The following is a 230,686-nucleotide window of genomic DNA, read 5'->3' as shown; positions in this document are numbered from 1 at the left end:
ACTGGTAATGCGGCACATGCGTGAGCACGACATAGATTTGCGCCTGCAGACAGAACTGAAAGAGATAATTGACGATAGCACTGGCCGGGTGAAGGCGGTCGTAACGACAGCGGGAGAAGAGATTCCCTGCCAGTTCGTAGGCCTGGCCATAGGGGTGCACCCGAATGTTGAGCTGGTGCGCAACACGCCGCTGGAAGTAAATAGAGGTATTCTGGTAGATCAGTATTTTGCCACCAACATACCCCATGTGTTTGCCATAGGCGATTGTGCCGAATACCGCGTGCCGCTGCCAAACCGGCAAAGTGTGGAGCAGGTCTGGTACACCGGCCGCATGCATGGCGAAACTTTGGCGCATAACCTCACGCACGAGCCTGTAGCGTATAATCCTGGGCCGTGGTTTAATTCCGCTAAATTCTTTGATATAGAGTATCAAACCTATGGCATGGTGCCCAATAAGTGGCATGAGCCGGTTCAGTCTTTTTATTGGGAGCATGCAAGTGGCAAAGAAGCCTTTAGAACGCTATTCAGCGGGAACGATAAGCGTCTGCATGGGGTAAACGGTTTGGGAATGCGCCTGCGCCACGACTTTTTTGACCAAGCTTTGCGTGAACATTGGACGGTGGAGGAGGTGCTGGTAAAACTGCACCAGGCCAACTTTGATCCGGAATTTTACAGTAAACATCAACGCGACATACTGCAGGCTTACAACCAGCAGTTCGGCACAAGTCTGGAGCCTGAGAAGAAAGAGAAGAAGGGGCTGCTGTCGTATCTGGGATGGTAAAGGAATTTTATGAAGTTAATTCAAAAAATAGGGGTAGGTGTCTTCCTGGTGGCGTTGTTGTTGTTCAATGCATTGCTCTTTATGGGGCAGTTCCAGCTAACAGAACAACAGCTGCAGCAGCACATTAAGCCGGAGCATGTAGAGGTGCTGCAGCAGGAGTTGCAGCCGATGCTGGGAAAAACGTATACTTCCAGCTTCGCATTCGCCACCGATTTTAACCGCTACCTTGATAATTATAACGAAGAGCAGCAACGGAGCAAGCAGTGGGACCGGGTAATCTGGGACGACTATGCCTTTGCCCTGACCAAGGTGGCCAGCCAGGGTTTTGTAGAGAACAACAAACTCCTCCTGCTGCTCCTGACCGTGGTACTGGGAGCAGCAGGAGCTTTACTCTACATCCTGCCGCAACACCGGGGCGAGCCTGCCGGGGTGCGGAACAACGGCATCATGTTCTCCTCCAACAAATCGCGCGGCATAATAGGCATCACCATTGGCCTGTACCTCACGGCCATTTATGTGGTGCTGTATTGGTACCCGGAGTACATCGTTAACTGGACCTTGCTCGTGGATCCGCTGAGTTATGCTTTGTCGGGAGGTCCGGCCAGCCAATGGTTTTTCTACGGCACCCTTTATACTTTAGCCATTGTGGTGATGGGCGTGCGCATGTTCCGAAAGTACAAGGGCAACAACTACCAACTGGTGCGTACATCGTCAGTCATATTTTTCCAGCTGAGTTTTGCCTTTTTGCTGCCGGAGATCCTGGTGTTGCTGAATTACCCGTGGCAGGACCTGAAGAACATCTGGCCCCTCGACTACGACTTCTTCTTCGATTACAGTGTTGCCAGCATGCTGGGCAGCGGCAGCGTAGGCATGTTCATGTTCATCTGGGGAATCATCCTTATTGTTCTGGGCGTGCCGCTGTTCACGTACTTCTACGGCAAGCGCTGGTACTGCAGCTGGGTGTGCGGCTGCGGTGGCCTGGCCGAAACGGCCGGAGATCCGTACCGTCATCTCTCCGACAAATCATTAAAAGCTTGGAAGGTGGAGCGGTGGATGGTTTATCCCATACTTGTCATCATTACAGTCATCACCCTGCTTACCATCGCCAACTATTTTGTAGAGTTTGCCCTGCTGAAGCAGTCTACCGGCGTGCTGCACCAATGGTATGGCTTTCTGATAGGCTCAGCTTTTGCCGGGGTGATCGGCGTGGGCTTTTACCCCTTGATGGGCAACCGCGTATGGTGCCGCTATGGCTGTCCGTTGGCGGCCTACATTGGCATCGTGCAGCGCTATAAGTCCAGGTTCCGGATCACGACCAACGGCGGGCAATGCATCTCCTGCGGCAACTGCTCTACCTACTGCGAGATGGGTATCGATGTGCGCTGGTACGCGCAGCGCGGACAGAACGTGGTGCGGGCGTCCTGTGTTGGCTGCGGTATTTGCGCTACCGTTTGCCCTAGGGGCGTGTTAAAACTGGAGAATGGCCCTGAGCAAGGCCGGATTACGGACATCCCTGTGCTGACAGGAAATGACTCGATTAAGGTACTGAACTGATGAAGGTGCTGCTGATACTGTGCGTGGCGTTATATGGCCTCTCCATGCTGTTTGTATTTTTATACAGCCTGGCGCAAGCGCACCTGCTCTACCGTTTCCGCCTTTTTCTGGGGCAGAGGAAGCATGCGCCACCAACACCCCAGGTATGGCCACGGGTAACGGTGCAGCTGCCGGTATATAACGAGAAGTACGTGGTGGAGCGGCTGATAGATGCCGTGGCCGCTTTAGACTACCCTGCCCAAAAGCTGGAGATACAATTGCTCGACGACAGCGACGACGAGACCACCGCACTTATCCAACAGAAGGTACAGCAGTATCCGCACCTGAGCCTGCGGCACATCCGGAGGCCGGACCGCAGCGGTTTTAAGGCGGGCGCTTTAAAGTATGGTTTGGAGCTAGCAACAGGAGAGTTTATCGCCATTTTTGATGCCGATTTTGTGCCGGACCCGCTGTTCTTGAAAAAAACGGTTCCCTACTTTGCGGATGCTAAACTAGGTATGGTGCAAACCCGTTGGGCGCATCTGAACAAAGGGTATTCCGTACTTACCCGGCTGCAGGCGCTGGCGCTGGACGCACACTTTTTTGTGGAGCAGGTGGGCCGCAACAGCCAGCAAGCCTTCATCAACTTTAACGGTACTGGCGGGGTGTGGCGCAAGACAACCATATTGAACGCCGGCAACTGGCAGGACGACACCTTAACCGAAGACCTGGACCTGAGTTACCGTGCCCAGCTGAAGGGCTGGCGGTTTTTATACATGCCTGAAGTGGAGTCGCCGGCGGAACTACCGCCTGTGATGAGTGCCTTGAAATCGCAGCAGTTCCGTTGGACCAAAGGCGGGGCAGAGTCGGCGGTAAAGCACTTGGGCGCAGTGTTGCGCTCTGAAAAAACGCTGCAGACAAAGTGCCACGCGCTGGCGCACCTGCTCAACAGCGCGGTGTTTGTGGCGGTGTTGCTGGCTTCGCTGGCTAGCGTGCCGTTGTTGTGGGCCAAGGTGCACCACCTGCTTCCGGTGCAGGCTTTTCAGGTGGCGGCCGTTATGCTGTTCAGTTTTCTCGTGATTAGCTTGGTGTACTTCCAGGCGGATGCTCTTGGTAAAGCACCTGGCCGCAAAGGAAGCTTTCTTGTATACTTCCCGCTGTTCCTGTCGCTGTCTATGGGGCTGGCGCTGCACAACGCCGTGGCGGTGTGGGAAGGCTGGACTGGGCGTAAATCGGCGTTTATCCGGACACCAAAATTTAACCTGGAGGGGCGGCAGCAAAGGTGGCAGGATAACTTTTACCGCAGCCTGCAGATACCCTTTACCACCTACCTGGAGGGGCTGCTGGGCCTGCTGTTTCTGGGGGTGGCGGCCTGGAGCGTGGTCCAGCAGGAGTATAGCTTGCTTATCTTCCATAGCATGCTGGCGCTGGGCTACCTGTTGGTGTTTTACTTTTCGTTTCAATCCTACAGAAAAACCTGACCCCATGAAGCCGAAGCTGCTCTTCGTCTACAACGCCAAAACGGGGCTCTTCAACAAGCTCACGGATGCTGCACATAAAATTGTCTCACCGGCCACCTATTCCTGCAGCCTCTGCGCCCTTACGTACGGCAATTTTACCGTGCTAGAAGAGTGGGCAGAGTACGTGGAGCGGCTGCCGCTGGAGGCAGTGTTTCTGTACAAGGATGAGTGGCGGCACCGTGAGGTGTATGACAGTTATCCGCTGGTGGCGCTACAGCGTGAAGAACGTATAGATGTGTTGCTGCATGCCGGGGAATTGGGTGCCATGAAAACGATTGAGCAGTTGCAACATCGTCTGGATGAGCTACTGCAGCGCGTGATTGCCTGATTTTTCTTAAGCTTTAACCCTTAAACTGATTCCTGATGACGATATTGAAACAGCTGGCTTATTTTGCCATTCTTCTGCTTCTCTTTGGGTGTGACGCCACAGGGGCAGATTCCAACAACCCTAGAAGCATAGATTTCGACGCCTTCGGTAACTACTGGTACCAGGGCAAGGCCGAGCTGAACGCCTATGCGCTGGAGCAGTACCGTTATGGCGAGAAGCGGGACGGGGAGGCGGTGCTGGTCTTTGTAACAGAGGATTTCTCGGAAGACAAACAGGTGAAGCTGGACGACCCGGAGGCTAACAAGGACGACGCACAGAAGGTGCTGAAACTGAACCTCACCAAGAAGTTCGTCACGGGTATTTATCCCTACTCCATGATGTTGTCGGTATTTACACCGGTCTATGATGGCATTCCGGCAGTAAAGGTTACAGCTAGTGTGCAGGAGTGGTGCGGGCAAACGTACACGCAGCTTAACCGACAGAACAACGGCAAGTATAAAGCGCGGCTGTTTTCTTACTTCGAGAAGGAAAGCGACCAAAACCTGACCATTGAGGCCGTACCTGAAGACGACCTCTGGACTTTGCTGCGCCTCAACCCGGACCAGGTGCCAACCGGCGAGGTCCGGCTTATACCCAGTTTGCTGGACCAGCGCCTGACGCATGAGCAGCTGGAAGCGGAAGATGCCAGCATAAGTATAAGTGAGGCACAGGATAGCATGGCGGGCTTCAGTGCCGCGGACCTGAGGGTGCTGACGGTAACGTATGCGAACTACCCGCGCACCTTGCGCATCTTTTATACGACAGCCTTCCCCTACGAGGTAGCTGGCTGGGAGGAGATACGCGAGCTACAGAACGGGCGGCAGGAAGTGAGCCGTGCCACCCGCAAAGCCAAGATGGTCACCGACTACTGGACCAAAAATAAGAGCGAATTTGAGCCATTACGACAAGAGTTGAAACTGCAATAGGCGACCGCTAGTAGAAAGTATCTAAGGCAAGTAAATAACGCAATGGATACAGACAAGGCAGTAGCGCAGGTCATCGAAAAACATGAGGCCGCTGGTAAATACATCTCAGTAGATGGCATAAGGATTTTTGTATTAGACGAAGGGGTTGGGGTGGCCGTGTTCTGCATCCATGGCGTGCCCACTTCCTCGTTTCTTTACCGCAAGGTGATCCGGGCTTTGGCCGCCAAAGGCATGCGCGGCATTTGCGTGGATTTGCCCGGGCTAGGCTTGTCTGCCAGGCCTGATGACTTTGATTATACTTTCCGCAATTTCGCCCGTTTCCTGGCCAGGGCCACAGAGGTACTGGGCCTGGAAAAGTACCACCTGCTGGTGCACGACATTGGCGGGCCCATTGGCTTTGCCCTGGCAGCTGAGCAGAGGGACAAGGTGCAGTCGCTGACGATACTCAACACCTGGATCGACGTGGTGAACTTTAAGAAGCCCTTGCCGATGCGGCCTTTCGAAATGCCTTTGCTGGGAGAGGCGGAGCTGAAGAGCCTGACGCATGCTACCTGGTATTTCGGTTTTGAGAAGGCAGCCGTAGCGCATGCCGAGGGTATCCCGAAAGAGGAAGTATACGCTTATGTAGACCTGCTGAAGCGGGAGGACGGCGGCGCGGCGTTTCTGAAGATCATGCGCCATTTTGAGAAGTCGGAGGAGTTCAGGAGGTTGTGCATGCAAGCGGTGGAGAGGGTGCCATACCCTATACAGGCCATCTGGGGAGCAGAGGACCCAGGCCTGCAGTACGAGCGCTACGGGCAGGAAATAGGGCTTGCCGCCAACCTGCCGGTGGTGCACAAACTGGATGCCAGCCACCTGCTGCAGGAAGAAAAGCCGGAGGAGATTGCAGACATGGTCGTTGAGCTGGCCCGGAAGGCGTAAGTACGGCAAGTGCTCCAGATCTTATCCTTTAGCTTTGCATACTTTTTTAGGATGATCAACACCAATTGTTAGTAACAGTGCACTCACTGGATGGTGGTTAAGAATAAGAGCCAAAAACGTGGTTGGGCAACTCACGTGCTCTGGCACAGGCGGCCGCTTGTGCCAGAGCAAGCAAGCTACAGCTCCAGCGTCAGCTGGTAACCATCGCGCAGGCGGTCGTGCTGGTAGGTGAGGCTGGAGACGGAGATGCCCAGTAGGCGCACCGGGTACGCCGGCAACTGGGGCGTGCGCAAAAGTTCTCTCGCTATAGTATAAATGGCGCTGGCGGAGGTAAAATCGCTCAGGTAGGTTTTGCTGCGGGTGTTCAGGGTAAAGTCGAAGTACTTGATCTTAAGCGTCACGGTTTTGGCGCTGGCCTGCAGGCGGGCCATGTCCTGCGCCACTTCCTCGGCCAAGAACTGCAGGCGCTCCAGCATGTCGTCTTCTTCCGTCAGGTCCTCATCATAGGTGCGCTCCGAGCCAATAGACTTCCGGACGCGGTGCGGCTGTACGTCGCGGTCGTCCTGGGCGCGGGCCACGCGGTAGTAGTAGCGGCCCACTTTGCCGAAGTGGCGCACCAGCTCTTCCTCTGGCCGTAACCGCAGGTCTGCTCCGGTCAGAATGCCCATACTTTGCATCTTGGCGGCCGTAACCTTGCCAATGCCATGAAACTTCTCGATCTCCAGGCCCGCCACCACTTCTTCGGCCTTATCCGGTGTGATGAGCGTGAATCCGTTGGGCTTGTTCATATCAGAGGCGATCTTAGCCAGGAATTTGTTGAACGAAACGCCTGCCGAAGCCGTAAGCCCTGTTTCCTCCAAAATGCGCTGCTTGATTTCCTTGGCAATGATGCTGGCCGAGGGCATGCCGATTTTGTTCTCCGTCACATCCAGGTAAGCCTCGTCCAGCGAGAGCGGCTCCACCAGGTCGGTATAGGAGTAGAAAATCTCCCGTATCTGTCGCGACACGGCGCTGTAGACATCGAACCTGGCCTTCACAAAAATGAGCTGCGGACAGCGCTGGGCCGCTATCTTAGAGGCAAGCGCCGAGTGCACTCCATACTTGCGGGCCTCGTAGCTGGCCGCAGCCACCACACCACGTGCCTTGGATCCCCCCACGGCCACAGGCTTACCGCGCAGCTCGGGGTTGTCGCGCTGCTCCACGGAGGCAAAAAAAGCGTCCATGTCGATGTGGATGATCTTGCGGATGGGCTGTTCCAAAAGTATGGCTTTTATACTTGCAAAGGTACAAAAACCGCTTCAGGAAGTATAGCCACCAAGGCTAGGAGTTAGGGCATGCCTGTAATTCTTTACCGCTTACCCACCAATGGTTTGAGCGCGCTTTTGCCAGGAAAGTGCCTAAGCCACCGGCTCAGGCTTAATGTTCTGGTTTACCTTGAAAAGATTAGTCGGGTCATACTTATACTTGATGTGCGCCAGTTTTTCATAGTTGTCGCGGTAGGTGGCCCTGATGCGCTCGTCGCCTTCTTCCATCATGAAATTGACATAGGCGCCGCCTGCTGAGTAAGGGTGCAGGGCGTCAAAGTATGCCTTTGTCCATTCTGTGATTTTGTCTTTGTTGGCTGGGTCGGGGTCTACACCTATAATCACCTGCGACCAGTTGGCGTCGCGGTAGCTCCAGGCGGTGGCTGCCTTATCAACTTTATGTGCGGCGTCATTCACAGGGTACAGGTGCATACTGGAGAGAGGGGTGGGCAACTTACGGGCAAACTCAATATGGCGGTCAATGGCCTCGTCCGTAAGCTCATTCACAAAGTCAGCGCGCCAGTACCACTGGTGCCCGGGCGGGTACAGCGGGTCAAACATGCTTTGCAGGGCAGGGTGCGGAATAGGGCCGACGAAGTCTATGGCTGCTTTTGGTCCTATACTTCTGATCGGCTGAAACATCTCCTCTGCTTTGTCCGGAGGGCCGGTGTAACACCACACAACGCCTCCCATTATTTTATGGTGGTGCTCGGCCGGGAACGGGTCAGCCGGAGGAACCTGCACAAAGGCGAAAAAGCCGTTGATGTCTTCCGGAGCTTGCAATATGAAGTTGCGCCACCACTGCATAACCTGCTTTGCCTGGTCCAGTTCCCAAAGCATGGGCCCGGCATAGTCTGTATCCACGGGGTGCAGCTTAAACAGGAAGGACGTCACCACGCCAAAGTTGCCACCGCCGCCCCGCAAGGCCCAGAAAAGGTCTTCGTGCTCTTCCTTGTTGGCCTTTACCAGGCTGCCGTCCGCCAGTACTACGTCCGCCTCCAGCAGGTTGTCTATGCTGAGCCCATATTTGCGGGTGAGGTGGCCGATGCCGCCGCCCAGGGTAAGCCCGCCAACACCTGTGGTAGAGATAATGCCGCTTGGAGTGGCCAGGCCAAAGGCGTGCGTGGCGTGGTCTACCTTGCCCCAGGTACAGCCGCCCTCCACCCGAACCGTTCGCTGCGCAGGATCCACCTGCACCCCGTTCATGTGCGAAAGGTCGATCACAAGTCCGCCTTCGCAGATGCCCAGGCCCCCACCGTTGTGACCGCCACCCCTTACAGCCACCAATAGGTTGTTATCGCGGGCGTAGTTGACGGCATGGATCACATCGGCCACGTCCTCACAATAAGCGATGAGGGCTGGGTGCTTGTCTATCATGGCATTGTATACTTTCCGCGCCTCATCGTAACCGCTTTCGTCAGGCCTGATGAGCGCTCCGCGCATGCCAGATTTTAGTTGCTGAATTGTTGTTTCCTCTATCATAACACTCCCTTTTTGTTTTGGCTTTGCACCATTGTTCGAGGTGTTCCAGAGGGTGAGGGAATGGTCGAGAATGCCCGAGAGGTGCAGTCGCTCGTTAGAAAAACCATGTTGTTTTTATATACGTTTCCGGTTGGTTTAGAGGAAGCGCATAGCTGGGAAATAGGTGGCTGTATGGTAGCAGGGCATGAAAGGAGCGTTAAGCTGTGCAGAAAGAACCAGGGCAGGTCTTGCACTAGCCCATACCCTGTTTCCTACCAACCGTATACCCAACCTCAAACTATAAAATTCAAAAGCATGGCAGAGAAAGTATGGTTTATCACCGGGGTATCGAGTGGATTTGGCCGTGTGCTGGCGGAGGAAGTGGCCAGGCGCGGTGATAAGGTGATTGGCACCGTGAGGCAGCACCGGCAACTAGAGGAGTTTAACGCCATTGCGCCGGGCAGCACCTTCGCTTACCTGATGGATGTGACCAATGCCGATGGTGTAAAAGCCACCGTGGATGCTGCCGTAAAGCACCTGGGCCGCATTGATGTGCTGGTGAACAACGCTGGTTTCGGGTTTCTGGGAGCCGTGGAAGAGGCTACGGTAAAGGAGTTCCGGGAGGTGATGGAGACGAACTTCTTCGGGGCGTTGCAGGTAACGCAGGCGGTGCTGCCGTACCTGCGCCGGCAGGGCCATGGGCGTATTTTGCAGATGTCGTCGGTGGCAGGTTTCCGGAGCACGCAGGGCTTTGGCGTGTACAACGCCAGCAAATTTGCCCTGGAGGGCATGATCGAGGCACTGGCGCAGGAGGTAGCACCCCTGGGCATACGCGTGAGCATCATAGAGCCAGGGCCTTTCCGCACCAACTTTGCCGGGTCAAGTATAAAAAGTGCGCAGCAGGAGATGCCCGCGTATGAGGGAACAGCGCACGTGTTTAAAAACACCATTCTGGGTTATGCCGGGCAGCAGGATGGCGACCCGGTGAAGGCGGCGCAGGTGCTGCTGCAGGTAGTGGACAGCGATAACCCGCCGCTGCGCCTGCCGTTGGGCCAAACAGCATATGATGCGGTGCGCAAGAAACTGCAGCAGGTGGAGCAGGATCTGGGCGACTGGGAAAGCATCGCGACCAAAACATCTTTTAATGAGTAAACACCCCAAGGCGGAAAGCAGCCCCGGCTGCAGCGGCTGTTCTATACTTTAGGCGTACACACTCAGCCGAAATCGCGTAAAGCGTAAACCTAAAGCAAAGTATAACCAAGCTATGAAAAAACTACTATGGCGGGCACCGCTGCTCGCACTGTTTATAAGTATGACCTTACTCGGTTGCTCGGAGTCGGCACGTACCACAGAAGAGACCGATGGGGATATAGTTTCCCAGACAGGCAAAACCGGGGCCGACACGCTGTTAGACAACACGAACCAGGACGTGCAGTTGCCGCCACCGGATACCACGCACAGCGCCGGGAAGCGTAGCAAAACGATTGGCTGGCCTCAGGGGAAGACTCCTGCAGCCCCGGCAGGGTTTACAGTAACAAAATTCGCCGGCGACCTGAAGCACCCCCGCCGCATCTACGTGGCTCCCAACAAGGATATTTTTGTGGTAGAGTCAGATGATGAGGAGAAGAGCGCTAACCGCATCACGATGTTCCGCGACACCAACAGCGATGGCAACCCCGACCAGCGCGAGGTGTTCCTGACCGGCCTGAACCAACCGTACGGCATGCTGGTCCTCAACAATTATTTTTATGTGGCCAATACCGATGGCGTGCTGCGCTACCCATACAAAGAGGGCCAAACCAAGATAACCGGTAAGGGAGAGAAAATTGTGGAGCTGCCGGCGGGCGGCTATAACCACCACTGGACCCGCAACCTCATCGCCAGCCCGGACGGGTCTAAGGTCTACATTTCGGTGGGGTCTGCCAGCAACGTGGGCGAGTATGGCATGAAGGAAGAGGAACGCCGTGCCGCTATACTGGAGATAAACCCCGACGGCAGTGGGGAGCGCATTTACGCCAGCGGCCTCCGCAACCCCGTGGGCATGGATTGGGCGCCCGGCACCAGCACCCTCTGGACTGCCGTGAACGAGCGCGACAATTTGGGCGATAAGCTGGTGCCCGACTACCTGACCAGCGTAAAGGAGGGAGGCTTTTATGGATGGCCTTATGCCTACTTCGGCCAAAACGTAGACCCGCGCCGCAAAGGCGAGCGTCCTGACCTGGTGGAGAAAGCCCTGGTGCCGGACCTGGCGCTGGGAGCCCACACTGCCTCGCTGGGGCTGGAGTTCTACAATGGCAACCGCTTTCCTGAAAAGTACAGAAACGGTGCATTTATAGGGCAGCACGGCTCCTGGAACCGCAGTGAGTTTGTGGGCTACAAAGTGATATTTGTGCCCTTCCAGAACGGCAGGCCCAGTGGCGACTACGAGGACTTCCTGACAGGCTTTATAGCTGATGAAAGCAGGAACGAAGTATACGGGCGCCCGGCAGGGGTAGCAGAGTTGCCGGATGGCTCGCTGCTGGTAGCCGATGACGAAGGGAACACCGTTTGGCGGGTAGCGGCGCAGCGGTAAACAAATCCGTTGCGCCTGTAGTTGTAACTAAACCCAAACGGGTCTTTGCCTGATTAACATAAAGAGCATCAAACACGAAAGATATACAGCCTATGAAAGTATTGATTGTTTTAACCTCCCATTCAGAGCTGGGAGATACCGGAAAGAAAACGGGTTTCTGGGTAGAAGAATTCGCCGCCCCATACTATGTGCTGGCCGATGCGGGAGTGGAAGTAACGCTGGCCTCGCCGGAAGGAGGAGAGCCGCCCATTGACCCTAGCAGTGAGGCCCCTGGGGCCCAAACCGAGGCTACTGAACGCTACAACCAGGATGCGGCGCTGCAGGAGAAGCTGCGCAACACCAAAAAGCTGAGCGAGGTGAGCGCCGATGACTTCGATGCGGTGTTTTACCCAGGCGGCCATGGCCCGCTGTGGGACCTTACGGAGAGCCAGGAATCTATAAAGCTGATCGAGTCCTTTGCAAAGCAGAAGAAGCCGGTAGCAGCGGTTTGCCATGCGCCAGCCGTTTTTGCGAGGGTAAAGAACGAGGAAGGCGAGCCGCTTGTGAAGGGCAAGAACGTCACCGGCTTTACCAATTCCGAGGAAGAGGCCGTGCAGCTGACGGACGTGGTGCCTTTCCTGGTGGAGGAAAAGATGAAGGAGCTAGGCGCGAACTACTCCAAGAAGGATGACTGGCAGCCATATGTGGTACGGGATGGCTTGCTGATCACGGGCCAGAACCCGGCGTCCTCGGAGGGCGCGGCGCAGGAACTGCTAAAGCTGTTGCAGAAATAAGTAAAGAATCCCGCCAGGTGCATAGTATAGCCGGCGGGATTTTTTATTCCACAAGTATGGACGCTGGTTTTACCTTTGCAGAAACATGTAACAACAGGCCTCTTCTGCTGTTAATCCGACTACAACCATAAAAAGTATACATGGCAACGCTGCTCGATTTTATAGGCAACACCCCACTGGTGGAGCTGACGCACATCAATAAAAAGCCCGGCGTAAAGCTGTACGCCAAACTGGAGGGCAACAACCCCGGCGGCAGCGTGAAAGACCGCGCCGCTTACAGCATGATAAAAGCCGCCCTGGACCGCGGCGAACTGAAGCCCGGCATGAAACTGATAGAGGCCACCAGCGGCAACACAGGCATTGCCCTGGCTATGATCGCACGGCTTTTTGGGGTGGAGATTGAACTGGTGATGCCAGCGAGCGCTACCAAAGAGCGGGTGCAGACCATGGAGGCCTATGGGGCGAAGGTTATACTTACGCCCGCCGAAAAGTCGATGGAAGGCGCCATTGACTATGTGTCGGAGCAGGTGGAGCAGGGCGGCTACCTGGTGCTGAACCAGTTTGGCAACCCCGACAACTACCTGGCGCATGTGCGCACCACCGGCCCCGAGATCTGGCGCGACACGGCAGGCAAGGTAACGCATTTTGTCTCTTCCATGGGCACTACTGGCACCATCATGGGGGTTTCCCGCTACCTGAAGGAGCAGAACCCGCAGGTACAGATCATCGGGGCACAGCCGGTGGAGGGGTCGCAGATACCGGGGATCAGGCGCTGGCCGCAGGAGTACCTGCCCAAGATTTTTGAGCCAGAGCGCGTGGACCGTACCATAGACGTGAGCCAGGAGCAAGCCACGGCCATGACCAGGAGGCTGGCCCGCGAAGAAGGCGTGTTTGCCGGCATGAGCAGCGGCGGTGCCGTGCATGTGGCCACCAAGGTGATGGAGGAGCTGGAGGAAGGCGTAGTGGTCTGCATCATCTGCGACCGCGGTGACCGCTACCTGTCTTCGGATTTGTTTGCCGGGCAGTAAGTGCGGAAGGTGGCTTTGGCAGAAGTATACAATACCTAAAACCTGTACGGTACTTTAGGAGTTGTTAAATTAGTGTATCTACATTAATTCAAAAGGATGAGAAAGATCAAAAAAATACATAAAGCCGTAAGCGCACCTATTGACGACCTGGTGACCTACCGGGCTTTGCCTACCAATACTGTGGATTATATCGATCCGTTCCTGTTCCTGAACCACCATGGTCCGCAGGTGTACAAGCCCAACAACCGGGGGCTCCCGTTCGGGCCGCACCCGCACCGTGGCTTCGAAACCCTTACCTTTATACTTGATGGCGACATCACGCACCAGGACACCGGCGGCGGGAAAGACGTGATACAGGCGGGCGGGGTGCAGTGGATGACGGCTGGCCGCGGCCTGATTCATGCGGAAGTATCCTCCGAGAAGTTTAAGCAGGAGGGTGGCCCGCTGGAAATACTGCAACTGTGGTTTAACCTGCCTGCCAAGTATAAAATGACGGAACCTACCTATACCGGGCTGCAAAAGGAAAGTATACCCACCGTTACGGAGGACGGCGGCAAGGTAAAAGTAAACGTGGTATCCGGCAGCTGGCGCGACACCAAAGGCCCGATCCCGTCGCTGAGCGATATCCACATGGCCAGTATAGAACTGCAGGAGGGGGGGCGCTTTACCACCTCGGTAGCAGCAGAGCGCAACATCTTCTTTTACGTGGTGCGCGGCTCGGTAAAAGTAAACGGTGAGAAGGTAGCGAAACTAAACCTGGTGGAGTTCTCCTACTATGGAGAAGAAGTGCAGGTGGAGGCGCTGGAAAACAGCTACATTCTCTTTGGGCATGCCAAGCCGTTTAACGAGCCAGTGGTGGCCCAAGGACCGTTCGTGATGAACACCGAGGAAGAGATACACCAGGCCTTCCGCGATTACCAGCAGGGCAAAATGGGCAGCTGGGAGAGCTGGGACTAACAAGCTAAAAGGGTAGTCGATTTAGTAGTTGTATAATTATGTTAAGTAAATAGCAACAAGCGTCGCATCTACTAACAGTAACAACCGGAAATAAAACAGCAGCCCCTGCCATGATGTATGGCAGGGGCTGCTGTTTTAAGTATAAAATGGAGCCTAGCGGCCTCTGTTTGTTCTGCCTTTGGCTGCTGCTGTGCCTTTGCCCGCACCTCCTTTCGGGGCTGGCTTGGCTCCGCCTTTTGTGCCACGGCTGTCGGCTTTGGGGCCGGAGAACTTTTTGGCTGGCGCTGCTCCTCCGGGTTTGCTTTTCCCTACGCGTGCCCCTCCAGAGCCTCTCCTTTCCGGGAACCCTGTATCCTTGCCAAAGTCCTTGGGCTTGCTTTTGCCCACCCTTGCGCCACCGCGCGCGCCTGCACCTGTTTCTTTGCCTTTACTGCCCGAGCCGCCTCTGCTGGCTATACTTGCCAGTGCCTCCACGTCGGCTGGGCTGAGTTTGCGCCAATGGCCGGTTGGCAGTTTGGTCAGCGTAAAGGTCTCGATGCGCACCCGCTCCAGGTGCACCACCTTGTAGCCCAGATCCTCGCACATGCGCTTAATGTTGTGGTTGGTGTTAGGCTTCAGTATGATACGGAACCGCGTAGAGCCCTCCTTCGCTATGAATGTTTTCTGTAGCTTTTCGCCGCTTTCGGTCTCACCGCCGCCTATCAGCTTGGCGATAAATTCCGGGGAGATCAGCTTATCCACTGTTACGACATACTCCTTCTCATACTTGTTATCCGCCTTCGTGAGCTTGCGCACCAGGTCCCCGTCGTTGCTCAGGAACAGCACGCCCTCAGCCTCGCGGTCGAGCTGGCCAATGGGCTGCAGCGAGGCGGGGTAGTTAATGGCCCGCACCACGTTGTCGCGCACGCCCATGTCTGCCGTGGCCGACATGCCGGAAGGCTTGTTGAGCAGCAGGAAAACAGCCTCTTCCTCCCGCACGTTCAGCAACTGATCGTCTATGCGTACCTTGTCTTTGGGAGTCACTTTCATGCCCGGCTCCGGCTGTTTGCCGTTTACCGTTACCCGTTCCTCCTCAATCAGACGGTCGGCCTCGCGGCGCGAGCAAAAGCCCGAGTCGCTGATGAATTTATTTAATCGCTTTGGTTCCATGGTGTGTAGTGGCGCTGGTTGGCAAGTATGTGTAGTGAGTTCTGCCGTGTTTGGTTACGCCTGGTTTAAATGTAAGGCCAAAATTACGGGAAAAGGATTGCTAAACCTATTACCTTCTTCGGCCACCCTTAGCCGCCCCTTTGGAGCCACGGCCGCCACCGGTGCTGCCTTTGGCTGCCCCTCTGGAGCCCCTCGCGCTACTGGAGCTTTTAGGCTTGTCGCGCTTGCCGGATGCTGAGCTTTTACCACTTTTGGGGGCTCCGCCTGCCCTGCTGGGCCTGCCAGTGGGAGAGGAGCTGCTTTTGGCGCTTGGCTTTTTGCTTTTGGCGGGAGCAGCAGACGGTAAAGCTTTTTTGGCTGTGGAGGCGTCCTCGGTTTTAGAGGAGTGCTCTACCAGGCGCATCATTTCGGCTACCTCGGCATCGGTCATGTTGCGCCACTGGCCCAGCGGTATCTTGCTTAGCGAAAGGTGCATGATGCGCGTGCGCTGCAGGGTTTGTACTTCGTATCCCAGTGCCTCGCACATGCGGCGAATCTGGCGGTTCATGCCTTGGGTAAGTATAATCCGGAACTTACTCGGCCCCAACTGCTCCACAAAGCATTTGCGGGTGTTCACTCCAAGTATGGAAACGCCTTGGCTCATCCGTTCCACAAACTCTTGGTTAATGGGCTTGTCCACCGTTACGATGTACTCCTTCTCGTGCTTGTTGCCGGCCCGCAGGATTTTGTTAACGATGTCGCCGTTGTTGGTGAGGATGATCAGGCCCTCGGAATCTTTGTCCAGCCGGCCAACCGGGAAGATGCGCTCCGGGTAATTGGTGAAGCTAACGATGTTGTCTTTCTGTGAGGTATCCGTGGTGGTCTCGATGCCCGGAGGCTTGTTGAGAAGCAAGTATACTGGTTCCACGGCGTCAACTTCCAGCAGATTACCGTCTACGCGTACTTTGTCCCGGGATGTTACTTTAGCGCCCACCTCTGGTCTTTTGCCATTCACGGTGACGCGCCCCTGCTCTATCATTTTGTCGGCCTCGCGGCGGGAGCAGTAGCCGGAGTCGCTGATGAATTTGTTTAATCTGATGGCTTCCATGTGGTGGCAAGGCTAGAGTGGCTGCTAGTGAGGTATAGCCCACTACGTAAGGTGCAAAAATACAGGAATAGCGGAGCGATACCTAAGCGCTTGCCGAATATTCTGATCTTGGTTCTTTTGCAAAGTATAGTAGCGGGTTGCTACGCCAGCGAGTATTGCCGTAGCCACGCCTGCGCCTCACTTATGTCATCAAAAACCTTCGCCTCGAAGGCCTTCAGGCTGTTGTAGAAATTAGCCGCCGAGGACCCGGCAAAGGTTTCCGGGGTTGTGATCATGGCGAAATGCTTGAGGCCGGCACGGGCGGCACGTGGTGCCCACTCGTTCACCACCCAGTTCATGGAGTGGTCCCAGCTACCAATAATCAGGCGCGTATCATTTAACACACAGTTATAACCCGCATCGGCGAGGGCTTTTGTATAGGCCGCGGCCCCTGCCTTGATGTTCTCCTCCGTCAGATAGCCCATCCATTTTACATGCACCCACTTGTTTTTGCTGTTCGTGTCAATGGTAATATATACGCGGCCAAAAGGGTTGACAAGCTCTTGAATCATGGTGTGCTTATAACACTGTAATCGTAAAAATATTCACGCCTTTGGCCCTGTAGCAGATAAAACACTGTTTCAGGGCCAAAGGCGCTGCTAATTTACATTAGTACGGGCTTTGGATGCAATCGTTTTGAATGCAAAATGCGGCGTTTAGCTCGGGGTGGCTATTTTCTGCCCACTCTCTATGCTTTGGTTGTAGGTTAGGGTAGAAGCCGGAAGGGCCAGCAGGGGGACCAGTGGGTGCGCCGTTATCTTGCCGGTCACGCTCTTGTTCAATAGGCGCTCCAGAAAGTTGTGGCGCTGCGGAATAAGCACCAGCAGGTCGGCCTGTAGCTCCTGTATATGCTGCTGTATGTCACTGGCCACCTCTTCGCTGATATCATAGGCAAACGACATCTCGATTCCCTGTAGCTTGGCTGCTAGCTGCTCCTGCGCCATGTGTGGATCAAAGCTGGCGAGCTGAAGGTTGTTGCGGTAGAGGTGCAGCACATGCAGTTTTGCCTGGAATGCCATCACAAAATCACGCAGGGGCTCCAGGTCGGCGGTGGCGGGCATTTTGCTCAGGTTGGTGGCAAACAACACCTTTTCAAAGCGGTGGAATGGGATGTTTTCGGGCACGGCAAGTATGGGTACTTTGCTTTCCTGCATCACAGAGATCGTATTGCTGCCCAGCAGCGCCTGGCTTAGGGCGCCACCGCCCTGCATACCCATTACCACCAGCTCTGCCTCCTGCTGTCTAATTGCCTCCAGGATCATCTCATACGAGCCGCCCATTTTGGCCACAGCTTTCAGTCGCAGGTTTTTATAAGCGCCCAGGTGGCCGTTGGCTGTGCCAATCTCGGCTAAGTTGATCCGGCCGAAATCCTCCAGGGAACGAGCCTTGCCTTCCTCCAGCGCCAGTATGACATCGGTGGCATTCAGGCTTGCCGGCGGTGTCATGATAGGGTAGAAGGCATGAAAAAGGACCAGCTCCGCACCAGTCACGCGCGCTATCTCCAAGGCATAGGCCAGCGCGTTGCGGGAGTTGTTCGAGTAATCTATGGGCACTAAAATCGTTTTCATGGCACTACCTTTTTTATTTACCTGTACAGTTGCTTGGCTTTGCTACAACACTTTACAAAGATAATGCTGGCACAAGCCTGAAAATATGCGCCTGGTCAGTGTTTAAGGTGAGTTATGTCAGCTTTACAAAAAAAGGCTACCTGTGCAGGCAGCCTTTTTCAGATAGAGGTATTTGTCTGGGCGCTTAGTCGAGGCCGCCTTTGCGGGTTGGCTCACGCAAGGCAGGCCAGGTGCGCTGCTCTCCGGTTCTGGTATCAATCGGGAGCTTGATGCGCTCGCGGTTAGCCATTTCAGGGTCTTCGCTGGCCATGTAGGCAAGTATGGCTACCAGTATGGCGTTGCTGCGCACATCGTCGAACACGATCTTATCGTAGGTGTCGCGGTTTGTGTGCCAGGTGTAGGTGCCATAAGACCAGTTGAGCGAGCTCAGCATGAAAGCAGGTACGCCAGCCGCCACAAAGGAGGCATGGTCAGAGCCGCCGCCTCCCGGAAAGCCAGGATAGTGGGTCTCAATCTGGCTGGTGATCTCGCCAGGTGCGGCGCTCAGCCAGCGGCCCATGAAATCGTAAGCGTGCAGGAAGCCCTGACCGGAGATGTTTACCACGCGGCCGGTGCCGTTATCCTGGTTAAAAACAGCCTGCGTGTTCTTCACGATCTCCGGATGGTCGGCTACGAACGCGCGTGAGCCGTTCAGGCCTTGTTCCTCGCTGCCCCAGTGGCCAGCCAGTATGGTGCGTTTTGGGTTAGGGTATAGCTTTTTCAGGATGCGCATGGCCTCCATCATCACAATCGTGCCGGTGCCGTTATCGGTAGCGCCGGTGCCACCGTCCCAAGAGTCGAAGTGGGCCGAAAGAATCACATACTCCTCTGGCTTCTCCGTGCCTTTGATCTCGGCAACCGTGTTGAAGGTAGGGGCATTCTTCAGGTTCTTAGACTCCGCCTGAATTTTGATCTGTGGCTTCTGCCCAGACGCTGCCAAGCGGTACAGCATGCCGTAGTCCTCCAGGGCCATGTCAATGCTTGGGATTTTCTTGGTGTAGGCGCCAAAAATCTTGTTCACGCCAAAGCCCCGCGACCAGTTAGAGATAACCACACCAACAGCACCAGTCTGCTCCAGCACCGGCGGCAAAGTGCGGCTGTTGTAGCCTGTCTTCTTCATACGCGCCGACCAGGCTTCGTTCAGCGAGTCACGGTGCTGCTTCATTTTTTCCAGCGACTCTTTGGTGGCAAACTCCTCCCAGTTGTAGTCCGGGCGGCCGGTTGGCTGTGGCATCGAGATCATCACGATCTTACCCTTCACGTTGGGCAGCCAGCGCTTGAAAGCCACAGAGTCCTGCACATCGGGCAGCATAATCACCTCTGCGGTTACTCCTTTGCTTTTAGTGCCCGGGCTCCAGGCCAGCTGCGTTGCCTCCAAAGACTGCACGCGCGGGTGCACCATGTCCACGTGCGTTACGCCACGCTGCCAGCCGCGCCACTCGCCCCACTGCTCGTTGCGTGCGTCAATACCCCAGCTTTTATACTTTGCCACGGCCCACTCGTGGGCTTTTTGCATTTCCGGGGTGCCCACCAGGCGGGGCCCCACACCGTCCAGCAGCTCATGGGCCAGCACCTCCAGCTGCGAGTTCTCATTCGCCTCCTTAACGATGCTTTCCACCACAGGGTCTTTTACCTGCGCCTGCGCCAGGCTTCCGCTCAGCAGCAGGAAAAAGGCAAAAGCGTAAACTTTTCTTTTCATAAGGGTTAGTTTAAGAATAAATATATAGTCATTTACCATTAGAGGACTCTCGGGCGGGAAGGTTTAACAGCAGCTAAGCAGAAACCTGTGTCACCCCAGGAAGTGAAGATAAGAAGCCTTGAAGCGATAACAAACAAGGCGTGCGCAGACTGTGATTTAGGCGGCGTAATCTTGGTGTGTTCCCGTGGCTTCTTCTGGTTTATGAACTGTGATGCAGGGAGCAATATACTTCGTAAAGAGCTTCAACCCTTGCGGGGAGACGGGACCATGGGAGTTGGCAGGCTGATACCTTTTGAGGTATAAATCAGGGGAAAAGGAAACAAATTTGCACTGAATGCACTTATCAGAAAGTGCACTAGAACAGACTATGTATGCTGGAACATTCCATGTTTGAACGGCTCCCGCTGCGGAACCAGGCCGAAACGCTAGCCAAAGACGGTATCATCCTTGCCCAACGCCATTTTAACAATTGGACGGTAACGCTTTATACCTTGAACAATACCTTTGTAGAAGTTTGGGCGGGAGGGGATGCGCAGGTAATCAGTACCTTTAGGAAGTCAGCTAACGCCCTGGCCGTGCTGGAGCCCTACGTGGAGGCAATAGATGTGAGAGAGGTGCTCGGACTGTAGCCTAAGCCTTACCCTGCTGCTCCGAAACTTTGCTGCTTTCTTACCCTTGCTTTAAGACGAAAAAGCTAATGTAGAGTAGCCTCGATGGCAGGGCAGCAGGAAGACGTGCGGGAGCGATGCTGTTTCCAGAGCCTCTTATCCAGCAGCCGTCGATTTTAGAGGAGGAGGAAAGCCTAAAATACCTTAAAGTAGTAGACACAAAAAACTCCTGTTTTAGGGATAGAATTGATCATATCCCTAAAACAGGAGTTTTTTAGTCCATCCCGGAATCAAGCCCTGGGACAATTTATACTTGCTTGGTGAACTTGACTTGAATTACGCTTCCTTCAATGCATACGCTCTCTGCCGGTACGAAAGGGCATATCCTATCAGACCACCCAAAATGGCGGGCGTGAGCCATCCCATGCCCAGGCCGAACAAGGGCAGGTGATCGGCAAGAAAATCAAGGATTCCCACCTCAAAGCCCGCTGCTTTTACACCGTCAAATACGCTGACGATTCCTGTAAACAAGACAGCCCAGGTATACACAGCGTTTCTGTTCCTGAGCAGGGGACCGAGCAAGGTCAGCACGATCAGCACGATGACGATCGGATAAATGGCCACCAGCACAGGTATAGAAAAGGAAATGATTTGGGTTAAGCCCACATTTGAGATCACGGCACTCACCAATGTCAGAACCAGCACATACGTCCTATAGGAAATAGAAGGGCGTAGCTTGTTGAAGAAGCTGGCACAGGCCACCACCAAGCCAATGCTGGTGGTAAGGCAGGCAAACGTAATGGCAACCCCCAGAATAGCGTTGCCCCACAATCCGAACTGGCTGTAAGATACGCTCGTGATGATCTGACCACCGTTCTCCAGGTGCCCTAAGGCCTCTACGCTGGTTGCGCCTGTGTAGGCAAGCCCCAGGTAGACAATGGCCAAACCAGCGGCGGCAACAAAGCCCGCTGTAGCAGTTACGGTCGCGACCTGCTTAGCGCTTCTCACCCCTTTAGCGTTGATGGCGTTTATCACGATCAATCCGAAGATGAAGGAGCCAATTGTATCCATTGTTAAGTACCCTTCCTGAAAACCTTTGAAGAAGGGAGCCCCCTCGTAGGCGCTCAGAGGAGCCTGAATGCTGCCGAGTGGATCGCCAACGCTTTTAGCCAGCAGCACGAACAGGATCAGCAGCAGCACCGGCGTCAGGAGCTTGCCAATCCTGTCCACTATTTTGCTGGGGTTTAGGGCCAGCAGGTACGTAACGGCGAAAAAAACAGCAGAATAAAGCACCATGCCCCAGCCAGAGGCGTTTAGGGCCTCAGGTAAAAAAGGCACGATACCGATCTCATAGGACACGGTACCGGTTCTTGGCACCGCAAACAGAGGGCCAATGGTCAGGTAGATGACCACCGGGAACAGCAGCCCGAAAACAGGGTGCACCTTAGCAGAGATCGACTGCACATCTTCGTTTTTAGAGATGCCAATGGCGATCACGCCCAGCAGCGGGAGCCCAACCCCAGTTAAGAGGAAGCCTAAAATGGCAGGTATTAGGTTTGCGCCCGCCGCCTGGCCCAGCGACAAGGGAAAAATAAGATTGCCGGCGCCAAAGAAGATGGCAAACAGCATCAGGCCAATAAAGAACGTTTCTTTGAATGATAAGGTAGAAGTAGGAGTACGCACAGGGTTTTAAACTGAGAAATAAACATTTGATAAACTTACCGGCAAGTAAAAACCTGATCACCCGTGTCGCAAAGCACAGGTAAGGCCTAGGTAAAATTACAGCGGGCGAGGGCTATTGCCGCGTCAATTTACTGATTAAGTGTTTGATAAATAAACGTTCGGGGCCGTTTTTGTGAATGTTTTTGTCTAAACACTGGTGCACCACCTGTTATGTAAAAGTATAATAATAGCCACTCCTGGTTAAGCACAATAGTGGTAAGCGGCGGTGCCGCCCCTTCCTGGATTGGCAGGGGCGGCACCGTGCAAACTATTAGTCACATCCCATAACCTCACCGCTTCCGATTGGGGAGCCTGGAGGCAGGTCTAAGGTTTTGCTTGGCCTTACTTCCTCTGTTACCGGCCGGTTGAGGCGCTCCAGCGCGAAGAGGAGGTGCGCGTGGTAAGGGCCTTGCTTGTTGGTGCGCAGCCTGGTTTCGATGTACTGCTTCAGGTCATGCAGGGTGGCAGTGGCTACGGCGCGGGCTTGGTAAGAGGCGTCCTGGTTATGGGCCAACGCCATCAGGTGCGTCAGCACGATTTGCTCTGTCTGTAGCTGCACCTGCTCCTGTAATCCTTTTTCACGGCGGCTCTTCCAGGTACTTTGGATGAGCTGGTCTGTTACCTCTTGCAGGCTGAGGCCATTGCTGCGGGCGCCGAGCTCCACCAAACGCGAGGCACGCTCCGGGTGCAGCAGGAACGAGAGCGAAAAGTCAGCAGAGGCTTCGGCTGCGGCCAATGGGTCGAACGTGAGGCCGGTACGTTTGTTAAACAGTTCGCGGCTGTTGCGCAGGCCCGGTGCGCGGGGCGGTATCAACTTCGTGATATGCTCCGGCACGGTGAGCACCTCCGGAGAAATGGTTTTGAGTATGGCGTCCAGCGCTTTCTGCTGCTCGCGCTTGTCCAGCACTTCCGTCACCAGTTGCCCATCGCCTCGCACGGCGTAGGTATAGTTTACGCCTCCGATCAGTTTGGCCACCGCCTCTGTCTGGTAGCGGTGATAGTTGTAGATCGGTACCAGCACATCCTCCAGCGTGCTCATGGCTGCGCCTGGTTTTATGTTGTTTTCGGAGAAGTTCTGCAGTGCCTTTTCGCGCACGCGCAGCACATGCGCCAGCTCGTCGGTGGCATTGGCGCCGTTGTCCCAAAGGTGGGCGGTGGGGTGGGCGCCTCCCGGAGAGCGGGCGTCGCGGTCGGAGATAAACTGCAGCCCCTGCGCCCTGCCTTTGGCCAATATCTCATCCAGCGCTTTTTTCTCGTTTGTGCCTGCCGGGAAATCCTGGTAACCGTAGGCAACGGCCACCTTGTCCCAGGCGCCGATGCCGGTATCATAAGCCTTGCTCAGGTCGATGTTGCCGGTGCGGTCTAGCTTTGCCTGCGGGTGCGGATAGTCCATCACAGAGGCATTGTTGTTGGCGGCATAGTTGTGCATGATGCCCAGCGTGTGCCCCAACTCATGCGCCGACAGCTGCCGGATACGTGCCAGGGCCATGTCCATCATGGCTTTGTCTGCCGCCTTTCCGTCTTTGTAAGGGGCCAGCAGCCCCTCGGCTATCAGGTAGTCCTGGCGCACGCGCAGCGAGCCCAGCGATACGTGGCCCTTGATGATCTCGCCGGTGCGGGGATCGGTCACGGAGGCGCCGTAAGACCAGCCGCGTGTGCTGCGGTGCACCCACTGGATGATATTGTAGCGCACGTCCATCGGGTCGGCCCCCTCCGGCAGCACCTCCACCCGAAACGCATCTTTATACCCGGCAGCCTCAAAGGCCTGGTTCCACCAGCGGGCGCCCTCCAGCAGCGCCGTTCGGATCGGCTCCGGCGCGCCGTTGTCTACGTAGTACACGATCGGCTCCACCGCCTCGGATACCTTGGCAGAAGGGTCTTTCTTCTGTAGACGGTGGCGGGCAATCAGCCGCTTCTCAATGCTCTCATACACCGGTGTGGCATAATCGAAGTAGGACACGCCGAAGTAACCGGCGCGCGGGTCCGCCTCGCGTGGTTTATACTTGTCGTCTGGCAGCTGAATAAAGGAGTGGTGCTGGCGCAGCGTGAGGGCCTGCACATCCGGCGCGACTTCACGCACAAAGCGGCCGGCGTCCTCGCCACCGGTAAAGGTAAGGGTGGCCTCAAACTCTGTGTTCTGCGGGAAATTCTTTGTGCGCGGCAGGTGAACGGCCGAGCGGCTTGCGTCAAGTCTATAGTTGCCCTGCTTCGTGCGCTTTATACTTCCGATCACATCATGGGCATCCCGGAGCAGGAAGTCCGTGGCATCCACCAGCACGCTTTCTCCGTCCTCAGCCTCTGCCTTAAAACCCCACAGGATAGACTTGGCAAAGGACTCCTCCACGGCCCGGGCCTCGTTTTTGTTCGCAGTGATGGCACGGTAGTCCAGGTTTGGCTGTACGAGCATCACCTTCGGGCCTATCTTTTCAAAATACACAACGCGCTGCCCACCCAGCTGGCCGCGGTCTAGGCCAATGTCGTTGGAGCCGAGGCCGGAAGGCAAGGAGTTTACGTACAGGAATTCCTGGTTCAGCTTGTCTACCTCCAGCCATACTTTGCCGGAAGCAGCATCATAATAAAAAGTATAATAGCCGGGGAACTTCTGCATACCCGACGTTTTAGAGGAAATGCTTGGCAGCTTTTGTGCTACGGCCAGGCCAACTGCAAGCAGCGGCAGCACCAGCACGAGCCACAGTGTTTTGGTTAAGGGTGATGTCATGGTGTACTAGGTTAGATTTGGGCTTGATGCCGTAATATAGTGATTTTGTTGTTTTAAGCACGGGCTATTCTGGAGCAATAAGCTTTAAGCAACGTTTGGGAGTCGTTAAGTTTGGGGGCGTAACAAACACTATCCGGAAAAAGTATAGCTTTACAGAAACCAGAAAGAAACAACTATGAACGTGAAGTACCTATTCGCCACTTTTGGTCTGGGGCTTCTTCTTGCCTCCTGCGGCAACGAGAATTCAGAGTATGACCGTTACTATGAGCAGAGCTACCGTGATTCTGTGGCCACGGCCGTAGCCAACCAGCCGGAGCCGGCACCTGCTACCAGAACACCAAATGCTGCCACGCAACAGCCCGCCAAAAAGCAACACCCTGGCGCTATGCTGATTGCAGGCTCTGATTGTACTGCCTGCCACAACAACCAGCAGAAACTGGTTGGCCCAGCCTATGTAGATGTAGCCGGGAAGTATGAAGAAAACGATAAAAACAGGGAGTACCTGATCGGAAAGATAAAGCAGGGAGGCGCCGGTGTATGGGGCCAGGTTCCTATGCCGCCGCACCCGAACATCAGCAACGAAGATGCTGGTAAAATGGTAGACTATATCCTATCCCTCAACGATCAATAGCAAACTGCGCAGCCGCCAAGGCTGCGCTTTGCTTTTACAGTCACTCCTGTTCCGCGTCCTTTCCTGTACCTTGACTCAGCACAGGCTCCTCGGCTTTTCAGAGTAAAACCACGGGAAAACGGCCTCTTGTTAGCTTTCTCCAAAGAGGAAAAGCGTATTGTTACTGGATGGCTACAGGACCTTATCTCTTCCGGAGCACCAGCGTCGTCATGCTTCTTTCCTGCTCCACCAACACCGTCTTCAGCGGCTCCAGCATTTCTGCTCTCAAAGTATAAACCAACTCCCGTAGCAAGGCCTCATCTGCCAGAAACCATACTTGCCCGTGGGCCATCTGGTATTTACGTGGCGCCACCTGCTGTAGCTTGCCCTCCATACCTACCGTTGTGCTGAGGCGGCAGAACAGCAGGCCTCCCGGCTGCAGCACCCGCCACAGCTCCTGTACCATACTTCTGAAGTGTTCCTCATCGCGGGCAAAATGGAGCACCGCGCTGCAGATTACCGCCTCGAAAGCTTCCTCTGCAAAAGGCAGGCTGGCCAGGTCGGCCACCACAAAGTTGTTAGGCGAAAGGGCAGGGGCCAGCTCTGCGGCCATAGTCCGTACTTCTGCTATGGCTTTTTCCGACACATCCGCTCCGTATACTTTCACACCGGCCTGCAGCAGGTACTGCACATTCCGCCCCGCCCCGCAGCCCGCGTCCAGCAGTTTCATGCCCTTTTGTATACGGCCTTTTAGCAGCTGGTCGAACAGATAAATATCGATGTTGCCGAACTGTGCTGGCAGGGAGGAAATCGGGAGGTGAAACATCGTACATTAGGTTTAGTGAAAGCGGCAGCATGGTCTCAGAAATCTAAATTTAGCAGGATTTTGCTGTCTTTTTTAATTAAAATTTCTGATTATTGAACAAACCCAAACTGGAACAAGAACTATGAATACACCTGCTGCCACAGCAACCTCACCAAGAGCCGGCCTCACTGCCGAGCAGTTCATACAAAAATACGCGAACCATCCAACCTACATTCCGCCGCGCGGCCCGGAGCTGCACTGCAAGAACTGGCAGGCGGAGGCGGCCCTGCGCATGTTCCTCAATAACCTGACCGATGAGGTGGCCGAGGCCCCCGCCGACCTGGTGGTATACGGCGGCACCGGACAGGCGGCCCGCACCCCGGAGGATGCCCGCAAGATCATTGAAGTGCTGCTGGAGCTGGAGGAGGATGAGAGCCTACTGGTGCAGTCGGGCAAGCCGGTGGGCAAGGTACGTACGCACGCCGAGGCGCCGCGTGTGCTTATCGCGAATTCTAACCTGGTACCGCATTGGGCTACCTGGGAGTATTTCAACGACCTGCGCAAGCGCGGCCTGATCATGTACGGGCAGATGACGGCGGGCAGCTGGATCTACATCGGCTCGCAGGGCATCCTTCAGGGAACCTACGAAACCTTTGCCGCCTGCGGCGATAAATACTTTAACAGCGACCTGCGCCACAAGCTGCTCGTTACAGGCGGTTTAGGCGGTATGGGCGGTGCTCAGCCATTGGCCGCCACCATTGCCGGCGCCACTTTCCTGGGCGTAGACGTGGACCCGGACCGCATCAAAAAACGCCTGGAGACCCGCTACATCGACAAGATGACCTACGACTATGAGGAGGCGAAGCAGTGGGTGCTGGAGGCGAAGGAGCGCGGCGAGGCTATTTCCGTTGGCTTGGTGGGCGATATCGGTGACGTGCTGGAAAAACTCATCAAGGACAACATCACCCCGGAGATCCTCACCGACCAGACCTCTGCCCATGATCCGATCAACGGCTACGTGCCAAACGGCATGAGCCTGAAGGAGGCAAAGGAGCTGCGCCAGCAGGACCCGGCCAAGTATAAGCAACTCTCTTTGAAGAGTATGGCCCGCCACGTGGGCTTTATGCTGGAGCTGCAAAAGCGCGGCAGCAAGACCTTCGACTATGGCAATAACCTGCGCGAGTTTGCCCAACAGGGCGGCGAGGCCAACGCCTTTAACATACCAGGCTTTGTGCCGGAGTACATCCGTCCGCTCTTCTGCGAGGGCAAAGGTCCGTTCCGCTGGGCTGCCCTCTCCGGCGACCCGGAGGATATCCGCGTAACTGACGAGGCGCTGAAGGAGCTGTTCCCGGAGAATACGCACATGATTAAGTGGCTGGACGAGGCACAGGAGAAGGTTGCCTTCCAAGGGTTGCCTTGCCGCATCTGCTGGCTGGGTATGGGCGAGCGCGAGAAAGCCGGTTTGCTCTTTAACCAGCTCGTGCGCGAGGGCAAAGTGAAAGCGCCGATCGTCATTGGCCGCGATCACCTGGACTGCGGCTCTGTGGCCTCCCCGTACCGCGAAACGGAGGGTATGAAAGACGGATCCGACGCCATCTCTGACTGGCCGCTGCTAAACCTGATGTCGAACACGGCGGGCGGTGCCACATGGGTATCGTTCCACCACGGCGGTGGCGTGGGCATCGGCTACTCGCAGCATGCGGGTATGGTGATACTTGCAGATGGCACTGACCGTGCCGAGCGTTGCCTGCGCCGCGTGCTCTACAACGATCCGGCCATGGGCATCTTCCGTCACGCTGACGCCGGCTATGAAACGGCGCAGGAGAATGCCAAGAAGTTTGGGCTGGAGCTTTAAAGGAAGTTTTAATCTGAATCAGGATTTGCAGGATGTACAGGATTGGGGTTCCGGATCTAAATATTCCTTACTCCTCAGAGCTATGCTCGCTACCTTCGAACTCATTTTTCGGTAGTTTAAGGAGGGGAATTCTGTTCTAGCTCCGACATCCGTGGCTATCGAACTAGAACCCAGTCTTTGGGTTGAGCGCCTATGCGAGTTTTTCCGGTGCCGAACGGTAGTGAGGCAGCCCGAGGCACGAGGGCAGGAAAAGCTCCCAGCGCGATGCCCGAAGACGAGCCCTCTCGGGCTGGAGAGCACCAAAGTGTGAATTGAAAAGAGCCGCTCGTAAGACTAAGGATGAACGGCAGCTAGCATGAATTGCTAATTTCCAACTGTGGTAAGCTGGGGCTTAGGAAAGGCACAAACGAACGCCTACGCCAGAGAAGTATAAAAGTATAACAAGCAATTAAAGTAACGCGCTGTTTAACCATACAAACTATGAAAGAGAGCAAAGACACATCAACCCATACTTTAATCGGCCCCTTCAGCCAAATCCTCTCCATGACGAACCTGCCCGAAGCAGGCGCCATACAGGATGAGCAGCTGCAGGTGGTGGAGCGGGCGGGGGTGCTCGTGCAGGAAGGACGGGTGCAGAAAATTGGCAATTACGACCAGTTGCACCGCGAGGCGCTGGAGAACAAGTATAAACTGGAACTGATAGAGCAGCCCATGGTGCTGCTGCCCGGCTTGATCGACGCCCACACCCATATCTGCTTTGCCGGAAGCCGCGCCAACGACTACGGCATGCGCGTGGCCGGAAAATCATACTTAGAGATAGCCCGCAATGGCGGCGGCATACTGGACAGCGTGCGCAAAACCCGCGACGCAACGCTGGTTGAGTTGGTAGACTTGCTGAAAAGACGCTGCGACCGCCATTTGCGCGAAGGCGTAACCACCTGTGAAGTGAAAAGTGGTTACGGCCTGACGGTGGAGGAGGAACTGAAGATGCTGGAGGCGATAAAGCTGGTAAACAAGCATCATAAAATAGACCTTATTCCAACGTGCCTGGCAGCCCACATGTTACCACCTGAGCACACCGATGCCAAAGCATACCTGGAGGAAGTGCTGAGAGACTTGCTGCCGCAGCTCCAGGAGCAGGAGCTGGCAAGCCGCGTGGATATATTTGTGGAGGAAACGGCCTTTAGAGAGACAGAGGCACTGGAGTATTTGCATGCTGCCAAAGAAATGGGCTTTGACGTGACAGTGCATGCCGATCAGTTCAGTACGGATGGTAGCAGGGTAGCTGCTGAGGTAGGTGCCATAAGTGCCGATCATTTAGAGGCCAGTGGGGAGGAAGAAATTGAGCTGCTGAGAAATGCCGGCGTTGTAGCCACGGTGCTGCCGGGGGCCTCGTTGGGCTTGGGCATGCATTACGCACCTGCCCGCAAGATGCTGGACGGCGGCCTGTGCCTGGCTATCGCTACCGATTGGAACCCTGGCTCTGCCCCCATGGGAGATTTGCTGATGCAGGCGGCCGTGTTGGGCGCTACCGAAAAGTTAACCATGGCCGAGACATTGGCTGCTATCACCACCCGCGCTGCCCGCGCCCTTGCCCTCACCGATCGTGGAGAGCTGGCAAAAGGCAAGCTAGCCGACATGATTGCCTTCCCGACAGAAAACTATAAAGAGATTCTGTACTTCCAAGGGAAGCTGAAGCCCACGAAAATTTGGAAGGCCGGGAAGCAAGTGGAAAAGTTAGGGTAGTTCGTGCCGCAAGTTGAGCAATAGCAAGCCTTGTCATTTTTAACTGGAGGCAGTTATAAGCTGGTAATATATAGAGCCACAAGCTATCGCTTAGCTAACGTCTGCGTTATGAGAGGCGCAGCAACATTTTAAAATTAATTTAGCCAATCAATAATTCAAAGCATGTATAAACCCACCGCACCCGGCACCTGGAAAGGCAGAGTAGACGCGCTCGACGGCGAAGAAGGCAAACGTTGGCACCAAGGCATAAAATTACTCAACCTTACAGAGACGGTGGACCCTGCTAATGCTGCACAAGCCATTGCTTTTCTGGGATTCTGCTGCGATGAAGGCGTGCGCCGCAACCAGGGCAGGGAAGGTGCCGTGGAGGGGCCGGCGGCGTTGCGGCAGGCCATGGCTTCGTTTGCTTGGCACCTGGAGGATGATGTGGCGCTGTTTGATGCCGGTGATGTATTCTGCACCAACCAAAACCTGGAAGAGGCACAGAAGCAACTGGGCAAGAAAGTAAACGCGCTGCTGTCTAACACCTATAAAACGATTATACTTGGTGGAGGCCACGAAACAGCCTATGGTCATTTCCTGGGTATCAAACAGGCGCTCCCGGAGGGTCATAAACTGGGCATCATCAATTTCGACGCGCATTTCGACCTGCGGAGTTATGAGAAGCAGTCAAGTTCGGGTACGCCGTTCCTGCAGATGGCCGACGAGCTGCGTTCAGAAGGCAACGACTTTAACTATTTGTGCCTGGGGATACAGCAGCAGGGCAACACGCAGAAGCTGTTCAGCACTGCCGAAGCCTATGGTGCCGATTATGTGTTTGCGCCGGCCATGCAGGTGTACAACTATGAGGCACTGAGAGAGCGGCTGCAGCAGTTTTCGGAGCTGGTGGATGTGCTGTACGTAAGCATCGACATGGACGTGTTTGCCGCGGCCTATGCCCCCGGCGTTAGTGCCCCGGCCGCATTGGGAGTGCATCCGGAGATCGTGTTGTTGCTGCTGCAGGAAATCATCAGCAGCGGTAAGCTGTTGACGCTGGATATCGTGGAGCTAAACCCTAAGCTCGACCTGGATAGCCGCACGGCCAAGCTAGGTGCTTCCCTGCTTTACCACGTGGTGCAGCAGTGGAGCCAGGTATAGGAATCAAACACGTGCTAGCTAGCAAGAGGTAATAACAGGCGCGGGCCCGGCATAAATGATGCCGGGCCCGCGTTTTTTATCTCCCCACTTTAAACTTGGTCCAGTAGGTGGTGTCGCTGGTTTTTACTTCGATCAGGTAAGTGTCGGGCTTCAGCCTGCCTAGGTTGTAGCGCCAGGCGCTGCGGTTGCTTTCCACGTTTACAGGCTTCTGATGTACCAGCTTGCCGGCTGAGTTTTTCACCTGTAGCATGGCGTTTTCATCCAGTTCCTGCGAGAAATCCAGCTGAAAAGTGCCTTTACTGGCCGGCTTCATGTGGATGCCTGATAGGGTTTCTTTACGGGTGTCAGGATGGTCGGTGGTGACAAGTATGTGCTCTTTCTCCTGAGGAGGGAGTGGCGTGGTTTGCGCCACAGCGTTTGCAAGGCTGAATAGCGGCAGGCCCAGGGCCAGTGCTGCGGCATACGTTTGCTTCATCTTCATGTGGATTCTGCTTAAAGTAATACTATAGCACATGCCGTTGCATTTATAATGCCAAACTTCTGTCAGCAGTTCTTACGCAGGCTTTTTTCGCTGCTGTCGAAGCAGTAGGGGCAGCTGCCGTTAACCTCCAGGCCTCCCAGCCAGCGTTTTTTGGGGATGAAGGAGGCATAGCCCTCCAGCACCCTTTCGCCGAAAAAGCTAAGCGACAACGGTTCACGTGCCTGTACCAGGTCAGGCTGCAGCCGGGAGAGTATGTGCAAGAGCTGCACATCACCGAAACCATAGCCGGGGTCCTGCTCCCAAAACTGCCTCATCACCTCCTTTATACTTGCTGCACCCGATTGGATGATGCTCAGGAGCATACGCTCAGGCTGACTTAGCCCATCGGTGCAACCTGGGAAACGGCTAAGGTGCAGCTGCAGCGCCTGCTCCAGCAGGGGCAGGGTGGACCCGTACTGGTTCAGGTATAGCTGCAAATCTAATTGGTTGGGGCTGGCGAAGAGCTGCCACAGTCGTGCGGCGTGCTGCAGTTGCCCATCGCTTAGCTGCAGGCGCTCCTCAAACAGCTGCTGCAGCTCCTGTGGAGGCAGGTACGCTATATTTTGGCTATGTGCCGGGGTGCACACCGACAGCATAGGCGGTTTCTGCTGCTGTAGGCGATGCAATAGGTATAGCAGGTTTACCTGGCACATCAGGTCGGCATCAAACCAGAGCACAACCTCAAAAAAGGCCCCGATACCCTCGAGTTGCTGCAGCTCATCCAGCACTTTCTCTTTATACTTTTCCGCAGGTTCGCTGTAACTGGAGGTAATAAACTCCTGCCGCTTTTGCCAGAACCCGTGCTCAGGCAATGCAGAAAGAACAGGACCCTCAGACAGCACCTCGCGCCACACCATTACTTGGCCGGGCAGGTTGGCAGCCGTGAAAGCCGCCAGAGAGGCATCGCCGTTGAGGATGTGAAGGGTGGGCAGTTTTTTCATCAGCACAAAGTAAGTACGCCTAAAATGAGAAGGCAACTAACACGTAACGGTGCAGCTGCCTTGCCTCAAACATTATAACGGTATAAGTATGTAACGAATTTATTGGGCCCTTAGTCTATAGGCCACCACTCTATTATCGTTGAAGGTAGGCACCAGCAGCAGCCCCAACTGCTCCGCATAATCAATGTCAGCGGTGTTCATGTTCTGGCTGCTGGTGTTAAGCAGGCTCCATTTCCGGTCGCGTTCATCAATGTAAAATATTTCGCCGCTCCAGCTCGAGGCCAGGTAGCTACCGTCGCCAACGGCGTCTATTCCGTCGGCAGCTTTCACTTCCTCTACCCAGGCAGAGAAGCTTTTAGTTCCTGGGTCCAGCAGCATGATCTCGCCGCTCCCTGAAAAAGCCACGATCATGCGGTCTCCCCGGATAAAGAGTCCGTTAGGGCGCTTGGCCCTCGTTTGGTCTATCCAGGGGCTAATGCGGCCGTTGCGCAAAAGGTAAATCCGGTTTTCTTCTGTGTCGGTCACATATACATTGCCGTTGTCGTCTGCTGCCACGCCGTTCAGCATCTTGGCTCTATCTGCCTTATAACGCCCCAGCACCCCGCCAGATTGAGTAGAAATGGCCACCACCTCGTCTATATCCGCCACATAAAGCACATTGTTATGCAAGGCCATGCCGTGTGGGTCATTCAGTCCAGATACCCAGTAAAGCTCCTGAATCTCTCCTTGCGGGGTTAGCCGTGAGATAAAGCCGTCTCCGTCTTTGCTCGTCCTGGTGTCCTTGTTGATGTTGCTGACATAGATGACGTTACGCACCGGGTCAAACACGGCAGACTCCGGGGTTCTGAGGGTGTTGTCGGAAGCCCATGCCTGCTCCAGCGCTACAGGCGCACGGCTGCTAAGCAATCCCTTGCTGCAGCTGCCAAGCGCCAGCATAAGCAAAGCTGTGCCTATACCAGTAAGTACATTTATCTTCATGTTAATCTGAATGAGTTTGTACTTAGTACGGGTACGGGCACCTGCCGTTTTATTTTGGCGGCTAGTCGGTGTACAGGCCCAGCTTTTGAAGGGTGCGCTGCCGCGATACTTTACCGGTGGCTGTTTCGGAGAAGGCGGGGCTGTAGTATACTTCCTTCGGCATCTCGAACTTCTTGAGCCGATGGCGCAAACGGCCGAAGAGCTGTTGCTCCTCTTCCTCGCCCTGCTTCGCTCCCTCCAGTACCAGCACAATCTTGTCGCCTAATACCTCATCGGGCTGCGGGGCTATAAAGAAGCGTGGGGAATCGGCATCATCGGCAAAGGCCTCGGCAATCGCCAGCTCTATCTTTTCGATCTGCACTTTCACGCCACCGGTATTGATGGTGTTATCGGCGCGGCCGATCCAGCGGAAGCGGGTGGGGGTGAGCAGTTCCACAATGTCGTTCGTCACAAGCAGCTCGTTGTTGGTCACATCGCCCCGTATGGTCAGGCAGCCGCGCTTGTCCAGCCCCACTTCAATCTCGTCCAGCACATCGTAATAGTCGGCGGCATCGTAGCCGTTTAGCTTGCGCAGGGCAATGTGCGAGGCCGTTTCGGTCATGCCGTAGGTATGGTAGATCGGGGCCTGCACCTGCTGCAGCTCCCGCTGCTGCGTGGGGGTTACCGGAGCACCACCCACCAGAATGCCTTTCATGTGGTTCAGTTGCTCCAGCCGCTCCGGCGTCTCCAGCAGGATGGTCTGCAGTTGCATCGGCACAAAGGAGCCAAAGGCGATATTCTCGTTAGGGCTTACCTGGGTAAGCGGGTTTCCAAGAGGCTCTACGATGATCATTTGCAAGTCTGCCTCAAAGCCGCGCACCAGCATCATCATACCCGCAATATACTCGGTGTTGAGGCACACCAGCGTACAGTCGCCTGCCTGTAGTTGCAGGAGCTTGATGGTGCGGCGGGCGCTGGCCTCGAGTTGCTTGCGGGTAAGGCTGATGGTTTTCGGCACACCGGTGGAGCCGGAGGTTTGGATCGGGAACTCTTGCACGCCGTTTAGCCAGTCGCGGCAGAATTCCAGCATCTTACTTTCGTAACCATTCAGCGGGATGCTGTCACGGAAGGAGTAGGATGCAATCTCATCGTAGTAGAACTTCTTGCCGTTCAGGCTCAGGTGCTTGTCTGTCATGTAGCGATTTGTCTTGTAGCATCAGCAAGAAGCCAGAGCCTTGGTGACGCCCCATCAGGTGAAACATTAGCACGTACGTGCTGCTGCAAAAATGGGGCAAAGTGCTTTGAAAACAAACAGTACCTGCAAAGGTTTTTGTGCTACCAGCAGGGGTAAGCCGGGACTAGTACAGCCAATCCTTGTCTGATTTGCGGATGAGGCGATCCACAGAGAATCGGCCCGAGCCGAAAACAAGGAAAAAGATCAGCAGGAACAGTACGATGATAGAAGACCACAGCTCGGTGTTCTCGGAGTAGAAGCCTCTGTCGGGATTGATAAAGAAAACGGCTCCGATCAAAATCGGCAACTGGAACAAGATGGCGACGCGGGTTATCAGGCCAAGTGCGATCAGCAGGCCGCCTACCAGGTGAGCAAAGGCAACGTAATGCGCCAAACCCATAGATACCCAAGGAAACTCGCTTTTGTTCATGATCCGGTACAGTGCCTCCGTGTCCTGGATGAACATAAAGCCTTTTACCATCAGGAAAGCTCCCAATCCAATCCTTACAAAATCGAGCCACATGGGGTGATGGGTGTCGGCCCAGCGCTCTACGCGATGCATGTCGTGTGTTAGGTTCATGGCTTTACACAATTAAAGTGAAACATAGTGACTATCACTTTAATTAACGTATTTTGCCATAAACCGGACGATTTTAAGTACAAACTATATTATTACGTTTTAACCTGCGGCGGGCATGTATGGCGCTTGCCCAAAATACCGGTACTATTTCTGCTTCCGCAGCACCTTGTTGTCCACGGAGTAGCGCCCAGGCCCCACCACCATAAAGAACAGCAGCAACCCCAGCACCAGCACTGACAGCCAGAGCTCTGTATTGCCCAGGTGCAGCCCGCGCTGTGGGTTCACGATCAAAAGGGCGCCTAAAAGCACCGGTATCTGCAGCAGGAGCGCCAGGCGTGTCAGGAAGCCGAAGGCGATCATCAGGCCGCCGATAATATGTACAGCGCTGGTGAAAAGGGAGGCCTTCTGCATGCTGATAAAGTCCTGGCTTTGGCTGAAGATGTAGAAAACATCTGTGTTGTGCTCCAGGAACAGAAGCCCTTTAATGAAGAGGAAGAGGCCAAGTGCGATGCGGAGGCCATCCATCCAGAGCGGGTTATTGGCGCTCGTACGCGGGGAGGCATGGTTTATTTCGTGCGTATAGTTCATGGCGCAGAAGGTTAAAGTGAAACATGCTTCTATTTCTATATACGCCTTGATCGCTTTATCGGGTGAAAATTAATGGGTTAATTCGGTGGCTGATGCCTTTTCCTCTTCCCAAACGGCCGAAGCAGATGGAGGCGCGGCAGGGGTGCCCGGCTCCTCCGCCAGAGACATCAGTACGCCTCCTGCTGCTCTAGGGCAGTTGAGGCGTACCATCTCGACCAACTATAGTAGCTGGAGTGCGCGAACCACCTTTCTGTAGGCCTCAAACGCCTCCCCGTTGGCAACGCTATCGGTGAAGATTTCCAGAATGCCAGCACCAGCCTCAGCGGAGAAGAAGACCGGCAGGGCCTGTTCCAGCTCCTTTATACTTTGCACAGAAGTATAAGCCATGCCAAAATCACGTGCCGTATTCCCGGCTTTCAGCGCCTGGTGTGTCTCAAAGTAGGGAGCGAGCTCTGGCTGCTGTTTTGGGCCGTCTATCAGTCTGAAAATGCCGCCTGCATGGTTGTTGAGCAGCACGATGCGCAGGTTCTGCGGCAGGTAATTGTGCCATAAGCCGTTGCGGTCGTAGAAAAAGGCCAGGTCGCCGGTGAGCAGGGTGGTAATGCCCGGGCTGGTGAGGGCGCAGCCAACGGCGGTGCTGGTGCTGCCATCGATGCCGCTGGTGCCCCGGTTGGCGTACACTTCCACCTGCTGTTCCGGCCTGAGCCCTGCTATGTTCGCATAGCGCACTGACATGGAGTTGGCCAGGTGCAGCTTACTTTGCTGCGGAAGCTGCCGCAGCACATGTGCCACCACAGGCAACTCGCTGTATGGCGCACCTAAAGTATAATCTTTCAGGAATTCATAAGCCGTTTTATCGGCCGCAGCCCATGCGGCGGCAAAGTTCCCGTCAATGCGTGTGCTGCCGGCCATGGCGGCAAAGAAGCTTTGGGGGGCACAGCGCACCACCTTCGTCAGCGACTGATACGTGTCGGCTACCTGGCCGGCGGGCTGCAGGTGCCAGTGGGCGGCTGGTTTATACTTGCGCAGGTACAGTTTTAACGCTTTGGAGATAATGGACTTGCCGCAGGTGATCAGCAGGTCGGGCTGCAGCTTTGCCAGCTGCTTCTGGTCAGGGTTGGCAAAGATGATGTCCTGATGCCTTACCGAGTGTGACAGGCCGTGCATGTTGCTGATAGTGTCGCCCACGACCACGGCACCGGTTGTCTCGGCAAAGGAATGGATGCTTTGCAGCAGCGCCTCGTCCTGCTGGTGCTGCCCCGCCAGCACCAGCACTTTTGTGTACCGCAGGATTTCCTCCTGCAGCCGCAGCGACTGCGCCGGGCTCAGGTCAAATGCCTGTGGCTCCTCCGCGATCACTTTCACTTTTTTGTCGAAGCTCAGTTCCTCGCCCGGGGCAGGGTAGAAAGGCTCGCGCAGCGGCACGTTGATGTGCACCGGGCCGGCGGGGAATGCTACTGCCTCGTTTAGCGCCTCTGATACCATGCGCCCGCTGTGCCACACCGCGTCGGGGTGCGACAAGTCGGCGGGGAAGGTATAGCTGTGCTTGATGTGCTGCCCAAACAGGTTTTGCTGGCGTATCGTTTGCCCGTCCAGTTGGTCGATCCACTCAGGTGGGCGGTCGGCGCTCAGGATTAGCAGGGGCACTTGCTGGAAGTAAGCCTCTGCCACGGCCGGTGCATAGTTCAACGCCGCCGTGCCCGAGGTGCACACCAGCACCGTGGGCTTGCCTGTTGTCAGTGCCATACCCAGCGCAATAAAAGCAGCGGCACGCTCATCAGATATGGTGCGCACCGTAAATTGGGGGTGGCGGGCAAAGGCAATCGTCAGGGGCGCGCACCGAGAGCCCGGCGACAGCACCACGTTTTCGACTCCCTTCTGGGCGCAAATCTCCGCAATATTGACAACAGGCTGTAGGATCATAATGAGTGAATTAGTGATTGTGTGAATGAGTGCATGTTAAATAGTAATATGCTTTCAAGTTTCTGTAATGATGAAGACAAAATTTCTGTCTATGTTTCCCAAACATTCACTCAGTCACTCATCCACTCATACAAGTTAAAAATCCGACAGGATTTTCCGCATCGTCTGCATTTTATGCTGCGTTTCCTGCCACTCTTTCTGCGGGTCGGAGGCCTCGGTGATGCCGGCGCCGGCGTAGAGAATGGCTTCGTGCTGCAGCAGTTGCATGCAGCGCAGGTTCACGTACAGGTGTGACCCGGAGGCACCGTTTACCGGCCCCAGGTAACCGCTGTAATAGCTGCGGTGATAGCCCTCGTAGGCAAGTATAAACTGCAGCGCAGGCTCTTTGGGCAGGCCGCAAACCGCCGAGGTGGGGTGCAGCAGCTCCAGCATATCGGTGCCGAGGGTAGGGAAATGCACGTCCTTCAGGTTTACCTTGAAATCGGTGCGCAGGTGCATCAGGTTGCCGGCTAGGATCGTTCGGGGCCCGACCTCGGTGTAGTCGCGGAGGCGCAGTTTTTTAAAGCAGCTCAGGATATAACGCTCCACCATGGCCTGCTCCTCAATCTCCTTCTGCCTCCAGATCGCATCGGATACGTTCTCCACGGCGGGCTGCGTGCCCGCCAGGGCCACCGTATGGAACACCTGCTCCTCGGTTATGCTGACCAGGATCTCCGGCGAGGCACCCATCCAGGTGCCCACGCCCGGCACCGACACCAGCGACACAAAGGCCCTGGGGTAGGCCGCCGCCATGGCTTCGAAAGCCGCTACCGGCGAAAAGTTTTCCGGCAGCGCCTCCCGGCTATTCCGCGAGAGCACCACCTTCTCCATCTGCCCGTCCTCTATCGCCTCCACCGCTTTCCTTACGGCACCCGTAAAGCTCTCCTCCGTTTGCAAGGTATGGTTTTCCGAGAAGGTGGGGGTATGCCAACTGCTCATGCCTTGTGGTTCCTGCAGCAAGGTATAAAACGACTGCAGTTGCTGCGGGTGTACGTCGGCTGCGGGAGTAAGGGCCTCTCCATCAAAGTATACATCTCCCCTGATAAAGATGTTCTTGTGTTGGCCGCTGGCCTTAAAGGGGCAGAAGAAGAAGCCAAAAGGGCTGGTCTCCAGCTGCGGCTGCCCGGTCGTGTACTGCTGGCCCAACTGTACACAGGCTTGTATCCTGTCAGACAGGGGCAGGCGCCAGGCAGCCACCGCCTTTTGCCCGGCTACGACTGCCCGGAATAATTGCTCTAAAGTATAAGTTTGGGTACACTCACCCATCATTTTTTCTCCTCCAGGCCTGTATGGCCACGGTTTATTTTTTGTCGATCACGGCCACGGTCATGCGGCTGATGCACACCAGCGCACCGTCTTCATCCGTTATTTTTGTTTCCCATACCTGTGTGCTGCGGCCCACATGGATCGGTGTGGCCTTGCCATACACCCAGCCTTCGCGGGCGCTGCGCAAATGGTTGGCATTTATCTCTAAACCCACGCAGGCTTTTTTTGTTAGATCCACCTGCAGGGCCGCCCCCATGCTTGCCAGCGACTCGGCCAGCACCACCGAGGCCCCGCCATGCAGCAGGCCCATGGGCTGGTGCGTGCGTTGGTCCACCGGCATTCTGGCGCATAAATAATCGTCGCCTACCTCTGTAATTTCAATGCCCAGGTAATCGATCATGGTGTTCTGGCACCACTGTTTTACCCGCTCTATCGTATCAGTATTTTTATCCATACGCTGCGATGCCTAAATTCGCACTGATTTATGTAAGAAGGCAAAAGTAGAAGAATTTTGAGTATTAAGAAAGTATACCTGATCCGCCACGGGCAGACCGATTACAACCTGCAGAGCATCGTGCAGGGCAGCGGCGTGGACTCGGTGCTGAATGCCGAAGGGCAACGGCAGGCGGCCCTGTTTTTCCAGAAGTACAAAGATGTAAAATTCGACAAGGTCTATACCTCCACGCTGCAGCGCAGCATACAGTCGGTGCAGGGCTTCCTCGATCTCGGTATCCCGCACGAGCGGCACGCCGGGCTGAACGAGATAAACTGGGGCACCCGCGAGGGCACCCGCATCACACCCGAGGAAGATGCCTACTACCACGGCATCCTGCAGACCTGGTGCGATGGCAACACCGACATATGTATAGAGGGAGGGGAGAGCCCACAATTGGTGTACGAGCGGCAGAAGCCTTTCATCGACCTGATGCTAAGCCGGCCGGAGGAGGAAACCATCCTGATCTGCATGCATGGGCGGGCTATGCGCATACTTCTCTGCCAGCTGCTGCGCTACCCTTTGCGCTGCATGGATGAGTTCAGGCACCGCAACCTTTGCCTGTACCAGCTCGACTTTACCGGCAGCATGTTTGCCGTTAAAAAATACTGCGACGTGGCCCACCTGCAGTAGCCCATCGAAAGTATAACACAGAAGTAATTGGCTGGAGCTTTAGAAATTACGCTTGTTTGTGTAACTTGCTTTTCGAACCTGAGTGAGCACAAAAGCATAGCCCCTGGTAAAATAGAGTGGGCCGTGCCGCGATTTGTGTGCCTACATAGTTTGAATAAAATATTTTTAAATCTAATTTTGGGCGGATAATACAAGACCTATTGGGCGAATAAACAACACGAAATTTATGGCTGAAGTTATAAAAATGCCCAAGATGAGCGACACGATGACGGAGGGGGTGATTGCATCTTGGTTGAAAAAAGAAGGCGACAAGGTAAGCGCCGGCGATATCCTGGCTGAAGTGGAGACCGACAAGGCGACCATGGAACTGGAGTCTTACGAAGACGGAACCCTGCTGTACATCGGGCCTAAAAAGGGCGATGCCGTACCAGTGGATGCCGTGATCGCCATCATTGGCAAAGAAGGCGAGGATATCTCTGGCCTGCTGAGCGAGGTAAAGGGCGGTGGCGCTCCGGCTGCTAAGGCAGAAAAGAAAGAGGAGAAGCCAGAGCCGAAGAAAGAAGAAACCAAGCCTGCCGCTGCCAAAGAGGAGGCGCCTGCCAAGGTAGCCGATACGAGCAACATCAAGGCTTCTGTTATCCGCATGCCGAAGATGAGCGACACCATGACCGAAGGGGTTCTGGTTAGCTGGCTGAAAAAAGAAGGTGATAAAGTGAAATCCGGTGATGTGCTGGCCGAGGTGGAGACCGACAAGGCGACCATGGAGCTGGAGTCTTACGAAGATGGAACCCTGCTGTATCTTGGCGTAAAAGAGGGCGAAGCCGTGGCTGTAGATGCCATCATCGCGATCATTGGCGAGGAGGGTGCTGACTACAAAGCGCTTCTGAACGCTGTTTCTTCTAACAGAGAAGACCGTCAGGAGAACGCCCAGACGGATGAGGCTGTGGAGGCTGGCGTAGATGCCGCCACTTCTGATAAAGTACAGGAAACAAATGTTCCGGGACCGGAGGCAGCTGAGCAAACCTCAGCTGGTTCTTCCGAGAACGGCCGCATCAAGGCTTCGCCGCTGGCCAAACGGGTAGCCAAGGAGAAAGGCTTCATTCTTTCTCAGATAAAAGGCTCTGGCGAGGGTGGCCGTATCGTGCTGCGCGACGTGGAGAACTTCACGCCGTCTGCCGCGCCGCAGAAAGCCGCCGCACCACAGACTGCCGCCGCGCCTGCTCCGGCAGCTATCCCGGGAGCCCCTGCAGAGTCTTACGAGGAGGTGAGCGTGTCGCAGATGCGTAAGGTGATTGCGCGCCGCCTGGCGGAGAGCAAGTTCACTGCGCCGCACTTCTACCTGACCATGGAAATTGACATGGACAAGGCCATTGAGGCGCGTGCAAGTATAAATGAAGTATCCCCGGTAAAAGTGTCGTTCAACGACCTGGTGATCAAAGCCGCCGCCGCTGCGCTTCGTCAGCACCCTGCGGTGAACTCATCCTGGCTGGGCGATAAGATCCGCTACAACAAGCACATCAACATTGGTGTGGCCGTGGCGGTAGAGGAAGGCCTGCTGGTACCGGTGGTGCGTAATGCTGATTACAAATCGCTTTCTGCTATCTCGGCAGAGGTGAAGGAACTGGGCGGCAAAGCGAAAAACAAAAAGCTGCAGCCATCGGAGTGGGAAGGCAACACCTTCACCATCTCCAACCTGGGCATGTTCGGCATCGAAGAATTCACAGCCATCATCAACCCGCCGGATGCCTGCATCATGGCTGTGGGAGGCATCAAGCAGACACCGGTTGTGAAGAACGGCAACATCCAGATCGGCAACGTGATGAAAGTGACCCTGTCTTGCGACCATCGCGTGGTGGACGGCGCGGTAGGCTCAGCCTTCCTGCAGACGTTTAAGAACCTGCTGGAGAACCCGGTGAGAATCCTGGTATAACCTACTCGGTAAAAGTATAAATCAAAGAGAAGCCCCTCCGGAAACGGTGGGGCTTTTTATTTGCATCCCACCGCGGTTTACGTGAGGTGGGAGCAGATGTAACAAAAAGGAAATGTATTAGCTGAAACTAATATAGTGATATATAGTACATTTGTACTCCGATAAGCTATAGCAGCAACTAAGAGCGGTTGGGAGTGGGGCTATAGTGCAAGAACCTTGTTTTCTAGTATTCACTTACCCATAAAAACCTATCGCATGAGTAAATTTTTACGGAAGTTACAGCTTTTGCTGCTGCTGGTCTGCCTTTGTTCTTCCACAGTGGCCACCGCACAAAGCGTCTTTATCAACGAAATCCACTACGACAACGCCAGTACTGATGTAAACGAGGCCATAGAGATCCTGGGGCCGGCCGGTACCGACCTCACCGGTTGGAGCCTGGTACTGTACAACGGCGGCAACGGCGGCGTTTACAACACAAAAACCCTGTCGGGCAGTATTCCCAGCGACGGGGCGAATTACCACGGTTTCCTGGTGGTAAACTATCCCAGCAACGGTATTCAGAACGGCGCGCCTGATGGTGTGGCGCTAGTGAATGCCGCTGGCCAGGTGGTGCAGTTCCTGAGCTACGAAGGCACGATGACTGCCATCGGCGGACCTGCGGACGGCATGACGAGCCAAGATATCGGAGTAAGCGAGGATGGCACAGCGCCTGACAATTTCTCCCTTCAGCTGGCAGGCGCTGGTAAGGACTATACTGATTTCACCTGGGAGGCTGCCGCAGAAAGTACCTTCGGAAGTATAAACTTCAATCAAGTCCTTCCGCTGGGCGGCGAACCGTTGCCTGAGCCGGAACCAGAACCGCAGCCATCTTCCACCATTGTATTCATCAACGAGATCCATTACGACAACGCAGGTGCTGACGCAGGGGAAGGCGTAGAAGTGGCCGGTTTGGCCGGCACGGACCTGAGCGGCTGGCAACTGATCGGCTATAACGGCAACAACGGCGCCAGCTATTCGACCACGAACCTTAGCGGAACGATACCTGCACAGCAAGCAGGCTTCGGCACCGTGTTCTTCCCGATAACGGGCCTGCAGAACGGCTCACCGGACGGTATCGCCTTGGTAGATGCCGAAGGCAAGGTAGTACAGTTCCTGAGCTACGAAGGAACGTTCACAGCTATAGGCGGACCAGCCGATGGTATGGCGAGCACAGACATTGGGGTGACGCAAACAGGTTCTGAGCCAGCGGGCTTTTCGCTGCAGCTGACTGGTGCAGGCTCAGCTTATAAGGCCTTTACCTGGGCTGCCAGCAGCGCCTCCACGTATGGTGCCGTGAACAACGGGCAGACTTTCCTGCCCTTGCAGGATGTGGTGTTCATCAACGAGATCCACTATGACAATGACGGTACGGATGTGAACGAGGGAGTAGAAGTAGCTGGTAACGCCGGTGCAGACTTAAATGGCTGGCAGCTTGTTGCCTACAATGGCAACGGAGGCGGTGCTTATACTACCCTGAGCCTGAGCGGCACGCTTCCGAACCAGGACAATGGGTACGGCACTTTGTTCTTCCCGATCAACGGTTTGCAAAATGGAGCACCGGACGGCATCGCGTTGGTAAACCCGGACGGGGAAGTAGTGCAGTTCCTGAGCTACGAAGGCGCTATGACGGCTACAGCCGGGCCTGCCGCAGGCATGACGAGCGAAGACATCGGCGTGGCGGAGAGCTCCTCAACGCCGGTTAATTTCTCACTGCAATTGACCGGAACCGGTACCAGTTATGCTGACTTTACCTGGAGCGGACCTATCGCCGGCACGTACAATGCCGTGAATAGGGGCCAAAGCTTTGGCGGCGAAACTAACGAGCCGGAGCCAGAGGAGCCGAAGGAGGGAAGCATTGCCGAGGCCCGCAGCATGCCGGTTGGCACCGTGGTTACAGTTTCCGGGGTGCTTACCGCTACCGATCAGTTTGGCGGCCCGGCCTATCTGCAGGACGAGACCGGTGGCATTGCCGTTTTTGACCAGCAGGTGCATGCTGCTGACGCGTTTGCCATTGGCGATTCCATCCAGATCACTGCTACGGTTGAGCTGTTTAATAACATGCCGGAATTGGTGGATGTGACGGCGCTGGAGAGCTTCGGACCTGCCACCCAGCCGTTGGTACCAGCAGTGGTAACGGTGGCAGAGCTAAGCCAGCTCGAGGGGATGCTTGTTTCCATACCAAACGTTACGTTTGAGGATGCCCGGGGGCTGTTGTTCCCGGATGCCAACTACAGCATCACCGACGGCACCGGCACAGTAGCCTTGCGCATCGATGCGGATGTGCAGGAGCTGGTAGGTCGCCTGAAGCCACAGGAGCCTGTAACTGTTACAGGCGTCCTGAGCAGCTTTAGAGGAAGCCTGCAGCTGTTGCCGCGCTTCCAGGACGATTTGCCGGGCACAACGGCCTATGAGCCTGCAGGCAGCGATATCTCCATTGCCAAGACACTGGACGTGATGAGCTGGAACATGGAGTTCTTCGGGGCGACGCAGAAGGACTATGGCCCTAATAATGACCAACTGCAGCTGGAAAATGCCGCCAGCCTGATTGCCAGTGTGCGTGCCGATGTGATCGCCGTGCAGGAGATCTCTAGCGAGGAGCAGCTGCAGAAACTGGTAGCCATGCTGCCCGGCTACGCCGTTGTTTGCTCCGATCGCTACTCTTACTCCTTCAACGGTGAAGACCCTAACTTCCCGGCGCAGAAGCTGTGTTTCATCTATAATACGGAAGTGATAACGCTGGTAGAGGACCGCGTGATTTTCGAAGAGTTGTATGATGCCGCTCGTGCAGGAGCGACAGACCTGTTGAACGATTACCCATCCGGCAGCGCGTCTTCGTTCTGGTCCAGCGGCAGGTTGCCGTACATGGTTACCGTGGATGCCACCATAGAAGGGGCGACGGAGCGCATCCAGCTCATCAACATCCATGCGAAATCCGGTTCTTCTGCCGGAGACCTGGCCCGCCGTGCGTATGATGTGCAGGCGCTGAAAGACACGCTGGACCAGTATTACCCGAACGCAAACCTCATCTTGCTGGGAGATTACAACGATGATGTGGATGCTTCCATTGGCAGCGGGGCGACTATTTACCAGCAATTTGTGCAGGCGCAGGACTATGACGTGCTGACGCTTAGCCTGAGCGAAGCCGGCATGCGCTCCTACATCACGCAGGACAACGTGATTGATCATATCACCATCAGTAACGAGCTGTTTGAAGAATATCTTCCGGGTTCGGAAACACTGGTGATCCCCTTCGCTTACATTGCTAACTATGGCAGCACTACTTCCGACCACTTACCGGTACTGGCTCGCTTTGAGTTGGCGGCACCCCTTGTGGTAGACGCCGGGGATGCGCAGACGGTATACTTTGGTTACGCGCCACAGGCCTGCGCTACCTTAACCGCTGGTGCCGCCACAGGAGGCTCTGGAGCGTACACGTATACCTGGAGCACCGGCGAAGTTGGGCAAAGCATACAAGTTTGCCCGGAGGTGAGCACCACTTACACGGTTACAGTAACCGATGCCAAAGGCCGTACCACAACGGATACCGTGCAGGTGTGTGTGGTGAACGTGAGCTGCACCACCGGCGCGGGAGTAGAAAAGGTAGCGCTATGCTATAACCTGTCCGGCAAAAAAGCGCAGAAGCTGTGTGTGCCTGTTCATACGGTAGAAAGCTTCCTGATGCGCGGGGCTACCCTTGGCAGCTGTGGCGTGAGCACTTCCTGCGAAACAGAAGAGCCTGTACAAACAGCTCCTGCAGCAGCCAGGCTGGTGGTATATCCAAACCCTGCCGAGCACATTGTAAACATATCGCTTGGTGGTGAGACCGATGAGGAAATACAGGTGGTGCTGTATGATAAAGTAGGCAACAGCCTGTACAGCACCAACGCCCGCACCAGCAACGGCAGCCTGAGGCTAGACCTTAGTGAAAATCAGTTAGCAGCAGGTACGTACTACCTGAAAGTTGTTAGCCAGCATACCACACAAACGGTAAGGCTGATCAAAAAATAACCAGCTTTATACTTTAACGAAAAAGCGGAGGCCACACCTGGTCCTCCGCTTTTTTGGTTTTTATACTTGCTCGGGTAGGCTAACTCCCTACTGCCTTACCAGCTTCTCCGCCCGGTATAAGTCATCTGCGGCCTGTAGGATCTTCGCCTTCAGCTTGGGGTTGTAATCAGGATTAGCCTCCAGGAACTCACGCACCACTGCCGCGGCTGTTGCCGTTTGGTAAGAGCCAAAGGTTGACCGAAGCCAGTTGAAGGGGAAGAAAATATCACCGGTGCGTTGGATTTCGGCCAACAGTTCCAGGCTCTGCGGCAGGTACTTCTCAGAGGTTTCTGCGCGCAGCGGGTGGTGCAGGTAGCCCAAGGCTGAGGCTACCCACGCCTCTTTCTCCCGGTTCTCGGCATCTTTGAGTGAGGCAAAAAACGCATCCCGCACCTGCACATCCGATGAGAGCGCCGGCATCAGGAACTCCAGTCGTCTTTTGCGGTCCGGGTTCTGGATGCGGGTCAGTTGCTGCTGCAGTATACTTTGGTCGGGGTAGTCGCGCACGGCCAGGGCAAGTGCCAGCGAAGTATAATCATCCTCATTTAGCTTTACACCGGTTGGCGGCTCCTGCTTTTGCCATACCTGGTACAGCCTGTCCTGCGCTTCTTTGGAGGAGGCTATACTTTGGAAAGTCTTGAAGAGCAGCTTTTTCACGTTAGGTGCATTATGTTGCTGCAGCGCCTGCCACACATGCTGCTCCAGCTGCGCCGCCTGTTGCTGGCGTTGTGCCGGCGAAAGGAAAACCCAGTACAGATCGCTTAGCTGCCCGGTGAGCAGCTTAATGTTCAGCTCCTCCTGCTCCTGGGTCAGGCCTTTTTGGTAGAAACTGAGGAGTTGCTCGGGCGAGAGGCTGCGGCCATTCAGCATGTTTTCGTAGAGGTTGATGTAGGCCGACGCGCGCTGCACAGGGTCCTGCAAAGTATACAGCCGTTGCAGCATTGCCTCGTCCACCGGAAACACGCCGTAGCCCTGCCCCGTGGAGTTGAAAAGGATGAACTGCGGTACTTCCTTGCCTGCGGCTCCGGCTACCACTACCTCTTTGTTTGTCATATCCACGGTTAGCTCTTCCATCCGGTCCGGGTACACCAGCGCTATCTCAAAGAACTGCGGCCATACCCTGTCAGAGCCATCCTCACCTTTCTGCGACACGCGCAGCTGCTCGATTTTGCCGTTGCGTGTTTTCAGTTCATGCGTGAAAACAGGCCGCCCCGGCTCGTTTACCCAGACCTGGTTCCACTGTTGCAGGTCGGTAGGAGTACGGGCATCCAGTATTTTAATAAGCTCGGGCCAGGTGGCGTTTTGAAAGGCGTAGGTTTTCAGGTATTCCTGCAGCCCTTTGCGCAGTTCATCCTCACCCATCAGGCGCTCCAGCTGGCGCATCATAATGGGGGCTTTGTGGTAGATGATGCCCCCGTAGAGCGAGCCGGCGTCTTGCAGGTTGTCGAGCGGCTGGCGGATAGGGTTAGCTCCGGAAGTACGGTCGATGCTGTAGGCGGCGGGGAAGTGGTCTACCAAAAACTTCATGTCATAGTTGGTGTTCTCCAGTGCCACCTGCGTTACCTTATCGGCCATAAAATTGGCGAACACCTCCTTCATCCACACGTCATCGAACCACTGCATCGTTACCAGGTCGCCGAACCACATGTGGGCCGTTTCGTGCGCGATGAGGTTGGAGCGGGCGATCTTCTCATCCTTCGTTGCCGTCTCATCCAGAAACAGGGTGGAGGCTTTGTATTGGATCGCGCCCACGTGCTCCATGCCGCCATACTGGAAATCGGGGATCGCCACGAAATCGAACTTCTGGAACGGGTAGGGGATTTGGGTATAGTCCTCCAGGAAAACCAACGCGTCGCTATGTAGCTGGAAGATCGGGTCTATACTTTCCCTGATTTTGGCCTCATCGGTTTCGCGGTGGTAGAAGTGCATGGCGGTGCCCTTCATGTCGCGCTGCAGGTGTTTGAACTTACCTGCCGCAAACGAAAAGAGGTAAGTCGGGATCGTGTCGGAAGTGGCGAACGTATAGCGCTTGCTGTTTTCGGTAAGAGTAGAATCAACTAGAGCGCCGTTAGCCAGCGCGTTCCAATCTTTGGGAAGTGTTAAACTAAGCTTGAAGGTGGCTTTCAGGTTAGGCTGGTCAAACACGGGCAGCACGGTGCGGGCGCGGTCGGGCACCAGCAAGGTATACAGGTATTCCTCGTTCCGGTTCAACGACAAGTCCCCGGCAATAAACTCGACCTTTATCTCATTCTCCCCAATTTTAAGATCTTCAGCCGGCAGGAGGATGTGCTCGCTCTCCAGCTTCGCCTCCAACTGCTTGCCGTTCAACCATACTTGTTTCAGGTGGTCGGGCGCCTCCTTGAAATCGAGTTGCAGGGGACGGCTGTTGTCGGAGAGGCGGAAAGTAATAGTCTCGGAGCCAAGGATGGGCTGCTGCTTCTGCTCCGGGATCTGCAGGGAGATATCGTAGGCGATACGGCTGAGCACCTGCTTGCGATAATCGGCCAATTCTTTGGATACGCCTGTTTCTACGGGTATAGGCTCTGAGGCAGGAATAGTGTTGCTGCAGGAGGCCAAGGAGCCCGTGCTGAGCAAAGCGATGCCTGCCAGGAGTAGGTTTCTGTTTCTCTTTTTCATACTTTTCAAATATACTTATAAAAGTTAGAGAGTCGTAGAGGTGCCATACTTTGCGTCTTTGGAGGTAGAAAAGTAAAAAGGAGAAGTATAAACGCCCCTCCTTGGAGGGATTAAGGGAGTAATGATATCCCAAGCTCATACTTTAAGAAGACTATGGAACACAGAACATACAAGGTAGTTATCGCCTCGAAAAACCCTGTGAAGATCAACGCGGCCTTGGACGGATTGCAGCGGATGTTCCCGGAGGCGGAGTTTGTGCCGGAGCCGGCGAGTGTGCCTTCCGGCGTGGCCGACCAGCCCATGACGGAGCAGGAAACGCTGCAGGGAGCGCTGAACCGTGTAGCCAACGCGAAAGCGCTGCAGCCAGATGCGGATTTCTGGGTTGGTCTGGAAGGCGGCGTGGAGGTGATCGGGGGTGATTTGGCCACCTTCGCCTGGGTGGTGGTACAGGACAGGGAGCAGACGGGCAAAGCACGATCCGGCACGTTTTTCCTGCCCCAGAAAGTGCGGAAGCTGGTGGAGCAGGGGGTAGAGCTTGGCGAGGCCAACGATCGTATCTTCAGCCACTCCAACTCCAAGCAGAAAGGCGGGGCGATCGGCATTTTAACGCATAACGTGGTAGACCGGCGCGAGTTGTACGAGCAGGCGGTGGTGCTGGCCCTGGTACCGTTCCGCAACAGAGACCTCTACCTGAACCCGGGGCCGCAGGAGCAAGTATAGAAACCGTATGCCCGACATCACGCAAAACCCACCGCTCCTCCTGTGCCCCCTCGGCGACAGCGCCGTGGTGCTGCAGTTCGGCGAGGAGATCAATCTAAAGGTACACCACCGCATACGTGCGGTAGCGCAGGCGCTGGAGCAGCAGCCATTTCCGGGCCTAGTGGAGTTTGTGCCGGCCTTCACCACGCTCACCGTATACTATGATCCCTGGGTTTTAAGTCAGCAAGCCAAGGTAGATGCCTACAGCGAGGTGGTGCGGCAACTGGAGATACTGGTGGAACAGGCTGCAGTAGCAGCACCCGCTCCAGCGCGAACGGTGGAGATTCCTGTGGTGTATGGAGGTGCTTACGGCCCCGACCTGCAGGAGGTGGCGGCGCATTCTGGACTTCCTGAGGATGAAGTCATCCGTATCCATAGCGCCGGTACATACCATGTGTATATGATTGGCTTTGCCCCGGGCTTTCCCTATTTAGGAGGCATGGATAAGCGCCTTGCATCGCCACGTAAGGCTAACCCGAGGACCAGCATTCCTGCCGGCAGCGTGGGCATTGCAGGCGTCCAGACAGGCGTGTACTCTATCAGCACGCCCGGTGGTTGGCAACTTATCGGGCGCACGCCGTTGCAGCTTTTTAACCCAGCACGCCAGGTACCAAGCCTGCTGCTGGCAGGGGACAAAGTGCGCTTTGTGCCGATAACGGAAGCCGAGTACCTGGAAAGGAAGGAGGGGCAGGTATGAGCATCAAGGTACTGAAGTCGGGCCTGCTTACTACAGTGCAGGATTTTGGCCGCTATGGCTACCAACAACAGGGGGTAGTAGTGGGTGGCGCAATGGATAAGCTGGCCCTGCGCATCGCCAACCTGTTGGTTGGTAACAGTGAGAACGCAGCGGGGCTGGAGATCACCATGCAGGGGCCGGAGCTTTTGTTTGAGCAGGATACAGTTGTTGCGCTCGGGGGCGCTGATTTATCGGCTAGTATAAATGAGATGCCCGTGCACCTGTGGCGGCCGACACTGGTGAAAGCCGGAAGCATCCTTCGGTTCGGCAGACCCATAGACGGCAACTATTCTTATTTGGCTGTGGCCGGGGGCATCCATGTGCCGGTGGTAATGGGTAGCCGCTCCACCTACCTGCAGGCAGGGATAGGCGGCCTACAAGGGCGGGCCTTGCAGAAGGGGGATAGTCTTAGCTTTGAGGTAGCACCCGAGACAGCCCAGCTACTCTTTAGCGAATTGCTCCTGCATGCTAAAAAAGAGGAGAGCTTTACCCAATCCAGTTGGTGGCCAGAGCCGGAGCTATTGCCAAAGTATGAGCCCAACCCTTTGTTGCGCGCCATGCCTGGGCTGGAGTTTAACTGGTTCGCGGAAAACAGCCGCGACTATATCTGGCAGCAAAAGTATAAATGCACGCCGCAGTCTAACCGGATGGGCTACCGCCTGCAGGGCACCACGCTGGCGCTGGAGGAAGAGCGGGAACTGCTCTCCACGGCGGTAAGCTTCGGCACGGTGCAGGTGCCGCCGCAAGGCGAGCCGATCATCCTGATGGCCGATAGCCAGACCACCGGCGGCTACCCCAGAATCGCACAGGTCATTACAGCGGATCTGCCCAAACTAGCGCAGGTGCAGCCGGGCGGCGTCATCCAACTCCAGGAAGTAACGCTGGAGGAGGCGCAGCAACTATACTATCAACAGGAAAAAAGCCTGCTTGCGCTGCAGCAGGCCATTCTTTACAAGCTAAACCAAGTATGAGTCAACTTTCCGTAGACCTGAACTGCGACATGGGCGAGGGCTTCGGGGCCTGGCACATGGGCCACGACAGCGAACTTCTGAACTATGTGAGCTCTGCCAATATTGCCTGCGGTTTCCATGCCGGCGACCCTGCCACGATGAAGAAGACCGTGCGGCTGGCCCTGGCGAAACGCGTAGCCATTGGCGCGCACCCCGGCCTGCCCGACCTGGCTGGCTTTGGAAGAAGAGAAATGGCCGTATCGGCAGAGGAAGTGTATGATATGGTAGTGTACCAGGTGGGGGCCTTGCAGGCCTTTGCCAGGGCCGAGGGAGTACGGCTACACCACGTAAAGCCGCACGGGGCACTCTATAACATGGCCGCCACTAATGCTGCTTTGGCCGAAGCCATTGCCGAGGCTGTTTCTAAAGTAGATGCAGAGCTTATACTGTTCGGACTGGCGGGCAGCAAGCTGGTAAAGGCAGGGGAGAAGTGTGGGCTGAGAACAGCCAGCGAAGTGTTTGCCGACCGCACCTATCAGCCCGATGGCACGCTCACGCCCCGCCGCCAGCCAAACGCCTTGATCACCAACCAGGATGAGGCGGTGCAGCAGGTGCTGCGCATGGTGCAGGAAGGGAAGGTGCGGTCGCAGCAGGGGACGGAGGTAAGTATAAAGGCCGATACTGTCTGTATCCACGGCGACGGGCCGCATGCCTTGCCTTTCGCCAGGCTCATCCACGAGCGCCTCTCCGCCGAAGGCATCCACCTCTCAGCCCCTTTTAGCAACACATGAAACAGAAGAACCGGAGTGTGCTGCTCGGGGCAGCTTTCCTGATGGCGACCTCTGCCGTCGGGCCTGGCTTCCTGACGCAGACCACCATATTCACGCAGCAACTGGCGGCCAGCTTTGGCTTTGTCATACTTGTCTCAATCATACTCGATATCGGGGTGCAGCTGAATGTATGGCGCGTGATTGCGGTGTCGGAGCAGCGGGCGCAGGACATCGCCAACCTGGTGCTGCCGGGGCTGGGTGCTTTCATCTCTTTCCTGATCGTGCTGGGCGGGCTGGCCTTTAACATTGGCAATGTGGGCGGTGCCGGGCTCGGCTTTAACGTGCTGCTGGGCATCTCGCCGGAAACGGGCGCTATACTTGCCGCGGCCATGGCTATTGCGGTGTTCCTGGTGCGGGAGGCGGGAAAGGTGATGGACCGCTTTGCGCAGGTAATGGGCTTTCTGATGATCCTCTTGATCGTGTACGTGGCGATTACCTCGGCACCGCCGGTGGGCGAGGCAGTAGCGAAAACCTTTGTGCCTGATGAGGTGGACGTGCTCGCGATCGTGACGCTGGTAGGGGGCACTGTGGGCGGCTATATTACGTTTGCAGGCGGCCACCGCCTGCTGGATGCCGGCATCAAGGGCAAGGAATCCCTTCGTCAGGTAAACACCAGTGCCGTCTCGGGCATAACCGTGGCCTCCGTTATTCGCATATTTCTGTTTCTGGCGGCGCTGGGGGTGGTGAGCAAAGGGCTGGTGCTGGATGCGGCCAATCCGCCGGCCTCTGTTTTCCAACTGGCGGCAGGGGCGGTAGGCTATAAGCTTTTCGGGGTGGTGATGCTCTCGGCGGCAGTCACCTCGGTGATAGGTTCGGCTTACACATCGGTCTCTTTCCTAAAGTCCTTCAGCGCCACTATCCGCAAGTATGAGAACTGGGTGATCATCGGGTTTATACTTGTGTCCACCGCCGTTTTCGTTACTATTGGCCAGCCGGTGCGCCTGCTTATACTTGCCGGCGCCTTAAACGGGCTCATCCTGCCGCTCACGCTGGCCGTTATACTTTTTGCGGCTTACAAGCCCGCTATTATCGGGGAGTACCGCCACCCGCCGCTGCTCACCGTTTTTGGGGTGCTGGTGGTGCTGGTAATGGCTTACCTCGGCGGTTATACGTTATGGCAGCAGTTGCCGAAGCTGTTTAGCTAACTAACCGCTATTGGTTGTTCAATGATTGTTGTTCGTGAGCGAATACCAATCTACCAGTAGTTAACTACCAAAGCCCAGCCTGCCGTAAACCCTAGTATGAACATGCAGCCAGAGCAGATTGCCACCTTTCAGTTTCATGGGGCCCTGAACGATTTTTTGCCCAAGCACAGAAAGGGGCAGTCTGTACGCTATTCTTTTCGGGGTAATCCTGCCGTTAAAGATGCCATGGAAGCCATGGGTGTGCCGCACCCGGAGGTGGATGTGGTGCTGGTAAACAACAAGCCAGTTACCTTTTCATACTTGCTACTGCCTGATGACGTGGTGGAAGTGTTCCCGGTGGAGCGGGGAAGAAGCTGGCCTACCGGCTACACCTTTGAAGAAAACAACCCGCCGCCGCACCGCTTCATCCTGGACGTGCACCTGGGCACGCTGGCGAAAAGCATGCGCATGCTGGGTCTCGATACCCGCTATCAAACCGACTTTTCCGACGCAGACATTGCCCGCATCGCCGCTGAAGAACAGCGGGTGGTGCTGACCCGCGACATCGGGCTGCTGAAGCAAAAGAACATTGCCTGGGGCTATTGGCTGCGGTCGCAGCACACACAGGAGCAGCTGGAGGAGGTAATACATCGGTATCAGCCCCAAGATAGTTTTCGCCCATTTGCGCTGTGCCTGGCCTGCAACGTGCCGGTGCAGGAGGTGGCAAAGGATGAGGTGCTGCACGAGCTGCCGCCCAAAACGAAGGAGTTTTTCCACGAGTTTTACCGCTGCCCCTCCTGCAGGCGTGTGTACTGGAAAGGGTCCCATTACGAGCGCATGCAGCAGCAAGTAGCTAAATCAGGAGCGGAGGTTCTCACGGTAAAATATAAGTGCATGTTACCGGACAAGGTGCTACTAGCTTAGTCTGGGTATCCGGCAAAGTATAACCTCCTTTGCGGAAATCAAGCATGCTGCTCTGGTCGCGAGCTGCGTAGGCTTGGTGCCGGTTTGCCCATTTTATTTTCTTCAAAAAAATCTCACGAGGTCTTGTGTCTGGCATCCTGGCAGGCGTAGCGCTGGAGGTAAGCCGTCTCTCAGCGAGATAGCTTCGTTTTGCAAATACGGCTAAGGACAAGTCTGTCCCGCCCGCACTACCCGATTTGAGGTGGCAGAGGTCTAGGGCGTGATAACTCAATATCGGCAGTCTAACGATTCCTTCTGACCCTAAATCACTAACCGGAACAGTAGGCAGTGGTACTGGCGATACATTTTTATCGCACGCTGTTGGTGTACATGACTTTTGGCTACTGTAGAATGTTATTTTCTCTGCCTTTCGCTGGTGCTTTCATTTAGCTTTTTTCTGCCCAAAGCTATGTTTCGTTTCGAATCGCTTTTGCAATCGGCTTAATTATTTTCTTTTAACCTTCGTTTAAACATAGTTTTTAGCTGTTTGTAATTGCATAATTTCTTTCTGCGTTAGTTGCTGCTGAATGCGCAAACGTTTGTGGAGGCAGGTTTAGAGACATGTTGGTAATTGTATTATATTTATATAGCTTGGGTAAGTGAGTGCTTGTTTACCTGGTGTTGTGGACAATTTAGGGGCTAGGTTGTGATATACTGAAGTAATGGGGCTTGACAGCTGACAGGGCTAAAAACTAACTAATTTAGGGTGTTAACTAGGAAATCGTGCAAATGTGATGACATACTCATCGGCAGGTAGAAAAATCGATGTAAGTGCGATAAATACGCTTAAATATTAGTATGGAATATAAAATATTATATATCTTCACCCCCTAATATCAACCTATCATAAACATGAAAAACTATTTACGATGTATTTTGTGGGGGCTTTGCATGCTCCTGCTACATGCACAAGGTTTTGCCCAAGGCAAGACAGTAAGTGGAACAGTAACATCGGCGGAGGATAAAATAGAACTCCCTGGTGTGTCTGTTACAGTAAAAGGTAAGTCGCGCGGTTCAGTTACCGATGCGAGTGGCCGTTATACTATCAATAATGTGGAGTCTACCGATGTGCTGGTGTTCTCCTTTATTGGTATGAAGCCTACGGAACGTACGGTAGGCAATGCAAGCACAATCGACGTTGCGCTGCAAACAGACACTGAAACGCTGGATGAGGTGGTTGTAACCGCTCTTGGTATCAAGCAGGAGAAGAAAGCGCTTGGTTACGCGGTAACCGAGGTGAAGGGTGCCACTATTGCCCAGACGCAGCGCGAGAACTTTGTAAACGGCCTTGCCGGTCGTGTGGCTGGTGTGGATGTGAACACTACCTCTGGTATGCCGGGTGCCTCTACCTCTATCATGATCCGCGGTGTATCCTCCCTTAGCGGTAGCAACCAGCCGCTCTTCGTAGTAGATGGTTTGCCAATCAGCAACAGCACATTCAACACTTCTGCTTTTGCTTCTACCGCTAACTCCGCTACCTCTCTGAACAACAGGTCAACTGACTTCACAAACCGTGCGGCCGACATCAACCCTGAAGATATCGAGAGCATCACGATCCTGAAAGGACCAGAGGCCTCGGCGCTATACGGTATCGACGCAGCATCAGGTGCTGTGGTGATCACTACCAAAAGAGGTAAGTCTGGTGCGCCGCGCATCGACTATAACAACAGCTTCAGATTAGAGCGCATCAACAAGTTCCCTGAAGTACAGCATGTTTACGACCGTGGCGATAATGGCGTAACGGACCCTTCTGGTGAGGCTACTTCATACTTTGGTGGACGCTATCCGGAAGGAACCCAGTTCTACGACAACATCGACAACTTCTTCCAGAATGGCTTCACGCAAAAGCACAACCTCTCTTTGAGCGGTGGATCTGAGAAAGCCACTTACCGTATTTCAGCAGGATACACGGACCAGGAAGGCTTTGTGCCAGGCACAGACCTGACAAAGTTTAACCTCACTTCTGCGGTAACAGCAGAGATGAACAAGTATATCTCAGCTGACCTGACGTTCTCTTACACCAATACAGACAACAACTCTGCCTTCAAGGGTGCCGGTGGTCCGCTGCTGGGTTTGCTGACATGGCCGGGAACTGATGATGCCAGCGTATACTTGACGCCAAACGGCGAGCGTAGATTCTACTCTACCGGTGACAACGAGATTGAGAACCCGTTCTTCAACGTTAACAAGAACACGATCAATAACATCAACAACCGTTACATCACTAATGCCCGGTTGATGATCGAGCCGTTGGAGTGGCTGCGCTTTGTAGGTAATGCCGGTTTTGACTACTCATCTGGCAAAATAACCATGGTGCGTCACCCAGAGTCGGCTTACGGCTTCTCTCGTGGTGGTATTTTTGACCAATCGCTGGATAACAACGGCAACTTTAACCTGCAGTACTACGGTGAGGTTGACCGCTCTTTCTTCGGCAGCAAGCTGAACACGAACCTGAAGGTGGGTAGTGCGGTGTACTCGCAGGAAACTTATACGCAAGCCGTAACCGGTGAACGCTTCCTGGCCCCGGGACTTTTCTCTATCGAGAACACCGACAATACCACACACCGTGGTCGTAACCGTCTGTCGGAGCGCCGTCGTATCGGTGTTTTCGGTAACCTGACCTTGGATTACGACAACATCTTCTTCCTGACGCTGACCGGCCGTAACGACTGGAGCTCTACTCTGCCGCTGGAGAACAGATCATTCTTCTACCCATCGATAGGTGGTAGCTTTATCTTCACTGAGCTGGAGCCTCTTCGCGGTATCAGCAATGTGTTGAGCTATGGTAAGTTGCGTGGCTCATGGGCCCAAGTAGGTAAAGACGCTAACCCTTACAGCATCCGTGCTTTCCTGGAGCCTAAAGGCACAACAGGTGGTGGATTCGGATATGGCTTCACAGGCCCAAGCCCGAACCTGCGCCCAGAGATGACGACTTCTTACGAGTTTGGTACTGAACTGAAGTTCTTCAATAACCGAATTGGTATTGACGCGACTTACTTCAACAAACTTTCTGAAGACCAGATTGTACAGGACATGCGTCTGAGCTACGCAACAGGCTTCGTGCTGCAGGCCTTTAATGCCGGTAAAATGAGAACAGAGGGCATTGAGATGCAGTTTAATGCTACGCCAGTTGCAAACTCTAATTTTACCTGGGATGTGTTGGCGAACTTCACGCACCTGTGGAGTGAGTTGATATCGTTGCCAACAGGTGTAAATGAGTTTTATATGTCAGACACTTGGTTGTACGGCAACGTGCGTAACGGTTCTGTGATCAATGGTCCGCTTACTACGCTTACCGGTTTCGACTACCAGCGCAACGAGGCTGGTCAGCTGCTGATCGACCCGAACACAGGTTATCCGCTTCGTGACCTTACTGAGTGGGTAGTGGTAGGTGACAGACAGCCAGACTTTACTGTAGGCCTGACAAACAGCTTCGCTTACAAAAACCTGTCGCTGAGCTTCCTGCTCGATTTCAGAAAAGGTGGCGATATCTATAACGGTACAGAACACTTCCTTACGGCGCGTGGTCTGAGCATGAGAACAATGGACCGTGAAAACCCAGTGGTGTACGAGGGTGTGCTGAAAGACGGAAACGAAAACTCAGCTAATCCAACGCCTAACACAAAGGTGATAGACCCATCCCGTGACGCGAACTTCTGGTCTACTTCTTACGGCCTGCCAGAGGTTGACTTCATCGAGAAGGATATCAACTGGATGCGCCTTCGTGACGTGACCCTGAACTATAACTTCGACTCAAACCTGCTGAGCCGTGCCAAGTTCATCAAATCCGGTAGCGTGTTCGTGACAGCCACTGACCTGTTTATCATCACTAACTACTCTGGCCTAGACCCTGTGGTTAACGGTAACTCTGCGGCAGTTGGTGGTAGCGGTGGCGTTGGCTTCGACTACGGTAACTTCCCGATGCCTATCGGTGTGAACTTTGGTGTGAGATTAGGCTTCTAACAAAGATTTATCATGAGAACGAAATATAATTACTTTAAAAAGATAGTGTGTGCCTCTCTGTTTGCAGTGGGCACACTGGCTACCACAAGCTGTGACAGCTACCTAGATGTGAACACAAACCCGAATGGGCCCGACCAGGTGGTGGCACCGCAGTTTTACCTGCCAGCCATTCAGTCTGAGCTTGCCTTGGGTATTCAGTTCGATGCCCGTTACCTGGGCCGCTATATCCAGAACTGGAACTGGCGTGACGTGGATAACACATGGGACCGCCACGGTTATGTATCGGGTAGCGATGCTGCCGGCCAGTTGTGGCGCTCCGTGTACTGGACCATGGGCGAGAACCTGACGGACATGATCAGCAAGGCTAAGGAAGAAGAGCGTTGGGACTTTGTTGGTGTGGGCTACGTGTTGCGTGCGTTCGGATGGCAGTTGCTGACGGATTACCATGGAGAGATTATCGTGAAGCAGGCATTTGAGCCGGGCCGCACGACCTTCGATTATGACTCCCAAGAGTATGTGTACGAGGAAGTAAGACGCCTTACCATGCTGGCGATCGAGAATCTGGAGCGCACGGACGGTAAAGTTGGCAGCTCTACACTGGCGCAAGGCGATCTGATCTACAACGGCGACCGTGAGAAGTGGCTGCGCTTTGCCTATGGCTTGTTGGCTATCAACGAGAGCCGCCTGACAAATAAGTCATCATTCAATCCTGACAAGGTGATTGAGTATGTGAACAAGGCACTGCAAAGCAACGCTGACGACGCTTCCGTTCGTTTTGAGGGCGCTGTTAGTACGGATACCAACTTCTTTGGCCCACGTCGCGGTAACCTGAACCCATACCGCCAGTCTAAGTTTATCGTGAGCCTGCTCGATGGCACCAACCCGGCGCTGAATGATCCGGCCTTGCAGGGTGAAGACCCAGTGTTTACTGGCGAACACCTGAAAGACCCTCGCCTTCCGGTAATGCTGGCGCCTGCTAACGACGGCAAGTACCGCGGTGTAACGCCAGGTGTTGGTGTTACAGAGTATACGGTGGCAAATGAGCGTCCGCGTAACCTTTGGGCTACTGCCTCTGATGTGGTGCCAGCCACCACCCCGAACAAGTACCTGTTTGGTAACAACGCGCGTTTCCCGCTGATGACCTATGCACAGCTGCAGTTCATCAAGGCAGAGGCAGCTTATATCAAAGGCGACCAGAGTACTGCGTTGGAGGCTTACACTGAAGGTGTGAATGCTCACATGGACTTTGTGCGCTCGTTTGTTACAAACGATGCTGCAACAGAGGTTGATGAAGTAGCTGTTTTCGAAGAGCGCCGTGCTGAATATCTTGCTAGCGAAGAACTGATGCCTAAAACAGCGGCAGAGCTGACGCTTCAGAAAATCATGCTGCAGAAGTACATCGCTCAGTGGGGCTGGGGCTTTATCGAGACGTGGTCTGACCTGAGAAGATACGACTATATCGCCAATCCTGACGGTACCATCGATAGTAACCCAGCAAACAATGTGTTCGCAGGGTTTGAACTGCCTAATCCTCTTTTCGGCCTGAACCAAGGTAAGCCAGCGTATCGCTTCCGCCCACGCTACAACTCCGAGTACATGTGGAACGTGGCTTCTTTAGAGAAAATAGGTGGTATGGAGCAGGACTACCATACTGTTGAAATGTGGTTTAGCAAGTAATAATCAGACTTATCTATATGAAGAATATACTGTATAAATCTTTTGTTGTGCTGGCAGCGGGCCTAATGCTGGGTTCCTGTGAAGAGAACGCCATTGAGGACCATAACGAGCCAGTGAACAGTGGGGCTTTCATAAAATTTGCTCATACTGCACCGTCGGCTCCAGCTGTTAATTTTTACCTGGACAACACCAAGATATCTGCTCTGGCCGCTAACGCAGCAGGTGAAGTGCAGGGGCTAGGCTATGCCAGTAACCCTGTTTTCCCAGCCAGCTATGGTTATGCTAACGTGCCTTCTGGTGCTCATACGCTGCAAGCGATCAGCCCGGCAACGGCTGCAGCAGGCGAGGTGGCAAGTGCTTCAGTTACTCTGAACGAGGGGGAGCATTATACTTCCTTCCTTATCGGGGAAGCAGAGTCTTACGAGGCTTTTTTAGTGGAAGATGACCTTCCGGAGAATAACTACTCTAAAAGCTATATCCGTTTTGTCAACGTAGCTAAAAATGCGCCGTCAGGGGTTGATGTTGAGGTAGTTCGCACAGCCACTTCAGAAACTCCTGAAACAAGAACAGCTGTAGGCGCTGACGTGGCCCGAAAAGGCAATACACCGTATGTGGCCATTGATGCGCAAGGTTCTTACGTGGTAGAGTACAAGACGGAGAATGCGGAGGGAGAGGTTACCACTTCGAAATCTACAAGCTTCTCACCAATTGCCGGCCGTGTTTATACTTTTATCATACGTGGTGATTTTGCCGATAAAACGGTAAGCTCGCTTCTGATAAGAGACAGATAAGCCGTTATAACGCCATGAATAGCAAGAGCCGCTCCTTCCGGGCGGCTCTTCTTTTTTGGGTGTGTGGTCGGTTTCTTACTCACCTTTGTCCTTCGCTTTTCTTCTACTTTAGCAAACTAGAGATCGCCGCTCCAGCACCTAATGCAAACAAAAAGCCCCGGCTGGTGCAGCCGGGGCTTTTTGTTTGCATTAGGTGCTGGGTTACCACTTATACTTCACCGTAACAGCCTGTGAGGGGGCACTCTCGTTTTGTTGGCGGTCCAGTGCGGTTACCACATATACATACTTGCCGCTCTCCAGAGGAGTCTCATCAACAAAGGTGGTGCTGGTGCCGAAAACCTTTGCCACAATGCGGGCCGGGTTGCTTAAATCAGGGGTTATCGGCTCCCATTTGCGCTTCTGCCAGAAGTCTCGTTTCCAGATAGGCGTTTCCCAGAAGCTTTCTTTCTCGAAGCGGTAAATAACATAATAGCGCACATCCTGGTCGTGCAGCCAGTGCAGGCGCACCCCCTTGTCAGTCTGGCGCACTTTCAGGGAGAAGGGGGGCTCCAGTTCCTCCCTTTTTTTCCACTCCATCACAGGCAGCAGGGCAGGGTATTTATAGTAAGAGCTGCGGAGCGAGTCCTGCAGGTTATTCGGGTTGCTCATCACTGACCTGGAGCTGAAGAAGACGCTGCCGCCCACATTAGGCGTGTTTCGGGCAAGCTGCAGCTGGCGCGGCAACTGTGACGGATCGTGCCACTCCTTATAGGTTGGGTCTGTAGCCACCTTATAGGCGCCCAGCCCTACGTACAGGTGGCGCTGGAATGAGTTCTGCGCCCACCACTCCAGCACGGTTTTATAGTCAGCAGCAGGGTTGCCAATGTGCCAGTACACTTGCGGCACGAGGTAATCTATCCAGCCTACCTGCATCCATTTACGGGTGTCGGCATACAGGGCGGTGTAACTGGGGGCACCGGCGCGGGTGTCGGAGCCGTCGGGCCCGTCGGCCAGGTTTTTCCATACGCCAAAGGGGCTGATACCGAACTTCACCCAGGGCTTCACGGCATTTATACTATCTGAGATCCCCTTGATCAACTCGTCCACGTTATAGCGCCGCCAGTCATTCTTGTTTGTGAAAAGCCCTTGGTAAGCAGCATACGTCTGGTCATCCGGGAAAGGGACTTTAGGCACAGGGTAAGGATAGAAGTAGTCGTCGAAATGCACCCCGTCTATGTCGTAGCGGTTCACCACGTCCATCACCACATTCGTAATATAGTCGCGCACTTCCGGAATACCCGGGTTAAACAAAAGCTTGCCCTCATACTTTACAAACCAATCAGGCTTTCGTTTGGTGATGTGGTCTGGAGTCACCTCGGCTTTGGCGTCGAAGGTGGCGCGGTAGGGGTTAAACCAGGCATGAAACTCTATCCCCCGTTTATGGGCCTCCTCGAGCATGAACTGCAGTGGGTCGTAGGGTGGGTTCATAGCCAAGCCTTGCTTGCCCGTCAGAAACTCCGACCAGGGTTCCAGGTTGCTGCGATACAAGGCGTCGGCCGCAGGGCGAACTTGCACAATTACGGCATTCATGCCGTTTTTCTGGTGCTCGTCTAAAATGTACTTAAACTCCTGTTGCTGCACTGCCGGCGACAATCCCTTTTGCCCTGGCCAGTCGATGTTAGCCACTGTGGCGATCCAGACAGCCCGGAACTCACGCTTCAGCGGTTGCTGTTGCGCCTGGGCTAATACGGCAGAAGTGGCCAAAAAAAGGGTCAGGAGGTACTGTAGTAGAGGTTTCCTCATGAAGGTGAATGTTAGTGTATGCGTGTACTTTTAAAAGCTGTTGTTTTACTTAAATCAGTTTTAGCTCTAGGTAGAACTCAGCTTTAAATATAGTGTTTGGATGTTATTAAGGAAAGGTTCTTGATGAAATAAAACGCAAAATTTGCACTTTCTTTTACATATAGAAAGCAATATGGAAGAATCTGTGGTAACATAGACCTCCTTTCTCATAAAAGAATTAAATTTACCCTCATACATGCTAATCACTAATCTTTCATCGCTTTGAAAAAAAGATCTTTTCTTTTGCTCTCCCTCATTGCCCTGTTCCTTTTTGGGGCGATAGATGCGGATGCGCAGAGGCGCACTTCCAAGACTCGCCGCAGCACCACCCAAAAAGCGGCCGCCAAAACCTTTAACCCGGCTACTGATCCTCCTTTCCTGAACGCGAACCAGGCTTGGGTGGACTCTGTGTTCAACACCCTGACACCGGAGGAGCGCATCGCACAGCTCATCATGATCCCGGTATACTCTAACAAGGACCAGGCGCACGTGGACTCGGTGAGCAAGCTGGTAACAAAGTATAAAGTAGGCGGTCTGATCTTTTTCCAGGGCGGCCCGGTGCGCCAGGCGCACATGACGAACCGCTACCAAAGCGAAAGCAAGGTGCCGCTGATGGTAAGCATCGACGGGGAGTGGGGCCTGGCCATGCGCCTCGACAGCACCATTCGGTTCCCGTACCAGATGGCCCTGGGTGGCATAGAGGATGAGCAGCTGATCTATGAGATGGGCGCCGAGATAGCCCGCCAGTGCCGCCGCCTGGGCATACACGTGAACTTTGCGCCGGTGGTGGACGTCAACAACAACGCCAACAACCCCGTGATCGGCTTCCGCTCCTTTGGAGAGGACAAGTATAACGTAACCCGCAAGGCGATGGCCTACATGCGCGGCATGCAGGATGAGAAGGTGCTGGCCAATGCCAAGCACTTCCCGGGCCACGGCGATACCAACGTAGATTCTCATTACGGCCTGCCGGTGATTCATTTCTCCAAGATACGCCTCGACTCCGTGGAACTGTACCCGTTCCGCCAGCTGATGAAGAATGGCCTGGGCAGCTTGATGGTGGCGCACATGAACATCCCTGTGCTGGATAATACCGACAGCCTGGCCTCCACACTATCCAAACCGATCGTAACGGACCTGCTGAAGAAAGAAATGGGCTATAAAGGCCTGGTGTTTACCGATGCTCTGAACATGCAAGGGGTGGCGAAGTTTTACCCGCCGGGCATTGTGGACGTGAAGGCGCTTTTGGCTGGAAACGATATGCTGCTGAACACCATGGACGTGAAGACGACCATTGAGGAAATCAAGAAAGCAATCCAAAACGGCGAAATTACCCAGGAGGAGGTAGACGCCCGTGCCCGCAAGGTGCTGGCCGCCAAGCAATGGCTGGGCCTGGACAAGTATAAGCCGATCGAAACGGAGCACCTGATCGAAGACCTGAACAACCCACACGCCAAATACCTGAACCAGCAGTTGGTGGAGGCGTCGCTCACGCTGCTGCGCAACAAGAACAACATTCTGCCGATCCAGAACATCGATACGCTGAAAGTGGCTGCGCTGGCCATCGGCACGAAGCAGGAGACAGACTTCCAGCGTGGCCTGGCCCGATACACTAAGGTAGACACGTTCTTCCTGCAGCCAACGGCTTCCATCGCCGAGCTGATGGCCCTGAAGGAGAAGCTGCAGGAGTATAACATGGTTATTGCCGGCGTGCATCGGCTGAACCTGAAAGCGGGTGGCAGTAACTTCGGTATCTCTGCTGAGATGAACCTATTCCTCAAAGACCTTATCCGCTCCAAGACAACCATTGTAGGGGTGTTCGGAAACGTGTACAGCCTGGCAGAGCTGGAGAGCCTGGACAAGGCGCACGCGGTGATCGCCGCTTACCAGGAGACGCCGGAAACGCAGGACCTGACCGCACAGATGATCTTTGGGGGTATCGGGGCGAAAGGCAAGCTGCCGGTAACTATAAACAACGCCTTTAAAATAGGAGACGGGCTGCGTACAGACGGTGGTTTGCGCTTTGCCTATACCATGCCAGAGGCCGTTGGCTTGAAAACACAGGACTTTAACGGTATAGACTCGCTGGTGGCGCAGGCAATAGCTGAGAAAGCGACACCGGGTGCCCAGGTGCTGGTGGCCAAGGACGGCAAAGTGATTTACCACAAGGCTTACGGCTATCATACCTATGACAACGAGCTTCCGGTGCAGGTAGACGACCTCTACGACCTGGCCTCTGTGACCAAGATCAGCACCTCGTTGGCAGCATTTATGAAATTGAGTGGCGAAGGACGCTTTGATGTGGACCGCACGCTGGGGGATTACCTGCCGATCGTAAAGGGCTCAAACAAAGAGAACCTGAAGTACCGCGACATCCTGACGCACCAAGCGGGGCTGAAGTCCTGGATTCCTTTCTGGAAGGAGACGGTGAAGAAGAACGGTAAGTTTAAGTGGGCCACATTCAAGGCGGATTCTTCGCGCCGCTTCCCGATCAAGGTGGCCGATAACCTCTACATCCACCGCAGGTATTGCAACAAAATCATTAAGGCGATTGTGAAGTCGCCGCTAAATGAGAAGCCAGGTTATGTGTACAGCGACCTCTCGTTTATACTTGCCCCGATGGTGGTGCAGAACATCACTGGAGAGAAGTTTGAGACCTACCTGAAGGAGAACATTTACCAGCCGATTGGCGCGACTACGCTGACGTTTAACCCATACAAGTATTACAAACCGGAGCAGATCGTGCCAACGGAGTACGATGAACTGTTCCGTAAGCAGCTGCTGCACACTACCGTGCATGATGAGGGTGCTGCCATGCTGGGTGGGGTGAGCGGCCACGCCGGCTTGTTTGGTAACTCTAACGACGTAGCTAAACTTATGCAGCTGTACCTGAACGATGGGAAGTATGCAGGCAAGACTTACATTAGCGGTAACACCGTGAGTGAGTTCAGCAAGTGCCAGTTCTGCGACCAGGGCAACTACCGCGCCCTTGGCTTTGATCGTCCGGCCAAACCGGGCGCACAGAACAGCAACGCGGCGCCAAGCGCACCGGCCCAAAGTTTTGGCCACTCTGGCTTTACGGGTACTTACGCCTGGGTAGACCCCGTGAACAACCTGGTGTACGTGTTCCTGTCGAACCGTGTGAACCCAACGCGCGAGAACCCGAGACTGAGCCAACTGAACACCCGCACCAACATACTGCAGGTGGTATACGATGCCATAGAGAAAAGTAAACTGGCACAGCGTGTCAATCCGTAAGCACTGCTGCTTGAACCCTTTAACCAAGAAGAGGCGCCCCTACAGGCGCCTCTTCTTGGTTAAAGGGTTCAGCTGTTTACCGTTTAAGCAGTTTGGTGTGGCCGCCTGGCAACTGGGGTTGTAACGGCCAGAACGTCAGCAAAAGCTGCTTCAATATTCTCTTGTGCCGGGGTATTGCTCGATCTCTTACGTTTCGGAAGTTACAAGAGAGAGCAGCTTGCACAGGTAAGCAGTCTCGCTTTTCGCATCCTTCTGCAGGTTCCACTCCTGCAAAATAACCGCAACAACCCCTTGCTCCGGGATTAGCAGCACGTGCTGCCCACCTTTGCCTCTTGCGGCGTAAATCTGCTTGCCGTTGTGGTTAAACAGCCACCAAGAGAAACCATACCCGACCTCCTGGTAGCAGCCAATGGTGCGAAAAGCCTTGCTTTCATTTGTGTAGTTGGTGAAGCTCTTTTCCACCCATGAGGAGTCCAGGAGCTGGACACCGTTGATTTTTCCTTTGTTCAGGTACAGTTCTCCGAAACGGGCAAGGTCCCGTGCCGTGAAGTAAGTCTCGTCACCGCCAGCGTCGTAGCCGTCTACCTTGCGCCAAAAGCCGCATTGGATACCGAGCGGCTGGAACAGGTTCGTTTGAGCAAACTCTTCCGTTGAGCTTCCGGATGCCTTTGTTATCAAGGCAGAAAGAACCATGTGCGAGCCAGTGAAATAGTGGAATTCCTTCCCGATTTTTTTGTCGGAGACTGCTTCATGCAACACGACCTGTTCGGTACTCTGCGGCCCGTCCCATCCTGTGAAGCCGCCCCGCATAGATAACAGGTGGGCTATTGTCAGCTTGTCTTTTTGGGGAGCCGACACAGCCTTGTGGTACTCCGGGAAAAAGGGCATTACCGCATCGTTTTCTGATTGAAAGTATCCTTGCTGAATCGACAGGCCTATGAGGGCAGATGTGATGCTTTTAGTGACAGAGTGGACGTTGTAGGCGCTATACCTGGAGGCCCCTTTCAGGTACTTCTCCACCACTAGCTTGCCATCTTTAACAATCACCAAACCCCTTAGCCTTTCCCATCCCTCGATTTCTTTCAAAAACTGCTCCATCTCTTCCTGCTCGAACCCAGCTTGTGCTGGTGCCGCAGATTGCCAGGCGTAAGGCTCGTGACTGACTTCAAAAGACTGCGACTCGGTAAAGGGCAAAGACAGGTTAAGCGGGTGCCATTCGAAGAAGTAGTTCATGCAGCTTACGGCTAACCACAAGGTAGCCGCCGCAGCCAACCCAAGCCTTAGTTTACTTTTGCGGTGCTTTTTCCAAAGTAAAGTAACGGCTGTAAGCAGTAAAAGAAGCAAAACCGATACATACTCGATGGCATTTGGGTAGGGTAAGTGAAAGTAGTCATCCTTTACCTTAAAGGAGACGGATAGGAGCAGCCCGGTGAGAAGCGAAAAAGTAATATAAAGTTTCCTCATGTGTTTTTTATTGCCTTAAAGAACAGTGGTGAGCCCGCTAAAAGGGCGATCATGGACAATTCGATTTAATACCCCACACTTACACGCAACACTGCTACCCTTGCACAGGAACGATGACCCCTGAGGTCTGGCAGGCTTTTTCCTGTGTGCAAAAACTTATAACCTTCCTTCAGGAAACAAGTAAGTATAGCAATTAATAAATATAACCATAGTTTTATACTTACCCATGATCAAACCTTTATTTGTACTTTATGCCTCGCTGCTGTTGAGCGTTACCGGCGTTTTTGCCCAAACCACTACTGAACCGGACACGCTCTGGAGGCGCTCCTTTGCCGCCGGCCTTAACCTGAACCAGTCGGCTTTCAGCGATAACTGGAAAGCCGGTGGCGTAAGCTCTGTGGCCTTTAACACCCACCTCGACGCAAGCGCGGACTATAAGCTGGGCAGAGTGAGTTGGGACAACGCCGTGCAACTGCAGTATGGCCTCATCAAAAACAAAGGGGAGGAGCGGCGCAAAAGCATCGACCGTATTTTTATGGATACCAAGTATGGCTATGCCTTTTCCTCCGACTGGAATATTTTTACCTCTGCCAACTTCCTGTCGCAGTTTACGAAAGGGTATGAGTATGACGTGGACGACGATGGCACCGACAGGCTGATTTCTAATTTCCTCTCGCCCGGCTTTCTGACCTTTGGACTGGGAGCAGAGTACAAGCCAAACCCGTACTTTTCTTTGCGCCTGAGCCCCTTTGCCCCGCGTTTTACTTTTCTTGCAGATGACGCCGTGGGGGAAAACGAGCGCTATGGTGTGCCGGAGGGCAAGCAGGTGCGCACGGAGTGGTTAGCGGCCATGGTACAGGCCTCCTATAACCGCGATATTATGCAGAACCTGAACCTGAGTGCAAAGTACATGTCCTACATCAACTACAAAGAGTTTTCGGGGAAGAAGATAGACCACATGCTGAACGCCACACTCACGGCCAAGGTAAACCGCTACATCAACGTGAACCTGATGGGCAACTTTGTGTACGACTACGACCAGGACTCGGAGATACAGTACAACCAGTCGCTGGGCCTCGGCATACTTTATACCATGCAGGGCTTCTCTACGAGGTAAACACGCGCAGGACCTTTAAAAAGCACAAAGCCCGCTCAGAAACTGAGCGGGCTTTTTCGTAGCTCTAAAAACCTTAATTCCTATGTGTTTACCCTTGAGAGAGGGTGGTTTAATAATTGTAGCGTACGAATGCTTCCATGGCCTCGTAATCGGCGAGGCCCAGGTTATGATATTGTTCTGCCGTTTCGCGGTTGCGCTCCTCGGCGCGTACCCAAAACTCGCGCGAGTCGTCGCCCGGGAAAACCGGCGTGTCTTTCTGGGATTGGTGCTTGAAGATAGCCTGGCGCTTGCGCACCACTTCCTGTGGCGAGAGCGGAACAGCCATTTCAATTTCATGCGTTTCAAACTCGTGCCAGGCACCGCGGTACATCCACAGCCAGCAGTCCTCAACCCACGCCTCTCCGGCCTCTTTCAGCCGTTGCAGGGCCTCCACAATAATCCGGAAGCAAACAATGTGGGTGCCGTGCGGGTCGGCAAAGTCGCCGGCGGCAAATACCTGGTGCGGCTTCACGCGCTGCAGTAGCTCCATGGTCAGCTTAATGTCTTTATCAGACACAGAGTTCTTTTTGTGCTTGCCCGTTTCGTAGAAAGGCAGCGCCATGAAATGGATATGGTCATCCTCCAGGCCGGCATAACGGGCACCGGCGTAAGCCTCGCTCTTGCGGATAAAGCCCTTCACATTCAGAATATCCTGGGTGTCTACCTGGTTCGGTAGCTTCTCCTCGATGAAACCGCGCATGTTATCGTAAATCTGCTGCAGCTTGGAGGTGTCGTTGCCAATGCTCTTGTTAAAGTCAATGGCAAACTCTACGTACCGCAGCACGTCATCGTCCCACACAGCCGTGTTACCGGAGGTTTGGTACGCCACATGCACATCGTGGCCCTGGTCTACCAGTCGGATAAACGTTCCTCCCATGGAGATCACGTCATCGTCCGGGTGAGGGGAGAAGATCACCACGCGCTTCTGGGCAGGTTCCGCCCGCTCCGGGCGCTGGGTGTCATCAGCCTTCGGCTTACCACCCGGCCATCCGGTAATGGTATGCTGCATCTTGTTAAAGATGTCGATGTTGATGTTATAAGCCGGGCCATACTCGGTGGCCAGCTGCGCCATACCGTTGTTGTTATAGTCCTCCTCCGTCAGTTTCAGGATTGGCTTTCTCAGCTGCTGCGATAGCCAGATCACGGCTTTCTTGCGCATCTGTATGTCCCATACGCAGTCTTTCACCAGCCATGGCGTGTTAAAGCGCGTCAGCTCAGAGGCCGCCTCCGCGTCCAGCACAAACTCCACGTTGTTGGAGAGCTGCAGGTACGTTGCCGGCACCTCGCTCGACATCTCACCCTCCACCGCTTTCTTGATGATCGGTGCTTTCTTCTGGCTCCAGGCCATCAGGATGATCTCGCGCGCTTTGAAAATGGTGCCGATACCCATGGTGATGGCCTTGGTCGGCACGTTTTCCTTGCCACCGAAGTCGCGGGCGGCGTCGCGGCGGGTCAGGTCGTCCAGCGTCACCAGGCGCGTGCCCGAGTTGGGCGCAGAACCCGGTTCGTTAAAGCCAATGTGGCCCGTACGTCCGATACCCAGTATCTGCAGATCCAAACCGCCTACTTCCTCAATCTTGCGCTCGTAGCTCAGGCAGTATTCATGTATCTCTTCCTTCGGCAGCGTTCCGTCCGGGATGTGCACGTTGTCCTTGTCAATATCGATATGATTGAAAAGGTTCTCGTTCATGAACGTGACGTAGCTCTGGGCCGCGTCGGGCTGCATCGGGTAGTACTCGTCCAGGTTAAAGGTGATTACGTTGCGGAAGCTCAGGCCTTCCTCGCGGTGCATCCTCACCAACTCAGCATACACCCCCACCGGTGTGGCGCCGGTGGCCAGCCCCAGAACTGCCTGCTGGCCTTCGTCCTGCTTGCTGCGGATCAGGGAGGCAATGCGTTGTGCCACCTTTACAGAGGCCGTGTGCTGATCGGGGAATACTGTTACCGGAAGCTTCTCAAAACGGGTTTCTTCCAGTAGGTTTAGTCGTGGTGCGCGTTGTTGCGGGTTAAAGGCAACGTTGTTTTTAAGTGGATGCATAATGCGTTATACTTTGTTTTACCTCAGTTTTAATTTTTACCGGGCCTGCTCCAATTGCTGCTCCAGTATGTTCTCCAGCACCGTGGCCGTGGCCCCCATCATGTTGGCCTGCTGCCCAAGGGTAGACAGCGCGATGCTCGTGGACTCGCGCAGCTGTGCCATGCAATAGGTGTTGATGGATTGTTGGATAGGTGTGGTGAGCAGTTGACCGGCCTCAGCCATCTTGCCGCCAAGTATGACCAGCTCAGGGTTGAACAGTTGAATCAGGATGGCAATGCCTTTGCCCAGGTTCACTCCCGTTTGCGAGAGGAGGTTTATGGCAAACTGATCGCCTTGCTGTGCGGCGTAAATAATTTGCTGCGGCTCCAGTTGCTCCAGTTCCTCTTCTGTTAGTTTGCTTAGAATAGACTTCTGCCCTGCTCGGATGCCCTCACGGGCGGTGCGGGCCAGTGCCACACCAGAGGCGAGCGTTTCGAGGCAGCCGCGTTTGCCGCAGTGGCAAAGGGTGCCGTTCTCCACGAGCGGTATGTGGCCAAACTCCCCGGCAAAGCCCAGGGCCCCACCGCGCAGCCTTCCATCCATCACCACGCCCGTGCCCACGCCCCAGTCAATGGAAATCACGAGCACGTCCTGCTTGCCCTGTGCCTGGCCAAAGCGGAGCTCAGCCAGGGCGGCACTTTTCACGTCGTTCTGAATAAAGACCGGCTTGCCCAACTTGCGGCTCAGCAGCTCCTGCAGCGACTCTTCCAGCACATCGGTTCTCAGGTAAGTGCGGGAGTCCCCCGCTTTGCTCGCCACCAGGCCCGGCATGCTCAGGCCAATGCCCACCAGCTTTTGCGGAGCTATGCCGGATGAGGTGATCAGTTCCTGTACCCAACCGCAGAGCATGTCCAGGCCCGTTAAATCTTCGCGCAAGGTATAGCTGTAGGTACGGATAGGGGAAACCAGGTTGTTGTTGTTGTCCATGATCGCCAGGCGGGTGCTGAAGCGGTCCATGTCGATGCTGAGCACGAAAAGGGAGTTGCTGCGCAGGCCATAGAGGTCGGGTTTACGCCCGCCCACTGATTTGCCGAGCCCCTGCTTCTCCACCAGCCCCTCTGAGATTAACTCACCTAATAACCCCATAGAAGTAGGGGAGCTGATGTTGAAGCGAGAGCAAATGTCGGCGTTAGTGCGAGCTCCCTTCACATACAGGTGCCGGATGATCTTTACTTTCTGTAAAAATTTCTTCCGCTCAACGTTGTTGAGCGATTCCAGCTGTTCGGTATGGGATGTCAGGGTACTCATGCACGAAGCGCTATAAAACCTATCGCTACAATTATACCGAAGTTTTTTATAAAAGTAAAAAACTTTTATAAAAAATTTTTAATAAGTCTGTTCCTAAGACAAAAAAAGAATACAAACCTCTATGTTGTCACCACTATACTTGCCTTTTGGCTGCCGTTAGTTAATTTGAGTCCTGAAACAGCTATTTCGTCCAAACATGAAAAAACTTTTACTGTTGCTCCTGGTACTCGCCTGCTCTCCGACGCTCCTGGCGCAAACGGCTTGGGTCAGGATAAACCAGCTAGGCTATTTGCCTGAAAGCCGCAAAGTGGCCGTGTGGGCCAGCAAGGAGGAAGGAAAGCGGGTAAAGAAGTTCAGGCTGCGCGATGCCCGCACCCACAAAGTGGTATACCGGTCCAAGCAGTTAGAGAACCACGGCGCTTACGCCGCTTTTGGCAGCACCACCCGGCTCGATTTCTCAGGCTTTTCGCAGGAGGGGAGCTACTACATCGAGGCGGGTGCTGCGAAATCACCCACGTTCCGCATCGGCAGTGATGTGTACGATCATACCGCGGACTTTGTGCTGCGCTACATGCGCCAGCAGCGCTGTGGCTATAACCCGTTCTTGCGGGATTCCTGCCACGTGGCCGATGGCTTCCGGGTATTTCACCCAGCTGCCGACTCGGCTTATGTGAATGTGGTGGGAGGCTGGCACGACGCCAGCGATTACCTGCAGTACGTGGCCACCTCGGCCAACGCTACGTTTCAGCTGCTGTTTGCCTATGAGCATAATCCGGGGGCCTTTGGCGACGAGCACGATGCCAGCGGCTTGCCGGGCAGCAACGGCATTCCTGACATCTTAGATGAGGCCAAATGGGGCCTGGACTGGCTGCTGCGAATGTACCCTGGCAAAGACCAGATGTATAACCAAATTGCCGACGACCGCGACCATGCCGGTTTCCGGTTGCCAAACAAGGACCAAGTAAACTATGGCAAGGGCAAACAGCGCCCGGTATACTTTATCACCGGCGAACCACAGGGAATGAAGTATAAGAACCGCGCCACCGGGGCAGCCAGCACGGCTGGCAAGTATACGTCGGCCTTTATGCTGGGGGCGGAGCTGCTGCAAAAGTATGATGGCGCTTACGCCGATACCCTCCGCAGCCGAGCGCGGCAGGCTTTTTCCTATGGTTTGTCTAAACCGGGGGTGAGCCAGACAGCACCAGGCAGCGCGCCATACTTTTATGAGGAAGATAACTGGGTGGATGACATGGAACTGGCAGCGGCACAGCTGGCTCGTTTCACCGGTAATGCTGCATACCTGCAGCAGGCGCAGGAGTTTGGCCGGCAGGAGCCGGTAACGCCTTGGATGGGGGCCGACACTGCCCGCCATTACCAGTGGTACCCGTTCCTGAACCTGGGGCATTACTACCTGGCCAGCAGCAAAGCACAGGATGAGGAGCAGTTTGTTGATTTCCTGCGCCAGGGGCTGGAGGGTGTGTATCAGCGCGGCAAAGGCAATGCCTTTCAGATGGGGGTGCCGTTTATCTGGTGCTCCAACAACTTGGTGGCAGCCATACTTACCCAAAGCCACCTGTACCGCCAGCTTACCGGCGATACAACGTATGAGGACATGGAAGCGAGCCTGCGCGACTGGCTGTTCGGCGCCAACCCGTGGGGCACCAGCATGATTGTGGGCCTGCCGGAGAATGGGGACTACCCGGAGCACCCGCACTCTTCGCTAACGCTGCTGCACAACTACAGGCTGGACGGCGGCCTGGTGGACGGACCGGTATACGGCAGTATCTACAACAACTTGCGCGGCCTCACCCTGATGGCACCTGATGAGTACAGCGCTTTTCAATCGGACCTGGTGGTATACCACGATGATTTCGGCGACTACTCTACCAACGAGCCCACCATGGATGGCACTGCTAGCCTGACGTATTACCTCTCGGCCATGCAGGAGGAGGGGAAGAGGCAGGCTGGGAACTCAGAAAGTAAGAGAGCCAAAAAGGAGGCACGGTAGCAAAAACTGTGTTCGCTTGTAGCAAGGCTTGTTGCGGCAAAAGCCACACGTACTGTAACGGCAATAAAAAAGCCGCCCCGGAAATTTTCGGGGCGGCTTTTTTATGTTTATGTAGGATTACTTATCCCACCATAGTTGACCATACAGGCCGTCGTTACCGCCGAACTGGCGTTGTACTGCCTCGTTATAGTTAGCGGTGTTGTTGGATGCCTCCAGTGCCGGGTACATCTGTCTGTTTGGAACAGCTGCGCCGCCAGGAGCCACCAGGTCGTTCGGGTAGCCGGTTCTTCTGTACTCAGCCCAGGCTTCATACCCGTGCATGAACAGGTGTATCCAGCGCTGCGTAGCAATCTGCTCTATCGCCCTGGCTGGGTCGTAGGTCACTTCAGGCTGCGCGAGCAGCTCTTCCACACCCTCAGTGCTTCCCGTCCACTGCATCACCGATTGCTCGATCGCCTCGTTGTACAGCGCCTCCGCCTCGGCATCGCCGCCTGGTATCCATCCGCGCTTGGCGGCCTCTGCCTTCGCAAAAAGGGCCTGCGCATAGGTAACGAGGTAAACAGGGGCATCTTGTGCATAAATAGCCTGGCCGAGCAGTGAGTAGTCGTCGGTGTTCATGTTTTCTGTCTCACCGAACGTCAGGCCTACATATTCCTTCGTTTTTCTTGCAGGCTGGCCGTATACTTCCAGGCGGGGGTCATTTACTGGCTTCATCTCATCCACCAATGTTTCTGTTAACGCCCACCACTCACGGTTCTGAACAACCCACTGGCCATACCAGTAGCTCTGGTTGTTTGCCTCTGCCAAATGGCGGAAGACCAAGTTGTCGTTGTTAGAGGCCATGATTCCGGCTTCTAACGCCTCGTTAAACTCTTCACTGCCTTTCGCAGCGTCTACCTCCGACAGGCGAAGCGCCATCAACAGCCGAATCGTATTAGCCAGTTTCTTCCACTTGGCCATGTCACCTCCGTAAACAATGTCGTTGGTGATGCTGCCCGCCACAATTTGCGCCTCCGCCTCATCCAAGAGCGTAAACAGGCTGTTATAGATGGATTCCTGTGAGTCATACTTCGGGGTGAAGTTTTGCGCCCCCTGCAGTGCCTCGGTATAAGGCACGTCTCCCCATCGGTCCGTAATGTGCCAGAAGTAGTAGGCCTTCAGAATCTTAGCCACCGCCAGCTGGTTTGCAATGGGGCCATCGTTTGCACTCAGCTTCTCCGCGTTGTCCAGCACAGACTGCAGGTTCATAAGCGGGCCTTCGTACAGCCAATAAAAGCTGGTGCCGCCGGCCGGGTAGAGCGATGACGTTACATACTGTGTCTCGGCCAGGTACTGCGCCAGAAACTCTCCGGTAGGCGACGAGCTTAAATCGGGAAGCGCCAGTGCCGCATTAGCAATCAATTGGGTGCCCGATGCCTCACTGGGTAGGTTCGGGTTCACGTTCAGGTCGTCGAAATCCTCACAGCTCCACAGCCCGAGACACGACATTAGTACGATATATAACTTCTTCTTCATATTGAATCGAATTAAAAGGTAATGTTGAGGTTAACACCATAAGAGCGCACGGTTGGCAACTGCCCGGACTCGTACCAGCCAATGGACTGGCTTCCGGTGGATAGCTCGGATGGGTCGAGGCCTTTAGGTGCTTTCTGCCAGATCATCGCCGGGTTACGGGCTATAAGGGCGATGCCGATTCTTTCTACCGGCAGGTTGCCCAGTACAGACTTATCCAGTGTATAGCCCACGCGCAGTTCGCGCAGCTTCACGTAAGAAGCATCGTATAGCCAGTCCTCGTAGATTCTTCTGGCTGTGGTGCCGTAGTAGGTCTGAGGGTTCACATAGACAGTAGCCTCCCGGCCGCTTACGTCTACGCCATCAATCACGGTGCCCGGTGCGTATACGCCATCCACTCTCACACCACCACCGTCTTCCACGGCGTCGCGTACGTTCTTGCCTTTGTCGTTAGTGGCAACCGTAATCGGATCAAGACCGGTTCTTACGGCAAGCATCTTGGAGCGGCTGAAGAACTGGCCACCCACCATGAAGTCCACCATGGCGCCCACGTCAAACTTCCACACTCTGAAAGAGTTCTGGAAACCGCCTGTAAAGTCTGGCAGTACGCTGCCAAAGTTGTGTGTGGCCGTAGTATAAAGCGGAATACCGCTCTTGTTGATCAGGATCTTACCGGTGTCCTCGTCGCGCTGGTAGGCTTGTCCCACCAAGCTACCGAACTCCTCGCCTTCATAGGCATACAGGTAGCTGGATGTGCTGGAATAAGTGGTGGAGCCCAGCAGGTAAGCGTCAACGCCAGGGTACAGTTTCAGGATCTTGTTCCTGTTTCTGTTCAGGTTCAGGGTAGAGTTCCAGGTGAAGAAATCGCTCTGGATCGGCGTAGCGGTTAAGGTCAGTTCTATACCCTTGTTCTCGATGAGGCCGGCATTGATAAAGGTTGAGCCATAGCCGCTTGCTCCAGAAACCGGAAGTATAATGGTCTGGTCCTTGTTCTTCTGATGGTAGTAGGTGAAGTCAACACCCAAACGGTCCTGGAAAAACTTCAGGTCGATACCAGCCTCGTACCCGCGGGAGAAAGCCGGCCTCAGGTTCGGGTTGTTCAGCGTATTCGGTACAGTAAGTGTGTTCACACCGCTATAAATTCCGCCAACACCATAGTCGTTGGACGTTCTGTAGATCGATACATCCGATCCGGCCTCTGCATAACTCAACCTGACTTTACCGAAAGAAAGCGGGTTCCAGGCAAGCAGCTCGCTGAATACAAAGCTGCCCGAAAGCGACGGATACCAATAAGGGTCTGGTAGAGTAGAGGAATGGTCTCTTCTTAGCGACCCGTCCAGATAGTAGGTGTCTTTATACCCCAATGAAACCATGCCGAAACCGCTGACAATCTGCTTCTTCGCTAAGTAAGAAGGGTAGTTTTCTCTTCCGCTGGTTGGTCTGTCAATAGAGGCTGCGATGTTGTAATAACCAGGGGAGGACAAGCCGCCAGCAGTTGCCTGCGAGGTGTAGCTGTATTCATAGTCAAACAGGTTAGCACCAAAGTGGCCGTTCAGGGAGAAATCGCCCCATTCTTTCATGTACTGCGCCATGAACTCGTAGTTGGTTTCTCTGTTCTGGTACTTGGCAACGGAGTAACCGGGCACATCTTTGCCACCGAAGGCGGTCCTAGACTCCAGGCTCTGGGTATAGGCGTCGTTGCGGATAAAGCCACTCAGCTTTAACTCTGGCAACAGCTGATAGGAGAGACCGATATCGCCAAACAAACGGCTACGGCTATCGTTGGAGGTGTTTTCGTAAGCCTCGAAGTATGGGTTGTTCCAGTACAGTGGCTTAAAGTTGGTCACCTCGCCGGTAGTGGAGCTTGGCCTTCTGAGGTTCCAGTGCAGGAAAGTACCGTCGGCATACTTGTAGTCTTTCAGGCGCTTCATGTCCATGTTGCGTTGAAACCACTGGCCCAGGTAGCGGGCCCCATCCTCAGAACCCTGCTCAGGGCGCTGGGCACTGTTGCCGGCATAGTTGATGTTGGTAGAGGCGGTGAGCTTTTCGTGCAGCTTCACGCTAATGCTAGTTCCGATGTTATGGCGTTTCAACCAGGTATTCGGTTCCACCCCTTCAATACGGGTGTCGTTGGCGCTAATGCGGTAAGTCGCTTTGTCGCTGCCGCCTGTAATAGTGATGCCATTGTTCAGGGTGTGGCCTGTTTCGTAGTAGTCCTTGATGTTATCGGGATGCGCTACAAAAGGAGTTAACTGACCATAAGTCGGATCTTGCGGATAGAAGCTGAAGATCTGGCGTGCCAGGGTGCCGTCCATTCTAGGGCCCCAGCTCTCGTCGTAGGAGATATCCACATACTTGTCGCCGTTCGGAAGGGTTCTCCAGTTCTGGCTGCCACCGCCACCGTACATGTTCTGGTACGGCATGATGTTGCCCACACGCTCCACCGAGAAAGCAGAATTGAGCTGTACGGTCACCTTATCGGAGCCGAGCTTCCCTTTTTTGGTGGTGATCATGATCACGCCATGCTGGCCACGCAGACCATAAAGTGCCGAGGCAGCTGGGCCTTTCAGTATGTTCACCGACTCAATGTCTTCCGGGTTGATGTCCTGGCCCAGGTTACCAAGGTCCACGCCTGTGCTCCCGGAGTAATTTTCGTTAGAGATCGGGGTACCGTCCACCACGATCAGAGGATTCCCGTTGGCGACAATGGAGTTGATGCCGCGTATCTGGATCTTTTGGGTACCGCCCATGCTGGCGCCGGAGGCACCTGTTACCTGCACACCGGCCACTTTACCGGCCAATGAGCCGAGCACGTTCTGCTCTTTGGTAAGCGTCAGGTTCTCGCCACTTACCTCCTGTGTCGCATAGCCGAGCGAGCGCTCCTCCCGCTCTATACCCAAAGCGGTTACCACCACCTCTTTCAGTTGCTTGTTGTCAGGGTTAAGCTGCACGTTTATCACGCGCTGGTTTCCCACGGGCACCTCTTTCGCCTCGTAACCCAAAAAGCGGAAGATCAGCACCGCATCCGCATTCGGAACGTTGATCTGATAATTACCGTCGGCACTGGTCGCTACCCCTGTGGTAGTACCTTTCACGATAACACTCACGCCGGGTAGCGGAATGTTGTTCTCTGCGCCTGTTACCGTGCCGTTCACACTAACCTGTTGTGCGACTGCAGGGCCGCACCAACAGACTAACAGCAACAGTAGAAGGAATACGTAATTGTTTCTCATGAATGTGTTGGTTAGATAAATTGAATAGATTAGTAACTTTAAATATAGATAAATAATATATATAGTCAAATTTTACACCTCCAAAGCGTCTATACTAGTGCGAGTTAAGGAAGCCGTTGTGGGGAAAGAGGCAAAGCACCCAATAGGCAGCCTAAAAAGCGTCGCTGACCCGGTCAGGGACGCCTCACTTTACCGTTGGTTTACCTTGCTGTTTCTCCCTACAAGGGGGAGGAGTTGGCTCCTTGGCGGTGAAGGAGGTTGCAACAAAGGTTTTGATTATATAGTGCTTTTTACTTATTTAAGACTTTCATCTTGCACCTGAACGTATGTACTTCACCAAATCTATTCATAGATGGGCTGTGCTCAGCAGCTTAGTCCTGGCCGTGGCCTGCAGCGGCAAGGTGCCCACCGCCTCGAAAGAAGCTGCCCGTTTCGGACCTGCCGAGATCAGGCGCGAGGTAGCGGAGTCGGAGGTGCTGCGGCAGAGCTTTGTGGGCTTTGCCCTGTTTGACCCGGAACTAGGGCAGATGGTGGTGGAGCACAACGCCGACAAGTATTTCGTGCCCGCCTCCAACACCAAGCTGTTCACCTTCTATGCCAGCCATAAAATGCTGGGCGACTCCCTGGCGGCGCTGAAGTACGTAAGCCGTGGCGACTCGCTTATCTTCTGGGGCACCGGCGACCCTACCTTCACGCACATGGACCTGAAGAACACGCTGGCCTATGATTTTCTGAAGAACCGCCCGGAGAAGAAACTATACTATATCGACGCACCTTTCACCAGCACGCCTTTTGCCACCAACTGGGGCTGGGACGACTATAACTATTATTACCAGCCGGAGCGCAACATTTTCCCGATACACGGCAACGTGATCAAGTTCCACAAGGAGGAGGCGCAGCCATTTACCACTACACCAGCTTACTTTGAAAAGAGTATCGTGGTGGACACGGCGGAAGACCGCTCGGGTACCGCCTTCGTAAGGGCCTGGCGGGAGAACCGCATCACGTACCACCCACGCTATGCCTCGGAGAAGTTCTCTACGGAGGTGCCCTTCATCACGTCGCCGGAAATGGTGGTAACGCTGCTCGCCGACACACTGCAGCGGGAGGTGGAGCTGCTAAAGGCAGCCGTACCGGAGGGAGGAAAGATCTTTTACGGCCTGCCAACCGACACGGTGCTCCGGCGCATGCTGCAGGTAAGCGACAACCTGATGGCCGAGCAACTGATGGCACTTTGTTCCGGCACCCTTTCCGACACCCTTTCGGTGGAGCGGGCGATAAAGCACGTAAAGGAGACCTATCTTGCAGATTTGCCGGATGAGCCTATATGGATCGATGGCTCCGGTCTCTCGTCCATGAACATGTTCACGCCACGTAGCATTATCGCCTTGCTGCAAAAGCTGATGCAGGAGCGCCCCGAGGAACGGTTGCTGCCGATGCTGGCCATTGGCGGAAGACCCGGCACTTTCCGTAGTATTTACCAGGCGGAGGTGCCTTTTGTGTTTGGCAAGTCGGGTACGCTGGCGCATGTGCACAACCAGAGCGGCTTTATCAGGACCAAGAGCGGAAAACTGCTGCTGTACAGCTTCATGAACAACAACTACAAAGTGCCTACCGCCGCCATACGGAACGAGATGGTGCGTATTATGACGGAGGTGCACAACAGGTACTAATTTATACTAGGAGAAATAAAATCATCCAGAGGAACAAAGCTCATACAAACACCGAACTATACTTAAGCAACTACCATGAAATTAACGATCCGGTCTTTCGACCTGCCCCTGAAGTATACCTTTACCATATCCTACGACTCGCGTGATGTGCAGCCCACCATGATTGTGGAGCTGGAGCAGAACGGCCAGAAGGGCTACGGTGAGGCCACAAGCAACCCGTACTACGGCTTCACGATTGAAAGCATGACGGCGGCACTGGAGAACATCCGTGAGCAGATTGAACATACGACGCTGGAGAGGCCGGAGGATTTCTGGGCACAGGTACAGCCGCACCTGAAAGACAACCCCTTCGCGCTATGCGCCCTGGACTTAGCCGCCAACGACCTCTACGGCAAGCTGCAGGGGCAGCCGCTCTATAAACTATGGAACCTCAACCCCGCCAATAACCCGCTCACCAACTATACCATTGGCATCGATACCATAGAGAACATGGTAAAGAAACTGAAGGAGATGCCGTGGCCGTTGTACAAGATCAAGCTTGGCACGAAAGAGGATGTGGAGATTATCAGGGAGCTGCGCAAGCACACGGATGCCACTTTTAGGGTGGATGCCAACTGTGCCTGGGGCGTGGAGGAAACTATTGAGAACGCAAAGCAACTGAAGCCGCTGGGTGTGGAGTTCATAGAACAGCCGATGCGCGCCGACGACCTGGATGGCATGAAGCAAGTATACCAGCACTCGGTGCTGCCACTGATTGCCGATGAGAGCTGCATTACCGAAAGCGACGTGGCCAAGTGCGTGGGGCATTTCCATGGGGTGAACGTGAAGCTGGTGAAGTGCGGCGGCCTGACGCCTGCCCGCCGTATGCTGAAGGAGGCGCGTGAGCTGGGGCTGAAGACCATGGTGGGCTGCATGACGGAGTCTACCGTGGGTATCTCGGCCATTGCGCACCTGCTGCCCATGCTGGACTATGTGGACATGGACGGCCCGCTGCTGATCAGCAAGGACATTGCCCGCGGCATTACCATAGACAATGGCAAAGTGCACTACAGCAGCGTTAACGGAACAGGTGCAGAGCTGATTGCTTAATGACGACCCCTGCCTATACCGACCACCTGCCAGGACGCACCGTAACGCTGAACGGGGAGGAGTTCCTCTACTGTAGCGGCACTTCCTACCTGGGCATGGCCTGTAACCCAGCCTTTCAAGGGCTGGTGGTGGAGGGGATGCGGCGCTACGGCACCAACTACTCCAGCTCGCGGCGCTCTAACCTGCGGCTGCAAGTATACGGGCAGGTAGAGGAGCACCTGGCAGGCATAACCGGGGCGGAGGCGGCTGTTACCATGTCGTCGGGCTTCCTGATGGGGCAGACGCTGGTGCAGGTGCTGCGCGGCCGGGGCAGGTTTTTATACGCGCCCGGCGCACACCCGGCGCTGTGGGAGAACAGTGGCGCCGTGGCCCAGGCTAACGCCGACATCACGTTTGAGGAGTGGGCGGCGCTGGCAGTAAAGGAGGTAATGACCTCGCAGGAAGAAAACTTCGTCATCATCTGTAACGCGCTGGACCCGCTGTGGGCCAGAAGCTATACTTTCGACTGGGTGGCGCAGCTGCCGGAGAACAGGGTGACACTGGTGGTGGATGACTCCCATGGCTTTGGCGTAACCGGGCCTGACGGTGTTGGCATTTATCCCCAGCTCAGCAAGTATAAAAACGTGGAGCTGGTGGTGGGAAGCTCTTTCGGAAAGGCGCTGGGGGTGCCTGCCGGCTTTATGCTGGGCTCCCGACAACTGGTGGAGCAGGTAAAGGCAAGCCCATACTTTGGCGGAGCCTCGCCGGCCATTCCCGCGTACTTGCACGCCTACCTGCAGGCGGGGGAAGTGATAGAGGAGGCGCAGCAGCGGCTGAAACATAGTGTTCAGGCTTTTCTGGGGCAGCTGCAGCGGCCGGAGCAATTCAGCCACATTCCGGAGTTCCCGGTGTTCAGCACCCCCCACCAACGGATGGCACAGCACCTGCACCAGCAACGCATCCTCATCTCCAACTTTAGGTACCCCACGGCGGAGAGCCCGCCCATCATCCGGGTGATCCTCAACAGCCTGCATACCCCGGAAGACCTGAGGCGGCTGGCAGAGGCAGTAAACCAATTCACAGAAAAAATTGTCCTTACATAGGAGCAGCTTTACTGCTAAGCTGTTATTCCTAACGATATCAACTTTAAAAACACCATACTACCTGCAGGTTTATACATGCAGCACCTTTAAGACATGATGAAAAAGAATTACCTCCTACTTGCCCTTGGCTTTCTGATGGCTTGTACCTCCGGAAAGGAAACGTCTTCTACGGCTGATGCCACCATGGAGCCGCACATAGAAGCTGTGCGCCAGGAATTTGCACCCGATAAGCGCGTGGCCTTGTTTAAGGTAGAGCAGCACGGCAATGTGCTGGCCGGCGAAACCAACATGCCGGAGGCAAAGCAGCAACTGCTGGAGAAGCTGAAGGCGGCAAACATCACCTATGTGGATAGCATTGAAGTGTTGCCGGAGGCCGAGCTGGAGGGGAAGCAGTATGGCGTGATTGCATTATCAGTAGCCAACTTGCGCTCCGAGCCGAAACACCCCGCCGAGCTGGCCACGCAAGCTACGATGGGTACGCCGGTGAATGTGTTTAAGCACGAGCGGGGCTGGTTTTTAATCCAGACCCCTGATAAATACCTGGCTTGGGTGGATGATAGAGGGGTTAGTTTGATGGACAAAGCCACTTTTGAGAATTGGCAGAAAAGCCCGAAAGTGCTTTATACCAAGCCCTACGGCTTTGCCTATGATGCCGCCAATGCCAACGCTGGCACGGTGTCGGACCTGGTGTATGGCGATGTGATGGCGCTGCAGCAGAAGCATGGCGACTTTTACGCGGTCACTTTCCCGGACGGGCGCAAAGGCTTTGTACCGGTGGCGGAGTCGGTGAAGTATGACGAGTGGGTGGCCAGCCGCCAGCCAAGCGGCGAGAACCTGGTGAGCACCAGCAAGCAGCTACTGGGCCTGCCATACCTGTGGGGCGGTACTTCCTTTAAAGGCGTGGATTGCAGTGGCTTTACCAAAACCGTGTACTTCATGAACGGCCTGGTGCTTCCGCGCGATGCCTCCCAGCAAGTGCACGTGGGCGAGTTGGTGGACACTTCGAACGGTTGGGATAACCTGCAGCCAGGCGACCTGCTGTTCTTCGGGGTGCCTGCCAAGGACGGTAAGTCGGAGCGCGTGGTGCATGTGGGCATGTGGATAGGCGGCAACCAGGAGTTCATCCATTCGGCGGGCCGTGTGCGCATCAGCAGCATGAACCCACAGGCGGATAACTTTGACGAGCCGGAGCTGAAGCGCTTCCTGCGTGCCAAACGCATTACCCCGGATGATGTGGTGGTAGACCTGCGCAAGACAGCGCTGTACCAGTAATATGTTGCTTTACCCTGTTTACCATAACAGGGGAGAAGCTTTCAAAAGAGACGCAGTACCTTGCGTCTCTTTTTTTGTGCTTGTACTTTTCCTCACAAGTATAAACTTCAGCTCCTGCGTCTAACAGCGTTAGCGCGTCAGCTCCTGCAGGTGGTGTACAAGGCCTGAATCAGGACAGAATTCCGGAAACTGCTTTAGCTCCTGTAGTAGCTCCTCTAAAAAAACATGGTTTGCCGCAATATTGGAGAAACAGGCCAGGAGCGTGTCGTGCTGTGGCAGCCGGATGACGAGATTCGTAAAGCCGGAGGTGTCGCCGCTGTGGCAGAGCTCCCGGTTACCGTTTCTAAGGTCAGAGATAAACCAGCCCATGCTGTAGTGCCAGCCTTTCGCGGCATCTATACTTGATGTATTGGTTGTTAGTGTGTTATTTATGTTAAATACACCAGCCTTGCCTAATGCCAAGTGCCACGTCAGGTAATCCTGGGCAGAAGTATAAATACAGCCGTCGCCGCGCGTGGCGGTGCCAATGTTCTGGTCTGAAAGTATAAACTGCCCGTCCTCACCCCGGCGGTAGCCCATGGCCCGCTTGGGAATGGCAGCATCAGCTTTGTAAAGTATGGAGTGCCTCATCTGGAGCGGTTCGAAAATGTTCCTATGCAGAAAGTCAGCAAAGCTTATTCCCGCTACCCGCTCTACGAGTAGCCCTAAGAGCACAAAGGCAGTGTTGCTGTAGCGGTACCGGGTGCCGGGGGAGAAGAGGAGAGCCGGCTGCGCCGCCGTTATCCGCAGCACGTCTTTGTCCGCAAGTTGCACCGTCTGGTCCGCCGGAACATGCTCCTCAAAATCGGGCAGGCCGGAGGAGTGGTTGAGCAGGTGCAGCAGTTGCACCTCCTTAAAATGCGCCAGCTCCGGGAAGTATGAACTGAGGCTGTCTTCTAGTTTTAGGCGCCCCTTCTGCGCCAGCAGGTGCACGCACATCGCCGTAAACTGTTTGGAAACGGAAGCCAGGCGGAAGGTAGTTTCCGGGGTTATGGGAGCACCTGTCTCCAGGTCGGCAAGGCCAGCGCCTTGCTGGTATACTACCTCAGCCCCCTTAGCAATAAGGAGAACAGCACCGGGCGTGTGTGGGGTAAAGTGGCGGCTAAGGAGCTTGTTTAACGTAGTTTGCAGGGTGGGCACAGATCAGAATTTGGGTTTATACTTTTGTCTCTCTTCAAAAATAGGAAAATCCACGAAGGATGGGCCATGACTTTTTGTGTGGAGGCATCCTAAAACCTCCGAAACATAGAAAAAACTGAATCAAAAAGGCCACAGGTGTTGGGTTTGGCTGTAAGTCGTTCTAACTTTAAAGTTTCGGGGGCGTGGTTGTGCGCCCACTGCCCGAATACCCTAACGATAGTAGACATTACCCTTTACCCTTAAACGCAACACCAATCCATGAACGAAACTAACGCACCGCTCATCACCAATGAGGCTGTGGTGCTGGGCATTCTGCTCGTTATCCTGGCCCTTGTCTTTCATACTTCCTCCAAAACAGAAGGCTTCTGGTTGAAGTTTTACAAAGTGATCCCCTCGCTGCTGCTGTGCTACTTTTTGCCGGCGCTGCTTAACACTTTCAACATTATTTCCGGCGAGACCTCGCAGCTATACTTTGTGGCCTCACGTTTTTTCCTGCCGGCCTCGCTTATCCTGCTCACCATCAGCATCGATTTTAAGTCGCTGCGCATGCTGGGTAGCAAAGCCGTGATCATGTTCTTTGCCGGTACGCTGGGCGTGGTGCTGGGAGGTCCGCTAGCCCTGTACCTGGTGGGCTCTGTTTTCCCGGATGTGCTGTATACCGGCGATGACGAAGTATGGAAAGGCCTTGCCACCATTTCTGGGAGCTGGATTGGCGGTGGCGCTAACCAGGCGGCTATGTTGGAGGTGTTTGGGGCCAGCAAAGATGCGTTTGGGCAGATGATCGCCGTGGATGTGCTGGTGGCCAACGTGTGGATGGGGTTCCTGCTGTACTGGTCGCAGAAGCCCGAGAAGATAGACAAATTGCTGGGAGCGGATAGCCGCCCCATCAGGGAACTGGAAGAGCGCCTGGAGGGGCTGCAGGCGGGCAAGCGTGTAATGCCAACGGTTACCACCACCATGGTGCTGCTGGGCGTGGCCTTCGGCTTTACGGGTCTCTCTCACTTCCTGGCCGACATCATTGCGCCTTATTTCGCAGAGAATTTCCCGGAGCTGGAGACCTACTCCATTACCAGCGGCTTCTTCTGGCTCGTGATTATTGCCACCACGGCCGGTCTAGCTTTGTCGTTTACCAAGGCGCGTGAGCTAGAGGGCTATGGCGCCTCCCGCTTCGGCTCCCTCTTCCTGTACTTCCTGGTGGCCACCATTGGCATGAGCATGGACCTGGGCGCGGTGCTGGACAACCCCAAACTGTTCCTGGTGGGGGCCTTCTGGATAACGTTCCACATCCTGATCATGCTGGTAGTGGCACGCATCATCCGGGCGCCGTTCTTTTATGTCGCGGTGGGAAGCCAGGCCAACATTGGCGGGGCAGCCTCCGCACCGATTGTAGCGGTGGCCTTTAACCGGTATTTAGCACCGGTTGGCGTGCTACTGGCGGTACTGGGGTATGCGGTGGGCACTTATGGTGCCTACATCTGTGGCCTCCTGCTGCAGTATGTCTGGAACCTGCTGGCATAGGGAAGTATAAAGTATAAAGTAATCGGTCCCGGCAGGATAAATGTTTTCCTGCCGGGGCCGATTTGTTTTTTGGCTGCACCACAAACGTGAGCCTGGAGGCTCGCACCCAGCGTCACCGGCCGGATGCCGGCGCCAGCTTACAGGTACTTTTGGTACAGGTTGTACAGGATGATTTTATCCCGATCTGTCAGCTCCGCGTTCACCTCGTCCTGTATAAAGTGCAGCTTAAAGGCACGGATGGCGGCGGGCATGTCGCGGGTGTCGTAACCGATGATGCGGAGCGCCTCTTTGGGGTTGAAGTGCGGCGGGATGGTAGACACAGAGTCCAGGGGCTGCAGTATGAGCACAGGCTTGGTGCCGGTGCTGTCGAGCACGGTGATAGGGGCGGCTGGCTGCAGGTACTGCTCCACCACGCCTTCGTCGTACCACAGGCCAAAGCCATGCTCGGCCAGTTTCTTCCAGGGGAAGGTGCGGTTTGGATCGTTCTTACGTGTAGGGGCAATGTCGGAGTGGCCGATGAAGTTCTCCGTAGGAATCCGATGCTTGTCCTTCAGCATGGCCAGTACCTCCAGCAGGCTGTTTACCTGGGCATCGGCGAAAGGCTCGGCCCCGTTATTGTCCAGCTCAATACCAATAGACGATGAATTCAGGTCCGTGTCGTTGCCCCAGCGGCTGTTGCCCCCGTGCCAGGCGCGCAGGTTGTCGTTCAGCATGTGGTATACCTTGCCGTCGCGCCCGATCACGTAATGCGCGCTTACCTGTGTTTTAGGAATGGTAAACGTCTTCAGCGTGTGGTCGGTAGAGTTTTGTGCGGTGTGGTGGATGACCACAAAGTTAGCTTTGCGCATGCTGAAGTTGGTGGTTCCTACCCAGTGCTCTCCCAGTTGCAGAGTGCTTTCCTCCGGCTTTATGGCTGGCACGGTGCGCAGCTGCTTCGCATAGGACTTCAGCTGTTTCTTATGGGCGCGGTTGGTGCTGGCATAAGGGTTAGGGGAGCAGCTGTAAAGGCAGGCGCTTGCCGCCAGCATCGCTAGAAAAGCGGTAGAAGTATACTTCATAGGGAGTGTGATAGGTGGTTTGTTCCAAAGTATAAACTTCTGCGAAATTAGCCACACATGCAAGTTTGGACACTGAACTATACCTGTAGCTACATATAATTCTTTGGGGAACTTTCCCCGTGGGTTTGATTTTCTGCCGGTGCTGCCTTTACCTTTGCAGCATCTTTATGCAAGATTTATAAAGAAGAGGGGAGAGAGCAGGCTCTGAGAACCTCTAGCAACCACGGCCACGGCCGTAAAGGTGCTAACACCTGCCCAGTTTGGGACCTATAAATTTAACCTCATGCACTTACCACAACAGCGCTCTATTTGTTTCTTTCGTGCCTTTGCCACTGGAGTGGCCACCTGCCGCGCATTTACCTGTTGTTGCTGTTGTTGAGGCTGAGATTCTAACCTTTGGCTGTTTAGCCTTTGTCCTGTTTCTACATCGGGGACACCATTCAATTTTTATCTTCTCTTAAAGGAGCGTGAGCAGCAGTATTAGCTCCGCTTTCATCAGTACATGCGACATATTCCTGAATCCGGTGGATGGGCCTTGGTGCCTTTCCTCGTGTTTGTGCTCACGTTTTTGGGCGCAGGCATCCTATTAAATGATTTTTATGCACTGCCTGCCCCTGTTGCGGTGGTGCTAGGCATCATCTCTGCCTTTTTTATACTTCGTGGCTCCACAGAGGCCAAAGTGGCGGCACTCATCCGGGGCTGTGGCGACTCCAAGATCATCACCATGTGCCTGATCTATTTACTGGCCGGTGCCTTTGCCACCGTAACAAAGGCGGTAGGGGGCGTGGACGCCACCGTAAACCTGGGCCTGAGCGTGCTGCCGGTGCAGTACCTGGCGCTGGGCATCTTCCTGCTGGCAGCCTTCCTGTCCACGGCTACGGGCACCTCCGTGGGAGCCATAGTGGCGCTGGGGCCTATTGCCGTGGGGCTGGGGCCTATTGCCGTGGGGCTGGCGGAGCAGAGCCATACTTCCATGCCGCTGCTGCTTGGGTCTCTGCTGGGTGGCGCAATGTTCGGCGATAACCTTTCTTTCATTTCGGATACCACCATTGCGGCTACGCAGACGCAGGGATGCAGCATGCGCGATAAGTTCAGGGTAAATATCCTTATTGCCGGTCCGGCGGCCTTGATAACGGTCGCGCTCCTGCTTGTGAGCGCCTTAACCACAGAAGGCGCTATTGGTCCGCAGCTTCCGGAGCTACAGGCTGCTAACTTTTGGCAGATCGCCCCCTACCTGCTGGTGATCGTGTTGGCAGTGTCAGGGGTAAACGTTTTTGTGGTGCTGGTGCTGGGAACGCTGGCTTCCGGAGCCGTAGGGCTGTGGCAGGGGCAACTGGAGGTGCTCGCCTTTGGCCGCAGCGTGTACGAAGGCTTTACCGGTATGACAGAGATCTTCCTGCTCTCGATGCTGACAGGCGGGCTGGCGCAAATGGTAAATGAGGCGGGTGGCATTGCCTTTCTGTTGCAAAAGGTCAGCAGGGCCACCCGCGGCTACCGCTCTGCCCAGGCGGGCATACTAAGCCTGGTGGGCGGCACGAACACGGCTATCGCCAACAACACGGTTTCCATTGTTGTGACGGGGCAGGTGGTGAAAGAGATCAGCCAGAAGTACAGCATCGACAAGCGCAAAACTGCCGCCCTGCTGGACATTGCCTCCTGCGTGGTACAGGGCCTGCTGCCTTACGGGGCACAGATCCTAATCCTGCTCAGCTTTACGAAGGGGCAGCTGAGCTTCCTGGACCTTTGGGCCTCTGCCTGGTACCTGTACCTGTTGCTGCTTTTTAGCCTGATAGCTATCTATACTCCTTACGTGGACCGGTTTCTGAAAACAGAACCGGCGGCTGAGCCGGCCGTGGCAGCTTAACTTACACACTTACTCTCACCTTAATACACACCACCACTATTTTAACTTTACTAACCTTAACCAAAAACGGGAGACAAGCTTTGTCTCCCGTTTTTTTTCTGCTGTACCCAAGCCCTTCTAAATTATTGGTTATACAAGCTTATAAACCCGAAGCCCCGGCAACTTCTAAGGTTGCCGGGGCTTCGGGTTATCTATAGGAGAAGCTCCTACTACAGCTGTGGCTGCTTCTTTACAGAGGCAAGTTGCTGCTTCAGTTCTTCCACGCGGTTCAGCTCCGTCTGCAGCTCGCGCTTAATTTTGAGTTCGCGCTCACGGGCACTCTTCTTATACTCGTTCAGCTCCAGCTCCATCTCATCAAACGCTTTGCGCTTCTCGCTGGCAATGCTCTTGCTGCTCTTGTGCTGCACCACCATTACTCCTAGGGCAATCAAGAGCGCGATGATAATGCCGCTGTTCAGAAGCACATAAAACTGTTTTGGCAGGTCTACGCCCAACACCGAGATGTGGGTGATGTCGTGTATGCTCTGCTGGATCTCCGCCTCTTTTTTCTTTACTTCCTCCTGCATGGCCTGCAGTTGCTGCTCCTGGGCGGCAACGTCTTTACGCGCTTCCTGCAGTTTGGCGTCTGCCTCTGCCTCGAAGTTCTCTAACTTCTTGTCTTTGGTAGCCACCGTCTCCTGCACGGTCTTCCAAAACGACTCCAGGGAGGTGATTTTGACTACCTTGTAGCCTTGCCAGGTGTTGGAGCTATTCTTTAAGCTCTCAAATTGCTTTTCGAGTTTTGCGTTGGCTGCAGGTGCTTTTTCTGCTTTACTGCCCTGCGCCTGTACCAAAGTAGCGGAGCACATCAAGGCGATGGAGAAAAAGAGTGCCTTCATAATTTAGGGATTAGGTTTGTACTAAATTTTGTATTTATGCTGTGGGCCGAGCGGCAGGTGAAGATAAAGAATTATACCTTTTTAAGCACCTTTACATTAGGCTTAACCCTACTGCGATTAAAATATTGTTTAAGATTACTAAAAAATCCGAAACATCAACAGCATAGGAAACAGAAATATGGTAAAAGCAAGTTCACTGTGGGGAAAGATTCCACACATTCCTTACCAGGCACGCCAGCACAAGACTTAAAGCAGCAGGGCAAGTATAGCAAAGAAGTCAATTATCCAAAGAGCCAGGCTCACCTCCTTGCGCTTGCCCGTCACCACCTTCAGGGCCGTCCAGCTTAGGAAGCCCCAGATGATCCCCTGCGTGATAGAATAGGTGAACGGGATCAGCACCATGGCCAGGAAAGCAGGTATGGCCTCATCCATTTTGAACCAATCAATCTTGGTGACCGGGCGCACCATAAAAGCTCCCACCAGCACCAGCGCCGGGGCAGTGGCGATGGCCGGGATCATGGAGAGCAGCGGCGCCAGGAACAGGAAGGGCAGGAACAGCAGCCCACCTACCACCGCAGTAAGACCGGTGCGGCCACCCGCCTCAATGCCCACAGCCGACTCCACATAGGCCGTACCCGGGCTGGAGCCCAGCAGGCCGGCAATGGTGGTGGCCACAGCATCTGTGGTAAGGGAGCGCTGGATGTGGCGCGGCTCCCCGTGCTCATCCATCAGGTCGGCGGCCTCGGCCAGCCCCACGAACGTGGAGATACTGTCGAACATATCGGTGAACACAAAGGCAAAAATCACCGGCACAATGGCCAGTTGGAAAGAGTTGACCAGGTCCAGCTCCAGCATCAGGCTGAAGTCCGGAGAGGAGAAGACCCCCTGCCAGGTAATGAGCGGCTCTATACCGGTGGCCCACCAGCGGCCCAGCGGGTACGCGGCGAGTGTGGTGAAGATGATGCCCAGCAGGATACCGCCCTTCACATTGCGCACAATGAGGACAGCGGTTAAAAGCAAGCCGGCCAGAAAGGTTAGCAGTGCCGGTGTGATGGGGCTCATGCCGATAACAGTGGCCGGGTTGGCAATGATGAAATCAGCGTTGAAAAAACCGATCAGGGTAATGAACAAGCCGATTCCGGCGGCTATGGCAAAGCGCAGCGGCCTGGGAATAGCCCGCACGATCATGGTGCGGATGTTCAGCACAGACAGGATAAGGAAGACGATGCCTGACCAAAAGACCGAGCCCAGCGCCACCTGCCACGTCACCCCCATGCCCAGCACCGCTGAGAAGGTGAAGAAGGCGTTCAGGCCCATGCCAGGCGCTACGATGATGGGGTTGCGGGCGTAGAAGCCCATCATCACGCTACTGAAAAAAGACACCAGCACCGTGGCCGTGAGCACCCCGGAAAACGGCATGCCTGCCTGGGCCAGGATAGTGGGGTTCACGACGATGATATAGGAGGTGGCCAGGAATGAGGCGATGCCCGCGAGCACCTCTGTTTTGATGGTGGTGTTGTGGCGCTTTAGGTGGAAGTATGATTCCATGCGTAGGTTCGGTTGAGGAAGTGGTTTGTAACTGAAGAAGGTAAAGTTAACCTAAGTCTGTAACATTGAAAAAGCTGAAGAAGATTTTCGACAGCAAACCATAGCTCTACTTTGCTGTGGCTGCTGTAGAAAGTATAACTGACTGTAACTGAAACAGCCACAGCATCCTTAACAGGAGGTGCTGTGGCTGTTTCAGTTAGGCCCGGCATCAGGTGCGCGTTTAGCCGTAGATTTCGTTCAGGAGTCCTGCGAGGCGAATGCCCGCCTGCAGCAGGCGCTGCTCCACCAGGCTATAGTTCTCGTAGGCGTAGCGGTAGCCTAATTTCTTGTCTTCCGGCAGGTCGTACACGCGCGGGCGGTAGCTCATCGACTCGTAGGCCCATTCCCTCGCCGTAGCAGACTGCCACTGCTTTATCTGCTCTTTCCCTGGCTCGTTCAGGAAACGCACTATCTCCGTAAAGCTCAGGTTCTTGCTGTCGATCATTTCGCTGTCCCACACGCGGTGCAGGTTCGATGGCTGGTAGAACCACTGCACCTTCACCTGGTTGCCGCCCTGGTCGTCACCGCCCCCCACGTGCAGCGGCTGGTGAATGTCGCCTACCAGGTGCACCAGGTACTTGAGCAGCTCCTGCTCTTTGGCTTTATCCAGGTTACCCGCCTTCAGCGTCTGGGTAATTTCCTCAATTTTTCCCAGGATGTCGCCATTCGGGTTCTTCTCCGCCTGCTCATAGGTCTGTCCATCCTGTATGGTCACCCAGTGCCAGTCATGCGTGTGGTCGTAGGCGTGGTCGCTCTTGATATCGTCCATCCAAACCGACACCTCGGCCAGGGAATTGTCGTTCAGCAGCTTCATTACTTTTTTCTTCGCCTTCTTGCTCAGGTGGTGCTCCGCCACCAGCCCCACGGCACGGTGCCCGTTCTGCCCCCAGGCAAACGCCTGGCCCGTTAGTGCCAGGCATAGGAAGAAAACACTTGCTATTTTTTTCATGTGTGTTGATGTTGTGTTAATGCCGCTGCAAAACAACAAAAATTATGCTGAACAGCGGAGGGCGGCCTCGAATTTTAATGGAAAACTTTTGCTGAGGCAGACGGAGGCACCCTGAGCAGGAAACCCGGAAACTAAAGCTGGTTTAATTTGGCGGAAGGTTTTCGTAGCTTTGGTGAAAACTACACAACGATGAACAACAAGTATGAGGGCAAGGTAATGTGGTCGCACCTGGACGCTAACATGCACATGCGCCACTCTGCCTACGCTGATTTTGCCGCTCAGGCCCGTATTGCCGTGCTCGACCGGCTGGGGCTGGACCTGAAAGCGTTTCAGAAACTGCACATAGGCCCCATTCTCTTCAGGGAGGAATCGTTTTACCTGCGCGAGGTGGGCATCAACGAGCACCTGACCGTGACGGTAGAGCTTACCAAGAGCCGCCCGGACGGCTCACGCTGGTCTATCCGCCATGATATTTTCCGAGGGGACGGCGTGAAGGCCGCCGTGATTAACGTAGACGGTGCCTGGCTGGACCTGCACAAACGCAAGCTGACCACGCTCCCGGAGGAGCTGCTGGAGCAGTTCAATCGCCTGAACAGGAGCGAGGATTATCAGCAGGAATAGGAGGGAAGTTTACTCCCTCCTTTTTCTCTTACGTTCCTCTTTCTGCTGCCTGCGGCGCTCTTTCCAGTTTTCCTTCCACTCCTCATAGCTCTGGGCCGCTTTCTTTCCCACGTTATCCAGCAGGCGCTCCAGGAAGTTCTCGCGTGGCGGCTCGGCACGGAACGAGGCGCAGTTCAGCGCGTTTTGCAGCCTGGGTGGCAGCGGATCGAAGCGGCTGTTGTAGTAACCTTTGTAGGCTGGGTCTATGGCAATGCGGCGGATAAAGTCGCCCCAGATCGGCAGGGCGGTGCGGGAGCCTTGGCCCAGCTCCAGTGTGCGGAAGCGCACCTCCGGGCTTTCGCCGCCTACCCACACGCCTGTTACCAGCTGCGGCGTAATACCGATAAACCAACCATCGGAGTGGTTTTGGGTAGTGCCCGTCTTGCCTGCTATGTCCATCTGCAGGCCGTACTGCGAGCGCAGCTTGGCGGCGCTGCCTTCCTCCACCACGCCCTGCATCAGGTGCAGCATCACGGCGGCGGTCTCTTCCGAAATCACTTTCTTGGCGCCTTCGCCCTCGCGGTGCTCGCGCAGCACACGGCCTTCCCTGTCTTCAATTCTGGTAATGTACACCGGCTCTACCTGCATGCCGCGGTTGGCAAAGGTGGCATAGGCCGTTACCATTTCCTGCAGCGAGAGGTCTGCCGTGCCCAGGGCCAGTGATGGCACCTCCGGCAGCTTGGAATCGATGCCCAGGCGGTGCGCCATGGCCACCGTCCGGCCCACGCCCGCCTTCAAGATCAGCTGCGCCGATATAGTGTTAACGGAGTGCGCCAGCGCACCGCGCATGCTGTACTCACCGCCATACTGCTCTGTCGCGTTTCTCGGCGACCAGTCGTCGTACTCGGGGTACGTCATGCGCTCGTTCGGGAAGTAGTCACAGGGCTTCAGGCCTTGCTCCAGGGCTGCGGCGTACACAATGGGTTTGAAGGTGGAGCCCACTTGCCGCTTGGCTTTTACATGGTCATACTTGAACACATGGTGGTTGATGCCGCCTACCCAGGCACGCACGTAACCCGAGTGCGGCTCTACCGAGAACAGGCCCGTGTTCAGGAAGCGGGCGTAGTAGGCCAGCGAGTCCATTGGGCTCATCTCTTTTTTGCTGGCGCCGCCCCAGGCATACACCTGCATGGGCACTGGCTGCCGGAAAGCATCCACGATCTCAGCCTCCGATTTGCCGGCATCCTTCATTTTACGGTAACGGTCGGAGCGCTGCATAGCCACCTGTAGCACCTCGGAGTTGCGGCCCCAGGGGGTGCGGCCCCGCCAGTGCGCGTCAAACTGCTTCTGCAACTGCGCCATGTTCCTGCGTACGGCCGCCTCGGCATGGCGCTGCATGCCCGCATCAATAGTGGTATAGATCTTCAGGCCGTCTTTGTAGAGGTTATACGTGTCCCCGTTGCGCTTCTTTTTGCCGGCTGCCCACGCCTCCAGCTCCTTGCGCAAGTGCTCCCGGAAGTAGGGCGCGATGCCGTCGTTGTGCGTGGTCACGTTGTACTTTAGCTTCAGCGGTAGCTGTCTCAGCGAGTCGGCTTCTTCCGCAGTAAGGTAACCGTACTTGGCCATTTGCCCCAGCACCACGTTGCGGCGCGTCTGGGAGCGCTCCGGGTCCAGGCGCGGGTTGTAGGTGGTGGTAGCCTTCAGCATCCCAATCAGCACGGCGGCCTCCTCCGTCTTCAGCGAGTCGGCGGAGGTGCTGAAAAAGCGACGCGACGAACGCTCAATGCCATAGAGGTTGCCGCCCAGGGGCACGGTGTTCAAGTACAGCTCCAGCAGCTCCTCTTTGGAGTAAATGCTTTCCAGCTTTCGGGCGATGATCATCTCGCGCACCTTGTTGACTGGCATATCCAGCAATCCGTAATTGCGGCGAGGGTACAGGTTCTTGGCCAACTGCTGGCTGATGGTGCTGCCCCCGCCGGAGCTCTCGTTCTGCAGCAGCAGTGTTTTAATGAAGACCCGGGCCAGGCTGCGCGCATCCACGCCGCTGTGCTCGTAAAAGCGTGCATCCTCTGTGGCAACCAGTGCGTGGATGGCAGCAGGGGAAATGTTGGCATACTTCACGTTGGTGCGGTCCTGTATGTAGTAGCGGCCCAGCAGTACGCCGTCGGCCGAGTATACTTCGGAGGCTGTGTTGTTGCGTACCGATTTCAGCTCTTTGGTGGAAGGCATGCCACCCAGAAAGCCGGCGTACACGGCAAAGTAGAAAAGCACCAGGAACAGGATGCCGAACAGGAAAAGCTTCAGGAAGATGCGGAACAGGAACCTGTAGTCGGAGCGGCTGCGGCTCTCACGCCACTCAGCCCGTTTCTGTTGCCAGTAAGTTTTGGTAAATTTTGGCTTCAGACTGTTCCAGAAAGCAGAAAGTTCGGCATGTACCAAGCGCACGAACGGCGCCATGATCTTTGTGACAATAAATTTAATAATCTTCTTGAGCGTAGCCCTCATGTTATCGCTTTGGTCCTGTTTTGGCTGTGGCACTTAAAGCCGCTGCGCTGGATAAAACGCAAAAGTACAGTTTTTGGTGCAACAGCAAGCGTTGTGCAAAGATTGCGCCAGTGCCTAAGTGCAGGATTGACGATGCTTAAAAGTATAATTTTTTGTACCTTTGTGGCTGATGCTGCACACTAAAACCATACGTTGCCACTGGCTCAGGTTTCCACTGATGTGGGTCATGCTGCTGTGGGCGCTCACCTTGCCCGGGCATGAGGTGATGGTGTACGACTACATGGTGCAAGGAACGGTGCAGGAGTCGGTGCTGCGGTTTAAGGCCGCCAAGCTGCATGAGGAAGGCGAAGTGATGAAGCCGCAGCATGTGCAGGCCTTTACCGATGCCCACGCTGCCCCGGAGCTGGTGCTCAGGCAGGTGCTGTATACCGCGCCGCTGCTTCTGTTGCCCTTGTTTGCCAGTCTGCTGCCTGATACGGCACCCACCTATATTTCCCCTGTTTCCACGGGGCAGCTGCTGCGGCAGGTGCTGCCCGTGTCGGTGCTGCCCAACGCACCTTAGTTTGCTCATAAATGCCCCTTTAGAGGTATAACCAAGGCTGCCTTGCCTTGCTCAAGGGGGTACCCTTCTCTCTTCAATCAGTTCTTCTAACCGAGCAGCGCTGGCCTGTATGCCCTGCGCCGGTGCTGTCATGAGCATTCTTATACCTATGGCAGATGTTGCTGTGCTGTTCTCTGCACTTTCTATCCTCGGAATTTTAGTCGGCTTAGTGTCTCCGAAGCACGGGCTGTGCTGGTACTATGGTAGCCGTAACCGTTTCAACGTTTTACGTATTTACTTTATCGTTTTATTTATGTCGTTTCTGATTTTTGCCGTAACAGAAAATTTATAACCTGCATGACGCAGCCAGCGCGGCTGGGCGATCTAAGGGATTGATTCTAATTCATATATGAACTTCACTGTAGAAGATATTTTATTTGGTGTAGCCATTCTGCTGTTCCTGAGTATACTGGTAAGCAAGAGCCTTGGCAGGCTTGGTATTCCGGCCCTGGTCCTGTTCCTGGGTGTAGGCATGCTGGCAGGCTCCGAGGGGATCGGCGGTATATACTTTGACGATGTGCAGACGGCACAGTCGCTGGGCACGATAGCCCTCGTGTTGATCCTGTACTCCGGAGGACTTGACACGAAGTGGCAAAGTACGAGGCCCGTGCTCTGGCGGGGCATGGTGCTGTCCACCTTCGGCGTGTTCATCACGGCCATATTGATGGGGGTGTTCGCCTCCTATGTGCTAAACTTCTCCTTGCTGGAGGGGCTGCTGCTGGGAGCCATTGTGTCCTCTACTGATGCCGCGGCTGTTTTCTCCATCCTGCGCTCCCGAAACATCGGCCTGAAACATAACCTGCGGCCCACACTGGAGCTGGAGTCCGGCAGTAACGACCCCATGGCGTACTTCCTGACGGTTAGTTTCACGTTCCTGCTGACCAATCCCGATACCGGGCTGTGGGATCTCGTGCCAATGTTCTTCATGCAGATGAGTATCGGCGCGCTGATGGGGGTGGCGATGGGGTATGGCATGGCCTGGGTAATCAACCGGATCAAACTGGAGCAAGAGGGGCTATACCCGGCCCTTACCCTGGCCATGGTGCTGTTCACGTATGCTTTCACAGCTTCTATAAGCGGCAATGGCTTCTTGGCTGTGTACACCGCCGGCGTTATACTGGGCAACAAGAACTTCATACACAAGCGCAGCCTCACGCGTTTCTACGACGGCGTGTCCTGGCTGATGCAGATCCTGATGTTCCTTACGCTGGGACTGCTGGTGTTTCCGTCGCAGCTGCTGCCGGTGTTGGGCGTGGGGGTGCTGGTCTCTGTTTTTCTTATTTTCGTTGCCAGGCCTATCAGTGTTTTCCTGAGCCTGATCTTCTTTAAAGTATCTCTGCGGGAGCAGTTGTACATCTCGTGGGTAGGGCTGCGCGGTGCGGTTCCCATACTCTTTGCCACCTATCCTATGCTGGCTGGCATAGAGGAATCGGGCATGATTTTCAATGTAGTGTTCTTTATCGTGCTGATCTCGGTGATGCTGCAGGGCACCACCCTGAAGGTGGTAGCCGATTGGCTCGGGCTAAGCGAGGTGGATGATGCGCCGAAGCGGTTGCAGCTTGGCGAAGAGCTCGGGTACAACGCCAAGAACGAGCTCATAGAGCTGCAACTGGGGGCTCAGGCCAAAGCCGTGGGCAAATCGCTGGTGCAGCTGCAGATGCCCAAATCGTCGCTCATCGTACTTATAGATAGGAGCGGAAAGTTCGTGACACCCAACGGAGCTACCGTGCTGGAGCCTTATGACAAGCTGATGGTCATGATCGACAATGAAGAAGAGCTGAAGAATGTACGGGAGGTGCTGCTGTAGCCGGCTCTCTTTTTGCACCTTTCGCGTGCCTCCACAGCACGATTTATACTTACTTCTTGTTCATCCAATATGAAGTATTTTGTGCAGCAAAACTCGGTGGTGCGTCAGATCTGGGGGAAAAGCGATACCATCCTATTCATATTTGCCGGAGCCTCCGCAGAGTTCGCCCTTAACAAGGCAGTGGATTGGCTCTACTTTACCGGCCGCCTTCCCGCCGACCCGCTGGGCAGGCTGTTTTCCACCGTGGGCTATGCCCGCCGCATTGTTTTCTCCGAGGAGGCAGGGGCGCACCGGGCCATCGACAGCATGGCAGCTATCCATGCCGGCGTGGAGGCTAAGCGTGGTTACGCCATCCCCGACTGGGCCTACCGCGATGTCCTCTTCATGCTGATTGACTACTCGATACGGTCTTTTGAGCTGCTGGAGCGAAAGCTGGCGGAGCAGGAGAAAGCTGAGGTGTTTGACGTGTTCAACCGTGTGGGCACCCGCATGGGCATCAAAGGGCTACCGCAGACTTTCCAGGAATGGCAGCAGGCAAGGGCGCTGCACCTGCAGCAGAACCTCGCACAAAGCAAGTATACGTTCGACCTGTACCGCCAGTACCGAAAGCACCTGGGCAGCATCCGCTACTGGCTGCTGTTGCAGGCACAGGTGTTGGTTGTGCCCGATCTTGTGCGGCAGCAACTGGGCCTGTGGCGCATTCCGGTGCTAAAGCCAGTGTTGCTGGGCTATAAAGTTAGCCGCGCCTTTAAAGCAGAGTGGCTTCTGAAGGAACTTATATTACCCCCAGCCTATAAGCGGGAGATCAATGAACTGGATGTGGCCAGTGTTTAGTGCGTATACTATGTTAAGTATGCCCTCGCCAATAGTTGGTTGGCACTTTTTCTATCCCTTTCCTTAACCCAGTGATTTCCTCGGGCTGCTGATGTGGCCAGAGGAGGCTGGCGGCGTTTTCACGACGTCAGCGCTGCTGGCTGAAAACGCCCGTGCTTACCTCTGCCACAGGGTTCCCCCTCTTACCATCTGGCGTAGTGCGTGCCCTAGCGCGCTGTGATAACAAAAAAGCGCCGGTTAAAGTATAACGGTTGTACTAAAACTAAAGGCTCTAAGTAAAACAGTTTCACACCAACCTATACTTATTAGAGCCCTCAGCTTAACCTATACTTTAACGAACAAGAGCTATGAACATAGAAAGTTACCCCGGTAGCCCATACCCGCTGGGCGCTACCTGGGATGGTGAGGGTGTTAATTTTGCACTTTTCTCAGAGAATGCCCTAAAGGTTGAGCTCTGTCTCTTTAACTCCGAAAGTGAAGCAGAGGAAGCCCGCGTAGTCCTAACGGAGCGAACGCATCACATATGGCATGTTTACCTGCCGGAAATCAAGCCCGGCCAGTTGTATGGCTATCGGGTGCATGGCCCCTATGAGCCGGAAAACGGGCACCGGTTTAATCTGAACAAGTTGCTGCTAGATCCCTACGCCAAAGCCATTTCCCGCACCATTGAGTGGCATGACTCCCTTTTCGGCTATAAACTCGGCGACCCGAAGGAGGACCTTAGCTTCAGTAAATCCGATAGCGCGGCCTACATCCCAAAAAGCGTGGTGGTCAACACCTCCTTTAACTGGGAAGGGGACAAGAAGCCGAATATCCCGTACCACAAATCCATCATCTACGAAACGCATGTCAAGGGCTTTACGAAGCTGCATCCCGATATCCCGGAGGAGATAAGAGGCACCTACGCTGCGCTGGCGCACCCGGTTACCATTCAGTACCTGAAAGATTTGGGCATCACCGCTATCGAATTGATGCCGGTGCACCACTTTATCAACGACCGGCACCTGGTGGAGAAGGGGCTCACGAACTACTGGGGCTATAACACCATCGGCTACTTTGCCCCGGATGTGCGCTACTCCAGCAGCGGCACCCATGGCGAGCAGGTGGTGGAGTTTAAGCAGATGGTAAAGGAGCTGCACAAGGCGGGCATAGAGGTGATCCTGGACGTGGTGTACAACCATACCGCCGAGGGGAACCAAATGGGCCCCACCCTCTCGTTCCGTGGCATTGACAATGCCGCTTACTACCGCCTGACGGAGGACAAGCGCTACTACATGGATTACACCGGCACGGGCAACACACTTAACGCTAACCTGCCCAACGTGCTGCGCCTGATTATGGACAGCCTGCGCTACTGGATTCTGGAGATGCGGGTGGATGGTTTCCGCTTCGACCTGGCCGCCACGCTGGCCCGCGAGCTGCACGAGGTGGACCGCCTCAGCGCCTTCTTCGACATCATTCATCAGGATCCGATCATCTCGCAGGTAAAGCTCATAGCCGAGCCGTGGGATATTGGCGAGGGCGGCTACCAGGTGGGGGAGTTCCCGCCGGGATGGGCCGAGTGGAACGGCAAGTACCGTGACTGTATCCGTGACTACTGGCGCGGGGCTGACAGCATGCTGGCCGAGTTCGCTGAGCGCTTTACGGGCAGCTCCGACCTGTATAAAGACGACAACCGAAGCCCAACAGCCAGCATCAACTTCATCACGGCCCACGATGGCTTTACGCTGCACGACCTGGTGTCTTACAACGAGAAGCACAACATGGCCAACGGGGAGGATAACAACGACGGCGAGAGCCACAACCGTTCCTGGAACTGCGGTGAGGAGGGACCCACCGAGGACACGGAGGTGCAGGCACTGCGGGCAAAGCAGAAACGCAACTTCCTGACCACGCTGTTCCTGTCGCAGGGGGTGCCGATGCTCGTGGCGGGGGATGAACTGAGCCGCACCCAGCAGGGAAACAACAACGCCTATTGCCAAGACAATGAGCTGTCGTGGCTCAACTGGGAGGAGGCGGATAAAGAGCTGCTGGACTATACCCGCCGCCTGATCAGGTTCTGTAAGCAGCACCCGGTGTTCAACCGCCGCCGCTGGTTTAAGGGGCAGCCCATCAAGGGCAACAACCTGAAGGACATTGCCTGGTTTCTGCCAGAGGGCCAGGAGATGACCGAGGAAAACTGGAGTCACGATTTTGCCAAATCCCTGGGTGTGTACCTGAACGGCAAAGGCCTGCGTGCCAAAGGACCGAAAGGGGAGCAGGTTATGGACGATAGCTTTTATGTGATCTTTAACGCGCACTACGAGCCGCTGAAGTATAAACTGCCGCCTCACAAGTATGGCGAGACCTGGCACAAAGTGATCGACACCGCCACCGGCACAATCGACGAGCAGGGGAAAACGTTTGCCTATGGCAAGGCGCTAGAGGTGGCTCCCCGGTCGGTGGTAGTGCTACTGCAGCCGCAATAAAGTATAACCCCACGGTACAAAAGTCAAAAGGCCTGCAAAACTGCAGGCCTTTTGTTTTTATTAAACCGCCATCACTTTCTGCACTTTACTTAACAGCAACTGGTCCTCAGCCTCCAGCAGCTCATCGAGCATGATTGCCTGCCGCTCCAGCTGCCCCTCAAAAATGGTGGGGATTAACTGTTTATAGTAGGCGATGCCTTCCTGTAGGTTTGTCTTGAACGTCTGCAGGTACTTCAGTTGTTTGTCGGTCAGCTCTTCCAGCTGCTCATCCTTTTTCTTTGCCCAGTAGTCCACATACATTCGCAGTTCGTTCAGGAACATGTGCGGGCGGTAAGTCTGGTTTAGCGCATTAAAGCGGCCGTAGATATGATCCACCATCTCCTGCAGCTTAAAGATGCCGGAGAAGTAGGCCAGGTTCGGCCCGGGGCAGATCGTAACTGCTTTGGTTGCGGCTTTTTTGGTCATGTTAAACAGCAGTAGGGCAGAGGTGGCCAGGCCATCGCAGAGGCACTCCTTGGCCAGCACTTTCGCCTCCTCGGCTTTGTATACTTCGGGTGCCAGTTGCTGGGCCTGCAGCTGCTCCAGCTTACGGCGCTGGTATTTGCGCGAGGCGGTGCAAATCGGCTCCTCCGTGAACTCGGTGTTGGAAACCAAGTGCTTTTTCTCGCAGGGGCTACCTGGTTTTCCGCGCTCGATGCGGCCTAGCTTCTGCTGCTCGCTGGAGGTGCCGCGCAAAGCGTTGAACGGCACGCCAAGAGGCGAGATAGGGCTCAGGTACAGGTCTTTCTCAGTTGCTCCCACCAGCTGCTGCAGGGTTGGCTCATCCACGGTGGTGGCTTCTGGCACGAGCAGGAAGGGAGTGCCCCAACCGGTGGCATCCACACCATAGTATTGCCTCAGGAAAGTATCCTCCTGTGCTGTGCCGATCCCTCCCTGCACGGTCAGGCGCTGGGCAGGTATAACCGTGGGTACTGATAGCCCCTTAGAAGCCAGTGCGGCGCTGAAAAGGCTGTATAGTTCCTCCCGCAGTGCCTCGCGGTTCTGCTTAAACTCCTCCAGAATCGGACCGATCAGGTAGCCGTCGGTGGCAAAGGCGTGGCCGCCGCAGTTTAAGCCGGACTCAATCCTGAACTCCGATACCCAAATACCCTTCTTTGCCAGGACCTTGCCTTGCACCAGAGCCGAGCGGTAGTCGCTCACCTTGATGATTACCTTCTTGTCGAACTCTCCGTCAGAGTTTGGCAAGAAGCATGGGAATTGGTCCAGGTAACCATAGAGGCGCATGTTCATGCCCGCCGAAAAGACTACCGAAGACTTTACGGTGCTTTGGGCAAAGCCGCGGAGGGCCGCAAGGGCGTCTGTATATTCCTGTGGCAACGGCTGCCTGTCGTTGTCGTAGTTCACGCGGTCCAGCTTGGTCATGATGTTCACGTCTATGCTGCCGGCTACTACCGCCTGCCGCAGTTCTTGCTGCAGCGCCTCTTGCTGTTGCGGGTCCTCAGTGCGGAGCATCTGCTCGTACTTTTTCCGCAGCGGCGAGCTGTCAGGTAGCAGTAAGAAGTACTTGGTCAGGTCTGTGCCTGGGGTAAAGTCCTGCTGTCGCAGCTCCTCCACCTGCTGGGCCACCAGTTCATCCGTCAGGTTCAGGAAGGCGGTTACGCGCTTGGCCCTGTAGTCCTCCTCCTTGGTAGTGATGGGCGAAAAAGGCTGCTGATAGAGTTGGCTGTAATGCTGCCGGGTATACTCCAGCAAGGCGTCATCGCTCAGCGAGGCGACGGAGGAGATACCGTAGCGGGCAACCTTAAGCGGTGTGTCAATAGAAAAGGCTAGTCCCATTACCGGGATGTGAAAGGTGTGCGGAGAAGGTTGTACCATGGTGGCTGTAACGTACTTAGGATGAAAAATGAAATTATACTGCATGCAGCGCCTGTGCGCCGCTTTGCTTCTAGTATAACCGCTGCTGTTGGAACCAGATAAATGTACAAACAGGGCCAACTTCAGCGGAGAAAAGGCATCACAAGGTAGGCAGGCAATGGCGTGGACATTATGAGCAGCGTCAGTGGTAATAGTGATCTATATCATTTTAAAAATGTTATTATTGCCCTATGAGCTTTTGTAAATTGGGGCATTTGCAGTTACCTTTAAAAAAAGAAACGCCATTGGAAGACAAACAGCATCTAAATAAAAGAGACATAGAGAGCCAGACAAGGCTGAAAGCCGTTATTGAGACCGCTGTGGATGGCATCATCACCATTGATGCCCGTGGTATCATGGAAAGCGCGAACCCGGCTGCGGCCCGTATCTTTGGCTACGAGCCGGTAGAGATGATTGGCCAGAACGTGAGCATGCTCATGCCCGAGCCCGACCATAGCATGCACGACGTCTACATTTCCCGTTACATGAAGACCGGGGTGGGGCAGATCATCGGCAAGGGCCGGGAGGTGCTGGGCAAAAAGAAGACGGGGGAGCTCTTCCCTTTCTTCCTGAGCATTGCCGAGGTGAAGCTGGAGCACAAGACCATCTTCACGGGGATAGTGCATGACATCTCCAGCCTGAAGAAAACGGAGCAGCGGCTGCGCGAGAGCGAAAGCCGCATCAATTCGATTATACAGACGGCCGTGGACGGCATCATCATCATCGATACCCGCGGTGTGATTGAGATGGTGAACCCGGCGGCTGCCAAGCTGTTCCAGTACGAGGAGCGCGAGCTGATCGGGCAAAAGATCAACAAGCTGATGCCCGAGCCAGACCGCAGCCTGCACGACAATTACATGCAGCACTACCACGAAACAGGGGAAAGGCGCATTATCGGCATTGGACGCGAGGTGTCGGGGCTGAAGAAGAACGGTATCGTTTTTCCTATTTACCTCAGCATCAGCGAGGTGCAGCTAACCGACCGCAAAGTATACACCGGCTTTATACATGACATTACGCAGCAGAAGCTCAGCGAGGAGCGGCTACGGCGCTACGCAGCCGAGTTGGAGCGCAGCAACCGCGAGCTGCAGGATTTTGCCTATGTCTCGTCGCACGACCTGCAGGAGCCGCTGCGCAAGATACAGGCCTTCGGTGACAGGCTGAAGACCAAGGAGTACGAGAACCTGAGCGACCAGGGAAAGGACTACGTGGAGCGCATGCTCAATGCGGCCTCCCGCATGCAGAACCTCATCAACGACCTGCTGGACTTCTCCAGGGTTACCTCCAAGGCGAAGCCCTATGTACAGGTAGACCTGGAAAAGGTGCTGCAGGAGGTGCTGTCGGACCTGGAGATCGTGATAGAGAAAACAGGTGCGCAGATAACCCATACGCCGTTGCCTACCATCGATGCTGACCCGACCCAGATGCGCCAACTGTTCCAAAACCTGATCAGTAACGCCATCAAGTTCCGTAAGGAAGGGGTGAAGCCGGAGATACACATCACTGCCAGTGAGCTACACCTGAAAGAGCGGCTAACCTCCACACCTGGCGATGAACTGGTGGAGGTGCGTATACAGGACAACGGCATTGGTTTTGACGAGAAGTACCTGGACCGCATTTTTAATATTTTCCAGCGGCTGGAGGGCCAGAAGTATGAAGGGTCGGGTATCGGCCTGGCCATTGTGCGTAAAATCGCCATTCGCCATGGCGGCGACATCACCGCCCGCAGCCAGCCAAATGTGGGCACGACCTTTATTATAACTTTAGCGAAGAAGCATCTTCAGTAATATATTTATGAGCGCTAATAACAGAAGAACGATCGTGATACTAATTGCCGACGACGACGCAGAAGACCGAATGCTGGTAAAAGAAGCCCTGGACGAAAGTCGTTTGAAGAACCAGGTGCAATTCGTGGAGAACGGAGAGGAACTGCTGGACTACCTGCACAACCGGGGAAAGTATACCGATAAGGAAAAGTACCCTACCCCCGGCCTCATCCTGCTGGACCTGAACATGCCGAAAAAAGACGGCCGCGAGGCTTTAAAAGACATTAAGTCTGACGAGCACCTGCGGGTGATTCCTGTGGTGGTGCTGACCACCTCGAAAGCTGAGGAGGACATCCTGCGTACCTACGACCTGGGGGTAAGCTCCTTTATTACCAAGCCGGTAACATTCACCTCGCTGGTAGATGTGATGCGGACCCTGAGCAAGTACTGGTTTGAGATTGTAGAACTTCCAAAACCATAGAAGTTAAAGAGTTTAGGAGTTAGGGAGTTTGAGAGTGATACACTTTTTGAAGTACAGCTCTTGAACTTCTATACTTTTAGAAGGCAATTAAAATGACTTCATTTTTAACCTCTCTAACGCTTAACCTCTCTAACCCTCTAACTCATACTATGCCTGACAACAAGATACGCGTGCTGCTGGTTGACGATGATGAGGATGATTACATCATCACCAGGGACATCATGGATGACATCCCCGGGAGGAATTATAAGCTCCAATGGTCTTCTTCCTTTGAGGAGGCGCTGGAGTTGATCCGGCAGAATGCGCATGATGTGTACCTGGTGGATTTCTACCTGGGGGCACACAACGGGCTGGAGCTTATCTCGAAGGCAGTGGAGGAAGGCACCAAGGCTCCGTTTATACTTCTGACCGGGCAGAGCGACCTGGAGACGGACGAGCGGGCCATGCGGGTGGGCGCTATGGATTACCTGGTGAAGGGCACCTTTAACCCGTTTGACCTGGAGCGCTCGATCCGGTACAGTATTGAGCATGCCAAGAGCCTTACCGAGATACAGAAGCTGAACGCGGAGCTGGAGCAGCGAGTAGAGGAGCGCACACAGGAACTGGCCGAGGCGATCAGGAAGCTGGAGCACACCAACCGCAGCCTGGAGGAGGCGCAGCTCGAGATACAGAAAGCCCTGCAGAAAGAGCGGGAGCTGAACGAGCTGAAGTCCCGCTTTGTGACCATCGCCTCCCATGAGTTCCGGACGCCGCTGAGCACGGTGCTGTCGTCTGCCTCGCTGGTGAGCAAGTATAAAACCGAGAAAGACGACGAGAAGCGGCAGAAGCACGTGGACCGCATCAAGTCGGCGGTGAGTAACCTGACCACCATCCTCAACGACTTCCTGTCTATCAGCCGCATCGAAGAGGGCCGGATCTACAACGTGCCCACCACTTTCAGCCTGGTGCCTTTTGCCCGTGAGATTGTGGAGGAGATGAATGGCTACCTGAAACAAGGGCAGAAGATCGACTACCGCCACCACGGCTCGCACGACACGGTAACCATTGACAAGCAGCTGCTGAAGAATATCCTGCTGAACCTGCTCTCCAACGGCAGCAAGTACTCTGCCGAGGGCAAGAAAGTATACTTCACCACCGCCCAGGAAGACGACGCCCTCACGATAACAGTGAAAGACGAGGGCATTGGGATACCGACCGCGGATCAGGCGCACCTGTTCACCCCGTTTTTCCGGGCGCAAAACGTGACAAACATACAGGGAACAGGCCTCGGCCTCAACATCGTAAAAAGGTATGTGGAGATAATGGGCGGCTCGCTTTCTTATGAGAGTGAGCTGGACAAAGGCACTACTTTCATCATAACTTTTCCAAACACTGCTGAAGCATGAAAAAGATTCTATTGATAGAAGACAACCCCGACATCAGGGAGAACACGGCTGAGATTCTGGAACTGGCCAACTATGAGGTGATGCAGGCCGAGAATGGCAGGGTAGGTGTGGACCTGGCGCGCAAAGAACAGCCGGATCTGATCATCTGCGATATCATGATGCCCCAGCTGGACGGGTACGGGGTGCTGCACCTGCTCAGCAAGGATGCCGCCACCGCAAGTATCCCTTTTATTTTCCTGACGGCAAAGTCTGAGAAAGAAGACTTTAGGAAGGGTATGAACCTGGGGGCCGATGACTACCTGACCAAGCCTTTCGATGATGTGGAGCTGCTGGACGCCATAGAGATGCGCCTGAAGAAAAACGAGATCCTGAAGGCAGATTTTAAAAAGGATGCGCAGGGGCTGGAGGAGTTTATTGAGGAAGCCAAGGGCTATGAGGAGCTGGAGCAGCTGATCTCTTCTGACAGGCGCCTGACAATGCTGAAAAAGAAGCAGTACCTGTTTATGGAAGGCAACCGCCCCAACTCGCTTTTTTTCCTGAACAAAGGCCGCGTGAAAACCTTTAAGTCGAATGAGGAAGGGCGGGAGTACATCACGCACCTCTACAAGGAAGGGGATTGTATAGGCTACCTCGACCTGCTGGAAGAAACGCATTACCGCGAGTCGGCCATGGCACTGGAGGAGTCGGAAGTGTACGTGATTCCGAAGGAGGACTTCTTTTCGCTGCTGCACCGCAACCGCGACGTGGCCAGCAAGTTCATCAAAATCTTGTCGGATAACCTGGCAGACCGCGAGGAGCGGCTGCTGAAGCTGGCCTACAACTCGGTGCGCAAGCGTGTGGCCGAGGCCCTGCTGCTGGTGGAGAAGCAGTACCAACGGGAGGAGGGAAGTGTGAAGCAGATCGCCATCTCGCGCGAGGACCTGGCCAGCATCGTGGGGGCTTCCAAAGAAACCGTTATCCGCACCCTTGCCGACTTCAAAGACGAAAAGCTGATCGACAGCCAGGGCAGCCGCATCACCATCCTGAACCAGGATAAACTGGAGCGGATGCGAAACTAACAAATCGCGGACGTAAGACTTTACAGAGACGCACGAAGGTGCGTCTCTTTTCTTTTGTAGCTATACCGGATTATCCCCATGCAACTGGAGAAACAGTGCGCGTTTGGACTCTTCCAAGTATAAACCCTGCACGTTTTATACTTTTACTGATAAAGAACACCTCGTAAGGTGACAAATGTCATATTATGGCAGGGGCTGAATGTGGAAATTTGCAAGGTAAACGATGAGAAACAACACCATGCAGCACACATTTAAAGCGCTTACTCTGTCTTATAAGATTGCCCCCATTGCCGTACGCGAGGCGGTGTCGTTGAACGAGATAGCCTGTAAGAACCTGCTCGATAAGATCAACGAGTTCACGGACGCCCGTGATGTGCTGGTGCTCTCCACCTGCAACCGCACCGAAGTATACTATGCCTCGGAGCAGGACCTTTCGCGGGAACTGACCAAGCTGATCGCTCTGGAGAAGGGCTTTATCGCTACCAAAGAGGTGTCGCCGTACTTTAAAAGTATAACCAGCCACGAGGAGGCGGTACAGCACCTGTTCTATGTGTCGCTGGGGCTGGAGTCGCAGGTGGTGGGCGACATGCAGATACTGAACCAGGTGAAGAAGGCTTACCAGTGGGCGGCTGACGCCAACATGGCCGGCCCGTTCCTGCACCGCCTGATGCACACAATTTTTGCCGCCAACAAGCTGGTGGTAAACGAGACCGCTTTCCGCGACGGCGCCGCCTCTGTGTCTTACGCCACCGTGGAGCTGGTGGAGGAGCTGACCAAAGGTATGGAGAACCCGCGCGTGCTCATGATCGGGGTAGGGGAAATCGGTGCCGACGTCTGCGACAACTTCCAGAAATCAGCCATCAGAAACATTGTGATCGCCAACAGAACGCACCACAAGGCGCTGGAGCTGGCGCAGAAAACAGGAGCCACCGCCGTGTATTGGGAGCAGGTGTGGGAAGAGGTAAAAGTGGCTGATGTGGTGATTTCCTCGGTTCCCGGCGACTGTTTTTTCATCAGCAAAGACACCCTTCAAGGCCAGGCCCTGCGCACGCCAAAGTTCTTCGTGGACCTGTCCATGCCCCGCAGCATAGATGCGGAGCTGGAGACGCTGGAGGGGGTACGCGTACTGAACATCGACAACATCCGCAACCGCGCCACGGCTGCCCTGGAAATGCGTTTGGCCTCTGTGCCAGCCGTGAAGCAAATCGTGCTGGAGGCGATGACCGAGTTCCAGGCCTGGACAAAGGAAATGGCTATGTCACCGGCGCTGCAGCAGTTCAAGAACCGGCTGGAGGAGATACGCCAGCAGGAGTTGGCCCGCTACCTTAAAAACCTGAGCGAGGCGGAGAAAGCTGCCGTAGAGGCCGTTACCAAAAGCATGCTGAACAAGATCGTAAAGCTGCCAGCCATAGAGCTGAAGGCCGCCTGCCAGCGCGGCGAGTCGGAGGAACTTTTGCAAGGGCTGGCTGCCTTGTTTCAGCTGGAGCAGAAGCAGGAGGCGTAAATAAAGTACATTCGTGTGCCTAATTCCCCTTGAAAGCAAGGTCTTGTAGCTGGCTTCTAAGGGGAATTTTATTTCAGTTGCTTGGCGTGCTCTTTAAACAACTCCAGCGCCTCTACGTTGCCTTGCTGTATGGCCAGGTCGAAGGCGGTAAGACCGCGTATGTCTTGCAGGGTAGCATCTGCACCGCTGTCAAGCAGGGTTTTTACCAGCACATTTCTGCCGAATAAGGAGGCAAACATCAAAGCGGTGCCGCCGTTGCCGGTTCGGAGGTTCAGGTTTGCGCCTTTGGAGATCAGGTAACGGGCAATCTCGTCATAGCCTTTAAAGCTGACACCCATCAGGGAGGTGTTTCCGCCGGCATCGGCCGCGTTCACATCCGCTCCGGCCTCCAGCAACACTTTCACAGCCTCCATATTTCCGTTATAGCTTGCCAGGATAAGGGCCGTATAGCCTCTGCCATCCCGGGCCTCCAGATCAATGCCAGACGCAATCGCCTGTTTCAGATAGTCCACATCTCCTTTGCGGGCAGCATCCAGAAAAAGGTCTTCGGGGTGGGTGGAGTAGAAACTCATAGCAAAAGTTGGTTAAGGGTTACGGATTAAGTACGGTGAACCATAGGGAAAGGGTAACTTTTACCTAACCGGTTGCAGCTGCTTTGGTTCAAGGAAAGGATAAACCCATTCAGCCCGCGGTATGATAGTGCTGCACCAGTGCATGATAAAAATCCTGCTCGTTCTGCAGCCAGGGGAAGTGGCTGGTGCGCGGTATGGTGATGTAGTGGGCATAGGGATAGCGTTCCCGCACGTAGTTTTTGCTGTCGCCGTAGATGTCATCGTCTCCGTAGGTAACGGTAAACGGAAAGCCCTGATCTATCATCGGCTCCTGCACCGGCTCTTTTAAGATCGCAAGGGTGGTGCGGTTTATACTTTTGGCGGTGATATGGTCTACCATCACAGGCACCGGGTTACCCATTTCATACCCCTTGTTGCAGTTAAGGCAGAATTGGGTGAAGAGCCTTTCATGCGCCTTGTCGTTCCCCAAAAAGCCGAGTGCGGCGTCTTTTACCATGCCGAACCACTCATTGCCGGTACACTTGCGTTTGTTATACTTAGCTACTTCCAGCACCATTTCTTTCCACTGCCTGCCGGTGCCGGAGGCGGGGCTGCAGAGAAACAGGCTCAGGAGGCGGTGCGGGTTCTGGTAGGCGTAAAGCTGTGCGTAAAGGCCGCCCCAGGAGTGGCCAAAGAGGTGAAACCGCTCCAGGTTAAAGCGCGCGGCCACCTGATCAATATCGGCCAGATAGGTGCCCATGGAGTAGTCGCTGTCGTAGCAGGGGGAGCTGAGGGTGCCGCGCTGGTGAAAGGTGATGACCTGGAAATGACGGTGCAGAAAATCGGCCACCGGCCCCAGGCCATCCGGCACGCCCGGGCCCCCATGCAGCAAGATTACCGTTTCTTTACCAGCGTTCGGGTAGGCCACCGTGTACAGCCTGGTGTCCTCGTTTTTAACTAAGATCTCCCTTGTGTTTTCCATGGTAGTCTATTACGCAAGCTATAGGTTTTAAGTAGTTTAGAGGATATAGGCAAGTGTGTAGTTGGCTTGGAATTGCAGCCGTTAATGCATCAGGTGCATCAAATGCATTAGGCCTTAGGCGATGCTTGCGCCTTACTTGGGTGATCTAATGCTGTCGTTATGCCTAGCAGGATGTTGCTTCGGAGAGAAAAGTACAGCTTTACCTGTTCCCCAATTTCATGTGTGCTGTAAGCTTCTTCTTCTACCTGTATCCTTTGATTATTTATAACTAAAAAGAACTCGACGAGCCGTGGCCTGGAGCCAGCGTCAGCTGCCGGGTTGCCATGCCATCCCCAGTTGTTCTGGGTATACTTGTCCGTTATGATCCCGGAGGATGTTCTTTTGGTGCCACTCCTTACATCTCTTAGGTACTTTTTTGTTGCTTGAAACAAGAGGCCTGCAAAGCTAGTGACAGTGGCTAAGTGCAAAGCAGTGATTGCTGTATCCTTTCCGAATGGGAAACTGGCGTGCGTGATAATGAAGATACTAGCAGCAGCGAGTACTATCGCCACGATAACACCGCTAGCTGCATAGCTTACTAACACTTGCTTCAGCTCACGTTTTATCTTGCGCTTGTCAGCCCTGCTTAGTTTTTCAGTCACTATCATTCAAATAATCCACGGCTAGTCGGTAAACGTCGCTATTCTGCCCTGTTCGTACCATCTGACGCTGTCTTCTCCTAAAATAAGTATAAATTCATACTTTCCTATACTGGTTGCCTGGTGATTTGGTAATCCTCAGTTTCTTACTGAACATCAGGTTAATAGTAGTGGAAAGCAAAACCATAGGGTACAGGCTGTAGTAAAAGAGAGTTATGCTATCTACCAAAAGCCCTACCAAAGAAGAATTGGCCGCCGCCTCCGGAAGAACGGTGCCTGATATTATCATCCCGGGTCTAAAAGTACTTTTCTGCGGCATTAACCCAGGCTTGTACACCGCTGTAAAGGGCCATCACTTTGCCCGGCCCGGCAACCGCTTTTGGCCAACGCTGCATGCCGCCGGCTTTACCCCCACCAAATACCAGCCGCACCAGGAGGAGGAGTTGCTGCAGCTTGGCTACGGCATCACCAACATTGTAAGCAGGGCTACGGCGAATGCGGCGGAACTAGGCAAGGCAGAACTCATTGACGGCGGCATTTCGCTGGTAGAGAAGGTGATTCTGTACCAGCCACAGGTGCTGGCGCTGCTGGGTCTCTCGGCCTACCGCGTGGCTTTTGGCAAAGCAACCGCTGAGATCGGGCTGCAGGAACAAACCATCGGGCAAACCAAGCTGTGGGTGCTGCCAAACCCGAGCGGCCTGAACGCGCATTTCCCGCCCAAAAAACTAGCTACCGTTTACCGCGAACTGCGCGAGTTTGTGGAGCAGCAGGATGCGTAGTTTTGTATTAACAAACCTCTTGGTTCCTTTTGGGGTATCTTTTACTGAGCCAGCAAACTAAAATAGGGCGGCTTGGGCTGGTGCTTGCCGCCACGTATACACACATCAATATCCAAAGCTATGGAAAAACAAATGAGAGCAGCGACCTACAGTGAGTTTGGCGGTCCGGAGAAAGTAAGCGTTAACACGGTTGAGGTACCTGAAGTAGGAGAGGGCGAAGTGTTAGTCCGTATCAGGGCGGCTGGCGTAAACCCAGTGGACTATGCCGTGCGCGAAGGATACCTGAAAGACCACCTGCCCACAAAGTTTCCCGTTATACCCGGTTGGGACATGGCCGGCGAAGTGGTGGAGCGGGGCTTTAGTGCCAGAAGGTTTGAGGTAGGAGACGGAGTGTACGCCTATGCCCGCAGGCCCGTGGTGCAGCATGGCACTTTCGCTGAGTACATCGTAATCCCGGAAAGCTACCTGGCTGCCAGACCCAAGAACCTCTCATGGGAGGAGGCAGCAGGCATACCCCTGGTGGGTCTCACTGCCTACCAGTCTTTGTTTGGAGCCGGGCAACTAGAGGAGGGGCAGACGGTACTGATTTTAGGAGCCTCCGGCGGCGTTGGCAGCTTGGGTATTCAGTTGGCCAAGGCAAAAGGCGCCACCGTGATTGGTGTTGCCAGCGAAAAGAACCACCAGTACATGCAGGACCTGGGGGCAGACCACACGGTAGACTACAAGAACAGCCACGTAGGGGAAGCCGTGCAACAGATCGTACCAGATGGGGTAGACCTGATTTTTGACTGCGCCAGCGGCGAGACCCTGCAGCAAAGCCTGCAGGCGCTGAAACCATCTGGCAAGCTGGTCTCTATCCTCAACCACGGCACCGACCTGGATCCGGAAATAGACTTTACGTATGTGTTTGTTGAGCCGAATTCACGTCAGCTCGGCCACTTGCGGGAGCTGGCAGAATCAGGCAAGTTGCGGGTGCCGGTAAGCCAGACGTATTCTTTGGAGGAGACAGCAGAGGCGATGAAGCAGATTCAAACCTCCCACACCACGGGTAAGATCGTTATTGTGCCGTAAAGCTAAATCCGTAAACGCGGAATGGGCAAGGGCAGAAGCTACCTTATACTTTGTGTCGCTTATTTTTTATAGGGAGAGATCTTTCCGTTATCATCGACCAAAAAGGCTTTGTCGGCTTCGTCTAGTATGGCTTCTTTGCTGTCGGAGTAAGCTTCTACGATCTGCGGCTTTTTTTCTTTGAAGTGCTTGGTGATGCGGCGAAGCTTTTCTTCCTCTTTGCAGGCCTCACCGATCACCTTGTAGGTGCCATGCTCATACTTTACCTGGGTGCCGGCAAAGCCGTCTATGGGAAACAGATCGAACAGGGGCTTTACGTATAGCTCCAACCCGCCGGTGGCGCAGAAAAGCTGCATGCCTTCCCGACGTATTTCTTCAAACCGCTCCTTCAACTCCTTGTTAAAGTTCTCCGGGTACTCTTTTGCCCAAAACTCCTTTGCCAGCTTTTCTACCTGCTCCGGCGGCAACCCATCCAGGTAGTTGAAAAAGTTTTCCTTGAACTCCGTTTGCCGTATCTGGTGGAGCTTTTTCAGCAGCTTGTAATAGGCCATCTCAAACACAAACCTGATGCGCTTCGGACGTTTACCCACAACAAACTTGTAGAACTCGTCCTTGGAGCTCTTGTTGTAGAACGTGCCGTTCAGGTCAAACACGATCAGTTTCACTTCTGCCTCACCAGTTGCCATATTGCTTTCTCATATGATGATGTAGGTATACGCACAACGGCACTAGCCGGCCTGTGCCGCTAAGGGGTTTTGTGGCCGGTGGTAGGCAAGGCTGTGTTGCCATAGCGCCCTTCGTCGGAGTTATCCTTGTATGGCTTCTTCCTCTTGGTTAAAGCAAAATGGAATGGAGGAGGTAAAAAGAGCTATCATCAAAAAGAAGCCTGTGAGATGAAAGGCTTAGCCTTCGGTCGAGATTTCCGCGCACGATTCTAGCCGGATGCCAGGGAAACGTAGACAGGCTGCCTTCGCTCCTAGTAGAACTAGCTGCTTCCACGCGCACGGAACGTTTAATAGGCTGAAAACGGAAAGCCGTGTGATAAACACAAGTTCATCGCTGTTGCGCCCGTACGAATGGCGCTAAATTTTTCCGCTACGGCTTCTTGTGGATGAAGGCAGCGTTGTCTGAACGCTTGCCCAGCCTGGCGGCCAACCATTGTATGGCGATGATCGTTTTGGCGTCTCGTAGTGGCTGGCTCAGCAGTTCTTCTTCAGTAAACCTGCTGATGCTGATCTGCTCGTGCTCCTCGTCTTTGCCACCACCCGCTGCTATTTTCTGGCTTACCTCCGCATAATAAAGGTAAATGGCTTCGGTACAGGCGCCTGGCGAAGTATAGAAGTTCCAGATAGGCTCCAGGTAATCTACTTCATAGCCTGTTTCTTCTGCTATTTCCTTGCGTATGTTTTCTTCTGGATCGTCCTCTAAAACGCCGCCAACAACTTCCAGCACCTCCTGCTCCACACTGTAGCGAAACTGCCTTACCAGGATGTACTCTTTCTTTTTCGTGTCATACACAAGGGCTGCCACGGCTCCACCGCTGTCGAACTGCTCCCGCTCCAGTGTTTCGCCCTTGTCTTCCAGGTATATTTTTCGGAAAGTATAAAAGCCGTCGTAGATTGTTTCTTTTCCCTTTATTTTCATGTTGTTGCGGTAGGGTGAACTCATTCTACGGAGGCAGACGCCCTACGTTTGTAGCGCGTCTGCGATAAGGTACACAACACGAACGGCAGGTACTACACCTGCCGTTCGTGTTGTGTATCAAATACTGCTGCTTATTGTTCCTTATTTTTCCGGAGTACCTTCCCCAAGCGCTCCGCAGCATAGTTTTCATCCTCTTTTGCCAATTTACCGCCGATCAGCACATACCGGAAGCCGCTGGCCAGCTGGTCCGGCTTCTCGTAGGTTGCATTCTCCTTTACCTCGGATGGGTTAAAAACGAGCAGGTCCGCCTTATAGCCGGGCTTCAGCAGGCCGCGTTTTTGTAAGCCTATGGTTTGGGCAGGCAGGCCGGTCATCTTCCGCACCGCCTCCTGCAGGCTAAGCAGCTGCTTTTCTTTTACATAGGTTTCGATCACCTTGGCAAAGGAGCCATAGCCCCTGGGGTGGTGCATGCTTGGGCTTCCGTCGGAGCCGATCATCACGTAGGGGGCGAGCATCAGCTCTTCCTGTAGCTCCTCGTTCATGATAAAGTAAGCCCCGCTGGCGCCGTACGGACCGATGTTCTCCACCAGCACATCCTCAAAGGGCTTGTTCAATTCTTCCGAGATCTGGGCCAGGTTCTTGCCCGTAAAGCGGCCGGAACCGATGAGCGTGGCCTCTGGACCGTTGCGTTGCATTACCCGGTTGCGAAGGTAGGTTCTGAGTTCCTCTTTCCGGGTTTTCAGCACCTCGTTGTAGTCGTGAGGCGATTTGGCCCAGTCCGGGAAGAGAATGGCGATGCCGGTGTAGCTGGCGGTGTAGGGGTAGAAGTCGGCCGTAACCTTGGTGCCGCTCTGGCGGGCGCTGTCGAGCACCTGCAGCACCTGCCGTGCCCGCTCTTTGCCCTTGCCGTACACCACCTTGATATGCGACACATGCACCGGGCAGTAAGCACCCTGCGCCAGTAGCTCCTGGATAGATGCCTCCACCAGTGAATCATCCTCGTTGCGCATGTGGCTCATCACCAGTCCGTTTTTAGCGCCCACTACTTTGGCCAGCCTGTTCAACTCTTCGCTGCTGGCGTAGTAGCCCGGGTTATACTCCAGGCCGGTGGTCAGGCCGTAGCAGCCGGCCTCCATGGCGTCGGCCACCAACTCTTCCATGGCTTTCAGGTGCTCTTCGGCAGGCTGTTTCTCATACATGGCCCCCGACAGCACGCGCAGGGAGTTGTGGCCGGCAAACATGGCGATGTTCACGCCCGGATGGGCCGCATCGACCGAGTCCATCCAGGCGCTCATGTCTTTGTTGTTGTGGCTAAAGCCGTCTTGGCCCAGGGATATGGTTGTAACACCCATGGCCAGGAAATTCCTGAACTCTGGCTCCTGCATGGGATCACCGTGCGCGTGGGCATCGATAAAACCGGGCGTTACCACCATGCCCTTGGCGTTGATCGTTCGGAGGGCCTTGTAAGTATAGGCCGTGTCTATGTCGATCAGGGCAATGGTATCGGCACCAACGAGAATGTTGGCGGTGAAAGGCTCGGAGCCGGTGCCATCTACTACGGTGGCGTTTTTCAAGAGCAGGTCGTAGGTGAGGCTGCGGGCCTTGTTTTCCTGTTGCTCCTGCTGGCTGGTGCTTTGGCAGGAGGTAAAAGCTGCCGCTGCCACAAGTGCAGTAAAGAGCTTTGTAAGGGTGTTGTGTGTTGCCATAGAGGGTGTTTATACTTTGTGACAGCCGGATGTGGCTATACTATTACCAGCCACACGGGTTACATGCCAAACAAGGAGGTTTAAGTTACGCAGAAGTATGGAAAGAACACAGGGCCTATACCTGAGGCTTTTAAAATGCGATGAAACTAGGGTTTAGCAGGTTCGGTTTGTTGTACTGCAATTCCTGCTGCAGGTCCTCCTGGTAGATGCCCCGGTTCAGGGCATTCAGGATGGCGTGGGCAGCGGCGGTGTCCCACTCCATGGTAGGGGCGAAGCGGGGGTAAAGGTCGGCCTTGCCCTCGGCTAGTAGCATGAACTTGAGCGAGCTGCCCATGCTGCTGGTGTTGGCTCCGGGGAAGCGCTGTATGAACGCTTCTGTTTGGGGGCTTAAATGAGTGCGCGAGGCAACTATCGTTAGCTCCGGTTGCTGTGGGAGGTCTTCTAACGTATGGCGCTTGGGCAAGGGCAGCAGCTGTGCTTTCGATTCCTTAGTTTCTTTATAGACGCCCGTTCCCGCAGACCCGAAGTATAAACTATCCAGCACCGGCGCATAGATAACGCCAGCCACAGGCATGTTGTGGTGCATCAGGGCAATGTTGACGGTGAACTCCCCGTTGCGTTTCAGAAACTCCTTGGTGCCGTCCAGCGGGTCCACGAGCCAATACCATACCCACTGCTGCCGCTGCTCAAAAAGGAGCTGGCTTCCTTCTTCTGAAAGGATGGGCAGGCCGGTAGCCACAAGGTGCTGCGTGATGACCTCATGCGCGGCGCGGTCAGCTTTAGTGAGGGGAGAGTCATCAGACTTTATACTTACATCAAACGCTCCGGAAGTATAAATCTGCATGATGGCGCTCCCCGCTTCCAGGGCGGCGGTGTGGGCTACGAGCAACAGGTCTGCTATACTTAGATTGATGTTCACGGAGCTATGGGTTTAAGAAGGTGCGAAGTACAAAGGTGCTACATGGCGGCCTTCAGGCGTTCCTGCAGCCGCAGTTGCGGCTCCACAAAGGTAATAAGTTTGTGCAGCGAGTCGTCTATACTTTCCTGGTCGGTTCTTAGGGTCAGATCGGGATGTGACGGGACCTCGTAAGGCGCGCTGATGCCGGTAAAGTTCGGGATAAAGCCTGCCCGTGCCTTGGCGTAAAGCCCTTTGGTGTCACGCTGTTCGCATACCTGCAGGCTGCAGCTGATGTATACTTCCGTAAACCGCTCCGGCCCCACGATCTGCCTGGCCAGCTCCCGTTCCTCGGCATAAGGGGAGATGAAGGCGCAGATCACCACCATCCCCGCATCCAGCATCAGGTTCGCTACCTCGGCCACCCGACGCATGTTCTCCTTCCGGTCCTGCTCGGTAAAGCTGAGGTCGCGGCACAGGCCGTTGCGGATGTTGTCGCCATCGAGCAGGTATACTTTGTAGCCCTGGTGAAACAGGTAGTGCTCCAGGCGCAGGGCCAGCGTGCTCTTACCGGAGCCGGAGAGGCCGGTGAGCCATACCAGCTGCGGTTCCTGCTGCATCAGCTGGCGGCGCTGCGCCGGGCATACTTTGGATTTAAAGGGATAGATGTTTTTCATAGTTGTAGGGAGCGTGTGCATGTGTAAAGTATAAATCGCTATACTTCTGCCCACCTTGTACGGCAATAAATCGCTTAAAGTCGTATAGCAGCCTGATTGTGTAATTTAAACCCCTTTATACGATGAAAATACTGCAGGGCGGCGCCCCGAAGTGCGGCAACCTTTGGCTTTACCAGATCATCCAGCAGGTACTGGAAAGAAGCGGCCAGCCCGCTTCGAGCTTTATCCAGCGGCAACCCATTTACGAGCTTGCCAAAACCTGGGAGCTGAACTATCCCACCCAGGCCAGCATCGACGTGCTGGACATTACCGACCTGCAATACAGCTACCGCATCAGCAGCATTTTCCGGATGCCGGTGGAAAGTATAAATGACTATGTGGCGCAGACGGATCATGTGTGGACGCACTCGCCGGTGTGCAAGCGCAGCGGCGAGCTGTTCCGCCTCTTCGACAAGAAAGTATACATCGTGCGCGACCCCCGCGATAGGGCTATCTCAGCCGCCAAGTACTATACTTCGGATTACATGCTCAAGTACTACCCACAGGAGGAAGCCGACGCGAAACGCTACCTCGAAAAGCACTTCGAGGCGCTGCTGCTGGAGTGGGTGTGGCATGTATACGACCACCTGCGCTACAGCCAAGAGCATAATATCCACATCGCGTTTTACGAGGGATTTCTGCTGGATTTTCAGCAGGAGCTAGGCCGCCTGCTCAACTACCTGGAGGTGGACCTGAGCGAGCAGGAGCGTGCGGAGTTGCAGGAGGCTATGAGTTTTGCCACCATGAAAAGCAAAAACCCGAAGCACCTGAAAAAGGGGCAGTCGGGTTACTGGATGGACCAGCTGACGGATGCGCAGGCGGAGCAGGCTGACATCATCGCCGGGCCGCTGATCCGTTTCCTGGGCTATCCGGCTTCCAAAGGGCAGCCGATGAGCTACAGCACCGAGCAGCCCCATCAGGATTTTGAAGGGCTGAAGCAGGAGATCATCTCCTCGCAGCAGCCGCTGTACCAGGAGTAGTTACCACACCCCCAGCTGCCGCCCTACCGTCTTGAGCTGACCGATGTGGTAGCCGGTGTGGTGTAGCGTGGTCATAGCAGCCCAGGAGAGGGTTTTGCCATTTGGCTGCTTGGCAAACAGGTCTGTGTTCGGGTCTTTTACAAGAGAAATCATCTCGTCCAGCTCCTGCGCGTAGGCATCTATGGCCTGGTTCCATTCCTGCTCGCTCTCCGGCTCATGGTTCTCGGGCCAGTGGGCATCGGGCCATACATTAATTTCCTGCTCCGGGTGCTTCATAAACTGCAGGAGCGTTTTCTGCCGTGCCCGGATGTGGCCCAGCAGGATCCAGGCCGAAAAGTGCAGCCCGTCGAGTAGGATTCCGGCTTTTTTGTAGTCGAATTCGCGTAGCAGGATTACGTTAGGGGCAAATCCTCCTTCCAGCAGCTCCACCAGTTGCTCCCTCACTAAACTGTCTATCTGCTGCGCCGTTTGCTTTGTTTTTATGCTTTCCAAAGTCGTTTCTTTTGATGCTGTATACTTGTAGATCATCAGAAACGGGAGGAGGAGGGGTAGGGTTGGAGGTTTGCGGTTTAGGTTCTCGGAGAAATGATGTAGTGGCGCTACAGTGCACGCTGGCGCAAGCTTCCGCTTGTGCCGCTCTTAGCCGCTGCTCCTGTAATTCATTCCTGGCGCAAGTCTTCAGACTTGTGTCCTATCATGGTGTCGAGTTTGTAACTCGACTGGCTTGAAAAGCCATATTTTATACTTTGCCTATACTTTATACTTTTCTGGCTCAAGCGTCCGCTTGTGCCTTTCTTAGCTGCCGCTTCCCGCAACTTGAACCAGGCTATATTTCCAAGCCACCGTTCATCCTCCAGATTTACATACCTATCGTTGCATTTCATACTTTGGCTCCCTCAAGGCCGGGAGGCCTCGCCTTGGGGGTAGGGGCCCTCGATAAGGGCATCGCGCTGTGTTCCCTCCTGCGCCAGGGCGCTGCCACTAGCGTGGCACCGGATCTCACAAGGCGCTCTTTTTCGAGGGCCCCTACCCCCACCCAAAGGGTGGGATCAGATTCGATAGCTACAGCTGACGGAGCTTGAACCGAGCTCTCTCTCCTATTTTTAGGAGAGGGTTGGTGAGAGGTGAATTCCCCTCCTCGGAGGGGCTAGGGGTGGGTTTATACTTGTAGGGACAGCCCGCGACCTGTCCGTCCGAGAACTGTGGCATAGAACTAATACTTGAGAACAAGCAGTTACAGGCTCCCCTCCTTGGCTAAGGAGGGGTAGGGGTGGTTGGATTGCTGTAACTATGAAACAGGTACTTTACCTGTAGCCTCACCTTTACCTCCCTTCCCACAAGATCTCCCGGCACAAGTCCGGGATGTACTACTTTCAGGATGACAAAAAAGAAGCAAGTATGATTCTCGCGAGGACAGGGGGGGTGGACCCGGTCCTGCAGAATCTCCTCTCTGGGCTAATTGAAATTACAACGTACTTTCCTCCGTCACCACATTCTTCAAATACCAACCCTTCTCATCCACCACCGGAGCCATTTTGGAAGTAACTTCTACCGGTTTACTAGATAGTTCGATGCGCTGGGTGCCGGTGTCGGTTCTGACCTCCATGGGCAGGGTAAAGTTGATGTTGGGGATGCGGATAGTATAGCTGTTCCCGGACTTCTGCTCAATGACCACCTCCGGCACCTCGGTGGTGCGCAAGTATAAATCGAAGAAAGGCTTGATGTCTACACCCGTTTGCTTTGTGAAATATTCTTGAAAGTCAGCAGTTTTTACCTGACGCGCATAGGTATAGGCTGGGTCCATGATGAAGTTTTTGAGCGTGCGGAAAAATACCTCGTCCCCCAGCATATAGCGGAGCGAGTGCATGACGTAGGCGCCTCTGGAGTAGATCTCGCCATGGTAGGCCTCATCCGAATCCACATCGTTTTCGCGCATGATGATGGGGTTGCGGTTGGGGATGTTTTTGGCAATCAGCTTGACGTGCCGCAGGTAGGCCTCATGGCCGGCGTGCTCCTCCACAAAAAGCCAGTCGCCGTACGTGGTCAGGCCTTCCTGAATCCAGAAATCTGCCCAGTCTTTTACGCTTACTTTGTTGCCCCACCACTCATGGCCCAACTCGTGGTGCAGCAGGTGGTCGTAGGGCGCATCGCCAACCGTGGTGAACCTGAACTTGTTGCCATAGGCGTTGATGGTCTGGTGCTCCATGCCCAGGTAGGGCGTTTCCACGATGCCTACCTTCTCTTTCCGGAACGGGTATTCCCCGAAATATTTCTCCTGCGTTTTCAGGCTGATCTCGAGGATGTTCATCAGTTCCGGAGCCTTGGCCTCGTTTTGCTTGAGCAAGTACATCACCATCGGCACGGTATTGCCTTCCACGGTTGTATAATCGCGGCGGGTAATGGCGAAATCGCCCACTGTAAAGTTGATGCCGTAGTTGTTGACGGTATAATCCGTTTTCCAGTGGTAGGTGATCTGGTTTCCTTTCTTTTTCTCCGACACTAGCAGGCCATTGGCCGCTACCTGGTAGGGGGCAGGTACTGAGATAAACTGCTCCACGCCCTCATCTGGTTCGTCGGAGGGGTGGTCTTTGCAGGGCATAAAGATCTTGGCGCCCTCGTTCTGCGACGACAGGCCAATCCAGTGCTTGCCATTAGCGTCTTTGGTGAACGTAAAACCTCCCTGCCACGGCGGGTTCACAGCTTCGGGCGGGGTGCCGGCATAGGCCACCGTCACGGTCACGCGCTGGCCGGGCTGGTAGGTTTTCTTCAGCTGCACATCCAACAGATCGGTACCTCTGGTAAAGGTTGCTTTCTTGCCGTCTACCTTTACACCACTCACCTTATAGGCATCAATCAAATTCAGCCTGATCTTATCAGTTGGCGCCACCAGTTCTACCACCGCATCCGCAGAGCCTCCAATTTTGCGCTCCTCCGGCGATACTGCCAACCGCAATGTGTAGTGCTTTACATCAAACGCAGCCTGTGCCGGGTCTAGGGGCCCGCCCCAGGTCCAGTTGTTTTCCTGTGCCTGTGCACCGAGGCACAAGGCCGCGAACAGCGAAAGGAGGAGGTGCTTTTTCATAGTTAGCTTTGCCGTTTATTACGTTGTAATTTGTTGTTGCCGGGCCTAGTAGAGCAGGTACTGTTTGCGGACCTTTTTAAAACGCTCCAGGTCTTTATCCCATTGTTTTACGATCTCCTTTGGCGACACGCCTGCCTGTAGCTGCTCACGCACCTTCGGAGTACCCCATAGTTTATCCATGCGGCCCTCCCGCCACTCCAATTGCTCAGGATAAAGGGTTTTCAGGGCATGCAGGATATAGACACCGGCTTTTGCTGATGCAAAGGCGTTGCGATCTGTTACCACCATTTCGGCACCGGTGCACTGCTCTCCCATAAACTTCGGTGGGTAGATTTTGATACCATCCACGATGCTATCCGGCACAAAAGAGGCCGGGCGGAAGGTCACACCTTTCAGGCCATAGCTGTTGAGTTGGTCAGATAGTTTCTTGCCGTCCATCCAGGGGGCGGCAATATGTTCGAAGGGATGCAGGGTGCCACGCGCTTCGGAGATGTTGGTGCCCTCCAGCAGGCAGGTGGCAGGGTATACAGTAGCCGTTGTGAGCGTGAGCATGTTTGGTGATGGCTTTACCCAAGGCAGCTGCGTGTCGTCATACCATTGTGTGCGGCTGTAATGCTGCATCGGGATAACCGTGAGTTTGGCTAATGGTAGTTTGCGCTTGGCGCGTTCGCCGTTAAACATGGTGGCCAGTTCGCCCACCGTCATGCCATGGACTACAGGCAGTTGCCCCACGCCGCTGACCGGCTCACCGGGCTCTCCGCCAATTGGGCCATCTACATAAACAGCGCCAATGGCGTTGGGTCTGTCCAGCACGATATAGGGCTTTCCTTGCTCAGCGGCTGCTTCCAGCACATGGTTCATGGTGGCGATGTAGGTGTAAAAGCGGGCTCCGATGTCCTGGATGTCGAAGATCAGCACATCCACGTTTTGCAGCATCTCCGGGGTGGGCTTGCGGGTTTTGCCGTACAGCGAGATAACCGGCAGTCCTGTTTTGGCATCGGTGCCGCTGGCCACGTGCGTGTCCTGGTCGCCGCGGATACCATGCTCAGGGCCGAACAGCGTCGTAAGCTTTACATCGTTGCGGGCATGCAGCACATCCACCAGGTGGCGGCCATCAGGCAGCAAACCCGTGTGGTTGGTGACCAGGCCTATGCGCTTGCCCTTTATCAGCTGCAAAAACTCATTGGTGAGCAGGCGTTCGGCGCCTATTACAACACGTTTATCAGTACGCTTAGCAAAAGTAGCGGAGGGCAGGCTGATAGCCAGGAACAGTAGCAGGATGGCAAACAGTGGTTTCATACTGGTAATATAGCGTTTTTCAGGGCGCTGTCAAACCAGTGGGTGAGCTAGAGGCGGTAAATATTTACGGACAGTTTCTTATACTTTCCTTACACCTGGCTGTACAAGCCCATTAGCTCTCCGGAGCCAATAATGTGGTTTTCCATCTGCGTGAAGATCTCTTCTTTGGTTCGCCCCCCGGACAAGGCCAGTCGGGTATCCAGCGCATAGACCCGGAAGAAGTAGCGGTGGGTGCCGATTGGTGGGCAGGGGCCACCGTAATTCATATTGCCAAAACTGTTTACGCCCACAATCCCGGGTACACTGCGTTCCTCAATAATATGAATGAGCGGAATATCGTACACAAGCCAGTGGGTCCAACTTCCACTGGGAGCATCAGGGTCATCAACAAGAAGTACAAGGCTTTGAGTACCTGCCGGGAAATCACCGATTTCCAGTGGAGGGTTGATGTCCTCCCCGTCGCAGGTATACTTTTCAGGAATCGTTTCTCCGGCACTGAAGGCGGGGCTGCTAAGCTGCAGTTTCTCGATAATCTTTGTATCCATAGTGTAAAGAATGACTGAAACGGTACAAATCCTTATACGGGCAGTGCAGCAAATCATACCTGCTCTGGCCGGTTACGCAAGAAATAAATCGCGGAACCGGCCGGGGCAGGAGGGAGTGGTTACTTTTTGGCTAATTCCGCCAGCAGCTCATAAGAGCGGAGCCTGGCCTGATGGTCATAGATATGCGAAGCGAACATGAGCTCGTCTACTTGTGTCTCCTGCAGGAATGCGTCCAGCTCTTCTTTTATAGTGGAAGGGGAGCCAATGAAAGTATAGCGCAGCATCTGCTGCACCGCATACTTCTCGGCAGCGCTCCAAAGGCCTTCCATACTCTCCACCGGAGGCTGCTGCGGGTTTCCGGCGCCTCGTATCACGTTTAGGAAAGCCTGGTACAGTGTAGTGGCCAATTTTTCAGCGGCGTCGTCTGTATCGGCTGCCACGCCGTTTACACAGGCGATGGCATAGGGCTCCTGCAGGTACTCCGATGGCTGGAATGTATCGCGGTATATCTTGATGGCCGATTGTAAGGCTGCGGGAGCAAAGTGGCTGGCGAAGGCAAACGGAAGGCCCAGCATGGCGGCCAGTTGGGCGCTGTAGGTGCTGGAGCCCAGCAGCCAGATCGGCACTTCCAGTCCCTGGCCCGGGATGGCCCGTACCTTAGCAGACGGATCCACCGGCCCCAGGTAATACAACAGCTCCTGCACGTTCTTCGGGAAATCTTCTACCACATCCCCGCGCATGTCGCGGCGCAGAGCCATGGCTGTCAGTCCGTCCGTGCCCGGTGCTCGCCCAAGTCCTAAGTCTATGCGCCCCGGGTACAGCGACTCGAGTGTACCGAACTGCTCTGCCACCACCAGGGGGGCGTGGTTGGGCAACATAATTCCACCGGAACCTACGCGTATACGTTTGGTGCCGCCGGCAATGTGGCCAATCAGTACTACGGTGGCTGAGCTGGCAATGCCGGCCATGTTATGGTGTTCTGCCAGCCAATAGCGCTTGTAGCCCCAATCCTCTACGTGCCGGGCCAAGTCCAAACTTGTTTTAAAGGAATCTGCCGCTGTCTTACCAGCCAGGATCGGCACCAGGTCCAGCACAGATAAAGGTATCTCAGACAACTTTTTGTTGTTGCTGCTCATGTCTCTCTTCTTTGTGTTTAACGGTATGTATGAATGCAGCCCTGGACTGTATTGCCAGAGCCGCATTACTGTATGACATGTATGTACCGCTTTTTGTTTTCGAAAAAAGGATGCTGCCCTTCCTCCGGCAGGCCTGTGGTGGGGCTGATTATTCCTTTGCCTTCTCGGGCACCGTCCAGAAGTAGATTTTGGAGCCGTCCACCTCAATGGTCTTTTCCGGCTCCCAGTCGCCCATGTCAAAGGCATGCGACACGATACGGGTGCCGGGCTTCAGCTGTTCCAATAGCTGTGGGCGCAGTTTCTGGTTTACGGCTGGCAGCAGGTACAGCGTCACCACGGTTGCCGGACTAAAATCTTCCTCAAACAAGTCCCCTTCTATAAACCGCACCTTGTCTGTCACGCCGGCCTCGCGGGCATTTTCGTTCGCTTCTTGTATACGGTCCGGGTTAATGTCGATGCCGGTGCCGGTGGCGCCGTACTTCTTGGCAGCCGTTATCACGATGCGCCCGTCGCCGCAGCCCAGGTCATATACCACATCATCTTTGGTCACCTTAGCTAACTCCAGCATGGCGTCCACCACGTTTTGGCGGGTGGGCACGTAGGGTACGTCAGGTGTGCGCTTCATCACCGACTCCTGCGCCTGTACAAAGGCAGTGGCGCACAGTAGCAGCAGAAACGTGGGCAGGAACTTAAGAAGGATTTTCATAGGCTTGAGTTTAAAAGTGTAGTTCATTTGATGGCATCTATTCTAAACTTGGCTAAAACCTGCCTGAAGGGCTAAGGCAAGGGATATGGGGAGATTTGCGTCATACTTTTACGGAATGGGTTGGTTCACAGTTATTTGCTGCTTGCAACCTTGTCCTGGTTTCCGATCCGCTTTTCCAGGGCTGGGAGCGCCAGTAGCAGTAACACTCCTATAAGCAGTACAGCCACGCCTACCAACGCGCCCAGGCCGGTGTACATCAGGCTGGAGTAAAGCAAGTAAGCACTGGTAAGGCAAAAAATAAGGGGGGTAACAGGGTATAGGGGCACCCGGAAAGGGCGGTGCAGGCGTGGCTCCTTGTGGCGCAGCACAAAAAGAGCAATGCCAACCAGCAACAGAAAAAACCAGAATACAGGGGCAGTATACTCTACGATGGTTTCAAAACCGTTGCGGGTAACGTACCCTAAGCCTACCAGCGCCAGCGAGATAGCTCCCTGCACCAGAAAAGCGTTGACCGGAGAGGACGTGTGAGCGTTCCATTTGCCTAAAAAGCCGAATACAGGAAAGTCACGGCCAAGGGCATAGTTCGTGCGGGCACCGGTAAAAATCGTGGCGTTGGCCGAGGTAAGGGCAGCCAATGCCACGATCAGGCCGATCACCACCAACCCGCCTTCCCCAAAGGTTACCAGCATCAGGTCTCCGGCCACCGCATCCGACTGTGCCATGCCCTGCATTCCCAGCACATTCAGGTAAGAGAGGTTCATCAACGTATAAATGGTTGTAATAATCACAATACTCAAGATCATGACAGTGGCCATGCCTTTACGGCCAGAGCGGAGTTCGGCAGAAATGTAAGCGGCCTCATTCCAGCCTCCAAAGGTTAGCAGCACAAAGACCATCGCCAATCCAAAGGAGGTACTGGCTTCCGCGGAGGCCTCTGGTAGAGTCGCCGCCTTGTCCGGGGCAAAGAAAAGCCCTGCCACGATCACAACCAGTATACCCGCGATCTCCAGTGCCGTCAGCAGCTTCTGAGTGCCGGCGCCCACACTTACGCCAGCTAGGTTTATGCCGGTCAGGGTGATGACCACCAGCGCCGCATACAGTACCGCCGAGAGCTCCCCGATACTATAGATCTGCGCCAGGTAATCACCGATGATAAAGGAGAGCAGCGCGATCGAGCCGGTCTGGATAACGCTCATGCGTGCCCAGGCGAACAGAAAGGCAGGTTTCTTGCCAAAGGCCCGCGTCAGGAAGTGATAATCGCCGCCCGTGTTAGGGAAGGTGGTGGTCAGTTCGGCATAGCACAACGCCCCGATGAGCGACACGAGGCCACCCAGTAACCAGGTAACCAGGAACATGGTGCTGCCGTCGGTGTTGGCAGCCACCAGCGATGGCGTCCGGAAAATACCCGCCCCCACCACAATGCCCACAATCACGGCTATGGCATCCAGCTTGCCTAAGGCAGGCTTAGGCGCTGCCTCCTCTGTCGCTGATGATCGCCGTGCCGGCGCCGGACCTTCCGGTGAAGGTTCTGAGAGTTGGTGGTGCACGAGTGGAGCTTTGTAATCTTCCATGCTATGGCAGCTTAGGCCTTTACCGCTTCAGAGTGGCTTGCTCCTCAGGTAATTGCTTTTCTACGTTAAACACCAGCTCATGAGTGGCCTAAGCGGGGCCTGTTTTATGGCAATACACGCTACACGTAAGTTAAAGAGCGCGATATGGGAGGAAACCAGCCCGCCCCTTCCTGCTTTCCAGGCGCCGTATCTTTAGCTTCCGCTTGTGGAGCGTTCAGCCTAAACATTCGAAAAGCGCGGCACGTTAAGGTATGCATTGGCCGATGAAAGCCTTTCCGGTTGCATTGGCTGCCATAGATACAGGTTGTACCCTTCATTAAGCAGTAGCATGAGAAACGCCATACTTGTCTTCCTGACTGCCCTTCTGGCCGCTGCCCTGGCGGTGGGAGGGTTCTGGTATATATCCAGCCGGGGTGGTGATGGGGAGGGGCAGCCGTTGACCCTGAGCTCCGGAGGAGGCCGTGCCCTCTCCTCGGCTGGCCATCCGGACTTTGTGCAGGCTGCCACCGCCGTGACGCCCGCCGTTGTGCACATTAAAACCATGTATGCCACCTCAGGGGCAGGTCGTTATCCTGTGCTTGGCTTGCCACAGTCTCCGGCACCTGCAGGCGGCTCTGGCTCCGGCGTATTGATCACGGCGGATGGCTACATCGCCACGAATAATCATGTGGTGGAAAATGCATCGGGCATAGAGGTGGTGTTACCGGATAAGCGCAGTTTTGAGGCAAAGTTGATCGGGGTAGACCCAAGCACGGACCTGGCCCTGCTGAAGGTGGATGGCACTGAACTTCCCTTTGTCAGCCTAGGCAACTCCGACAGTGTGCAGGTGGGGGAGTGGGTGCTTGCCGTAGGATATCCTTTGTCACTCAGCTCGACGGTGACCGCCGGCATCATCAGCGCCAAAGGCCGCAGCATCGGGATTCTTAACCAACCCAGCCAGAACAGCGATGGCACCACCGGGCAGCCATCGGCCAACACAGCAATAGAATCTTTTATACAAACGGACGCGGCCATTAATCCTGGTAACAGCGGTGGGGCACTCATCAATGCCAGCGGCCAGTTGATTGGCATCAACACGGCCATTGCCTCACAGACGGGAAGTTACGCTGGCTACGGATTTGCCATACCTGTAAACCTGATGCAGAAGGTAGTAAACGACCTGCGCAAGTATGGCGCGGTGAAGCGCGGCTACCTGGGTGTTAGCTTTCCGGCACCTGCCGTGGAGGACCAGATACTGAAAGAGCGGGGCATCGATCCTGCCTCTGTACAGGGGGTGTACATCCTGGGGGTGCAACCTAACAGTGCCGCCGCCGCCGCAGGGCTGCAGGAAGGCGATATCATCCAAAGTATAGACGGACAGCATGTTGCCTCCTCTACTGAGCTGTCTGAAAGAATAGCGCGCCTTTACCCCGGCGACAAGCTGGAGTTGAGTTACCTGCGCAACGGGCGCAACCGCAGTGCCGACGTGGTGCTGAAGGGGCAGGAGGCAGAAATGGCCGACAGTGCTGCGGAAAGTGGAAGAGGGCTTCAAGCCAAGCTGGGCGCTACTTTCGAGCCCGTGCCCGACCAAGTGAAGGAGCGGATCGGCTTACGTTCCGGGGTGTATGTGACGGAGGTGCAGCAGGGAGGGTTTTTCGACATGGCGGGCATACCGCGTGGCACGATCATCACCAGCGTGAACGGCAGCCGCGTCAACAGCCTTGCTGACATGGAGAAGGCGGTAAAAGCCTCCCGAAGAGGAGCAGTGCGCCTGGATGGCATCACGCCCGATGGCACCGGCTTTGTGATTAGCTTCCCGCTTAGCGCCTAAGGTCCGCCCGTGGAACAGGGGAGGAAGACCAGGAACGTCTTACATATGCTGCTGGAAGTATTATGACTTTAGTGCTAAAAGCATTGGTAGCTTTTCCCGCACCTCCAGCTTCTTTATGTTGATTATAAGTTAGACGGAGGGCTCTTTGATTCTGTCAAGCCGGTTCTGTACCTGCAAAAAAAGCAAGGCGGTCTATTTGTTCAGTTAAAACTTTCAGGCATGGATGTAACGTTTTTCAACTCCAAAGTCTATGATAGGCAGTTCTTTGAAAAGGAGAACCATCAGTATGGGCATCAGCTGAAGTTCCTGGAGGTGCCCTTGAACGAGCATACCGCAGTGATGGCTAAAGGCGCCCAGGCAGTGTGTCTGTTTGTGAACGATGTGGCCAATGCGCAGGTACAGCGGCAGTTGGCCTCATCGGGAGTTAAGCTGCTGGCCCTACGCTGCGCCGGCTTCAATAACGTAGACCTGAAAGCTGCGGTGGACTTCGGTATTAAAGTGGTACGCGTACCAGCCTATTCGCCCTACGCCGTGGCCGAGCACACCTTAGCGCTTATACTTACTTTAAACCGTAAAACCCACCGGGCCTATAACCGTGTGCGCGAAGGTAACTTTGCCCTGAACGGCCTGATGGGTTTTGACCTGCATGGCAAAACGGTGGGGCTGATAGGGCTTGGTAAGATCGGGTTGGTAACGGCCCGTATCCTGAAGGGCTTTGGCTGCCGGGTATTAGGTTACGATGTACAGGAAAGCGAGGAGGCCAAGGCTATAGGCGTTGAGTTTTCAATCCTCAGCGATCTTTACAGGCGGTCAGACATCATTTCACTGCATTGCCCGCTCACACCCCAAACGTTCCACCTGATAAACGATGCCTCCATCGCGCAAATGAAAGATGGCGTGATGCTGATTAACACCAGCCGCGGCGCGATAATAGACACCAAGGCTGTCATCAAGGGGTTGAAAAGCGAAAAAATCCGCTACCTGGGGCTGGACGTGTATGAGGAGGAAGGCGATTTATTTTTCGAGGACCTTTCCAACAGGGTCATTCAGGATGATGTGTTCATGCGCCTGCTTTCCTTCAACAACGTGCTGATTACGGGGCACCAGGCTTTCTTTACCTCAGATGCCTTGCAAAATATTGCCCAGGTCACGCTACAGAACATTACCGACTTTGAGCAGGGGAAAGCTTTGGTAAATGAGGTGCTTCCCTAGAAAAACTTGTTTTACTGCTATTACCCCGGGTTCTATCTATAAAAAAAGATCTACAGCAGCAGAGTGTCAATGCGGTGGGCCTGGACCATGTCTTCGCAGGGCGACCAGGCAAAAATGGTGAAGCTGCCATCTTGCGAGGCCACCAAGGCCATTGCATTCCGCTGGTCATGAACAAACTGGGCAGCAGAGAGGTGGCGGGTGCCGCCTTGTGTTGTTGGGTGAATGATTGCTGGTCGGCTATCAATGACCGGCTCCGTAAACAGCAGGCGCTCCACAGGAGAAAAGCCAGGGCGACGGGCTATCTTCGTGCCAAATGCCAGCAGCTCATAGGTATCGGTAAGGAGGGTGGCGCCATCAACAGCCGTTAATCCTGCGATACTGGCTACTTCCCGGCGAAGGGAGGCTTGCCAGCGGCTGCGCTTCTTAAGTGGTTCCTCCTGCTTCATCAGGTCTGCCAGGCCGCAGAAGGAAGGTTGAACGGCATACTTAATAGGGTGCACGATGGACTGCCGCCAGGTAGTGGATTGGTGTGGCACAACCAGCAAGGTTCCGCCGCGCTTGTGCTCCCGCATAGATACCGCCAGTTGTATGAGCACATTGGCGGTAGCGTCGGGTGAGGTAAAGCCAAGGAGGGAGGTGAGCAGCTCAGGGCAATCGGGCAGGCTGGCGCTACCCTCGTCCACCAGCTTCACCTGGTCGCCTTTGAGCACGGCCACGTTGGCAAATTTCCCCAGCCCGTCTGTACGGCGGTGCTTTACCACCAGCAGTCCCGGCTCCGGCACGTCCACGATAAAGCTGTTGCTGGGCACTGTGTGCGTGGTACCCCATACATACAGCGCCTCGTTTTCCTGCCAAACCCCCAGGTGTATGCCGGCGCGCTCCACGCCAGGGGCTATCTTGATCAGCGCCTCCGGGGTTAGGGGCAACCGGCGCTCAAAAAGCAGGGGTTGCTCCACATGCTCAGGTGGCAGGAAGGCCAGTGATATCTTTGGCGGCAGCCCCTCCTCCCGCCGAAGGCTCGCCCAAAACGCTGTGTCTATGACAGTCTCTATTACTTGCAGAGAGGGCGCAGGCGCCAGCTTCTCCGATGCCTCCTGCCCGGTAAGGGCAAGCTTCTGCGAAAAGTATGCTTCCACCTTGGGAGCTACGGTGCGGGCTGCCTGGTAGGTTGCCTGGTGGTGTAGGGGCATGGTAGGGGGTATGGTGTGTTGCATGGCGGAGGTGCGCGCTTTGTACAGATAATGCACCAGCTCTATACGTATGTAACCTGAAACTGGCTGCTCTGAAGTTCCTACACGTAACAAGGTGCCGGCTGGTTTGTTGCCACCAAACTGTACGGATGCTATCAATTGCTTCCTCATTGTGCTATATTGCTTTCATAAACATCCTATCACGTCTCATTATGCTCAAGCGCCAGGTATACCGCATGCCCAAAGCCGGCTCCATCAATCACCTGAAACTGCAGACAGAAACGCTGGGGCCACCCGAGGCCAGTGAAGTATGCGTGGCCGTTAGGGCAGTCGGGCTGAACTTTGCCGATGTGTTTGCCATGCAAGGGCTCTACAGTGCCACCCCAACAGGAGCTTTTATCCCTGGGCTGGAGTTCTCGGGGGAGGTGATAGCCGTAGGAGAGGCAGTGGAGGAGTGGAAAGTGGGCGACCGGGTAATGGGGGCTACGAAGTTTGGGGGCTATGTGTCGCACCTCAACATTAACCACCGCTATGTTATTCCGCTGCCGGATGCCTGGAGTTTTGAGGAGGGAGCGGGCTTTCTGGTGCAGGGGCTGACTGCCTACTATGCCCTTACCGAATTAGGTAACTTGCAGCAAGGCATGGCGGTGCTGATCCACAGCGCGGCCGGCGGCGTGGGGATATTGGCCAACCGCATCTGCCAACGGTATGGTGCTTATACCATTGGCACAGTGGGCCAACCCGGTAAGGTAGATTTTCTGCGCCAGCAGGAGGGCTACGATGAAGTCATACTTCGAGACAAGCACTTTGGGGTTAAATTGGCGGAGGCACTGGGGGAGCGCCCGCTGCGCCTGGTGATGGAGTGCATTGGTGGGGAAGTGCTGGCACAGGGTTGGAAAGCCTTGGCTCCCATGGGCCGTATGGTGGTGTATGGCAACGCCAGCTTTGCCAGCCACAGCAGCCGGCCTAACTACCCAAGCCTTATCTGGCGCTACCTCCGCCGCCCCAAAATAGACCCGCTGCGCCTGCCTACTGAGAACAAATCCTTGATGGGGTTTAACCTGATCTACCTGTATGAGCAAACCGATATGATGCACCGCTTGCTCGGGGAACTACAGGCGCTGCAGCTCAAGCCGCAGCACATCGGGCATGTGTATGCCTTTGGGGAGATGCATGAGGCCATCCGCCTTTTTCAGCGGGGGCAGTCGGTGGGAAAAGTGGTGGTACTGGTGCAGTAACTCCCTTTTATACTAGAAAGTGATACCAGAGCTATCAAGGAGAAACCTCGCCCATAACCATAAGCTGCTCCAGCGTGGGAGAAGCGCTGCCGCCCTCCGGCTCCAGCGTCACGGCAAAGGCCTGGGCTGTTTCGATTGCCTTCATCTGCTGCAGCCCTGCTGAATCAGCCGCCGTGTTGATCATGCCTGCATCAAGGGGCTTTCCATCTACCAGCGCCCAAAGCTGGTACTGTTTACCGGCTGGCGGCTCCGGAAGCTGTACCTGATCCACATATACTTGCGCCCGCTGTGGGTTCCAGTAAACGGTTAGCCTGACATCCGGATGCGCTTCCACACCTTTGAGACGCACGGGCGCAAAGTCCGCATCCCGAAGCACGGCTATGGTTTGCTCCTGCTGCCTTAACCGCTGCGAGGTTTGCGTAAAGTTACGGGCGTAGCGCTGTTCAGAGGCCATTACCCCTGCCAGCCGAGCTTCTGCCCGTTGCCATTGTTGGTAGAAATAGAGGCTGAGTGCTCCTCCAAGTAGTGCCAGCACAATGCTGGCGGCCATCAGCCACTTATAGAAGGGTGCAGCCTGGGCCGGCGGCAAGCTACGCACCGTCGCTTGCTCCTCGGTGTTACCCACTGCGATCGGGGCCGCCTCCTCTTGTTCGGCAGCAATCTGCTGCATCACCCTCGTTTTCAGGGAAGGATTGGGAGCAACAGCATACAGGGCAGCGTATTTTTCCATGGCAGCACATGCTTCGTCCAGGGCGCTTCTGACCTCGGGAGAGGCACTGGCACGAAGCTCCACCTCCTCGCGTTCCTGCGGAGTAAGGCCACCGGCAGCATAAAGCTCCAGCATTCCTGACGATATAAAGTCTTCGTTATGCAAGTCCTTTGAAGAATTTAGCTAATATTTTGACAGCACTCCGGGCTCTGGTCTTCACAGTACCGAGCGGGATATTGTAGGAGTCGGCAATTTCACTCTGCGAGAGCCCCTTAAAGTACATGAGGTCAATCACCTGCTTCTGGTCAGGGTTAAGGGTGCTTACAATGTCCCTGATGTCGATGTGCTCCGGCTTGAACGCATCATCAGATAAGCCAAGCACGGATGTCTGGATGTCATCGGTCTTGTTTTTTACACGGTAGTGCTTGGAGCGAATCATGTCAATGGCCAGGTTTCTGCAGATGTTCAGCATCCAGGTAAAAAGCCTGCCTTTGGAGGCATCATACTTGTCGAAGGAGTTCCAGATCTTTAGCAAGGCTTCCTGCAGTACATCCTCGGCCGTTTCCTCGACCTTTACAATTTGGAGCACAACCCCATACAGGGTGGGGCTGTACATGTCATACAGCACGTCCATAGCCGTCGTGTCGCGAGCACGCAGACGGGCTATGAGTTCCTGCTCGGATAGCTTTTTAAGGGGTTGTTTATCCGCCAATTAGTCAGTTATTAGGGTCTGTCAGGAAACAGAAAGTCCGAAGATAGAAAACGTATCATACTTACAAGGATCGGGTTTGATCAAAAAAAGAGCTACTACCGGTAGCTCTTTTTCGAAGACATATGGGGATACGTTATTCTAGCTATATTCGTTGTAAACGATTATTCGAACAAGGAGACGATCTGGCTTACCTGCTCTTTGGTGAGAGGCTCATCAAAAGCGCCAGTGGCGATTTCAGCTGAGTAGCCGTTGCCGAGCGTTTTGATGTCGTTGATTCCTCCCTGCGACACATTGTCTTCGCCGGCATACACAGGCGCCGCACCATCCGGCACGTTGCTGTTAGCGCCAGCCCCCACTATCCAGCCCGGGTTGCCACGCATCCTGCGGATATGGGCAGCATGGCGCGCCTCTACAGAGTGTATCTGCAGGGCAGCAGTAAGTACAGCATCGTTGTTGATGAGGTTGGCCGCCTGGCCTTTATAAGCGCGCACCCCGGTGTCTTCGAAGGCCTGTGCCAGCGTCAGGAAGGTCTGGTAATTGGTGTTCCAGTCTGCAAAGTTCTTCCCGAAGTTAAAGGTAGGCTCGCTGATCGGTGTGCCGCTCAGGCCTTGGATAGTCGAGATAAGCAGGTTAACGTGGGCCTCCTCGTGCATCTGTATCTTCTGAATGGCCTCTCGGGCGGCGTTGTCTGTAATAAGGCCGTTTGCCTCCAGCCCCTGCGTATAAAAATTTCGCTCCAGGTACTCCAGCTTTAGCGCAAAGTTAAGCACTTCCACCACCATGTTTGTGTTCTGCCCATAGGCTTTCTGAAACACGGCTCCCAGCGACAAAGGAATGGCCGTTAAGGCTGCTTTGCGGCTGAGGCTACCCAACTGCTTAAAAGCACTTCTTCTGGAGTCGAGCCGGCTGTACACCTCGGGGTCGGCCTTTTCTATATCTTCTATTATTCGGAATATGTTCATAGTGTTGCTTATTTAGGAAGGTTAGCTGCTGAAATACTGGTCATGATGAAAGGAGCTGCGGCTGCCAGCACATCGGCAGGCATCATAGCCGGGTCTAGGCCCATGTTGTTTGCGGAGTCGGAGAAGGTGCCATTGGAGATAAGGTCGCGTATGACGGCGGCATGGCGCGCCTCTACTGAAACGATCTTGCCGGCAAGCGTCAGAAAACCGGCGTTCTCCAGGAACTTGCCGGCGCCGTTATAGGCCGCCACTCCCAGGTCTTCGAATGTGCGGGCTGTCGTTAAGATGCTGTTCTTATCATTAAAGTTCACAGCACTGAAGTCTACCTCCAGATCGGGTATGGCGTCTGAGCCGAGGGCTGCTTTCAGGAAATCGCGGTGTATGTTCTCGTGGCCCATCAGGTCCTGCATGATCTGCTGCTCTGACTGGTTAAACATGCCAAGGGATTTATTGACCACTTCTGTATAAAATGCAGCCTCCAGTTGCTCCAGCGCATAGGCATAGTTTAGGATGCCGGTATCCCCGGAGCCTAAATCCACCGTCATAGGGGCCATGGGGCTATCATCGTCGTCGTCGCAGGAGGTGGTAGTAAAAAGCAAGGCCGTTGCTGCTACGCTTGCACCGGCAAAGCGCATAAAGTTACGCCGCTGCATCGGCTGGGTCAGCACCTGCTTTGTTGCGCTAGGCTGGGTGCTGTCCTTCTTCTGTAGTTCTTCCATAATTCTATTTATTTTAAAACATTCTTCTCATCCACATGGCAAAGAATCCCCTGCAGACTTGCGAGACCTACGAGGTAGAGGCTGCAACTGGATTTAGGGAGGTGAAAAAGTATAAAAAAAGCCCACCGGGGTGGTGGGCTCATGAAATAGATGAGGGGCAGCCTATCTGTTGTCCGTTTCCTGTTTCGTGTTAGCAGAGGCTTCCATGTCTTTTCGGATATCCTTCGAGGCATCTTTAAACTCGCGGATACCTCTTCCCATTCCTTTTGCCAGCTCCGGGATTTTCTTGGCGCCAAACAATAGGACAAGGGCCAGGATGATGAGCACTACCTCCGGACCGCCTAGCCCGCCTATGAATAATAAAATACCTGTCGTTTCCATGTGTCGATTCTGTTTTGATGTGTGATACAAACGAGTGGCCAAGCGTATCGGATTTAATCGGCAGAAATTAAAAGACTTAGGAAGAAGCCTTGTGAAGTGGTGGGAGTAGACATGAAGTGGTTGAGGAACGGCCCAGTGCGCCCTCTTTGCTTTAGTCCCTTTGGGCGTTAATCGGCATCCGTCAGCACCGGGGAGGACTAGTGCTTGTCCCCACCTGTAAAGGGAACGAACAGCACCGGCATCAGCTTCTTAGTGCTCGTTTTTCCTTTTTTCTTTTCGATCAGTAGCAGCGTTTGTGCCTGCGACTGCGGCCCGACTGGGATAACCATTCTACCGCTGTCTTTTAATTGCTCTAGAAGGGGAGTAGGCACTGTTTCTGCGGCAGCCGTTACCACAATGGCGTCGAATGGGGCATGCTCCTCCCAGCCGTGGTAGCCGTTGCCTATCTTTACTGCTACATTATCGTACCCCAGCTCCTGCAGTCGTTTCGCCGCAGATTGCCCCAACTCGGGTATGATCTCCACGGTAAAAACCTGCTGCACGATCTCGGCCAGCACAGCAGCCTGATAGCCGTTCCCGGTGCCGATCTCCAGCACTTTCATGTGTGGTTTCGGCTGGATCATCTCCGTCATGTAAGCCACCATGTAGGGCTGCGAAATGGTCTGTCCGGCTCCAATGGACAGGGGAGTGTCCTCGTAGGCAAGTTCCGCCTGGTCCGGAGGCACGAACAGGTGGCGCTCCACCTGTCGCATGGCGCTCAGCACGGCCTTGTCTTTTACCCCGCGGGCCTCAATGGAGCGCTTTACCATTTGCGCCCTTCTCTCTTCGTACACATCCTGCGTCTGGATAAGGAGCAGGACAAAGAGCAACAGAGTTGAGAACGGTGATACCATAAGCGCGGCAGTTCAGATTGTAAAGCAGCAGTATGGACAACAGTATCCGCTGAAAGCGTACCGGGTGTTACTCTTTTATACTTTGTATGGTAGGATAAGTTCAGGCCTTAAAGCGCCGTAGAGGTATGGATAGGAGGGGCTTTTGCAGAAGCAGGTATAAGCGCTGTTTTGCGCCGGGTTTGCTGCCACTGGTTGAGTGTTCAACCTCCGGCGGGTGCCTGTTGCCGCTATATGATTTGGGTAGTGTTTAGAAGGAGGTGAGGCTAAGTTTATAGCAAAAGCGCGATATATTTTCTAGCTTACGGTCAGGAAAACCAGCCATACTTGATTATGAAAGCAATACGGAATGTACTTATGCTTGCCGCCGGCACTGTCATAGCGGGTTGTGCCGGCAAGACGGCCGCCACACAGGCACCGGTAACGGAACTGCGTGTCATGAGCTACAACATCCACCATGCCAACCCGCCCAGCCGTGCCGGAGTGATCGACCTGGATGCCGTTGCCCGAGTTATCCGGGACCAGAACCCGGACCTGGTAGCCTTGCAGGAGGTGGACGTGAATACCAGCCGCTCAGGCAATATGAACCAAGCATCCGCTCTTGCCGAAAAACTGGGCATGAACTTCTTCTTCGCCCGTGCCATTGATTTCGGAGGCGGCGAGTATGGCGTAGCCATACTTTCGAAGTACCCGCTTAGCGATACCAGCGTTCTGCCCCTGCCGGAAGAGGCCGCCCCGGAGGCAGAAGACCGGGTGCTGGCCACGGCCAAAGTAACCTTGCCCGGCGGCAACACGATCCGCTTCGGCAGCACGCACCTGGATGTGGAGGACGCCTCCAACCGCCTGCAGCAGGTGCAGGCCATCAACAGCGTTGCAGCCAATGAGAGGCTGCCCTTTATACTTGCCGGCGATTTTAACGACCAACCCGAAAGTGAGGCCATTGCAGCGTTAGACAACGTGTTTACCCGCACCTGCCAGGCTGAGTGCGAACCGACCATACCCGTAGATGTGCCCACCCATGCCATTGATTTTATTGCCTTCACCAAGAGCTTCGGGCTGGAGGTAAAGTCGCAGCGGGTGGTGCCGGAGCGCTATGCCTCCGACCATTTGCCTGTGGTGGCGGTGCTCAGATTTAAGTAAGAAGGGGCCGGGAGTATGCTGCGGACTGGTGCTACACCATAACGCCGGTCCTGCGGTAGGACTGCCAGCCTTTACTTTGCGCTTTTGTGCTGCCGTATAGTGCTTGCCTTGCGGCGGTAGAAGCGCTTTATTTTCCCGAGGCTGTGGCGCATTTTTCGGTGCCTTTTTGAGTGGTGCGGGAGGTGGCAAATCGGGCACTCCGGCTCCTCCATTTGCTTCAGCAGTTCGGGCATCCTGTCCTCTACCTGCCTCAGGTACGCTACAATTGTTAAGGTTCCGAAAATGCTGATAAGGGTAAGTATAAAAGTAATCATTGTGGTACGCTAATCATTGTAAAATCTGCCCCGTTAGGTTCTAATGCGCCTGCTTTTGCCGCTGCTGGTTTGCTCACCAACAACCTGCTGGGTATTAAATGTGGCAAAGGCCACAGGTAACACAAGCCGGAACAGCGGAATTGGCGGCAGGCCCAAGCTCGTGCTGCAGTTATTTTCTAAACCCTATATATAAATTTATTATTGCGCATGCCAAACCTTTTTTAGTGAAGAAGCGTATGGGTGCTACATTTTTGTACTAATCATAGCTTCCGCTGAGGGGACAGCCACTGTATTGGCCGGTGCAGGAAGGGCTCTTCAGCACAGGCACATAACGCCATAAGGTTTTCCAGGGAGGGCAGGAGGGGATAAAAAAACAGCCGCTCCACCAGAAGGCAAAGCGGCTGTTTAGGCGTTTCGGGCTGGCTTAGTTGCCTGGCCAGGCATTCCACGGAATGCGCAGCAGGATCAGGAACAGACCGATGCCGTAGAAGATGGCAATGCTCTTGAAGCCTCTGTTGTCGGTGCCGATCTGGCGCTTGGCGCGGGAGTAGCCTACGGTGATCAGGATCACCGCGATGATCATGGTTAGCGGGTGCTCCAGTATGTAAAGCCTGGAAACAGAGTCACCCATTGCCTCGCCCGAGAAGTTGCTCATTCCCAGTGGCGACACAAAGTATAGGATCACCCCAATCACCCACTGCAGGTGCACCGGGATTAGGCCCAGCAGGCCAAGTTTTCTGTCTTTGTCGGAAAAAGCCTTGTTGCCAAACCAGCCAGCGAGCGCGGCCACAAAACTGATGAGCAGGCCTAACAGTACGAGGTAGCTCAAATAGGAGTGTAAATGCTGTATTCCTGTATACATGCTGTTGTTAGTTGGTGTCTGCTGTAAATATAGGCATTATTAGATTATCAAAAGCCTATACAGGCGTATTTCCTCTTGCCCAGGTGCGTGGGCTGCCTTCAGTGGCATCAGCTAGTTGTGAGAGACCAGAGCAGGTTAAAAGAACAGCTCCTTGCCGATAATGTAGAGGCCCATGAAGAGCACAAACCACCCGAAGGAGGACTTCAGCTTATCGGCGGGTATTCTGGAGGATAGAAAGGAGCCGATAAATATGCCCACAACGGAGATGGAGGAGAAAATAGACAGGAAAAGCCAATCGATGTCATAGTTGTAGATATCGCCCATAAACCCGATGAGGGACTTGGCTGCGATGATAAGCAGGGAAGTGCCCACGGCCATTTTCATGTCGAGCCTGCTGAAGAGCACCAGCGCCGGGATGATCAAGAAGCCCCCGCCTGCCCCCACCAGACCGGTGAGCGTGCCCACCACCAGGCCCTCGGCCAATATGCCGCCATAGTTGAGTTTTAGCTCCGGGTGAGTTTGTCTTGGAGTTGCTTCTTCCACCTGCAGGTCTGTGTCTATGTTCTCGTCCACTGCATCCACTGGCTCAGCCGGAGCCTCCTTTTTCCGGCGGATCATGGAGACAGAGGCGAACACCATCAGCCCTGCGAAGAGCAGCATCAGCAGCATTCCTTTAGATACCACAAGGTCCCCAACCGAGAAAATCCTCTCAGGTATGGCCGGCACAAGCCAGCGGCGCGTGGTATAAACCGCCGCAATGGATGGCAAGCCAAATACCACAGCAGTTTTGAGGCTCACCAGCCCTTTATTGTAAAACTTCCAGGCCCCCACCAAGCTCGTAAGGCCCACAATAAAGAGCGAGTAGGCCGTGGAAAGGACCGGGCTTAAGCCAATGAGGTAGACCAGCACAGGCACCGTAAGTATTGAGCCGCCCCCGCCGATGAGCCCGAGTGAGAGGCCTATGAGCATGGCAGCGATGTATCCAAGTGTTTCCATGGGTGTTTTGTGTATAATTAGTACTCCTGCAAAGGTACATCCGCCTGTACGCTGTGTCTGTGACAAGAGTCACAGTGGCAGGGGTAGGGTAGAGAGGCGCGCATTTTAACTCCTGGTTTGACCTTCACCTCCATACCTCTTAAAGAATAAGGAGCTTGGCGGCGCTAATGGTCAAAGAGAAAATATCCCTTTGCCGATGCCTGGGTGCTCCATGGCTCAGGTTCTGTCCAGGTCGTGGACCTCGATATAGTTGCGGTGCAGGGTAAGCGCCCTTGTTTGCTCCAGCTTTTTCAGGAGGCGTGATATTACCTCGCGGGAACTGTTGAGCTCGTCGGCGATCTGCTGGTGGGAGAGGCGTATCTCCTTGCCGCTCACCTTCACGTGGCGCCTCAGGTAGAAGAGCAGGCGCTCGTCCAGTCCTTTGAAGGCAATGCTGTCGAGGGTTTGCAGCAGCTCCTCAAACCGCTGGCGGTAAGAAGCAATCACGAAGTTGTGCCAGCTTTTATACTTGGCCAGCCATAACTCAGACAGGTGCGAAGGCAGCAGGATAACCTCGGCCGGGGTAACGGCTTTCGCTTTTATCTGGCTTTGCTCGTTGCGGGCCGTGCACATCATAGACAGGGCGCAGGCATCGCCGGGCTCCAGGTAGTACATCAAAAACTCGTTGCCATCCTCGTCCTCACGGTATACTTTCAGCAGGCCGCTTAGCAGCAGAATGGTGGACTTGATGTACTGGCCGGTGCGCAGCGCTTCCTCGCCCTCCTCCAATTGCCGGACGGTGCTTTGTGCCAGTATCTCCTCCAGGAGCGGCTGCTCCAGCTGAGGGAACTGTTTCTGAACCTCGTCTCTGTTCAGGAATTCCATAGTTTTCTTGTTGGTAAGGTATCTCAAGTATAGGTATACTTTCGGTACGAAAGTACAGATTCTACTAAAAAAACAGTGCGGGCACAGTATGCACCCGCACTGGAATTGTAGTTCATAACTATGCCTCAGGCCTGCTTGGCCCTTGCTCCGGCGCTGTACACAGGCTTACAGGTTCAGGGCCCGCTTTTTCAGAAGTATGAATTCTTCCTCTGTGATGGAGCCCCGCTCCCGCAGGTTTTCCAGCCGCTCAATGGTAGCGATGGAGTCCTCCACTGATGCAGGTCTTCTGTCGTCCCGGTGCAGCTCCTCCGGTGTCGGGTGCTCCTCTGCTTTGTCATGACCGTGTACGCTGTCATGATCGCGGGTGGAGTAGATCTTTTCGCGGTACACCTCCTGGTCCGACGTATAAAAACGGTTTTCATCGAAGGAGGCGTCGTTGTAAAAGTCAGGGGTGATGGTGCTTGGCCGTGTCCTTTGTTCGTTCAGGGCCTCGTCAAACTCTGCCCTGTGGTCCTCTGTTGTGCCGAGCGTGTCGCGATGGGAGCGCTGCAGCGTATCCCGCACCTGGTACTCATAATCCTCCGTGATCGGGCCTCCCGGGTAAATAGGATAATTCCCAACGGAGTTCGAGTCTATTGCCGACACAAACACCTTTTTGCCTTTTTTGTCCAGGGCCGCCACGCCGATAGGTATCAGCAACTGCTGGTCGTCGCCGGCGTTAAAGAACCTGCGGTCTGCTACCACGCTGAGGTAGCGCGCCTTCATGGCCTGTGTGTCCACGATCAGGTCCCTTACCATGCCCAGGCTCTCGCCGTCGGCACCAATTACTCGCCAGCCCAGTACATCCGGGTTGTCTTTGGCGATTTTATAGTCCTTCATGGCGCTCAGCGGAACCAGGCGCTCATGTTCATAATCATAGTTAGCCATAGCTTTATCGTTATTATTATACTTTCAGGATTAAATGTGAGGCAGGCTGCGCTGTGGCAGGAATCACCATACCGGTGGCAGGGGCCTCCTCATACTCCACTTCATCAGGTTCGTTAGTGAGTTCATACAGTGCCCAGGCAATAAGCCCTATGATCACCAGCAACAGCAGGATCCAGGGCCACATCGGTTTCTTTTTCCGTTCAATATTGATTTCAGCCATCTTTTTAGGTTGTTTTTTCCATAGTTTTACTGCGTTTCGGCCACCTGCGCACAGGTGGTGTTGGTAATACGCTGATAGTAAAATATATGTTGAAAGTGGGGGCTTCGCGTGGCGCTGCCTAAGGGCTGAGTTGTAATGGCGCCTTGGGGGCGGAACATAAAAAAAGGTGCCCAGGGGGCACCAACTGCTTACATACTTCTCCTGCGTAGATGGCGTTATGCCTAAAGTGCCTAAGCGGTTTTCACGTTTACGGCGTTCAGGCCTTTGGGTCCTTTCTCCACCTCAAACGTTACTTTGTCATTCTCCTTTATCGTGCCGCTTACTTCATTCTGGTGCACGAAGATGCTTTCCTGCGTGTCGCTATCCTTAATAAAGCCGTATCCTTTGGATGTGTTAAAGAACGTCACCGTTCCTGTGCGGATCAGGTCAGCCGGGTCCAGGTCCTCCTGCTTGGGCACGCCTATCTGGATCTCCTCCTGTTTCACCTCTTTCTTTTTCTTGGTTGGATCTGGTGGGGTAGAGGTGATGTTGCCTTCGTCATCCACATACGCCAGCATATCATCCAGGCTCTGGCCTTTAGAGTTGGCAACCTTGCGCTCTTCTTTTTTTTGCTCCTTATCCTGCCTCTTCTTCAGGCGTTTCTTCTCTTTTTCTTTTTTGCTGAAAGTTTCCTGTGATCTTCCCATATATTTTTTTTACGTTTTTGTTATGTTGTATACTTAATTGTGCTCCGGCCGAAGGCAGCGTGTGGCTGCATTAGTACTGGAACATATAGTTAGTGCCGTTGCGAATCCACTTCTCGAAAAAAGTATTGTCGTTGAACTCGCCCGTAACAAGCGTTTCTTCGGCATTGGATTCCTCGGCGCGCGAGCTCATGAACTCCTTCAAGGCTTCCTGGTTGTTGGGCACCCAATCCTGTCCTTTTCTGAGGGCAATGCATAGGTACTCGCGAGTAGTAGGGTCCACAATATATTTTCTGTTCATAAAGGTTGTATTATCTTATACGATACGGAGGCAGCGGGTTTTCTGCGGTTAAATAAAAAAGCCCCGCTCGAGGCGGGGCTTCTTCAGGATGATCTTATGTTAAAACTAAACGCGCTTAACATTCACGGCGTTCAGCCCTTTTCTTCCTTCTTTAAGCTCAAAAGTAACTTCATCGTTCTCTCTGATTTCGTCGATCAGACCTGTTACGTGTACGAAATACTCCTGACCTGAATTTGTTTCTTTAATAAAGCCGAATCCTTTCTCGTCATTAAAGAATTTTACTGTTCCTTGATTCATGTTGATTTGATTATTATACCCCTACTACAAACAGGAAGGGATATTTGTTCATTATTTGCTACAAGGTACGGTAAATAATTTATAAATCTGCACTTTGTGGCTTTAAAGTGTGATTTTATTTTTCAGGACACTGGCTACTTGGCTTGTTGGAGGCGCTCCCATACCTCATTAATGGGCTTGCCCGTGCTGCTGGTGCCGCTGTGAAGCCATTTGCCGTCCTGCACCTCGAAGTTAAAGCCAAGGCTAGCTCCCACGCGGCTGGAGTCGCGGGAGAAGAACTCAATATGTTCGGTGTAGGTGCCGTTGTCGGCGGTGTAAGTGCCACCGCCGGTGCCGGAAAAGGCTTTGGTGCCGCTGTCGAAGGCGATCCACTGGAAACGATCACCGGAAAGGATCTTAAGCGTTTTGCGGGTGCCGGAGGTATGGATGGGTTGGATTTTGCCGTTCTCCCCAGCGCGGCCGGTGATGCGCCAGGTGCCTTCCAACGGGGAGTTGCTGTTCTTATCGGTCTTGGCCCAGGTCTGCTCCACCTTGCTGCCTTTCAGCTGTAGTTGCCCGTCTTTTAAAGTATAACCGAGGGTATTGGAGGTGCCTACTGTAGTTGTGTCGAGGGTGTTATACTCGAAGTGTTGTGTCAGCTTTCCGTTCTGCAAAGTATAGGTGCCCCCGTACGTACCGATGAATTTCTTGCCAGCTTCATCAAAGTAAGCTACGGTAAAATAGCCGTCTTCCATCAGGGCTACAGCGGTTGCCCCTTTGGGCAGGGAGACGAATTGTGTGGTGCCGGCGCTTAGCTGCCAGGCGCCTTTCAGCGGCTCTTTCTGTTGGGCTGTTTGCGCGGCCTGCGCTTGCACAGTTTCCGGTTGTGCGAGAGTTTGGAGAACCCAAGTGCTTAGGATGGTTATGGCCAGGTTTAACGTGTTGGTGAGGATTAAGCTCATGAGTATAGTGTTTAGGTTCAAGGTGTTGAACGGTGTTCTTATTCGCAGGTTGAATTTAGCGGTTTATACTTGCTTTACCTTTTCTTTATCGCCAGTGTCCGCTTGTGATGTTGCTTCAGCTTTCTGCAACTGGACACAAGCTATCCTTACTAGCTACAGCTGATCCTCTAGTCTTACATGCGACTCGTTTCATCTCTTGCCTGGGTGCTCTCCAGCCCGAGCGGGCTCGTCTTGGGGGTAGGGGCCCTCGATAAGGGCATCGCGCTGGGAGCTTTTCCTGCCCTCGTGCCTCGGGCTGCCTCGCTCGCGCTCGGCACCGGAAAAACTCGCATAGGCGCTCAACCCAAAGACTGGGAATCGGTTCGATAGCTGCTTACTATGCAACGTAAACTATATCTCCTTCGAAGGGGCAGGGGATGAAATTGTATGCAGAATATCCCCTCCTGGGAGGGGGGCTCTACTTCTGCTGACACTACTCCGATCTCCATGAAAATTATACTTTCGCCGAAGCAGCTACTGAGCTCCCCTCCTTAAACTACCGAGAACGCGAGTTCGTAGGTAGCGAGCGCAGCTCTGAGGGGCAGGGGTGGTTAGACCCGGTAGAGAGAAAGCTCCCTCTAAATTTTATATGGGAGGGGCGAACTGTAAAAGTAAATCACAAAAGAGATCTAACGTTTAACCTCAGCAGTGGGAGGCTGTGGTTTAGCCTATTCTTACCAGAGACGGGCAATGGCTGTTCAGATCAAAATCGGTTTGGGAATACCCTTAATTTGATGAATGAAAGCATAAATCAAAGTATAAAAAGACAGCCTCTCTGCTTTTGCAGAGAGGCTGCCGGTGATTGTAAAAGAAGGGCTGCTTTAGCGGAAAGTATACATAGCAAATTCAAGCGCGGAAGCAGCTGTTACTTATAAAGGGTCCGCTGCCCAAAGCCTAATTTATACTTTTCCAGCCGCGAGGCGGCTTTGTCGTCCACGTACCAATAGATTTCGCTTCCCGGCTGTGGCTGGATGAGTTGCGATGGGTACTCCTGCGGGTTGCGCTCTCCCTCCAGCACCTCGTATAGTGCCTTGGCCTTGTTCTCTCCAAAGGTCATGAACAGAATGCGTTTGGCCTGATTGATGAGCGGGGCTGTAAGGGTGATGCGGTGCATGGATTGCGGCTCCAGGTAATACGCCGCCACCCATTTTTCCTGCTCGGCCAGCACCTCGGTGTGCGGGAACAAGGAGGCCGTGTGCCCATCGTCGCCCATGCCTAAAAGGATAAGGTCGAAGGCAGGTGCCTGATCATTGAACAGCTCTTTTAGTAGCTGCTCATACTTTTGCGCATACGCCTCCGGGGCCATGTCTTCCCACATCGGAAAGATTTGCTCCTGCGGCACCGGCACCTTATTGAGCAACAGCTCTTTGGCCATTTTGGCGTTGCTTCGCTCATCAGTCAGAGGCACCCAGCGCTCATCTCCCCAAAACACGTAGGTCTGTTGCCACGGTACCTGATCTCTGTAAGGCTCCTGGGAGAGCAGTTGGTACAGTTGCTTTGGCGAGGAACCACCGGTTAAGGCCACCACAAAGCGGCCGTTTTTCTGCACGGCCTCCTGTGCGGCATCTACAAACAGCTCGGCGGCGCGTTGGCTCAGGTAGCTGGTATCTTTAAAAATGGTAACCATTGTACGTTGCTAGCTTTGGTTCTTACTCTGTTACGGAAACCGTCCAGGTGTGGCCCTGGCGGGCGATAAGTGCCTCTGCGTTTTCCGGACCCCACATGCCGGCGCGGTAGTTCGGGAACTCCAGCGATGGGCGCGACTCCCAGGTTTCCAGGATAGGCGTGATCACGTCCCAGGCCACCTCCACCTGGTCTGAGCGCATGAACAGCGTGGCGTCACCCTGCATGGCGTCTAATAGCAGCGTCTCGTAAGCCTCCGGCGACTGCGAGTGGTTGGAGTAGGCGCCAAAGTCAAACACCATTTCGGCGGGCGTCAGCGCCATGTCCAGTCCTGGTTTTTTGGCAATAAAGCGCAGGCGGATATCCATCTGGGGCTGTATGTTGATGATCAGACGGTTGGGCAGGATGTTCTCCGACATAGCCGACGGAAAAGTGAGGTGCGGCACGGAGCGGAACTGCACGGTGATGGAGGTCGTTTTCTCCTGCAGGCGCTTGCCGGTGCGCAGGTAAAACGGCACACCCTGCCAACGCCAGTTATCCAGGTAAAACTTAATGGCAGCGTAGGTCTCCACGGTAGAGTTCGGGTCTACACCCGGCTCCTGGCGGTAGCCTGGCACCTGCTTGCCTTTCATCCAGCCGGGGCCATACTGTCCGCGCACTGCATACTTGCCTACTTCCTCGCGCGACAGGCGGCGAATGGCTTGCAGCACATCCACTTTACGATTACGGATCTCCTCGGCCTCAAACGAGATGGGCGGTTCCATGGCCACCATGCACAGCAGCTGCAGCAGGTGGTTTTGGATCATGTCGCGCAGGGCGCCGGCACTTTCGTAGTAGCCGCCGCGGTCCTCCACGCCTACTTCCTCGGCCACGGTAATCTGCACATACTCGATGTAGTTGCGGTTCCAGAGCGGCTCAAACAGCGCATTGGCAAAGCGGAAAGCCAGAATGTTCTGCACTGTCTCCTTGCCCAGGTAATGGTCTATGCGGTAAATCTGAGACTCCTGGAAGGTGCGGGTAAGTAGCTGGTTCAGCTCCTTGGCCGACTGCAGGTCATGGCCAAACGGCTTCTCCACCACAATGCGGTCACGCTCCGGGTTGCTGGCAATACCCACTAAGCCCAGGTTCACTGTAATAGGCTCAATAAAACGTGGAGACACTGACAGGTAGAACAGGCGGTTGGCGCGTGTGCCCCACATCGCTTCGATGCCCTCGATTTTGTCTGCCAATTGCCTGTAAGCTTCAGGGTCATTGATGTCGGAAGAGAGGAAGTAGATGGAGTTTTGAAAAGCCTCCCACTGCGTATCGTTTGGCTTTCCGCTGCGCGAGAACTTCCCAAGCCCTTCCCGCAGGTGCTGCTGGTATTCTTCGTCGCCGGATTCAGAGCGGCCTAAACCGATCACGGCGAACTGCTCCGGCAACCAGCCGTCCAGGAACAGGTTGTAAAAGGCCGGGATGAGCTTGCGCTTTGCCAAGTCCCCTGTTCCACCAAATATAACCGCAATGGTTGGGGCCGTTTTTTGGATTTCTATCATCTAGGTTATGCGTGTTGAGTAATTAGCAGCGCAGTATAGGTAATCTTCCTGTCTGCTGTTACTGCAAAATTAAAGTATAAATTGCTGTTGAACGTGCTACTCGAAACAGTTTGTGGTGTCCTTACGCGCCCCACTGGGTATGAAAGATGCCTTCCCGGTCGGTGCGCTCATAGGTGTGCGCCCCGAAGTAGTCGCGCTGCGCCTGTATCAGGTTGGTCGGCAGCGTTTCGCTGCGATAGGCATCAAAGTAGCTGAGCGATGCCATAAAGGCTGGCATCGGAATCCCTTTGTCTATGGCAAGTTTCAGTACGGCTCTGGTGTCCTGCTGGCGGTCCAGAAGGTCTTGCCCGATCTTCGCATCCAGAAGCAGGTTGGGTAGGTCTGCTTTCTGCTCATAAGCCTGTCGGAAATCCTCCAGGCAAACCGCGCGGATAATACAGCCGCCGCGCCAGATCTTGGCTACCTCCTGCAGCTGCAGGCCATAGTCATAGGCTTCAGAGGCTACGCGCAGCTGCGCCATTCCCTGTGCATAGGTTACCACCATCGCAAAGTAGAAGGCATGGCGCACCTGGTCTACCAGTTCAGCCTGTGCTGTTGAGGAGGCAGTAGTTGACGAGTGGTTCGGTAACAGGCGGGCGGCCTCCACGCGCTCTTCCTTATACTTCGACATGTCGCGCATGAGCACGGCCATGTCAATGGTAGGCACCGGCACCTGCAGGTCCATGGCGTTTTGGGAGGTCCATTTGCCGGTGCCTTTGGAGCGGGCCCTGTCGGAGATCATACTTACCAGGTAATTGCCCGTCAACTCATCTTTCTGTTTCAGAATCTCCCCTGTGATCTCGATCAGGAAGGACTGCAGCTCGGTCTGGTTCCACTGCTCAAAAATGCTTTGCAGTTCATTATCCGACAGGTTCAGGCCGCGCTTCAGTAGGTCGTACGTTTCAGCAATAAGCTGCATAATACCGTACTCGATGCCGTTGTGCACCATTTTTACGTAGTTGCCGGCAGAGCCATTGCCCAGGTAGGCAACGCACGGCTCCCCGTTTACTTTGGCTGCCACCGCCTCGAAGGTAGGGCGCAGCCTCTCATAAGCGGCGCGGTTGCCGCCCGGCATCATGCTAGGGCCAAAGCGAGCGCCTTTCTCTCCACCCGAAATGCCCATCCCGAAGAAGTGGATGCCCTTGCCGGCCAGCTCCGTCACGCGCCGGTCAGTGTCCGGGAAGTAGGAGTTGCCACCGTCCACAATGATATCGCCCGGCTCCAGCAGGGGCAGCAGGCTGGCAATAACGGCATCTACCGGTTTGCCGGCGGGCACCAGCAGCATCAGCGCGCGCGGTCTGCGGATAGACTGCACAAACTCCTCGGCAGAGGTGGTTCCTTTGACTAGTTTGCCTGTGCCCGCCTCCGTCTCCAGGGCGGCTGCTTTCACGGGGTCAAGGTCCAGGCCTATCACCGACACCTGGTGATCGGCCATGTTTAGTGCCAGGTTACGGCCCATCACACCCAGGCCAACCATTCCGAATTCGTACTGTATTTCGCTCATATGCAGGTTAATGTGTTGAGTCAAAGCCTATCGGGCTGCAGCTGCAGGGCTAGTGCCTCGTGCACAGGCTTGTTTGGATAGGTAAAGCTACAACATAAAAAATATCTATACATCAAAAAACTGCTAATGTGCCTTGTGGCAGGGGAGAAGGTATGGTTAGGCCGGCAAAACCGCCCTGGCTGTCACTTGTGAAAAGATGACCTGTAGCCCATGCTGTGCTTTCGTTAAAATGTATATCTTCGGGTTATGAAGCGCAGAAGCAAGAACTTTTATATCCGCAAATCGCACCGTTACCTGGGGATCGTACTCGGGGTGCAGTTCCTGTTCTGGACCCTTGGCGGATTATACTTCAGCTGGAATGACCTCGACGAAGTACACGGCGACCACCTGCGCCGGGAGCGAAGCTATTTTTCAGGGAATATGAACCTGGTATCGCCGCAGGTGGTGCTCGATGAGCTAAAGGCAACAGCGCAGCTGGATTCTGTGCACTCGGTGCAGCTCATAGAACTGCAGGGTGCCCCTGTTTACCAGGTGCGCTATTTCGCCGGAGAAACGGACCTCGATGCGCATCAGGATGGAGGCCACAGTGGTGGGCATTCCGCTGCCCCGAAGGTGCAGCTGGCACATGCAGAAACGGGGAAGTTGCTCGCCCCGCTAACAGAGGCAGAGGCGGTACAGGTTGCCAAAGGCCAGGTGGCGGATCCGCAGGCCGTTGAGAAGGTGGAGTACCTGACCGAGGCAGGAGGCCATCATGAGTACCGTGGCAAGCCCTTGCCTGCCTGGGCCATAACTTTCAGCCAACCTGACCATTGCACCGTGTATGTGTCTGCGGAGATGGGCACTTTCCAGGCAATCCGCCACAACCAATGGCGTGCATTTGACTTTCTTTGGATGCTGCATACCATGGACTACGAGGGCCGTGACAACTTCGGAAACATACTCCTGAAAGCCTTTTCCATATTGGGTCTGCTCACAGTTCTTTCTGGCTTTGCACTGTACTTTGTATCTTCGCCAGCCTTCCGTAAAACAAAAAGGCAGGCAAAGCAGTCGATAGTTTCACCCCGGTAGCACGTGCAAACATGCGATGGTGTGAAACGGAAGAGCCCGGCCAGCAGTACTGCTGGCCGGGCTCTTCCGTTTAGGAAAGGGTGGCTTACCTGAGATTCGCTGACAGGTGAACTTTACCAGCCAATGCCATAGTCCTCGCCATGGTTGCTGGAGCCGCCCCAGAAGCTGTTATGTTTCCAGTCGAAGTATATGGCGTTGATCGGCCCGCTGGTGCGGTCGTCAAAATCTAGGGTGTAGCCCATTTTTTTCAGCTGCGCCCGCACCTCTTCCGGGGTGCTGTCGTGAAGGAGGATGTGGCCTGGCTTAGGCTGGCGGTCTTCCGTTTTGGTGCCGCCCAACGATAGCCACAGCTGGTTCGTGTTGAAGTTAGCCGCCTCGGCTGCCTGTTGCACGTTCATTCCGAACTCCACCACGTTCAGGAAGAACTGCAGCAGGTTCTGGTCCTGCGTGTCACCGCCCTGCACGGCAAAAGACAGGTAAGGCTTGCCGTCCTTTAGCGCCATGGATGGGGTTAAGGTAACGCGCGGCCGCTTGCCCGGCTCTACCACATTAAATGGGTTTAGCTCCTTGTCCAGCACAAAGCTTTGCATGCGCTGGCTCATGCCAATACCGGTATTGCCGGCAATAGTGGCAGGCACCCAGCCGCCGCTCGGCGTTATGGATACCACCCAGCCTTCTTTGTCGGCAGCCTCAATGGTCGTGGTGCCTCTCCAGAGCCGGTCCTGGTACTCCACCATAGAAGAGCCGTTGCGAATGTCGTGGGTAGGAGCGAAGTTGCGGCGGGTGGTGTCCAACTCGAAGCCACGGGCTTTCAGCAATTGCAGGTAAGGGTTTTCCTTCCCTTCAAAAGCGTAAGGGTCGCCGGGGCCGATCTTGGCGTCATTTTTATCGAACTGTATCAGGCCTGCACGCTGCTTGGCGTATGCCTCGCTCAGGAGGCCTTTCATAGGTTCCTGCGGTGCAAAGTAAGGGTCACCGTAGTAGAAGTCGCGGTCGGCAAAAGCCAGGTTCATACTTTGGTAGACCGTGTGGATGTACCTGGCGCTGTTATAGCCCATGCCTTTCAGATCGAAGTTCTCCGAAATGTTCAGGGCCTGCAGCATGGCCGGCCCCTGCGTCCACTGCTGCAGTTTGTACACGTCAATGCCTTTGTAGTTCACTGCCAGCGGCTCTTCCTCCAGCACCTGCCATTTGGCCAGGTCCTTCATGGTGATTAGGCCGCCCTGTTCTTTGCTGCCGCGCACAAATTCCCTGGCAATGTCGCCTTTGTAGAAGCGGTCATAAGCCGCCATAATGGCTTCTTTCCGGCTTTTTCCCTTCTTGAGCGCGGCGCGTTCGGCCTCTACTAGCTTGGTAAGCGTTTGCAGCAGGTCTTGCTGCACGAAGATCTCGCCGGCCTCAGGAGCTTCCCTTTCCTCACCCAGGTGCGTCAGGAACACTTTCTTGCTATAAGGCCACTGCTTGATCCGCTCCTTGTTTCGCTCTATGCTGTTGGCTGTCTGGGCCTCCATAGGGTACCCGGCGGCCATTTCCATGGCTGGGGCCAGCACTTCCTCCAGGCTCATGGTGCCATAGTTTGCCAGCATGTGCATCAGGCCCCCGGGTGTGCCAGGGGTGGTCGCGGCCAACGGGCCGTACTCTGGCGGAAAGTTATAGCCTTTGCTCCTGAAGAATTCTGGTGTGGCTCCCGTTGGGGCAACGCCCAAGGCGTTGATGGCAATTACTTTTTTGGTATTGGGGTTGTAAAGGAGCGCCTGGGTTTCGCCTCCCCAGCTCAATACATCCCACAAGGTGCAGGTGGCGGCTAACATGGTACAAGCCGCATCCACCGCATTGCCCCCCTTCTGAAAGGTCATGGCTCCTGCTGTGGCCGCCAGCGGCTTCCCGGTGATGGCCATCCAGTTTTTGCCGTGCAGCACCGGCTTCTGCGTCTGCTGTGCTGTTGTCGAGAAAGTGACTGCTATCAGCAGGGCAAGTGTTATGATTCTTCTCATAATTAGGAAGGGTGGTTTCACGAAAGATAAGTACAAAAATTTTTAAAATAAATCGGCCTCTGAGTTTATACCCGCACGTCTCTTAGTTCTGAGGAGACAGGAGCCTAAGCAAAGACAAGTATAAATATACATGCTTATTTATTGGCTTAAATAAATATAAAATATAACGTTAGATATGGTTTAGCGTAATGAATAGAAGGATAATAAGGATGAGTAAAGGGTTGTAAGCTAGCTATTTATTGGCTATAGTTTTACGTGTTCGATATTTTTTGGAAAGGCCACAAAATGGATGTGCTTAAAAGGCATAATGTAAAGGTTAGCGGGAAGGGCAAGCAGCCTATGGTGTTTGCCCACGGCTATGGTTGCGATCAAAACATGTGGCGTTTTGTAGCTCCTGCCTTCGAAGAGAAGTATCAGGTGGTGCTGTTTGATTATGTGGGGGCCGGTAAGTCGGATGAGTCTGCGTACAGCAGGGAAAAGTACAGCCAGCTGCAGGGCTATGCCGATGACATTCTGGAGATCTGCCATGCGCTGGAGCTGCGGGACGTGATCCTGGTTGGACACTCCGTGAGCGCCATGATAGGCGTATTGGCGGTTCTAAAGGAGCCGGACCTTTTCGAAAGCCTGGTCATGGTGAGCCCATCTCCCTATTATATCAGCGAGGGGGATTATGTGGGTGGGTTTAACCGGCAGGACATCAATAGCCTGCTCGACACATTGGATAGCAACTACCTGGGCTGGGCCAGTGCGGTGGCGCCGGTCATTATGGGTAAGCCAGAGGAGCCGGTGCTAGCCGAGGAACTCAGGAACAGCTTTTGCAGGGCAAACCCAGAAATAGCGAAACATTTTGCCCGTGTAACATTCCTGTCTGATAACCGCTCCGACCTTCCTAAGGTAGGCACCAGGTCTCTCGTGCTGCAGTGCACGCAGGATATAATCGCTCCTCCTTCGGTAGGGGCGTTTGTGCACCACGCCATACCTGGCAGCGAGTTGGTGATGCTTGATGCCTCAGGCCATTGCCCCCATATGAGCGAGCCAGAACAGACCATTGCAGCCATCAAAGAATTTTTAGCGCATCCGACTGGTGGTAAGGGTAAGTAGACATGAGCTTGTGCAGCTTGCCCAGGAAGGGTTGCTGGAAGAAAGCGTAGAGGAGCTTTACGATAACGCTCCTTGCGGGTACTATTCTACACTCCCTGACGGTACGTTCATCAAAGTGAACCATACCTTCCTGAACTGGCTAGGCTATGAGCGCGCCGACCTTCTCTACATTAAAAAGATCCAGGACCTGCTTTTGGTAGGTGACGCGATTTTTTACGAAACGCATTATTACCCGCTGCTACAAATGCAGGGTTTTGTGAATGAGATAAATTTCGCATTACGCTGCCAAAATGGAAACATGTTGCCGGTGCTGCTGAACACAACGCTCGTAAGAGACACCAAAGGCAGACCAGCAATGTACAGAACCACTGTCTTCGATATCACGGACCGGAAGAAGTATGAACTGGAACTGCTAAAGGCCAAGCAGAAGGCAGAAAAGGCAGCACGCGTTAAAGCAGAGTTTCTCTCCACCGTGAGCCATGAGGTAAGAACTCCTATCAACGCCATTGTCGGCATAGTGCACTTGCTGCGGAACACAGGCCTTACGCCCCAGCAAGCGGAATATTTAAGTATACTGGAATTATCGACGGAAAACTTACTGAAGTTGATCAACAACATATTGGACTTCAGTAAGATAGAGGCGGGCAAAGTGTCTCTGGAGGAGGAGGTTGTAAACATACGCGAGCTGGTGGGCAGTGTCGTGATGGGCTTTGAGCCCAAAGCGGAAGAAAAAGGGCTGACGCTACAGGCTATGATTGGGGAGGATGTTCCCCCGCTGCTGCATGTAGATTCTCTGAAGCTGGTGCAAGTGCTGAATAACCTGATCAGCAATGCTATCAAGTTTACTGAGCAGGGGAGTATTAAGGTGAAGCTGAGGCTAAAGGAGCAGCATGCCCATCGTGCATCTCTGTTGTTCAAAGTGGTGGATACAGGTATGGGCATTCCGTCAGACAAGCTGGAGAAGGTGTTTGAAGAGTTTGAACAGGCTGACGCTAACATAAGCCGTACCCACGGAGGAACTGGTTTGGGGCTGGCCATCAGCCAGCGTTTGCTGGGCTTGTACGGCAGCAAGTTGCAGGTAGAAAGTGAGCCCGGCAAAGGCTCTTGCTTTTATTTTAGCCTGAACCTTAAGATAGGAGAAGCAACCCCTGACGTAAACCGGCAGCAGGACGAGCCAAAGTCTGCCCGGGGGGTGCGGCTGCTTTTAGTTGAGGACAACAAAATCAATATTTATGTGCTGTCGCAGTACCTGACCAACTGGGGCGTACGTTTTGATGTGGTGGGCAATGGGCAGCAGGCCCTTGAAATGGTGTCGGAACACAATTACGACCTGGTGTTGATGGACCTGCAGATGCCCGTGATGGACGGATATGAGGCGTCTAGGAGAATAAGAGAAATGGAGGGCGGTAAATTTCATAACCTTCCCATTATCGCACTCACTGCCTCTGCCCGATCTGACTATGAACGTAAATTGGCCGCATCTGGTATTAACGGCATCCTGGCAAAGCCCTTTAACCCCAATACACTGTACAAGCTAATCGCCTCCCACAGCAGAGCCCCTTCGGCAGCTCAGGAGGGGGAGCAGGTCTTGCCCCAACCCAGCGAAGGTTCAACTAGTTCGTTTGATCTTTCCTCTATAAACGACCTGATGTCAGATGACCCCAAAGGAATGCTGGACTTGATTCAAATCACAATCGGCACCTTGAATGAGGCAGACAGGGCAGTGGCGACAGCTATGAAAAATCAGGACCAGGAGCAGTATGCACTCTGGGTACAGAACATTGAAACGTGCCTGGTGCTGCTGCAGGCGAAGCAACTCTTGGCGTGCCTGGAACATGGGCTGGAATTGCTGCGGTCTCCGCACGTAGCCCCGGAGCAGTTAGAGTTGGAGGAGCATCTTATTGGAACGCACTTCAGGATTGTTCTGAACGGGCTTGATGAAAGGCTAAAGCTTTTAGCTTCCTAAGAACTACCAGATAACAACGGTGAGCAGCAGGGTAATAGCGCAAAAGCATACAGGAAGTTGGGTAAACAGGTGGGAGGGAAACGAAGGGAAAGTATGCGACTGCCCAAAGGAGCCATTTTGCCGATCCTTTATTTTTTCATAATTTAAAGAGTGCGAATGTAAAAGGAATATTTTTCACGAATCAGAAGGGAGGAACGATGTCACAGCAGATCTGGAAATATGTGGGCGGAGTGTTAGTTATGGTGGCGGCGCTGCAACTGTGTAGCCAGCAGCAGATCATGACGGCAGGTGGTATGGCCGCAGGCGAGGCGAAAATGAATGCTTTGAAACCTGTGTTTTCACCGCCCCCGATGCCTGCCGCCCTTAATTTTGCCGGTGAACCGGTACCGCTGCATGTGCCGGATGTGGCGGAGCGGCTGGACCGCGAGCTGCTCGTGAATTCCTACCTGCATGCCACAACGCTCCTGGGCCTGAAGCGCATGCAGCGGTACGTTCCAGAGATCAAGGTCCTGCTGAGGGAAAATGGCATTCCCGAGGACTTTGTTTACCTGGCACTGGCCGAGAGCCTTTTCGGCCATGTAACCTCTCCGGCCGGGGCCGCGGGTTTCTGGCAGCTGATGCCTGATACAGCCCGCGGGTACGGGCTCATCGTGAACGGGGAGGTGGATGAGCGTTTCCATGTGCAGAAAGCTACGCTTGCCGCTGTACAGTACCTGAAAAGGGCTAAAGAACGGTTTGGCTCCTGGACCAATGCGGCAGCGTCCTACAACAGAGGTATGGCTGGCCTTGCCCGTGCGCTGGAGCGGCAGGGAGTTGATTCGTATTATGACCTCTACTTGAATGATGAGACTTCGCGTTACATGTTTCGCATCCTGGCGCTGAAAGAGGTGTTGGGCAATCCCCAAAAGTATGGTTTCGAAATGCACGAGGATAATGGTTATAAGCCCCTGCCGTACCGCTCCGTAAAAGTTACCTCCTCCGTTGCCGACCTGCCCGCCTTTGCCCTGGAGCAAGGCACCAACTACAAATCGCTGCGCTTCTACAACCCCTGGATAAAGGGGTATAGACTAACTGTGCCGGCAGGAAAGGAGTTCGAGTTAAAGCTGCCACAGGAGGCCATGTAGGCTCAGCAGCAGATGTTGCTATCTTGTTAACCGGCCCCTCTTCGCGTGCCTTCAGCTATTTGTAGGAGTGATGAAGGACTTGGGAAGGGGAGCCGCAGAGGCATAGCCCCCTGTCCGTAGAAAGAAAGTTCTTGTTTCCCCAGATCCTTACCCTACCCTTACTGTCTTTTTTGTGTGAGCACCGGTGCAATATGCTGCACTAGCTTGTGCTGTTGCTCAAGCACGGCAGCCCAAACCTCTTTAGCTTGGTTACATCGCCAGGGCAGCAGTTTACGGCCTTGCCTCAGGTAGTGCACCGGTAACGGCGCCGCGCTGCATGCTAACAATTATATTGCTGTATTTTGCTTCTTAGAAAGGAAGAAACCTGTTGTTTATCAAAAAGTTATGAGTTTGCTGTTTTTGTGTTGAACAGCATCTTTTAGAGGGTGAAGCTGTTCAAGTGGATGGCGAAGGTACTATGTACAGTGACATTGGCTTAAAAAACTGCTTCGTAGGCGATAAGTCCCTTGAACTCAGCGTCTTTTATATTGGTTGGTCGGTTGTAATCAAGCGGCGACAGCCTTGGGTACAGATACACTTGAGCATAAAAGACCATATGTTAACAAGGGCATACTCATGAAATACAAGCGCATGTATCCAGAGAAGACACCTACGTTTAAACCAGGAACTGCTCTAAATAATTGTAAGAAAAGGTCCAGGAGTAGTTAGCTCCTCTCGCCGCTCGGGTGCCACTTTGTTGGTGTTGAAGGCAGACCTAGACTATCGCCGCTTCAGTTTATGAGACCTGTGGGTAATCGCTACAGGCAAGCATCAGATCTTTTAGCCGGATCAGTATATTTCATTTCAGTAAATCCCATTTAATTGCTATGAGTGAAGGTTTTCTGTCGCTACTTTATAGCCCATCCAGAAAATACTTGCTGGCAGACTGGCTGCGTCCGGTCTCTAGTGAGGAGTATAGGCAAGGCATTCGGTTTATCGCGCTTTCTATTGCTAAACTGCGTGTTCAATACACGGTAATCGATCTCTCGAAAGTAGGGGTGCCGTCGGAGGAGGATCAGCACTGCACATCTGTGTTTCTGAAGCAGGCACTCCATAACACATCCCTTTGCCGCAGCGCAAGAGTACTCTCCGGCGACGCCCGGCAGTGGTCAGCCTACGCACGGGTGGTGGAGGACACCGAGGCGCTCCCTTATAAAACAAACGTTTTTGGAACCGTGGAGAAAGCACAGGCCTGGGTATTAGAAGACAAGCCCAATGCCGACGCCGTGCCAGAAGATTTTATGTCTGTGCCCATGAGCAGCAAGCCAAAAGCTTTGCGCGCCCTGCTGCAGGCTTTGCCTCCGCTAGAGGTTATCGACAGCAGTCCTGCCGTAAAAACTGAGGCTGTACAGGATGTTGCTGGGCATGAAGTGTTACGCCTGACTGGTTTCCTGCAACTTTCGAAGGAGAAGCAGAGCAGCCTGTTGACTCTCAGATGGCTGAGGCCGGTACAAAGCAGGGAGTACCGGTATGGGGTTCTGCTGGCCGGTAGAGCGTTGATGGCACACAAGCTGGAGCGCTTACTGGTGGATAACAGGCGCCTGGGGATTCCGTCTCTCGAAGATCAGGCCTGGTTGACGAACGTAAGTATAGAGATTCTGGCCAAGAGCAGGCTAACACGCATGGCGATCATACCTTCTTTCGACTGGCTTCAGCAGATGGCAACAGAGGCCGTGGGCTGTAAAATAAAAGGAGCCGTTCCAACCTACTTGTCCAGCTACTTCTTAACCGAAAGCGAGGCCCTGGAATGGCTGCAGGAAACTATGGCGCATGCACAGTAACCGTAGCTACCTAAAAACAGGTGTAGCCCACGAAAGGGCGACGAGTTTATGAAGCTATTTCGCTTCAAGGCTACAGAAACGGAGGGCACTGGTTTTCTACTTGCCCTACCTGTATAAGCGCAAATCTATTGGCTTTGGGAAAGAGAATGATTACCTGTTTAGGTTGCGGAACTGTTCTGGTGTAAGGCCGGTGTGCTTTTTAAAAAAGCGGAAGAAATAAGCGGCATCGAAGTATCCTAGTTCTGCCGCAATTTGTGAGGCTGTGAGTTCTGAGTGAACCAATAGCCTTTGCGCCTCCAGAGACAGGCGGTCCTGCACTAGCTCGTTGGTGGTTTTTCCCAAAGCCCCCTTGCATATCTCTTTTAAATGCCTGGTGGTTACATGCAGTTGTTCAGCATAAAAAGTAACAGGCAAATGCGCTTTATAGTGCTGCTCCACCAGGTCTTCAAAGTTCTGTAAAAGCGACAGCTCTCCACCTTTTACTTCTGCTTTTGTTCCCTTGGTTTGTTGGAGGCGTGTTAGGCTTATCAGAAGGATGTCCAGGTGCCGGCTTAACATCTGGTTTCTCATCAACTCATTTCCCGCATATTCCTTCTGAAGTGCCTGAAAGGTGAGCGCAAGGCCATGTGTTTCCTCTTCAGATACAGTTAGCACAGGGTGGTTGAGCAATGGATTGAAAAAGGGGTAGTCAAACAGTTTTTTGTGTGAAAACTCCTTTAGGTAAAACTCCGGCGTAAAGAAAACCACAAACCCATCCGCATCTTCGGAAAGCACCCAGCTGTGCACCTGGCCCGGCACCATGAAGAAGAACATGTTGGGCTTTACCTCATATTTCTTGAAGTCTATGGTGTGTGTGCCGCTGCCCTGGGTGATGAAGAGGATAATATAAAAAGTGTGCTTGTGCGGTTGCTGGGTAAACAGGTGTTCCTGCAGGTGAGCCGCCAGGGAGCTGGCATAAAAATACCTTTCTTTATGCGCCAGGGCATTAAAATCCTGGATCTGATAAAGGGGTAAATGTTGCTTTGACATAGCTTAGCTAAGAACTCGTGAAATGTAGAGGTTGTAAAGAAGCGGAAAATTAATGAAGAAAAACAAACCGTTATTTGGTAAGTTAATGCTACGTAAGCGTCCGGCCAATGCCCTTGCTGTGTTTGGTGGTAAATGAGAAGCATGATATGTAGGCGTAGAGAAGGGGCCGCCATATCTTGCTAGCGCGTAGGCAGACGGTACATGCGGGTAAAAAGTCCAATCAAACGGACTTTTTGTCCCGTGAAGAAGCCGAATCAACCTTGTATCTTTGTGATATAGATAAAAGCAAACAAGAAACATGAGTGAGCGAAAGTCAATGGTGTATGGTATCCTTGCTATGAAGTGCCCTAGGTGCCGTGAAGGTGACATGTTCTCCACACCAACGTATAGCACAAAATTCGCAGATATGAACAAAGTTTGCCCTTGCTGCGGGCAGGATCTGGAGCAGGAGGTAGGCTATTATTATGGGGCGATGTATGTCAGCTTTGCCATAAATGTGGCGATCTTCCTGGTATCCATGTTTATCCTGTATCAGTTTGTGGAGGAGCTAACTATGGCGATGATGATAGCTGTCGTTGCCGTGGTTGTAGTCGGCTTCTTGCCGCTTATTTTTAGGCTATCCCGGGTGCTATGGATCAATATCTTTATCCGGTATGAAGGGCCCTGCAGCCAGATCCCTAAAAAAGCTCATTAGCATATAAGGTTGCCGCAAAGCACCATGAAGCATTTTTTACTTGTACAAAGGCCTTCCACAGCGTTGATGGCCTTTGTACAAGTATGAGCTGCCTGGATAGGGACGCCGAGGTGCTCTTATACTTTGTTTCGCCAAAAGAAAGGAACATGTATAGTAGCAAGAGCAGCTAAATCTATCTAAAGTCATCAGGGCCTGCTTTTGCTACTTATGCCCTAACTCCAGGCACTCCTTTGCCGATTTGCTCACTCCGCGCCAGTGCTGATTACCTGAGCCTTCCATAACGGCTTTGGCCGCTGCCCTTTTGGGGAAGCTAATTTTCCGGGCTAGCAGGAGAGTGTAAATAATACAATACGCCCGCTGTGCCTACCTCTGTGCATCCGCCTAGCATGGCAAATTGTGGCAAACACTTCAATAGTGTTATAGCCTATACTCACCGCTTCCTTGCACCTTGCTTCATAGCCTCCCATTTTCTGAATAATTTCTCTGGATCTGGCCCCTTATCACGCCATTCAGGATGATGACAATTGCCAATTTACACCATTGGAATAGTTTGAAGGTATAGATGAAGCTTAAATTGCGGGTGCTTTACAGGAGATCATTGCTTTGCGATGGGTTAAGCTGTGGAGGAGGGGCCAAGCTGCATGTGCTAACGCGGTTGTTTTCTGTACTTTGTTCCATCTAGAGGAGCCATTTAACCTTATTCAGGTATAGGGGTCTTGCAGAGGTGTAGTGTTCAACCAGATCAGCAAGGGAAACGGCAGAGTAATAAGTATAAATACCATTTATGTTACAGGAGGAGATCAGTACAATAACAGACGTGAACGGCCAGGGGCTTTATGTGGAGTACCGGAGGCAGTGTGCGTTTTGCCCGACCATTGTCTTTCTGCATGATTCCCTGGGGTGCGTGCAGCTTTGGCGCGACCTGCCACAGAAGCTTGCGGAGGCAACAGATTGCAATGTGCTGGCCTATGATCGCTTAGGCTACGGCAAATCCGACCCGATGCCCACGCATGAAAGGCCTACCAATTACCTGGAATTAGAGGCAGCAGTGCTGAACGATCTGCTCAAAACTTTAAATATTGAGGATGCCATTCTGTTTGGGCACAGCGACGGCGGCTCTATCGCCTTGATTGCGGCAAGCAAGTACCCAAAGCGTGTTAAAGCTGTGGTATGCGAAGCCGCTCATATCTTTGTGGAGGATGTCACACTAGAGGGAGTTAACCAGGCGGTGGAATCTTACAGAACAACCAACCTATCTGAGCGGCTGAAAAGATACCACGGCGATAAGGTGGAGGCTATCTTCAGGGCCTGGACAGAAACCTGGACACGGGGCGATTATAGAAACTGGAACATCGAGCATTTCTTGCCGGGCATTAGCTGTCCTCTTCTGTTTGTCCAGGGCTCTTTAGATGAGTATGGCACGGTGGAACAGGTAGAGAGGACAGTGAAACAGGTTAGTGGCAGGGCAGAAAAGTATATCATCCCTGGGGTGGGACATACGCCCCACAGGCAATGCCCGGAGCTGGTGATTAGCAGAGCATCAGCGTTTATCAAACAGCTGTTGGATGCTTAAGCAGACCATAGGAAATGCAGCCTCTGATAAAGAAAGCTGTTTTTACTGAGCCTGTTGATCCAGTCTAAGGAATGGCTAGGTGCGCTTGCTGTAGGGCTCGCTTGCTATACTTGTTACGGTACTCGATTGGCGTAAGCCCAGTAATTCTCTTGAAGATTGTGCGGAAAGCTTTGGTATCGGTATAGCCCACATCAAACATCACCTCGTTTATGTTCTTGCTGCTGGTTTCTAAACTTCGCTTAGCAGCTTCGATCCTTATGCGCTGCATGTACTCCAGCACTGTGTTGTTGGTGGCCTTAAGAAACCGGCGTTCAAAGCTGCGCCGGCCTATGGCTACTTTCTCTGCCAGCTGGTCTACTGTCAGCTTATCGCTGTAATTGTTCTCGATATACTTTTGTGCCGCTCTGACGGCGGCATCGTGGTGAGCTTTCTGGCCCTGAAACAAAGCAAATGCCGCCTGACTGTTACGGTCTATGTCTATAGCAAAGTATTTGGAGGCCAGTATAGCTGTTTCGCGGTCGGTATACTTCTCCACCAGGTGGAGCAGCAGGTTCCAGTAAGAATTGGCCCCGCCACTGGAGTACAGCCGGTTTTCTTCCGTCACAATGCTTCCGTCCACTACCTCCACATCCGGAAACATCTGCCTGAACTCGTTGATGAAACCCCAGTGGGTAGAGCATTTCTTGCCTGCCAGCAAGCCTGTAGAAGCCAGCAGGAAAGCACCCACACAAAGCGAGGCCACCTCGGCCCCTCTATGGTACTGCGCCACAATCCAGGGAACAAGGTTTTGGTTTGCAGCCACAGCGGAAGCCATATCGCCAGCCAACGCAGGTATGATAACCAAATCTGTTTGAGGCACATCTTTCAGCTCCTTGTCAGCATGCACCGTAAAGGTGCCGTGGTTTAACTCGATCTCACTTGTAAACCCGACAAGCTGCACATGGAAGAGGGGAGCTTTACCTGCTGCAGTCAGAAACTGGTTAACGGCAGCGAACAGGTAACGCGGATCCGCAATGGCCTGCAAAACAGAAGACTCGGGGACTAAGATCGACACACTTTTCATACATCCAATATACGGATTTGCTGACGCAGATCACCCTCTATTTGTCGTTTTTGCACAGCCTGTTTATCAAATAAACTTGTTTAATTTGTTATGTTGAAAGTATGAATGGAGGAGCGGTAAAACAATGTGAATCACAAGTATGAACTGCATCAACTCAACAGAAAACCACCAGAATAGATGAATATGAAAACCATGGAAAAAACTACTATTACCGTAGAAACGACTGTTAACGCACCGGTAGCAAAAGTATGGGCCTGCTGGAATGAACCACAGCATATTACCAACTGGGCCTTTGCTTCGGATGACTGGCATGCCCCGCATGCGGAAAATGATTTACGGGAAGGCGGGGAGTTTAAAACTACAATGTCAGCCAAAGATGGAAGTATGTGCTTTGATTTTGAGGGCGTTTATACTTCCTTAAAGGACCAAGAACTGGTGGAGTACGTTATGCCTGACGGCCGAAAGGTGAGCATCACTTTCCGGGGAAATGACACTGCCACTGACATTGTGGAGACCTTTGAAGCAGAAGACACGCTTCCGCTGGAACTACAGCAAAACGGTTGGCAGGCCATCCTGGAAAACTTTAAAAAGTATGCCGAAGCCAACCAGCAGAGACTGTAAAGGGGACATGAAAACGAGTGAGAAAGTAACAGCTACACTACATAAAAAGGCCTTCAGCTAACGCTAAAGGCCTTTTTACTGGGCCCATGGAATAGTTGCCGAACATTTTCCAGAGCAATTTAGGTGCTTTGGTAGCGTAGTCAGGGCTAGTTGATGAGTAGAAGAGGGCATGAACCCTACACTGCCTTTTCAAACTAAATCCAGCTATCAAACCGAAGCGCTCCAGACTTACTTCATGCAATGCCATACATAGCTTCTATATGGCGGCAATTTGCCCAATCGTGTTTACCGACTACCAGTAACTTTTCAAACCTACTATAGCACAGCCACAGGGCTGGTTTCTCACCCGCCGCGTAGGCTTGAAAATCGTTTGGAAGCAGTACTGGAAGAGAAGCGCAAACGCAACGGTAGCCTGGTTGCTTTTCTGCTTGTAGCCTTCTCCTGCGGTAAGTGCTAGTGATATACCTTCACATAGTTTTGCGCACCAGGAATTCTGGGCTGAAACTCTTAAAAGCCTTGTCCTTACAACAGTCGCAGCAAGGCAACTCTTTTTCTGATCACCAACGGCATAGTTCTAGCCGCTGCAGCAAGTAAGAGGAGCCTGAAATAAACCCAAACGCCTTCATGATTAATATTAACCGGTTTGTAGACAAAAAATCTGCTTATGTCGTATAGTTTATATAATAGCTTGTATTGCATAGTACTATGTGTTAATTTAACATCACTAATTTAGCTTTTATGTCACAACTGTTGGAGAGCACATCGCTCCCAATAACATGGATATATGAGTGCTTCTTTGTCTAGGCCTTTGCACCTCAGAGGCAGCCCCGAAAAAAACACAGCTAACAAAATAAAACTATGACACTGCAAATTACCAACATCACCAAAACATACCCCAATGGGGTTCAGGCGCTCCGGGGTGTCACGCTCCATGTTCCCAATGGCATGTATGGCCTGTTGGGGCCAAACGGGGCTGGCAAGTCTACGCTGATGCGCATCTTGGCCACACTGCAGGAACCAGACAGCGGCAGTATCCATCTTGATGATATAGATGTACTGAAACAGCAGGACCAGGTGCGCCAGACACTGGGCTACCTGCCGCAGGAGTTCGGGCTCTACCCAAAAGCAAAAGCAGAGGATTTGCTCGATTACTTCGCCGTACTCAAGGGCATCACCAACCGGGCTTCCAGAAGAGAAGTGGTAGAAGCCTTACTGAAACAAACTAACCTTTGGGAGAAGCGCAGGCAGAAACTCGGCAGCTTCTCGGGGGGCATGAAGCAACGTTTCGGCGTGGCAGTGGCCTTGTTGGGAAATCCGAAGCTGATGATCGTGGATGAGCCAACGGCAGGTCTTGATCCGGCAGAGAGAGTACGTTTTCTCAATTTGCTGAGCGAGTTAGGAGAGAACAGTGTGGTGATTCTATCTACCCACATAGTAGAGGATGTAAGCGAGCTGTGCACCCGAATGGCCATCATAAACAAGGGGCGAATTCTGCAGGAAGGGGAACCTTTGAAAGCAGTACAGGAACTGCATGGGATGATCTGGCGCCGCATTGTGGAGAAAAGCAAGCTGCCAGCGTTGGAGCAGGAGCATCAGATCATTTCTACCAAACTGCTCAGCGGACGAACTGTAGTCCATATCTACAGCGAAGAAGATCCGGGCAATGGTTTTGAACCAGTGACCCCTGATCTGGAAGATGTGTACTTTACCACCATGGCAGGGCATACTGGAAACCATAAACCGGAAGTTGCCCTATGAAGCTTTGGAAGATTTTTCGCTTTGAGTTCGTCTACCTGATAGGGCGCATCTCTACCTGGCTCTATTTAGCAGTCCTTCTCGGTTTCACATTAATGATGGACCTGCTTATCACACCTGGCGACGGAGTGTATGTGAACAATACATTTCACATCACGGCAATTACGGTAATTGGCAGCTTTATCTGGTTGGTAATGGCCGCTGCCATTGCTGGGGAAGCAGCAGCACGGGACGTGCAGACGCGGATGCATTCCCTTACATACATCACCCCGGTTACAAAGCTTGACTACCTGGGTGGGCGATTTTTGGCAGCCTTTGCGGTAAATGCACTGCTGCTACTCTCTTTGCCGCTTGGTGTGCTGATCTTCTTCTACATGCCGGGAATGAATACCGATGAATTTGGCCCATTCATGCCTTCGGCTTATCTGAATGTTTACTTCCTGATCTTATTACCGACTGCTTTTACAGCAACGGCGCTACAGTTTACCTTTGCTGTGCTCAGCCGCCAGGTGATGGCCAGTTATCTGGCTAGTTTGTTACTTGCACTTGTCGCTCAGGTTGTGGCCATCACGGTTGCAAAACTTTTCGGAAACTGGGACCTGGTTAAATTACTGGACCCGATAGGTGTCTCCGGTATAATAGGCAACGAGCTGCAAACCTGGACGCCAACTGATAAAAATACCCGGCTTATAACCCTGGAAGGTATGTTTCTGCTGAATCGCGTCTTGTGGGTTAGCGTGAGCGCTGGATTATTGTGGTTTACCTATCTCCGCTTCAGCTTTACTCACCCTGCCACCAACAGCTGGATGGTTCGCTTTATGCGGCGGTCAACAGCACAGGCCAGCCCCACTGCTGAAACGACCATAGTTAGAGCTGCCGCCATTCAGGTGCCGCAGGTGCAGCGACACTTCGGCTTTGCCACTTATTTCTTTCAGACGCTTACGATTGCACGGGCATCTTTCAGGAAGGTAGCCAGGCACCCGTTTGGGTTTTCGTTGGTGGGTGCTATTGCCTTGCTCTCAGCTGTATTCAGCGACAGAATCATGACTCAGTTTGGGATCCCGCTGCTCCCCACTACCCCGCAGGTGATAGATTACCTGACTGCGCCGGTCAGCAACATCAGTACACCTTGGGTTGTCATTCCGCTACTCATCCTGTACTTCAGTGGGGAGCTTGTATGGCAGGAGCGAGAGGCAGGCCTAAGTGATATAACAGATGCCATGCCCGTACCGGAATGGGGCCTGTTAACAGGCAAGTTTCTGGGGTTAAGTTTAATCATCGTGGTATGGATGGCACTGCTGCTGGCAGGCGGTATTGGGATGCAGGCAAGGCTGGGATATAGTAATATTGATCTTAGCCTGTACTTGCAGGTTCTCTTCGGGATTCAGCTCATAGACTACCTGCTCTTCGCGCTGCTTGCCCTTGTGGTGCACGTCCTGGTCAATCAAAAACACATTGGCTACCTGCTGGTGCTACTTGTATTCAGCTTTATGGCCTATCCTTCCACATTCCGGGTGGAGCACAACATGCTCATTTTTGGAGCAGACCCGGGATGGTGGTACACCGATATGCGTGGCTTCGGACCAACTCTTGGGCCGTGGCTGTGGTTTAAGCTGTACTGGGCTGCCTGGGCTTTACTGCTGGCGGTTGTGGCGCGGCTGTTTTGGGCACGGGGAAGAGAGCAAGGTATGAATTACCGACTAAAGGTAGTGCCGCGCCGTTTCACACCCTCCACCACCTGGGTTGCCATACTTGGTACAGGGCTGCTCCTTACTTTGGGAAGCTTTATTTTCTATAACACCAATGGACTTAACGAGTATCAGACTGCAGCCGATATACTTGAACGGAAGGCGGAATACGAGCGGCGCTACGGCCAGTACAGCAACACCCCGCAACCTCAGCTCACGGCGACCAAGCTGCACGTTGAGATTTATCCCAACCGGCAGCAAGCGGAAATACGGGCAGCTTATACCTTAGTGAACCAGCAAACAGTAGCCATAGACTCTATCCATTTAGGTAGTGTTTCGGGCGTAGTGCCTGCAGAAGTGGTCTTTAGTCAGCCAGCGGCCGGCGTGTTGTTGGATGAAGAACTTAGCCACTACATTTATGCGCTGGAGCAACCACTGCAGCCAGGAGATTCGCTGCAGCTAAAATTTGTGGTGCACCACCAACAGCGTGGCTTCCAATACAACGGCACGAACGCGTTGGTGGTGGAGAACGGCACCTCCTTCACAAACTATGACCTGCTCCCTTCCATTGGCTATCAGCGTTACAGGGAAATCAACGATACCGTCCTTCGGAAAAAGTATAAGCTTGCCGCGCGACCTGCCATACCTTCGCTCTACGATGAGGCGGCGCGCCAAAAGCCGTTCGGTACAGATCAAAACACTTTTGAAGCCATTGTAGGCACGGCAAAGGAGGAGATAGCCGTTGCGCCGGGTGCTTTGCTCCGTACCTGGACAAAAGGCGGTCGCCGCTACTTCCACTACAAAACAGATACTCCTATCGGAGGGGAGTTTGTCGTTTTATCTGGGAAGTATGCGGTGCAGAAAAGCAAGTGGAACGACGTAGCCATCCAGATTTACTATTATCCGGAGCATGCCCAGAATATTGACCGCATGCTTCGGAGCGTAAAAGCTTCACTGGCATACTTTACAGAGCAGTTTGGGCCTTACCCTTACAAGCATTTCACGGTGGTGGAGCGCGCGGGCTCGGGGGGTGGCGCGAGTGCGGATGGAAGCATCGTCTACTACGGAGAACAGTATGCCCTAATGGCTCCCGATGACAGTCCGGATGGATTTGACCTTCCGTATTATATTCTGGCGCATGAAGTGGGGCACCAGTGGTGGGGAATGGCTCGGTTAACCCCTGCAAATGTGGAAGGAGCCGGCGTTTTGATTGAAGGGCTTGCGGTATACTCCGGGATGCAGGTGCTGGAAGAAACTTATGGGGACAGTCATATGCGCCAATACATAGACTACCTGCATTCCTCCTATGAAATGCCACGCTCCCTCGCAACAGCGTCCTTGATCAGGGCAAACGAAGACTTTTTATACTACCGAAAGGGTGGACTCGCCCTGCATGCCCTGAGTACGTACGTTGGAAAGGAAAAGGTAAATGGCGCGCTTCGGCAGCTGCTTCAGAAACGGACTTCAGGAGAGATACCCCTGCCCACCACGTTGGATCTATACCAGGAGCTAGAAAAGGTTATCCCGGACTCCTTGCATTACCTGTTACAAGACCTGTTTATGAAGAACACGTATTGGCGCCTCAAGACAAAGCAAATGGCAGTGGAGCAAACAAAAGCAGGCGACTGGCTGGTAACGTTGAAGGTGCAGGCTCAGAAGGTGGTGGTGGACAGTACTGGCTCAGAGAGAGATGTGCCGATGAATGATTGGCTGGAAGTCGGCGTTTATGGGGAAGGCAAAGGGTTAAACGAGCCACTCTACCTTCAGATGCACCGTATCCGGTCTGGCGAACAAACCATAAAAGTGAGTGTGCCGCAAAAGCCTGACCGTGGTGGTATTGATCCGAACCACCTGATGATCGACCTGAGGCTGGATGATAACATGATGCAACTAGACGGGTAGTAAACTATAATTCCGCGTGCCGTAACAGACTTTCATCCTTGTTGCCAGGTATGGTCCTATCCAACTTTTACAACAGGAAAGAAGCCCTTCACAAAGTGCGGCGGCCATTTTTTCCGTCTTAACCTGAGGTACGTTATATTAAAACACACTATAAATGAATAGTTGTAGAACAGGCTGAAGTAGTAAAACACAAACTCCAAATCCAGAGATTGCTGTTGCAATTATCAATTTTTACGAAACATTTAAAATGGGGAAGCATATAGCTTAATTTACTAAAGTTAAATTTCAACATGGAAACAGTAAAAGCAACAGCAGAGGGGGCCATTCCCGTGAAAGCGAAAGAAGTGAAAGCATTTGGCACTGAAGCAGCAGACGCAGCTCTGGAACAATTAAACATCCAGAGGAGGAACCCCACACCACTTGATGTAGAGATTGAGATACTATACTGCGGGGTTTGCCACTCTGACCTTCATACAGCCAGAAATGAATGGCACAGCACAGTGTATCCGTGTGTGCCCGGTCATGAGATAGTGGGTAAGGTGACAAGGGTCGGTAACGATGTAACCAAGTTCAAAGTGGGAGACCTGGCGGCGGTGGGCTGTATGGTGGACAGTTGCCAGGAGTGCGACTACTGTAAGGAGGGCCTGGAACAGTATTGCCAGGAAGGCAACACCGGGACCTATAACTCTCCTGATACACACCTGGGCGGGTATACTTATGGCGGGTACTCCGAGAGCATTGTGGTGAAGGAAGAATTTGTTCTGCGTGTGCCTGATAACCTGGACCTGGCCGCTACGGCACCTTTGCTATGTGCTGGCATCACCACATACTCACCACTAAAGAAATGGAACGTGGGGCCCGGCCAGAAAGTAGGTGTTGTCGGCCTTGGAGGGCTAGGGCATATGGCGGTGAAGATTGCCAAGGCCATGGGGGCAGACGTGATCGTGTTTACCACTTCTCCTTCTAAGGTGGAAGATGCCAAACGCCTTGGTGCGGATGATGTGGTGCTGTCTAAAGACGCAGAGCAAATGGCCAAGTATACTGGTAAGCTGCACTTTGTGCTAGACGCTGTTTCGGCACAGCATGACATCAACGCCTACCTGAGCCTGTTACGCGTAGATGGCTCGCTGGTACTGGTAGGTGCGCCCGAAAACCCGCTTCCGGTGGCAGCCTTCAGCCTTATTCCTTTCCGCAGAAGCTTTGCCGGCTCGTTGATCGGCGGCATTGCCGAGACGCAGGAAATGCTTGATTTCTGTGGCAAACACAATATCGTTTCTGACATTGAGATGATTGAGATGCAGCAGATTAATGAGGCCTATGAGCGTTTATTGAAAGGAGATGTAAAGTACCGCTTTGTAATTGACATGGCGTCTCTGAAAAATAGAAATGCCGAACAGGAAAAAACTGCCTAAAAAGGGGTAGTTATAGCAGGTTCAAAACCATCCGGAAGAGGGGATAGATTGGCTGGAACAATGCTGTAAGTCTGTTGTTTAACGCTGGTTGCCGCCTGAGGAGGCGCGGCAGCATGATACCAGCCGAAGAGAAAATTAATTGTATTAAATAAGCCGCTCCATTTAACGTGGAGCGGCTTTCTTTTGGTAGGCCAAAGTATGGTAACATCTATTGGTACAAATAGCTACCTGGTTGTTTCATAAGGATTTATACTATATAAAAAGCAGTCGTAGTGTAAGCTGCATTTCTCTTTTCGCAAAGTATCCCAAATGCAGCCATTCTGAAAGGGACTGTATCAAATTAGAATAAATCACCACTACATTCAAAGTATGAATAACATAGAAGTAATCGCCATCACCCGTGCGAGCAGTGGACTAGGCGAAGCAACATCCTGCCGGATAAGTTGGCTGCCTTTCAAGTGTTCCCCTTGGCTCTAGAAATATAGTAAATACCATGCTTTATTTATCAGACTCTGAGGGGGCGCCATTTTTAAGCCAGTCTTCTGCCTCTAAAACAGCTTGTCGCGTACTCTTTCCAATAATGGCTTCTTTCTTCCTTATAAATATTCCATTTAGTACCTCAGTGTCAACCTGTGTGCGGAAAGCTGCATAGCTGTTTTCGCCTAACTCTGTGATGTAAAACCTGCCTTCCGCCTTTTTGATTTTGTTATAAAAGCTCTCAATTACCTCCGTAAGCGTCGCACCAATGTTGTTCCGGCCCCGCAGCTCCAGGATGATGACCGGACGCCGGGTTTGCGGGGGCAGTTGTGGCCATTGGTTTCCCAGCATTCTTGCTCCTGCAAAATGCAGATCACCCTCCACCGCAAAAACATGTATCGCTTCATTTTCAAGCTCTGCAGGCAGGTCCGTTTCCTCAAACCGGCCATCGCTTAAAAGCCGCCTTCTCTGAAGCTTTACCAACCGGGAGGACGTGAAGAAGTAAAGAATAAAAGAGAGGAGCACGCCGATCAGGACTGCGTATTGCACCGGCAGGAACAAGGTAATGAGGAAGGTACAGACAAGGCCGATTCTGGGGGGCCATCCGGCGTTCCATACTTGTTTGTTCTCTTCTATACTGAGCGAGTTTGCCATGGCAAATATCATCATTGCGGCCAGAACCGGCATAGCGACATTCCCCACCAGTGCTGGCAACAGCATAACGAGCAGTAGCACCAGCAAGCCGGAGAAAATACTGGCCCACCTGCTTCTGGCCCCCGAGACGATGTTGATAGAAGTGGCACCCAGCGATCCTCCTACGCCAATTCCACCGATTAAGCCGGAGGACATGTTGGCGACGCCCTGACTGATAAAATCTTTAGAGGTATCAGAGCGTGAGCCATCCGGGTTAGGGACACTCTGACTAACACCAGCTGCCTGGATAAGGATGATCAAAGCCAGTGAGAGCGCTCCGCTGAAAAGTGACGGCTGCAGCAGCGAGAGGTCAGGCAGGCGCATTGGGGGCAGCCCGTTGGGAATCTCACCTAAATCCCTCACCACTTCTACGTCAGACCAATTCATAAAAAATATAAAGAGTGACGGGATGGCAATGGCCACAATAGCAGATTTATTGCCCAATGGCGTTCTAGGAAGCAGCAGCATAAAGATAATTGTGGCCACGCCCGCTACCAGCGCATGCCAGTTGGCAAGGTGGATGTTCCCTATCAGGTTCACCGTTTGCAGAATCTTGTTGGAGCCCTCGGCAGGAATGGCAAAAACAGTGGGCAACTGGCTTAAGATGGCGAGAATGGAAATACCAGCCAAAAAGCCTATCATAATCGAATAGGAGACAAACCGCACCAGGTTGCCAAGCTTCAATAATCCCATCAGGATCATGATGCCACCTGAAAGCATCACCAGCAGAACGATGGCTTCTGCACGCTGTTCCTGCGGATAGGCTTGTGTGAGTTGATACAGCAGAAATGCGGACGCGCTGGTTGTGGATACCACCATCAACCTGGAACTGTTGAATATACCGCCTACAGTGCTTCCGCAAGCGGCGGCAAACAAGCCCATAATGGGGCTCACACCCGCCAACAAGCCACAGGCCATTCCATCCGGGATCCGGTTCATGGCCCCCGTCAGCCCTGCATTGGCGTCGTCCTTAAACCAAGATCTCTCGGGCAGCCTGCGTGTGACGGCTTTCACTAGTCGCTTCAGCTTCACTTCCCCCGGAAGCGTATCTTCCGGAGCCTTCACAGCGTCTCCGTCTTTTATATGTTCAGGATCAAGAGCCATTGCTTACCAACAGTAACTCACTATTTTCATGCATGATAAAACCAATCGGATATTCGGTTAAGGTGTTTGTCTGTAGGAGTAAATATTCACTTTATTATCCTTCGATAAGAATTTAGCAATACCTAACAACATGGCAATTCCTAAGGTGCTGGCAATGGTAATGATTACCAACACTTCCGGGTGATCATAAAAATTTTGAGCAGCAATGATCATGCTGGCGGCCGTATTCCGCTGTGCCGTTCCCAATGCCCCTATGTCCTGCAGGTGATCTTCATCATTACGGCCTCCCAGGAGATATCCAATGCCAAAGGCACCTAAAATAAACACGGCACTAATGAGGATAGCACCTTCCCCAAGTATGTTTTTAGATTCAGGGAAGTAGCCCACCAGTGTAGAAATTAGCATGATATAGAGTGCCCAGTTACCGATTCTGGCTACCCACGGCTGCACTAAGCTTGCGAGTTTAGGCAACACCTTGGCAAGCAACAGCCCCAGCACAATGGGTAATATCAACTGTTTCACCAGCGTCCAGGCAATTTGCCCGCCATCGATTTCGACCTGTGGCACAATCTGGGGCAATACCAGCGGAACGATAACGATGGTAGCCAGCACCAATTTGATCATGGTACTGGCGCCAAGGGCCAGGTCATGCTCTGATAGTTGCGTGAGTTTTATCAGGAAAGGCGCACCCGCGCAGATGCTGAAGATGGCTAAGCCAACGTGGAGGTAAGGGTCAATGGGAAAGAGTTGCAGCATCAGCCACATGAGTAACGGCGCCAGTATAAAATTAGCTAGTAGCATGCGCAGGCCGAACCCTTTGTCTTTCAGATAGGCTACAATGTCTTGTAGCTTTTGTGTGAGACCGACGTTTAGCATGGTCAGGAAAACGAAAATTGGCAGGACGATGCCCGATATTTTAATCATGATCTCAAACATGGTGCGCTATGGTTAATCGCCCAGATCCGTGGGCGAAGTATCCTTTGACATTGCACCTTCCGCCTTCACGTTATTTTCCATGCGGTGCTTCGGATCAAAACGGTAAAACTCTTCATAACCCAGTTTCTCTACCGCTCTTTCCTCATTTGCCTCAATGTACCCGACCGACAAGGCATAGGCATTCCAGTCTGCTTTCAGTTCATCATACTTCTCAGGAAACTGGCTGGCCAGATTGTTTTCTTCTTTGATGTCCTCCTTCAGGTTGTACAAATGCCATTCATCGCCTTTGCCATAGGGTGGGGGCATGAAGATCAGTTTCCAGTCTCCCTTGAGTATGGCCTTGCACTCTGTTATCTCAAACCCCAGCACATCAAACTTATTCCGCACAGGCTGTTTTGTTTCTTCCTGCAGGCATGGCTTGAGAGAAGTACCATAGAGAGGCTTTAGGTTTTTATCTGTATCTGGGTAACTGACATTGGCATAATCTAAAATGGTGGGTAGTAAGTCGGTTACATGCAGCAACTCGTTTGTTACCACGCCGCGTTTGTGCATCCGCCTGCCCGAGACAATGAGCGGGGTTTGCGTGCCACCTTCGTAGGTGGTCAGCTTGAAGTATGACAGGGGCGTGTTGGCTACTTCCGCCCAGGCACCGCCGATAGAAATAAAGGAATTTATCCTGCCGTAATTCTCCAGGCTGTTGTTATACTCCTCTGCAATCGACTCTTTGGTGTTGGGTGCATAAAAGTACGGTTCTTTGGGATTGGCACCGTTGTCAGAAAGAAAGAAGATGATGGTGTCGTCGAACTTGCCCTGTTCCTTCAGCCTGTCAAACAGCCGCCCGAGGTTCCAATCCAGGTTTTCGATCATGGCGGCGTATATTTCCATCGTGCGAATCTCTTTTCTTCGCTCTTCCACTGTGAGTTCGTCCCACTTCCTGAATTTTCCGCTGCCTTCGTTTGGGGTTAGCTCATGTGGCACGAGCCCCAGTTCCTTCATCCGCTTCAGGCGCTGTTCACGTATGGAATCGTAGCCGCCATCGTAGGTACCTTTATACTTATCCAGCCATGCATCGGGCACCTGCAGCGGGTCGTGTGGGGCGGTAAATGCCAGGTAGGCAAAAAAGGGTTTCTCATCACGCTGCTCCGATAAGTATTGCATCATTTTATCGGTATAAAAGTCTGATGAATAGAAATCAGGAGGCAGTTCACCTACTGTTTCGCCGTCTTCAGAATACTCCGTGTGCGGCTGCTCGAATTCGCTTAAAGCCCGCTGGTCTTGAAAATGGCTGACCCCGCCGCCCAGAAACGTAAAGGTCCGTTCAAAGCCACGGACGTGCGGCCGATACCCTTCCAGTTCCCCCAGGTGCCATTTCCCAGCCATGTAGGTATGGTAGCCTGCTTCTTTTAAAATTTCAGGAAGAGTGAGAATATCGCGGTTCAGGTAACCCTCGTAACCGGGCTGCATGTATTGGTTGGTGGCATGCGCCGTAGGCATGTTACCCAGCCCGGCATGGTGGTTATCGCAGCCCGAAAGTAGCATAGCCCGAGTAGGGGCGCAGAGGGCAGAGGTATGAAAGTGCCGGAAGCAGGCACCGTTTTCCGCTAGCTGCTGCAGGTTAGGGGTGCTGATCTCTCCGCCGAAAGGTTGGCTATCGGAGTATCCCATATCGTCTACTACAATGAGCAGGAAGTTCGGTTGCCGTTGATCACTCATACAATTTTGCTTTTGATTACACGCTTGCTTCTTTCATACCTTATGCATCATCGCACAGCAGCTGTACAAACGCCCTTGTTTTACACGTTGCTTACTCCACCCGTTCTGTTTCCCTTGCAGGCTTCTCTCCCAAAAACTCTACCCAAGCCTTTTTGATGCACGGGTAGTGCTTGGATGCTTCCACCAGATTCATAAAGGCAACTAAGTTATCTTCAAACCTCTTGGCCAATGTTTTATCTTTCAGACTACCATCCTGGTCAAAAGCTTCGTGGGCCGTCGCCAGGGAGAACATGTCCGGGTATACCCTGGTACCAAGATGTTCCAAAGGAACCCGCAAAGCCCAAAGCCCCCGGTTGCCACCGGCCATAGACGGGGAGGCGGACATGAGCAAAGCATGGTGCTGGTGGAAAGGTTGCGGGCGGAAACGGGATGTCCAGTCGATCACATTCTTCAAAAAGCCGGGCATGGAGCCGTTATATTCTGGCGAGGAGATGATGAAGGCGTCGTTAGCTAGTATGCGTTTCCGGAATTCTTCGGCACCATCCGGATGAAAACTGTCTATTTCCAGGTCCTGGTTGAAGGTCGGGCAGTCAAACTCTTCCATGTTGGCGAAGTCAACGGTGCCGCCATGCTCCTGAATAACCTGTGCCGCCAGTTTTGCCAGTTTTGTGTTGAGAGACCCGTTCCGGAGAGATGCCGAAAAGACCAAAAAGCTTGTTTGCCCATGTTTCGTGTCATTTTGCTGCTTTCCCATCCTATTTTTTGCTCTAAGCATAATCAATCTATACTATAGGGTTACGCATAATGGAAATATGCAGCCACATTCAAGGTTTGAACAGCCTTTATAACATACGCAAAGTTATACTTCAGATAACAGTCATTCCCACAGTTGAACAGCGTTATCCCAGGCTAGAAAATATTTGTCACCCATAACAAAAGCCACAGTACAGGTAATGGTGCGGCTTAAGAAGTATAAAGCTTTGGCGATGCTTAAAGCAGTCTACAGGGCCTATGGAGAACATCGGCCGCAGTGGCTACATTTTTTCTATGTTATATTGTATTAACTGACTATAGTAGGTTAATGTGTGCAATTCAAGGTGTGTTGCCTTGGCTATCCATTTCGCAGTGTGTCGCGCGGTCTAGCTCTGGTACCTTTTCCTCGTGCTGTCTGACGGCCTCTGACCTAAGCCGCACTCATAGCAGCCGGTGCCACTGACACTGCAAACAAGGTGAAGGTTAGTATAATTTTAGTCTTAGTTGAGACGATCTGATAGATAGACCGTATAAATTAAAGTAAGTTTTTTGTTTGAAATACAATAAGTGTCGCTTCCTTAACGCGTGCGCTTCGCACTTTTTACTACCTCTCCAAACGTCTATTGTCCCCGCAATGAGTTCCTGTCATCCAAGGGAGCTTGTCAGTTGATGTTTTTCTATTTCTCACCATTTATTAGTTAGTAGTACTATGAAAAGGCAAACTTACAAAGTCAGAAAATTCCTGCTTGGGAGGTTTCTCTCGGGCCGGAAGCATAACAAAGGCCGTAAAGGCCTCCTGTCAATCCTTACCGTTGCGCTGCTGTTCTGCGCAGGTATTGCGCAGCAAAGCTGCGATCCGGACGAGCCCTTTTTACTCCCGAGGTCGGTGGACCTGGAGCTGTTGGCAGATGGAATGGTATCCCCTATTGGGGTTGTGCCGGCCCCTGATGACAGCAAGATGCTGTTTGTGATTGACCAGATCGGTAAAGTGTGGGTCCTGGATAAGTATGGCAATAAGCTGGCGCAACCTTTTCTGGACGTGAGCAGCAAGATTGTGGACCTGAACGAGGCATACGATGAGCGTGGCCTGCTAGGCCTGGCTTTTCACCCCAACTACGCGTCCAACGGTCGGTTCTTTGTCTACTATACGGCTCCTCCGCGCGGCGGCGGCCCTACCCCGGACGCCTCCTGGAACAACATCAGCCGCATTTCGGAGTTCATGGTTTCCTCGGATCCTACAAAGGCAGACATGGGCTCCGAGAGAGTAATCCTAGAGGTAGACCAACCGCAAAGCAACCACGAGGGCGGAACACTGGCCTTCGGGCCTGACGGCTATCTTTACATTTCCATCGGGGACGGCGGGGGAGCCAATGACGTGGGGCCAGGCCACGTAGAGGACTGGTACGAGGTGAATGAGGGGGGCAACGGCCAAGACGTAGAGGAAAACCTGCTGGGCAACATCCTGCGGATCGACGTGAACAGCGGCAGCCCTTACGGTATCCCTTCGGACAATCCTTTCGCCGGTGCGGATGACCCGCGCCTGGACGAGATCTACGCCTACGGCTTCAGGAACCCTTACCGCTTCTCGTTTGACATGAGCGGCTCCAGAAAGCTTTATGCCGGTGACGCAGGGCAGAATCTCTGGGAGGAGATTAGCATCGTGGAGAAGGGGGGCAACTACGGCTGGAATGTGAAAGAAGGAACACATTGCTTCGATGCCTCCGATCCGCTGAACGTGCTCTCCTCCTGCCCGGATACAGACGTGTACGGCAACAAGCTCATCGACCCTGTCATAGAGGCAAAGAACTACTCAAACCCCAACGGTGGTCATTTCCTGGTGATCGTGGGTGGGTATGTGTACCGCGGCAATGATATCCCGGGCCTGCAGGGCAAGTATATTTTCGGCAACTTCTCTGCTGAGGACGAAGAGGCAGAGGGAGAGATCTACATGGCGTGCCCTGCCGGGCAAGGCCTGTGGAACTATGAAATGGTGGAGTTGGAGAGCTTCCCGGAGGGGCTTGAGCAGTACGTGAAAGGCTTCGGACAGGATCTCTACGGGGAAATGTACGTGACGACCTCCGAAATACTCGGCCCAAGCGGCAACACCGGTAAAGTGTACAAGATGGTTTCGAAAGTAAAGGGCTTCAGCGAAGAGTAAGAGCTGATTGTGATGCTTCCTGTATCCTGTGCAGGATCTGTCAATGCTAAGAACACCGTTTGCGGTAAAGGAGCCGCTTCAGCAAGCTGGAGCGGCTCCTCTATTGATTGGGAGAGGGAAATACTCCTGTTGTTTGCCCTGAAGAGGTGCTACATGGCCAAGTCCTGTCTCTCCGCTTAAACCGGCACTTAAACTCCAGCAGGGCCGTTGATGAGGTGAGCGAGTCGGCAGCGCCCAAATTTACCAGATGGCCATGAGGCTAAAGCGCACCTGCCCGGAGAAGGGGGTACGGCTAGTCAGTAGCAGCCCGCACTTGAGGAGAGGGCTGTGCTGGTGCAAGGGCAGGTGTTGGGGAGTGAGCATGCAGCTTATCTAATCCAAACTTCACGAGTAAAGCGCACGCCTTGAAGTGGCGCTGATGCGCCGAGTAGACGTTAATCATCAATAGAAACTGGAAACTGCACCTTCTGATAACTACGATGTAAAAGAGGATATATTACGGGTGAAGGTGAAGCCTGAAGAACTGAAGCAGCATCAGGAGCGACTCAAGTATGAGGTTGTGGAAGAGTCTGATACGGATGGAGTCATACAGCTATCATGGGATAAGGTGGGTATCACGGTGCCGGAGGGAACAAAATAAAAATGAGCAAAAGAGGAGGGAGGTTAAGTTCGCTTAGCCGCCTCTTTTTATTTAAGGAAACATTGCGGCTGGGAACACGCGAAGGTACACCTGTGCACTGACTGGTAGTTCACCGTAGTATGAGTGCAGGGTATTCTCAGTCCTAAACACGCTCACTTGCGCCCCAAGGTTAAAATTGACAGTTCCAATTTCCAAGATCTGCCTGTTTGCTCCAATTGTCAAAGCATTCACATTGAACAGCTCATCATGCTCGAACGCGTACTCCTCAAAGCCTAGCTCCTCCGACGATTTCTGAACAAATTCATAGCGCCCGTATACAGCAAACTTGTCGCTCTGGAGGTTGGACTCCAGCAGGAAAGAATGCTCCTTATGGTGCTCATCCACGTAGTTATAGCCCCAGTTCAGGGAACCTGTCAGGAAGCGGTTGTTGCCAGTGAGTTTTTTACCGTAGAGTGCGGAAGCAGTAGTGCGGTATACGTCTTCGTCTGGTTCTGATACCTCCGGGCTCCTAACAAAAGCATGCGAGGCCTGCAGGCTCCAGTTTTTAGATGGGTTAAAGGTCAGGCGTGCGGAGCGGGAGTCGAAGCGGGGCTTGTCAAAGTCGTAGCGTTCCTCGTCCGGCTCACGGCCTGTGAAGGAGGAGCCCTCCAATTTCCAGTTACGGTAGCGGAAGCCAAGTGTGGCCACCCCAAAGGAAATGTGGGTAGCGTCCTGCCAGTGGTGGCCGAGCGGTGAGTCTGGGTTGTTGAGCGCCGAAGGCCGGTGCATAAACGCAACATTGCTTAATGCCGGCTCACCGGGGTAGCCCAGGTACAGGAACACATCTGCTTCCTCAGACAGCATGTGTGTATAGCCAATGGATAACTCGCTGAAAAGGTCGTGTGGGTGCTGGCGGTCAATGAGCGGCTCATCCTCGAAGGTCTCACCTGTCTGGAACAGCAAGGGATAGCCTTCGCCACCCACCGTGAGCGGGTCCAGCGAAATCATGGTGCTGAAGCGGAACAGCCCCTTCTCGCCCAGAAAGCGCTGGCCCATCAGCATGACCCAGTTAGGCGCGTCAAACTGGCTGTCGCCCCGGTTCCCATCTTTAAACACGTCCTGGTTGTTGTAGCGCAAAAAGAGGTTGTAGTGCAGCATGAGCATCCAGTCACCGGTATGAAACATGTTGCCGTACATGGGCGAGGCATCTGGAAGCCAGCCGGTGCCGGAGCCGTTTCGGTTCATGGGCAGGTTTCGGGAGAATGCATGCGACATAGGCATCATCTCGTGCTGCATGTCCCTATGCTCCTGGTGTTGCGGCATCTCGTTGTGCTGTATGTGCGTTTTAGCTGTGTCTGGCTTTGGCTGGTGGTGCTCATGTTCCTGTGCCGCCGCTGGCCATGCAAACAGCAGCGGCAGTACAAGTATTATGATTGGTTTTGTTGCTTTCATAGTCCTGTATGTACCTACCAGTTAAGTTTACACAGATCTAAGGCTTTATGTTCGTAATAACTACTGTTGCTGATTTTGCATGTTCTGTATCATCCCTAGATGCCGGCTCAGTGGAAAAAGCCGCATATCGTGGGCAAAGCAAAAGGGGCTCTGGTGAGGGACATCAGTAGAATGACAGGGGGGGACCTCTTTATCTCTTCATGACCATCCTGAGGCTTAAGCTTATCTACAGGTTCTAAGTCAGCTCTTCACAGTGAGGTTGACACAGTGAACATTCAACCTAAGGGAAGAAATTATAGAAGCAACAAAAAAGCAGCTCCAGTTTTACCTGAAGCTGCTTTGGTAGCCCGTAGGGGAATCGAACCCCTGTTACCAGAATGAAAATCTGGCGTCCTAACCCCTAGACGAACGGGCCGTTCTGTCTAATTGTGATGCAAATATAGCGGGTGTTTGCTTTACTGCAATAGCTCTGCGTGAAACTTTTTCCTGTTGAAAAGGATGTGGTTGATTTTCAGTAGGAAAATTTTTTTGACTATGCCATGGCTGGTATATGTTAACCAATAGTGCCTTCTTGCGTTAGAGAAATTCAATTACCCACACAGAAAAAAATGAAGAATGGCTAAGAACCTGCAATACGAAGGCGTAAAACCAGAAGCTTTCGACCAGCTTAAGAATAAACTGGAGACTTACGGAATTAAGCTTCAGGCAAACAGCGGTAAGTTTAGCGAGAAAGGTGTGTCAGGCAGTTACAATTATGATCCGGAGGCGCAAACACTGCGGCTGGATGGCCTGACCGTCAGCTTTCCGGCCAGCATGATGGTAAGCGAGGACACCCTTCAGGCTCGCATGGATGAGCTGATGGTGCAGCATGGCGGTAGAGCGAAGCACTAGAGGCAAAGTATACTTTTAGCCTTTGCCCCGTATACACCTATATTAATCTTTAAACACACGAAAACTATGGAAAACAATACAACACAAAACCAGAGCAACAGTAATAATAACAATAACAACAGCAATAGCAACAATAATAGCGGCGGCAATCAGCAAAAAAGCGGGCAGAAGAATCAGGAGGGAGGAAGTGTGATGCAACTGCTGCAGCCGCACGACATGTCCCGAACAGTAGAGTCGGCGATGCATGTGTTTCAGGGCCGTCACGATAAGTTGCCTGACCTGATGCAAGACCTGGGCCATATCATTGTGAAGGCTACCCGTCGCCTAACCACGACACAGCTAATTCTGGCTACCGGTGCCCTTACTGTTGGTGCCATACTAGTAGCCCGCTACAGCAGCGGGAACGATGAGTTTAATTACGAAGATTAATCTTTCAGGAAGTCTTTGGAAACCCTTAACTGCAAAAGTTAAGGGTTTTTTGTTGCCTCCCATACTTGTGGCACATAGTTTGCAATCGAGCCTATATAGCTATTTGCTATATTTACCTCAACCAAACAACTTTTAAAAGCTACTACTATGAGAAAAATGAATCTGATGATGCTCCTGAGCCTGTTCTTTCTTTCGGCTCTTTCGGTACAGGCCCAGCAGGGGCAGTCGCTGCCGCCTTTGGTAAGCGTAAATGGCACGGGCGAGGTGCGGGTGCAGCCAAACGAGGTGGTGGTAAGCCTGGGAGTGGAAACGCGCGGCAAAACCTTAGACGAAGCCAGAAAAGAGACAGACAAGAAGGCTGCTGCCATCATCAACTATTTGAAAAAGCAAGGAGTGGATGCCAAGCACATACAGACGTCTTATGTTACGCTGCAGCCTGTGTACAGCAGCGGAGAGTATGGCCGCACCACACCTGACTTTTACCTGGCCCAGAAGAACATGACTGTGACGGTGAAGAAGCTGGATAAGTTTGATGAGCTGCTCGCCGGAATTTACGGGGCGGGTGTGAACCATGTGCATGGCGTGCAGTTCCAGGTGTCGGATGTGGAGAAGTATAAGGCCGAGGCCCGCAAAAAGGCAGTGGCTAACGCAAAGGCCAAAGCAACAGAGCTCACTTCTGAGTTGGGCGCCAAGGTAGGCCGCGTGTACGCAATTAGCGAGAGCGGCGGCAACGGCGGACCAAGGCCTATGTATAAAATGGCCATGATGGAATCGGCAGCTTACGATAGCGCTGGCGGACCAACCATTGCCGGAGGCGAGGTAACCATTACCTCCAACGTGGATGTAAGCTTTGTTATTGAATAAAGCCTAGTACCCAAAGTATAAAAACAGCTGCGGCGGCACTTATTCGGGTGCCGCCGCAGCTGTTTTTATACTTCATGCACTACTCCTGCGCCTAAAAGCCTAGCCTTTTACGTAGCGCTCCAAGGGCTTAAACTGGTTATGCTCATCCAACAAAAAGCTGATGGGCTGCTGCGGGTTCTGCAGGATCTGCTGCTCCCGGATGCTCCAGGGTTTCAGCATCTCCTCCAGCATGTGTGCATAGGCCGGCATCTCCCAGGGGTTGAAGATCTCATTGGTCACATCGTCAATCAAAGAGTCCACTACCAGATGGTCATCGCCAGGCTTAGTGGGGCGGATGAAGTACTCAGGCACCACGTTGAAGATATAGGCAGCATAGAAAACGCGCGCCTTGAACTCGGCCAGCTGAATAGGGTGCAGCTGCTTGCCCTCTGTTACCTGGTACAGCCTGCCAAGGGCCTTGCGGATGATGCCGTTGTCCAGCAGCGTACACACGACCGCTACTGGCCCCAGCTTGACGCTGAAAGCCATGGTGGTCAGTTCGTCCTGGTACTCAAAAGGCAGCTCGTCTTCGGTAGGGCTAATCTCTAGCAGGAAGAGCGAGCAGGGCAGGAAGTCCGCGAATGCCATGGGCACGCGCAGCGACTGCAGTACTTGGAAAAAAGAGCGGAACTTGCCCAGCATCTTGGGGTCTTCACTCACGGCATATTCTGGTATTACCAACGGGTTTGCCTCTTTTATCAGCTCCGTTACCAGCGAGCCATAGTACATCTTGCCGATCCACTGGAACAGGCGCTGGGGCGGCAAAGCCTTGATGCCCGCTATTCCGTTGGCGGCCGCCTGCTCTACCTCGTGCTCCAGCGGGAGCAGGTGGTGGGTATGGCAGTGGTCGCAGCAGGGGATACTCAGTTGCCCAAAGGTGGTCACGCTCTTGTCCAGCATCAGCAGCTCTTTGTGCTTCAGGTTATACTTGTCTTGCAGCCATTCGCCAAAAACGGGCGCCCGGTGCTCTATCGTAACGATGGTGCCGCACAAGAAGCAGTTCGTGTCGGTGAACTGCATGTTCTCAAACGGGTCATATAGGGTTAAATCAGTCATAAGCTCTTTCATCTTCTAACTGCAAAGATACAGAAGTGAAATTTACTTGTTGATTCCTGCTTGGTAGTTATCAGCGCTTGCTTGTCGGGGGCTCCTGCTCCGGGTGCAGAAACTTTCTGCTCCTTTTTGCACTCTTTCCGGATAACATCGGTTGAATAGCAGCACAAATTGTTTTACTTTGCATCTCCATGCACTTACAGATCACATCCCTTAACTCCGGCAGCAACGGCAACTGCTACTACATTGGCAACGAACGCGAGGCGGTGCTGGTGGATGCAGGTATTTCCTGCCGTGAGACGGAGAGGCGCATGAAGCGCCTGGGCCTCTCGCTGAGCAAGGTGAAGGCGATTTTTGTGTCGCATGAGCACTCCGACCACATCAAAGGCATTCCGGTGCTGGCACGAAAGTATAACCTGCCGGTCTATATTACCCCAGACACGCTGTATAATTGCCGGTTGGACTTTGCAGGGGTGCAGGTGCAGCATTTTTCGGCACAAGAGCCCGTGCAGGTAGGAAGGCTGGAGGTAAAGGCTTTCCCAAAACTGCACGACGCGCGCGACCCCCACAGCTTTGTGGTGTCTTGCCAGGAGGTGAAGGTGGGCGTTTTTACCGACATCGGCTACCCCTGCGAGCAATTGATTGCGCATTTTCAGGAGTGCCATGCCGCTTTTCTGGAGGCCAACTATGATGAGGGGCTGCTGGAGAAGGGCCACTACCCATACTACCTGAAAAACCGCATCCGCGGAGGCAGAGGGCACCTTTCCAATAGGCAAGCCTTAAGCCTGTTTACAGCCTATAAACCGGATTTCATGAGCCACGTGCTGCTCTCGCACCTCTCCAAGGACAACAATTGCCCCAAGCTGGTGAAGGAACTATTCTCGCTGCATGCTGCTGGTACGGAGGTGGTGGTGGCGTCGCGCTTTGAGGAAACGCCTGTTTATACCATCAGCAGCACCCCAACGCTCATGCGGAGGAGTACAGGCCAGCAGATCAGCCTGTTCGATGCACTGGCGTAAGAGCAGCTTAAATGCCGTGGTGCAGCCTTGCCTGACGGAGCAGACCTGTACTTCTATTCAAAGTTAATCCTTAATTCCTGATGTACGTTAGCTAGCGTACCCACTGGTTAGGTAGGCATCACCTGTGGGTATGCTTTTGTTTTCACCATAACCTCTGGATTGTATGAAGTTAGCACCAACCGTAATTCTGCTGGCCCTGTTCAGCGTAAACGCACTGGCGCAAGGCCAGGCTTCAACCAAAGCACCTGCTGCAGCACAAATTAAAGCCGCCTTGCTGGCAGCCCCGGCCGATAAACGCGACGGAGCTGCCGTGTATGGCTACGACAACAGCGGAAACCTTGTCTTGCTGCGCAAAGGCACCAATGAAATGATTTGCCTGGCCGACGACCCGAAGCAGGAGGGACTCTCTGTTTCATGCTACCACCAGGACCTGGAGCCGTTCATGGCCCGTGGCCGGGAGCTTCGCAAAGCTGGGAAGAATGCTGAGGAAATATTTAAAGCGAGGGAGGAGGAGGCGAAGAGCGGCAAACTTAAGCTGCCGAAAGAGCCTGCTGCGCTGTATGTTTACACTGCCCCGGCAAAAGATTTCAACGCTGCCACCGGTGAGGCGCCAAATGGCTATCTGCGCTATGTGGTGTACATCCCTTACGCTACCTCCGAAAGCACCGGCCTGCCTTTAAAGCCCAACGGGCCTGCCATGCCCTGGATCATGCATCCGGGCACGCACGGCGCCCACATCATGATCAACCCGCCCCGCGACTAAGTACTGAAAAGTATAACTGTACCAGAAGCCGGCGGCTCTTTTTGCAGCGTTGCCGGCTTTCCTGCTTTATAAAGTGCAGCAGCATAAATTTTAAGGGAAGAGCAGAAAATCAGGTGTGTAACTAGTCCTATGTTTCTCAGGCTGCCGCAGCAGGCGCTTTGGCAACTGTGGCAGCAGAGGCATGCATAAACCCACCGTGTCTACACCTCGTTTCTAAGTGTTAACATTAATTATTTTTTCACTTAAAAAAGGAGGTATAATGTTTTACCATGTAAAGGAGTTGCAGTTTAACGCCCGCGTGTCTAAGCCAGACCCCGCTTTTGCCAGCTTGCTGCTGGAGCAGTTTGGCGGCGCCAACGGAGAGTTGAAGGCGGCGATGCAGTACTTTGTGCAGGCTTTCCCGATGCGGCAGCCACACCCTGAGCAATATGACATGCTGATGGATATTGCCACCGAGGAATTCAGCCACCTGGAGATTGTGGGAGCCACCATACAGATGCTGTTGGGCCCTATTAACGGGGAGTTGAAGAATGCAGCCGAAGAAGCTGAGATCATGCAGCTACTCGACGGAAAGGCCAAGAAAGAGGACTTCATTCACAACGCCATGATGAACCCGCAGTTCTTCGTGCTGAGCGGCGGCGGCCCTACGCTAACCAACAGCCAGGGGGTGCCGTGGAGTGGCTCTTATATCAATGCTAACGGCGACCCTACCGTAGACCTGCGTTCTGATATGGCGGCAGAGTCCAGGGCAAAGATCGTGTACGAGTACCTGATGCAGTTTACGGACGACCCCTATGTAAAGGAGACGCTCCGTTTCCTGATGACAAGGGAGATTGCGCACTACCAAATGTTTGAGGCTGCGCTGAACACCATACAGCCCAACTTCCCGCCAGGCGTGCTGCAGGGCGATCCCAGGTATAGTAACAGCTACTTTAACATGTCTAGCGGAGGCGACGCCAGAGGCCCCTGGAACGAAGGCAAGAGCCCGAGCCTTGGCGAGACCTGGCAGTACGTGGAAGAGCCATTCAGCCATGTGGTGGAGACGAACGGCATGGTGGACCACAAAGCGAACGGCACGAGCCGCAGCATGTCCGGGGTAGAGGCCAAGAACAAAGAATTGGGCCAGATGCGCAGCAAAAAGGTAAAGGCTGCCGTACCACAGGGGGAGAATCAGTGGTGTGAGTATCCGCAGAACTCCCTTTAAGTTGAACGTAAACGATAGCATGTTAAACCGCGAAAACAAACAAGAAGAATCAACACATGCAGGGTCGGTGGAGATAGAGGTCTACACCGACCCTCTTTGTTGCTGGAGCTGGGCATTGGAGCCGCAGTGGCGGAAGCTGCGCTTCCTGTACCAGGGCCGGCTAAAATGGCGCTACCGCATGGGTGGCCTTGTTCCGAACTGGGACGCTTTCAGTGATCCGATGAACGCCGTGAGCAGGCCGCTGCAGATGGGACCCCTGTGGATGGAGGCCCGCTATACTTCGGGCATGCCCCTGAAAGACAAGGTTTGGTTCGATAACCCGCCTTCATCCTCCTACCCGTCTTGTATTGCGGTAAAGGCCGCAGAACTGCAGTCGCCGATGGCTGCAGAGAATTACCTGCGCCGGGTGCGGGAGGCGGTAATGCTGCACGGCCAGAACATAGCTGAGTGGGAGGTGCTGCTAAAGGCAAGCAAAGAGCTGGCGCAAGCGCAACCCGGCATGCTGGATGCGGACCGGTTCAGCGAGGACATCAACGGGAGTGAGGCAAGAAAGGCTTTCGAAGAGGACCTGAAGCAGGTGCGGCTGCACAATATCTCCCGCTTCCCGACTTTAACCATGCGCCGTGAAGGAGCAGGAGAGGGTGTGATGATAGTGGGATACCGGCCATACGAGGCACTGGAGCAGGCGCTGCACCAGGTAGCCCCGGAGTTGGAGCCCATACAGCATACCACCGACGAGCTGGAATACAGAAGGTACTGGGGAAGTATAATCAAGCGTGAGCTGCAGGAGGTGCTAACGCAGCAGGGCGTCTAAACCAGGCGCCTGTACGGGGGCGCTAATAAAAAAGCGCGATGCAGAGCTGCATCGCGCTTTTTTATACTTGTCATTTATACTGTTACAGCTTTTTCAGGCCTTTCAGGTCCTGCTTGCTGGCTTCTTTTATACTTACAGCCACACCACCGCCTGGCGCTAAATACTGCTTCAGCGCACTTTTGGAGTTAACCCTAACTTTGGTGATAGTATACTGCTGCGGATTCTTGTTCCAGCTGGCGTCTTTGGCATCGGCGTAAATGGTGGCTACATACTCTTTGCCTTTTGGCAGGAAGTCGAAACGGACGTTGGTCGTGCGGGAGTTCTCGTCGGTGATACCGCCCACATACCATTCATTCTTCCCTTTTGCCTTACGCGCTATGGTGACGTAATCCCCTGGCTCTGCCTCCAGTATGTGCGACTTGTCCCAATCCAACGCCACATCTTTAATGAACTGGAAAGCATCCGGGAAGCGCTCGTAGTTTTCGGGCAAGTCGGCTGCCATTTGCAGTGGGCTGTACATGGTCACGTAGTAAGCCAGTTGCTTCACCAGCGTAGTGTTCACGCGTTGGTTGCCGCCGTAGATCGACATGTCTGTCTGGAAAATGCCTGGCGTGTAGTCCATCGGGCCACCCATCAGGCGCGTAAAGGGCAGTATAGTGGTGTGGTCCGGAGCCAGGCCACCCATGGCCTCAAACTCGGTGCCGCGTGCCGATTCCTGCGCAATCCAGTTCGGGTAGGTGCGGTGCAGGCCAGTAGGGCGAACGGCCTCATGGCTGTTGATCATGATCTTATACTTGGCAGCGGTGTTGGCTACGTGGATGTAGTGGTTCACCATCCATTGGCCGTCATGGTACTCGCCGCGTGGAATAATCTTGCCCACATACCCAGTTTTCACGGCATCATAGCCATACTTGTTCATGAACTGGAAGGCCGAATCCAGGCGGCGCTCGTAGTTGGCAACCGAAGACGAGGTCTCGTGGTGCATCATCAGTTTAACGCCTTTCGAGTGCGCATATTCGTTCAGGGCCTTCACGTCGAAGTCAGGATAGGGCGTCACGAAATCGAAAACATTCTCCTTCCAGTTGCCAAACCAGTCTTCCCAGCCAATGTTCCAGCCTTCCACCAGTACGGCATCAAAACCATGCTTGGCAGCAAAGTCGATGTGGCGGCGCACGTTCTCGTTGTTAGCGCCGTGGCGGCCGTTCGGGGTGAACTTAGTAAAGTCGTCTGTCAGTTTAACGTTTGTCTCGGTGCTGTAGGCCCAGGAGCTCTTGCCAGATACAAAATACTCCCACCACACGCCAATGTACTTGGTCGGCTTAATCCACGACACGTCCTCATACTTGGTAGGTTCGTTCAGGTTCAGGATCAAGCGCGATGCCAAGATGTCGGTCGCTTTGTCGCTCACCACGATCGTGCGCCATGGCGTCTGCGTCTCCGTCTGCATGTAGCCTTTGTTGCCCACCGCGTCAGGCGTCAGGTGCGAGCTCATTCTGAAGTTCTTTGGGTCCACGTTCAGCTGCATGGCTGGGTAATTCACCAGCGCCGCCTCGTGTATGTTGATGTACAGGCCATCTGAGGTTTTCATCATAGAGGGGGTCTGCACCGATAAGGTGTCGATTGGAACCTGCGCGTGCACATCTATCGTGGCTTTTTCGATCAGGTTCGGGATTTCGGAGATTTGCGAGGTGGTGTAGGCATACTCGTTGGTGTTATAGTCGCCCCTGATCCAGAAAATCTTGTGGTCACCGGTGAGGTTAAACTCGGTGTGCTCCTCCTCGATTACGAAGTAATTGAGCTGCTCTTGCTGCGGAAACTCGTAGCGGAAGCCTAGCCCGTCGTTAAACAAGCGGAAGCGGATGCGAATCTGGCGGCCTTTCGGCTCAGCCTGTTCCAGCGTTACAAGTAGCTCGTTGTAATGGTTGCGGATGCTTTTCTCCTCGCCCCAAACAGGCTCCCAGGTTTCATCCACCGTCTTTTGCTCGGTATTGGCAACTGTAAAACCTTCCATAAACGAAGGCACATCCTGGGTGGCGATGCCCAGCTTGCTTTGGGTGATGACAGGCTTCTTCTTGTACGTCAGCTGGTAAGTCGGCTCCCCTTGCTGGGTCAGCTCAAACTTCATCGTGAAGTTCTTGTCTGGGGAGGTAATGGTTTGGGCCTGCACCAATGTGCCGAATGTGCCCAGGAACAGGAGCAGGAACATACGGCGGACGGTTTGGCGTGGCCGCCGGGCGCGTTTTGTTAGTTGTTTGAGGTTCATGTTATACTAGTTGTTCATTATTTATAAGACTGGTGCGCCAGGCGCAAGGTGTAATAACAGCAGGGTGACTGTTCTGGTGTAGCCAGTGCCTGCTCTTTTTGTAATAGCTGGATGCGGTGCTTTTTATCCCCTTTGGCAGCAAAATAAAATTCTGGGCTTCCCTTTACAGCCGCATTTGGCAAGTATGAGCAGGGGGCAGGGCCTTCCATTCTAGACTGTGCGCTGCTATGAAATTAAAACCGTAGTTTAGGGGTTATAAACCTGAGGTTTCACTTTATAGGAAAAGATGACGGAAGAGGAGTTCACGGCAAGCTATACTGATGCGTTGGATGCCATTGCTGCCGCGATGGCCGAAGAGCAGGAGATAGATCCGGAGAAGTTTTACAGCATGGTCTGTGTGCTGGAGAACCTGCGCTATTTCAGTCCGGTGCTGTACAGCGCCATACGTAGCAAAAAAGAGTAAGCGCAGGCTACCGTAGCAGCCTGCGCTCCTTGATTGGCGTGAGGTTATTTTGCACTTACAAGTACATCTTGCTTTTTGCGGCTGTCGTTTCCAGGCCTGGCCGGGTATAGAAATGCCTCGATTTCCTTCAGGTGTCGGAAGCTGCCATTCGGCACGTTGCTAAGTATAATCAGGGCGCTGTGGTCGTTCGGGTTTCTTAGAAAGTAGCTGGCGTAGCCGTGCCACAGGCCTCCGTGGTATACCACCGTATCGCCGTTGCTTACCTGCTTAATGCGCCACCCAAACCCATAATCCTCGTCTTTCTTCCTGCCTTGGCGTGTTCCGGTAAAGGCTTCCTCCAAAGTCTTTCGCTTTACCAAGCGCTCTGTGTACAGTGCCTGCTCCCATTTGTGAAGGTCCTCCACCGTAGAGTAAATTCCTTTGTCGCCCAGTACTGTGTCAAGGTAATCCGGGTGCCTGCTGCGCCTGCCGCCCGTGTGGCCGGTAGCCACGTGCTGGTTACCCGTAACTAGGTCGTCGCTGAAGGTGAAGGTGCTCGTCATTTGCAGCGGCTTGAAAATATGCTGTTGCAGAAACGCTGCAAAAGGCTTGCCCGAGGCCCGCTCTACTATAGAGGCGAGCAGAAAGTAACCAGTGTTGCTGTAGTCGAAGCGGGTGTTCGGCTGGTAGTAGACCTGGGGCCTGTGCTCAGACATGAGGCGCAGCACATCTTTGTTGGTGATAGGCACACGACGGTCGGGCCAAAGCTCATCACTGAAATAAGTATAGTTAGACAGGCCGGAGCGGTGCGTGAGTAATTGCCGTATAGTGATGCCATGGTAGGGGAAGTCCGGGATGAATTGCTGCACGCTGTCGTCATACTTCAGCTTTCCCTGCTCTTTCAGCATCATGATAGCCATAGCCGTAAACTGCTTGGATATGGAGGCTAGCTGAAAAACTGATTGGGTGTGCAGGCTGTCCTTCTCCCTGAAGTCCGCATAGCCAAACGCCCCGGTGTACACCACCTGGTCATACTTGGTAACCAACACCGTACCGTTAAAACCGTTTCGCCTATGCAGGTGCGTGAAAATGGAGTCGAGGTGATGACCCAGCCGGCTGGCGCTGTCTTCTGTAAACCAACCGGGTACCGGCACACGCTGCCGTGTTGCCTCCAGGGCGTCGGTGCTGCCCTGTTTTAAAGGATTTTCCTGCCTTGCCTCCTGGCAGGAGAAGAGGGCAAGTATAAAAAGAGGTGCAGCGAGGCACCGTAGCAAAAGCGCTTGTAATTTAAGAATAGCCATACTTCAAGTTTCCAACAAAATATTCCGGCTTAAAGATAAGCCTTCCCCTAGAGTTTCTAAATATCCGGTTGGAGGGTTTGATTTATTTTTAGGTTGGGCCAGAACGCCTGCAGCGCAGGAAGGCACCCGCTTCAAAGCATTAACCAATAAAACGCAGCCTTTAGTATATGTTTCCTGCTTAAACCGGTGTGGCAGCCCAAGGCACTGGGGTTAACCGACAGAAGGCTAGGGTAATAAACACCGCTCTTTTGCTACTGTTGAAACTGCTTTCGTCAACCTTAAAAGTCATACTTGGCTGTAGTGATTTAACGAAAAGCGCAGTTGCCGCCTTTGCCGAATAATGCTGCGCAGGCGCACAGCTCCTGGCATGCGTAGTGGTATGCCGGGCGTACGCTGTACTGTCGGGATACTGTTATGGCGCTCCCAAGTATCCTTTGTTCAGCCTGGAGTAGGAAACGGCCAGCTTCTTTATACTTACACCAACTCGTATAAATGGGATTGTCTACGGGGCTTGAGGTGATTTCCTTTTCCTCGCAGCTCTCCTTCCTAACCAAACTTTCATGGCCGTGTGTTTCGCCAAGTATGGCGATTAATTCCTTGGGTTAGCGAGCCAACCTGCTACCTTCGTGTTTACGTTATAAATGTAGGACAAACACACTGCTTGTATGCTGGACATCGTCATTGAAGCCCGCAAGGCATCCATTGGCCCAGGAATGGATGTAAAGCGCATCCTGCCATTTCGCCTGCGCAGAATGGTGGGCCCCTTTATTTTTATGGATCATGCAGGCCCTGTAGCGATACAGCCGCAGGAGATTCGCTCCATGGATGTGCTGCCGCACCCGCACATCGGCTTATCCACGGTAAGCTACTTGTTTGGCGGGCAAGTCACCCACCGCGACAGCCTGGGGGTGCAGCAGGTGATCCGGCCGGGTGAGGTGAACTGGATGACTGCCGGCAGCGGCATCGCGCATTCGGAGCGGTTCGAGGATCCCTCCGCCCTGGCCGGTGGCCAGCTGGAGATGATCCAGACGTGGGTGGCCCTGCCGGAGAAAGACGAGGAGGCAGCCCCGACTTTCGAGAACTATAAACCGGAGGCGTTGCCGGTTTTTACAGACGCAGGGGTTTGGATGAGGCTGATAGCAGGAGACGCCTTCGGGTTGCGCAACGATGTGAAAACGCACTCGCCCTTGTTCTACCTGCATGTTGTGCTGGATAAGGGCGCCAGAACTACGCTCCCAGCAGGGCACACCGAGCGTGGAATCTACATCGCCAAAGGCAGTTTAGAAGTATCCGGAAGAACATATACGGCTGGTCAGATGCTTGTCTTCAACAAAAATGCAAGCCCCACTATTTTGGCAAAAGAGGCCACTACGCTCATGATGCTGGGCGGTGAGCCGCTGGGAGAGCGCTTTATCTGGTGGAACTTTGTCTCCTCCAGAAAGGAGCGGATAGAGCAGGCTAAGGCAGACTGGAAAGAAGGCCGTATCCTGTTGCCACCATCCGACAACCAGGAGTTTGTGCCGCTTCCGGACGACAAATCTAAACCCGCCGGTGACCCATCGCCCCAGGCGCTATCCTAAAGCAGCCGGCTATTGAAACCATCTCTCTTGCCTAAGTATAGGGAAGGTGGTACAGTGTTAGGAGCTGGAGGACCAATGCGTACAGTTAATCGAACTTAAGTAACATAGAGCTGCCAAGGTGCAGACGAGAGACGTTGGATTTTTTAAACAAAAGACTAGTTCGGCTTGGCATATTTTGGCTCTTGCCGCTGCTTATACTGGTTACAGACCTCATTGGGGCACCACTCGCTTTATTTTCAGGGATTCTTTTAGGCCTAACGCTGGGAAGCCCCTACCCGGTAAAGTTGCACAAGGTCACGCAGTATGCCCTTCAGGCCTCGGTTGTAGGGCTTGGCTTTGGCATTAACCTGTACCAGGTAGCCGAAACAGGCTTTACGGGCTTCTTCTATACAGCGGTATCACTGGTAGCGACAATGGCCGTAGGGTTGCTGTTAGCGAAGCTGCTGGGTGTGGAGAGAAAGCTCAACCACCTGATTTCAGCCGGGACTGCCATTTGTGGCGGAAGCGCCATTGCCGCCATCGCGCCGGCTATCAAGGCGTCGGAAAAAGAGATTTCCGTTGCGCTTGGCGTCGTGTTTATCCTGAATGCGCTGGCCCTGTTCATTTTTCCATTCGTCGGAAAGCAGTTGCAGCTGACACAAGAGCAGTTCGGCACCTGGGCCGCCATTGCCATACATGATACTAGTTCGGTGGTGGGGGCCGCAACAGTGTTTGGAGAGAAGGCCCTCAGAATAGCCACCACCCTGAAGCTTACCCGTGCCCTTTGGATACTCCCCATGGTGCTGATTACAGGTGTACTGTTTCGGTCTGAGGAAAAGAAAGCCGCTTTTCCTGGGTTTATACTTTTCTTCTTGTTGGCATCACTGGGCAGTACATTTCTACCCGAGTTGAGTGTGGTGTACGGTTGGTTAACCGCGCTTGCCAGAAAAGGGCTTATCATCAGCCTGTTTTTAACGGGGGCAGGCATCAGTATGCCGTTACTGAAGACGATCAGCGTCAGGCCGTTTCTGCAAGGGGTGGCGCTGTGGTTAATAGTGGCAACAGGCTCTCTTGTGGCTGTTTATTACTTCATCTGATAGAGCTGTAGTTCCCTGTTGCAGGTGGCGGCAAGGGTGTGCTTAGCTTTCATCGGGGCGCACCGAGTTAGGAAGGAGGCCCATTAAACCTAACCTTTCCAAACCTGGCAACGCAATAGAGAAACTATAAAGAAACGGAGAGCGAGGTTTTAACCTACCAAGAACTCATTATTTCCCAGCCAGTTTCTGCAGGAACGCCACCACTTCGGGTGTGTTGTAATCCGCCATGCCTTCCTGTTTGGCCACTATCTTACCCGCTGGCGAGATGATGAAGGTGGTGGGGATAGCTTCAGAGTAAAATTCACGGGGGAAATTGCTCGCCGGCAAGTATACCGGGAAAGTGTACTGCTTCTTGTCGATGAACTTCTTTACCTTTTCCACCCCGCCCTCGTCTACCGACAGCATCACGAAAGCAATTTTTTCAGATCCTACCTTTTCGTAAAGCTTCTGGATGTTCGGCATCTCGGCGATGCAGGGCGGGCACCAGGTCGCCCAGATGTTCAGGAACACCACCTTGCCCTTCAGGCTCTCGAAGCTTACCTGATTGCCCTGCAGGTCAGCTATTTTAAAGCCTGCCCCAGCCATTTCCGAGTTGGCTACTACAGCGGCGTCTACTACTGCTGTGGCGTCGGGATTCTGCAAAGTATCGGGCACATCGGCGTTCCTTATGCCTGTAGCCAGCAGCAGGCGCTGCACCTGGCCAATAACCTCAGTGTGCAGCCCTGTCAGGTAAAGTACTCCAAAAACGGCCAGCATCAGTGCCCAGCCGGGTATTTGTTTGAAAGAAAATTTTCTATTGTTCATGTGGTTGATCCTTCTGGTTTTTGGTTCCTGTTTATGGCAGCAATGGTCTGCCTGCTGTGGAGTGTCCTTGGCAACTCAGATCCGACTATCATTGAAATGAGGCCACGCGCTTATAAAGTCGCGCTGTATCTGCCTTTGACCGGGTTCCTTTCATGAGAGTAGCCGCTGTGGGTTGAACACTGCACCTCCTCAAACCAAGGCAAAAGCCTTGATCAGTGCGGTAGTTTGTCCTTGAGGAGGCCGTAGGTGTAGGTGCCGGCCACGGCACCGAAAACGGCCAGCAGGAAGGCCCAGTAGCCGTGGCCCAGGTTCACGAACAAGGGACCTGGGCAGGCGCCCGTCAGCGCCCAGCCTAACCCGAAGATGATGCCGCCCAACAAGTAGCGCGGGACAGACTTCTCTTTTGGCGTGAACACGATCGGGTTGCCCTGGATATCCCGAAGCTTATACTTCTTAATTACGTAGGTGATCAGTACGCCCAGCACCACGGCCGTGCCGATGATGCCATACATGTGGAACGACTGGAAGCGGAACATCTCCTGAATGCGGTACCAGGAAATGGCTTCTGATTTGCTCATTACGATGCCGAACAGGACGCCGGCAAGTATAAATTTTATTCCTTTCACAGAGATAACAGTTTAGGGTAAGTCCTTCATCTTTTCAAAGCCGACTCAGAACAGGAGCGGCAACAGCAGCCAGGTGGTGATCAGGCCCCCGATAAAGAAGCCTATCACGGCAATGAGCGAAGGCAGCTGCAGGTTTGACAAGCCGCTGATGGCGTGGCCCGATGTGCAGCCGCCGGCATAGCGGGAGCCAAAGCCGATCATGAAGCCACCCAGCAGCAGCAGCAGAAACCCTTTCACGGTCAGGAGGGCGTCCAGGCTGAAAAGCTCTTCCGGCTGCAGGGCATCCGGGGCAGATATCCCCAGCTGGCGCAGGTCCTGGACCGTTGCCTGCGAGATTTGCACCGCTTCACTGTCAGTCAGAAACTCAGAGGAGACAAAGCCGCCCAAGATGGCGCCCGCCAGAAACAGCAGGTTCCAGGTCTGGGCGCGCCAGTCGAAGTCGAAGAAGGGGAGGTGCTTGCCCGCGCCGCAGGCCGCGCAGATCACGCGCAGGTTCGACGAGAAGCCGAACGACTTCCCAAAGAACAGCAGGAGGGCCATGACCAGGGCGATGACGGTGCCTGATACATACCAGGGCCAAGGCTGGCTCAAAAATTCTATCATAACAGGTTCCTTGAAGTAAGTGTCATTGAAACATCACAAAGGTAGGTGCTTTCGTAGCCGCTGTCTGTGACTTTTGTCACGTCCCCCACTCTGGTGCAGTAACTCTGCAGCCGTTGCGCTGAAGGCTGTTGCTTGCAGTGGCGTTAGCTTATTATTCAGAATACTAGCCTGTGCTCTCAGGAGAAGGCGGTGCTACTACCGCCGCACAGCATTGGGCGGATGAAGGGAGGGAGGTAAACTTGAGGGACGCAAAAGTATTGCGTCCCTCAAGTTTATACTTTAGAATCCCAGTCAGGCCACTCTCTTATGAGAGGTGATGTTAGGCTCTCCAGGTTTGCTAAAAAGTGGCTCCTGTGGATTGTTGGAGGCAGAGCCTTACCCTTTGTTATTTAGAAAGTGTAAGCTCAGAAGGTTGCGCTGCATCCCAATGCTCAGCCTCCTTTGCGGCCAGGTATCGTTCGGCGTCGAGGGCGGCCATGCAGCCGGAGCCGGCGGCGGTGACGGCCTGGCGGTAGGTGAAGTCCTGCACGTCGCCGCAGGCGAACACGCCGTCCACGTTGGTCTTGCTCGTGCCCGGGATGGTGCGGATGTAGCCGTTCTCGTCCAGGTTCAGGTACTCGCCGAAGATGCCCGAGTTGGGCTGGTGGCCGATGGCCACAAAGAAGCCTTTTACCGGGATCTCTTGCAGCTCACCTGTTATAGTGTTTTTAACGCGTACGCCCTCAACCGTATCATCACCCAGAACCTCGTCCGTAACGGTATTCCAGAGGATGTGAATATTCTTTGTGTTCTTCACCCGCTCCTGCATGATCTGGGAGGCCCGCATCTCCTCGCGCCGCACGATCATGTAGACCTTGCTGCACAGGTTAGAGAGGTAGGTGGCCTCCTCGGCGGCCGTGTCGCCGGCCCCCACGATGGCCACCTCCTGGCCGCGGTAGAAGAAGCCGTCGCACACGGCGCAGGCAGAAACACCGCTGCCATTAAGCCTTGCCTCTGATTCAAGCCCCAGCCACTTGGCTGAAGCACCGGTCGAGATGATGACAGCGTCGGCCTCGATCGTCTTCTCGTCGTCGATGACCACCTTGTGGGGCTGCGAGGAGAAATCGACAGCAGTTGCAATGCCGTAGCGCACATCGGTGCCGAAGCGCTCGGCCTGCTTCTTAAAGTCCTCCATCATCTGCGGCCCATTAATTCCCTCAGGGTAGCCCGGGTAGTTCTCCACATCGTTGGTGATCGTCAGCTGGCCCCCCGGCTGCAGCCCCTGGTAAAGCACCGGCGAGAGCCCCGCCCGCGAGGCGTAGATCGCCGCCGTGTAGCCCGCAGGTCCCGAGCCGATGATCAGAACCTTTACTTTCTCTATTTCCATAGGTTTTTTTCTTCACAAGACCTGAGATTCCAGGTCTCACACAATTATACTTAATATGTTACTCCTTTACCAACGCTAGCTTCCAAAATCCACCGCTGGCAAACTTTTAAACTACGGGATCATGTGATATGCTTCCCGTAGTTTCTCTACCTAACAACACTGCAGGCATAATGTTAAAAAAGGAAACAAGGCATGGCCAAGGAGCGACGCATGCTGCTAGAGCTCTGGCTTTCCCTTCGCCTGATTCTCTCTTACCCCGTTCAATTTGTTTTTACTTCGGAAGTGTAATCAACTCAAGTAAGGCACCATGATGCCTTACTTTTCCTTTAGCTCATTCACGGCTTCGCTCATATCCAGCACCTGCACACCCGGCAGTGCGGTCTCTACGATCGAGCTGCCTGCGGCTGAGCGGTACCCGCCCGCGCAATGCACCACCACCGGCTTTTCTGTAGGAACCTCGCCTACGCGCTCCCTCAGCTCCGGCAGCGGGATATTGATTGAGTTTCCGAAAAACTTACCTGCCTTCACTTCAGAGGTGTTGCGGATATCTAGTATCGTGTAGTCTTCCTTGTTGGCTTCGAACGACGCCCTATTGAACGCTTCACTTTTCGCACCGCCTTGCTGGTCGTACACGAACGCCCCTTTTAGCAGAAGCTCGTACCCAATCTTGGCTGCTTTTGCGAACAAATCCTGTAGCTCCTCCTTGCTGGAAGCCACCACGTAGTAACGCTCGCTTGGTCCCACGATACTTCCCAACCAGGTCTCAAACTTACCGCCGTTCTGGATATTGACGGCGCCTTTGAGATGTCCCTTCTTAAACAGCTTCTCAGGGCGGGCATCCACAATCAGAGCACCTTCTTCGGGCTCAAAGTTCTTCTCCAGTAGTACCACTCCCTCTATACTTGGTTTATAATCCGGTGCGCCCTGCTTGTTCAGGTCCACATCGTAGCCAAAGTACTTGGGTATGAAGGGTTGGTCTGCTGTCAGTACCTTCACAAACTCCTCTTCACTCATGGGCTGCAGGGCATAGTTGCTCAGTTTCTCATCGCCAATGGTGCTGGAGTTGGCCTCGCTCAAGCCCTTGCCGCAGAGCGAGCCTGCGCCGTGGGCCGGGTACACCATTACATCGTCTGCCAGCCTCATCAGCTTTTCGCGGGTGCTGTGGTACATCTGCCGCGCAAGCTCCTCGCGCTTGGCCGTTACGTTGCCGGCGTTCTCCCGCAAATCCGGACGGCCAACATCGCCAATAAACAGGGTGTCTCCGGTAAATACGGCCTTGTCTCTGTCCTCGTGCTCCAGCACCACACTGATCGAATCAGGGGAGTGGCCAGGCGTGTGCAGCGACTTAAGCGTTACCTCCCCAAGCTGTAGCGTTGCGCCATCGTCGAAGGCCTCATGCGGATAATCGGCACCTACCAGGCTGTGGGTGTAGATAGTAGCGCCGGTTTTTTTGTGTATCTCCAGGTGCGAGCTTATAAAGTCGGCGTGCGGGTGGGTTTCGATCACACCTACAATTGTAGCTTCGTGGGCAGCAGCAAAGTCATAGTAGGGCTGCGGGTCGCGCGCCGGGTCTACCAACACCACTTCTTTTGTGGCCTCACTAAGTATAGCGTAAGAATAATGGGCTAAACCTTTGTCCTCAAACTGTTTTATTTTCATGGTTCAATTTTTTTACTGATGAATCAATTTCTAGTACAAAGTTATTGCTTGGCACAGCCATGTTCAGTGATGTTTGTCACACAGGTGGTTTATAAGATACGGCACCAAATATATCTTAGGTAGCGCTCAAGGTGCTACGCATCAGGGTGACGTAGATGGTTGTGGCGCTCTTGTTTGATTACGTACTACCGTAACTGTGTAAAGCGCTGCAGCCCCAGGGTGAGCAGGAGTATGGGCTTGCTTCAGTTAGCATTTCTACATCCCCATCCGTTTCAGCCAATGCAACGAGCATGTTTAGGCAAAAACCGGCAGGGAAAGGCTCAGGAAGCAAATAAACAAGTGAAACCAGAAGGTAGAACCAGAATTCGAGCCGCTGATGGCAACTGCATATATGAGTTGCTGCTGCTCCTGTCTGTGATAGGAGTACCGGTACGCGTTGTTAATAAAAAAGCATTCCCCATTGCGCCTACTTCCCGAAGGGAAGTAGGCGCAATGGGGAATGCCATAAGACTGCACAGGAAATCAGACGTGAGGCAGGAAAACTGAAGTGTATGAATCTCCAGTGCCGGAGATGCCTTTAGTTACCCCTGTAAGTAGCGTACCCGTAGGGCGAGAGGGTGATAGGGACGTGGTAATGCTCACTGTCTTTTATCTGGAAGACTACCTCGATAAAAGGGTAAAAGCTATCTGTTTTTTTGCTTTTAAAATAATCGGCTACCAAAAAACGAAGCCTGTACACACCTTCGTTCGCATGCCCGGTAGCCAGAAAATCTGTGATGCGCCCTTTTTCGTCGGTAATTTTCTTGTCCACCTGTTGCCACGTTTTGGTTTTCTTGTCCAGCTTCTCAAGCTCAACCGAAACCCCTTTGGCAGGCATACCGGTAGAAACATCCAGAATGTGGCTTGATAACTGGTACTTGGTAGGTTGCGCGAACGCGACGGTGGTTGCCAGAACAAACAGTACGATCAAAGCTAAACTTCTCATAAGTAAGTATAAAAGTTAATGTATAAGTATGGCTGCGTCTTCCATTGCCGCAGATTTTGCAATAGTGTCATCGTTCTCGGGCCCACCGCCGCCGGCAACGCCAATGCCCCCAATAACTTGCCCTTTATACCAGATAGGGTAGCCACCGCCCAGCAATAGCAGCTCCGGAAGATTAGCCAGGTTCTGGGTATCGGCATTTGCTTGGGCATTACGCGCCAGAACTAGGGTAGGCGTTTTGGTGGAGAGGGAGGTATAGGCTTTTCTGCGGGCGGCTTCGGTGTTGTGCGGCCCTACGCCGTTGCCCCGCGTCAGCATAATCACCTGCCCTGACGCGTCCAGGATGGCAACGCTCACTTCCTTGTTCAATGTTTGGGCTGCTGCCCGGGCCCTGTTTGTTAGCTCCAAAGCTGCCTCCAAGGTAAGCTGGTGCGTTTTTACTGTGTAAGCTGCCTGCTCTTGGCTGGCACAAACCTTTTGCGGATTGTTCTCCTGCTTACCGGTCTGTGCCCTGGTAAGCATTGGAATGAGTAGGAGTAAGAGCAGCTGTAGTTTGTAGATCATAGTTTTTTTTACAAAGCTACCGGTGCTTTTTGTGAAAAGCGTTGCCCTAAGTCAACGTTTTCAGAGCCTGGCTTTTACTCGGCTGAGGGTGGAGGGGGAGAGGCCCAGGTAGGAGGCGGCCATCTTGTTTGAGACGCGCGACAAAAAATCCGGTTGGTGCTGGATAACCCATTGTACTTTCTCCAGTGCGTCAAACCCCTGGAAACCGTAAATCCGCTTTTGGGCAGTAACAAAACCCAGCTCTAGTATCTGCCTATAAATGAAGGCGAATTGCGGCAAAGTGTCAACCAGGTGGAAAAAGTCATCCCTGGAGATTTTGAGAAGCTCAGATTTCTCGATGGTCTGCATGTATTCGCCGGCAGGGGTTTGTTCAATCAGGCTTGGCAGCGCTGTTCCAAACCCGCCTTCAAAGGCAAAAAAGCGAGTTGTCTCAATCCCGTCTTTATTGATCGTATATAGACGGATGCAGCCCTTGTTTACAAAATAGTAATGCTGGCACACTTCGCTATAATACAGTAAATGCTCATTTCGCTTGGTTTTTACATACTCGAAGAGAGAACAAATCTGTTCCAGGGAGGCCTCGTCTATACTTGTTCTGCTTTTAATAAAGGCTTTTAATTGATCGTACATTGTATTCAGTAGAGTCTTTCCTCTAAAAGCGATACAGCTTCATGTTCTGGCAGGTAAACTAAGTGCAGGGGTAAAAGTTTAAGTTTCTTTCAATATGGTTATACCGCTACCGCTTTGTCTTTAAGCAGCACCAGCTTAGGTCTGACCGAATCAATGGCAGGCGCGCTGGTGTCTTTGGCTGATGTAGACAGCAGAAAGCGCTCAGGCTCCGTCGCGACCTCACGTGGTGCGAGAAGGCTCCGCGACGGGGCAAAGTATCTGTTTTATTGGCGTATCCTGATGGCGGCCTGTTAAAGCTGTGGCTCTTCTACATGTTTATGTTGCCTAGCCGTTGAGGTGCGGGATACAAGAAATTAAACTTTTTGCAGGTCTTGCATGTATATACATTAAATGTATGTACATTTGTTGTCTATAACAAGACATCACGCGCTTGTACTCGTTAATGAAAAGAACTATGGCAGATATCAAATGGGTAGTAGACCCCATGCACAGCGAAGTACAGTTTAAGGTAAAACACCTGATGATCACCACCGTGACCGGCTACTTCAGAAACTTTAACATAGAAGCCTGGACGCCGAATGAGGAATTCACCGATGCCGAGAGGGTGATTTTCACGGCTGACGTAAACTCGATCAGCACCAACAACGAGCAACGCGACACCCACCTGAAGTCGCCGGACTTCTTTGATGTGGAGAAGCACAACGAGATAGGTTTTGTTGCCACCGGCTATGAAAATGTAGGAGGCAGCGATTACCGGTTACACGGAGAGCTGAGCATACGGGATATAACGAAGCCGATAACGGTGAAGGTGGATTTTGGCGGCATTGTAGTGGACCCGTACGGGCAGACAAAAGCCGGTTTCACAGTAACAGGGCAGATAAGCCGTAAGGAATTTGGCCTTTCCTGGAACGCCGTGACCGAAGCGGGCAATGTGGTGGTAAGCGATGAGATAAAGCTGCAAGCTGAGGTTCAACTGGTAAAACAAACAACCTGACCATTACCGACTTCTTAAAAGCTAACCTACGCCGTATACCTGTAAATCAAGGAGATGGCGATAAAAAGGAATGAACATGGAAAACAGAATAGCAGGCTTGCACCATATCACAGCGATTGCGGGTATGGCCAAGCAAAATCTTGATTTTTATACAAAAGTTCTGGGGCTGCGGCTGCTCAAAAAAACCGTAAACTTTGATGACCCGGGTACTTACCATTTCTATTACGGCGATGAAAGAGGCAGTGCAGGTAATATCCTCACCTTCTTCCCCTATGAAGATGCCCGCCGAGGAAGTGCCGGTACCGGAATGGCCACCAATATTGCCTATGCCGTGCCCGAAGGCAGCTTTGACTTCTGGATAAACCGCTTCGAGCAGCACAACGTGATCTACAACAAGCCATCTGAAAAGTTTGGCGAGAAGTACCTGACCTTCCTGGATCCGGACGGCCTCAAGCTGGAGTTGGTTATACCAAAGCACCCGGATAACCGGACCCCCTGGGAGACCGAAGAAGTAAAAGCAGATGTGGCCACCAAAGGCTTCCATGGGGTAACCCTGACCCTGCAGAGCAAAGAGAAGACTGCCAAGGTCTTGACGGATATCTTTGGGTATACCTTTCAGGAGCAAAGCGGTAACCGTTTCCGGTACAAAACCGATGCAGTGGGTACGGCCAACATTGTTGACCTGGTGGAGCTGCCAAACGAATCCCGCGGTATTGGCGGAACGGGCACTAACCACCACATTGCATTCCGGGTAAAGAACGAGGAAGTGCTGATGCATTTCCATGACAAGATTGCCGGGCTTGGGTACAACATCACCAATAAAATAGACCGTAACTACTTCTACTCGCTCTATTTCCGTGAACCAGGTGGCGTGCTGTTCGAAATCGCTACGGATAACCCGGGCTTCGGCATTGACGAGTCGTGGGATAAGCTGGGTTCGAGTTTGCTGCTGCCGCCACGATACGAATCCCGCAGAGCCGAGATAGAAGCTCAGTTGCCCAAAGTAGACTAACTTAGTGCAAAAGGAGGCTGTCTCGATCAAAAAGCTGAATGCATGTTTACGTCAAGTTGAGCCCATTCCTGATGAAGAGTTCACATGGCACAGGCCTGGCTGTATCTCTTTTTATGAGACTAGGGATATCGAATTAGAACGTCGCTGGTCTACGAGCAGTGCCGTGAGTAGGGGCAGGGCTGCTCCTGAAAGCAATCACTGGCAAAGCGCATAAAACATGCAACCTGAATTCCGCCCACTGCATCTCTGTCTGCGTAACACATGCATAAGGCAAATCTTTCATACTATCAATGAGGAACGATGAGTTATACCCACACTGAAGACGTAATGACGAAGGGGAAGCCTTTGTCAGAAACCAGTAAAGCACTTGTGCTGGTGCATGGCCGTGGGGCTTCTGCCCAAAGTATATTGGACCTGGCCAATTACCTCCCCGTGCAGGACTTTACCCTCTTTGCCCCACAGGCTACCAATCACAGCTGGTACCCCTACAGCTTTATGGCTCCCGAAGAGCAGAATCAACCTGCTCTGGACTCTGCGCTGGAGCGGCTGGACGAGTTGATACAAGCTATACTGGAGCAAGGGGTAAAGAGTGAAGCAATAGTTATCGGAGGCTTTTCACAGGGCGCCTGCCTTGCCTCGGAATATGCTGCACGGAATGCCAGGAAGTATGGCGGCCTGCTGCTTTTTACCGGCGGTCTTATTGGGCAGCAGTTAGACACACAGAGGTATACTGGCGACTTTGCCGGTACGCCGGTGCTGATCACCACAGGCGATCCTGATCCGCACGTGCCCGTTAGCAGAATAGAGGAAACGGTAAAAGTGTTAGAAGGCTTGGGCGCTGTGGTCACCAAAAAAGTATACCCAGGGCGACCGCATACCATCCTGCAGGAAGAGTTGGACCTGGCAACCCAACTGATAACAACCTCAAACAACGGTTAAGACCATGGAGCTAGAAGTAAAAGACAATCCAGCCCAGCACAGGTTTGAAACCAATATTGAAGGGCATACGGCTTTCATTGTGTATAAATTACGGCCCGGTGTGATAACCGTTCTGCATACCGAAGTGCCCAGGCAACTCGAAGGCCGCGGCATAGCAGCTGCCATGACCAAGTATGTCTTGAACTTCACTGCTGCAAATGATCTGCAACTGGTTCCGCTATGCCCTTATATGCGGGCGTACCTTAAAAAACATCCAGAGTATCAGCACCTGGTACATAAAGGAGGCGGTAAAAGTATAGCATCATCTTGAAAGAATAATTCCGAATGACCCACTTGGTAAATTTTAAGGGGGAGAAAGTGGTACCGGTAGCCGAAGACCAGACAATACTGCAGGCATCGCTGGCAGCAGGTATACCACATTTTCACGCCTGTGGTGGGAAAGGACAATGCACTACCTGTAGGATACTTGTGCTGAAAGGGCAGGAGCAGCTAAGTCCGCCTACTAGCTATGAGCGTGCCATCAAGAACGTAAAGAAGTTTCCGGACAACGTGCGGCTTGCCTGCCAGTCGCGGGTGAGCGGAGAAGGGGTGGAGGTGCAGCGCTTGATACGGGACGAAACGGACCGCTATATTTTTATTGATGATACAGAAGCCGATAAACGGAGTGCATTGGGTGAGCGCCGCAAGTTGGCGCTTTTCTTCATTGACATCCGCAATTTTACACCCTTTATTGAAGCAAACCTGCCTTTTGATGTCATACACATCATGCGCAGGATCTTCGCGCTTTTTAAAAATGCCATTGCCCAATACGACGGTGAAATTATAGACACAGCCGGTGACGGGCTTTATGCTGTATTCGGGTTACACAGCAAGGTCAGGCAGGCTACCGAGTCTGCTGTACTAGCCGGTCTGAAGATCCTGGCTGATCTAAAAATCTTTAATAACACCTACATGCGACCCTACTTCAACCATACGTTTGAAGTAGGCATAGGCGTGCACGTGGGGAAGGTGATAGTGGGTAACGTGGGCATTGGGCTTAGTCATAACCTGACGGTGATGGGCTTTCCTGTGAACGTGGCAGCCCGGTTGCAAGCTGCTACCAAAGAACTGAACAACAGTTTTGTTATCTCAGCAGTTGCTTACCGATTACTGAAAAACCCACCTTATTCTTTAGGGTGCGACTACCTGAACCTGAAAGGCGTCAGCAATCCTTATGAAGTGAAATTGATTGGTAAACCTTATGATTACGATAGAGGATTACCAAGTCAAACTCCTAAAGCGACATAATTATACACTTCACCTCACCAGGCTACGCCAATACCTCTAAACGCGGAGCTTTCCTGGCTCTTGCTCATAGTTTCAACAGATAATGCCGGATTCGGCACGCTGTTCGTGAATGGCACCATAGCCAATTAGTTTATGAATATCATCTTGGGTAAAGGGTGGTACCTGTGCTGCCTGCAGCTAAACAATGCAATGCGTTTGCAGGCCAGTAGCAGTGGTTTTGCGTCAGAAATACCTGCACATCAAGTATAAAAATCAACTAGACAATGCCCGTTGGGCTTCGGCCATACTACCAAGCAGGGTTGGACGCCTACTATACCGAGCAGAAGAATGGCCAGCTGTCAATGGACTGAGAGTAGACCTCGAGCAGGCGCACTTGCTGTGCCAGCCATACCCCATGGCGCATTCCGCCGTACACTTGAACATGCCTTTGTTCTGGTTTAATCCAAAATCGCCAAGGAAACGATGGGGCAGCTGCCGCGCCTGCTGGTAGGCAGCGTCGAATCTGGACGGGCAAGATACCAATCGGTAACACAGGTGGAGGTAATGTGCCGCCGCCCCGGGCAATGTTAATTCTGGACGACCTGCAAGAAATTTTCTTCCATGCCCGCTAACTGAAACCCTGATTACTATGAAAAAGAATACAGAAACAACTAAAAACATAGAAGAAGACTTTAAGCCGCTCGAGATCACCTCACCGCGCACAGCAGAGGCACCTGGCCCGAACGTAGGCGCGGAGTGCTGCTCCCTGGACGGGAGGACAAAAGCCAAGGGGGCAGAAGAGCACGAGGAGGCGGAAGAGGAAGCAAAGTCCTCCTACATTCCCACCGCGTTAAGCCTTATCCTCTTGTTGGGTGGAATTCTGCTGGACTACCTCGACACCCCTTGGTTTACAGGGTATGTGCGGTTTATAGTTTATGCTGTGGCTTATGTGTTGGTAGGCTGGCGGGTGGTGTGGCACGCGCTCCGGAGCTTGCGGGGCAGCTTCTTCAATGAGTTCTTTCTAATGAGCATGGCCACACTCGGTGCCTTTTACATCGGGGAATACGCCGAGGGCGTGGCCGTAATGCTTTTCTACGTGATCGGGGAGCATTTCCAGGAGGCGGCCGTGCTGCGCTCCCGCCGCTCCATCAAGGCGCTAATCGATAACCGCCCGGATGAAGTAGAGCTTGTGACGGAGGGCGGCATTTCTACCGTGAAGGCCAAAGAAGTGCAGGTGGGAGATGTTATACAGGTAAAAGCAGGCGAGAAAGTAGCCCTGGACGGCGAACTACTCTCCGAACGCTCCTCTTTCAACACGGCCGCCCTCACCGGCGAATCAAAGCCAGATACGAAAACAAAAGGGGAGACGGTGCTGGCGGGCATGATTAACCTGGATAGGGTGGTGGAGCTGAGGGTGACCTCAGCCTATGAAAACAGCGCACTGTCTAAAATCCTGCGGCTGGTGGAGGAGGCCAGTGGCCGAAAAGCCAAAACTCAGCAGTTCATCACCAAATTTGCCAAAATATACACGCCCATCGTCTTCTTCCTGGCCGTGGGACTCACTTTCCTTCCATACTTTTTTGTGGAGGCCTATGACTTCAACCAGTGGCTCTACCGAGCCCTGATCTTCCTGGTGATTTCCTGCCCCTGCGCCCTGGTCATCTCCATTCCACTGGGCTACTTCGGCGGCATTGGGGCAGCTTCGCGCAACGGCTTGCTGTTTAAAGGCTCCAATTTCCTGGACCTGATGACGCAGGTGGATACCGTGGTGATGGACAAAACCGGCACCCTCACCGAGGGGGTGTTTAAAGTGCAGCGCGTAGAGACAACCTTACCCGACAAGGCTTGGTTCTTGTCGGCTGTGGCCGCGCTGGAAAGCCGGTCCACGCACCCGATTGCGCAGGCCGTTGTGGCCGAGGCTGGCCAGGCGTATCAGCAGCACCAGGTGGGGCAGGTAGAGGAGATCCCGGGCCACGGCTTGAAGGGCGAAGTAGATGGCAAACAGTTGCTTGTGGGTAATAGTCGGCTACTTGAGAAGTATGAAGTGACCTATGACCCAGCCGTGCGTGATATTGTGGAGACCATCGTACTGGTGGCAGTGGACGGGGAATATGCCGGGTACATTACTATTGCCGACAAAATAAAAGAAGACGCTCCTTTGGCTGTGCAGCGCATGCGTGAACTGGGTGTAAAAAAGCTGGTGATGCTCTCCGGGGACAAGGGCTCTATTGTGCAGAAGGTGGCCAGTGAGTTGAAGCTGGATGAGACATATGGCGGGCTGCTGCCGCAGGACAAGGTAAGCAAGGTGGAGGAGCTCAAAGCTAAAGGCCATACCGTAGCCTTTGTGGGTGACGGCATCAACGACGCCCCTGTCATCACGCTAGCCGACGTGGGCATGGCCATGGGCGGCTTGGGCTCGGATGCGGCTATCGAGACGGCAGACGTGGTAATACAAGCAGACCATCCTTCCAGGATACCCACGGCCATTAACATCGGCAAAAAAACCAGGCAGATCGTGTGGCAGAACATAGCCCTGGCCTTCGGAGTGAAGGCGGTTGTACTTCTACTGGGAGCAGGCGGTTTGGCCACCATGTGGGAGGCCGTGTTTGCCGATGTGGGCGTAGCCTTCCTGGCAATTCTTAACGCCGTGCGCATCCAGCGCATGCACTTTGATTAAACAGGCGGAAGTATAAAACAGAGGAGATAGACAGCGAAATGCCAAAAGAGAAAAAAAGTAAAAGTATTCGAACTGCTTTCCTGCTGAACCTATCCTTTACTATTCTGGAACTAGTGGGGGGACTGATCTCCGGCAGCATTGCCATCATTGCTGACTCTCTGCATGACTTTGCCGATAGTCTGTCCCTGGGCTTGGGTTGGTATTTTGAGCGGAAGTCGGAGAAGGAGGAGAGCAACGACCGCTATACCTACGGTTACAAGCGCTTTTCGATGCTGAGTGCGCTCATCAACGCACTGGTGCTGATGCTTGGGGCGATCTACATTTTCTATGAAAGTATAAAGCGCATCATGAACCCGCAGATGCCCGACGTGAAATGGATGATCGGCATTGCAGTGTTAGGCATGGTGCTCAATGGCATTGGCGCCTGGAAGCTGAAGTCGGGCAAGTCGCTCAACAGGCAGGTGCTGACCATACATTTGCTGGAGGATACGCTGGGTTGGCTGGCGGTATTAGTGGTGAGCATCATTCTGCTCTTCTGGAACATTCCCATACTTGACCCTATACTTGCCATCGTCATCAACCTGGTTGTGCTTATCCTCATCAGTGTGAAGCTGGTAGACGTGGTAAAGGTATTCCTGCAGCGTGTGCCAAAAGGTGTAAATGTGCCTTTACTCAGGCAGAAGATCCTTTGCCTGGAGGGCGTAAAACGGGTAAACCACTTCCACATCTGGGGCCTCACTTCCGAAAAGAAGGTGGTGACCGTGCATGTTAAGATCGATGACTTATGTTTGGTCGAGCAGAAAATTCTAAAGGACAAAATCAGCGCCGTGTTCCGAGACCTAGATACGGAGCACGTTACCATTGACATGGAAAACTATACCGCTTATGTTGCTTCCTTGTTCAAAGACAATCAGCAACGTCTGAATGTGCTGGACGAGCAAACCCAAACTATGGCGCTAAAGTATGCCGAGGAGTTGTACAGTGACGAAGACTGCTCTAAGGAAGAAGCTCTGGAAAAAGGAATAGTAAAAGCGGTGCTGAGCCTGAAAAACTTATGAGTCATCTTCTATCAGCCAGCCTTGACCAAGGTTGGCTACCGCAGAAGCCAACTAGCTGCAAGTAGCGCAAGTGGTAAGAACAACAATTTCGTACTTGCCGAATGCACAGCTTGAAAAGACGAAACTCGGTAAAGTGGGAAGATAGTAACCAAAGTATAAATCTTTTTTAGCATAGCGGTTGCTCTAGACAAATAGACAGGCTTATTAGGCTTAGGCGTCGTGAGGGAATTTACTAGGTCGGATAGGCCAGCTTAAGGATTACTATTCAGGAGGCTCGTTACTCAGAGGATATAGAATAGAAAAGCAGTCAAAAAAACATGAGGTACGGTATGAAAATAATCAAACAGAAATACTTCAGCATTCATTCGGCAGGAAGTAGCTGACTAAGCATTTTAATAAGTTTAGTGTTTCTTATCTTACAAGTACCATTGTTTTAACCATCTTAACAGGCAAGATTACATTCATCCAATCACGTTCAATGCCGAGACATTCTAATTTCGTTTAAGCATATAGACAAGATATCTTTGGATATCAAGGCATGTACGATATTGGAGTTTGTTATACAGAATTTATTTATGAGTACCAGATCAAGAGACCAACAGAAGAAACAGCGCCGGAAAGAATTCAAGGAAAAGAAAGAGCATCATGAAATGCTTAAAGCTGCAGCAAAGGAAGCTAAACGCGACTCATCTAGAAATGGGGATGAGCATGATAGGATGCCCAAAGAGTAGGATTAGTTTAGGTAAGCAAAGACAGCTTGAGGGATGAGCCATGCCTATGGCCTGTTTACTAACGTCTCTATGGGTAGGGCTTCTGGCGTTCAGCTGTGGGAGAGGCTGTTATTACCAGCGGCGTGGCAGTGGCCAGGCTAAGGCTGCTCTCCCCGTAGTCTGGGGCTACATCCGAGAAAGTTGTCAGGTTTGGTGTTGCCCGAATCCTGTAGTTCCCCGGCAGGCACCAGAACTGAAATCCGTTACTGCCATTCAAATCCCTTTTTCCTATGAAACGGAAGGTGCCATCTGCATCCTCGGCATATAGCGATTCGTTGCCGTCTCTCAAATCAAGATGAGCTTTTAGTTTTTGAAATGATTTGCTGAAGCAAGTAGAAGCCCAAGCGTAGGCAGTAGCATGTTGGCATAAGGTTAACACGGATTTCCGCTAATCAATTTGGCGTAGAAGATGTAGTCCCTGCGCTGAAGGTAGTCCTGCTTGGCGGCGTTTTTTCAATTTTCTGATTCAGGTAAATACAAAGGAGGGTCAACTGTAGGGAAGCTGCTCTGCTCTGGGAAAAAGAAAATTTAACTTATTCCTGATTCTTCAGCCACTAAAGAGGAGGTAGCGCCTATATCAAAGTATAAAACTAAACCAAAACACTGCTTAAAACCCCAACTTATCTACGAAAAACTGCATGTTTACGAATTGCCTGAGAGGCCATTATGCCAGAATATAGCATCACGACACGGATCGAGGGCAACCGCTTGCCCCATGGACAGTAAGCCGTCACTTGCGAGCTGATAGCCATGAGAGATAGACGAGGTAATTGCCATTTCGAACAACCCAGCCTTCTAAGCCGTTTATTCCATTCAAGCATATGGTTGCATGCACCTTGTAAGACAAACTATCCTCTACTTTATTGTGATTGCAGGAACCCTGCTGATCGTCGTGACCCTGCTCTCCCTGGTGCACGACGTGCGGTTCTGGTACATCAAAGCACTTGACTTTCCGCGGGTGCAGGTCCTAGTAGGGCTGCTTGTGTGCCTTGTGCTGTTTGTCGCTTTTAATAGAGGATGGAAGGCTCCGACCGTGCTGTTCCTGCTGGGCCTTATGGCCGCCGCCGGGCTGCAGGCGCGCCTGATCCTGCCCTACACTCCTCTGGTAAGTGAGGCTGTGGAGACGGCCGCCCCCGCTACAGTAGGGAAGGGCAGGAGCCTGAGTCTGCTGATTGCCAACGTATGGATGGATAACAGGCAGGCCGCCGCATTCCTGAACATGGTGCGCAAGTCAAACCCGGACATGGTGCTGGCCATGGAGGTTAACCAATGGTGGGTTAGCCGCCTCTCCCCCTTGGAGGAGTGGTACCCCCACAAAGTCTTGTACCCGCTGGACAACACCTACGGCATGGCCCTCTACTCTCGGCTCCCGCTCCGGAACACCCACATCAAATTCCTGAGCCACCAGCGCGTGCCATCGATCCACACGCTGGTCATCCTTGCGGACGGCACTGAGTTTCGGCTGCACGCGATGCATCCGGTGCCCCCAAAGCCGAGCAAGTACCCGGACAATGTGGGGGAGGAGGAAGTGGCGCTGCTGAAAGTTGGCCAAGCGGTGGCAAACAGAAACCTGCCCACGGTAGTGACCGGCGACTTTAACGATGTGGCCTGGTCAAAAACTTCTAAGCTCTTCGGAACCCGTACCGGACTGGGGGATGTGCGGGTAGGAAGAGGCCTCTACTGTTCCTTCGACGCCACCTCCAACTTTCTGCGGTGGCCATTGGATCAGGTTTACGTGTCCGAGGAATTCGCCGTGGTGGAGCTGGAAAGGCTTCCGGCGTTTGGTTCAGACCACTTCCCCATTTTCGTGAAGCTGGCTATGCGGAAGTAAGCGGGACGACTGGCAAGGCCTGACGTTAAGGGTTAATGCGCTTGTAGGATGATCTTAACAGAAGATAAGCCTAGGTTGTATCCTGCTGCAGAATGTCCGTGCCGCGAGCTCAGGAGGAACTCTCCACCTGTACGTCTTCGTCGCCCAGAGCATCGTGCACGTAGAGCATCTTGACCAGCACCATACAAACCACCATGATCGGGGTGGCCAGGATGAGGCCCAGCGTCCCTGAGAAAACCCCTAACAGCAGCTGCCCCACAATGATCAGGGCCGGGGGGATCTCGACCATCTTCTTCTGTACCAGCGGGGTCAGGATATTGCTCTCCACGGCCTGTATGCCAATATAGAGTAACACGACGTAAAGCGCCTGATTAGGCCCTTCCGCCAGGGCAATCAGCACGGCCGGCACTAGGGCAATGATCGGCCCGAAGTTCGGGATAAAGGAAAGCAGGCCGGCGATCAGGCCCAGCACCAGCGCCATCGGAATGCCCAATAGGTACAAACCAACGGCGGTGAAGACCCCTACAATCACCATGGAGAAGAGCTTGCCCAGCAGCCACTTGTAAAGCGTGGACCCCAGCGTGTCGATTACTTCCTTCGCCCTGTCCCGCCTGGGCAATGGGAAGAGCATCACGACACCTTGCCTGTAGATGCGGGGCTGTGCGGTGAGGAAAAGGCCGAGGAAGAGCACCACGTACAGGTTGCCCAGTATCCCGAGGGTGGTGGAGAGTACGCCGAGACTTTGCTCCAGCCAGCCCTCCCTGTTCGCCAGCAGGCTGTCCATTGAAGGAACCTCCTCTACGAGCCTGCTTCCCCACTTCGTGTCTTCCACCCTTTCCCGGAAGCTTTCTGCCGCTTTGGGGAGCTCGTCGCCCAAGGCACTGGCCTGCTCGCTCACCTGCGGGGCGATCAGCCATACGGTGAGCGTGATCAGCGCCAGCACCCCCACCACCACGATCGCCAGCGCCCACCCGTCTGACAGGCGCGTGCGGCTGCTCAGGGCGCTGGCGGTTTGACGGAAGAACACAGCCATGAGCACCCCGGCGAAGATAAGCAGCAGTACACTGAAGGCCTTTACGATCAGCAGAACGAGGAGCACAGCCGCTACCGTGATGCCGACTACCTTTAGTTTGCGGCGGGTGAAGGTGCTTGCCTCTTTGCCTGAGGAGGTGTCTTTGTTCTGGGGGCTATCAGCCATGAATGACGTGTCTTAAAATCTGTTGATGTGCGCCGCCGGAATCGGCAGACAGTCCGGGAGGTGGGGCTGGAATTACCTGCCCCTGAATAGCTTAACGATGAAATAGATGATCAGCACCAGAATGCCGATGATGATCGCAGCTGTCCAGAAGCCGAACTCGAGCACATCGCCGACAAGGTCGCAGCCGCTCAGCGTAAGGGAGAGTAAAAGGAAAAGGAGGCCATAAAGCCATTGTATGGGAATGTTTTTCATAGGTTTAGAAGCTAAAGAGTTATGACTGCTATCTAAAGGAGACGCAGGTGAAAGCCTGAGACTCCCTATGATGTACCTGATTCAAAGGAATGTGGTTGCAGCTGCTCCCTCACGCGGCACGCCACGCCGCGCCAGCAGGCTATAGTACTAATTGAAGCGTATCGCTAACCCCACGGAGGGCAAGTGTGAGTCGCCTGAGATTCGGCCTAATGGCAGTGCCGGTGAGGAAGGCAAGATGAAAGGAACTTACAAGAGAAGGAGTAAATCTTAATAACGGAAGGAGCTGCTTATGCCTGAAGCTAATGTATAGATAGCTTTACTTTCTACATAGACACCGAAATGGGAACAATTTGGAAAACGTCAACTATACTGAAACAAAAAAGCAGCTCCAGCTTTACCTGAAGCTGCTTTGGTAGACCAAAGGATGGAATTGTCGAACTTTATCCACAAGGATTTAACTATTTTAGAAGCATTTATTCTGTAGAAGAAAAACTATTGTTGTTAGCTACATTTCTCATTTAGCCCAATCGATTTCTGAATTCTCTGGGTGTCATCCCTAGTAATTTTTTGACATACCGTGTGAAAAAAGACTGACTTGAAAATTCCATTTCATCGGAAATTTCGGAAATGTTCAGATTCTTGTTTTGCAAGAGCAGAATAATTCTCTCTCTCACATAACGCTGTATCCATTCCGATGCGGTAACAGCTGAATTTTGCTTACATACATAATTCAGATACTTGGCAGTAATGTTAAGTCTGTTGGCATAAAACTGTACCTCCCGTTCTTTCATACAATGTTCCTGCACCAAGTGCATAAAACGCTCATAAAGCGTACCGCTTTCTAATGTTCGTTTACGATGTTCATATTCATTCGCAAACGTGTGCCACATTTCCAGAAGGAACACCTGCATTTGCAGCTTCAGGATTTCATGGTAAAAGCGGTGATCTGTTTCGGAGAATTTATCGTGCAGCAGGTGAAAATTTGAAAGCACCCGGTGCTTGTCATTTTTATCAGTTAGGTGCAGCACCGGGTTTTCTCTTGAATGTAGTAAAGCATCAATGCCCCAGCTTTGGTCCGGAATATTTTCATCCAGGAAATCTCTTTCCACCAGCAGAACTGTCGCTTTAACTTTTTTTGAAAAGGTCAAATCTGTCAACTTACTATCTGCAAACCAGAACACAAACTCTCCAGCTTTGCAGGTATACGGCTTATCCTTAAATACAAAGCCTATACTTCCCCGGTGGCAGTAGATGTGCGTGTGGTAGAGATACAAAAAGTCATCTGGTAACTGCACACTGCCAAGTGCCTCCAGCAAAATCACTTTATCCTTTTCTTCTTTATTCATTCATACTCATTATTCCTGATTTGACAAGTATAGGAAATATATGACACTATATGCGTGTAAAGTGTAACAAATGGAAGAATGGGTTTGGGTAAATTTGTAATCCATAATGTTATATGACTATGAAAGTGCAACAGGTAGATATTTTTCAACGGCTGTTAAATGGTGAAGCTGTTTCATTCAACGATGCAGACTATGTTAAAATTGGGGACGCTTGTAATGCCACCCGGAAACTACTCATTCAATTGAACGCTGAGGCAAATCCGGATAAAATCAGAGAGCTGTTAAGCCAAATCACTGCCTCTGAAGTTGATGCGACGACAATGGTATTTCCGCCATTTCAAATCAACTATGGGAAGAACACCAAAATCGGTAAAAATGTATTCATCAACTTTGACTGTACTTTTTTGGATTTGGGCGGCATTACCATTGAAGATAATGTCATGCTTGCTCCCAAAGTCTGCTTGCTCTCAGAAGGGCATCCCCTCTCTGTAAACGATAGACAAACACTCACTGCAGGTAAAATCCACATTAGAAAGAATGCCTGGATTGGTGCCCAGGCAACCATTTTACAAGGGGTGACCATCGGCGAAAACTCTATCGTAGCAGCAGGTGCCGTGGTTTCCAAAGATGTACCGGACAATACCGTAGTAGGGGGCATTCCAGCCCAAATTATCAAAGTGATCGATTAAAACTTTCTCTTTAACAGAGTACTTAATAAGCCAAAAAATGAAGAAAATACTAGTTGTTGCAGCTGCAGCACTTATGTTGCTGGGACAGGCTTGCGCTCAGAAAGAGAATACAGTAAGAGCTGATAACACGGATGCAATAGAAAACGCGCAAAAAACAGAACACTATACTTTTGAGTTAAGTGATAATGTCACCCGTCAAAGTATAACTTTTAAGAACCGGTACGGGATTACGGTAGCCGCTGATCTATATGTGCCAAAAGCTATTCAAGACCAAAAACTTCCCGCTATCATCTTAAGCGGTCCGTTCGGAGCGGTGAAAGAGCAGTCTTCGGGACTTTACGCAAATGAAATGGCCGCCCGGGGCTTTGTAACGTTGGCTTTCGACCCTTCCTTCACGGGCGAAAGCGGGGGAGAAGTACGTAACGTTGGTTCGCCTGAAATTTTTACCGAAGACTTCAGTGCTGCGGTCGATTACTTAGGCTTATTACCTTCCATTGACCGTGATCGCATTGGCGTTATCGGAATTTGTGGTTTGAGCGGTATGGCACTTACTGCGGCCACAGGCGATTCCCGGATTAAGGCAGTAGCCACGGCTTCTATGTATGACATGTCCCGCAGCATGAGCCGCAATTATAAAGACAGCTATACTTTGGAACAGCGCCACCAGGTGATTGAGTATTTAAGTCAGCAACGTTGGGCAGATGCAGAAAACGGAAAGTATGCGGTAGGCTTGCACGAAGTACCATTTGACGAAAAGGGCAATCTGGTAAAAGGAACCCGTGTACTTCCAGAAGCGCTTCCTAAGGATCCAGATCCTGTGTTGGCTTCTTTCTTTGATTATTACCGAACAAAGCGTGGTTTCCACCCTCGGTCCATCAACTCCACCACCGCCTGGACAGCTACAACTCCCATGGCCTTCTTCAGTTTTCCGATGGCAGCAAACATCGAGATGATTTCGCCTCGTCCGATCATGCTGATTGCAGGAGAAAATGCCCATTCCCGGTACTACTCGGAAGACATCTATAAAATGGCTTCCGAGCCGAAAGAATTAGTAACTGTGCCCGATGCTGATCACGTGGATTTGTATGACCAGGTAGCTATCATTCCCTTTGACAAGCTGGAGTCATTCTTTAGAAAGAGCTTTCAGACTGTAACCGTTCAGCAGTCGAAGTAAACATAAAAAAATCGAGATGCTGCTCGCTCTGATAATAAGGGTTGCATCTAACTAAACCATATTGCCTAAATCAAAAACACATTCTAGATATGAATAATATAGAAGGAAAAGTAATCGTCATAACCGGTGCTAGTAGTGGACTAGGCGAAGCAACAGCCCGTCACCTTTCCGCACAGGGAGCAGCCGTTGCACTTGGCGCTAGGCGGGCAGATCGCATACAGTCGATAGCAGAGGAAATCAACAAGAATGGAGGTAGAGCTATTGCTGTAACTACTGATGTTACACAGCGTGAGCAGGTACAAAAACTGGTTGATGCTGCTGCCGAGCAGTTTGGGCGGTTGGACGTGGTGCTTAACAATGCTGGCATCATGCCGCTTTCTCCACTGGAGCGCCTGAATGTGGAAGAGTGGGATCGGATGATTGATTTAAACTTAAAGGGAGTACTCTACGGTATTGCTGCCGCGCTCCCTTACATGAAGCAGCAGAAGTCCGGTCATATCATCAATGTCTCTTCCGTAGCTGGCCATAAGCTTTTTCCTGGTTCGGCGGTTTACTCAGCATCTAAGTTTGGCGTACGCGCCTTGTCTGAGGGCCTGAGGCAGGAAGTTAAACCTTACAACATCCGCACCACCATTATCTCGCCGGGTGCCGTTAAAACGGAGCTTCTCGAGCACATCAGCGAAAAAGATATTCAGGAAGCAAATCAGGACTATGTGGGGCAAGTTGGCGTTACTCCCGATGCGTTTGCCCGGCTTATCTCTTTCGCCATCAGCCAACCGGAAGAGGTGGACATCAATGAGATCCTTTTCCGACCAACAGCTCAGGAGCTTTAAACCCCTAACCGGCATACTGTCCAAACCTAAGTTGTCTTCTTTGTATCCGGTTAGCCTCGCGGCTTAGTGGTTCAGTAGAATTTGAATAAAGTAAAGGCAACAGTTGCGATCGTTTCAGCTGGGTAAGACAAAGAAAGTAGTTTTAAGAAGGGGCCGTGACAGCCCCTTCTTAAAATTCAAAAGTATGCTTCTGCCCTAAACATCACCTGTATGAGGCTATTTTATTTTTTACCGCTAATGCTTATCAGCTTCAGTCTGTTTGCCTGTAGTGGTTGTAAAGAAGAGCATTACAGACCGGCCAACCCCATAAAAGAAAGTATGAAACTGAAAATAACGGTTGGAGGCAATACTTTTTCGGCAACCCTTAACAACAATGAAACCGTTGCTGCCTTCAAAGCAAAGCTCCCAATGACCATCGATATGCGAGATCTGAACGGCAACGAAAAGTTTTTCGATTTTCCGGAGAATCTCCCTGCAAATGCCTCAAACCCAGGCAGCATCCAGACAGGTGATATCATGCTTTATGGCAGTAACACTCTTGTACTGTTCTATAAATCATTTCCAACCTCTTACAACTATACCCGGCTCGGGAAAATAGATAACCCTTCGGGATTGGCTGCAGCCTTGGGTTCTGGAAGCGTAATTGTAACTTTTGAAATAGAATAGAATCTGCCTTTAAATGATAAATTCAGAAATCTGAAAGTATGCAACAGATGAAAACAAAAATGTCCTTGCTTTCCGCGGTTGCTGTTTTAGCCCTCTCCTTGATTAGTTGTAAAGAACAAGCATCAAATGAAGCCGCTGCAAATGATACACAGGCTATTTTCCCAAAAGGAGAAGCAGGACCCGCTGAAAACTTTACCGGAAAAGCCTGGAATTATGGCTTGGTTGCAAGCGACTCAACCTATACTACCCTTGTAGGTAATGTCTTCTTTGAACCCGGTGCCAGAAGCAATTGGCACAGCCATCCGGCAGGGCAGATCCTGATTATAACCGGTGGTATAGGCTACCATCAAATCAAAGGGCAACCACGACAAACTATCAAAAAGGGAGACGTGGTGAAGTGCCCACCCAATGTGGAGCATTGGCATGGGGCAAGTCCTGATACGGGCATGCAACAGATCTACATTTTACCAAAAACGGAAAAAGGTATAGTCACCTGGCTACAGAAAGTAACAGACGAAGAATATAGCAATTCTGATTGATGAAGAATTAAGTAGGGAACCTAGATTAGTCTTATTCATGGTACTGTATCTCCTTGAATCGTAGAACTTTCGATAAGTTTCCCCTTTGGTTAAATATATCAAATAAAAAAGCCGCTCCATTTGATGTGAAGCGGCTTTTTAATTGTTGTAGCCCGTAGGGGAATCGAACCCCTGTTACCAGAATGAAAATCTGGCGTCCTAACCCCTAGACGAACGGGCCGTTCTGTCTAATTGTGATGCAAATATAGCGGGTGTTTGCTTTACTGCAATAGCTCTGCACTAAAAAAGTTTTAGAGAAGCCGAAAGTAACTGAGTAACAGTAGAATATTTTTTACTTCTCGAAAGCAATCACACTGTATAGCTCTGGCTCCAGAAAAGGCCCTCCTGGATGCTCTGCTGTGTAGTCGAAGTTGATCCAAAGGTCTTCGCCGGTTTCGTGGAAATGAATCTTCCCGTCAGCCACTTCATCCGGGAAGAGGGTGCGAACTGCATAGCTTATCTTCTCCAGATCGTCCACATGGCCCATTTTTACCTCAGTGTACATGTGGCTTGTGGTGATAACAATTCTTGCCTCCCCGCCGATAGCCATAATAGAAGAGGCCATCAGAATAGAGTAATCATCGCAGTCGCCGGCCAGCAGTTGCATACTTTCAGTTGGCGGTGAATAATAGTCCATGCCCAGCGGGTCGTTTACGTAGCGCCAGTTCTGGCGGATGTGCTTGAAGAGCGAGAAATAGCGGGTTATCTTCCCAAACTTGCGGTAGTACTCGTCGTGGAAGTAGCGGGTGGAATTCTCTACCGCGAATGCACGAACCATTGGGTGCGTAGGCTGCATAGCGCTTTTAACGCGCTGGTTCTGGAAATAAGTGCCGCGAACAGGCTTGAAGTACGAGACCTTGTGCGGGTTGCTCGTCATGTTTACCAGCATGGCGTTGTAGTCGTCGTAAATGCCCTCAAACGTCTGCGCTTTGAAGGTGCTATTGAACGCAAACATGGCCAGTATGGCAATGAACATTAACACGATAAGCTTACGGCTATACTTGGTTACCAGCACGGAGGCGGCTGCGGCCACCATCAAGCAAAGCATGAAGTGCAGCTCGTAATTCATAGAGCCAAAGGGTTCAATGTAGAAGCTCAACAACACGGCCATCGGAAAGACAATGATGATCTGGATGAACCGCACTGCGAAGTTCACTAGGTTTTTGTGTAGGTAGTGCGTCATGTTTATCCTTTTTAAAGGTTCGAGGGCTTCAGGAAAGAGGCATGATCTAGCGACTAGACGGTGTACTCTCTACAGAACTAACGCAAAATCCAGGCCTTTTTGCTCCATGCAAACGCAAATTTTTAGCTTTTTCTCCTGCGCCTTTTTCCCTGCCCCCAAAACATACTATAAACTTGTGTTAAAACATCTGCAAACCAGGCATTTATACTTTTCTGTGTTTGCTGCTAATTAGGTATATGTAAATATATATGCTTGATTATTAATGGTGTTTATACTTATAGGTGCTGCCAATGACGACAGCCGCGCTATTGGTATTGAATATACATCGGGCTTGGCGAAAGCGCAATGATTTCCTCCGGCGTCATCATACGGGGGCTGTTTCGCAGGTCGTTTTTGTAAAAAAGCTTGAAGCCTGTGAACTGCACCGGCTCTCGCACAATAAAGCGGCGGTAGGTGTCCTTCTTTAGCGCCGGCGATCCCCAGCCGTCCATGTGCATGACCACCTGCGTTTCAGGCCTTAGCTTAATGTTCTCGTAGTTGGTGATCATGCGTTGTGTAAAGCGGTGCACAATCAGCAACTTGGGAGGAATGCCATGCTCCTGCACCAGGCGGGCCAGATAGTCGGTGGCATAATTGATGTCTGCTGCATCAAAGGTGCCGATGCTGCGGCCGGGCACCTTTCCGTCTTTCATCGCGAACTCGGCATCGATGCCCAGGTGCACGTTTGGTAGTTTCAGGTATTTCTCCAGCTGCGGCAGTTCTTCCTGTAATGTGCTTTGGCCTACCTGCACATCCAGGAAAACAATAGCGTCGCGCTGTTTGGCCAGCTCCAGTACCTGGTCAATCAGATCGTGCTTCATGCGCAGCCGGTACTTGCCGCCGGCGCTGGGATGCCCTTGGGCGGTTACGGCAATCAGGTGCAGGGCAGGCTGCACCGGGGTAAGGGAATCTGCTTTGCTCCAGTTGACCACTTCCTCATCCAGCTTGGCCAGCATCTGCTCTGGCTCCAGTTCCCCCAGAATACCCATGCGCTTAGAAAGCAGGTTGCCGTAGAAGGCCACGATGCGCTTGCCTGGAAGCACGGCACCAGGCAAAGGCTTAGGGCCGGGGTAAGTCCACTCGGCAGGAGCAGTAGCAGCGGGGGTGAGGGCCTCTGGCGCCGGCGCCGTAGAGGCAGCGTCTAACGCAGCCGTGTCTGGGGCGGCATTGGCAGGCAGTGTGGTGGCTGTGGCAGGCTTTTGCTGCAGGGCAGAGGCACTGGCGTCCTGTTCCTGCATGCAGGAGGATGTCAGGAGCAGCGTAGCCAGCAGGGCGCCTCCTGAAGTATAACGAAAGAAAGAGGAAGCGGTAGTTTTAAACCAAACGTCTTGGTTAGTGGTAGGGCGTGAGAAGGGGAGGACACGCATTATTCGGCACAGGTTCATCAGCACGGGTGTTAAAAACGTAAGTGTGCCTTAAATTATACATTTCTGCTATATTTATACGTACCCACACCCTATAATTTCGTGAAAATTTACGAGTGCGTGTAATGCCGCTTCAGCCACTGGCTCAGCCCTGACAATCCAGGCATCAGCACGCGCTCCGTGATATTGGCCTGGTCCAACTTATCCCGTACTTCCCACTTCAGTTCTTTCGGAATAATCACCCTAAAGTATAAATCAGGGTGCTGGCACAGCCATTTGCTCAGCTCTGCCTTCACATCCGACATCATGGAGAACAGGGCGTACTGGTGCACGATGCGCGCATCGAGCGAAGGGGGTTCCAGAAACACCACGTACTCCTCCTCCTGAAAGCTTTTCAGAGCCTTAAACGATGGCGCCACGGGCTCAAGCATTTCTGGGGTGAACACATTAGAGCCTTCTTCCTTCAACGCTTTCCGTAACGTGGTGGGTAAGTGCTCGCTGGATTTAACATAATTAACGCACCACACGCAGCCATCCTGGTCGTAATGGTTGAGGTTGGCGGTGGCAAAGTGCAGTGCCACGTAAGGGGAGTAAGTCCAGTCGAGAAGGCGGGTCGGGAGGCCGTGGTGTTGGGCAACAGCCAGCCAGTTCCAGATAGAATCGCCGGGGGTGGAGTTGCTAATTGCATACTTGCGAAAGTTCCGCAGCAGGTGCGGCTCCAGCTCCTCATACTTGGGCCCGATGCGCATGATACTCGTCCCCAGGTCGAAAGATTGGCTCCAGGTGCCCCGGTACACATATGAGGAACGAAAGCGGTTAATTTTGTCGTCCCAACTGTGGTCAAAAAGCGCGGCCTGAAGCTCTGCCCAACTGTTAACTACAATATCCTGTCCGTGCTGCATAAGGTGTGGCGTGTGTTCTGTTTGCTAGGTTTTCTTACTGCAGCTGCGGCTGTATGTTACACCGGGCCGCAGTAATGGGTAGCCTATTCAGGGCTGTACTTAGGCTGGAGGAGGCCCTGCAGCTGCTGGTAAGGCAGCACCAAATCGGTGGCCCCAAAAGCATACGGGCCTATTTCGTAGGCATTGTAGTATAGCCTGAGACCTTGCGGCGTAAGGCCAGCCTGCTGTGGCAGCGGCAGCGCGTTGCTATCCAGAAACAATCCTGCATCGGCAAAAGAAACGTTGGCATTCAGCTCTCGTGTGCGCCTGAACTCCTGCTCTACCAGCTGTTGCAGCTGCACTGTGTCCCGCACCAGGTCGGCCAGGTTTAGCTTTTGGCCGTTGCTGCCAAAGCTTTGCAGGCTGAGGTAAGAGTTCGGGTGTGCGCCGCCGGCGTAGGTGTAGCTCCGCATAGCCAGGGTGGTTACGGCAGGCGATTGGTAAATTGCGGACACCTCCACCTCCAGCGCCCAGGCCGCGGAAGCCGGTATCTCCTCCATATCTTTTAAGAAATCTTCCTGCTGCTTCACAAAGGCCGCTGCCACGGTTTGGGCCGCGTTTGTGCTTCCTGGGGTTGTGTCTGCGTCAGGGTGCATGTCCAGTTGCAGGTTCAGGAGCTTCTGCTGTATGTAGCGGTTTATACTTTGCCGCAGCGCATCGTTACCGCCTACGGCCTCCAGGTACGTAATGGTAGCCTCCGCGCACGCACTTGGGCCCTGGCCGCAGTAACTGGATTTGCGGGTAACGGTTTTGGAGCGGAAGGACAGTGGCTGTTCAGCGGTTTGTTCCTGCGCTTCCTGGCTCATGGTGGCCTCTTCTGAAGGGGCAGACTGGCAGCCGGAAAGGATGGCGGTGGCAAGCGCCAAAGTATAAACGGAGTATCTGAGCATAGGGTGGGGGTAGTGGTGCTACTGCTCAGGAAATATAGTAAATTAGTTTCAGAATAGATCCAACTGCTTGCCTTTGCGCTGGCAAAAATGGCTGTAGTCGTAGGGCTTCATACTTCTGCCGGCCATATACTTTTGCTTGCTTACCCGGAATAGCCTGCTGATCAACTCGGCAAACTTCCCCTCGCCGCTCATCCGCACGCCAAAGCGGCTGTCGTTCAACTGCCCGCCGTGGCAATCGGCAATCTGGCGCAGCACCTTCTGTGCCTTGTCAGGGAAGGCTTGCTGTATCCAATCTTCAAAAATAGGCCCGATACTGCCGTTGAGTCGCACCAAGGTATAGGCCACGTTGCTGGCACCTGCCGCTGCGGCTGCTTTTATCAGATCAGGAATTTCCGAATCGTTCAGGCCGGGAATGATGGGGGCCGTCATTACATTAACAGGTATACCTGCCGCGGTTAGTTGCCGCACTACCTCCAGCCGCTTGGCTGCCGACGCGGTGCGTGGCTCCAGCTTTTGCCGTAGCTTCTCGTCTAAGGTGGTGATGCTGATGCTCACGTGCACCAGGTCATACTGGTTGAGTTGCTGCAGCAGGTCCAGATCGCGGAGGATGAGGGCGTTTTTGGTGATGATGCTGACCGGGTGCCGGTACTGCAGCAGCACCTCCAGGAGGCGCCGCGTGAGCTGTTTCTTCGCCTCGATGGGCTGGTAGCAGTCGGTGTTGCCGGCAAGCATGATGGGCATCACTTGCCAATTCGGGTTCTCCAGTTGCCTTGCCAGCGTTTCAGGGGCGTTTTCCTTGATGATGATCTTTCGCTCAAAATCCAGACCGGCGCCATAACCCCAATATTGGTGCGTGTTGCGGGCGTAGCAGTAGATACAGCCATGCTCGCAACCTTGGTAGGGATTCATGGAGTAGCCTAGCCCCAGGTCCGGGCTATCTATTTTATTCACCACTTTCTTCGGAAACTCCTGCAGAAACTCTGTTTTCGAATTGCTGACCATGGGCTCATCCAGCCCCTCCACGTGCTCCGCCACATACTCCTGCTTCAGGTAGGGGTTATTAGGGTTATATTGGGCGCCTCGGCCTTTCAGAAAATCTTCTGCCTTCATCATACTAGCTATACTTTGTGCTAATATAATTAGTTTTGCTAAACATATTGGCTTCTCTTAAATAGTAAGATGTTGGAATAAGAGTTAACCAAGTATGAAAAGCCGCTTTGCCTTGACGGTTAGTGTCTTGCAGAAGAAAATGATTTCTGGTTAAATTATGGGGATCAAGCCTCCGCCTCCGCAATGGATTTTTTGTAAGCAGCCAATGCTCTGTCGCGTGCCATAGTGTGGTCAAGCATCGGTTTTGGGTACGCATCTGTCCCGTATTCCGGAATCCAGCGCTTGATATACTGCAGCTGCTTATCGAACTTCGTGACCTGGCTATCGGGGTTGAAAATGCGGAAGTAGGGCTGTGCTTCGGCCCCTGTGCCGGCAGCCCATTGCCAGTTGCCTACGTTGCTGGCCAATTCGTAATCCAGCAGCTTTTCGGCAAAATACGCCTCGCCCCAGCGCCAGTCAATGAGCAGGTCTTTTACCAGAAAGCTTGCCACCACCATACGCACCCGGTTGTGCATAAAGCCTGTGGCGTTCAGCTCGCGCATGCCTGCATCCACCAAGGGAAAGCCGGTTTTACCTTCGCACCACTTTTCAAACTCGGCCTCATCATTGCGCCACGCGATGTGCCTGAACTTAGGGGCAAAGCTCTCTTCAGCTGATTTTGGGAAATGATACAGCAACTGCATGAAAAACTCGCGCCAAACCAGCTCTTGCAGCCACGTGTCATTATACTTTAGCGCTATTTGCACGGCCTCCCGAACGCTGACGGTACCAAAGCGCAGGTGCGGACTCAGGCGTGAGGTCGCGCCTTTGGCAGGAAGGTTCCTGGTTTGGCCATACGCCTGCAGGGTTTTAGGAGTAAGGTCTGGCTCTGGCACCTTTAAGTTAGATTCTTCAAAGCCCATCTGCTGCAGGGATGGTATTTGTGAGCCGGGGTGTTTACACAACTGATCGAAGTGGTGCTCTGGCGTAAAGGGAGCTGCCATCTTTGGGCTGAAGGCTTTCTTCCAGGCGTTCTTGTAGGGCGTGTATACTTTATAGGGAGTGCCACCTTTCGTCAGGATCTCATCCCGCTCAAAAATAACCTGATCTTTAAAGGTTCTAAACTCTAAGCCCTGTCCTTGCAGCAGCTCGTATACTTGCCTGTCCCGCTGGCGGGCGTAAGGCTCGTAATCGCGGTTAGTATAGATACCTTCCACCGCATACTCCTGCAGCAGCGTTTGTATCACCTCCATAGGCTTCCCATACTTTACCAGCAGCGTGCTGCCCCGGGCCTCTAACTGCCGGTGCAGCTCCTGTACCTTCTCATAAATAAAGGTGACACGGGCGTCTTTCCTGTCGCTGAGCTTGTCCAGAATATCGCTGTCGAAGATAAAAAGGGGCAGCACAGGCTTGCCCGAGGTAAGGGCATGGTAGAGGCCCGCATTATCGTGCAGGCGCAGGTCGCGGCGGAACCAGAAGAGGAGCATTTTTATGATTAGGAATGAAGAATTAGGGATTTGGGTCCTTCTTTTCGTTAAACGATGGGCAACTTAGGCGCTAAAGTAACTTCACGGTGCTCATGCCGCCATCCACATGCAGGGTTTGGCCGGTCATCCACGCAGCGTCATCGCTGAGCAGGAACAGGGCGGCATTGGCCATGTCCTGCGGCTGCCCAACACGCCCCAGCGGGTGCCGCTTGGCAGATGCCTCCACTTTCTCCGGCGTGCTCAGCAGGCTTTGGGCAAGCGGTGTGTCGGTTAGGGAAGGGGCTACAGCGTTAAAGCGAATGTGGGTAGTGGCATACTCGGCAGCAAGCGCCACGGTTAAACCCTGCACAGCCGCCTTCGCCGTGGCGATAGAAGTATGGAACGGCATGCCCAGTTGCGCTGCCACGGTACTAAATAGCACGACACTGGCGCCATCGGCTTTCTTGAGTAGCGGCACCACGGCCTTCAGCACCTGTACCGCGCCCAGCACATTCAGCTCCAGGTCATTGCGGAAATCCTCTACCTGCAGGCGTTCAAAAGGCTTCAGTTTTATACTTCCGGGGCAGTATACCAGCCCGTGCAGCACGTTCGGCAGCTCCTTCAGAAATTCATCGTTAAACTGCAGCACATCCAGTGGCAGGTGTTGCAGGTTCAGGGCTTCGGCTTCTTCGGACTGCTTGCGGGAGGCGGTGACCACGTTGGCCCCTTTTTCCTGCAGCAGTTTGGCTGTTTGCAGCCCAATGCCGGAGGTGCCGCCCACAACGAGTATGTTCTTATCTTTAAACGGCATGCTTTATCTTCTTTAAAATAAGATTTAAAGGCTTAACCCGCACTCGCGGATTTTGTTCTGCGGAGAGTGGGTCGATGCGCCGCAATTTATCTGCAAAAAGTGCCTTAAAATGCCACTAAGGCAGCCTATAACCTTCTGCTTCAAAATCAGGTATTATGAGCATCTGATATCAGTATTGTACTAACCTAATATTTTCTATTGGCAGTTAAACATCGACTTAACAGTGGTTGCCCTGCCAGTGTTGCTGGAATTACAAACTAAACCTTTACAACTCTCACCTTACATGAAAATTAAAAAAGTACTTGTTGCCAACCGGGGCGAGATCGCTATCAGGGTGCTGCGTGCCTGCACGGAATTGAACATTGAGACAGTGGCCATTTATACCTATGAGGACCGTTACTCCCTGCACCGGTACAAGGCAGACGAAGCTTACCAGATAGGCAAGGATAACCAGCCGCTGCAGCCTTACCTTGATATCGACGGCATCATCAAAATCGCCAAAGAGAACAACGTGGACGCTATCCACCCTGGTTATGGTTTCTTGTCAGAGAACCAGCACTTCTCGCAGCGATGCGCCGATAACGGCATCATCTTCATCGGTCCTAAGCCCCAAATAATGGCCTCGCTGGGCGATAAGATCGCCGCCAAGAAAGTGGCTATCAGCTGTGAAGTGCCCATCATCCAAAGCAATACGAAAGACCTGGATACCTATGAAACGGCGCTGGAGGAGGCGCACCGCATCGGGTATCCTTTAATGCTGAAGGCGGCCGCCGGTGGCGGTGGCCGAGGAATGCGCGTGATCCGGGATGATGAGCAGCTGGAGAAGGGGTTTTTTGAGGCGAAAAACGAGGCGCTGAAAGCCTTCGGCGACGACACGGTTTTTTTGGAGAAGTACGTGGAGAACCCAAAGCACATCGAGGTGCAGATCGTGGCGGACAGCTATGGCAACATCACGCACCTTTTTGAGCGCGACTGCTCGGTGCAGCGCCGCTTCCAGAAGGTGGTGGAGGTAGCCCCGGCCATTAGCCTGAACGAGGAGACACGCCAAAAACTGTACGACTATGCTATCCGCATTTGCAAGGCCGTCAACTATAATAACGTGGGCACGGTGGAGTTCCTGGTAGAGCCGCACACCAGCAACATTTACTTTATCGAAGTAAACCCGCGCATCCAGGTAGAGCACACAGTAACGGAGATGATCACTGGCATCGACTTGATCAAGACGCAGATTTACATTGCCGACGGGTACCGGCTGGATGACGAGGAGGTGCTGCTGGGGCCGCAGCACGTGGTGCGTCCTAATGGCGTGGCCATACAATGCCGCATCACCACCGAAGATCCGGAGAACGATTTCAAGCCGGACTATGGCACCATCATCGCTTACCGCAGCGCAGGTGGCTTCGGCATACGCCTGGACCAGGGCAGTGTTTACCCCGGCGCCAAGATCAGTCCTTTCTTCGATTCGCTGCTGGTAAAGGTATCTACGCATGCCCCGACACTGCCGCTAGCTGCCACCAAAATGGCCCGCACCCTGGACGAGTTCCGTATCCGGGGGGTAAAGCACAACATTCAGTTCCTACAGAACATCATCGGCCATCCGGAGTTTATTTCCGGCGACTCTACCGTGGACTTTGTGAAAAGCCACCCGGAGTTGTTCGTGTTCAAGCAGCGCCAGGACAGGGCCACCAAGATGCTCACGTACCTGGCCGACGTGATCGTGAACGGCAACCCGGATGTGAAAAAGGTAGACCCTGACAAAGTGCTGCGTAAACCAGATTTCCACGGTTTCAATACAAGCAAGCCGTACGAGAAAGGCACCAAAGACCGGCTGACGGAGCTGGGGCCGGAGGGATTTGCCCAGTGGCTACGGAACGACCCGCTTATCCACTATACGGATACCTCCTTCCGCGATGCGCACCAGTCGCTGCTGGCCACGCGCATGCGCTCCTTTGATATGCTCAAGATTGCCGAGGCCTATGCCAAAGACCATCCGCAGACCTTTAGCATGGAGGTATGGGGCGGGGCGACCTTCGATGTTTGCCTGCGCTTTCTGCACGAGGACCCATGGAAACGACTGGCCGATATCCGGAAGGCGGTGCCGAACATCCTGCTGCAGATGCTCATCCGCGGGTCTAACGGGGTAGGGTACAAGGCTTACCCGGATAACCTGATAGAAGCTTTTGTGGAGAAGTCGTGGGAGACGGGGGTAGACATCTTCCGCATCTTTGATTCGCTGAACTGGATGAAGAGCATGGAGCCGTGCATCAATTTTGTGCGTAAGCGTACCCAAGGCCTGGCCGAGGGCACCCTGTGCTACACCGGCGACATCCTGAACCCAAAGAAGACGAAGTATAATCTGGATTATTACCTGCAGCTGGCCAGGCAACTGGAGGATGCGGGAGCGCACATCTTGGCTGTGAAGGACATGGCGGGCCTGCTGAAGCCGTATGCCGCCACCGAGCTCATTACGGCGCTGCGCGATACGGTAAAGCTGCCGATTCACCTGCATACCCACGATACATCCTCCGTTCAATCAGCTACTTACCTTAAAGCCATTGAAGCAGGGGTGGATGTGGTAGACGTGGCGCTGGGGGCCATGTCGGGGCTAACCTCGCAGCCAAACTTCAATTCTATGGTAGAGGTGATGCGTTTCCAGGAGCGCCACCGTGAGTTTGACCAGAAGAGCCTGAACCAGTATTCCAACTATTGGGAAACGGTGCGGGAGTACTATTACCCGTTTGAGTCGGGGTTGAAGGCAGGCACGGCAGAAGTATACCGCCACGAGATTCCGGGCGGTCAGTACTCCAACCTGCGCCCGCAAGCCAACGCGCTGGGCCTGGGCGACAAGTGGGAGGAGATAAAGGAGACATACGCCGAGGTGAACCAGCTGTTTGGCGATGTGGTGAAAGTAACGCCGAGCTCTAAAGTGGTGGGCGATATGGCTTTATACTTGATATCCAATGGCCTGACGACCGTGGATGTGCTGGAGCGGGGAGAGGAGATCTCGTTTCCAGAGTCGGTGCAGTCGTTTTTTAAAGGCGAGTTGGGACAGCCGGTGGGAGGCTTCCCCAGAAAGCTGCAGGACATTATCCTGAAAGAGGAGAAGCCGTTCACCGACAGACCGAACGAACACCTGGAACCGGTTGATTTTGAGAAGGAGTTTGACGCTTTCCAGGAGAAGTTTGGGAAGGAGACGAAGTTTACCGATTTCCTCTCGTACCAGCTCTACCCGAAAGTATACGAGGCCTATCACAGGCACCTGGAGCAGTACGGCGATGTGTCCAAGATCCCGACGCGCCTGTTCTTCTATGGGCTGCAGCCCGGCGAGGAGGCTATCATCGACATTGCGCAGGGGAAATCTATCGTGATCAAGTACCAGTCCACGGGACATGTGAACGAGGATGGCATGCGTACGGTCTTCTTCAAGCTAAACGGCCAGAGCCGCAACATCGACGTACGTGACAGAGCGGTGAAAGTAGAGCGCGTGGAGCATCAGAAGGTAGACAAAGGCAACCCGAAGCAAATTGGAGCGCCACTGCAAGGGCTATTGTCTAAAATACTGGTGGAGAAGGAGCAAAAGGTGAAGAAGAACACGCCGCTCTTTGTGATCGAGGCCATGAAGATGGAGACAACCATCACCGCCTCGGCCGATGCGGAGGTGGCCAGCGTCACGCTGCAGGAGGGGGAACTGGTAAATACTGACGATCTGGTGCTGACACTATCGTAAAAAAGAAGAAGCCGGTGTATACCATACAAAACCAATTCCGTAAAGGAGTTGGTTTTGTTGTTGCAACAGTAAAGTTGAGCTAAACTAGGGCACCTACTTTGAAAAACACCATTCCTTCTTTCAAAAACATGGCATTCCCATCCATAATTGGTAACTTACAACCTTAAACAAACGAGCAGTTTACAGCACCTTAACACCCAATGCAGAATTACCAGAATTACAAAGTAGATCTGTCTAATTGCGAAAAGGAACCGATTCACCTTATCGGGCGGATCCAGCCGCATGGATTCCAGCTTATCCTACACAAAACGACCCTGGAGGTAGAACAGGTAAGTGAAAATATCTCTGGTTTTCTGCAAGCAGACCCAGCTGAGCTGTTGGGCAAGACCCTGCGCAGAATTATTA

General features: G+C 53.4%; 193 protein-coding genes, 2 tRNA genes and 1 riboswitch (2 of these 196 cut by a window edge). Of the genes, 94 read left to right on the top strand and 101 right to left on the bottom strand.

All coding sequences use genetic code 11. The features are described 5' to 3' along the window. The 6 genes in view from PXG97_RS03725 to PXG97_RS03700 are tightly spaced (at most 42 nt apart) and all read left to right on the top strand, a layout consistent with a single transcriptional unit that may run on beyond the window. Positions 1-781, top strand: the 3' portion of a protein-coding gene (locus PXG97_RS03725) for an NAD(P)/FAD-dependent oxidoreductase (protein WP_276496374.1). Its footprint begins 605 nt before the window's first position; only the last 781 of its 1,386 coding nucleotides appear in the window; the start codon falls outside the window, past its left edge; the stop codon is at positions 779-781. Positions 782-790: 9 nt separating this feature from the next. After that, complete coding sequence (locus PXG97_RS03720; RefSeq protein WP_276496373.1) at positions 791-2,335, top strand: 4Fe-4S binding protein; 1,545 nt, start codon at positions 791-793, stop codon at positions 2,333-2,335. Beyond that, positions 2,335-3,795, top strand: coding sequence for a cellulose synthase family protein (locus PXG97_RS03715; protein ID WP_276496372.1), 1,461 nt, complete (start codon positions 2,335-2,337; stop codon positions 3,793-3,795). The genes PXG97_RS03720 and PXG97_RS03715 overlap by 1 nt, the downstream gene beginning before the upstream one ends. A gap of 4 nt (positions 3,796-3,799) precedes the next feature. Beyond that, positions 3,800-4,162, top strand: coding sequence for a hypothetical protein (locus tag PXG97_RS03710; protein ID WP_276496371.1), 363 nt, complete (start codon positions 3,800-3,802; stop codon positions 4,160-4,162). 35 nt (positions 4,163-4,197) lie between these two features. Continuing rightward, a complete protein-coding gene (locus PXG97_RS03705; protein WP_276496370.1) occupies positions 4,198-5,127 on the top strand; it encodes a hypothetical protein in 930 nt (309 codons plus the stop codon). 42 nt (positions 5,128-5,169) lie between these two features. Beyond that, positions 5,170-6,048: an alpha/beta fold hydrolase gene (locus tag PXG97_RS03700; protein WP_276496369.1), complete on the top strand. Its 879-nt coding sequence runs from the start codon at positions 5,170-5,172 to the stop codon at positions 6,046-6,048. Positions 6,049-6,224: 176 nt separating this feature from the next. Here the strand turns inward: PXG97_RS03700 and dinB are convergent, their stop codons facing one another. Together dinB and PXG97_RS03690 are read right to left on the bottom strand one after the other, a co-directional pair. Then, positions 6,225-7,307: a DNA polymerase IV gene (gene dinB, locus PXG97_RS03695; RefSeq protein ID WP_276496368.1), complete on the bottom strand. Its 1,083-nt coding sequence runs from the start codon at positions 7,305-7,307 to the stop codon at positions 6,225-6,227. A 138-nt stretch (positions 7,308-7,445) separates the two neighbouring features. Beyond that, positions 7,446-8,834 carry an FAD-binding oxidoreductase gene (locus tag PXG97_RS03690; protein ID WP_276496367.1) on the bottom strand — a complete coding sequence of 463 codons (1,389 nt, stop codon included), beginning with the start codon at positions 8,832-8,834 and terminating at the stop codon, positions 7,446-7,448. Positions 8,835-9,128: 294 nt separating this feature from the next. Between PXG97_RS03690 and PXG97_RS03685 the strand changes: the two genes are divergently transcribed. From PXG97_RS03685 to PXG97_RS03665, 5 genes are all read left to right on the top strand, one after another. Next, complete coding sequence (locus tag PXG97_RS03685) at positions 9,129-9,965, top strand: oxidoreductase (RefSeq protein ID WP_276496366.1); 837 nt, start codon at positions 9,129-9,131, stop codon at positions 9,963-9,965. Positions 9,966-10,077: 112 nt separating this feature from the next. After that, positions 10,078-11,385 carry a PQQ-dependent sugar dehydrogenase gene (locus tag PXG97_RS03680; protein ID WP_276496365.1) on the top strand — a complete coding sequence of 436 codons (1,308 nt, stop codon included), beginning with the start codon at positions 10,078-10,080 and terminating at the stop codon, positions 11,383-11,385. A 92-nt stretch (positions 11,386-11,477) separates the two neighbouring features. Further along, a complete protein-coding gene (locus PXG97_RS03675; protein ID WP_276496364.1) occupies positions 11,478-12,158 on the top strand; it encodes a type 1 glutamine amidotransferase domain-containing protein in 681 nt (226 codons plus the stop codon). Positions 12,159-12,298: 140 nt separating this feature from the next. Further along, positions 12,299-13,186 (top strand): cysteine synthase CysM, encoded by an 888-nt coding sequence (gene cysM / locus PXG97_RS03670; protein WP_276496363.1) that lies wholly within the window; start codon positions 12,299-12,301, stop codon positions 13,184-13,186. 96 nt (positions 13,187-13,282) lie between these two features. After that, a complete protein-coding gene (locus PXG97_RS03665) occupies positions 13,283-14,143 on the top strand; it encodes a pirin family protein (RefSeq protein WP_276496362.1) in 861 nt (286 codons plus the stop codon). 153 nt (positions 14,144-14,296) lie between these two features. Here the strand turns inward: PXG97_RS03665 and PXG97_RS03660 are convergent, their stop codons facing one another. From PXG97_RS03660 to PXG97_RS03640, 5 genes are all read right to left on the bottom strand, one after another. Beyond that, positions 14,297-15,292: a pseudouridine synthase gene (locus PXG97_RS03660; RefSeq protein ID WP_276496361.1), complete on the bottom strand. Its 996-nt coding sequence runs from the start codon at positions 15,290-15,292 to the stop codon at positions 14,297-14,299. A 109-nt stretch (positions 15,293-15,401) separates the two neighbouring features. After that, positions 15,402-16,379, bottom strand: a complete 978-nt coding sequence (rluF, locus tag PXG97_RS03655) for a 23S rRNA pseudouridine(2604) synthase RluF (protein ID WP_276496360.1) — start codon at positions 16,377-16,379, stop codon at positions 15,402-15,404. Positions 16,380-16,519: 140 nt separating this feature from the next. Further along, entirely contained in the window at positions 16,520-16,930 is a 411-nt protein-coding gene (locus tag PXG97_RS03650) for a SpoIIAA family protein (RefSeq protein WP_276496359.1), read from the bottom strand. A gap of 144 nt (positions 16,931-17,074) precedes the next feature. Then, the gene (locus PXG97_RS03645; RefSeq protein ID WP_276496358.1) at positions 17,075-17,986 is read right to left on the bottom strand and encodes a universal stress protein; all 912 of its coding nucleotides are present in this window, start codon (positions 17,984-17,986) and stop codon (positions 17,075-17,077) included. 184 nt (positions 17,987-18,170) lie between these two features. After that, the gene (locus tag PXG97_RS03640; protein WP_276496357.1) at positions 18,171-19,724 is read right to left on the bottom strand and encodes a M20/M25/M40 family metallo-hydrolase; all 1,554 of its coding nucleotides are present in this window, start codon (positions 19,722-19,724) and stop codon (positions 18,171-18,173) included. Between the two features lie 386 nt (positions 19,725-20,110). Between PXG97_RS03640 and PXG97_RS03635 the strand changes: the two genes are divergently transcribed. Beyond that, positions 20,111-20,353, top strand: coding sequence for a hypothetical protein (locus PXG97_RS03635; protein ID WP_276496356.1), 243 nt, complete (start codon positions 20,111-20,113; stop codon positions 20,351-20,353). 315 nt (positions 20,354-20,668) lie between these two features. On the opposite strand, the gene brnQ is transcribed toward PXG97_RS03635, so the two are convergent. After that, on the bottom strand, positions 20,669-22,015 hold the full coding sequence (brnQ, locus tag PXG97_RS03630; RefSeq protein ID WP_276496355.1) for a branched-chain amino acid transport system II carrier protein: 1,347 nt from the start codon (positions 22,013-22,015) through the stop codon (positions 20,669-20,671). A gap of 310 nt (positions 22,016-22,325) precedes the next feature. Beyond that, the gene (locus PXG97_RS03625) at positions 22,326-24,773 is read right to left on the bottom strand and encodes a zinc-dependent metalloprotease (protein WP_276496354.1); all 2,448 of its coding nucleotides are present in this window, start codon (positions 24,771-24,773) and stop codon (positions 22,326-22,328) included. Between the two features lie 175 nt (positions 24,774-24,948). On the opposite strand from PXG97_RS03625, the gene PXG97_RS03620 reads away from it, so the two are divergent. Continuing rightward, positions 24,949-25,404 (top strand): c-type cytochrome, encoded by a 456-nt coding sequence (locus PXG97_RS03620; RefSeq protein WP_276496353.1) that lies wholly within the window; start codon positions 24,949-24,951, stop codon positions 25,402-25,404. Positions 25,405-25,585: 181 nt separating this feature from the next. On the opposite strand, the gene PXG97_RS03615 is transcribed toward PXG97_RS03620, so the two are convergent. Continuing rightward, positions 25,586-26,209, bottom strand: a complete 624-nt coding sequence (locus PXG97_RS03615; RefSeq protein ID WP_276496352.1) for a class I SAM-dependent methyltransferase — start codon at positions 26,207-26,209, stop codon at positions 25,586-25,588. Between the two features lie 121 nt (positions 26,210-26,330). Here PXG97_RS03615 and hutU point away from each other — a divergent pair, with 121 nt between their 5' ends. The 3 genes from hutU to hutG all read left to right on the top strand — a co-directional run bounded on the left by hutU (position 26,331) and on the right by hutG (position 30,926). Next, entirely contained in the window at positions 26,331-28,043 is a 1,713-nt protein-coding gene (gene hutU / locus PXG97_RS03610; RefSeq protein WP_276496351.1) for a urocanate hydratase, read from the top strand. Positions 28,044-28,523: 480 nt separating this feature from the next. Beyond that, positions 28,524-29,789, top strand: coding sequence for an imidazolonepropionase (hutI, locus tag PXG97_RS03605; protein WP_276496350.1), 1,266 nt, complete (start codon positions 28,524-28,526; stop codon positions 29,787-29,789). A 162-nt stretch (positions 29,790-29,951) separates the two neighbouring features. After that, positions 29,952-30,926: a formimidoylglutamase gene (hutG, locus tag PXG97_RS03600; RefSeq protein ID WP_276496349.1), complete on the top strand. Its 975-nt coding sequence runs from the start codon at positions 29,952-29,954 to the stop codon at positions 30,924-30,926. A gap of 76 nt (positions 30,927-31,002) precedes the next feature. Here the strand turns inward: hutG and PXG97_RS03595 are convergent, their stop codons facing one another. The 9 genes from PXG97_RS03595 to PXG97_RS03555 all read right to left on the bottom strand — a co-directional run bounded on the left by PXG97_RS03595 (position 31,003) and on the right by PXG97_RS03555 (position 39,428). Continuing rightward, a complete protein-coding gene (locus PXG97_RS03595; RefSeq protein ID WP_276496348.1) occupies positions 31,003-31,407 on the bottom strand; it encodes a hypothetical protein in 405 nt (134 codons plus the stop codon). 62 nt (positions 31,408-31,469) lie between these two features. Further along, the gene (locus tag PXG97_RS03590; RefSeq protein WP_276496347.1) at positions 31,470-32,387 is read right to left on the bottom strand and encodes a DUF1835 domain-containing protein; all 918 of its coding nucleotides are present in this window, start codon (positions 32,385-32,387) and stop codon (positions 31,470-31,472) included. Positions 32,388-32,486: 99 nt separating this feature from the next. Further along, positions 32,487-33,365: an NHL repeat-containing protein gene (locus PXG97_RS03585; protein ID WP_276496346.1), complete on the bottom strand. Its 879-nt coding sequence runs from the start codon at positions 33,363-33,365 to the stop codon at positions 32,487-32,489. Positions 33,366-33,426: 61 nt separating this feature from the next. After that, the gene (locus tag PXG97_RS03580) at positions 33,427-34,539 is read right to left on the bottom strand and encodes an AMP-binding protein (RefSeq protein WP_276496345.1); all 1,113 of its coding nucleotides are present in this window, start codon (positions 34,537-34,539) and stop codon (positions 33,427-33,429) included. Between the two features lie 163 nt (positions 34,540-34,702). Continuing rightward, positions 34,703-35,158, bottom strand: coding sequence for a DoxX family protein (locus PXG97_RS03575; protein ID WP_276496344.1), 456 nt, complete (start codon positions 35,156-35,158; stop codon positions 34,703-34,705). A 144-nt stretch (positions 35,159-35,302) separates the two neighbouring features. Then, positions 35,303-35,746 carry a DoxX family protein gene (locus tag PXG97_RS03570; RefSeq protein ID WP_276496343.1) on the bottom strand — a complete coding sequence of 148 codons (444 nt, stop codon included), beginning with the start codon at positions 35,744-35,746 and terminating at the stop codon, positions 35,303-35,305. 219 nt (positions 35,747-35,965) lie between these two features. Then, entirely contained in the window at positions 35,966-37,669 is a 1,704-nt protein-coding gene (gene menD / locus PXG97_RS03565; RefSeq protein WP_276496342.1) for a 2-succinyl-5-enolpyruvyl-6-hydroxy-3-cyclohexene-1-carboxylic-acid synthase, read from the bottom strand. A 135-nt stretch (positions 37,670-37,804) separates the two neighbouring features. Beyond that, complete coding sequence (locus tag PXG97_RS03560; RefSeq protein WP_276496341.1) at positions 37,805-38,977, bottom strand: isochorismate synthase; 1,173 nt, start codon at positions 38,975-38,977, stop codon at positions 37,805-37,807. 31 nt (positions 38,978-39,008) lie between these two features. Next, entirely contained in the window at positions 39,009-39,428 is a 420-nt protein-coding gene (locus tag PXG97_RS03555) for a PaaI family thioesterase (protein WP_276496340.1), read from the bottom strand. Between the two features lie 57 nt (positions 39,429-39,485). Between PXG97_RS03555 and PXG97_RS03550 the strand changes: the two genes are divergently transcribed. The 3 genes from PXG97_RS03550 to PXG97_RS03540 all read left to right on the top strand — a co-directional run bounded on the left by PXG97_RS03550 (position 39,486) and on the right by PXG97_RS03540 (position 46,077). Continuing rightward, positions 39,486-40,100 (top strand): histidine phosphatase family protein, encoded by a 615-nt coding sequence (locus tag PXG97_RS03550; protein WP_276496339.1) that lies wholly within the window; start codon positions 39,486-39,488, stop codon positions 40,098-40,100. 226 nt (positions 40,101-40,326) lie between these two features. After that, on the top strand, positions 40,327-42,030 hold the full coding sequence (locus PXG97_RS03545; protein ID WP_276496338.1) for a pyruvate dehydrogenase complex dihydrolipoamide acetyltransferase: 1,704 nt from the start codon (positions 40,327-40,329) through the stop codon (positions 42,028-42,030). Positions 42,031-42,285: 255 nt separating this feature from the next. Then, entirely contained in the window at positions 42,286-46,077 is a 3,792-nt protein-coding gene (locus tag PXG97_RS03540) for a T9SS type A sorting domain-containing protein (protein ID WP_276496337.1), read from the top strand. An 87-nt stretch (positions 46,078-46,164) separates the two neighbouring features. On the opposite strand, the gene PXG97_RS03535 is transcribed toward PXG97_RS03540, so the two are convergent. Further along, positions 46,165-48,753 (bottom strand): M1 family metallopeptidase, encoded by a 2,589-nt coding sequence (locus PXG97_RS03535; RefSeq protein ID WP_276496336.1) that lies wholly within the window; start codon positions 48,751-48,753, stop codon positions 46,165-46,167. A gap of 153 nt (positions 48,754-48,906) precedes the next feature. On the opposite strand from PXG97_RS03535, the gene yjjX reads away from it, so the two are divergent. The 9 genes from yjjX to PXG97_RS03490 all read left to right on the top strand — a co-directional run bounded on the left by yjjX (position 48,907) and on the right by PXG97_RS03490 (position 60,546). Beyond that, a complete protein-coding gene (yjjX, locus tag PXG97_RS03530) occupies positions 48,907-49,473 on the top strand; it encodes an inosine/xanthosine triphosphatase (RefSeq protein ID WP_276496335.1) in 567 nt (188 codons plus the stop codon). Positions 49,474-49,480: 7 nt separating this feature from the next. Further along, the gene (gene pxpB, locus PXG97_RS03525; RefSeq protein ID WP_276496334.1) at positions 49,481-50,209 is read left to right on the top strand and encodes a 5-oxoprolinase subunit PxpB; all 729 of its coding nucleotides are present in this window, start codon (positions 49,481-49,483) and stop codon (positions 50,207-50,209) included. Then, complete coding sequence (locus PXG97_RS03520) at positions 50,206-51,219, top strand: 5-oxoprolinase subunit C family protein (RefSeq protein ID WP_276496333.1); 1,014 nt, start codon at positions 50,206-50,208, stop codon at positions 51,217-51,219. The genes pxpB and PXG97_RS03520 overlap by 4 nt, the downstream gene beginning before the upstream one ends. Then, positions 51,216-51,989 (top strand): LamB/YcsF family protein, encoded by a 774-nt coding sequence (locus tag PXG97_RS03515; RefSeq protein WP_276496332.1) that lies wholly within the window; start codon positions 51,216-51,218, stop codon positions 51,987-51,989. The genes PXG97_RS03520 and PXG97_RS03515 overlap by 4 nt, the downstream gene beginning before the upstream one ends. Next, positions 51,986-53,173, top strand: coding sequence for an NRAMP family divalent metal transporter (locus PXG97_RS03510; RefSeq protein WP_276496331.1), 1,188 nt, complete (start codon positions 51,986-51,988; stop codon positions 53,171-53,173). The genes PXG97_RS03515 and PXG97_RS03510 overlap by 4 nt, the downstream gene beginning before the upstream one ends. 96 nt (positions 53,174-53,269) lie before the next feature. After that, positions 53,270-54,076, top strand: coding sequence for a Mut7-C RNAse domain-containing protein (locus PXG97_RS03505; RefSeq protein ID WP_276496330.1), 807 nt, complete (start codon positions 53,270-53,272; stop codon positions 54,074-54,076). An 891-nt stretch (positions 54,077-54,967) separates the two neighbouring features. After that, entirely contained in the window at positions 54,968-58,078 is a 3,111-nt protein-coding gene (locus tag PXG97_RS03500) for a SusC/RagA family TonB-linked outer membrane protein (RefSeq protein ID WP_276496329.1), read from the top strand. Positions 58,079-58,090: 12 nt separating this feature from the next. Further along, positions 58,091-59,755: a SusD/RagB family nutrient-binding outer membrane lipoprotein gene (locus tag PXG97_RS03495; protein WP_276496328.1), complete on the top strand. Its 1,665-nt coding sequence runs from the start codon at positions 58,091-58,093 to the stop codon at positions 59,753-59,755. Between the two features lie 17 nt (positions 59,756-59,772). Next, positions 59,773-60,546, top strand: a complete 774-nt coding sequence (locus PXG97_RS03490) for a DUF4397 domain-containing protein (RefSeq protein WP_276496327.1) — start codon at positions 59,773-59,775, stop codon at positions 60,544-60,546. Between the two features lie 201 nt (positions 60,547-60,747). On the opposite strand, the gene PXG97_RS03485 is transcribed toward PXG97_RS03490, so the two are convergent. Next, positions 60,748-62,328, bottom strand: coding sequence for a glycoside hydrolase family 10-like protein (locus PXG97_RS03485; protein WP_276496326.1), 1,581 nt, complete (start codon positions 62,326-62,328; stop codon positions 60,748-60,750). Between the two features lie 417 nt (positions 62,329-62,745). Between PXG97_RS03485 and PXG97_RS03480 the strand changes: the two genes are divergently transcribed. Continuing rightward, positions 62,746-65,625: a serine hydrolase domain-containing protein gene (locus PXG97_RS03480; protein ID WP_420851754.1), complete on the top strand. Its 2,880-nt coding sequence runs from the start codon at positions 62,746-62,748 to the stop codon at positions 65,623-65,625. A 186-nt stretch (positions 65,626-65,811) separates the two neighbouring features. Here the strand turns inward: PXG97_RS03480 and PXG97_RS03475 are convergent, their stop codons facing one another. Further along, a complete protein-coding gene (locus tag PXG97_RS03475) occupies positions 65,812-67,089 on the bottom strand; it encodes a serine hydrolase domain-containing protein (RefSeq protein ID WP_276496324.1) in 1,278 nt (425 codons plus the stop codon). 226 nt (positions 67,090-67,315) lie between these two features. On the opposite strand from PXG97_RS03475, the gene PXG97_RS03470 reads away from it, so the two are divergent. After that, the gene (locus tag PXG97_RS03470; protein ID WP_276496323.1) at positions 67,316-68,206 is read left to right on the top strand and encodes a DUF3078 domain-containing protein; all 891 of its coding nucleotides are present in this window, start codon (positions 67,316-67,318) and stop codon (positions 68,204-68,206) included. Positions 68,207-68,315: 109 nt separating this feature from the next. On the opposite strand, the gene nagB is transcribed toward PXG97_RS03470, so the two are convergent. Together nagB and PXG97_RS03460 are read right to left on the bottom strand one after the other, a co-directional pair. Beyond that, positions 68,316-70,283: a glucosamine-6-phosphate deaminase gene (nagB, locus tag PXG97_RS03465; RefSeq protein ID WP_276496322.1), complete on the bottom strand. Its 1,968-nt coding sequence runs from the start codon at positions 70,281-70,283 to the stop codon at positions 68,316-68,318. Between the two features lie 36 nt (positions 70,284-70,319). After that, positions 70,320-71,570, bottom strand: coding sequence for an ROK family transcriptional regulator (locus tag PXG97_RS03460; protein ID WP_276496321.1), 1,251 nt, complete (start codon positions 71,568-71,570; stop codon positions 70,320-70,322). Between the two features lie 196 nt (positions 71,571-71,766). Here PXG97_RS03460 and PXG97_RS03455 point away from each other — a divergent pair, with 196 nt between their 5' ends. Continuing rightward, on the top strand, positions 71,767-73,578 hold the full coding sequence (locus PXG97_RS03455) for a glycoside hydrolase family 9 protein (RefSeq protein ID WP_276496320.1): 1,812 nt from the start codon (positions 71,767-71,769) through the stop codon (positions 73,576-73,578). A 117-nt stretch (positions 73,579-73,695) separates the two neighbouring features. On the opposite strand, the gene PXG97_RS03450 is transcribed toward PXG97_RS03455, so the two are convergent. Further along, positions 73,696-75,093, bottom strand: a complete 1,398-nt coding sequence (locus PXG97_RS03450) for a SusD/RagB family nutrient-binding outer membrane lipoprotein (protein WP_276496319.1) — start codon at positions 75,091-75,093, stop codon at positions 73,696-73,698. Positions 75,094-75,104: 11 nt separating this feature from the next. After that, positions 75,105-78,323, bottom strand: coding sequence for a SusC/RagA family TonB-linked outer membrane protein (locus PXG97_RS03445; RefSeq protein ID WP_276496318.1), 3,219 nt, complete (start codon positions 78,321-78,323; stop codon positions 75,105-75,107). Positions 78,324-78,649: 326 nt separating this feature from the next. Between PXG97_RS03445 and PXG97_RS03440 the strand changes: the two genes are divergently transcribed. The 4 genes from PXG97_RS03440 to PXG97_RS03425 all read left to right on the top strand — a co-directional run bounded on the left by PXG97_RS03440 (position 78,650) and on the right by PXG97_RS03425 (position 83,439). Next, the gene (locus tag PXG97_RS03440) at positions 78,650-79,996 is read left to right on the top strand and encodes a D-alanyl-D-alanine carboxypeptidase (protein ID WP_276496317.1); all 1,347 of its coding nucleotides are present in this window, start codon (positions 78,650-78,652) and stop codon (positions 79,994-79,996) included. A 75-nt stretch (positions 79,997-80,071) separates the two neighbouring features. Beyond that, positions 80,072-81,085 (top strand): dipeptide epimerase, encoded by a 1,014-nt coding sequence (locus PXG97_RS03435; protein ID WP_276496316.1) that lies wholly within the window; start codon positions 80,072-80,074, stop codon positions 81,083-81,085. After that, the gene (locus tag PXG97_RS03430) at positions 81,085-82,167 is read left to right on the top strand and encodes an aminotransferase class I/II-fold pyridoxal phosphate-dependent enzyme (RefSeq protein WP_276496315.1); all 1,083 of its coding nucleotides are present in this window, start codon (positions 81,085-81,087) and stop codon (positions 82,165-82,167) included. Before PXG97_RS03435 ends, PXG97_RS03430 begins: the two co-directional genes overlap by 1 nt. 93 nt (positions 82,168-82,260) lie before the next feature. After that, positions 82,261-83,439, top strand: a complete 1,179-nt coding sequence (locus PXG97_RS03425; RefSeq protein ID WP_276496314.1) for a C40 family peptidase — start codon at positions 82,261-82,263, stop codon at positions 83,437-83,439. A 129-nt stretch (positions 83,440-83,568) separates the two neighbouring features. On the opposite strand, the gene PXG97_RS03420 is transcribed toward PXG97_RS03425, so the two are convergent. Beyond that, on the bottom strand, positions 83,569-84,618 hold the full coding sequence (locus PXG97_RS03420; RefSeq protein ID WP_276496313.1) for a serine hydrolase domain-containing protein: 1,050 nt from the start codon (positions 84,616-84,618) through the stop codon (positions 83,569-83,571). A 258-nt stretch (positions 84,619-84,876) separates the two neighbouring features. Between PXG97_RS03420 and PXG97_RS03415 the strand changes: the two genes are divergently transcribed. Beyond that, the gene (locus PXG97_RS03415) at positions 84,877-86,136 is read left to right on the top strand and encodes a DUF819 family protein (RefSeq protein ID WP_276496312.1); all 1,260 of its coding nucleotides are present in this window, start codon (positions 84,877-84,879) and stop codon (positions 86,134-86,136) included. Positions 86,137-86,273: 137 nt separating this feature from the next. On the opposite strand, the gene PXG97_RS03410 is transcribed toward PXG97_RS03415, so the two are convergent. Further along, on the bottom strand, positions 86,274-87,194 hold the full coding sequence (locus PXG97_RS03410; protein ID WP_276496311.1) for an N-acetylmuramoyl-L-alanine amidase: 921 nt from the start codon (positions 87,192-87,194) through the stop codon (positions 86,274-86,276). 173 nt (positions 87,195-87,367) lie between these two features. Beyond that, a riboswitch (SAM riboswitch) is annotated at positions 87,368-87,470 on the top strand. Positions 87,471-87,696: 226 nt separating this feature from the next. Here PXG97_RS03410 and PXG97_RS03405 point away from each other — a divergent pair. Then, positions 87,697-89,058, top strand: a complete 1,362-nt coding sequence (locus tag PXG97_RS03405) for a Na+/H+ antiporter NhaC family protein (RefSeq protein WP_276496310.1) — start codon at positions 87,697-87,699, stop codon at positions 89,056-89,058. A 209-nt stretch (positions 89,059-89,267) separates the two neighbouring features. Here PXG97_RS03405 and PXG97_RS03400 read toward each other — a convergent pair whose 3' ends face one another. The 3 genes from PXG97_RS03400 to PXG97_RS03390 form a co-directional block, all read right to left on the bottom strand. Next, positions 89,268-89,936 (bottom strand): V-type ATP synthase subunit I domain-containing protein, encoded by a 669-nt coding sequence (locus tag PXG97_RS03400; RefSeq protein ID WP_276496309.1) that lies wholly within the window; start codon positions 89,934-89,936, stop codon positions 89,268-89,270. Positions 89,937-90,182: 246 nt separating this feature from the next. Next, a complete protein-coding gene (locus PXG97_RS03395; RefSeq protein ID WP_276496308.1) occupies positions 90,183-91,484 on the bottom strand; it encodes an NCS2 family permease in 1,302 nt (433 codons plus the stop codon). Between the two features lie 220 nt (positions 91,485-91,704). Further along, complete coding sequence (locus PXG97_RS03390) at positions 91,705-92,472, bottom strand: S1/P1 nuclease (protein ID WP_276496307.1); 768 nt, start codon at positions 92,470-92,472, stop codon at positions 91,705-91,707. Positions 92,473-92,661: 189 nt separating this feature from the next. Here PXG97_RS03390 and PXG97_RS03385 point away from each other — a divergent pair, with 189 nt between their 5' ends. Continuing rightward, a complete protein-coding gene (locus PXG97_RS03385; RefSeq protein WP_276496306.1) occupies positions 92,662-93,093 on the top strand; it encodes an acyl-CoA thioesterase in 432 nt (143 codons plus the stop codon). A 9-nt stretch (positions 93,094-93,102) separates the two neighbouring features. Here PXG97_RS03385 and PXG97_RS03380 read toward each other — a convergent pair whose 3' ends face one another. Continuing rightward, entirely contained in the window at positions 93,103-95,577 is a 2,475-nt protein-coding gene (locus PXG97_RS03380; protein WP_276496305.1) for a penicillin-binding protein 1A, read from the bottom strand. Between the two features lie 169 nt (positions 95,578-95,746). Here PXG97_RS03380 and PXG97_RS03375 point away from each other — a divergent pair, with 169 nt between their 5' ends. The 4 genes from PXG97_RS03375 to glgX all read left to right on the top strand — a co-directional run bounded on the left by PXG97_RS03375 (position 95,747) and on the right by glgX (position 101,287). After that, positions 95,747-96,139, top strand: coding sequence for a hypothetical protein (locus PXG97_RS03375; protein ID WP_276496304.1), 393 nt, complete (start codon positions 95,747-95,749; stop codon positions 96,137-96,139). A 388-nt stretch (positions 96,140-96,527) separates the two neighbouring features. Further along, on the top strand, positions 96,528-97,985 hold the full coding sequence (locus tag PXG97_RS03370) for a potassium/proton antiporter (RefSeq protein ID WP_276496303.1): 1,458 nt from the start codon (positions 96,528-96,530) through the stop codon (positions 97,983-97,985). Between the two features lie 69 nt (positions 97,986-98,054). Next, the gene (locus tag PXG97_RS03365) at positions 98,055-98,819 is read left to right on the top strand and encodes an oxygenase MpaB family protein (protein ID WP_276496302.1); all 765 of its coding nucleotides are present in this window, start codon (positions 98,055-98,057) and stop codon (positions 98,817-98,819) included. Positions 98,820-99,166: 347 nt separating this feature from the next. After that, positions 99,167-101,287: a glycogen debranching protein GlgX gene (gene glgX, locus PXG97_RS03360; protein ID WP_276496301.1), complete on the top strand. Its 2,121-nt coding sequence runs from the start codon at positions 99,167-99,169 to the stop codon at positions 101,285-101,287. 60 nt (positions 101,288-101,347) lie between these two features. Here the strand turns inward: glgX and PXG97_RS03355 are convergent, their stop codons facing one another. Continuing rightward, positions 101,348-103,162 carry a hypothetical protein gene (locus PXG97_RS03355; RefSeq protein WP_276496300.1) on the bottom strand — a complete coding sequence of 605 codons (1,815 nt, stop codon included), beginning with the start codon at positions 103,160-103,162 and terminating at the stop codon, positions 101,348-101,350. A 284-nt stretch (positions 103,163-103,446) separates the two neighbouring features. Here PXG97_RS03355 and PXG97_RS03350 point away from each other — a divergent pair, with 284 nt between their 5' ends. The 5 genes from PXG97_RS03350 to hemA all read left to right on the top strand — a co-directional run bounded on the left by PXG97_RS03350 (position 103,447) and on the right by hemA (position 109,395). Then, entirely contained in the window at positions 103,447-104,988 is a 1,542-nt protein-coding gene (locus PXG97_RS03350) for a PAS domain-containing sensor histidine kinase (RefSeq protein WP_276496299.1), read from the top strand. Between the two features lie 7 nt (positions 104,989-104,995). Next, positions 104,996-105,448 (top strand): response regulator, encoded by a 453-nt coding sequence (locus tag PXG97_RS03345; protein WP_276496298.1) that lies wholly within the window; start codon positions 104,996-104,998, stop codon positions 105,446-105,448. 149 nt (positions 105,449-105,597) lie between these two features. Continuing rightward, on the top strand, positions 105,598-106,833 hold the full coding sequence (locus PXG97_RS03340; protein ID WP_276496297.1) for an ATP-binding response regulator: 1,236 nt from the start codon (positions 105,598-105,600) through the stop codon (positions 106,831-106,833). Then, positions 106,830-107,891, top strand: coding sequence for a response regulator (locus tag PXG97_RS03335; RefSeq protein WP_276496296.1), 1,062 nt, complete (start codon positions 106,830-106,832; stop codon positions 107,889-107,891). The genes PXG97_RS03340 and PXG97_RS03335 overlap by 4 nt, the downstream gene beginning before the upstream one ends. A gap of 238 nt (positions 107,892-108,129) precedes the next feature. After that, the gene (hemA, locus tag PXG97_RS03330) at positions 108,130-109,395 is read left to right on the top strand and encodes a glutamyl-tRNA reductase (protein ID WP_276496887.1); all 1,266 of its coding nucleotides are present in this window, start codon (positions 108,130-108,132) and stop codon (positions 109,393-109,395) included. A 68-nt stretch (positions 109,396-109,463) separates the two neighbouring features. Here hemA and PXG97_RS03325 read toward each other — a convergent pair whose 3' ends face one another. The 3 genes from PXG97_RS03325 to PXG97_RS03315 all read right to left on the bottom strand — a co-directional run bounded on the left by PXG97_RS03325 (position 109,464) and on the right by PXG97_RS03315 (position 111,575). Beyond that, positions 109,464-109,967, bottom strand: coding sequence for an ankyrin repeat domain-containing protein (locus tag PXG97_RS03325; protein ID WP_276496295.1), 504 nt, complete (start codon positions 109,965-109,967; stop codon positions 109,464-109,466). A gap of 109 nt (positions 109,968-110,076) precedes the next feature. Continuing rightward, positions 110,077-110,928, bottom strand: coding sequence for an alpha/beta fold hydrolase (locus PXG97_RS03320; protein WP_276496294.1), 852 nt, complete (start codon positions 110,926-110,928; stop codon positions 110,077-110,079). Positions 110,929-111,035: 107 nt separating this feature from the next. Then, positions 111,036-111,575, bottom strand: a complete 540-nt coding sequence (locus PXG97_RS03315; RefSeq protein ID WP_276496293.1) for a hypothetical protein — start codon at positions 111,573-111,575, stop codon at positions 111,036-111,038. Between the two features lie 206 nt (positions 111,576-111,781). On the opposite strand from PXG97_RS03315, the gene mug reads away from it, so the two are divergent. After that, the gene (gene mug, locus PXG97_RS03310; RefSeq protein WP_276496292.1) at positions 111,782-112,345 is read left to right on the top strand and encodes a G/U mismatch-specific DNA glycosylase; all 564 of its coding nucleotides are present in this window, start codon (positions 111,782-111,784) and stop codon (positions 112,343-112,345) included. A 120-nt stretch (positions 112,346-112,465) separates the two neighbouring features. Next, positions 112,466-113,416 (top strand): NADP-dependent oxidoreductase, encoded by a 951-nt coding sequence (locus tag PXG97_RS03305; RefSeq protein WP_276496291.1) that lies wholly within the window; start codon positions 112,466-112,468, stop codon positions 113,414-113,416. Between the two features lie 59 nt (positions 113,417-113,475). Here PXG97_RS03305 and PXG97_RS03300 read toward each other — a convergent pair whose 3' ends face one another. The 5 genes from PXG97_RS03300 to cysC all read right to left on the bottom strand — a co-directional run bounded on the left by PXG97_RS03300 (position 113,476) and on the right by cysC (position 118,335). Continuing rightward, positions 113,476-114,099, bottom strand: coding sequence for an HAD family hydrolase (locus PXG97_RS03300; RefSeq protein ID WP_276496290.1), 624 nt, complete (start codon positions 114,097-114,099; stop codon positions 113,476-113,478). Between the two features lie 409 nt (positions 114,100-114,508). After that, positions 114,509-115,081 (bottom strand): NUDIX domain-containing protein, encoded by a 573-nt coding sequence (locus tag PXG97_RS03295; protein WP_276496289.1) that lies wholly within the window; start codon positions 115,079-115,081, stop codon positions 114,509-114,511. 107 nt (positions 115,082-115,188) lie between these two features. Continuing rightward, positions 115,189-116,763: an N-acyl-D-amino-acid deacylase family protein gene (locus tag PXG97_RS03290; protein ID WP_276496288.1), complete on the bottom strand. Its 1,575-nt coding sequence runs from the start codon at positions 116,761-116,763 to the stop codon at positions 115,189-115,191. 130 nt (positions 116,764-116,893) lie between these two features. After that, positions 116,894-117,682: a 3'(2'),5'-bisphosphate nucleotidase CysQ gene (gene cysQ, locus PXG97_RS03285; RefSeq protein ID WP_338088592.1), complete on the bottom strand. Its 789-nt coding sequence runs from the start codon at positions 117,680-117,682 to the stop codon at positions 116,894-116,896. A 38-nt stretch (positions 117,683-117,720) separates the two neighbouring features. Further along, the gene (gene cysC / locus PXG97_RS03280) at positions 117,721-118,335 is read right to left on the bottom strand and encodes an adenylyl-sulfate kinase (protein WP_276496287.1); all 615 of its coding nucleotides are present in this window, start codon (positions 118,333-118,335) and stop codon (positions 117,721-117,723) included. A gap of 122 nt (positions 118,336-118,457) precedes the next feature. Here cysC and PXG97_RS03275 point away from each other — a divergent pair, with 122 nt between their 5' ends. After that, positions 118,458-119,354, top strand: a complete 897-nt coding sequence (locus tag PXG97_RS03275) for a sulfotransferase domain-containing protein (protein ID WP_276496286.1) — start codon at positions 118,458-118,460, stop codon at positions 119,352-119,354. Here the strand turns inward: PXG97_RS03275 and PXG97_RS03270 are convergent, their stop codons facing one another. The 8 genes from PXG97_RS03270 to PXG97_RS03235 form a co-directional block, all read right to left on the bottom strand. Continuing rightward, positions 119,355-119,846 (bottom strand): hypothetical protein, encoded by a 492-nt coding sequence (locus PXG97_RS03270; RefSeq protein WP_276496285.1) that lies wholly within the window; start codon positions 119,844-119,846, stop codon positions 119,355-119,357. A 167-nt stretch (positions 119,847-120,013) separates the two neighbouring features. Next, positions 120,014-120,238 (bottom strand): hypothetical protein, encoded by a 225-nt coding sequence (locus PXG97_RS03265; RefSeq protein WP_276496284.1) that lies wholly within the window; start codon positions 120,236-120,238, stop codon positions 120,014-120,016. A gap of 581 nt (positions 120,239-120,819) precedes the next feature. Further along, positions 120,820-122,436, bottom strand: a complete 1,617-nt coding sequence (locus PXG97_RS03260; RefSeq protein ID WP_276496283.1) for a M1 family metallopeptidase — start codon at positions 122,434-122,436, stop codon at positions 120,820-120,822. Between the two features lie 45 nt (positions 122,437-122,481). After that, on the bottom strand, positions 122,482-123,735 hold the full coding sequence (locus PXG97_RS03255; RefSeq protein WP_276496282.1) for an exo-beta-N-acetylmuramidase NamZ family protein: 1,254 nt from the start codon (positions 123,733-123,735) through the stop codon (positions 122,482-122,484). A gap of 89 nt (positions 123,736-123,824) precedes the next feature. After that, entirely contained in the window at positions 123,825-124,280 is a 456-nt protein-coding gene (locus PXG97_RS03250) for a YbhB/YbcL family Raf kinase inhibitor-like protein (protein WP_276496281.1), read from the bottom strand. A 119-nt stretch (positions 124,281-124,399) separates the two neighbouring features. Next, complete coding sequence (locus PXG97_RS03245; RefSeq protein ID WP_276496280.1) at positions 124,400-125,416, bottom strand: LLM class flavin-dependent oxidoreductase; 1,017 nt, start codon at positions 125,414-125,416, stop codon at positions 124,400-124,402. Between the two features lie 148 nt (positions 125,417-125,564). After that, positions 125,565-126,122 carry an SAM-dependent methyltransferase gene (locus tag PXG97_RS03240; protein WP_276496279.1) on the bottom strand — a complete coding sequence of 186 codons (558 nt, stop codon included), beginning with the start codon at positions 126,120-126,122 and terminating at the stop codon, positions 125,565-125,567. Positions 126,123-126,253: 131 nt separating this feature from the next. After that, a complete protein-coding gene (locus tag PXG97_RS03235) occupies positions 126,254-127,693 on the bottom strand; it encodes an APC family permease (RefSeq protein ID WP_276496278.1) in 1,440 nt (479 codons plus the stop codon). Between the two features lie 328 nt (positions 127,694-128,021). Here PXG97_RS03235 and PXG97_RS03230 point away from each other — a divergent pair, with 328 nt between their 5' ends. Next, a complete protein-coding gene (locus PXG97_RS03230; RefSeq protein WP_276496277.1) occupies positions 128,022-129,503 on the top strand; it encodes a trypsin-like peptidase domain-containing protein in 1,482 nt (493 codons plus the stop codon). Positions 129,504-129,722: 219 nt separating this feature from the next. Continuing rightward, positions 129,723-130,715 (top strand): 2-hydroxyacid dehydrogenase, encoded by a 993-nt coding sequence (locus tag PXG97_RS03225; RefSeq protein ID WP_276496276.1) that lies wholly within the window; start codon positions 129,723-129,725, stop codon positions 130,713-130,715. Between the two features lie 50 nt (positions 130,716-130,765). On the opposite strand, the gene PXG97_RS03220 is transcribed toward PXG97_RS03225, so the two are convergent. Next, on the bottom strand, positions 130,766-131,929 hold the full coding sequence (locus PXG97_RS03220) for a putative sensor domain DACNV-containing protein (RefSeq protein WP_276496275.1): 1,164 nt from the start codon (positions 131,927-131,929) through the stop codon (positions 130,766-130,768). A gap of 188 nt (positions 131,930-132,117) precedes the next feature. On the opposite strand from PXG97_RS03220, the gene PXG97_RS03215 reads away from it, so the two are divergent. After that, positions 132,118-133,143: an alcohol dehydrogenase catalytic domain-containing protein gene (locus tag PXG97_RS03215; protein WP_276496274.1), complete on the top strand. Its 1,026-nt coding sequence runs from the start codon at positions 132,118-132,120 to the stop codon at positions 133,141-133,143. A 34-nt stretch (positions 133,144-133,177) separates the two neighbouring features. Here the strand turns inward: PXG97_RS03215 and PXG97_RS03210 are convergent, their stop codons facing one another. From PXG97_RS03210 to PXG97_RS03185, 6 genes are all read right to left on the bottom strand, one after another. Beyond that, positions 133,178-134,017, bottom strand: a complete 840-nt coding sequence (locus tag PXG97_RS03210) for an anti-sigma factor (RefSeq protein ID WP_276496273.1) — start codon at positions 134,015-134,017, stop codon at positions 133,178-133,180. Continuing rightward, positions 134,010-134,564 carry an RNA polymerase sigma factor gene (locus PXG97_RS03205; RefSeq protein ID WP_276496272.1) on the bottom strand — a complete coding sequence of 185 codons (555 nt, stop codon included), beginning with the start codon at positions 134,562-134,564 and terminating at the stop codon, positions 134,010-134,012. Before PXG97_RS03205 ends, PXG97_RS03210 begins: the two co-directional genes overlap by 8 nt. A 161-nt stretch (positions 134,565-134,725) precedes the next feature. Continuing rightward, positions 134,726-135,526, bottom strand: a complete 801-nt coding sequence (locus tag PXG97_RS03200; protein WP_276496271.1) for a ferritin-like domain-containing protein — start codon at positions 135,524-135,526, stop codon at positions 134,726-134,728. A gap of 8 nt (positions 135,527-135,534) precedes the next feature. Continuing rightward, positions 135,535-136,245, bottom strand: a complete 711-nt coding sequence (locus PXG97_RS03195; RefSeq protein WP_338088591.1) for a ferritin-like domain-containing protein — start codon at positions 136,243-136,245, stop codon at positions 135,535-135,537. Between the two features lie 162 nt (positions 136,246-136,407). Continuing rightward, positions 136,408-136,626, bottom strand: coding sequence for a Sec-independent protein translocase subunit TatA/TatB (locus PXG97_RS03190; RefSeq protein ID WP_276496270.1), 219 nt, complete (start codon positions 136,624-136,626; stop codon positions 136,408-136,410). Positions 136,627-136,823: 197 nt separating this feature from the next. Then, the gene (locus tag PXG97_RS03185) at positions 136,824-137,519 is read right to left on the bottom strand and encodes a protein-L-isoaspartate(D-aspartate) O-methyltransferase (protein WP_276496269.1); all 696 of its coding nucleotides are present in this window, start codon (positions 137,517-137,519) and stop codon (positions 136,824-136,826) included. Between the two features lie 330 nt (positions 137,520-137,849). Between PXG97_RS03185 and PXG97_RS03180 the strand changes: the two genes are divergently transcribed. Then, positions 137,850-138,656, top strand: coding sequence for an endonuclease/exonuclease/phosphatase family protein (locus PXG97_RS03180; RefSeq protein WP_276496268.1), 807 nt, complete (start codon positions 137,850-137,852; stop codon positions 138,654-138,656). Positions 138,657-138,727: 71 nt separating this feature from the next. Here PXG97_RS03180 and PXG97_RS03175 read toward each other — a convergent pair whose 3' ends face one another. The 13 genes from PXG97_RS03175 to gndA form a co-directional block, all read right to left on the bottom strand. After that, entirely contained in the window at positions 138,728-138,970 is a 243-nt protein-coding gene (locus PXG97_RS03175; protein WP_276496267.1) for a hypothetical protein, read from the bottom strand. 424 nt (positions 138,971-139,394) lie between these two features. Further along, positions 139,395-139,799 carry a hypothetical protein gene (locus PXG97_RS03170; protein ID WP_420851748.1) on the bottom strand — a complete coding sequence of 135 codons (405 nt, stop codon included), beginning with the start codon at positions 139,797-139,799 and terminating at the stop codon, positions 139,395-139,397. A gap of 168 nt (positions 139,800-139,967) precedes the next feature. Further along, entirely contained in the window at positions 139,968-140,828 is an 861-nt protein-coding gene (locus PXG97_RS03165; RefSeq protein WP_276496265.1) for a sulfite exporter TauE/SafE family protein, read from the bottom strand. A 216-nt stretch (positions 140,829-141,044) separates the two neighbouring features. Beyond that, complete coding sequence (locus PXG97_RS03160; protein WP_276496264.1) at positions 141,045-141,692, bottom strand: Crp/Fnr family transcriptional regulator; 648 nt, start codon at positions 141,690-141,692, stop codon at positions 141,045-141,047. A gap of 165 nt (positions 141,693-141,857) precedes the next feature. Beyond that, the gene (locus PXG97_RS03155; RefSeq protein WP_276496263.1) at positions 141,858-142,619 is read right to left on the bottom strand and encodes a PRC-barrel domain-containing protein; all 762 of its coding nucleotides are present in this window, start codon (positions 142,617-142,619) and stop codon (positions 141,858-141,860) included. Between the two features lie 16 nt (positions 142,620-142,635). Beyond that, on the bottom strand, positions 142,636-142,839 hold the full coding sequence (locus PXG97_RS03150) for a hypothetical protein (RefSeq protein ID WP_276496262.1): 204 nt from the start codon (positions 142,837-142,839) through the stop codon (positions 142,636-142,638). A 230-nt stretch (positions 142,840-143,069) separates the two neighbouring features. After that, the gene (locus PXG97_RS03145) at positions 143,070-143,525 is read right to left on the bottom strand and encodes a cold-shock protein (RefSeq protein WP_276496261.1); all 456 of its coding nucleotides are present in this window, start codon (positions 143,523-143,525) and stop codon (positions 143,070-143,072) included. 70 nt (positions 143,526-143,595) lie between these two features. Continuing rightward, the gene (locus PXG97_RS03140) at positions 143,596-143,823 is read right to left on the bottom strand and encodes a hypothetical protein (RefSeq protein WP_276496260.1); all 228 of its coding nucleotides are present in this window, start codon (positions 143,821-143,823) and stop codon (positions 143,596-143,598) included. Positions 143,824-143,928: 105 nt separating this feature from the next. Beyond that, positions 143,929-144,120: a cold-shock protein gene (locus tag PXG97_RS03135; protein ID WP_276496259.1), complete on the bottom strand. Its 192-nt coding sequence runs from the start codon at positions 144,118-144,120 to the stop codon at positions 143,929-143,931. A 134-nt stretch (positions 144,121-144,254) separates the two neighbouring features. Beyond that, positions 144,255-145,061 (bottom strand): membrane or secreted protein, encoded by an 807-nt coding sequence (locus PXG97_RS03130; protein WP_276496258.1) that lies wholly within the window; start codon positions 145,059-145,061, stop codon positions 144,255-144,257. Positions 145,062-145,965: 904 nt separating this feature from the next. Further along, positions 145,966-146,727: a 6-phosphogluconolactonase gene (gene pgl / locus PXG97_RS03125; protein ID WP_276496257.1), complete on the bottom strand. Its 762-nt coding sequence runs from the start codon at positions 146,725-146,727 to the stop codon at positions 145,966-145,968. Positions 146,728-146,749: 22 nt separating this feature from the next. Continuing rightward, positions 146,750-148,258: a glucose-6-phosphate dehydrogenase gene (gene zwf, locus PXG97_RS03120; RefSeq protein WP_276496256.1), complete on the bottom strand. Its 1,509-nt coding sequence runs from the start codon at positions 148,256-148,258 to the stop codon at positions 146,750-146,752. Positions 148,259-148,379: 121 nt separating this feature from the next. Continuing rightward, on the bottom strand, positions 148,380-149,801 hold the full coding sequence (gene gndA / locus PXG97_RS03115) for an NADP-dependent phosphogluconate dehydrogenase (RefSeq protein ID WP_276496255.1): 1,422 nt from the start codon (positions 149,799-149,801) through the stop codon (positions 148,380-148,382). Positions 149,802-150,047: 246 nt separating this feature from the next. On the opposite strand from gndA, the gene PXG97_RS03110 reads away from it, so the two are divergent. Next, the gene (locus tag PXG97_RS03110; RefSeq protein WP_276496254.1) at positions 150,048-150,869 is read left to right on the top strand and encodes a hypothetical protein; all 822 of its coding nucleotides are present in this window, start codon (positions 150,048-150,050) and stop codon (positions 150,867-150,869) included. Between the two features lie 113 nt (positions 150,870-150,982). On the opposite strand, the gene PXG97_RS03105 is transcribed toward PXG97_RS03110, so the two are convergent. After that, the gene (locus PXG97_RS03105; protein ID WP_276496253.1) at positions 150,983-152,863 is read right to left on the bottom strand and encodes a gamma-glutamyltransferase family protein; all 1,881 of its coding nucleotides are present in this window, start codon (positions 152,861-152,863) and stop codon (positions 150,983-150,985) included. 285 nt (positions 152,864-153,148) lie between these two features. Between PXG97_RS03105 and PXG97_RS03100 the strand changes: the two genes are divergently transcribed. The 4 genes from PXG97_RS03100 to PXG97_RS03085 all read left to right on the top strand — a co-directional run bounded on the left by PXG97_RS03100 (position 153,149) and on the right by PXG97_RS03085 (position 158,874). Beyond that, positions 153,149-153,964 (top strand): alpha/beta fold hydrolase, encoded by an 816-nt coding sequence (locus PXG97_RS03100; protein ID WP_276496884.1) that lies wholly within the window; start codon positions 153,149-153,151, stop codon positions 153,962-153,964. A 10-nt stretch (positions 153,965-153,974) separates the two neighbouring features. After that, on the top strand, positions 153,975-155,930 hold the full coding sequence (locus PXG97_RS03095; protein ID WP_276496252.1) for a PAS domain-containing hybrid sensor histidine kinase/response regulator: 1,956 nt from the start codon (positions 153,975-153,977) through the stop codon (positions 155,928-155,930). Positions 155,931-156,127: 197 nt separating this feature from the next. Then, positions 156,128-157,054 carry a lytic transglycosylase domain-containing protein gene (locus PXG97_RS03090; RefSeq protein ID WP_276496251.1) on the top strand — a complete coding sequence of 309 codons (927 nt, stop codon included), beginning with the start codon at positions 156,128-156,130 and terminating at the stop codon, positions 157,052-157,054. Positions 157,055-157,920: 866 nt separating this feature from the next. Continuing rightward, complete coding sequence (locus tag PXG97_RS03085) at positions 157,921-158,874, top strand: hypothetical protein (protein WP_276496250.1); 954 nt, start codon at positions 157,921-157,923, stop codon at positions 158,872-158,874. A gap of 150 nt (positions 158,875-159,024) precedes the next feature. On the opposite strand, the gene PXG97_RS03080 is transcribed toward PXG97_RS03085, so the two are convergent. Next, a complete protein-coding gene (locus PXG97_RS03080; RefSeq protein WP_276496249.1) occupies positions 159,025-159,903 on the bottom strand; it encodes a helix-turn-helix domain-containing protein in 879 nt (292 codons plus the stop codon). A 406-nt stretch (positions 159,904-160,309) separates the two neighbouring features. Here PXG97_RS03080 and PXG97_RS03075 point away from each other — a divergent pair, with 406 nt between their 5' ends. Both PXG97_RS03075 and PXG97_RS03070 read left to right on the top strand, forming a co-directional pair. Beyond that, entirely contained in the window at positions 160,310-160,597 is a 288-nt protein-coding gene (locus PXG97_RS03075) for a DUF983 domain-containing protein (protein WP_276496248.1), read from the top strand. A 784-nt stretch (positions 160,598-161,381) separates the two neighbouring features. Beyond that, the gene (locus PXG97_RS03070) at positions 161,382-162,170 is read left to right on the top strand and encodes an alpha/beta fold hydrolase (protein ID WP_276496247.1); all 789 of its coding nucleotides are present in this window, start codon (positions 161,382-161,384) and stop codon (positions 162,168-162,170) included. Between the two features lie 64 nt (positions 162,171-162,234). Here PXG97_RS03070 and PXG97_RS03065 read toward each other — a convergent pair whose 3' ends face one another. Continuing rightward, entirely contained in the window at positions 162,235-163,233 is a 999-nt protein-coding gene (locus tag PXG97_RS03065) for a GlxA family transcriptional regulator (protein WP_276496246.1), read from the bottom strand. 192 nt (positions 163,234-163,425) lie between these two features. Between PXG97_RS03065 and PXG97_RS03060 the strand changes: the two genes are divergently transcribed. The 4 genes from PXG97_RS03060 (at position 163,426) to PXG97_RS03045 (ending at position 170,611) form a co-directional block, all read left to right on the top strand. Further along, positions 163,426-163,854 (top strand): SRPBCC family protein, encoded by a 429-nt coding sequence (locus PXG97_RS03060; protein ID WP_276496245.1) that lies wholly within the window; start codon positions 163,426-163,428, stop codon positions 163,852-163,854. A gap of 858 nt (positions 163,855-164,712) precedes the next feature. Then, the gene (locus tag PXG97_RS03055; RefSeq protein ID WP_276496244.1) at positions 164,713-165,612 is read left to right on the top strand and encodes an ABC transporter ATP-binding protein; all 900 of its coding nucleotides are present in this window, start codon (positions 164,713-164,715) and stop codon (positions 165,610-165,612) included. After that, on the top strand, positions 165,609-169,199 hold the full coding sequence (locus PXG97_RS03050; RefSeq protein WP_276496243.1) for an ABC transporter permease/M1 family aminopeptidase: 3,591 nt from the start codon (positions 165,609-165,611) through the stop codon (positions 169,197-169,199). The genes PXG97_RS03055 and PXG97_RS03050 overlap by 4 nt, the downstream gene beginning before the upstream one ends. A 290-nt stretch (positions 169,200-169,489) precedes the next feature. Further along, on the top strand, positions 169,490-170,611 hold the full coding sequence (locus PXG97_RS03045; protein WP_276496242.1) for an NAD(P)-dependent alcohol dehydrogenase: 1,122 nt from the start codon (positions 169,490-169,492) through the stop codon (positions 170,609-170,611). A gap of 498 nt (positions 170,612-171,109) precedes the next feature. On the opposite strand, the gene PXG97_RS03040 is transcribed toward PXG97_RS03045, so the two are convergent. From PXG97_RS03040 to PXG97_RS03025, 4 genes are all read right to left on the bottom strand, one after another. After that, positions 171,110-172,885: a SulP family inorganic anion transporter gene (locus PXG97_RS03040; RefSeq protein WP_276496241.1), complete on the bottom strand. Its 1,776-nt coding sequence runs from the start codon at positions 172,883-172,885 to the stop codon at positions 171,110-171,112. A 57-nt stretch (positions 172,886-172,942) separates the two neighbouring features. Further along, positions 172,943-173,821, bottom strand: a complete 879-nt coding sequence (locus tag PXG97_RS03035) for a bile acid:sodium symporter family protein (protein ID WP_276496240.1) — start codon at positions 173,819-173,821, stop codon at positions 172,943-172,945. 12 nt (positions 173,822-173,833) lie between these two features. Further along, on the bottom strand, positions 173,834-175,534 hold the full coding sequence (locus PXG97_RS03030) for an arylsulfatase (protein WP_276496239.1): 1,701 nt from the start codon (positions 175,532-175,534) through the stop codon (positions 173,834-173,836). A gap of 91 nt (positions 175,535-175,625) precedes the next feature. Beyond that, positions 175,626-176,288 (bottom strand): NADPH-dependent FMN reductase, encoded by a 663-nt coding sequence (locus PXG97_RS03025; RefSeq protein WP_276496238.1) that lies wholly within the window; start codon positions 176,286-176,288, stop codon positions 175,626-175,628. Between the two features lie 708 nt (positions 176,289-176,996). On the opposite strand from PXG97_RS03025, the gene PXG97_RS03020 reads away from it, so the two are divergent. Both PXG97_RS03020 and PXG97_RS03015 read left to right on the top strand, forming a co-directional pair. Further along, positions 176,997-178,445: a PQQ-dependent sugar dehydrogenase gene (locus PXG97_RS03020; protein ID WP_276496237.1), complete on the top strand. Its 1,449-nt coding sequence runs from the start codon at positions 176,997-176,999 to the stop codon at positions 178,443-178,445. Positions 178,446-178,896: 451 nt separating this feature from the next. Continuing rightward, positions 178,897-179,085: a DUF2911 domain-containing protein gene (locus PXG97_RS03015; protein WP_276496883.1), complete on the top strand. Its 189-nt coding sequence runs from the start codon at positions 178,897-178,899 to the stop codon at positions 179,083-179,085. A gap of 51 nt (positions 179,086-179,136) precedes the next feature. Here the strand turns inward: PXG97_RS03015 and PXG97_RS03010 are convergent, their stop codons facing one another. After that, positions 179,137-180,516, bottom strand: coding sequence for a TonB-dependent receptor (locus tag PXG97_RS03010; protein WP_276496236.1), 1,380 nt, complete (start codon positions 180,514-180,516; stop codon positions 179,137-179,139). Between the two features lie 340 nt (positions 180,517-180,856). Beyond that, positions 180,857-180,931: transfer RNA gene (locus PXG97_RS03005), tRNA-Glu, on the bottom strand. 200 nt (positions 180,932-181,131) lie between these two features. Between PXG97_RS03005 and PXG97_RS03000 the strand changes: the two genes are divergently transcribed. The 3 genes from PXG97_RS03000 to PXG97_RS02990 all read left to right on the top strand — a co-directional run bounded on the left by PXG97_RS03000 (position 181,132) and on the right by PXG97_RS02990 (position 182,700). After that, positions 181,132-181,407: a hypothetical protein gene (locus PXG97_RS03000; protein WP_276496235.1), complete on the top strand. Its 276-nt coding sequence runs from the start codon at positions 181,132-181,134 to the stop codon at positions 181,405-181,407. Between the two features lie 66 nt (positions 181,408-181,473). Next, positions 181,474-181,836, top strand: coding sequence for a hypothetical protein (locus PXG97_RS02995; RefSeq protein WP_276496234.1), 363 nt, complete (start codon positions 181,474-181,476; stop codon positions 181,834-181,836). Between the two features lie 147 nt (positions 181,837-181,983). Further along, positions 181,984-182,700 (top strand): SIMPL domain-containing protein, encoded by a 717-nt coding sequence (locus PXG97_RS02990; protein ID WP_276496233.1) that lies wholly within the window; start codon positions 181,984-181,986, stop codon positions 182,698-182,700. A gap of 99 nt (positions 182,701-182,799) precedes the next feature. Here the strand turns inward: PXG97_RS02990 and PXG97_RS02985 are convergent, their stop codons facing one another. Then, on the bottom strand, positions 182,800-183,795 hold the full coding sequence (locus PXG97_RS02985) for a hypothetical protein (RefSeq protein WP_276496232.1): 996 nt from the start codon (positions 183,793-183,795) through the stop codon (positions 182,800-182,802). A 188-nt stretch (positions 183,796-183,983) separates the two neighbouring features. Between PXG97_RS02985 and PXG97_RS02980 the strand changes: the two genes are divergently transcribed. The 4 genes from PXG97_RS02980 to PXG97_RS02965 all read left to right on the top strand — a co-directional run bounded on the left by PXG97_RS02980 (position 183,984) and on the right by PXG97_RS02965 (position 187,592). Continuing rightward, the gene (locus tag PXG97_RS02980) at positions 183,984-184,811 is read left to right on the top strand and encodes an MBL fold metallo-hydrolase (protein ID WP_276496231.1); all 828 of its coding nucleotides are present in this window, start codon (positions 183,984-183,986) and stop codon (positions 184,809-184,811) included. A gap of 163 nt (positions 184,812-184,974) precedes the next feature. Further along, positions 184,975-185,574 (top strand): hypothetical protein, encoded by a 600-nt coding sequence (locus PXG97_RS02975; protein ID WP_276496230.1) that lies wholly within the window; start codon positions 184,975-184,977, stop codon positions 185,572-185,574. A 259-nt stretch (positions 185,575-185,833) separates the two neighbouring features. Continuing rightward, positions 185,834-186,778 carry a manganese catalase family protein gene (locus PXG97_RS02970; RefSeq protein ID WP_276496229.1) on the top strand — a complete coding sequence of 315 codons (945 nt, stop codon included), beginning with the start codon at positions 185,834-185,836 and terminating at the stop codon, positions 186,776-186,778. A gap of 19 nt (positions 186,779-186,797) precedes the next feature. Further along, positions 186,798-187,592, top strand: coding sequence for a DsbA family protein (locus PXG97_RS02965; RefSeq protein ID WP_276496228.1), 795 nt, complete (start codon positions 186,798-186,800; stop codon positions 187,590-187,592). 82 nt (positions 187,593-187,674) lie between these two features. On the opposite strand, the gene PXG97_RS02960 is transcribed toward PXG97_RS02965, so the two are convergent. Next, positions 187,675-189,855 carry a glycoside hydrolase family 97 protein gene (locus PXG97_RS02960; protein ID WP_420851747.1) on the bottom strand — a complete coding sequence of 727 codons (2,181 nt, stop codon included), beginning with the start codon at positions 189,853-189,855 and terminating at the stop codon, positions 187,675-187,677. A gap of 286 nt (positions 189,856-190,141) precedes the next feature. Here PXG97_RS02960 and PXG97_RS02955 point away from each other — a divergent pair, with 286 nt between their 5' ends. After that, complete coding sequence (locus tag PXG97_RS02955) at positions 190,142-190,318, top strand: hypothetical protein (protein WP_276496227.1); 177 nt, start codon at positions 190,142-190,144, stop codon at positions 190,316-190,318. A 44-nt stretch (positions 190,319-190,362) separates the two neighbouring features. Here the strand turns inward: PXG97_RS02955 and PXG97_RS02950 are convergent, their stop codons facing one another. Next, on the bottom strand, positions 190,363-191,598 hold the full coding sequence (locus PXG97_RS02950) for a serine hydrolase domain-containing protein (protein ID WP_276496226.1): 1,236 nt from the start codon (positions 191,596-191,598) through the stop codon (positions 190,363-190,365). A gap of 665 nt (positions 191,599-192,263) precedes the next feature. Between PXG97_RS02950 and PXG97_RS02945 the strand changes: the two genes are divergently transcribed. Next, a complete protein-coding gene (locus tag PXG97_RS02945; protein ID WP_276496225.1) occupies positions 192,264-193,178 on the top strand; it encodes a pirin family protein in 915 nt (304 codons plus the stop codon). A gap of 134 nt (positions 193,179-193,312) precedes the next feature. After that, complete coding sequence (locus PXG97_RS02940; protein ID WP_276496224.1) at positions 193,313-194,254, top strand: YeiH family protein; 942 nt, start codon at positions 193,313-193,315, stop codon at positions 194,252-194,254. A gap of 168 nt (positions 194,255-194,422) precedes the next feature. On the opposite strand, the gene PXG97_RS02935 is transcribed toward PXG97_RS02940, so the two are convergent. From PXG97_RS02935 to PXG97_RS02900, 8 genes are all read right to left on the bottom strand, one after another. Then, positions 194,423-195,058 (bottom strand): TlpA family protein disulfide reductase, encoded by a 636-nt coding sequence (locus tag PXG97_RS02935; RefSeq protein WP_276496223.1) that lies wholly within the window; start codon positions 195,056-195,058, stop codon positions 194,423-194,425. A gap of 212 nt (positions 195,059-195,270) precedes the next feature. Further along, positions 195,271-195,684, bottom strand: coding sequence for a DUF6691 family protein (locus PXG97_RS02930; RefSeq protein WP_276496222.1), 414 nt, complete (start codon positions 195,682-195,684; stop codon positions 195,271-195,273). Between the two features lie 45 nt (positions 195,685-195,729). Further along, positions 195,730-196,287, bottom strand: coding sequence for a YeeE/YedE family protein (locus tag PXG97_RS02925; protein ID WP_276496221.1), 558 nt, complete (start codon positions 196,285-196,287; stop codon positions 195,730-195,732). A gap of 385 nt (positions 196,288-196,672) precedes the next feature. Continuing rightward, positions 196,673-197,653 carry a thioredoxin-disulfide reductase gene (gene trxB, locus PXG97_RS02920; protein WP_276496220.1) on the bottom strand — a complete coding sequence of 327 codons (981 nt, stop codon included), beginning with the start codon at positions 197,651-197,653 and terminating at the stop codon, positions 196,673-196,675. Positions 197,654-197,968: 315 nt separating this feature from the next. After that, complete coding sequence (locus tag PXG97_RS02915) at positions 197,969-199,312, bottom strand: MBL fold metallo-hydrolase (protein ID WP_276496219.1); 1,344 nt, start codon at positions 199,310-199,312, stop codon at positions 197,969-197,971. Positions 199,313-199,889: 577 nt separating this feature from the next. After that, positions 199,890-200,297 (bottom strand): hydroxyisourate hydrolase, encoded by a 408-nt coding sequence (gene uraH, locus PXG97_RS02910; protein WP_276496218.1) that lies wholly within the window; start codon positions 200,295-200,297, stop codon positions 199,890-199,892. Between the two features lie 15 nt (positions 200,298-200,312). Continuing rightward, positions 200,313-200,858 (bottom strand): heme-binding protein, encoded by a 546-nt coding sequence (locus PXG97_RS02905; RefSeq protein WP_276496217.1) that lies wholly within the window; start codon positions 200,856-200,858, stop codon positions 200,313-200,315. Positions 200,859-200,918: 60 nt separating this feature from the next. Next, positions 200,919-201,488, bottom strand: a complete 570-nt coding sequence (locus PXG97_RS02900) for a Crp/Fnr family transcriptional regulator (RefSeq protein WP_276496216.1) — start codon at positions 201,486-201,488, stop codon at positions 200,919-200,921. Between the two features lie 454 nt (positions 201,489-201,942). Between PXG97_RS02900 and PXG97_RS02895 the strand changes: the two genes are divergently transcribed. The 9 genes from PXG97_RS02895 to PXG97_RS02860 all read left to right on the top strand — a co-directional run bounded on the left by PXG97_RS02895 (position 201,943) and on the right by PXG97_RS02860 (position 209,434). Beyond that, positions 201,943-202,482 carry a YceI family protein gene (locus PXG97_RS02895; protein ID WP_276496215.1) on the top strand — a complete coding sequence of 180 codons (540 nt, stop codon included), beginning with the start codon at positions 201,943-201,945 and terminating at the stop codon, positions 202,480-202,482. A 76-nt stretch (positions 202,483-202,558) separates the two neighbouring features. Beyond that, positions 202,559-203,494, top strand: coding sequence for a ring-cleaving dioxygenase (locus PXG97_RS02890; protein WP_276496214.1), 936 nt, complete (start codon positions 202,559-202,561; stop codon positions 203,492-203,494). A 300-nt stretch (positions 203,495-203,794) separates the two neighbouring features. Beyond that, a complete protein-coding gene (locus PXG97_RS02885; RefSeq protein ID WP_276496213.1) occupies positions 203,795-204,433 on the top strand; it encodes an alpha/beta hydrolase in 639 nt (212 codons plus the stop codon). A 4-nt stretch (positions 204,434-204,437) separates the two neighbouring features. Continuing rightward, positions 204,438-204,743 carry a GNAT family N-acetyltransferase gene (locus PXG97_RS02880; RefSeq protein ID WP_276496212.1) on the top strand — a complete coding sequence of 102 codons (306 nt, stop codon included), beginning with the start codon at positions 204,438-204,440 and terminating at the stop codon, positions 204,741-204,743. 14 nt (positions 204,744-204,757) lie between these two features. Beyond that, the gene (locus tag PXG97_RS02875) at positions 204,758-205,720 is read left to right on the top strand and encodes an adenylate/guanylate cyclase domain-containing protein (RefSeq protein WP_276496211.1); all 963 of its coding nucleotides are present in this window, start codon (positions 204,758-204,760) and stop codon (positions 205,718-205,720) included. 184 nt (positions 205,721-205,904) lie between these two features. Next, positions 205,905-206,210 (top strand): DUF3703 domain-containing protein, encoded by a 306-nt coding sequence (locus PXG97_RS21480; RefSeq protein ID WP_420851745.1) that lies wholly within the window; start codon positions 205,905-205,907, stop codon positions 206,208-206,210. Beyond that, positions 206,161-206,331, top strand: a complete 171-nt coding sequence (locus PXG97_RS21475; protein WP_420851753.1) for a DUF3703 domain-containing protein — start codon at positions 206,161-206,163, stop codon at positions 206,329-206,331. Before PXG97_RS21480 ends, PXG97_RS21475 begins: the two co-directional genes overlap by 50 nt. Before the next feature lie 17 nt (positions 206,332-206,348). Further along, positions 206,349-208,376: a heavy metal translocating P-type ATPase gene (locus PXG97_RS02865; RefSeq protein WP_276496210.1), complete on the top strand. Its 2,028-nt coding sequence runs from the start codon at positions 206,349-206,351 to the stop codon at positions 208,374-208,376. A gap of 38 nt (positions 208,377-208,414) precedes the next feature. Continuing rightward, positions 208,415-209,434: a cation diffusion facilitator family transporter gene (locus PXG97_RS02860; protein WP_276496209.1), complete on the top strand. Its 1,020-nt coding sequence runs from the start codon at positions 208,415-208,417 to the stop codon at positions 209,432-209,434. A gap of 798 nt (positions 209,435-210,232) precedes the next feature. On the opposite strand, the gene PXG97_RS02855 is transcribed toward PXG97_RS02860, so the two are convergent. Beyond that, positions 210,233-210,493 carry a hypothetical protein gene (locus tag PXG97_RS02855; RefSeq protein ID WP_276496208.1) on the bottom strand — a complete coding sequence of 87 codons (261 nt, stop codon included), beginning with the start codon at positions 210,491-210,493 and terminating at the stop codon, positions 210,233-210,235. Between the two features lie 540 nt (positions 210,494-211,033). Between PXG97_RS02855 and PXG97_RS02850 the strand changes: the two genes are divergently transcribed. Beyond that, entirely contained in the window at positions 211,034-212,035 is a 1,002-nt protein-coding gene (locus tag PXG97_RS02850; RefSeq protein WP_276496207.1) for an endonuclease/exonuclease/phosphatase family protein, read from the top strand. A gap of 109 nt (positions 212,036-212,144) precedes the next feature. Here the strand turns inward: PXG97_RS02850 and PXG97_RS02845 are convergent, their stop codons facing one another. From PXG97_RS02845 to PXG97_RS02835, 3 genes are all read right to left on the bottom strand, one after another. Continuing rightward, positions 212,145-213,233, bottom strand: coding sequence for an AI-2E family transporter (locus PXG97_RS02845; protein WP_276496206.1), 1,089 nt, complete (start codon positions 213,231-213,233; stop codon positions 212,145-212,147). A gap of 72 nt (positions 213,234-213,305) precedes the next feature. After that, on the bottom strand, positions 213,306-213,485 hold the full coding sequence (locus PXG97_RS02840; protein WP_276496205.1) for a hypothetical protein: 180 nt from the start codon (positions 213,483-213,485) through the stop codon (positions 213,306-213,308). A 518-nt stretch (positions 213,486-214,003) separates the two neighbouring features. Beyond that, positions 214,004-214,831: an AraC family transcriptional regulator gene (locus PXG97_RS02835; RefSeq protein ID WP_276496204.1), complete on the bottom strand. Its 828-nt coding sequence runs from the start codon at positions 214,829-214,831 to the stop codon at positions 214,004-214,006. 119 nt (positions 214,832-214,950) lie between these two features. Here PXG97_RS02835 and PXG97_RS02830 point away from each other — a divergent pair, with 119 nt between their 5' ends. From PXG97_RS02830 to PXG97_RS02810, 5 genes are all read left to right on the top strand, one after another. Next, positions 214,951-215,520 carry a sugar O-acetyltransferase gene (locus PXG97_RS02830; protein ID WP_276496203.1) on the top strand — a complete coding sequence of 190 codons (570 nt, stop codon included), beginning with the start codon at positions 214,951-214,953 and terminating at the stop codon, positions 215,518-215,520. Between the two features lie 37 nt (positions 215,521-215,557). Further along, the gene (locus tag PXG97_RS02825) at positions 215,558-216,694 is read left to right on the top strand and encodes an alpha/beta hydrolase (RefSeq protein ID WP_276496202.1); all 1,137 of its coding nucleotides are present in this window, start codon (positions 215,558-215,560) and stop codon (positions 216,692-216,694) included. 89 nt (positions 216,695-216,783) lie between these two features. Further along, the gene (locus PXG97_RS02820; RefSeq protein WP_276496201.1) at positions 216,784-217,527 is read left to right on the top strand and encodes an SDR family oxidoreductase; all 744 of its coding nucleotides are present in this window, start codon (positions 216,784-216,786) and stop codon (positions 217,525-217,527) included. 210 nt (positions 217,528-217,737) lie between these two features. Beyond that, positions 217,738-218,193 carry a cyclophilin-like fold protein gene (locus tag PXG97_RS02815; RefSeq protein ID WP_276496200.1) on the top strand — a complete coding sequence of 152 codons (456 nt, stop codon included), beginning with the start codon at positions 217,738-217,740 and terminating at the stop codon, positions 218,191-218,193. Between the two features lie 38 nt (positions 218,194-218,231). Continuing rightward, complete coding sequence (locus PXG97_RS02810; protein WP_276496199.1) at positions 218,232-218,732, top strand: cupin domain-containing protein; 501 nt, start codon at positions 218,232-218,234, stop codon at positions 218,730-218,732. Positions 218,733-218,880: 148 nt separating this feature from the next. Here PXG97_RS02810 and PXG97_RS02805 read toward each other — a convergent pair. The 8 genes from PXG97_RS02805 to PXG97_RS02770 form a co-directional block, all read right to left on the bottom strand. Beyond that, a tRNA-Glu gene (locus PXG97_RS02805) sits at positions 218,881-218,952 on the bottom strand. A gap of 111 nt (positions 218,953-219,063) precedes the next feature. After that, the gene (locus PXG97_RS02800) at positions 219,064-219,954 is read right to left on the bottom strand and encodes a transglutaminase domain-containing protein (RefSeq protein WP_276496198.1); all 891 of its coding nucleotides are present in this window, start codon (positions 219,952-219,954) and stop codon (positions 219,064-219,066) included. A 305-nt stretch (positions 219,955-220,259) separates the two neighbouring features. Beyond that, the gene (locus tag PXG97_RS02795; protein ID WP_276496197.1) at positions 220,260-221,360 is read right to left on the bottom strand and encodes a hypothetical protein; all 1,101 of its coding nucleotides are present in this window, start codon (positions 221,358-221,360) and stop codon (positions 220,260-220,262) included. 107 nt (positions 221,361-221,467) lie between these two features. Next, positions 221,468-222,259: an FRG domain-containing protein gene (locus tag PXG97_RS02790; protein ID WP_276496196.1), complete on the bottom strand. Its 792-nt coding sequence runs from the start codon at positions 222,257-222,259 to the stop codon at positions 221,468-221,470. Positions 222,260-222,342: 83 nt separating this feature from the next. Next, a complete protein-coding gene (locus tag PXG97_RS02785) occupies positions 222,343-223,188 on the bottom strand; it encodes a DUF3298 and DUF4163 domain-containing protein (protein WP_276496195.1) in 846 nt (281 codons plus the stop codon). A 48-nt stretch (positions 223,189-223,236) separates the two neighbouring features. Further along, positions 223,237-224,298, bottom strand: a complete 1,062-nt coding sequence (locus PXG97_RS02780; RefSeq protein WP_276496880.1) for a PA0069 family radical SAM protein — start codon at positions 224,296-224,298, stop codon at positions 223,237-223,239. 164 nt (positions 224,299-224,462) lie between these two features. Next, positions 224,463-225,764 (bottom strand): cryptochrome/photolyase family protein, encoded by a 1,302-nt coding sequence (locus PXG97_RS02775; RefSeq protein WP_338088590.1) that lies wholly within the window; start codon positions 225,762-225,764, stop codon positions 224,463-224,465. Between the two features lie 70 nt (positions 225,765-225,834). Further along, positions 225,835-226,554, bottom strand: coding sequence for an SDR family NAD(P)-dependent oxidoreductase (locus PXG97_RS02770; RefSeq protein WP_276496194.1), 720 nt, complete (start codon positions 226,552-226,554; stop codon positions 225,835-225,837). A gap of 283 nt (positions 226,555-226,837) precedes the next feature. Between PXG97_RS02770 and PXG97_RS02765 the strand changes: the two genes are divergently transcribed. Beyond that, positions 226,838-230,281 carry a pyruvate carboxylase gene (locus tag PXG97_RS02765; RefSeq protein WP_276496193.1) on the top strand — a complete coding sequence of 1,148 codons (3,444 nt, stop codon included), beginning with the start codon at positions 226,838-226,840 and terminating at the stop codon, positions 230,279-230,281. A gap of 200 nt (positions 230,282-230,481) precedes the next feature. After that, positions 230,482-230,686 carry the start of an ATP-binding protein gene (locus tag PXG97_RS02760; protein WP_276496192.1) on the top strand. It continues 2,030 nt past the right edge of the window, so only the first 205 of its 2,235 coding nucleotides appear in the window; the start codon lies at positions 230,482-230,484; its stop codon lies beyond the right edge, outside the window.

The organism is Pontibacter litorisediminis (assembly GCF_029360645.1).
Classification (GTDB): domain Bacteria; phylum Bacteroidota; class Bacteroidia; order Cytophagales; family Hymenobacteraceae; genus Pontibacter; species Pontibacter litorisediminis.
This window is presented reverse-complemented; position numbering and strand designations above follow the sequence as displayed.

Excerpts from the sequence above, each read along its gene's own strand:
- PXG97_RS02995 (WP_276496234.1), top strand. The coding sequence starts at position 181,474 with ATGGAAAACAATACAACACAAAACCAGAGCAACAGTAATAATAACAAT.
- PXG97_RS03700 (WP_276496369.1), top strand. The coding sequence starts at position 5,170 with ATGGATACAGACAAGGCAGTAGCGCAGGTCATCGAAAAACATGAGGCC.
- PXG97_RS03325 (WP_276496295.1), bottom strand. The coding sequence starts at position 109,967 with ATGAGTTTCTACTCCACCCACCCCGAAGACCTTTTTCTGGATGCTGCC.
- PXG97_RS03555 (WP_276496340.1), bottom strand. The coding sequence starts at position 39,428 with ATGGATAAAAATACTGATACGATAGAGCGGGTAAAACAGTGGTGCCAG.
- PXG97_RS03720 (WP_276496373.1), top strand. The coding sequence starts at position 791 with ATGAAGTTAATTCAAAAAATAGGGGTAGGTGTCTTCCTGGTGGCGTTG.
- PXG97_RS03070 (WP_276496247.1), top strand. The coding sequence starts at position 161,382 with ATGTTACAGGAGGAGATCAGTACAATAACAGACGTGAACGGCCAGGGG.
- PXG97_RS03430 (WP_276496315.1), top strand. The coding sequence starts at position 81,085 with ATGACGACCCCTGCCTATACCGACCACCTGCCAGGACGCACCGTAACG.
- PXG97_RS03345 (WP_276496298.1), top strand. The coding sequence starts at position 104,996 with ATGAGCGCTAATAACAGAAGAACGATCGTGATACTAATTGCCGACGAC.
- PXG97_RS03290 (WP_276496288.1), bottom strand. The coding sequence starts at position 116,763 with ATGGCAACACACAACACCCTTACAAAGCTCTTTACTGCACTTGTGGCA.
- PXG97_RS03410 (WP_276496311.1), bottom strand. The coding sequence starts at position 87,194 with ATGAAGTATACTTCTACCGCTTTTCTAGCGATGCTGGCGGCAAGCGCC.
- PXG97_RS03160 (WP_276496264.1), bottom strand. The coding sequence starts at position 141,692 with ATGGAATTCCTGAACAGAGACGAGGTTCAGAAACAGTTCCCTCAGCTG.
- PXG97_RS02835 (WP_276496204.1), bottom strand. The coding sequence starts at position 214,831 with ATGAATAAAGAAGAAAAGGATAAAGTGATTTTGCTGGAGGCACTTGGC.
- PXG97_RS03195 (WP_338088591.1), bottom strand. The coding sequence starts at position 136,245 with ATGGAAGAACTACAGAAGAAGGACAGCACCCAGCCTAGCGCAACAAAG.
- PXG97_RS02875 (WP_276496211.1), top strand. The coding sequence starts at position 204,758 with ATGACCCACTTGGTAAATTTTAAGGGGGAGAAAGTGGTACCGGTAGCC.
- PXG97_RS03635 (WP_276496356.1), top strand. The coding sequence starts at position 20,111 with ATGTTTGAACGGCTCCCGCTGCGGAACCAGGCCGAAACGCTAGCCAAA.
- PXG97_RS03615 (WP_276496352.1), bottom strand. The coding sequence starts at position 26,209 with ATGTTTCACCTCCCGATTTCCTCCCTGCCAGCACAGTTCGGCAACATC.
- PXG97_RS03090 (WP_276496251.1), top strand. The coding sequence starts at position 156,128 with ATGTCACAGCAGATCTGGAAATATGTGGGCGGAGTGTTAGTTATGGTG.
- PXG97_RS03185 (WP_276496269.1), bottom strand. The coding sequence starts at position 137,519 with ATGGTATCACCGTTCTCAACTCTGTTGCTCTTTGTCCTGCTCCTTATC.
- hutI (WP_276496350.1), top strand. The coding sequence starts at position 28,524 with ATGAAAGAGAGCAAAGACACATCAACCCATACTTTAATCGGCCCCTTC.
- PXG97_RS03200 (WP_276496271.1), bottom strand. The coding sequence starts at position 135,526 with ATGAACATATTCCGAATAATAGAAGATATAGAAAAGGCCGACCCCGAG.
- PXG97_RS03450 (WP_276496319.1), bottom strand. The coding sequence starts at position 75,093 with ATGAAGAAGAAGTTATATATCGTACTAATGTCGTGTCTCGGGCTGTGG.
- PXG97_RS03685 (WP_276496366.1), top strand. The coding sequence starts at position 9,129 with ATGGCAGAGAAAGTATGGTTTATCACCGGGGTATCGAGTGGATTTGGC.
- PXG97_RS03580 (WP_276496345.1), bottom strand. The coding sequence starts at position 34,539 with ATGACAGACAAGCACCTGAGCCTGAACGGCAAGAAGTTCTACTACGAT.
- PXG97_RS03690 (WP_276496367.1), bottom strand. The coding sequence starts at position 8,834 with ATGATAGAGGAAACAACAATTCAGCAACTAAAATCTGGCATGCGCGGA.
- PXG97_RS02845 (WP_276496206.1), bottom strand. The coding sequence starts at position 213,233 with ATGGCTGATAGCCCCCAGAACAAAGACACCTCCTCAGGCAAAGAGGCA.
- PXG97_RS03060 (WP_276496245.1), top strand. The coding sequence starts at position 163,426 with ATGGAAAAAACTACTATTACCGTAGAAACGACTGTTAACGCACCGGTA.
- hutU (WP_276496351.1), top strand. The coding sequence starts at position 26,331 with ATGAATACACCTGCTGCCACAGCAACCTCACCAAGAGCCGGCCTCACT.
- PXG97_RS03595 (WP_276496348.1), bottom strand. The coding sequence starts at position 31,407 with ATGAAGATGAAGCAAACGTATGCCGCAGCACTGGCCCTGGGCCTGCCG.
- PXG97_RS03390 (WP_276496307.1), bottom strand. The coding sequence starts at position 92,472 with ATGAAAAAAATAGCAAGTGTTTTCTTCCTATGCCTGGCACTAACGGGC.
- uraH (WP_276496218.1), bottom strand. The coding sequence starts at position 200,297 with ATGAGAAGTTTAGCTTTGATCGTACTGTTTGTTCTGGCAACCACCGTC.
- gndA (WP_276496255.1), bottom strand. The coding sequence starts at position 149,801 with ATGAGCGAAATACAGTACGAATTCGGAATGGTTGGCCTGGGTGTGATG.
- PXG97_RS03645 (WP_276496358.1), bottom strand. The coding sequence starts at position 17,986 with ATGAAAACGATTTTAGTGCCCATAGATTACTCGAACAACTCCCGCAAC.
- PXG97_RS03500 (WP_276496329.1), top strand. The coding sequence starts at position 54,968 with ATGAAAAACTATTTACGATGTATTTTGTGGGGGCTTTGCATGCTCCTG.
- PXG97_RS02950 (WP_276496226.1), bottom strand. The coding sequence starts at position 191,598 with ATGGCTATTCTTAAATTACAAGCGCTTTTGCTACGGTGCCTCGCTGCA.
- PXG97_RS03535 (WP_276496336.1), bottom strand. The coding sequence starts at position 48,753 with ATGAAAAAGAGAAACAGAAACCTACTCCTGGCAGGCATCGCTTTGCTC.
- PXG97_RS02840 (WP_276496205.1), bottom strand. The coding sequence starts at position 213,485 with ATGAAAAACATTCCCATACAATGGCTTTATGGCCTCCTTTTCCTTTTA.
- PXG97_RS02970 (WP_276496229.1), top strand. The coding sequence starts at position 185,834 with ATGTTTTACCATGTAAAGGAGTTGCAGTTTAACGCCCGCGTGTCTAAG.
- PXG97_RS03375 (WP_276496304.1), top strand. The coding sequence starts at position 95,747 with ATGCTGCACACTAAAACCATACGTTGCCACTGGCTCAGGTTTCCACTG.
- PXG97_RS03590 (WP_276496347.1), bottom strand. The coding sequence starts at position 32,387 with ATGAAAAAACTGCCCACCCTTCACATCCTCAACGGCGATGCCTCTCTG.
- PXG97_RS03405 (WP_276496310.1), top strand. The coding sequence starts at position 87,697 with ATGCGACATATTCCTGAATCCGGTGGATGGGCCTTGGTGCCTTTCCTC.
- cysC (WP_276496287.1), bottom strand. The coding sequence starts at position 118,335 with ATGAAAAACATCTATCCCTTTAAATCCAAAGTATGCCCGGCGCAGCGC.
- PXG97_RS03100 (WP_276496884.1), top strand. The coding sequence starts at position 153,149 with ATGGATGTGCTTAAAAGGCATAATGTAAAGGTTAGCGGGAAGGGCAAG.
- PXG97_RS03050 (WP_276496243.1), top strand. The coding sequence starts at position 165,609 with ATGAAGCTTTGGAAGATTTTTCGCTTTGAGTTCGTCTACCTGATAGGG.
- PXG97_RS03440 (WP_276496317.1), top strand. The coding sequence starts at position 78,650 with ATGTACTTCACCAAATCTATTCATAGATGGGCTGTGCTCAGCAGCTTA.
- PXG97_RS03250 (WP_276496281.1), bottom strand. The coding sequence starts at position 124,280 with ATGGATACAAAGATTATCGAGAAACTGCAGCTTAGCAGCCCCGCCTTC.
- pxpB (WP_276496334.1), top strand. The coding sequence starts at position 49,481 with ATGCCCGACATCACGCAAAACCCACCGCTCCTCCTGTGCCCCCTCGGC.
- menD (WP_276496342.1), bottom strand. The coding sequence starts at position 37,669 with ATGATCCTACAGCCTGTTGTCAATATTGCGGAGATTTGCGCCCAGAAG.
- PXG97_RS03640 (WP_276496357.1), bottom strand. The coding sequence starts at position 19,724 with ATGAAAAGAAAAGTTTACGCTTTTGCCTTTTTCCTGCTGCTGAGCGGA.
- PXG97_RS02815 (WP_276496200.1), top strand. The coding sequence starts at position 217,738 with ATGAGGCTATTTTATTTTTTACCGCTAATGCTTATCAGCTTCAGTCTG.
- PXG97_RS03155 (WP_276496263.1), bottom strand. The coding sequence starts at position 142,619 with ATGGCTAACTATGATTATGAACATGAGCGCCTGGTTCCGCTGAGCGCC.
- PXG97_RS02820 (WP_276496201.1), top strand. The coding sequence starts at position 216,784 with ATGAATAATATAGAAGGAAAAGTAATCGTCATAACCGGTGCTAGTAGT.
- PXG97_RS03255 (WP_276496282.1), bottom strand. The coding sequence starts at position 123,735 with ATGAAACCACTGTTTGCCATCCTGCTACTGTTCCTGGCTATCAGCCTG.
- PXG97_RS03395 (WP_276496308.1), bottom strand. The coding sequence starts at position 91,484 with ATGGAATCATACTTCCACCTAAAGCGCCACAACACCACCATCAAAACA.
- PXG97_RS03035 (WP_276496240.1), bottom strand. The coding sequence starts at position 173,821 with ATGTTTGAGATCATGATTAAAATATCGGGCATCGTCCTGCCAATTTTC.
- PXG97_RS03145 (WP_276496261.1), bottom strand. The coding sequence starts at position 143,525 with ATGGGAAGATCACAGGAAACTTTCAGCAAAAAAGAAAAAGAGAAGAAA.
- PXG97_RS02775 (WP_338088590.1), bottom strand. The coding sequence starts at position 225,764 with ATGCTCCTCTTCTGGTTCCGCCGCGACCTGCGCCTGCACGATAATGCG.
- PXG97_RS03660 (WP_276496361.1), bottom strand. The coding sequence starts at position 15,292 with ATGGAACCAAAGCGATTAAATAAATTCATCAGCGACTCGGGCTTTTGC.
- PXG97_RS03340 (WP_276496297.1), top strand. The coding sequence starts at position 105,598 with ATGCCTGACAACAAGATACGCGTGCTGCTGGTTGACGATGATGAGGAT.
- PXG97_RS02900 (WP_276496216.1), bottom strand. The coding sequence starts at position 201,488 with ATGTACGATCAATTAAAAGCCTTTATTAAAAGCAGAACAAGTATAGAC.
- PXG97_RS02810 (WP_276496199.1), top strand. The coding sequence starts at position 218,232 with ATGCAACAGATGAAAACAAAAATGTCCTTGCTTTCCGCGGTTGCTGTT.
- PXG97_RS03065 (WP_276496246.1), bottom strand. The coding sequence starts at position 163,233 with ATGAAAAGTGTGTCGATCTTAGTCCCCGAGTCTTCTGTTTTGCAGGCC.
- mug (WP_276496292.1), top strand. The coding sequence starts at position 111,782 with ATGCTATCTACCAAAAGCCCTACCAAAGAAGAATTGGCCGCCGCCTCC.
- PXG97_RS03130 (WP_276496258.1), bottom strand. The coding sequence starts at position 145,061 with ATGAGCTTAATCCTCACCAACACGTTAAACCTGGCCATAACCATCCTA.
- nagB (WP_276496322.1), bottom strand. The coding sequence starts at position 70,283 with ATGCATCCACTTAAAAACAACGTTGCCTTTAACCCGCAACAACGCGCA.
- PXG97_RS03710 (WP_276496371.1), top strand. The coding sequence starts at position 3,800 with ATGAAGCCGAAGCTGCTCTTCGTCTACAACGCCAAAACGGGGCTCTTC.
- trxB (WP_276496220.1), bottom strand. The coding sequence starts at position 197,653 with ATGGAAATAGAGAAAGTAAAGGTTCTGATCATCGGCTCGGGACCTGCG.
- PXG97_RS03445 (WP_276496318.1), bottom strand. The coding sequence starts at position 78,323 with ATGAGAAACAATTACGTATTCCTTCTACTGTTGCTGTTAGTCTGTTGG.
- PXG97_RS03045 (WP_276496242.1), top strand. The coding sequence starts at position 169,490 with ATGGAAACAGTAAAAGCAACAGCAGAGGGGGCCATTCCCGTGAAAGCG.
- PXG97_RS21480 (WP_420851745.1), top strand. The coding sequence starts at position 205,905 with ATGCAATGCGTTTGCAGGCCAGTAGCAGTGGTTTTGCGTCAGAAATAC.
- PXG97_RS03175 (WP_276496267.1), bottom strand. The coding sequence starts at position 138,970 with ATGATTACTTTTATACTTACCCTTATCAGCATTTTCGGAACCTTAACA.
- PXG97_RS03575 (WP_276496344.1), bottom strand. The coding sequence starts at position 35,158 with ATGAACCTAACACACGACATGCATCGCGTAGAGCGCTGGGCCGACACC.
- PXG97_RS03495 (WP_276496328.1), top strand. The coding sequence starts at position 58,091 with ATGAGAACGAAATATAATTACTTTAAAAAGATAGTGTGTGCCTCTCTG.
- PXG97_RS03040 (WP_276496241.1), bottom strand. The coding sequence starts at position 172,885 with ATGGCTCTTGATCCTGAACATATAAAAGACGGAGACGCTGTGAAGGCT.
- PXG97_RS03675 (WP_276496364.1), top strand. The coding sequence starts at position 11,478 with ATGAAAGTATTGATTGTTTTAACCTCCCATTCAGAGCTGGGAGATACC.
- PXG97_RS03190 (WP_276496270.1), bottom strand. The coding sequence starts at position 136,626 with ATGGAAACGACAGGTATTTTATTATTCATAGGCGGGCTAGGCGGTCCG.
- PXG97_RS03075 (WP_276496248.1), top strand. The coding sequence starts at position 160,310 with ATGAACAAAGTTTGCCCTTGCTGCGGGCAGGATCTGGAGCAGGAGGTA.
- PXG97_RS02945 (WP_276496225.1), top strand. The coding sequence starts at position 192,264 with ATGCTGGACATCGTCATTGAAGCCCGCAAGGCATCCATTGGCCCAGGA.
- PXG97_RS02780 (WP_276496880.1), bottom strand. The coding sequence starts at position 224,298 with ATGAAGGCAGAAGATTTTCTGAAAGGCCGAGGCGCCCAATATAACCCT.
- PXG97_RS02880 (WP_276496212.1), top strand. The coding sequence starts at position 204,438 with ATGGAGCTAGAAGTAAAAGACAATCCAGCCCAGCACAGGTTTGAAACC.
- PXG97_RS03265 (WP_276496284.1), bottom strand. The coding sequence starts at position 120,238 with ATGAAATGCAACGATAGGTATGTAAATCTGGAGGATGAACGGTGGCTT.
- PXG97_RS03135 (WP_276496259.1), bottom strand. The coding sequence starts at position 144,120 with ATGAATCAAGGAACAGTAAAATTCTTTAATGACGAGAAAGGATTCGGC.
- PXG97_RS02905 (WP_276496217.1), bottom strand. The coding sequence starts at position 200,858 with ATGATCTACAAACTACAGCTGCTCTTACTCCTACTCATTCCAATGCTT.
- PXG97_RS03335 (WP_276496296.1), top strand. The coding sequence starts at position 106,830 with ATGAAAAAGATTCTATTGATAGAAGACAACCCCGACATCAGGGAGAAC.
- PXG97_RS03560 (WP_276496341.1), bottom strand. The coding sequence starts at position 38,977 with ATGATGGGTGAGTGTACCCAAACTTATACTTTAGAGCAATTATTCCGG.
- PXG97_RS03355 (WP_276496300.1), bottom strand. The coding sequence starts at position 103,162 with ATGGTACAACCTTCTCCGCACACCTTTCACATCCCGGTAATGGGACTA.
- PXG97_RS03300 (WP_276496290.1), bottom strand. The coding sequence starts at position 114,099 with ATGGCAACTGGTGAGGCAGAAGTGAAACTGATCGTGTTTGACCTGAAC.
- PXG97_RS02885 (WP_276496213.1), top strand. The coding sequence starts at position 203,795 with ATGAGTTATACCCACACTGAAGACGTAATGACGAAGGGGAAGCCTTTG.
- PXG97_RS03625 (WP_276496354.1), bottom strand. The coding sequence starts at position 24,773 with ATGACATCACCCTTAACCAAAACACTGTGGCTCGTGCTGGTGCTGCCG.
- PXG97_RS02825 (WP_276496202.1), top strand. The coding sequence starts at position 215,558 with ATGAAGAAAATACTAGTTGTTGCAGCTGCAGCACTTATGTTGCTGGGA.
- PXG97_RS03475 (WP_276496324.1), bottom strand. The coding sequence starts at position 67,089 with ATGAGGAAACTTTATATTACTTTTTCGCTTCTCACCGGGCTGCTCCTA.
- PXG97_RS03030 (WP_276496239.1), bottom strand. The coding sequence starts at position 175,534 with ATGAGTGATCAACGGCAACCGAACTTCCTGCTCATTGTAGTAGACGAT.
- PXG97_RS02895 (WP_276496215.1), top strand. The coding sequence starts at position 201,943 with ATGGCAGATATCAAATGGGTAGTAGACCCCATGCACAGCGAAGTACAG.
- PXG97_RS03570 (WP_276496343.1), bottom strand. The coding sequence starts at position 35,746 with ATGAACTATACGCACGAAATAAACCATGCCTCCCCGCGTACGAGCGCC.
- PXG97_RS02770 (WP_276496194.1), bottom strand. The coding sequence starts at position 226,554 with ATGCCGTTTAAAGATAAGAACATACTCGTTGTGGGCGGCACCTCCGGC.
- PXG97_RS02865 (WP_276496210.1), top strand. The coding sequence starts at position 206,349 with ATGAAAAAGAATACAGAAACAACTAAAAACATAGAAGAAGACTTTAAG.
- PXG97_RS03055 (WP_276496244.1), top strand. The coding sequence starts at position 164,713 with ATGACACTGCAAATTACCAACATCACCAAAACATACCCCAATGGGGTT.
- PXG97_RS02975 (WP_276496230.1), top strand. The coding sequence starts at position 184,975 with ATGAAGTTAGCACCAACCGTAATTCTGCTGGCCCTGTTCAGCGTAAAC.
- PXG97_RS03705 (WP_276496370.1), top strand. The coding sequence starts at position 4,198 with ATGACGATATTGAAACAGCTGGCTTATTTTGCCATTCTTCTGCTTCTC.
- PXG97_RS02765 (WP_276496193.1), top strand. The coding sequence starts at position 226,838 with ATGAAAATTAAAAAAGTACTTGTTGCCAACCGGGGCGAGATCGCTATC.
- PXG97_RS03320 (WP_276496294.1), bottom strand. The coding sequence starts at position 110,928 with ATGGAAAACACAAGGGAGATCTTAGTTAAAAACGAGGACACCAGGCTG.
- PXG97_RS02925 (WP_276496221.1), bottom strand. The coding sequence starts at position 196,287 with ATGATAGAATTTTTGAGCCAGCCTTGGCCCTGGTATGTATCAGGCACC.
- rluF (WP_276496360.1), bottom strand. The coding sequence starts at position 16,379 with ATGGAAGCCATCAGATTAAACAAATTCATCAGCGACTCCGGCTACTGC.
- hutG (WP_276496349.1), top strand. The coding sequence starts at position 29,952 with ATGTATAAACCCACCGCACCCGGCACCTGGAAAGGCAGAGTAGACGCG.
- PXG97_RS02890 (WP_276496214.1), top strand. The coding sequence starts at position 202,559 with ATGGAAAACAGAATAGCAGGCTTGCACCATATCACAGCGATTGCGGGT.
- PXG97_RS03275 (WP_276496286.1), top strand. The coding sequence starts at position 118,458 with ATGAAAATACTGCAGGGCGGCGCCCCGAAGTGCGGCAACCTTTGGCTT.
- PXG97_RS03385 (WP_276496306.1), top strand. The coding sequence starts at position 92,662 with ATGAACAACAAGTATGAGGGCAAGGTAATGTGGTCGCACCTGGACGCT.
- PXG97_RS03415 (WP_276496312.1), top strand. The coding sequence starts at position 84,877 with ATGAACGAAACTAACGCACCGCTCATCACCAATGAGGCTGTGGTGCTG.
- PXG97_RS03540 (WP_276496337.1), top strand. The coding sequence starts at position 42,286 with ATGAGTAAATTTTTACGGAAGTTACAGCTTTTGCTGCTGCTGGTCTGC.
- PXG97_RS02955 (WP_276496227.1), top strand. The coding sequence starts at position 190,142 with ATGACGGAAGAGGAGTTCACGGCAAGCTATACTGATGCGTTGGATGCC.
- PXG97_RS02790 (WP_276496196.1), bottom strand. The coding sequence starts at position 222,259 with ATGCAGCACGGACAGGATATTGTAGTTAACAGTTGGGCAGAGCTTCAG.
- PXG97_RS03315 (WP_276496293.1), bottom strand. The coding sequence starts at position 111,575 with ATGATAGTGACTGAAAAACTAAGCAGGGCTGACAAGCGCAAGATAAAA.
- PXG97_RS03305 (WP_276496291.1), top strand. The coding sequence starts at position 112,466 with ATGGAAAAACAAATGAGAGCAGCGACCTACAGTGAGTTTGGCGGTCCG.
- PXG97_RS03180 (WP_276496268.1), top strand. The coding sequence starts at position 137,850 with ATGAAAGCAATACGGAATGTACTTATGCTTGCCGCCGGCACTGTCATA.
- PXG97_RS03110 (WP_276496254.1), top strand. The coding sequence starts at position 150,048 with ATGAAGCGCAGAAGCAAGAACTTTTATATCCGCAAATCGCACCGTTAC.
- PXG97_RS03000 (WP_276496235.1), top strand. The coding sequence starts at position 181,132 with ATGGCTAAGAACCTGCAATACGAAGGCGTAAAACCAGAAGCTTTCGAC.
- PXG97_RS03105 (WP_276496253.1), bottom strand. The coding sequence starts at position 152,863 with ATGAGAAGAATCATAACACTTGCCCTGCTGATAGCAGTCACTTTCTCG.
- PXG97_RS03425 (WP_276496314.1), top strand. The coding sequence starts at position 82,261 with ATGATGAAAAAGAATTACCTCCTACTTGCCCTTGGCTTTCTGATGGCT.
- PXG97_RS03510 (WP_276496331.1), top strand. The coding sequence starts at position 51,986 with ATGAAACAGAAGAACCGGAGTGTGCTGCTCGGGGCAGCTTTCCTGATG.
- PXG97_RS03080 (WP_276496249.1), bottom strand. The coding sequence starts at position 159,903 with ATGTCAAAGCAACATTTACCCCTTTATCAGATCCAGGATTTTAATGCC.
- PXG97_RS02960 (WP_420851747.1), bottom strand. The coding sequence starts at position 189,855 with ATGAACCTCAAACAACTAACAAAACGCGCCCGGCGGCCACGCCAAACC.
- PXG97_RS03025 (WP_276496238.1), bottom strand. The coding sequence starts at position 176,288 with ATGGGAAAGCAGCAAAATGACACGAAACATGGGCAAACAAGCTTTTTG.
- PXG97_RS03650 (WP_276496359.1), bottom strand. The coding sequence starts at position 16,930 with ATGATTCAAGAGCTTGTCAACCCTTTTGGCCGCGTATATATTACCATT.
- PXG97_RS03165 (WP_276496265.1), bottom strand. The coding sequence starts at position 140,828 with ATGGAAACACTTGGATACATCGCTGCCATGCTCATAGGCCTCTCACTC.
- PXG97_RS03235 (WP_276496278.1), bottom strand. The coding sequence starts at position 127,693 with ATGGAAGATTACAAAGCTCCACTCGTGCACCACCAACTCTCAGAACCT.
- PXG97_RS03680 (WP_276496365.1), top strand. The coding sequence starts at position 10,078 with ATGAAAAAACTACTATGGCGGGCACCGCTGCTCGCACTGTTTATAAGT.
- PXG97_RS03520 (WP_276496333.1), top strand. The coding sequence starts at position 50,206 with ATGAGCATCAAGGTACTGAAGTCGGGCCTGCTTACTACAGTGCAGGAT.
- PXG97_RS02860 (WP_276496209.1), top strand. The coding sequence starts at position 208,415 with ATGCCAAAAGAGAAAAAAAGTAAAAGTATTCGAACTGCTTTCCTGCTG.
- PXG97_RS03240 (WP_276496279.1), bottom strand. The coding sequence starts at position 126,122 with ATGAAAATCCTTCTTAAGTTCCTGCCCACGTTTCTGCTGCTACTGTGC.
- PXG97_RS02980 (WP_276496231.1), top strand. The coding sequence starts at position 183,984 with ATGCACTTACAGATCACATCCCTTAACTCCGGCAGCAACGGCAACTGC.
- PXG97_RS02795 (WP_276496197.1), bottom strand. The coding sequence starts at position 221,360 with ATGCGTGTCCTCCCCTTCTCACGCCCTACCACTAACCAAGACGTTTGG.
- PXG97_RS03295 (WP_276496289.1), bottom strand. The coding sequence starts at position 115,081 with ATGAGTTCACCCTACCGCAACAACATGAAAATAAAGGGAAAAGAAACA.
- PXG97_RS03230 (WP_276496277.1), top strand. The coding sequence starts at position 128,022 with ATGAGAAACGCCATACTTGTCTTCCTGACTGCCCTTCTGGCCGCTGCC.
- PXG97_RS03665 (WP_276496362.1), top strand. The coding sequence starts at position 13,283 with ATGAGAAAGATCAAAAAAATACATAAAGCCGTAAGCGCACCTATTGAC.
- PXG97_RS03485 (WP_276496326.1), bottom strand. The coding sequence starts at position 62,328 with ATGAGGAAACCTCTACTACAGTACCTCCTGACCCTTTTTTTGGCCACT.
- PXG97_RS02990 (WP_276496233.1), top strand. The coding sequence starts at position 181,984 with ATGAGAAAAATGAATCTGATGATGCTCCTGAGCCTGTTCTTTCTTTCG.
- PXG97_RS02915 (WP_276496219.1), bottom strand. The coding sequence starts at position 199,312 with ATGAAAATAAAACAGTTTGAGGACAAAGGTTTAGCCCATTATTCTTAC.
- PXG97_RS02965 (WP_276496228.1), top strand. The coding sequence starts at position 186,798 with ATGTTAAACCGCGAAAACAAACAAGAAGAATCAACACATGCAGGGTCG.
- zwf (WP_276496256.1), bottom strand. The coding sequence starts at position 148,258 with ATGATAGAAATCCAAAAAACGGCCCCAACCATTGCGGTTATATTTGGT.
- PXG97_RS03620 (WP_276496353.1), top strand. The coding sequence starts at position 24,949 with ATGAACGTGAAGTACCTATTCGCCACTTTTGGTCTGGGGCTTCTTCTT.
- PXG97_RS03150 (WP_276496262.1), bottom strand. The coding sequence starts at position 142,839 with ATGGCTGAAATCAATATTGAACGGAAAAAGAAACCGATGTGGCCCTGG.
- PXG97_RS03140 (WP_276496260.1), bottom strand. The coding sequence starts at position 143,823 with ATGAACAGAAAATATATTGTGGACCCTACTACTCGCGAGTACCTATGC.
- PXG97_RS03470 (WP_276496323.1), top strand. The coding sequence starts at position 67,316 with ATGATCAAACCTTTATTTGTACTTTATGCCTCGCTGCTGTTGAGCGTT.
- PXG97_RS03380 (WP_276496305.1), bottom strand. The coding sequence starts at position 95,577 with ATGAGGGCTACGCTCAAGAAGATTATTAAATTTATTGTCACAAAGATC.
- PXG97_RS03585 (WP_276496346.1), bottom strand. The coding sequence starts at position 33,365 with ATGAAGATAAATGTACTTACTGGTATAGGCACAGCTTTGCTTATGCTG.
- PXG97_RS02985 (WP_276496232.1), bottom strand. The coding sequence starts at position 183,795 with ATGACTGATTTAACCCTATATGACCCGTTTGAGAACATGCAGTTCACC.
- pgl (WP_276496257.1), bottom strand. The coding sequence starts at position 146,727 with ATGGTTACCATTTTTAAAGATACCAGCTACCTGAGCCAACGCGCCGCC.
- PXG97_RS03225 (WP_276496276.1), top strand. The coding sequence starts at position 129,723 with ATGGATGTAACGTTTTTCAACTCCAAAGTCTATGATAGGCAGTTCTTT.
- cysM (WP_276496363.1), top strand. The coding sequence starts at position 12,299 with ATGGCAACGCTGCTCGATTTTATAGGCAACACCCCACTGGTGGAGCTG.
- PXG97_RS02935 (WP_276496223.1), bottom strand. The coding sequence starts at position 195,058 with ATGAACAATAGAAAATTTTCTTTCAAACAAATACCCGGCTGGGCACTG.
- PXG97_RS03715 (WP_276496372.1), top strand. The coding sequence starts at position 2,335 with ATGAAGGTGCTGCTGATACTGTGCGTGGCGTTATATGGCCTCTCCATG.
- PXG97_RS03085 (WP_276496250.1), top strand. The coding sequence starts at position 157,921 with ATGAGTGAAGGTTTTCTGTCGCTACTTTATAGCCCATCCAGAAAATAC.
- PXG97_RS03365 (WP_276496302.1), top strand. The coding sequence starts at position 98,055 with ATGAAGTATTTTGTGCAGCAAAACTCGGTGGTGCGTCAGATCTGGGGG.
- PXG97_RS02800 (WP_276496198.1), bottom strand. The coding sequence starts at position 219,954 with ATGACGCACTACCTACACAAAAACCTAGTGAACTTCGCAGTGCGGTTC.
- PXG97_RS03400 (WP_276496309.1), bottom strand. The coding sequence starts at position 89,936 with ATGAAGGCACTCTTTTTCTCCATCGCCTTGATGTGCTCCGCTACTTTG.
- PXG97_RS03245 (WP_276496280.1), bottom strand. The coding sequence starts at position 125,416 with ATGAGCAGCAACAACAAAAAGTTGTCTGAGATACCTTTATCTGTGCTG.
- PXG97_RS03370 (WP_276496303.1), top strand. The coding sequence starts at position 96,528 with ATGAACTTCACTGTAGAAGATATTTTATTTGGTGTAGCCATTCTGCTG.
- PXG97_RS03435 (WP_276496316.1), top strand. The coding sequence starts at position 80,072 with ATGAAATTAACGATCCGGTCTTTCGACCTGCCCCTGAAGTATACCTTT.
- PXG97_RS02850 (WP_276496207.1), top strand. The coding sequence starts at position 211,034 with ATGCACCTTGTAAGACAAACTATCCTCTACTTTATTGTGATTGCAGGA.
- PXG97_RS03455 (WP_276496320.1), top strand. The coding sequence starts at position 71,767 with ATGAAAAAACTTTTACTGTTGCTCCTGGTACTCGCCTGCTCTCCGACG.
- PXG97_RS03490 (WP_276496327.1), top strand. The coding sequence starts at position 59,773 with ATGAAGAATATACTGTATAAATCTTTTGTTGTGCTGGCAGCGGGCCTA.
- PXG97_RS03020 (WP_276496237.1), top strand. The coding sequence starts at position 176,997 with ATGAAAAGGCAAACTTACAAAGTCAGAAAATTCCTGCTTGGGAGGTTT.
- PXG97_RS03220 (WP_276496275.1), bottom strand. The coding sequence starts at position 131,929 with ATGCAACACACCATACCCCCTACCATGCCCCTACACCACCAGGCAACC.
- PXG97_RS03260 (WP_276496283.1), bottom strand. The coding sequence starts at position 122,436 with ATGAAAAAGCACCTCCTCCTTTCGCTGTTCGCGGCCTTGTGCCTCGGT.
- yjjX (WP_276496335.1), top strand. The coding sequence starts at position 48,907 with ATGGAACACAGAACATACAAGGTAGTTATCGCCTCGAAAAACCCTGTG.
- PXG97_RS02830 (WP_276496203.1), top strand. The coding sequence starts at position 214,951 with ATGAAAGTGCAACAGGTAGATATTTTTCAACGGCTGTTAAATGGTGAA.
- PXG97_RS02785 (WP_276496195.1), bottom strand. The coding sequence starts at position 223,188 with ATGCTCAGATACTCCGTTTATACTTTGGCGCTTGCCACCGCCATCCTT.
- PXG97_RS03505 (WP_276496330.1), top strand. The coding sequence starts at position 53,270 with ATGAACATGCAGCCAGAGCAGATTGCCACCTTTCAGTTTCATGGGGCC.
- PXG97_RS03215 (WP_276496274.1), top strand. The coding sequence starts at position 132,118 with ATGCTCAAGCGCCAGGTATACCGCATGCCCAAAGCCGGCTCCATCAAT.
- PXG97_RS03545 (WP_276496338.1), top strand. The coding sequence starts at position 40,327 with ATGGCTGAAGTTATAAAAATGCCCAAGATGAGCGACACGATGACGGAG.
- PXG97_RS03515 (WP_276496332.1), top strand. The coding sequence starts at position 51,216 with ATGAGTCAACTTTCCGTAGACCTGAACTGCGACATGGGCGAGGGCTTC.
- hemA (WP_276496887.1), top strand. The coding sequence starts at position 108,130 with ATGCAGCACACATTTAAAGCGCTTACTCTGTCTTATAAGATTGCCCCC.
- PXG97_RS03010 (WP_276496236.1), bottom strand. The coding sequence starts at position 180,516 with ATGAAAGCAACAAAACCAATCATAATACTTGTACTGCCGCTGCTGTTT.
- glgX (WP_276496301.1), top strand. The coding sequence starts at position 99,167 with ATGAACATAGAAAGTTACCCCGGTAGCCCATACCCGCTGGGCGCTACC.
- PXG97_RS03460 (WP_276496321.1), bottom strand. The coding sequence starts at position 71,570 with ATGAGTACCCTGACATCCCATACCGAACAGCTGGAATCGCTCAACAAC.